Origin of the sequence: Photobacterium ganghwense (assembly GCF_017329545.1) — a bacterium.
Lineage (GTDB): Bacteria > Pseudomonadota > Gammaproteobacteria > Enterobacterales > Vibrionaceae > Photobacterium > Photobacterium ganghwense.
Genome location: NZ_CP071326.1, coordinates 749,730 through 980,415, shown reverse-complemented (window position 1 = coordinate 980,415; position 230,686 = coordinate 749,730). Strand labels below are relative to the sequence as shown.

Annotated in this window: 229 protein-coding genes, 1 tRNA gene, 3 pseudogenes and 1 riboswitch; of the genes and pseudogenes, 75 read left to right on the top strand and 158 right to left on the bottom strand. The window is 47.0% G+C overall.

Annotation, left to right across the window (positions count from 1 at the left end; translation table 11 throughout):
* Positions 1 to 272: 272 nt before the first annotated feature.
* The 4 genes from FH974_RS20470 (at position 273) to FH974_RS20455 (ending at position 2,694) form a co-directional block, all read left to right on the top strand.
* Complete coding sequence (locus FH974_RS20470; RefSeq protein WP_207104181.1) at positions 273 to 755, top strand: hypothetical protein; 483 nt, start codon at positions 273 to 275, stop codon at positions 753 to 755.
* Between the two features lie 7 nt (positions 756 to 762).
* Entirely contained in the window at positions 763 to 1,632 is an 870-nt protein-coding gene (locus FH974_RS20465) for a hypothetical protein (protein ID WP_207104180.1), read from the top strand.
* 72 nt (positions 1,633 to 1,704) lie between these two features.
* A complete protein-coding gene (locus tag FH974_RS20460) occupies positions 1,705 to 2,199 on the top strand; it encodes a hypothetical protein (protein ID WP_207104179.1) in 495 nt (164 codons plus the stop codon).
* Between the two features lie 24 nt (positions 2,200 to 2,223).
* On the top strand, positions 2,224 to 2,694 hold the full coding sequence (locus tag FH974_RS20455; RefSeq protein WP_207104178.1) for a hypothetical protein: 471 nt from the start codon (positions 2,224 to 2,226) through the stop codon (positions 2,692 to 2,694).
* 17 nt (positions 2,695 to 2,711) lie between these two features.
* Here FH974_RS20455 and FH974_RS26245 read toward each other — a convergent pair whose 3' ends face one another.
* A complete protein-coding gene (locus tag FH974_RS26245) occupies positions 2,712 to 2,933 on the bottom strand; it encodes a DUF3653 domain-containing protein (protein ID WP_242551976.1) in 222 nt (73 codons plus the stop codon).
* Between the two features lie 1,560 nt (positions 2,934 to 4,493).
* Positions 4,494 to 4,946, bottom strand: coding sequence for an NUDIX hydrolase (locus FH974_RS20445; RefSeq protein WP_047884248.1), 453 nt, complete (start codon positions 4,944 to 4,946; stop codon positions 4,494 to 4,496).
* A 310-nt stretch (positions 4,947 to 5,256) separates the two neighbouring features.
* On the opposite strand from FH974_RS20445, the gene rpoS reads away from it, so the two are divergent.
* From rpoS to FH974_RS20430, 3 genes are all read left to right on the top strand, one after another.
* Entirely contained in the window at positions 5,257 to 6,132 is an 876-nt protein-coding gene (gene rpoS / locus FH974_RS20440) for an RNA polymerase sigma factor RpoS (RefSeq protein ID WP_053061746.1), read from the top strand.
* A gap of 215 nt (positions 6,133 to 6,347) precedes the next feature.
* Complete coding sequence (locus tag FH974_RS20435) at positions 6,348 to 6,578, top strand: hypothetical protein (protein ID WP_207104176.1); 231 nt, start codon at positions 6,348 to 6,350, stop codon at positions 6,576 to 6,578.
* A gap of 92 nt (positions 6,579 to 6,670) precedes the next feature.
* Positions 6,671 to 7,216 (top strand): YceB family lipoprotein, encoded by a 546-nt coding sequence (locus tag FH974_RS20430; protein WP_242551975.1) that lies wholly within the window; start codon positions 6,671 to 6,673, stop codon positions 7,214 to 7,216.
* Between the two features lie 50 nt (positions 7,217 to 7,266).
* On the opposite strand, the gene FH974_RS20425 is transcribed toward FH974_RS20430, so the two are convergent.
* Complete coding sequence (locus tag FH974_RS20425; RefSeq protein ID WP_047884251.1) at positions 7,267 to 7,566, bottom strand: hypothetical protein; 300 nt, start codon at positions 7,564 to 7,566, stop codon at positions 7,267 to 7,269.
* Between the two features lie 220 nt (positions 7,567 to 7,786).
* The gene (gene chrA, locus FH974_RS20420; RefSeq protein WP_047884252.1) at positions 7,787 to 8,971 is read right to left on the bottom strand and encodes a chromate efflux transporter; all 1,185 of its coding nucleotides are present in this window, start codon (positions 8,969 to 8,971) and stop codon (positions 7,787 to 7,789) included.
* 259 nt (positions 8,972 to 9,230) lie between these two features.
* Between chrA and FH974_RS20415 the strand changes: the two genes are divergently transcribed.
* Together FH974_RS20415 and FH974_RS20410 are read left to right on the top strand one after the other, a co-directional pair.
* Positions 9,231 to 10,166: a LysR family transcriptional regulator gene (locus FH974_RS20415; RefSeq protein ID WP_047884253.1), complete on the top strand. Its 936-nt coding sequence runs from the start codon at positions 9,231 to 9,233 to the stop codon at positions 10,164 to 10,166.
* Between the two features lie 177 nt (positions 10,167 to 10,343).
* On the top strand, positions 10,344 to 10,880 hold the full coding sequence (locus tag FH974_RS20410) for an OmpA family protein (protein ID WP_053061747.1): 537 nt from the start codon (positions 10,344 to 10,346) through the stop codon (positions 10,878 to 10,880).
* A 200-nt stretch (positions 10,881 to 11,080) separates the two neighbouring features.
* On the opposite strand, the gene FH974_RS20405 is transcribed toward FH974_RS20410, so the two are convergent.
* Positions 11,081 to 12,196, bottom strand: a complete 1,116-nt coding sequence (locus FH974_RS20405; protein WP_207104175.1) for a 1-acyl-sn-glycerol-3-phosphate acyltransferase — start codon at positions 12,194 to 12,196, stop codon at positions 11,081 to 11,083.
* A gap of 274 nt (positions 12,197 to 12,470) precedes the next feature.
* Here FH974_RS20405 and FH974_RS20400 point away from each other — a divergent pair, with 274 nt between their 5' ends.
* Positions 12,471 to 13,154, top strand: a complete 684-nt coding sequence (locus FH974_RS20400) for a cupin domain-containing protein (protein ID WP_047884255.1) — start codon at positions 12,471 to 12,473, stop codon at positions 13,152 to 13,154.
* Between the two features lie 125 nt (positions 13,155 to 13,279).
* Here FH974_RS20400 and FH974_RS20395 read toward each other — a convergent pair whose 3' ends face one another.
* Both FH974_RS20395 and FH974_RS20390 read right to left on the bottom strand, forming a co-directional pair.
* Positions 13,280 to 13,834 (bottom strand): hypothetical protein, encoded by a 555-nt coding sequence (locus FH974_RS20395; protein ID WP_207104174.1) that lies wholly within the window; start codon positions 13,832 to 13,834, stop codon positions 13,280 to 13,282.
* Positions 13,835 to 13,872: 38 nt separating this feature from the next.
* On the bottom strand, positions 13,873 to 14,397 hold the full coding sequence (locus FH974_RS20390; protein WP_047884256.1) for a nicotinate-nicotinamide nucleotide adenylyltransferase: 525 nt from the start codon (positions 14,395 to 14,397) through the stop codon (positions 13,873 to 13,875).
* Between the two features lie 183 nt (positions 14,398 to 14,580).
* On the opposite strand from FH974_RS20390, the gene nadE reads away from it, so the two are divergent.
* On the top strand, positions 14,581 to 15,417 hold the full coding sequence (gene nadE / locus FH974_RS20385) for an ammonia-dependent NAD(+) synthetase (protein ID WP_047884257.1): 837 nt from the start codon (positions 14,581 to 14,583) through the stop codon (positions 15,415 to 15,417).
* Between the two features lie 100 nt (positions 15,418 to 15,517).
* Here the strand turns inward: nadE and FH974_RS20380 are convergent, their stop codons facing one another.
* From FH974_RS20380 to FH974_RS20335, 10 genes and pseudogenes are all read right to left on the bottom strand, one after another.
* On the bottom strand, positions 15,518 to 16,036 hold the full coding sequence (locus FH974_RS20380; RefSeq protein ID WP_047884258.1) for an HD domain-containing protein: 519 nt from the start codon (positions 16,034 to 16,036) through the stop codon (positions 15,518 to 15,520).
* Between the two features lie 184 nt (positions 16,037 to 16,220).
* The gene (locus FH974_RS20375; protein ID WP_084712488.1) at positions 16,221 to 16,397 is read right to left on the bottom strand and encodes a YoaH family protein; all 177 of its coding nucleotides are present in this window, start codon (positions 16,395 to 16,397) and stop codon (positions 16,221 to 16,223) included.
* Between the two features lie 67 nt (positions 16,398 to 16,464).
* Positions 16,465 to 17,700 carry an NnrS family protein gene (locus tag FH974_RS20370; RefSeq protein ID WP_242551974.1) on the bottom strand — a complete coding sequence of 412 codons (1,236 nt, stop codon included), beginning with the start codon at positions 17,698 to 17,700 and terminating at the stop codon, positions 16,465 to 16,467.
* Positions 17,701 to 17,840: 140 nt separating this feature from the next.
* Positions 17,841 to 18,706, bottom strand: a pseudogene (locus FH974_RS20365) (DUF2861 family protein).
* A gap of 8 nt (positions 18,707 to 18,714) precedes the next feature.
* The gene (locus FH974_RS20360) at positions 18,715 to 19,377 is read right to left on the bottom strand and encodes a response regulator transcription factor (RefSeq protein WP_047884259.1); all 663 of its coding nucleotides are present in this window, start codon (positions 19,375 to 19,377) and stop codon (positions 18,715 to 18,717) included.
* Positions 19,352 to 20,794, bottom strand: a complete 1,443-nt coding sequence (gene vxrA, locus FH974_RS20355; protein WP_047884260.1) for a sensor histidine kinase VxrA — start codon at positions 20,792 to 20,794, stop codon at positions 19,352 to 19,354. Before vxrA ends, FH974_RS20360 begins: the two co-directional genes overlap by 26 nt.
* A gap of 203 nt (positions 20,795 to 20,997) precedes the next feature.
* On the bottom strand, positions 20,998 to 22,377 hold the full coding sequence (gene pntB, locus FH974_RS20350) for a Re/Si-specific NAD(P)(+) transhydrogenase subunit beta (RefSeq protein ID WP_047884261.1): 1,380 nt from the start codon (positions 22,375 to 22,377) through the stop codon (positions 20,998 to 21,000).
* A 10-nt stretch (positions 22,378 to 22,387) separates the two neighbouring features.
* Entirely contained in the window at positions 22,388 to 23,947 is a 1,560-nt protein-coding gene (locus FH974_RS20345; RefSeq protein WP_047884262.1) for a Re/Si-specific NAD(P)(+) transhydrogenase subunit alpha, read from the bottom strand.
* A gap of 475 nt (positions 23,948 to 24,422) precedes the next feature.
* Positions 24,423 to 24,704, bottom strand: a complete 282-nt coding sequence (locus FH974_RS20340) for an HlyU family transcriptional regulator (RefSeq protein WP_047884263.1) — start codon at positions 24,702 to 24,704, stop codon at positions 24,423 to 24,425.
* A gap of 230 nt (positions 24,705 to 24,934) precedes the next feature.
* Entirely contained in the window at positions 24,935 to 25,126 is a 192-nt protein-coding gene (locus FH974_RS20335) for a hypothetical protein (RefSeq protein ID WP_047884264.1), read from the bottom strand.
* 209 nt (positions 25,127 to 25,335) lie between these two features.
* On the opposite strand from FH974_RS20335, the gene FH974_RS20330 reads away from it, so the two are divergent.
* The gene (locus tag FH974_RS20330) at positions 25,336 to 26,331 is read left to right on the top strand and encodes a hypothetical protein (RefSeq protein ID WP_340643641.1); all 996 of its coding nucleotides are present in this window, start codon (positions 25,336 to 25,338) and stop codon (positions 26,329 to 26,331) included.
* Positions 26,332 to 26,670: 339 nt separating this feature from the next.
* Positions 26,671 to 26,847: riboswitch (FMN riboswitch) on the top strand.
* A gap of 170 nt (positions 26,848 to 27,017) precedes the next feature.
* Entirely contained in the window at positions 27,018 to 27,695 is a 678-nt protein-coding gene (gene ribB / locus FH974_RS20325; RefSeq protein WP_047884795.1) for a 3,4-dihydroxy-2-butanone-4-phosphate synthase, read from the top strand.
* A gap of 446 nt (positions 27,696 to 28,141) precedes the next feature.
* Here ribB and FH974_RS20320 read toward each other — a convergent pair whose 3' ends face one another.
* Complete coding sequence (locus FH974_RS20320; RefSeq protein WP_047884267.1) at positions 28,142 to 29,911, bottom strand: bifunctional metallophosphatase/5'-nucleotidase; 1,770 nt, start codon at positions 29,909 to 29,911, stop codon at positions 28,142 to 28,144.
* 511 nt (positions 29,912 to 30,422) lie between these two features.
* The gene (locus tag FH974_RS20315) at positions 30,423 to 30,815 is read right to left on the bottom strand and encodes a VOC family protein (RefSeq protein ID WP_047884268.1); all 393 of its coding nucleotides are present in this window, start codon (positions 30,813 to 30,815) and stop codon (positions 30,423 to 30,425) included.
* Between the two features lie 263 nt (positions 30,816 to 31,078).
* On the opposite strand from FH974_RS20315, the gene FH974_RS20310 reads away from it, so the two are divergent.
* The 4 genes from FH974_RS20310 (at position 31,079) to FH974_RS20295 (ending at position 34,919) form a co-directional block, all read left to right on the top strand.
* On the top strand, positions 31,079 to 32,764 hold the full coding sequence (locus FH974_RS20310) for a DUF2813 domain-containing protein (RefSeq protein ID WP_047884269.1): 1,686 nt from the start codon (positions 31,079 to 31,081) through the stop codon (positions 32,762 to 32,764).
* A gap of 366 nt (positions 32,765 to 33,130) precedes the next feature.
* Positions 33,131 to 33,712 (top strand): HD domain-containing protein, encoded by a 582-nt coding sequence (locus FH974_RS20305; protein ID WP_047884270.1) that lies wholly within the window; start codon positions 33,131 to 33,133, stop codon positions 33,710 to 33,712.
* 93 nt (positions 33,713 to 33,805) lie between these two features.
* Complete coding sequence (locus tag FH974_RS20300) at positions 33,806 to 34,381, top strand: NADPH-dependent FMN reductase (protein ID WP_207104173.1); 576 nt, start codon at positions 33,806 to 33,808, stop codon at positions 34,379 to 34,381.
* Positions 34,382 to 34,451: 70 nt separating this feature from the next.
* A complete protein-coding gene (locus FH974_RS20295) occupies positions 34,452 to 34,919 on the top strand; it encodes an ASCH domain-containing protein (protein WP_047884271.1) in 468 nt (155 codons plus the stop codon).
* A 175-nt stretch (positions 34,920 to 35,094) separates the two neighbouring features.
* Here the strand turns inward: FH974_RS20295 and FH974_RS20290 are convergent, their stop codons facing one another.
* From FH974_RS20290 to FH974_RS20220, 15 genes are all read right to left on the bottom strand, one after another.
* The gene (locus tag FH974_RS20290) at positions 35,095 to 35,757 is read right to left on the bottom strand and encodes a DUF3833 domain-containing protein (protein WP_084712491.1); all 663 of its coding nucleotides are present in this window, start codon (positions 35,755 to 35,757) and stop codon (positions 35,095 to 35,097) included.
* Between the two features lie 96 nt (positions 35,758 to 35,853).
* The gene (locus FH974_RS20285; protein ID WP_047884272.1) at positions 35,854 to 36,435 is read right to left on the bottom strand and encodes a chalcone isomerase family protein; all 582 of its coding nucleotides are present in this window, start codon (positions 36,433 to 36,435) and stop codon (positions 35,854 to 35,856) included.
* Positions 36,413 to 36,982: a DUF2878 domain-containing protein gene (locus tag FH974_RS20280; protein ID WP_053061749.1), complete on the bottom strand. Its 570-nt coding sequence runs from the start codon at positions 36,980 to 36,982 to the stop codon at positions 36,413 to 36,415. Before FH974_RS20280 ends, FH974_RS20285 begins: the two co-directional genes overlap by 23 nt.
* Before the next feature lie 27 nt (positions 36,983 to 37,009).
* Positions 37,010 to 38,245 carry an SAM-dependent methyltransferase gene (locus FH974_RS20275; RefSeq protein WP_207104172.1) on the bottom strand — a complete coding sequence of 412 codons (1,236 nt, stop codon included), beginning with the start codon at positions 38,243 to 38,245 and terminating at the stop codon, positions 37,010 to 37,012.
* Positions 38,232 to 39,146, bottom strand: a complete 915-nt coding sequence (locus FH974_RS20270) for a DUF1365 domain-containing protein (RefSeq protein WP_084712492.1) — start codon at positions 39,144 to 39,146, stop codon at positions 38,232 to 38,234. Before FH974_RS20270 ends, FH974_RS20275 begins: the two co-directional genes overlap by 14 nt.
* A 7-nt stretch (positions 39,147 to 39,153) precedes the next feature.
* Positions 39,154 to 40,569, bottom strand: coding sequence for an NAD(P)/FAD-dependent oxidoreductase (locus tag FH974_RS20265; protein ID WP_084712493.1), 1,416 nt, complete (start codon positions 40,567 to 40,569; stop codon positions 39,154 to 39,156).
* Entirely contained in the window at positions 40,566 to 41,321 is a 756-nt protein-coding gene (locus FH974_RS20260; RefSeq protein ID WP_047884800.1) for an SDR family NAD(P)-dependent oxidoreductase, read from the bottom strand. Before FH974_RS20260 ends, FH974_RS20265 begins: the two co-directional genes overlap by 4 nt.
* 188 nt (positions 41,322 to 41,509) lie before the next feature.
* On the bottom strand, positions 41,510 to 41,941 hold the full coding sequence (locus FH974_RS20255; RefSeq protein ID WP_047884274.1) for a nuclear transport factor 2 family protein: 432 nt from the start codon (positions 41,939 to 41,941) through the stop codon (positions 41,510 to 41,512).
* Between the two features lie 28 nt (positions 41,942 to 41,969).
* Positions 41,970 to 43,436, bottom strand: a complete 1,467-nt coding sequence (gene phrB, locus FH974_RS20250) for a deoxyribodipyrimidine photo-lyase (protein ID WP_047884275.1) — start codon at positions 43,434 to 43,436, stop codon at positions 41,970 to 41,972.
* Complete coding sequence (locus FH974_RS20245) at positions 43,426 to 44,205, bottom strand: MerR family transcriptional regulator (protein WP_207104171.1); 780 nt, start codon at positions 44,203 to 44,205, stop codon at positions 43,426 to 43,428. Before FH974_RS20245 ends, phrB begins: the two co-directional genes overlap by 11 nt.
* Positions 44,206 to 44,239: 34 nt before the next feature.
* Positions 44,240 to 45,187, bottom strand: a complete 948-nt coding sequence (locus FH974_RS20240; protein ID WP_047884277.1) for a YbgA family protein — start codon at positions 45,185 to 45,187, stop codon at positions 44,240 to 44,242.
* 701 nt (positions 45,188 to 45,888) lie between these two features.
* A complete protein-coding gene (locus tag FH974_RS20235) occupies positions 45,889 to 46,317 on the bottom strand; it encodes a hypothetical protein (protein ID WP_047884278.1) in 429 nt (142 codons plus the stop codon).
* 550 nt (positions 46,318 to 46,867) lie between these two features.
* Entirely contained in the window at positions 46,868 to 47,665 is a 798-nt protein-coding gene (locus FH974_RS20230; RefSeq protein WP_207104170.1) for a hypothetical protein, read from the bottom strand.
* Positions 47,666 to 48,789: 1,124 nt separating this feature from the next.
* Positions 48,790 to 49,119 (bottom strand): divalent-cation tolerance protein CutA, encoded by a 330-nt coding sequence (gene cutA / locus FH974_RS20225; RefSeq protein WP_047884280.1) that lies wholly within the window; start codon positions 49,117 to 49,119, stop codon positions 48,790 to 48,792.
* Between the two features lie 238 nt (positions 49,120 to 49,357).
* Complete coding sequence (locus tag FH974_RS20220; RefSeq protein ID WP_047884802.1) at positions 49,358 to 51,394, bottom strand: alpha-amylase family glycosyl hydrolase; 2,037 nt, start codon at positions 51,392 to 51,394, stop codon at positions 49,358 to 49,360.
* A 643-nt stretch (positions 51,395 to 52,037) separates the two neighbouring features.
* On the opposite strand from FH974_RS20220, the gene FH974_RS20215 reads away from it, so the two are divergent.
* Entirely contained in the window at positions 52,038 to 52,388 is a 351-nt protein-coding gene (locus FH974_RS20215; RefSeq protein WP_047884281.1) for a hypothetical protein, read from the top strand.
* Positions 52,389 to 52,688: 300 nt separating this feature from the next.
* Here the strand turns inward: FH974_RS20215 and FH974_RS20210 are convergent, their stop codons facing one another.
* The gene (locus tag FH974_RS20210; protein ID WP_047884282.1) at positions 52,689 to 53,750 is read right to left on the bottom strand and encodes an alpha/beta hydrolase fold domain-containing protein; all 1,062 of its coding nucleotides are present in this window, start codon (positions 53,748 to 53,750) and stop codon (positions 52,689 to 52,691) included.
* A 396-nt stretch (positions 53,751 to 54,146) separates the two neighbouring features.
* On the opposite strand from FH974_RS20210, the gene FH974_RS20205 reads away from it, so the two are divergent.
* Together FH974_RS20205 and FH974_RS20200 are read left to right on the top strand one after the other, a co-directional pair.
* On the top strand, positions 54,147 to 55,079 hold the full coding sequence (locus FH974_RS20205) for a LysR family transcriptional regulator (RefSeq protein ID WP_047884283.1): 933 nt from the start codon (positions 54,147 to 54,149) through the stop codon (positions 55,077 to 55,079).
* A gap of 124 nt (positions 55,080 to 55,203) precedes the next feature.
* Positions 55,204 to 56,157, top strand: coding sequence for a DUF2860 family protein (locus FH974_RS20200; protein WP_047884284.1), 954 nt, complete (start codon positions 55,204 to 55,206; stop codon positions 56,155 to 56,157).
* Positions 56,158 to 56,324: 167 nt separating this feature from the next.
* On the opposite strand, the gene FH974_RS20195 is transcribed toward FH974_RS20200, so the two are convergent.
* From FH974_RS20195 to FH974_RS20180, 4 genes are all read right to left on the bottom strand, one after another.
* Positions 56,325 to 56,831 (bottom strand): DinB family protein, encoded by a 507-nt coding sequence (locus FH974_RS20195; protein WP_047884285.1) that lies wholly within the window; start codon positions 56,829 to 56,831, stop codon positions 56,325 to 56,327.
* A 275-nt stretch (positions 56,832 to 57,106) separates the two neighbouring features.
* Complete coding sequence (locus tag FH974_RS20190; RefSeq protein WP_242551973.1) at positions 57,107 to 57,646, bottom strand: GNAT family N-acetyltransferase; 540 nt, start codon at positions 57,644 to 57,646, stop codon at positions 57,107 to 57,109.
* A 102-nt stretch (positions 57,647 to 57,748) separates the two neighbouring features.
* Positions 57,749 to 58,312 carry a GNAT family N-acetyltransferase gene (locus tag FH974_RS20185; protein WP_047884286.1) on the bottom strand — a complete coding sequence of 188 codons (564 nt, stop codon included), beginning with the start codon at positions 58,310 to 58,312 and terminating at the stop codon, positions 57,749 to 57,751.
* A gap of 145 nt (positions 58,313 to 58,457) precedes the next feature.
* Positions 58,458 to 59,360, bottom strand: a complete 903-nt coding sequence (locus FH974_RS20180) for an AraC family transcriptional regulator (RefSeq protein ID WP_047884287.1) — start codon at positions 59,358 to 59,360, stop codon at positions 58,458 to 58,460.
* 78 nt (positions 59,361 to 59,438) lie between these two features.
* Between FH974_RS20180 and FH974_RS20175 the strand changes: the two genes are divergently transcribed.
* Positions 59,439 to 60,824 (top strand): MATE family efflux transporter, encoded by a 1,386-nt coding sequence (locus tag FH974_RS20175; RefSeq protein WP_047884288.1) that lies wholly within the window; start codon positions 59,439 to 59,441, stop codon positions 60,822 to 60,824.
* Between the two features lie 314 nt (positions 60,825 to 61,138).
* Here FH974_RS20175 and FH974_RS20170 read toward each other — a convergent pair whose 3' ends face one another.
* Complete coding sequence (locus FH974_RS20170) at positions 61,139 to 61,591, bottom strand: AraC family transcriptional regulator (RefSeq protein WP_047884289.1); 453 nt, start codon at positions 61,589 to 61,591, stop codon at positions 61,139 to 61,141.
* A 79-nt stretch (positions 61,592 to 61,670) separates the two neighbouring features.
* On the opposite strand from FH974_RS20170, the gene FH974_RS20165 reads away from it, so the two are divergent.
* Positions 61,671 to 61,829: a hypothetical protein gene (locus tag FH974_RS20165; RefSeq protein WP_157038308.1), complete on the top strand. Its 159-nt coding sequence runs from the start codon at positions 61,671 to 61,673 to the stop codon at positions 61,827 to 61,829.
* A 207-nt stretch (positions 61,830 to 62,036) separates the two neighbouring features.
* Positions 62,037 to 62,459, top strand: coding sequence for an Hsp20/alpha crystallin family protein (locus FH974_RS20160; protein ID WP_047884290.1), 423 nt, complete (start codon positions 62,037 to 62,039; stop codon positions 62,457 to 62,459).
* 283 nt (positions 62,460 to 62,742) lie between these two features.
* On the opposite strand, the gene FH974_RS20155 is transcribed toward FH974_RS20160, so the two are convergent.
* The gene (locus tag FH974_RS20155) at positions 62,743 to 63,405 is read right to left on the bottom strand and encodes an alpha/beta hydrolase (RefSeq protein WP_047884291.1); all 663 of its coding nucleotides are present in this window, start codon (positions 63,403 to 63,405) and stop codon (positions 62,743 to 62,745) included.
* Between the two features lie 320 nt (positions 63,406 to 63,725).
* Positions 63,726 to 64,190, bottom strand: coding sequence for an outer membrane lipoprotein (locus FH974_RS20150; RefSeq protein WP_107193922.1), 465 nt, complete (start codon positions 64,188 to 64,190; stop codon positions 63,726 to 63,728).
* A 408-nt stretch (positions 64,191 to 64,598) separates the two neighbouring features.
* Here FH974_RS20150 and FH974_RS20145 point away from each other — a divergent pair, with 408 nt between their 5' ends.
* Positions 64,599 to 65,075: a hypothetical protein gene (locus tag FH974_RS20145; RefSeq protein ID WP_207104169.1), complete on the top strand. Its 477-nt coding sequence runs from the start codon at positions 64,599 to 64,601 to the stop codon at positions 65,073 to 65,075.
* An 88-nt stretch (positions 65,076 to 65,163) separates the two neighbouring features.
* Positions 65,164 to 66,249 (top strand): rod shape-determining protein RodA, encoded by a 1,086-nt coding sequence (gene rodA / locus FH974_RS20140; RefSeq protein WP_047884294.1) that lies wholly within the window; start codon positions 65,164 to 65,166, stop codon positions 66,247 to 66,249.
* Positions 66,250 to 66,421: 172 nt separating this feature from the next.
* Here the strand turns inward: rodA and FH974_RS20135 are convergent, their stop codons facing one another.
* Positions 66,422 to 68,044 (bottom strand): peptide ABC transporter substrate-binding protein, encoded by a 1,623-nt coding sequence (locus FH974_RS20135; protein ID WP_047884295.1) that lies wholly within the window; start codon positions 68,042 to 68,044, stop codon positions 66,422 to 66,424.
* Between the two features lie 657 nt (positions 68,045 to 68,701).
* Between FH974_RS20135 and FH974_RS20130 the strand changes: the two genes are divergently transcribed.
* The 4 genes from FH974_RS20130 (at position 68,702) to FH974_RS20115 (ending at position 74,720) form a co-directional block, all read left to right on the top strand.
* Complete coding sequence (locus tag FH974_RS20130; RefSeq protein ID WP_047884296.1) at positions 68,702 to 69,970, top strand: O-acetylhomoserine aminocarboxypropyltransferase/cysteine synthase family protein; 1,269 nt, start codon at positions 68,702 to 68,704, stop codon at positions 69,968 to 69,970.
* Positions 69,971 to 70,200: 230 nt separating this feature from the next.
* A complete protein-coding gene (locus FH974_RS20125) occupies positions 70,201 to 71,373 on the top strand; it encodes an endonuclease/exonuclease/phosphatase family protein (protein ID WP_207104168.1) in 1,173 nt (390 codons plus the stop codon).
* Positions 71,374 to 71,766: 393 nt separating this feature from the next.
* The gene (locus FH974_RS20120; protein ID WP_047884298.1) at positions 71,767 to 73,692 is read left to right on the top strand and encodes a bifunctional metallophosphatase/5'-nucleotidase; all 1,926 of its coding nucleotides are present in this window, start codon (positions 71,767 to 71,769) and stop codon (positions 73,690 to 73,692) included.
* 386 nt (positions 73,693 to 74,078) lie between these two features.
* Entirely contained in the window at positions 74,079 to 74,720 is a 642-nt protein-coding gene (locus FH974_RS20115) for a DJ-1/PfpI family protein (RefSeq protein WP_047884300.1), read from the top strand.
* Between the two features lie 78 nt (positions 74,721 to 74,798).
* On the opposite strand, the gene FH974_RS20110 is transcribed toward FH974_RS20115, so the two are convergent.
* The 4 genes from FH974_RS20110 to FH974_RS20095 form a co-directional block, all read right to left on the bottom strand.
* A complete protein-coding gene (locus tag FH974_RS20110; RefSeq protein WP_047884301.1) occupies positions 74,799 to 75,149 on the bottom strand; it encodes a DUF1840 domain-containing protein in 351 nt (116 codons plus the stop codon).
* Complete coding sequence (locus FH974_RS20105) at positions 75,150 to 75,716, bottom strand: rhomboid family intramembrane serine protease (protein ID WP_047884302.1); 567 nt, start codon at positions 75,714 to 75,716, stop codon at positions 75,150 to 75,152.
* A gap of 71 nt (positions 75,717 to 75,787) precedes the next feature.
* The gene (locus tag FH974_RS20100; protein ID WP_047884303.1) at positions 75,788 to 76,594 is read right to left on the bottom strand and encodes a crotonase/enoyl-CoA hydratase family protein; all 807 of its coding nucleotides are present in this window, start codon (positions 76,592 to 76,594) and stop codon (positions 75,788 to 75,790) included.
* Positions 76,595 to 76,715: 121 nt separating this feature from the next.
* Positions 76,716 to 77,207 carry a hypothetical protein gene (locus FH974_RS20095; RefSeq protein ID WP_047884804.1) on the bottom strand — a complete coding sequence of 164 codons (492 nt, stop codon included), beginning with the start codon at positions 77,205 to 77,207 and terminating at the stop codon, positions 76,716 to 76,718.
* Between the two features lie 559 nt (positions 77,208 to 77,766).
* Here FH974_RS20095 and FH974_RS20090 point away from each other — a divergent pair.
* From FH974_RS20090 to FH974_RS20020, 15 genes are all read left to right on the top strand, one after another.
* The gene (locus FH974_RS20090) at positions 77,767 to 78,297 is read left to right on the top strand and encodes a DUF4136 domain-containing protein (protein WP_047884305.1); all 531 of its coding nucleotides are present in this window, start codon (positions 77,767 to 77,769) and stop codon (positions 78,295 to 78,297) included.
* A gap of 974 nt (positions 78,298 to 79,271) precedes the next feature.
* Positions 79,272 to 79,460: a Flp family type IVb pilin gene (locus FH974_RS20085; protein WP_084712496.1), complete on the top strand. Its 189-nt coding sequence runs from the start codon at positions 79,272 to 79,274 to the stop codon at positions 79,458 to 79,460.
* Positions 79,461 to 79,517: 57 nt separating this feature from the next.
* The gene (locus FH974_RS20080) at positions 79,518 to 80,021 is read left to right on the top strand and encodes an A24 family peptidase (RefSeq protein WP_047884306.1); all 504 of its coding nucleotides are present in this window, start codon (positions 79,518 to 79,520) and stop codon (positions 80,019 to 80,021) included.
* 31 nt (positions 80,022 to 80,052) lie between these two features.
* Positions 80,053 to 81,393: an ATPase AAA gene (locus FH974_RS20075; protein ID WP_047884307.1), complete on the top strand. Its 1,341-nt coding sequence runs from the start codon at positions 80,053 to 80,055 to the stop codon at positions 81,391 to 81,393.
* On the top strand, positions 81,380 to 82,156 hold the full coding sequence (cpaB, locus tag FH974_RS20070) for a Flp pilus assembly protein CpaB (RefSeq protein WP_047884308.1): 777 nt from the start codon (positions 81,380 to 81,382) through the stop codon (positions 82,154 to 82,156). The genes FH974_RS20075 and cpaB overlap by 14 nt, the downstream gene beginning before the upstream one ends.
* A gap of 17 nt (positions 82,157 to 82,173) precedes the next feature.
* Entirely contained in the window at positions 82,174 to 83,682 is a 1,509-nt protein-coding gene (locus FH974_RS20065) for a type II and III secretion system protein family protein (protein ID WP_047884309.1), read from the top strand.
* A 43-nt stretch (positions 83,683 to 83,725) separates the two neighbouring features.
* Positions 83,726 to 83,974, top strand: a complete 249-nt coding sequence (locus FH974_RS20060; protein ID WP_047884310.1) for a hypothetical protein — start codon at positions 83,726 to 83,728, stop codon at positions 83,972 to 83,974.
* A 66-nt stretch (positions 83,975 to 84,040) separates the two neighbouring features.
* Positions 84,041 to 85,351: a pilus assembly protein TadG-related protein gene (locus tag FH974_RS20055; RefSeq protein ID WP_207104167.1), complete on the top strand. Its 1,311-nt coding sequence runs from the start codon at positions 84,041 to 84,043 to the stop codon at positions 85,349 to 85,351.
* Entirely contained in the window at positions 85,351 to 85,956 is a 606-nt protein-coding gene (locus FH974_RS20050; protein ID WP_242551972.1) for a TadE/TadG family type IV pilus assembly protein, read from the top strand. The genes FH974_RS20055 and FH974_RS20050 overlap by 1 nt, the downstream gene beginning before the upstream one ends.
* Positions 85,953 to 86,561, top strand: coding sequence for a TadE/TadG family type IV pilus assembly protein (locus FH974_RS20045; protein ID WP_242551971.1), 609 nt, complete (start codon positions 85,953 to 85,955; stop codon positions 86,559 to 86,561). The genes FH974_RS20050 and FH974_RS20045 overlap by 4 nt, the downstream gene beginning before the upstream one ends.
* An 8-nt stretch (positions 86,562 to 86,569) precedes the next feature.
* Positions 86,570 to 87,808: an AAA family ATPase gene (locus tag FH974_RS20040; RefSeq protein WP_047884312.1), complete on the top strand. Its 1,239-nt coding sequence runs from the start codon at positions 86,570 to 86,572 to the stop codon at positions 87,806 to 87,808.
* A 2-nt stretch (positions 87,809 to 87,810) separates the two neighbouring features.
* The gene (locus tag FH974_RS20035) at positions 87,811 to 89,259 is read left to right on the top strand and encodes a TadA family conjugal transfer-associated ATPase (RefSeq protein WP_047884313.1); all 1,449 of its coding nucleotides are present in this window, start codon (positions 87,811 to 87,813) and stop codon (positions 89,257 to 89,259) included.
* Positions 89,259 to 90,230, top strand: a complete 972-nt coding sequence (locus FH974_RS20030; protein ID WP_047884314.1) for a type II secretion system F family protein — start codon at positions 89,259 to 89,261, stop codon at positions 90,228 to 90,230. The genes FH974_RS20035 and FH974_RS20030 overlap by 1 nt, the downstream gene beginning before the upstream one ends.
* A 13-nt stretch (positions 90,231 to 90,243) precedes the next feature.
* Complete coding sequence (locus FH974_RS20025; protein ID WP_242551970.1) at positions 90,244 to 91,203, top strand: type II secretion system F family protein; 960 nt, start codon at positions 90,244 to 90,246, stop codon at positions 91,201 to 91,203.
* 21 nt (positions 91,204 to 91,224) lie between these two features.
* A complete protein-coding gene (locus tag FH974_RS20020; protein WP_047884316.1) occupies positions 91,225 to 92,313 on the top strand; it encodes a tetratricopeptide repeat protein in 1,089 nt (362 codons plus the stop codon).
* Positions 92,314 to 92,437: 124 nt separating this feature from the next.
* Here the strand turns inward: FH974_RS20020 and aroG are convergent, their stop codons facing one another.
* Positions 92,438 to 93,496 (bottom strand): 3-deoxy-7-phosphoheptulonate synthase AroG, encoded by a 1,059-nt coding sequence (gene aroG / locus FH974_RS20015; protein ID WP_047884317.1) that lies wholly within the window; start codon positions 93,494 to 93,496, stop codon positions 92,438 to 92,440.
* Positions 93,497 to 93,783: 287 nt separating this feature from the next.
* Between aroG and FH974_RS20010 the strand changes: the two genes are divergently transcribed.
* From FH974_RS20010 to acnA, 4 genes and pseudogenes are all read left to right on the top strand, one after another.
* Positions 93,784 to 94,521: an amino acid ABC transporter ATP-binding protein gene (locus tag FH974_RS20010; protein ID WP_047884318.1), complete on the top strand. Its 738-nt coding sequence runs from the start codon at positions 93,784 to 93,786 to the stop codon at positions 94,519 to 94,521.
* A 255-nt stretch (positions 94,522 to 94,776) separates the two neighbouring features.
* Positions 94,777 to 95,541, top strand: coding sequence for an amino acid ABC transporter permease (locus tag FH974_RS20005; RefSeq protein ID WP_207104236.1), 765 nt, complete (start codon positions 94,777 to 94,779; stop codon positions 95,539 to 95,541).
* An 861-nt stretch (positions 95,542 to 96,402) separates the two neighbouring features.
* A pseudogene (locus tag FH974_RS20000) lies at positions 96,403 to 96,573 on the top strand (cold-shock protein).
* A gap of 226 nt (positions 96,574 to 96,799) precedes the next feature.
* On the top strand, positions 96,800 to 99,523 hold the full coding sequence (gene acnA / locus FH974_RS19995; RefSeq protein WP_207104166.1) for an aconitate hydratase AcnA: 2,724 nt from the start codon (positions 96,800 to 96,802) through the stop codon (positions 99,521 to 99,523).
* 512 nt (positions 99,524 to 100,035) lie between these two features.
* Here acnA and FH974_RS19990 read toward each other — a convergent pair.
* A complete protein-coding gene (locus FH974_RS19990) occupies positions 100,036 to 100,977 on the bottom strand; it encodes a universal stress protein (protein ID WP_207104165.1) in 942 nt (313 codons plus the stop codon).
* Positions 100,978 to 101,208: 231 nt separating this feature from the next.
* Here FH974_RS19990 and FH974_RS19985 point away from each other — a divergent pair, with 231 nt between their 5' ends.
* Positions 101,209 to 101,511 carry a hypothetical protein gene (locus FH974_RS19985; RefSeq protein ID WP_207104164.1) on the top strand — a complete coding sequence of 101 codons (303 nt, stop codon included), beginning with the start codon at positions 101,209 to 101,211 and terminating at the stop codon, positions 101,509 to 101,511.
* Between the two features lie 578 nt (positions 101,512 to 102,089).
* On the opposite strand, the gene FH974_RS19980 is transcribed toward FH974_RS19985, so the two are convergent.
* Together FH974_RS19980 and FH974_RS19975 are read right to left on the bottom strand one after the other, a co-directional pair.
* The gene (locus FH974_RS19980) at positions 102,090 to 102,716 is read right to left on the bottom strand and encodes a LysE/ArgO family amino acid transporter (RefSeq protein WP_242551969.1); all 627 of its coding nucleotides are present in this window, start codon (positions 102,714 to 102,716) and stop codon (positions 102,090 to 102,092) included.
* Between the two features lies 1 nt (position 102,717).
* Positions 102,718 to 103,422, bottom strand: coding sequence for a B3/B4 domain-containing protein (locus FH974_RS19975; protein WP_207104162.1), 705 nt, complete (start codon positions 103,420 to 103,422; stop codon positions 102,718 to 102,720).
* 45 nt (positions 103,423 to 103,467) lie between these two features.
* Between FH974_RS19975 and FH974_RS19970 the strand changes: the two genes are divergently transcribed.
* Both FH974_RS19970 and FH974_RS19965 read left to right on the top strand, forming a co-directional pair.
* A complete protein-coding gene (locus FH974_RS19970; protein ID WP_207104161.1) occupies positions 103,468 to 104,070 on the top strand; it encodes a helix-turn-helix domain-containing protein in 603 nt (200 codons plus the stop codon).
* Between the two features lie 314 nt (positions 104,071 to 104,384).
* A complete protein-coding gene (locus tag FH974_RS19965; protein WP_207104160.1) occupies positions 104,385 to 104,834 on the top strand; it encodes a hypothetical protein in 450 nt (149 codons plus the stop codon).
* A gap of 250 nt (positions 104,835 to 105,084) precedes the next feature.
* Here the strand turns inward: FH974_RS19965 and FH974_RS19960 are convergent, their stop codons facing one another.
* The 11 genes from FH974_RS19960 to FH974_RS19910 form a co-directional block, all read right to left on the bottom strand.
* Positions 105,085 to 105,444 carry a VOC family protein gene (locus tag FH974_RS19960; RefSeq protein ID WP_207104159.1) on the bottom strand — a complete coding sequence of 120 codons (360 nt, stop codon included), beginning with the start codon at positions 105,442 to 105,444 and terminating at the stop codon, positions 105,085 to 105,087.
* Between the two features lie 64 nt (positions 105,445 to 105,508).
* A complete protein-coding gene (locus FH974_RS19955; RefSeq protein WP_047884326.1) occupies positions 105,509 to 106,210 on the bottom strand; it encodes a helix-turn-helix transcriptional regulator in 702 nt (233 codons plus the stop codon).
* A 284-nt stretch (positions 106,211 to 106,494) separates the two neighbouring features.
* Positions 106,495 to 106,989, bottom strand: coding sequence for a hypothetical protein (locus tag FH974_RS19950; RefSeq protein WP_053061751.1), 495 nt, complete (start codon positions 106,987 to 106,989; stop codon positions 106,495 to 106,497).
* Entirely contained in the window at positions 106,974 to 107,807 is an 834-nt protein-coding gene (locus FH974_RS19945; protein WP_047884327.1) for a hypothetical protein, read from the bottom strand. The genes FH974_RS19950 and FH974_RS19945 overlap by 16 nt, the downstream gene beginning before the upstream one ends.
* An 86-nt stretch (positions 107,808 to 107,893) precedes the next feature.
* Positions 107,894 to 109,012: a hypothetical protein gene (locus tag FH974_RS19940; protein ID WP_207104158.1), complete on the bottom strand. Its 1,119-nt coding sequence runs from the start codon at positions 109,010 to 109,012 to the stop codon at positions 107,894 to 107,896.
* A gap of 144 nt (positions 109,013 to 109,156) precedes the next feature.
* Entirely contained in the window at positions 109,157 to 110,497 is a 1,341-nt protein-coding gene (locus tag FH974_RS19935) for an ATPase domain-containing protein (protein ID WP_207104157.1), read from the bottom strand.
* A 3-nt stretch (positions 110,498 to 110,500) separates the two neighbouring features.
* Positions 110,501 to 110,806: a hypothetical protein gene (locus FH974_RS19930; protein WP_047884329.1), complete on the bottom strand. Its 306-nt coding sequence runs from the start codon at positions 110,804 to 110,806 to the stop codon at positions 110,501 to 110,503.
* 38 nt (positions 110,807 to 110,844) lie between these two features.
* Positions 110,845 to 111,603, bottom strand: a complete 759-nt coding sequence (locus FH974_RS19925; RefSeq protein WP_207104156.1) for a hypothetical protein — start codon at positions 111,601 to 111,603, stop codon at positions 110,845 to 110,847.
* 451 nt (positions 111,604 to 112,054) lie between these two features.
* Positions 112,055 to 113,125, bottom strand: coding sequence for a sensor domain-containing diguanylate cyclase (locus FH974_RS19920; RefSeq protein ID WP_207104155.1), 1,071 nt, complete (start codon positions 113,123 to 113,125; stop codon positions 112,055 to 112,057).
* Positions 113,126 to 113,342: 217 nt separating this feature from the next.
* Complete coding sequence (locus FH974_RS19915; RefSeq protein WP_207104154.1) at positions 113,343 to 114,311, bottom strand: calcium/sodium antiporter; 969 nt, start codon at positions 114,309 to 114,311, stop codon at positions 113,343 to 113,345.
* A gap of 1,117 nt (positions 114,312 to 115,428) precedes the next feature.
* Complete coding sequence (locus FH974_RS19910) at positions 115,429 to 115,695, bottom strand: hypothetical protein (protein WP_207104153.1); 267 nt, start codon at positions 115,693 to 115,695, stop codon at positions 115,429 to 115,431.
* 426 nt (positions 115,696 to 116,121) lie between these two features.
* Here FH974_RS19910 and FH974_RS19905 point away from each other — a divergent pair, with 426 nt between their 5' ends.
* Positions 116,122 to 116,526, top strand: coding sequence for a DUF1801 domain-containing protein (locus FH974_RS19905; RefSeq protein WP_207104152.1), 405 nt, complete (start codon positions 116,122 to 116,124; stop codon positions 116,524 to 116,526).
* A 341-nt stretch (positions 116,527 to 116,867) separates the two neighbouring features.
* Here FH974_RS19905 and FH974_RS19900 read toward each other — a convergent pair whose 3' ends face one another.
* The 39 genes from FH974_RS19900 to FH974_RS19710 all read right to left on the bottom strand — a co-directional run bounded on the left by FH974_RS19900 (position 116,868) and on the right by FH974_RS19710 (position 152,486).
* Positions 116,868 to 117,215 carry a hypothetical protein gene (locus FH974_RS19900; protein ID WP_207104151.1) on the bottom strand — a complete coding sequence of 116 codons (348 nt, stop codon included), beginning with the start codon at positions 117,213 to 117,215 and terminating at the stop codon, positions 116,868 to 116,870.
* 10 nt (positions 117,216 to 117,225) lie between these two features.
* Entirely contained in the window at positions 117,226 to 117,909 is a 684-nt protein-coding gene (locus FH974_RS19895) for an AAA family ATPase (protein WP_047884335.1), read from the bottom strand.
* 179 nt (positions 117,910 to 118,088) lie between these two features.
* A tRNA-Gly gene (locus tag FH974_RS19890) sits at positions 118,089 to 118,163 on the bottom strand.
* Positions 118,164 to 118,380: 217 nt separating this feature from the next.
* Positions 118,381 to 118,641, bottom strand: coding sequence for a hypothetical protein (locus FH974_RS19885; protein WP_207104150.1), 261 nt, complete (start codon positions 118,639 to 118,641; stop codon positions 118,381 to 118,383).
* Positions 118,642 to 118,827: 186 nt separating this feature from the next.
* Positions 118,828 to 119,436 carry a tail fiber domain-containing protein gene (locus FH974_RS19880; protein WP_207104149.1) on the bottom strand — a complete coding sequence of 203 codons (609 nt, stop codon included), beginning with the start codon at positions 119,434 to 119,436 and terminating at the stop codon, positions 118,828 to 118,830.
* Between the two features lie 8 nt (positions 119,437 to 119,444).
* Positions 119,445 to 119,978 (bottom strand): hypothetical protein, encoded by a 534-nt coding sequence (locus FH974_RS19875; protein WP_207104148.1) that lies wholly within the window; start codon positions 119,976 to 119,978, stop codon positions 119,445 to 119,447.
* A 42-nt stretch (positions 119,979 to 120,020) separates the two neighbouring features.
* The gene (locus tag FH974_RS19870; protein ID WP_207104147.1) at positions 120,021 to 120,254 is read right to left on the bottom strand and encodes a hypothetical protein; all 234 of its coding nucleotides are present in this window, start codon (positions 120,252 to 120,254) and stop codon (positions 120,021 to 120,023) included.
* An 8-nt stretch (positions 120,255 to 120,262) separates the two neighbouring features.
* Positions 120,263 to 121,927 carry a tail fiber domain-containing protein gene (locus tag FH974_RS19865; RefSeq protein WP_207104146.1) on the bottom strand — a complete coding sequence of 555 codons (1,665 nt, stop codon included), beginning with the start codon at positions 121,925 to 121,927 and terminating at the stop codon, positions 120,263 to 120,265.
* A gap of 91 nt (positions 121,928 to 122,018) precedes the next feature.
* A complete protein-coding gene (locus tag FH974_RS19860) occupies positions 122,019 to 126,065 on the bottom strand; it encodes a pyocin knob domain-containing protein (protein ID WP_207104145.1) in 4,047 nt (1,348 codons plus the stop codon).
* Between the two features lie 43 nt (positions 126,066 to 126,108).
* A complete protein-coding gene (locus FH974_RS19855; RefSeq protein WP_207104144.1) occupies positions 126,109 to 127,389 on the bottom strand; it encodes a hypothetical protein in 1,281 nt (426 codons plus the stop codon).
* Positions 127,390 to 127,689: a hypothetical protein gene (locus FH974_RS19850; RefSeq protein ID WP_207104143.1), complete on the bottom strand. Its 300-nt coding sequence runs from the start codon at positions 127,687 to 127,689 to the stop codon at positions 127,390 to 127,392.
* A 4-nt stretch (positions 127,690 to 127,693) separates the two neighbouring features.
* Positions 127,694 to 127,978 carry a hypothetical protein gene (locus FH974_RS19845; RefSeq protein WP_207104142.1) on the bottom strand — a complete coding sequence of 95 codons (285 nt, stop codon included), beginning with the start codon at positions 127,976 to 127,978 and terminating at the stop codon, positions 127,694 to 127,696.
* Between the two features lie 219 nt (positions 127,979 to 128,197).
* Positions 128,198 to 128,674, bottom strand: coding sequence for a CHAP domain-containing protein (locus FH974_RS19840; protein WP_207104141.1), 477 nt, complete (start codon positions 128,672 to 128,674; stop codon positions 128,198 to 128,200).
* Positions 128,638 to 128,967, bottom strand: a complete 330-nt coding sequence (locus FH974_RS19835; protein ID WP_047884345.1) for a hypothetical protein — start codon at positions 128,965 to 128,967, stop codon at positions 128,638 to 128,640. Before FH974_RS19835 ends, FH974_RS19840 begins: the two co-directional genes overlap by 37 nt.
* A gap of 62 nt (positions 128,968 to 129,029) precedes the next feature.
* Complete coding sequence (locus tag FH974_RS19830) at positions 129,030 to 129,665, bottom strand: tail fiber domain-containing protein (RefSeq protein ID WP_207104140.1); 636 nt, start codon at positions 129,663 to 129,665, stop codon at positions 129,030 to 129,032.
* Between the two features lie 25 nt (positions 129,666 to 129,690).
* Positions 129,691 to 134,694: a phage tail protein gene (locus FH974_RS19825; RefSeq protein ID WP_207104139.1), complete on the bottom strand. Its 5,004-nt coding sequence runs from the start codon at positions 134,692 to 134,694 to the stop codon at positions 129,691 to 129,693.
* On the bottom strand, positions 134,679 to 135,131 hold the full coding sequence (locus FH974_RS19820) for an NlpC/P60 family protein (protein ID WP_207104138.1): 453 nt from the start codon (positions 135,129 to 135,131) through the stop codon (positions 134,679 to 134,681). The genes FH974_RS19825 and FH974_RS19820 overlap by 16 nt, the downstream gene beginning before the upstream one ends.
* Before the next feature lie 14 nt (positions 135,132 to 135,145).
* Positions 135,146 to 135,685: a phage minor tail protein L gene (locus FH974_RS19815; protein WP_207104137.1), complete on the bottom strand. Its 540-nt coding sequence runs from the start codon at positions 135,683 to 135,685 to the stop codon at positions 135,146 to 135,148.
* A gap of 69 nt (positions 135,686 to 135,754) precedes the next feature.
* Positions 135,755 to 136,135, bottom strand: coding sequence for a hypothetical protein (locus tag FH974_RS19810; RefSeq protein WP_047884351.1), 381 nt, complete (start codon positions 136,133 to 136,135; stop codon positions 135,755 to 135,757).
* The gene (locus FH974_RS19805; protein ID WP_207104136.1) at positions 136,135 to 139,584 is read right to left on the bottom strand and encodes a tape measure protein; all 3,450 of its coding nucleotides are present in this window, start codon (positions 139,582 to 139,584) and stop codon (positions 136,135 to 136,137) included. Before FH974_RS19805 ends, FH974_RS19810 begins: the two co-directional genes overlap by 1 nt.
* Entirely contained in the window at positions 139,574 to 139,900 is a 327-nt protein-coding gene (locus FH974_RS19800) for a hypothetical protein (protein WP_047884353.1), read from the bottom strand. Before FH974_RS19800 ends, FH974_RS19805 begins: the two co-directional genes overlap by 11 nt.
* A 23-nt stretch (positions 139,901 to 139,923) precedes the next feature.
* Complete coding sequence (locus FH974_RS19795; RefSeq protein ID WP_047884354.1) at positions 139,924 to 140,244, bottom strand: hypothetical protein; 321 nt, start codon at positions 140,242 to 140,244, stop codon at positions 139,924 to 139,926.
* A gap of 52 nt (positions 140,245 to 140,296) precedes the next feature.
* Positions 140,297 to 140,857, bottom strand: coding sequence for a hypothetical protein (locus tag FH974_RS19790; RefSeq protein ID WP_207104135.1), 561 nt, complete (start codon positions 140,855 to 140,857; stop codon positions 140,297 to 140,299).
* Positions 140,842 to 141,222, bottom strand: a complete 381-nt coding sequence (locus FH974_RS19785) for a minor capsid protein (protein ID WP_207104134.1) — start codon at positions 141,220 to 141,222, stop codon at positions 140,842 to 140,844. The genes FH974_RS19790 and FH974_RS19785 overlap by 16 nt, the downstream gene beginning before the upstream one ends.
* Positions 141,219 to 141,596: a hypothetical protein gene (locus tag FH974_RS19780; protein ID WP_207104133.1), complete on the bottom strand. Its 378-nt coding sequence runs from the start codon at positions 141,594 to 141,596 to the stop codon at positions 141,219 to 141,221. Before FH974_RS19780 ends, FH974_RS19785 begins: the two co-directional genes overlap by 4 nt.
* Positions 141,597 to 141,655: 59 nt before the next feature.
* On the bottom strand, positions 141,656 to 141,952 hold the full coding sequence (locus tag FH974_RS19775; protein WP_207104132.1) for a hypothetical protein: 297 nt from the start codon (positions 141,950 to 141,952) through the stop codon (positions 141,656 to 141,658).
* Between the two features lie 44 nt (positions 141,953 to 141,996).
* The gene (locus FH974_RS19770) at positions 141,997 to 142,791 is read right to left on the bottom strand and encodes a hypothetical protein (protein WP_207104131.1); all 795 of its coding nucleotides are present in this window, start codon (positions 142,789 to 142,791) and stop codon (positions 141,997 to 141,999) included.
* A gap of 1 nt (position 142,792) precedes the next feature.
* Entirely contained in the window at positions 142,793 to 143,245 is a 453-nt protein-coding gene (locus FH974_RS19765; protein WP_047884359.1) for a hypothetical protein, read from the bottom strand.
* A gap of 92 nt (positions 143,246 to 143,337) precedes the next feature.
* On the bottom strand, positions 143,338 to 144,228 hold the full coding sequence (locus FH974_RS19760) for a major capsid protein (protein ID WP_207104130.1): 891 nt from the start codon (positions 144,226 to 144,228) through the stop codon (positions 143,338 to 143,340).
* Between the two features lie 47 nt (positions 144,229 to 144,275).
* Positions 144,276 to 145,073, bottom strand: a complete 798-nt coding sequence (locus FH974_RS19755) for a DUF6651 domain-containing protein (protein ID WP_207104129.1) — start codon at positions 145,071 to 145,073, stop codon at positions 144,276 to 144,278.
* 64 nt (positions 145,074 to 145,137) lie between these two features.
* On the bottom strand, positions 145,138 to 146,679 hold the full coding sequence (locus FH974_RS19750) for a phage portal protein (RefSeq protein WP_207104128.1): 1,542 nt from the start codon (positions 146,677 to 146,679) through the stop codon (positions 145,138 to 145,140).
* 30 nt (positions 146,680 to 146,709) lie between these two features.
* Positions 146,710 to 147,963 carry a terminase large subunit domain-containing protein gene (locus FH974_RS19745; RefSeq protein ID WP_047884363.1) on the bottom strand — a complete coding sequence of 418 codons (1,254 nt, stop codon included), beginning with the start codon at positions 147,961 to 147,963 and terminating at the stop codon, positions 146,710 to 146,712.
* On the bottom strand, positions 147,963 to 148,598 hold the full coding sequence (locus FH974_RS19740; RefSeq protein WP_207104127.1) for a hypothetical protein: 636 nt from the start codon (positions 148,596 to 148,598) through the stop codon (positions 147,963 to 147,965). The genes FH974_RS19745 and FH974_RS19740 overlap by 1 nt, the downstream gene beginning before the upstream one ends.
* 286 nt (positions 148,599 to 148,884) lie before the next feature.
* A complete protein-coding gene (locus FH974_RS19735; protein ID WP_047884365.1) occupies positions 148,885 to 149,163 on the bottom strand; it encodes a hypothetical protein in 279 nt (92 codons plus the stop codon).
* Complete coding sequence (locus FH974_RS19730; RefSeq protein WP_207104126.1) at positions 149,160 to 150,071, bottom strand: hypothetical protein; 912 nt, start codon at positions 150,069 to 150,071, stop codon at positions 149,160 to 149,162. Before FH974_RS19730 ends, FH974_RS19735 begins: the two co-directional genes overlap by 4 nt.
* Positions 150,061 to 150,396, bottom strand: coding sequence for a Gp49 family protein (locus FH974_RS19725; protein WP_207104125.1), 336 nt, complete (start codon positions 150,394 to 150,396; stop codon positions 150,061 to 150,063). The genes FH974_RS19730 and FH974_RS19725 overlap by 11 nt, the downstream gene beginning before the upstream one ends.
* A complete protein-coding gene (locus FH974_RS19720) occupies positions 150,389 to 151,039 on the bottom strand; it encodes an ATP-binding cassette domain-containing protein (protein WP_207104124.1) in 651 nt (216 codons plus the stop codon). Before FH974_RS19720 ends, FH974_RS19725 begins: the two co-directional genes overlap by 8 nt.
* 14 nt (positions 151,040 to 151,053) lie before the next feature.
* Entirely contained in the window at positions 151,054 to 151,806 is a 753-nt protein-coding gene (locus tag FH974_RS19715) for a ParB/Srx family N-terminal domain-containing protein (RefSeq protein ID WP_207104123.1), read from the bottom strand.
* Entirely contained in the window at positions 151,806 to 152,486 is a 681-nt protein-coding gene (locus FH974_RS19710) for a ParB/RepB/Spo0J family partition protein (protein ID WP_047884369.1), read from the bottom strand. The genes FH974_RS19715 and FH974_RS19710 overlap by 1 nt, the downstream gene beginning before the upstream one ends.
* A gap of 114 nt (positions 152,487 to 152,600) precedes the next feature.
* On the opposite strand from FH974_RS19710, the gene FH974_RS19705 reads away from it, so the two are divergent.
* Together FH974_RS19705 and FH974_RS19700 are read left to right on the top strand one after the other, a co-directional pair.
* Positions 152,601 to 154,193 carry a DEAD/DEAH box helicase gene (locus tag FH974_RS19705; protein WP_207104122.1) on the top strand — a complete coding sequence of 531 codons (1,593 nt, stop codon included), beginning with the start codon at positions 152,601 to 152,603 and terminating at the stop codon, positions 154,191 to 154,193.
* Positions 154,193 to 154,471, top strand: a complete 279-nt coding sequence (locus tag FH974_RS19700) for a hypothetical protein (RefSeq protein WP_207104121.1) — start codon at positions 154,193 to 154,195, stop codon at positions 154,469 to 154,471. The genes FH974_RS19705 and FH974_RS19700 overlap by 1 nt, the downstream gene beginning before the upstream one ends.
* Positions 154,472 to 154,826: 355 nt before the next feature.
* Here the strand turns inward: FH974_RS19700 and FH974_RS19695 are convergent, their stop codons facing one another.
* The 27 genes from FH974_RS19695 to FH974_RS19565 all read right to left on the bottom strand — a co-directional run bounded on the left by FH974_RS19695 (position 154,827) and on the right by FH974_RS19565 (position 179,285).
* Positions 154,827 to 155,072 (bottom strand): hypothetical protein, encoded by a 246-nt coding sequence (locus tag FH974_RS19695; protein ID WP_207104120.1) that lies wholly within the window; start codon positions 155,070 to 155,072, stop codon positions 154,827 to 154,829.
* On the bottom strand, positions 155,062 to 155,790 hold the full coding sequence (locus FH974_RS19690; RefSeq protein WP_207104119.1) for a hypothetical protein: 729 nt from the start codon (positions 155,788 to 155,790) through the stop codon (positions 155,062 to 155,064). The genes FH974_RS19695 and FH974_RS19690 overlap by 11 nt, the downstream gene beginning before the upstream one ends.
* A gap of 642 nt (positions 155,791 to 156,432) precedes the next feature.
* Positions 156,433 to 156,837 (bottom strand): NUMOD4 domain-containing protein, encoded by a 405-nt coding sequence (locus FH974_RS19685; RefSeq protein WP_047884372.1) that lies wholly within the window; start codon positions 156,835 to 156,837, stop codon positions 156,433 to 156,435.
* A 435-nt stretch (positions 156,838 to 157,272) separates the two neighbouring features.
* A complete protein-coding gene (locus FH974_RS19680; protein ID WP_207104118.1) occupies positions 157,273 to 157,623 on the bottom strand; it encodes a hypothetical protein in 351 nt (116 codons plus the stop codon).
* Between the two features lie 123 nt (positions 157,624 to 157,746).
* Complete coding sequence (locus FH974_RS19675) at positions 157,747 to 157,989, bottom strand: hypothetical protein (protein WP_207104117.1); 243 nt, start codon at positions 157,987 to 157,989, stop codon at positions 157,747 to 157,749.
* A 2,542-nt stretch (positions 157,990 to 160,531) separates the two neighbouring features.
* Positions 160,532 to 160,768, bottom strand: coding sequence for a hypothetical protein (locus tag FH974_RS19670; RefSeq protein WP_047884375.1), 237 nt, complete (start codon positions 160,766 to 160,768; stop codon positions 160,532 to 160,534).
* 130 nt (positions 160,769 to 160,898) lie between these two features.
* Positions 160,899 to 161,168 carry a hypothetical protein gene (locus FH974_RS19665; protein WP_207104116.1) on the bottom strand — a complete coding sequence of 90 codons (270 nt, stop codon included), beginning with the start codon at positions 161,166 to 161,168 and terminating at the stop codon, positions 160,899 to 160,901.
* 113 nt (positions 161,169 to 161,281) lie between these two features.
* On the bottom strand, positions 161,282 to 161,998 hold the full coding sequence (locus FH974_RS19660; RefSeq protein WP_084712500.1) for an RNase H family protein: 717 nt from the start codon (positions 161,996 to 161,998) through the stop codon (positions 161,282 to 161,284).
* Positions 161,999 to 162,501: 503 nt separating this feature from the next.
* Positions 162,502 to 162,933, bottom strand: a complete 432-nt coding sequence (locus FH974_RS19655) for a hypothetical protein (RefSeq protein ID WP_207104115.1) — start codon at positions 162,931 to 162,933, stop codon at positions 162,502 to 162,504.
* Positions 162,934 to 162,945: 12 nt separating this feature from the next.
* The gene (locus FH974_RS19650) at positions 162,946 to 163,290 is read right to left on the bottom strand and encodes a hypothetical protein (protein WP_047884378.1); all 345 of its coding nucleotides are present in this window, start codon (positions 163,288 to 163,290) and stop codon (positions 162,946 to 162,948) included.
* 19 nt (positions 163,291 to 163,309) lie between these two features.
* On the bottom strand, positions 163,310 to 164,017 hold the full coding sequence (locus FH974_RS19645; RefSeq protein ID WP_207104114.1) for an N-6 DNA methylase: 708 nt from the start codon (positions 164,015 to 164,017) through the stop codon (positions 163,310 to 163,312).
* A 63-nt stretch (positions 164,018 to 164,080) separates the two neighbouring features.
* Complete coding sequence (locus FH974_RS19640) at positions 164,081 to 164,878, bottom strand: hypothetical protein (protein ID WP_207104113.1); 798 nt, start codon at positions 164,876 to 164,878, stop codon at positions 164,081 to 164,083.
* A 293-nt stretch (positions 164,879 to 165,171) separates the two neighbouring features.
* Positions 165,172 to 165,756 carry a hypothetical protein gene (locus FH974_RS19635; RefSeq protein WP_207104112.1) on the bottom strand — a complete coding sequence of 195 codons (585 nt, stop codon included), beginning with the start codon at positions 165,754 to 165,756 and terminating at the stop codon, positions 165,172 to 165,174.
* Positions 165,757 to 165,938: 182 nt separating this feature from the next.
* Entirely contained in the window at positions 165,939 to 166,514 is a 576-nt protein-coding gene (locus tag FH974_RS19630) for a 3'-5' exonuclease (RefSeq protein ID WP_047884382.1), read from the bottom strand.
* Entirely contained in the window at positions 166,511 to 166,960 is a 450-nt protein-coding gene (locus FH974_RS19625; protein WP_146149685.1) for a hypothetical protein, read from the bottom strand. Before FH974_RS19625 ends, FH974_RS19630 begins: the two co-directional genes overlap by 4 nt.
* Before the next feature lie 64 nt (positions 166,961 to 167,024).
* A complete protein-coding gene (locus FH974_RS19620; RefSeq protein ID WP_207104111.1) occupies positions 167,025 to 167,663 on the bottom strand; it encodes an AAA family ATPase in 639 nt (212 codons plus the stop codon).
* Entirely contained in the window at positions 167,648 to 168,145 is a 498-nt protein-coding gene (locus FH974_RS19615) for a dihydrofolate reductase (RefSeq protein WP_207104110.1), read from the bottom strand. Before FH974_RS19615 ends, FH974_RS19620 begins: the two co-directional genes overlap by 16 nt.
* Positions 168,138 to 168,578, bottom strand: coding sequence for a phosphatase domain-containing protein (locus FH974_RS19610; RefSeq protein ID WP_207104109.1), 441 nt, complete (start codon positions 168,576 to 168,578; stop codon positions 168,138 to 168,140). The genes FH974_RS19615 and FH974_RS19610 overlap by 8 nt, the downstream gene beginning before the upstream one ends.
* A gap of 13 nt (positions 168,579 to 168,591) precedes the next feature.
* Positions 168,592 to 169,653 (bottom strand): thymidylate synthase, encoded by a 1,062-nt coding sequence (locus tag FH974_RS19605; RefSeq protein ID WP_207104108.1) that lies wholly within the window; start codon positions 169,651 to 169,653, stop codon positions 168,592 to 168,594.
* Between the two features lie 224 nt (positions 169,654 to 169,877).
* A complete protein-coding gene (locus FH974_RS19600) occupies positions 169,878 to 170,606 on the bottom strand; it encodes a nucleoside triphosphate pyrophosphohydrolase family protein (RefSeq protein WP_207104107.1) in 729 nt (242 codons plus the stop codon).
* A gap of 18 nt (positions 170,607 to 170,624) precedes the next feature.
* Positions 170,625 to 171,731: a class Ia ribonucleoside-diphosphate reductase subunit beta gene (gene nrdB, locus FH974_RS19595; protein WP_207104106.1), complete on the bottom strand. Its 1,107-nt coding sequence runs from the start codon at positions 171,729 to 171,731 to the stop codon at positions 170,625 to 170,627.
* A gap of 92 nt (positions 171,732 to 171,823) precedes the next feature.
* Entirely contained in the window at positions 171,824 to 174,085 is a 2,262-nt protein-coding gene (gene nrdA / locus FH974_RS19590; RefSeq protein ID WP_207104105.1) for a class 1a ribonucleoside-diphosphate reductase subunit alpha, read from the bottom strand.
* Positions 174,086 to 174,227: 142 nt separating this feature from the next.
* Positions 174,228 to 174,797: a RuvC family protein gene (locus FH974_RS19585; RefSeq protein ID WP_047884388.1), complete on the bottom strand. Its 570-nt coding sequence runs from the start codon at positions 174,795 to 174,797 to the stop codon at positions 174,228 to 174,230.
* Between the two features lie 4 nt (positions 174,798 to 174,801).
* Positions 174,802 to 175,659 carry a hypothetical protein gene (locus tag FH974_RS19580; protein ID WP_207104104.1) on the bottom strand — a complete coding sequence of 286 codons (858 nt, stop codon included), beginning with the start codon at positions 175,657 to 175,659 and terminating at the stop codon, positions 174,802 to 174,804.
* On the bottom strand, positions 175,659 to 177,578 hold the full coding sequence (locus FH974_RS19575; RefSeq protein WP_207104103.1) for an AAA family ATPase: 1,920 nt from the start codon (positions 177,576 to 177,578) through the stop codon (positions 175,659 to 175,661). The genes FH974_RS19580 and FH974_RS19575 overlap by 1 nt, the downstream gene beginning before the upstream one ends.
* Positions 177,575 to 178,627: a metallophosphoesterase family protein gene (locus tag FH974_RS19570; protein WP_207104102.1), complete on the bottom strand. Its 1,053-nt coding sequence runs from the start codon at positions 178,625 to 178,627 to the stop codon at positions 177,575 to 177,577. Before FH974_RS19570 ends, FH974_RS19575 begins: the two co-directional genes overlap by 4 nt.
* 328 nt (positions 178,628 to 178,955) lie before the next feature.
* A complete protein-coding gene (locus tag FH974_RS19565; RefSeq protein WP_207104101.1) occupies positions 178,956 to 179,285 on the bottom strand; it encodes a hypothetical protein in 330 nt (109 codons plus the stop codon).
* Positions 179,286 to 179,443: 158 nt separating this feature from the next.
* Here FH974_RS19565 and FH974_RS19560 point away from each other — a divergent pair, with 158 nt between their 5' ends.
* The 4 genes from FH974_RS19560 to cspE (FH974_RS19545) all read left to right on the top strand — a co-directional run bounded on the left by FH974_RS19560 (position 179,444) and on the right by cspE (FH974_RS19545) (position 181,777).
* Entirely contained in the window at positions 179,444 to 179,890 is a 447-nt protein-coding gene (locus FH974_RS19560; protein ID WP_207104100.1) for a tellurite resistance TerB family protein, read from the top strand.
* Positions 179,887 to 180,048, top strand: coding sequence for a DUF3927 family protein (locus FH974_RS26470; RefSeq protein ID WP_207104099.1), 162 nt, complete (start codon positions 179,887 to 179,889; stop codon positions 180,046 to 180,048). Before FH974_RS19560 ends, FH974_RS26470 begins: the two co-directional genes overlap by 4 nt.
* 262 nt (positions 180,049 to 180,310) lie before the next feature.
* Positions 180,311 to 180,712 (top strand): H-NS family histone-like protein, encoded by a 402-nt coding sequence (locus tag FH974_RS19550; protein ID WP_207104098.1) that lies wholly within the window; start codon positions 180,311 to 180,313, stop codon positions 180,710 to 180,712.
* Positions 180,713 to 181,567: 855 nt separating this feature from the next.
* Positions 181,568 to 181,777: a transcription antiterminator/RNA stability regulator CspE gene (gene cspE, locus FH974_RS19545; RefSeq protein WP_047884398.1), complete on the top strand. Its 210-nt coding sequence runs from the start codon at positions 181,568 to 181,570 to the stop codon at positions 181,775 to 181,777.
* Positions 181,778 to 181,902: 125 nt separating this feature from the next.
* On the opposite strand, the gene FH974_RS19540 is transcribed toward cspE (FH974_RS19545), so the two are convergent.
* The 15 genes from FH974_RS19540 to FH974_RS19470 form a co-directional block, all read right to left on the bottom strand.
* Positions 181,903 to 182,187 carry a hypothetical protein gene (locus FH974_RS19540; RefSeq protein WP_047884399.1) on the bottom strand — a complete coding sequence of 95 codons (285 nt, stop codon included), beginning with the start codon at positions 182,185 to 182,187 and terminating at the stop codon, positions 181,903 to 181,905.
* Between the two features lie 46 nt (positions 182,188 to 182,233).
* Positions 182,234 to 182,824 carry a hypothetical protein gene (locus FH974_RS19535; protein WP_047884400.1) on the bottom strand — a complete coding sequence of 197 codons (591 nt, stop codon included), beginning with the start codon at positions 182,822 to 182,824 and terminating at the stop codon, positions 182,234 to 182,236.
* A gap of 68 nt (positions 182,825 to 182,892) precedes the next feature.
* Positions 182,893 to 183,201 (bottom strand): hypothetical protein, encoded by a 309-nt coding sequence (locus tag FH974_RS19530; RefSeq protein ID WP_207104097.1) that lies wholly within the window; start codon positions 183,199 to 183,201, stop codon positions 182,893 to 182,895.
* A gap of 96 nt (positions 183,202 to 183,297) precedes the next feature.
* On the bottom strand, positions 183,298 to 183,720 hold the full coding sequence (locus FH974_RS19525) for a hypothetical protein (protein ID WP_207104096.1): 423 nt from the start codon (positions 183,718 to 183,720) through the stop codon (positions 183,298 to 183,300).
* 50 nt (positions 183,721 to 183,770) lie between these two features.
* A complete protein-coding gene (locus FH974_RS19520; protein ID WP_207104095.1) occupies positions 183,771 to 184,805 on the bottom strand; it encodes a recombinase RecA in 1,035 nt (344 codons plus the stop codon).
* Positions 184,806 to 184,807: 2 nt separating this feature from the next.
* Positions 184,808 to 185,029 carry a hypothetical protein gene (locus tag FH974_RS19515; RefSeq protein WP_207104094.1) on the bottom strand — a complete coding sequence of 74 codons (222 nt, stop codon included), beginning with the start codon at positions 185,027 to 185,029 and terminating at the stop codon, positions 184,808 to 184,810.
* On the bottom strand, positions 185,026 to 185,964 hold the full coding sequence (locus FH974_RS19510) for a 5'-3' exonuclease H3TH domain-containing protein (RefSeq protein WP_207104093.1): 939 nt from the start codon (positions 185,962 to 185,964) through the stop codon (positions 185,026 to 185,028). The genes FH974_RS19515 and FH974_RS19510 overlap by 4 nt, the downstream gene beginning before the upstream one ends.
* 70 nt (positions 185,965 to 186,034) lie before the next feature.
* Positions 186,035 to 186,982 carry a hypothetical protein gene (locus FH974_RS19505; RefSeq protein WP_207104092.1) on the bottom strand — a complete coding sequence of 316 codons (948 nt, stop codon included), beginning with the start codon at positions 186,980 to 186,982 and terminating at the stop codon, positions 186,035 to 186,037.
* 127 nt (positions 186,983 to 187,109) lie between these two features.
* Positions 187,110 to 187,550 carry a hypothetical protein gene (locus tag FH974_RS19500; RefSeq protein ID WP_047884406.1) on the bottom strand — a complete coding sequence of 147 codons (441 nt, stop codon included), beginning with the start codon at positions 187,548 to 187,550 and terminating at the stop codon, positions 187,110 to 187,112.
* Between the two features lie 183 nt (positions 187,551 to 187,733).
* Entirely contained in the window at positions 187,734 to 191,090 is a 3,357-nt protein-coding gene (gene dnaE, locus FH974_RS19495; RefSeq protein ID WP_207104091.1) for a DNA polymerase III subunit alpha, read from the bottom strand.
* Positions 191,087 to 191,296: a hypothetical protein gene (locus FH974_RS19490; protein ID WP_207104090.1), complete on the bottom strand. Its 210-nt coding sequence runs from the start codon at positions 191,294 to 191,296 to the stop codon at positions 191,087 to 191,089. The genes dnaE and FH974_RS19490 overlap by 4 nt, the downstream gene beginning before the upstream one ends.
* The gene (locus FH974_RS19485) at positions 191,293 to 191,466 is read right to left on the bottom strand and encodes a hypothetical protein (protein WP_157038309.1); all 174 of its coding nucleotides are present in this window, start codon (positions 191,464 to 191,466) and stop codon (positions 191,293 to 191,295) included. Before FH974_RS19485 ends, FH974_RS19490 begins: the two co-directional genes overlap by 4 nt.
* Before the next feature lie 23 nt (positions 191,467 to 191,489).
* Entirely contained in the window at positions 191,490 to 192,746 is a 1,257-nt protein-coding gene (locus FH974_RS19480; RefSeq protein WP_207104089.1) for an AAA family ATPase, read from the bottom strand.
* 113 nt (positions 192,747 to 192,859) lie between these two features.
* Positions 192,860 to 194,965 (bottom strand): cobaltochelatase CobT-related protein, encoded by a 2,106-nt coding sequence (locus FH974_RS19475; RefSeq protein WP_207104088.1) that lies wholly within the window; start codon positions 194,963 to 194,965, stop codon positions 192,860 to 192,862.
* Positions 194,966 to 195,081: 116 nt separating this feature from the next.
* Positions 195,082 to 195,318: a hypothetical protein gene (locus tag FH974_RS19470; protein ID WP_047884411.1), complete on the bottom strand. Its 237-nt coding sequence runs from the start codon at positions 195,316 to 195,318 to the stop codon at positions 195,082 to 195,084.
* 492 nt (positions 195,319 to 195,810) lie between these two features.
* On the opposite strand from FH974_RS19470, the gene FH974_RS19465 reads away from it, so the two are divergent.
* Positions 195,811 to 196,230, top strand: coding sequence for a helix-turn-helix domain-containing protein (locus FH974_RS19465; protein ID WP_053061760.1), 420 nt, complete (start codon positions 195,811 to 195,813; stop codon positions 196,228 to 196,230).
* 191 nt (positions 196,231 to 196,421) lie between these two features.
* Here FH974_RS19465 and FH974_RS19460 read toward each other — a convergent pair whose 3' ends face one another.
* The gene (locus FH974_RS19460; RefSeq protein WP_207104087.1) at positions 196,422 to 198,083 is read right to left on the bottom strand and encodes a site-specific integrase; all 1,662 of its coding nucleotides are present in this window, start codon (positions 198,081 to 198,083) and stop codon (positions 196,422 to 196,424) included.
* A 296-nt stretch (positions 198,084 to 198,379) separates the two neighbouring features.
* Here FH974_RS19460 and FH974_RS19455 point away from each other — a divergent pair.
* Positions 198,380 to 198,580 (top strand): annotated as a pseudogene (locus tag FH974_RS19455) (amino acid ABC transporter permease); the annotation flags it as partial.
* Between the two features lie 603 nt (positions 198,581 to 199,183).
* Positions 199,184 to 199,393, top strand: coding sequence for a transcription antiterminator/RNA stability regulator CspE (gene cspE, locus FH974_RS19450; RefSeq protein WP_047884413.1), 210 nt, complete (start codon positions 199,184 to 199,186; stop codon positions 199,391 to 199,393).
* 121 nt (positions 199,394 to 199,514) lie between these two features.
* Here cspE (FH974_RS19450) and FH974_RS19445 read toward each other — a convergent pair whose 3' ends face one another.
* Together FH974_RS19445 and FH974_RS19440 are read right to left on the bottom strand one after the other, a co-directional pair.
* On the bottom strand, positions 199,515 to 199,946 hold the full coding sequence (locus FH974_RS19445) for a GNAT family N-acetyltransferase (RefSeq protein WP_047884414.1): 432 nt from the start codon (positions 199,944 to 199,946) through the stop codon (positions 199,515 to 199,517).
* A 198-nt stretch (positions 199,947 to 200,144) separates the two neighbouring features.
* Entirely contained in the window at positions 200,145 to 200,861 is a 717-nt protein-coding gene (locus FH974_RS19440) for a methyltransferase family protein (RefSeq protein ID WP_047884415.1), read from the bottom strand.
* A 735-nt stretch (positions 200,862 to 201,596) separates the two neighbouring features.
* Here FH974_RS19440 and FH974_RS19435 point away from each other — a divergent pair.
* Both FH974_RS19435 and FH974_RS19430 read left to right on the top strand, forming a co-directional pair.
* The gene (locus tag FH974_RS19435; protein WP_047884416.1) at positions 201,597 to 202,418 is read left to right on the top strand and encodes a transporter substrate-binding domain-containing protein; all 822 of its coding nucleotides are present in this window, start codon (positions 201,597 to 201,599) and stop codon (positions 202,416 to 202,418) included.
* Between the two features lie 6 nt (positions 202,419 to 202,424).
* A complete protein-coding gene (locus tag FH974_RS19430) occupies positions 202,425 to 203,387 on the top strand; it encodes an amino acid ABC transporter permease (RefSeq protein WP_047884417.1) in 963 nt (320 codons plus the stop codon).
* A gap of 69 nt (positions 203,388 to 203,456) precedes the next feature.
* On the opposite strand, the gene FH974_RS19425 is transcribed toward FH974_RS19430, so the two are convergent.
* The 4 genes from FH974_RS19425 to cobU all read right to left on the bottom strand — a co-directional run bounded on the left by FH974_RS19425 (position 203,457) and on the right by cobU (position 206,801).
* Positions 203,457 to 203,990 (bottom strand): GNAT family N-acetyltransferase, encoded by a 534-nt coding sequence (locus FH974_RS19425; protein WP_084712502.1) that lies wholly within the window; start codon positions 203,988 to 203,990, stop codon positions 203,457 to 203,459.
* 81 nt (positions 203,991 to 204,071) lie between these two features.
* Positions 204,072 to 205,550, bottom strand: coding sequence for a cobyric acid synthase (locus tag FH974_RS19420; protein WP_047884418.1), 1,479 nt, complete (start codon positions 205,548 to 205,550; stop codon positions 204,072 to 204,074).
* An 11-nt stretch (positions 205,551 to 205,561) separates the two neighbouring features.
* Positions 205,562 to 206,185: a histidine phosphatase family protein gene (locus FH974_RS19415; protein WP_107193840.1), complete on the bottom strand. Its 624-nt coding sequence runs from the start codon at positions 206,183 to 206,185 to the stop codon at positions 205,562 to 205,564.
* A gap of 82 nt (positions 206,186 to 206,267) precedes the next feature.
* Positions 206,268 to 206,801, bottom strand: coding sequence for a bifunctional adenosylcobinamide kinase/adenosylcobinamide-phosphate guanylyltransferase (gene cobU / locus FH974_RS19410; protein WP_047884419.1), 534 nt, complete (start codon positions 206,799 to 206,801; stop codon positions 206,268 to 206,270).
* Positions 206,802 to 207,004: 203 nt separating this feature from the next.
* Here cobU and FH974_RS19405 point away from each other — a divergent pair, with 203 nt between their 5' ends.
* From FH974_RS19405 to FH974_RS19395, 3 genes are all read left to right on the top strand, one after another.
* Positions 207,005 to 207,913: a CPBP family intramembrane glutamic endopeptidase gene (locus tag FH974_RS19405; protein ID WP_207104086.1), complete on the top strand. Its 909-nt coding sequence runs from the start codon at positions 207,005 to 207,007 to the stop codon at positions 207,911 to 207,913.
* 257 nt (positions 207,914 to 208,170) lie between these two features.
* Positions 208,171 to 208,539 carry a YgiW/YdeI family stress tolerance OB fold protein gene (locus tag FH974_RS19400; RefSeq protein WP_047884420.1) on the top strand — a complete coding sequence of 123 codons (369 nt, stop codon included), beginning with the start codon at positions 208,171 to 208,173 and terminating at the stop codon, positions 208,537 to 208,539.
* Between the two features lie 256 nt (positions 208,540 to 208,795).
* Positions 208,796 to 209,593 carry an alpha/beta fold hydrolase gene (locus tag FH974_RS19395; RefSeq protein WP_207104085.1) on the top strand — a complete coding sequence of 266 codons (798 nt, stop codon included), beginning with the start codon at positions 208,796 to 208,798 and terminating at the stop codon, positions 209,591 to 209,593.
* A gap of 128 nt (positions 209,594 to 209,721) precedes the next feature.
* Here FH974_RS19395 and FH974_RS19390 read toward each other — a convergent pair whose 3' ends face one another.
* The 3 genes from FH974_RS19390 to FH974_RS19380 form a co-directional block, all read right to left on the bottom strand.
* The gene (locus FH974_RS19390; protein ID WP_047884422.1) at positions 209,722 to 210,528 is read right to left on the bottom strand and encodes an alpha/beta fold hydrolase; all 807 of its coding nucleotides are present in this window, start codon (positions 210,526 to 210,528) and stop codon (positions 209,722 to 209,724) included.
* A gap of 39 nt (positions 210,529 to 210,567) precedes the next feature.
* Positions 210,568 to 211,920 (bottom strand): MATE family efflux transporter, encoded by a 1,353-nt coding sequence (locus FH974_RS19385; RefSeq protein ID WP_047884423.1) that lies wholly within the window; start codon positions 211,918 to 211,920, stop codon positions 210,568 to 210,570.
* A 176-nt stretch (positions 211,921 to 212,096) separates the two neighbouring features.
* Positions 212,097 to 212,675 (bottom strand): nucleoside triphosphate pyrophosphohydrolase family protein, encoded by a 579-nt coding sequence (locus FH974_RS19380; protein WP_047884424.1) that lies wholly within the window; start codon positions 212,673 to 212,675, stop codon positions 212,097 to 212,099.
* Between the two features lie 387 nt (positions 212,676 to 213,062).
* Between FH974_RS19380 and FH974_RS19375 the strand changes: the two genes are divergently transcribed.
* The 6 genes from FH974_RS19375 (at position 213,063) to FH974_RS19350 (ending at position 219,023) form a co-directional block, all read left to right on the top strand.
* Positions 213,063 to 213,329 (top strand): hypothetical protein, encoded by a 267-nt coding sequence (locus FH974_RS19375; RefSeq protein WP_047884425.1) that lies wholly within the window; start codon positions 213,063 to 213,065, stop codon positions 213,327 to 213,329.
* A gap of 407 nt (positions 213,330 to 213,736) precedes the next feature.
* The gene (locus FH974_RS19370; RefSeq protein ID WP_047884821.1) at positions 213,737 to 214,450 is read left to right on the top strand and encodes a glycerophosphodiester phosphodiesterase family protein; all 714 of its coding nucleotides are present in this window, start codon (positions 213,737 to 213,739) and stop codon (positions 214,448 to 214,450) included.
* 233 nt (positions 214,451 to 214,683) lie between these two features.
* Entirely contained in the window at positions 214,684 to 215,982 is a 1,299-nt protein-coding gene (locus FH974_RS19365) for a DEAD/DEAH box helicase (protein ID WP_047884426.1), read from the top strand.
* Positions 215,983 to 216,292: 310 nt separating this feature from the next.
* Complete coding sequence (gene slyA, locus FH974_RS19360) at positions 216,293 to 216,790, top strand: transcriptional regulator SlyA (RefSeq protein WP_047884427.1); 498 nt, start codon at positions 216,293 to 216,295, stop codon at positions 216,788 to 216,790.
* A 133-nt stretch (positions 216,791 to 216,923) separates the two neighbouring features.
* Positions 216,924 to 217,982 (top strand): HlyD family secretion protein, encoded by a 1,059-nt coding sequence (locus FH974_RS19355; RefSeq protein ID WP_207104084.1) that lies wholly within the window; start codon positions 216,924 to 216,926, stop codon positions 217,980 to 217,982.
* 12 nt (positions 217,983 to 217,994) lie between these two features.
* Positions 217,995 to 219,023: a DUF2955 domain-containing protein gene (locus tag FH974_RS19350; RefSeq protein ID WP_047884429.1), complete on the top strand. Its 1,029-nt coding sequence runs from the start codon at positions 217,995 to 217,997 to the stop codon at positions 219,021 to 219,023.
* A gap of 130 nt (positions 219,024 to 219,153) precedes the next feature.
* Here the strand turns inward: FH974_RS19350 and FH974_RS19345 are convergent, their stop codons facing one another.
* A complete protein-coding gene (locus FH974_RS19345; protein WP_242551967.1) occupies positions 219,154 to 219,981 on the bottom strand; it encodes a PfkB family carbohydrate kinase in 828 nt (275 codons plus the stop codon).
* 137 nt (positions 219,982 to 220,118) lie between these two features.
* Positions 220,119 to 221,966 (bottom strand): beta-ketoacyl synthase, encoded by a 1,848-nt coding sequence (locus FH974_RS19340; protein ID WP_047884431.1) that lies wholly within the window; start codon positions 221,964 to 221,966, stop codon positions 220,119 to 220,121.
* Between the two features lie 122 nt (positions 221,967 to 222,088).
* Between FH974_RS19340 and FH974_RS19335 the strand changes: the two genes are divergently transcribed.
* Positions 222,089 to 223,066 carry a GlxA family transcriptional regulator gene (locus FH974_RS19335; RefSeq protein ID WP_047884432.1) on the top strand — a complete coding sequence of 326 codons (978 nt, stop codon included), beginning with the start codon at positions 222,089 to 222,091 and terminating at the stop codon, positions 223,064 to 223,066.
* A gap of 258 nt (positions 223,067 to 223,324) precedes the next feature.
* Positions 223,325 to 223,834 (top strand): hypothetical protein, encoded by a 510-nt coding sequence (locus FH974_RS19330; RefSeq protein ID WP_047884433.1) that lies wholly within the window; start codon positions 223,325 to 223,327, stop codon positions 223,832 to 223,834.
* A 122-nt stretch (positions 223,835 to 223,956) separates the two neighbouring features.
* Here FH974_RS19330 and FH974_RS19325 read toward each other — a convergent pair whose 3' ends face one another.
* From FH974_RS19325 to FH974_RS19315, 3 genes are all read right to left on the bottom strand, one after another.
* A complete protein-coding gene (locus FH974_RS19325; RefSeq protein WP_047884434.1) occupies positions 223,957 to 224,214 on the bottom strand; it encodes a hypothetical protein in 258 nt (85 codons plus the stop codon).
* Positions 224,215 to 224,422: 208 nt separating this feature from the next.
* Complete coding sequence (gene pulA / locus FH974_RS19320) at positions 224,423 to 227,998, bottom strand: pullulanase-type alpha-1,6-glucosidase (protein WP_207104234.1); 3,576 nt, start codon at positions 227,996 to 227,998, stop codon at positions 224,423 to 224,425.
* 315 nt (positions 227,999 to 228,313) lie between these two features.
* A complete protein-coding gene (locus FH974_RS19315; protein ID WP_084712503.1) occupies positions 228,314 to 229,540 on the bottom strand; it encodes an autotransporter outer membrane beta-barrel domain-containing protein in 1,227 nt (408 codons plus the stop codon).
* Between the two features lie 431 nt (positions 229,541 to 229,971).
* Here FH974_RS19315 and FH974_RS19310 point away from each other — a divergent pair, with 431 nt between their 5' ends.
* Positions 229,972 to 230,373, top strand: coding sequence for a hypothetical protein (locus tag FH974_RS19310; RefSeq protein ID WP_146149683.1), 402 nt, complete (start codon positions 229,972 to 229,974; stop codon positions 230,371 to 230,373).
* Positions 230,374 to 230,686 lie beyond the last annotated feature (313 nt).

Genomic DNA, 230,686 nt, shown 5'->3' with positions numbered 1-230,686 from the left:
TCGTAATGAGTTTGATTCCCTCTGTTCACGCTCTATTTTTGCGTCAGATTTGTAACTAATTTTCACGACTATCATGTACAGATCTCATGGTTTTTATGTGCAATAATGCGCACTGGTGTACGTTATCTAGTCAAGGTCGAGATTTTTGCATGTGAAATCGGCTATTTAACGTAATAGGTGTTTTACGTAGTGTTTTTAAGCACCAAAACGAACCTTCAAACATGTGTAAGTATTTATGTTTATGTTCGCAATTGATATTTGATAGGCTTCTAATGGAAAAACTAACGATTGTAGTTATCACTGCCATATGTACAACATTGGCTACTTTGGTAGGTGTGTTTATTAAATGGATTTTAGACAATGTATCAAAAGAGCAAGAACATATTCATAAAGAACACGTAAGAAATCAAGAAAAATTAGAGGAAAACTATATTTTCGTACTTAAAACATTAGAGTCAACTTTAAGGTCAAAAATTTATGGTAGTGAGTTAGATGGTGAGCTATCTAATTCAAGCGCAATTATAAAACTATGTGCAAATAAGACAGTTCAATCTAAGTTTGACGAATATTCCAATTGTTATCACGAAATATTTGATAAAGCCCTTAAAAGTGAACATAAAATTACTTATATATGGCAAGCTAGTGAATATTTTTCAAATGATTGGAACAAACTAATTAAATCTCGCAATGAGTTGGCAGAATCTATGAAGTCTCATATTGGCGAGTACGACTTTTATAAAGTCACTAAATTTTAGGTGATATATGAAAAACAACAATATTGAAAATGCATATAATGAATTCAGTTCTAGGGTAACCAATATTTTATATTATAAAAACATTGTTCAATCTCATACTACTGAAATTTATAATGACTTATTAAAGCGTAAAGAAAATTTTTCAAAAAGCACTTTACCCACAGAAATTTTATCATCTCATCATAGTATGAGATTTACATCACCGATAGACGGTGAAAGTATAACATTTGGTCGAATGTCAGTTAATATTGATGAGTCTATAAAACATACTTTATATCAGAAGAATAAGCAGTATTTATGGCTGTTAGTTGAAGCATATGAATATTACGAAGATTTCCTTGAAGAATTATATGCATGTGTTGGCTATTCTAATAGTGAGCTATGGCCACTATCCGATTTTGGTAAAATATATCATTCTGATTTAGTTGGTAAAGATTACAGTTTTTATCTGGATAAGGCCAGATCACAAAAAAACACAAAGGAAATATTAAAGTACTTCAGGAGTAAAATTCCTGACCTTAAAAATATTGAAAGAAATAATGAAAATGGCACAAACTTTCTTTATTTAGTGAGCCTTATTTCAAAATTAAGACATATTATCGTTCATAACGGAGGTGTAATTAATGATTTGGGTGTAATCATAGACAGAATCTATTCAGATGCTGAATTACCAAAAAGTGAAAACAGTTATTCTGATGATATAAAGTTTTACTTTTCACCTAAAAATTCTGCGTATCATGTCGAAATTCTAGAATACCGTATTAATAACCATTTCTTACAACCTTATCATGATACCTGTTCAGCTCTAATTGAAGGTCTTGCTGCGCATGCTTATCTAATACATTCTAAGGTTACTGTTTTTCTGAAAGATAAGTGAAGTTTTCAGGTCTTTTCCGTATTCATTACTGGAGGTTTTTTGCATAATTTTACTGAAATTGTGGAAACCTGTGTGCAAAGCACACTTCAAGCTCTTGAGGTTAGAAATTCTAAGATTATTGATGTCTTAGATACTCAATCAGACACTTCCTCAATCAAGGCTATTCAAGTTATCCAAACTCAAAAAGTTATATTAGCTGTTGGAGCTTTTTCCATTTTTGAAGCCTATGTACAGGATATATTCTCCTGTAAAGATGGATTCAAAGTTGCAAATAAAACACTTGTAGACTTAGGTGAATTAGAATTAAAAGAACGATTTGATGACTTTTATCTAGCAATCAATGTACTCAAACATGGCAAAGGACGTAGTTACGAAGCACTTTTAAAGAAGAAGGAACAATTGCCTTTTAGAGTAAAAGAATATGATGAAAGTTTTTTCGATGAAGGAGATGTTTCTGAAATCATGGTATTGATTGATGTAGATGATGATTTTGTTCGGGGCTGTGCTGAAATAATTAATAAGGTTTCTACTGTTATTAATATTGCACATACTGATTTATGTAAGTAATAGATATTATAAAAGGAGCGGTATATGAATTTTATTCAAGGATATCAATGGTATTACGCAGCTATTACTGGATACTGTGCAACTGCTTTACTTGTTATGACAAATGTTCCAGAACAAAACATAACAACTCTTATAACTTTTTCCATAGTGGCATTTTCAATATCTTTTCCAATATTCACTATTAAAACAATGACATTTTGGATATTTTCTAAGTACAAAGTTCCTGAAAAAAACGTGGCTTTATTGATAAATAGCAATAAATACAAACAAATAAATGATATTGGTTTGTATCCTTTGTTATTTGCTACATTATGTTTCATATCTCATTTAAATTTGATTGCCGGATTAGCTGCCGCTGTTACTTTTTTTATTGCCTTGAAGTATCAAGATTTGTGTCTAAGAGCTACTGGGATTGACAATGAATGGTTTGCTGCTGTGCGGAATAATCCAAACAATGCGCCAACGCCACAACCCAAGGATATTGAATCTCTTTAAGCCCCTTTCGGGGCTTTTTATTTATATCTTACCCTTTGAATCATTCTCGCCGCTTTAATTATTGTTGCTTTCGCCTGTCTATCATGTTCCGCATCGATCTCTAGGAGGGCGTTGCCAGCTATTACCCTGTCTGGTGTTAATGTCCAACCATTTGGTGTGATTAACTCGTTTTTCATAATTCGCCAACCACGCCATTCATCATGAAGAGGCTCAAGTTCTCTTCCTGAATAAAGTTTCATGAGCCTCTTACACTCAGGTGGAATTGGTTTCCCCCTATCCCATTCTGTGACAGTCCTCACGGATTTAAAACATAATTCCGCTGTTTCTTCTATGGATAAACCGCATTTGTACATCCGGAAAATCAGATTGTCTGTAATTTTTCTACGTTGATAGGTATGAGTCATGTTTCTTAAAAGAAACATCATATCGCGTTATGAACACTGTTTAACATAAAGGACCATAATGCGCACTTAGCCAGTAAGATTAAGTTAGATGTTCTAGCTTCAAAACACGCTTTCTTTGCTGTATTTGGAGCTCGTCGACTTAATCTGAGTCCACGACAATTTTTTCGGTCGAGTTAGGTTTCTTTAACACGTGGCCAGCCTGGCAGTCATCGTCATGATGAGACGTTAAAATTACAAACTTTGACTTTTATCCACCGGCCCGATTGTCTCAGTAAACTGGTTCTGATTCCCACCATGACTAACTCGAAGGCTAAGATCCTAGTAGTGTATGCTGATGCTGGTTTACATCGGTGATTCCACTGTCCACCAAATGAACGTGCGACCGAATCGACATTCGATTACCGATGGCACACGTGATCACATTGAATAGCATACTTATACATTCACACTTTTTGAGACATTGAGTTGGAGTTTGGTAAAACGATACCCATCCAGCTATTAACAATGTTGTATATAACACTTCTGGAACCTATGCTTATCAAGCAACTTACTTTTGGAGTACACGCTATGCAGTCGAACCCTACATTCGATGCGTCGCCATGTTGTACAACATGCTGTCCTTGTTGTGGCGAGTACTACAGTTTTTTTCTATTCTCTGAAATGACAGTTATGTTCTGTGATGACGTTCAGCAGTCATTACTGGATGAAGTGGCTGATTTACCAGACGAAAGAAAAATTTTTTCGACCATTTTCCTGGATTGTAATGTAAACAAGCTGGTCAATGCTCGAATAGAACGACGTTAAAAATATAAATAGCCTTTTAATGTAATGGTTCCTCAGGGAACCATTACATTATTACCATTTTCATGTCATGAAACCGTCTTTATGTCAGAGATTAGACCTATTTGGAACGCAGTATCGCCTTTCTAAAGTGAATTCATCAGAAGAGCTATGTTCAAGGTTTGGGTGAGCTAAAGATAATGAAAGTCATTACTCTGCTATCGATATGGTGCAGCTTTAAAGATGAAATTTGGTGCGCTTACAACATGCCTGTAAAGTTGTACAAAATGGTTTGTGTAACTATGCTTACATGAGATGCACTGTTTTAGGGCTATCCAATGCGTTCATCCCCTTCTATTTCTGATGCATTATCAAACACATCTACATGTTGTCCTTGTTGTGGAGAGTATTACAACTATTTCTTTCTGCCAAAAATCACTATTGTTTTTTGTGACCGAGCCTCACACTATTTACTTGATGAAATAACTGTGTATTCATCAGTGATTCCAACGATATCAAAAGTTTATATTGATTGTGATATATCAACGTTGTCTGATGCAAAGTTTGAGGGTGAGCACCACCAATAAAAGCATGCATTGAATTTAATAATGTTAATTAACAAACATTTATTTTTAAATGGTCTGGTGGTCTACTTTCAACAAAATTAAGCCAAATGTGATCATATAATTTCTTTTGATTAGGAAATGGTACCAAGGCTTTGGCCTCTTCTAAATCACACCATTTATAATCTGTATGCTCCTCGTTCAGATGAACTATCTGTTCGGGTTCACAATATATAGCAAAACAGGTAATTAGCATGATTTGATTGTGAGATGGATCATAGAACTGTTGCTGATATTCACCGTTATAAAGGTCTTTTGCTTCAATATTTGTCTCTTCTCGGAGCTCTCTGACCATAGCTTCCCAGGCCAATTCTCCATTCTCTATTTTTCCTGCGACATGACACCAGTAACCCTCTCCTGTCCTCTTTAGTAATAACATTCTGTATTTATTACTAAACATTGAGAGAACAACACCAGATACCACTGAGGTATTGATAGGAATCATATTTTTATTCTCATTTAGAAATATGTATCAGTTAGTAACACTATACGCCAAAATCAGTTCAGTACTGTTAATTGACAATATTAGGGATAGATCTGCTTTAAATATGTTAAATGTTAATACAAAAAAATATAAGTTAGACAATGAATCAAATTTTCCTGCCTAGTCAATAATCAGTTTCAGTAGATAGTTGCTTTTATTCAAATTTTAACCATTCCTTCATGGTATAAGAAAAATGAACATGTTAGTGTGAACTTGTTACTACAAAGAGAAAGCAGTAGCAACCTCTCAACTTTTTATTCGGGGGTAAGATATGGATATCAAATCACAAGATATGAATGGCTTTGATGCTGACGTAATCCATCTGTATCTTCAAGAAATTGCGCACAAACCGCTCCTTTCCAAGACCGAAGAAATCCTGTACAGCCGAAAAAGCCTGGTTGGTGATCTGGCGGCCAAAGCAACAATGATTGAAAGTAATTTGCGCCTGGTGGTCAGTATCGCGAAGAAGTACCGTAACAGCGGTATGTTATTGAGTGATCTGATTGATGAAGGAAACATTGGCCTGATCACTGCTGTTGAAAAGTTTGACCCAGAGCGTGGATTCCGCTTTTCTACGTATGCGACTTGGTGGATCAAACAAACTATTGAGCGTGCTATACACAATCAAGCGCGTACTATTCGCCTGCCTGTGCATGTCTCAAAAGAAATCAACACCATTCTTCGTACATACAGACAATTGATGAAGCAGACCAATCAGGAGCCAACCCACGAAGAAGTTGCGGCAAAACTGCAGCGTTCTGTTGACGAAATTTCAAGTGTACTGGCTTACGACGCCCCTGTTGTGTCAATTGACCAACAAATCTCAGAGGACAGTAACTCACAGACTATATCTGCATTCATTGCAGATCATGACGGTGGTAAACCCGACAGCGAGATGGATCAGGATGACATTACACGTTTGGCGACAACCATGTTAGATAGCCTGAATGCTCGTGATCGGGAAATACTGTGCCGCCGGTTTGGTTTACTGGGATACGAAGCTCAAACACTTCAAGAGGTTGCCGATGAAGTCGGATTAACCCGCGAGCGGATTCGTCAGCTTCAGGTAAGTTCATTGAAAAAACTCAAAAATGCACTTTGTCGTGAGAACTATGACCTAGAAGTGTTGTTCGCAGAAACAGCGTAATAAACGTTAGGGTGTGCTAACGAGTCTGATCTGAAGAGAAAGTACCATTCTGGTACTTTCTCTATTTCATTCTATCGTAACCATTTTTCATGAAACGTGCTTAGGCGCGGCGTTCAAAAGCGTTAAATCACTCGAAGCTCTGCTCTCAAACTCTCCCATCAGAGTTTCAGGAAATTATGATGTGCAATATCTCTATTACTTGTCGAGGTATTGCTATGTCTGGTTCAAAACGTTCTCTTGCTATGGCTCTCTGTTGTTTGTGTCTATTGATGTCTGGTAATGCATATGCAGAGAAAAGTAAAAATGAAAAGCAATGTCAGAAAACCCGAGCGTCCATCGAGAAGATTCAGAAAAAGATGCGTGCCGGTTATGATCTGAAAAAGAGCGAGAAGTATCACCGCCAACTCAACGAGTTGTACAAAAAAGAATTCAAGCATTGTATGTAAAACATGCAATCAATACGTCTCGAACATAACATGACATTTGCCTGAAATTATTCTGATACTATGGCGAACCCTTTCAGCTAGAGATTGTTGTTGTGAAGTTTTTATCTTTTATCTTTCCAGTAATGGCGATGGTTTTACTGTCCTCCTGTGCAAGTTACAGTGTCACTGAGCAGGAAGTTCAGCAGTACCTCGATAAAAAAACAGGGTTTGAGCGCTCTGTAGGTGTAAAAGGACTGGCTCACGCTAAAGTAAAATTTGAAGATGTTAAAGTCGGCATCGGCCGGATTTCTGATGACAGAGTGAACTTAGAAGCTAAATCATTTGCCAAAGTTTCTATCTATGGTCAGGCTCCGCAAGAGATCGAACTCAATGTCAATTTCAGCGCTATCCCTTTCTATGACAAAAGCGAAGGTGCGATATTCCTGAAAGATCTTGAGGTCGAAAAATTGGATATTGAGCCTAATACGCTCAACTTGCCCAGCAAGCAACTGTTGTCCCCGATTGTTGAAATCGTTGGCCAATTCTTCTTGTCTCAACCTGTTTACCGCTTAGATGAAAAAGACTTTAAACAGTCTGTTCTCAAAACAGCAAGACCTGAGCTGCTTATCAAGAACCATAGTCTGGTCATCCAAATCTAAAAAAGACCGCGCAATGCGCGGTCTTTTTCTATGTGCAAGTTAGTAAAGGGTTATTTTTGATGTCCCTGGGCTTGATCTAAGAAATTCGTTCCGGCTGCCTCGTCAATGATGTGAACGGCTCTTTCTGCTTCAAAAGCTTTTCGCATCGCTTCTGCGGCATAGTCCCTCACAACACCGCCTTGAATCGTGAAAAAAGCGTAGATAAAGAGGACTATACAAAGCACTCCGGTAAAAATAGCCATTATGGTTTTACGAAAAATACGTCTTTCTGACTCTCGGATTTCATGCTGGACCATTTCAATCACATCGTAGTTGGTCAGGTTTGGTCGAACTTTTCTTTTTATTGTCATGGCGTTGCGCAGAATGATAGATGGGTGACCCTACTGTACGGTTTGGATGCTTAATTTCAGCTTAATCAGGCTATATTCACGTGTTACATAGCTTACTGTTTGTATCAATTGTGGATATATTTTTAGAGACACAATTAAAGTTATAGTGCGCTAGGTGTGTTATTTATAGCCATCCTGATATGACTCAAGATGGCTATAAACGTATCACGGCTTTCACTTCCTACATCAATATGTAATTCATCACCCATTGATAGGCAAAAAGCAGAATAATTAGTCCCCATACAGGTACATGACGCCACTTAAGCAAATAAAGCCCGAAAACAACAGCAAATACATCTAAAACCGTAATCACTGAACTCGAGATAACCGGTGAGATGAATGCACTCGCGAGCAAGCCCACCACAGCCGCGTTAACAAAACTGATAGATTCTTTAAGCTTGGGATGGCTAACAAGTGCATTCCAGGCAGGAAGAAATGCAAACAGCAACAGTGATCCAGGCAGAAAAATAGCGATCGTAGCAATCAAACTTCCAGCTATTGGAGATGTGTCCATGACCGACGCACCCAAATAACTAGCCATTGTAAACATAGGGCCAGGAACGAGCTGGGCTGATGCATACGCGCTAAGAAAAGTGTCTGCTGTCACCATCCCTTGCAGCATTGGTTCAAGTAGCGGCAAAACAACATGTCCGCCACCGAAAACAAAGCTCCCAGCCTGATAAAACACATTGAACAAATTCAGCCAAGCGGAAGACGCTGCCAGTACAGGTAGTAGTAATAAACCTGCCGCAAAAACAGCGGCTATCCCCCAATGAGGACGAATATTCTGTGTGTCAGTGTATATAGATTCAGGAGCATGGCTGAGCGACGTAGATGCCTGCCGTTTTACCGATACGATGTAACCCAAAATGGCCGCTAAAATAATCGGCATCACCTGTCCTAACAATCCTGTTGTCAGCATAACGGCAAAACCTGACAGTATCGCTATCATTCCCGTTAACCGAGTGGTCAGATTCTTTTTTACCATTCCCCACAAAGCATCTGCTACCACTATCACGGCTAAGAGCTTGGCGGCCTGAATAACAGTTTCAACAACAGGTACATTCTGGTAATGCTGATTTCCAATCGCCAGAAATGTCAGTAGTAAGAAGGACGGAGTGGTAAATCCCACAAATGCAGCGATTGCCCCCAGATACCCAGACCGTCGATAGCCAATATACATCCCTAACTGGCTGCTAGCTGGTCCTGGCAGAAACTGACATAAAGCCACAGCTTGAGTGAAATCCTGTTCAGTCAACCATTTTTTATTTTGTACAAATTCACGATGAAAATACCCAATATGTGCAGCAGGACCACCAAAGCTGTAGAGACCTAGCAGAAAGAATTGCCACAAAACGTATACCATAGTTCCTCCTTCATGGAGGCTAAATAATATAGAGCACGTACCCAGCGATAAAATCGTTTGTTTTAATGATACTTATCAATGCCTTTAATACCGTTTCAAATCCCCCCAACCTGTTCAGATCTCACACGAATGGGTTTGGAAATATCACATAACCAAAGCGTGACACCGTCACCCTTTGGCATTATGCATAGGGTTAATCTCTTCCCGCATTATCATTCAGTGGTATAATTCTTTCATTAACATGAAGTTGGTTGAAGCTATGCTTGAAAATCTGCAACAGATGGTGATTCTAGCCACCGTTGGCCATGAACAAAACTTTACCCGTGCCGCAGAGCGACTTGGGATTTCAAAGTCTCAAGTCAGTAAACAAATCCGCTATCTGGAAGAGCGGCTTGGTTGCCAATTAGTTCAGCGGAGCACCAGAACGGTCGCGCTGACAGATATTGGTTTGCAATATTCAGAGTATGGCCAACAACTTCTCGATACAGTCAACGAAGCCGAAGCGATGGTTGCCGGTTACCGGAATGAAATCAAAGGAGTACTTCGTATCGGAATTGCGCAGTCGTTTGGCAATATGCACATCACCTCGCTGCTGGCTGAATTTCAAAAGCTACATGCAGAACTCGAATTGGAAGTCAGCTTGTTTGATCATCGCCCCAACCTGCTTGAAGAAGGTTTTGACTGCTGGGTGGCAATTCATGAGCACCCACCGGAAGGCATGGTTGCCCGACGCCTTGCCGACTGCCATTTCATGGTTGTGGCTTCACCGGCCTATCTCGAAGCACATGGCACGCCCAAAGTACCGGGTGACTTGCGCCAGCACAATTGCATCACTTACCAGAGCCGGGAGCGTAAATACGTCAACTGGGAGTTTACTCGCGATGGCGTGCATCAATCAGTACGAGCGCGCGGAAATTACCGTATTGACAATGCCCCTGCAGTGCTTGATGCGGCCAAATCCGGTTTAGGCATTGCCTACCTGGCCACCTATCTTCTGACGAACGAACTGGAAAACGGGGAACTGATTCATCTTTTGCCAGAGTGGAAAGCCGATCTTGAGCTGCCAATCTATGCTGTTTATCCTCGTCGGAAATATCTTGCACCTAAGGTCAGGGCATTTATTGATTTTATGGCAGACCGTATGTCTACCTCTCCTTACAGAACGCCCAATCCTGTACTGACGGACAACCAATAAGCGACTTCAGGAAAACCAATTTACATGCAATCAATCAGCTGACCTGAAGCCGAGTCAGGCCAGCTGTTCTCAATCCTGCAGTTGTGATCTGTCGCGAATCAACTAAACCTAAATACTAAGATACCGATGTTATGTTTACTGAGCGATGTTTGCTGAATAGCTAAGCGGGATCATCTTATGTATTGTTATTCACGCTTTATTTGGGTGCTGCTGATTGCTGCGAGCAGTCTACTCGGAATTACCTCCTGTGGCACCGATCCTGAAAAAGCGATTGCCCCGCCAAAAGATGCGGCTCCGACCGTGGCTGATGAACGGCCAGTCGTCCCCGATGCACAAGTGTTATTGACTGAACTGCCTGAACTCAGGCAAACCCTGTATTTTGAGCCGCAGGTTTTTGATTTGTCCGTACAACAACAACTTCAAATCGACCCAATTGCTGTTCGCTTACGTCAGCACCCTGACAGTTACGTCATTGTGGTCGGACACGGCAATGAATTCAGCGATGAAGATCAGAACGTTGCCATTTCATATGAACGAGCATTCAGCGTGGCAATCTATATAGCGTCAGTTTTTGGGATTGAGGAAGAAAGAATTCAAGTTGTCGCCGCTGGCAGTACTGAAGCGACGATGGACAGCCGACCTACCAGAGTCGAAATTGTCTCACCAAAATCGATCGTCAGAACCCTGAGCCCAAACACTGAGCCGCAATTTTAAAGCCCGCTTTTTTGCCCCTTTGTATGGCAACTACTTTGTAAATATACGGCATTGTTTAACAAAGCCTTTACTTAGTAGACTCATCAATGAGTCCTTGTAGCCGAGCTAATTAACATAAAAAAACAGCAGCTAAGGCTGCTGTTTTTTACTATCTTCTTAATGAAAAACACGGTATAGGCCAGTAACAGTGATTACGTCGATTACGCCATATGGTGTTTTTTCTTCGCCGGAAGCGCGTACATCTGCTTCAGAATGTCGACGACACCTTCAGGCAAATCTGCAAATTTAGCTTCAAAGCGCGCTTTTTCAGCCTCGGTTGCTGATTTATCTTCAATGCCAGCAGCAATGAAGTTAGCAGGGAACAATCGGTAGTTTGCGGTGATTTGACGGTCAATTTCTTCCGCCAGACTGTCTGGTGTGTCCACGCCACCTTGAATGACGTCACCAAAGCTAACATGAATACGGCGCTTCTCACCCACAATGCCCTGAATAATGCTTTCGATATCCTCGAACTCACCTTTTTCGTAGCTGCCTTCTGTCTGCTTTTGGTACAGCTCTTTCGCTTTAGCGATATCACACGGATCATTCTCATAAGAAATAGCCACCGGCACAATCTTCAGCTGAGACATGAACTCACCAAATTCCATTTTCCGTTTGCGGCCTTCCATGTAGAACATTTTCAGAATCGCTGGATCAGTCTTATCGTTACCGTCTTTGGCTCGCCCTTCTTTTTGCGCAATCCAGATTGAATGACCCGTTTCGAGAGAATGTGATATGTAGCCCGACAACAGTCCCAATGCTTTCATCATTTCACGCGGCGCTTTGGCCGACCGTTTCACAATAAAGCTTTTGTTCAAGCGCATCATTTCCGTTGCACAGGGCTTTTTCAGCAGATTGTCACCGATAGCAATGCGCACGGTGTCAAAACCGTTGTTATACAAACACCAGTTAACCATCGCTGGATCCATCGCAATGTCCCGGTGATTTGAAACAAACAGGTATGACTGATTTGGATCCAGTTTATCCAGCCCTGAATGGCTAACACCATCACAGGAATGATCAATGGTTGCTCTCATGTATTTCGCAACCTGACGCTGAACATCATCGACAGTTTTTACATTCGACCACTTACGGATCAGGAAAAATTTGATTAACGGCGTCAGCAGCCACCCGAATGCGCCGGATAGCTGTGGAAAACGGTAATTCAGGATAGCGGAGATAAATTCTTTATCGTTAACCAGGCGTTTAATCGCCCTGCTCACTTCATCGTCATTGTAAGGACGAATTTCTTTATAAATATCGTTATTGGTCTGCACAATACTGCTTCGTCTATCGAAAAAAACTGCGACATTTTACGCACATTCAGGCGTTTTCCCAATGACATCCCTCCACTCCTTCAATGGTTGGAGGTCTTACCAGATTTTTTCTGTTTTAATTTCAGCCACTTTACTGACTATTGACTAATTTTTCTATCGTATGGCTGGCATTTCTTTGCAAAAAATCGCCATTTAAACGCACATCAGCGCTGTTCGGTTGACGCTGACGCCAAAACAACACAATATGTGCCTGCTTTTTTGCCAGAGAACCACTATGAAACAAGCCATTGATTTTAGCCTTCATCACGACCACTTTCTGACAGTCGGCTCACGCCGCAAAAGCCATCATTCGTTTATGCTGATGGTCACCCAGGGCTGTGCCTTTGTGCGCTTAGGTAAAGAGGAATATGCCGTGAAAGCCGGAGCTGGTTTTTACGTCCCTTTTGACTGTCTGCATGCAATAACAGTTCTACCGGAAACACAATATCGTATGATGGCCTATTCAGCCCGTCTGACGACCCCGTTATGCCGTGAAGCAGGTTATTTTAGGGTTAATGCCTTGATCAAAGCCGTCTGCGATGAACTCACGGTCATAGCGAAATTGGATAAGCCATTAAAACTTGAAGGCGAAAGCGGGAATTTATTGCGGGTGATGGCCGATCAGGCCGCTAAACTGAGCGTTCAGAGCAAGACAACAGCTCCAGGTTTAGATAAGCATTCAACGCTTGCACTGTTACAAATTCTGAATGGGCAAAGTGTAACGGATTTGGCATCAGCCACTTCAATTCAGGAGTTTACTGGTTATTCAGTCAAAGAGATTGAATCATGCATTTTAATGCGTGAAGCATTCAAATTATCGCGTTCAGGCCGGAAGCTGGAACAAATTGCAAAGGCATTAAAACAGCCAGCTGAAATTATCGCTGCAATGGCACAGCCGATTTTGGGTCAGTCACTTTAATAGTGTCTTTTAAGCCAAGGGACACTGTACATAGCCCCCTCGCTCGAATGTCATATTAGCCGCCGGTATTATGCCCAGTTAAGCAACTCAAGCCTGTCTGTCATTACTCTGCTTAACAGGCTTGCTTACTGAAATGGGATTTCAACCTGAAAGTAGACATCATCCCATTTGTTGTCATCGTGCCATCGATAATCAAAGCGAAATCTGGGTGCTGTGCTGTTTTCCCCTCCAACGCCAAAACTCATCTGGACGCCGTGATTCTTCACCCAATCGGCAAAATCTTCCGATTCTTCCTCGTAGATCGCTGGCATCCAAAAACCAAGACCGTAAAAGTTGGTATTTGAACTGGACGATAACACTGGTGAAGCCGTTTCACCTGACCAGTTATCCCAGAAAGTGATATCGCCACTGTCTGCCGTCCACAGTAACGTCTGGTTCGGTCGTCCCGATTCCGGGCGACCACTGGCGCTAGAGGTCAGCGTAGAGGAGCGATTTGCAATCAACACGTCGCAATTAGCAAGGTAAGCTTTTCTTTCATCAGCAGCCAGTTGCTGTAACTGATGATCATCAAGTTCAAAACAGGTTTTAACCTCAACCGGCAAAACCGTAAGCGTAATTCCAGCAATCAGTGACATAGCCAACATAGAAAACAATGACCGTATAACAGAATAATCAGGCACTTTGGCTGATGAGCGTACGGTTTTTGTCACACCATCGACTAACCCGAACGGTACCAGCCTTTATTAACAATCATCTTAGCGACTTTTTCCGTTGTCAGATGTGAGAAATTGCGACTATTGATAAGGTGCTCACGAATTTTAGTGCTGCGTACCGGTACGGTTTCAGGGCAAGCAAGTATCTGCCACCGATGAAGAATTTCATCTGACTTGTAAAACTTACCAAAGTTGAGAAAATTATCAGGCCCAACAACAAAGGTCAGGTTGGCATCGGGATGCAGCAGCTCCAGTGCCTCCAACACCGCAAAGGTTGTAACCGGCGTACTCTCAGAGGCAATCTCTTCCTCTAAGCGAGAGAGCTGCAAATTGGGTAACCCGAGATCCTCGATAAATGCCTCTACCATTTCGCATCGTGCATCATAGTCAAGCATTTGCTTTCCCCAAGCGTGATGATAACTGGGAAGCAACAGCACTTGATCAAAATGAGCCAACCGTTCGAGAACCGATTTATGCCCCAGTGACGGTGGATTGAATGCGCTACCGAAGACGGCAATTGATGCAGTCATGATGAGAGTGCCCCTTTTTTATTCCGTTCGGAGTGTAAATACATTTAATTGATACATGAGGATTGATCCTGACACAGAGTTATCGCATAGTTTTGTCAAAGGTTTAATGCATTTTACCTATATTTGGCATGAACCATCGCTATATGGTTACAAAACGGGCAACGCCCTGAGGATTCAATCACTATGGAACAGCTAATTCGCGACGAAATGCGCGTATTGCCAAGCATTGATGTTGATTTTGAAATTAACCGACGCATCGCGTTTATTCAAAAGAAACTCAAGCAATCAGGATGCAAGTCACTGGTTCTGGGAATCAGTGGCGGCGTCGATTCGACAACCTGTGGGCGCTTGGCTCAGCTAGCCGTTGAAAGACTCAACGCCGAAGAACAAACCGGTGATTATCAGTTTATCGCTGTACGTCTGCCATATGGCGAACAACAGGATGAAGATGAAGCGCAGCTCGCACTTTCATTCATTAAGCCAACTCACTCTGTCAGCGTCAACATTAAAGACGGTGTTGATGGCACCCATGACAGCACTCTGAACGCGCTCGAAGGAACAGGCCTGATTCCAGAATGTCACGGTACGGTTGACTTCGTGAAGGGAAATGTAAAAGCGCGTACCCGTATGATTGCACAATACGAAATTGCCGGCTTGGTACGTGGTCTGGTACTGGGTACCGATCACTCAGCAGAGAATGTTACCGGTTTCTACACCAAATTCGGTGATGGAGCCTGTGACCTTGCCCCGCTCTTTGGCCTCAATAAGCGTCAGGTCCGTCAGCTTGCGGATCACCTCGGTGCACCTGAACTGCTGGTACACAAAGTCCCAACCGCTGACCTTGAAGAACTTGCGCCACAAAAGGCTGACGAGGAAGCACTTCAGCTGACGTATGAAAATATTGATGATTTTCTGGAAGGCAAAACGGTGTCAGAGCAAGTCATCGAGCGTATTGTAGGCATTTACAAAGCGACCCAACATAAGCGCCGACCTATTCCAACCATCTACGATGAAGAATAACTCTGACTGGCTTAAATAAAAAAAAGGGCTCTCTGAGCCCTTTTGTATTTGAACATGAACATTATCGGTTATGCTGATTAACAAAGACGAAACCCGAATTTCAGCCAGACTTTGAAGGTTTATAAAGCAAATTATCCAGTTCCCACCATATCGCTTCGCATAAACCCTCCCGGTAGACCGCTCGTTTAAAATCGGTATGCTCTTGCTGATACTGATGAAAATAATGTTCACGGTTATGGCGACTGGCCCTGACATTAGCAAGCCTGTCACAGGCTTTAACGATCAACGCAATTCTCGCCGACTCTTCCGTTGTGTCTAATGCCTCAAGACGTCGGTGTAATTCCGCTTTGCGCTTTTGCCTGCTGGTTACATCACCGTCAGTAATATAACCTACCGCATCAGCGACAGTGAATCCGAAGTCAGCGGCTAACTCATCTAAGCTGGTTTCAGTGTCTTCAATAACATCATGGAGTTGCGCCACGATCATGGCATCAGTACCGAAAGGACTTGCTAAGCGCGAAACCGCTTCAAGGTGGATATAATAAGGAACGTCACCGTATTTTTGTCCTTCGTGTTTGGCCCTAGCCAGAGTGCGAGCTTTTAGGTAACGATTATTCATCCTTCTCTCTCACAGTTAGAATGAACGAACAGTATCCCCCGGGAATATTAGGGATCTGTAAATTCTATTTCAGACTCTGCCGTTTTACGAAGACCGGATATTCTAAATGAGAGTTGTTGCACGGTTTGAGTAAAAAAACAGGCACCGAAGTGCCTGTCAGATAAAGATGAGTGTCGGTAAGACATCATTCAACGTCTGATTCCGATTGTTCCTGCGCTTTTTTTGCCGCGGCTTCGCGAATTTCGTTGGCAACACGCATGATTGCCTCACCACTGCTGACACCTTGTGCCATTAGTGCATGGATTTTTTCTGCCGCAGCTTGCTGCTCGGCATGAGACAATGTAGGAATGTCGTTAAACATAGAGCATTTACCTTATTAAACCGGACCGCTAGTGTAGGGATTTTATCCCTGCTTGTCATCCGAAGAATTAACCAGGGCGACCATCCACTCTTGGGCTGGTTAGTACAGGGAAATAGACCCAGCAGAAAATACTGAATGCCAGTGCCCAAAGTAACCCTGAAAGCCAGTATGCATTTACAGCCAGTTCAGGCATCAGCAACAGAAAAACAGTTCGAGTCAGCGTTGCTATGACCAGAGTCACAAACGCCACTTTCATCATTGCGCCTATTTTGAGTTCCCGTCCGGTATGCCCCAAGGAAACACGTGCAATCATTGCCAGAATCATGCAGCCAATACCGCCAACCGTCAGGCAGTGCAGCGCAATACTGTAAGCCCCCCAACCTGTCAATTGAACGACCGCAAGGAGAGTTAAACCAAGAATCAAAAAAAGGTAGGCAACGTGCAGTAACCATAACAATGGCACCCTAAGCGTACTTAGCGTTCGCCAGCGTAAAAAACGCAGCAGATGCATTGTGGCAGTCATCAGCAAGAGTAACGGAAAACTGTAGCTTGCAACAGCTTCCGGGATTGGCAGTATACTGTGTAAGACCAATAACCAAGTCGGAATTAAAGCTCCCCGTTCGAGCCAGGTAATACGTGTGATCGGCTCGCTTTGTGTTCCCCGCCAGGTGAAAAACGGTATAACTCGACCTCCGACTACGAGCACAATCAGGCTGATGACCAGTATGGCCACAAATGACACTGAGCGCAGTGGCAGAGCCAGCCAATTCAGACTGATGGCATGGAATGCCGCATTTAACGCTGTCAGCAACAATATCAAAGGAACAAAAAACAGGTTATTCAATTGACGGCGAAGAAGTATGGGAACGGCCAAAAAATAGCCGGCTAAAGGCATCCAGAGCAAGTCTGCTACCATCCAGACCAGATTAGGTGACCCGAACAAAATTCCTACCCTGGCAATTAGCCACAGACCAAAAATCACCGCAAGCTTTCTGCCCCGGATTCCCGGGTTCCCCGTCCAATTCTGAACTGCGGTGAGTAGAAAGCCGATAATGATTGCGCCAGTAAACCCGAATAGCATTTCATGGCTGTGCCACCATATCGGATCATGGTACATCCAGTTTGCGACATTGGAATATCCCGCCCAAAAAGCGGCCCAAAGCAACATTGCAATCACAGAGAACAGGCTGGCACCCAGGAAAAAAGGACGAAAGGCAAGCCTAAAAATTGGCAACATTCTCTGTTCTTTTTCATTATCAAGTATTTGCATCATGATGTGGTTATCCCCACTTAAAACATGCATAAATAATACACCTTTAAAGATGCAATTTAAATGCATCTATTAAAGCAAATGTTATGAATCTAACAGAGGAAAAGACGAGCAAACTAGATGAGCACTAGAAAGAAAAACAGCCAACACGAAGTCGACTGTTTTCGAATAGTCTATATGCCGGGGTAATCGACCGGACGGGTTATTCTCTGAATATCGAGAACGGAGATATCCCCTTGCCAGCGGCTTTCGATGATACCGACGCTTAACCAGTAGCGTCCTTCCGGTAAATCAATTTTCGGCAAGGTGGTTGGGAGTTTTCCATCAACATTTTCGGTCCATAGCGGCGTCCAGGACGTGTCGTTGAGGTCGTACACATTCATCGACAAAATAGGTGCAGGACACACCCTATCAGGTATGCCATTGCGTTCAATACGCCAGGTTTTACTGTTAATCCAACCGATGCGCTGCTTGCTTTGTGGCTGTGTCAGAATGACCCAGGTCTTGAACCCTTCCGGATGCCCTTCCACCTGAATATTCAGCTGATAAAGCCCTCACTGGTCGCATTCTCAAGCCGTTTTGCATCAATCGAAAAGACATTCCCTTCGTCCATTTTGGGTATACCAGCAATGACAGCCTGATCTGGCCAGCGGGTAAATTCGATTTTCGTGACGTTCTTTTTGGCTATGCCGTTGATAGAAAGGCGCGGAAGAACCTGTGTCTGGTTCTGTACCATCTCACGCTGAATTACCAGCTTGGTTATCCACTCTGGCAGGTTTGTTGCGTTCAAACTATGTCCGCAGTCTTCAGTGATCGCGAGCTGGAGTAATTCGTTGAGGTTAGTTTGTTCGTCGCGGTTTGGCGACTGCTGCCAGGCTTGCACCATGGCATCAAAACTTTCCCGAGTATTGCCTTCAAGGAGTTTCTGATGAGCGACAGTATAAATATCTTTGCTCAGAAACCATTTTGCGTAGGCATTCGGCGCCCAGAGCGCCGAATGTAACAAAAGCAGAGAACAGGTAAGAGTGAGTTTGGACATGCCTTAACTTACGCTGATTTCATCCGGTAGCCAACGCCACGCAGAGTTTCAATTTCAATACCCGGCAATTTCTGACGTAACTGCAGAATGTGGGTATCAACGGTACGAGTGGTGGGATAATGGTTGTAGCCCCAAACTTGATCCAACAGCTCGTCACGCGTGAATACACGGCCCGCATGTTTAGCAAGAAAAACCAGCAATTCGAACTCAGTACGGGTCAAAGTGACACTGTCACCACTGTACTGTACATCACGACTATCCAAATCAATGCTGATATCACCTACTTTCACGATGTTGGATGACACCTGTTCAGGTGCACCATCACGCAAATGCAAGCGGATACGCGCCAGTAGTTCTTCTTCCGCAAAGGGTTTCGTCAAATAGTCTTTCGCGCCCGATTCCAGGCCAATCACTTTATCCGATACCGATACCATTGCAGTCAGCAGAATCACAGGTACATGTTTAATTTTCAACCACTTGGACAAATAGTTCAGGGAATCCCCTTCAGGTAGCTGACGGTCAAGAACAACTAAATCGGCATCGGCCCATTTATCGGCAACATTTGATGCGCAATCAGCATACAGGCATTTATAGCCCGCTTCTTTTAAACTTTCGAGTAAACCATCAGCAAGGTTGCGGTCATCTTCAACCAGAAGCAGAGTTTGATTCACACGGTATCTCCAATATAAACGTTGTAGGTGGACCAACGAGTTTCATTCGTCCTCCCATTCTTCGTATCATCGATTCAACAATTGTAAGCCCAAGCCCTAACCCTCTTTCACTGACGAAGGGCTTTCTTAATCGCGCCCAGTCTTTCGAGCCAAGCTGTCCATTGTCTGAAACACTTACAATCAACTTTCCGTTATTGAACGATGACGTTAATGTCACTGGCTTCACACCGTACTTATGGGCATTAGATAATAAATTATCAATACACGTCCCCAACCAGTAGATGTTGACATCAACAGGTCTGTCTTCAGCTAACTCCAATGTCACCTCGTAAGGTTCACTCAAGTATTCAATCCACTCATTAAAGGAGTCAATATGCTGAACGCTGAGTTCCTGTTGATTAGCCTGCAAGTAATCTTTGCTTGCTTCTGCAAGCTGTTTAAGACGTCTGGAGTCTTCGGTCAGACGTCTGAATTCATCATATAAGGTTTCCGGCAACGCATCAAAATGGCGTCGAAAACCCTCTACAGTCATCCCCAGACTGGCAATCGGTGTTCTCAGTTCATGGGTCAGAATCTGCAGTACCAGCATACGCTCCTGCATCGCCCGACGTCGAATTCTCAACCGGTAGGCACCCCAACCGATCAGCAAGCCAACGTTGAGCACCAGCAAACCAACCAACAAGTAGTAAGTCAGGTGCGACTGGTCTTCTTCTTCCCAGCAGATGTTTCCGCTTTTGAGTATGCAAAAGCTACTTTGGTTCAATCTGGTGAAATGAACATCAAACTTGTTCATCGCCACAGACCACGTCGGCTGGTCGTAGATATAATACTCATTGCCATTGCGAATCCAAAGCTCTCCGTTGGAAACAAACGATTCGGCACCGGCAATGTATACCATGATTTCATCATTACTCATCCGCTGCAATCGCCCAAGCGCAGTATTCGTCGGATCCAGATCCCGCTCCTGAATGTGCTGAAACTTGTTAAGTTTCTCTTTCATATCAGGATGAGCCTGCAAATATCGGGCAGCGTAACTGCCCCCGCCCGGATGAATATATCCGGCGCGGGCAAACCAGCCGACCGGAAGAACCGTGTTATTACACAATGCACGCGTAAACACCAGTGGCTGAGTCAGTAACGGCGTCACTGGCCACGGGCCCTTACAGCTTTGTGCACTCTGGTATAGTCGCTGTAACGATTTCAAAGGATAAAGGGAAGACTGGGGTAACAGCGATGATGGCACAAGCAGCTGTGTCGGAAACTGACTTTGCAGTTGCCGAAAATCATAAGTCGCCACCGGTTCACTGGCCAATAGCTCAGATCGAACGGCACTTAAGCGCTCAGGCAAATTTTCTGCCGCGGCCATATTAGGCACGCCGGATATCAGCAGTGAAAGTAGTAGGACATATTTTTTCATGTCGCAGAGTTTATCATTCCATTAACGTACTATGTCAGGAAATTGTCATTCGTCTGACGCGAATATCATCGCATAGTCAAGAAGATACGCACATACGTAAGTTTTGCAATCAGAACTGTCACAATGGTCGTGCACAAAAAAGGGAGCCGATTGGCTCCCTTCTGTTTATCACGCGTTACTAAGCATGAATTTCAGTCTTGGACTTAATCCAGATGCTCAAGAATCTTCAGACAGCTGTCTTTCGCATCGCCAAACAGCATTTGCGAGTTGTCTTTGAAGAACAGCGGGTTTTGAACGCCAGCATAACCTGTGTTCATTGAACGCTTAAATACGATAACGTGTTTTGCATTCCACACTTCCAGAACAGGCATGCCGGCAATTGGACTACTTGGATCTTCAGTTGCAGCCGGGTTGACCGTATCGTTAGCACCGATAACCAGTACAACATCCGTTTCTGGGAAATCTTCGTTGATTTCATCCATTTCAAGCACGATGTCGTAAGGTACTTTCGCTTCAGCCAGCAGCACGTTCATGTGACCCGGCAGACGGCCAGCAACAGGGTGAATACCGAAACGGACTTCCACACCTTGCTTACGCAGTTTGTCAGTAATTTCGTGAACTGGGTACTGCGCCTGTGCGACAGCCATACCGTATCCAGGAGTGATAATCACAGAACGGGCGTCTTTCAGCATTTCAGCCACTTCTTCTGCAGACGCTTCATGGTACTCACCCATTTCTTCTTCTGTAGTAGAAACTGAACCGTCAGTACCAAAGCCACCGGCAATAACACTGATGAAAGAGCGGTTCATTGCTTTACACATAATGTAAGACAGAATAGCACCCGATGAACCTACCAGCGCACCGGTTACGATCAACAGATCGTTCGCCAGCATGAAACCTGCCGCTGCCGCTGCCCAGCCTGAGTATGAGTTAAGCATTGAAACCACAACCGGCATGTCAGCACCACCGATTGAAGCTACCAGGTGGTAACCAAACGCCAACGCGATGATAGTCACCAGAATCAGCGCAAACATTGACCCTTCTGCGTTCACGAAAGAGAACAACAGCAGAACGGAAACCACAACGGCAGCCAGGTTCAGTTTATGACGGTGAGGCAGCATCAGTGGCTTTGACGAAATCAGGCCACGCAGTTTACCGAACGCCACGATTGAACCGGTGAATGTCACTGCACCAATGAACACGCCAAGGAAGATTTCTACCAGGTGAATGTTCAGCATTACACCTGTCAGATCACCATGATCAATGAAGGTGTTGAAACCAACCAGTACCGCTGCCATACCCACGAAGCTGTGAAGAATAGCAACCAATTCTGGCATCTCAGTCATTTCAACTTTCTTGGCAAAGTAGATACCGATTGCACCACCAATGATCATCGCAAGGATAATCCATCCCGTGCCCTGAGAATCCGGGCCCAGAATAGTTGCAATCAGTGCGATAGCCATACCGGCAATGCCGTAATAGTTACCTGCACGGGCCGTTTCTTGCTTGGAAAGCCCTGCCAGAGACATGATAAATAAAATTGCAGCAACAATGTATGCCGCTTGTACGATTCCTGCAGACATTTGTTACTCCTTATCTATCTTTACGGAACATCTCAAGCATGCGCTTGGTCACGGTGAAACCACCGAAAATATTGATACTGGCGATTAAAACCGCAATAAAGGACAGGAAGGTTACAACACCGATTCCTTGGCCTATTTGCAGTAATGCACCAACAATGATGATCCCCGAGATAGCATTGGTTACAGACATCAGTGGTGTATGCAGCGCATGAGTAACGTTCCACACAACGTAGTAACCAACCACACAGGCAAGAACAAAAACAGTAAAGTGAGACAGGAATTCGGCAGGCGCAGAGTTTGCCACCCAGCCAAATAGCACGATACCAGCAGCCATCAGACCGTATTTTTTAGCCGGCGAGGTAGGTTGTTCGACCTTCTCAATTGGCTTTTTAACTTCTGTTGGTTTTTGAGCTGGTGCCGCGGACACTTTGATTGGTGGCGCTGGCCAGGTTACTTCCCCTTCTTTGATCACAGTCAGACCACGAATAACTTCATCATCGAAATCAATATCAATGATGCCGTCTTTTTCTTTGCAAAGAAGTTTCAGCAGGTTAACCAGGTTTGTACCGTATAGCTGAGAAGACTGGTTTGGCAGACGACCAACCATATCGGTATAGCCGATCACTTTTACGCCGTTATCCGTAACGATGACTTTATCCGCTTGGGTATAAGCACAGTTACCGCCGTTGGCCGCAGCCAGGTCAACAATCACACTGCCCGGCTTCATAGAGTCAACCATTTCTTGGGTAATCAGCTTAGGAGCTGGACGCCCAGGAATCAGTGCAGTCGTAATGATGATGTCAACGTCTTTGGCTTGCTCTGCGTACAGACGTTCAGCCGCTTTGTTGAAATCGTCTGACATTTCTTTGGCATAGCCATCACCCGGGCCGTTATCTTCCTGTTTGAAGTCAACTTCCAGGAATTCAGCACCCATACTCTCGACCTGCTCTTTTACTTCAGGACGAACGTCGAATGCGCGAACAATCGCACCCAGGCTACCAGCCGCACCAATTGCAGCCAGACCAGCAACACCCGCACCGGCAACCAGTACTTTGGCAGGTGGTACTTTACCGGCCGCCGTGATCTGGCCGGTGAAGAACCGACCAAACTCGTGCGCAGCTTCAACCACAGCACGGTAACCGGCGATGTTGGCCATTGAGCTCAGCGCGTCAAGCGACTGTGCTCTTGAGATACGTGGCACTGAATCCATCGCCATAACGTTGATTTTTTTGCTCGACAGTTTCTCAAGCAACTCAGGATTTTGCGCTGGCCAGATAAAGCTAACCAGGCTTGCTCCTTCTTTGATCAACGCAATTTCATCGATTTCATTGGCTTCATCAACCAGGGGAGCGTTGACTTTCAGGATCAGATCTGAGTCCCACACCTCATCGGTTGAAACAACAGTCGCGCCTGCTTCTTCAAAGGCCGCATCATCAAAGCTAGCGTGAATACCAGCATCGTGTTCGACCACTACACTGAAACCCAGCTTTAGCAGCTGCTCTACCGTTTTGGGTGTCGCAGCAACTCGCGTTTCTCCCGCGAGCGTTTCTCTTGGCACACCAATTTGCATCATTATTCCCTAAAATTTGGCAAATAAGTAACAATTTTGTATCTAACCACTGATGCAAGATCAAGCATTTTGTAGGAAAAATACAAACAAACATAGCTATGCTTTGTTTTAACAACAAATGTTACCGCCAGAACGAAAGAAAATAACTTCCCCAACGCCTGGACAGAGGTCAAACCACCAATAAAATTAGCTATCTATTCACTAAAACATGAAGAAATAACCACAACCAGCCAAATGACCTTATAAACATCTAAAATAAAATCTCATTTCAGATGGATTCTTGTTTAAAACATCAAAGAAAAAGAATATTGAAACTAAAGAAGGGACAGTTTCATCATTCCTTGATGAATTACGACACAGGCAACAGCTTACCTACGCCTCCAGCCTCTCCGTTCTCAACAAAAGAGAAGGATTAACCGAAACTCAGACCAGTAAGGCAAGGCTACTGCCTTACCAGAGCTCAAACCGAATCAGATCAGCGGAACATACTGTCTCCTGTCTGATCGATAAACATCTTGGCTTTGTTGACCATAAAGGTTTCAGCATCCTGTTTTGAGGCCAGCAAATCGGAGCGAATAAAGGCATGTGTTTTCAACTCATCATCGAATTGTTTGCAGATTCGACCTGCAATCCGGAATTGTCCGCCTTCGGACTTCGGCTCCGGGTAAATGAGATAGCCTTTGTACTCAATTGGCTCAACATCAGCTTTTACAGGCGTTGATTTCTCTAGCCCAAACAATTTTGAGAAGAAGCCCACTAAATTATCTCCCGCGCATATATCGTTACAGTGACATCATGCCATATTCTCATAAAAAAAAGTTAAGCTCTGATTAAATTATTTAAAAACATGATATTACCCTAAGTCATATGCAAGATTTTTGCACTGTTTCTCACTCACTAAATAAAACATCGTTCGGATTAATAAAATCAGGGCATAAAAAAACGCCGGACTAAGCCGACGTTTTTGTGTTCCACGCTATCCTGCGCTTAACGGTACATACCGATATCTTTCTGAAGGTGTACCGGCAGGTCAGAAACTGAGTACTGCTTAGGTGCCTTTTTACCACCAAAAAGAATATCCAATGCGTGTGCAATCAGTCCTTTGACATTTAACGCATAGGCTTTCTTATCCATTGCAGTAGACGTAGCGATGGTGTCGAAATTCATTGCCTGTGCCATGATTGCCTCTCATTGTCATTGTTTTTTAACTGCCAGTATTTTATCCATCCACTCTGACACAAGAAAATGACAATATTTCGCCATAAAGATTAGATTTTCTAATCTGTTAATGAATAGTTTCAGCCAAAACAAAACCAATGAAAAACCATGCAGCCAAAGCGATTAAATCCCTAACCATTCTTATAAAGTATGCAGAACTTTAATTACCCTTGCATCACCGATTACTTTTGTATAACAATAGCGCAACACACAAAAATAAGATGTTCATTATGCTTTCGCTGCTTGCCAAACATTCATCCATCTTTTTAATCATTGCTGCTGTTGCCGGATTTATTTTCCCTCAGGCATCAGCTGCTCTATTTCCCTACCTGCCGTATGTTCTTTTTTGCCTTATGCTCTTTACACTGCTGGGCATGCAGCAAAAAGTACTGGTCGGGCTATTAGCTAAGGCATGGGTATGGGGATATGCTTTTCTGCATGCGGCAGTGTTAACCCTGATCAGCTGTACCATTGCTAGCCTGCTTGATGCCAGCAGCAGTATGCTTCTGGCCATTTCTGCTGTAACAGCAACCGGCTCTCTGTTTGCGACGCCGGCCATTGTTCGCTCAGTTGGGCTGGCTCCGCTAGAGGCGATGGCGATGACGATTGCCACAACGTTGCTTATGCCCGTCGTGCTTTATATTAACCTGATGCTTTTCCAGGAAAATGCCTTCAGCCTGGATCTGGTCAGCTATCTTCAAAGATTGCTTATTTTTATTGTGGGCCCGATGATGTTTTCAGCATTGGTCTACAATCTGGTGCCTCACGATACTCTGCACCGTATTCACAGCAAGCTATCTCAGGTCACCATCATTCTGGTGTTCTCTTTCCCGTTCGGACTCATCGGACCGTTCCGATCCATTTTCGATGACTCCCTCCTGTCCGCCATAAACTATTTTCTGATCGGCATGGCTTTATGCGCACTGTTTTTTGTTGCCGGTTTCCTCGTTTACTGGCGTACAGACAAAAACATGGCTCTGATTGCCGCCATCACTTCAGCTAACCGGAATGTCCTTCTGACCTATACAGTAGCAGGAAGCTATTTGGGGCCGGATTTTCTGATTATTATGGGCGCACTACAGTTGCCGACTTACACCCTGCCCTTATTTGTTCGTTGGTTGAATGGAAAGCTTTGCGAGCCACAAACGGAAGAATCGTCGGCTTAAAATTCAAAGTCTGAGTCTAAGCCTCAATCAAAACTGTCAGCAGGCGAACAATCCAAAGATGTTGCTAACCATACCGCCGACAGCGTTTCCAAAGCCGTTGATGCCCATCAAGGCGGCAGCAATAAAGACAAAGCAGCCTAGCTGCTAGTGACCGAACCTTTAATCCATATCTTAAATGCGCGGGGTGGTACTCACCCTGCAAACGAGTCTGCCCCAACCCACTGTAGAGTCATCCCCGGAAGTTGAGCATTTAAACGTCATATCCGTAGCCACCTCAAACATTTATCAATAAAACTGTTGATTATCTTGCACTGAATATGACATTTCCCTATATTGCTGGGGAATTCTCAGGGCGGGGTGAAATTCCCCACCGGCGGTAGTCCTCAAAAGGGAGAGCCCGCGAGCGCTTGCATAGCACACTTCATCGCCATGCAAGGTCAGCAGATCTGGTGCAGTGTATTGAGACATACATGATTCCAGAGCCGACGGTTAAAGTCCGGATGGAAGAGGATTTCAGCGGAGCATTTAGCTCTGAATAGTTCTAAACTGCACCGTACATGATTTTTGTTATGTCGGTCGATTTGCTATAGCTATACATTCTTGTTGCTAAGCAACGTTGTTTTATGCTGTTCGCTGACTTTCCAAGCCCTGATTCTGGTAATTGTTTATATTTGGAGTTTCTTACCATGAATCAGTCTCTACTTACCCCTTACGGCACCCCTTTTGAGCGCGTTGAAGCCGGCCTGACGGCTATTCGTCAAGGACGAGGTGTGCTGGTTGTTGACGATGAAGATCGTGAAAACGAAGGTGATATCATTTTTGCAGCCGAAACGCTGACTGCAGAACAGATGGCACTGATGATCCGTGAATGTTCGGGTATCGTTTGTCTTTGTCTGACTGAAGAACGTTGCGATCAACTGGCTCTGCCAATGATGGTCGACAACAACACCAGTGCCAACCAAACTGGCTTTACTGTAACGATTGAAGCCGCCAAGGGTGTCACAACCGGTGTATCTGCTGCTGACCGTGTTACCACGATCAAAACCGCTATTGCTGATGGTGCAAAACCTTCTGACTTGAGCCGTCCAGGCCATGTTTTCCCACTGAAAGCAAACTCGGAAGGCGTACTGGCTCGCCGTGGTCACACAGAAGCCACTATCGACCTGATGCGCCTGGCGGGTCTGAAACCTTACGGTGTATTGTGTGAACTGACCAATCCCGACGGCACTATGGCTCGTCTGCCGGAGGTCATTGAGTTTGGTAAAGTGCACAACATGCCGGTTCTGACCATTGAAGATTTGGCAGCCTACCGTTTGGCTAAAGAAGTGGCCAACTCTGAAGAAACTGAAGCACTGACGGCCTGATAAGTCATCTGATTCAGATTCAAAAAAGCCGGGTTGATCCCGGCTTTTTAGTTTCGGACTGCTGATTTACCCAAATAAAGGCGGCAAAAAATATACCAGAGCAATCCACACTGAAGCCCAGATTACTGTTGCTGCCGTCACGGCATCAAACCATCCATTTCTCATCATACATCCCTGAATTTATCTTCACCTTCAACTAGGTCTTAACCCGAACGTCTGCTCAATGGCGTTTGAGCCTGCCAGGTTTTCGATTTGCCCACTTTTCAGCCAGCTTTTTAAACAGACCACACTGTATATTTACCGACAGGTTGGAAGGAAAAATTAAAAAGCCTGTTGTCATTTTTAACAATCGAATGATCGGCATGTAAAATAACGACAGGCTTAAAGAGATGCAGTACGGATGAAAAATGTCAGTAACAGGTATCAACCAGACGTAATAACCAGTATCAGGCAGCGCCTTCAGCTGAATCATCCTGGCATTCACAAGGAATGAACAAGGAGATATCCTCCGGTGGCGCTGTCAGGCTTTGTCTTACACGAGCGTATGCTTCGAAGGCTTCTGCCATCGTGATGTTCAGTGGCTGTGGCTCAGAGGTTTCGTCCACCAGCGCGTTATAGCCTTCTTTACCTGTCGCAGTGTAACCAGACGACACTGATAAGTATCGCTGTTCATCATTAACATCCACCCACTGCCCTTCAAAGTAAACCTGTAGCGCTTCAATACGCTTACCTTTCGGAGCACAGCAACGATACAGATACTTCAAGTGTGAGGTATAAGGGTAACTACCCGAACCTGTACCTTCTACGCCATTATCAATAGCGTTATCAATGGCACCTTCCAACGCCGCCCTCACCTGGGCCCCGGTGACCGGATACACCATCAGTCCAATCGCAAAAGGCAACAGACGGCCTGCAATATCGGCCGAGGTGATCGGGCCTTCATGGAATGAGGTTCTCACGCCACCCGCGTTATGAATTCCAAAGTGAACCTCAAACCCCATCTGACGGGACTGCCAGACAAAGCTGTCAACCACCAGCGGTGCAATCTGGCTGGCACCACGTTGATCCGGGATGCGGGTATGACGAAGCGGCTCGGCAACAACGGCTATCTGCTCTGTCTGAAGTAGTCTAACCGCCGGACGGAACTCTTCATTGAGTAAATTTTCAATCAGCGGATCTTTGGCACAAAAACGAACATTGGGCTGTGCGTACAGATACGCTTTTACCGCTTCGTGAGTTGATTCATCCAGGTGCTGACTACGGCTTGCGTCTAAAGTGAACTGACGCCCGAGCAGCAGCTGGTTTACCCCGCCAGCCTTCGCCACCGTACCATCAGCATTAAAATCAAGTTCCAGTTGCCCCAATGCCATCGCATTACAACCAGCCTGAACAACGCAGGTGCCATTGACCATTCTGGCGTATTCATCAGTGACACCGTAACCAACATTTTGGAAATTGCCTTGCATCGTATGGGTGTGACCACCAATGATCGCCCCGATACCTTCAACCTGAGCAGCCAATTCAAGATCACGTTCATACCCCAGATGACTCAGCAAAATAATTTTGTTGATCCCCTGGCGACGAATCGCTGCAACTGTGTTCTTAGCGACGTCGGTAACATTCAGGAAAAACGTATCGGGATCCGGATTGGCTATCGCGGCCATGTTCTCAATCGACAAGCCAAAAATCGCCACCGGCTCACTATCCACCTCTTTCACCAGAAAGTGGGCGTGTTGATTAAGATGGTCATAAGCCAGAACCTGAGGCTTAGGTGCCAGCGGATTCGGTTTATCCGGATTTTCCTGTGATAGATCCCAGTTTCCTGCCAGCAGCGGAAAATCGACCATATCCATAAAATCCGCCACGATCCCATTGCCCATGTCCAGTTCATGGTTACCTAATGCCATCGCTTCGATACCGATAGCATTCAAAAGGCGAGCGTTAGCCACCCCTTTGTACAAAGAGAAATACAATGTGCCCTGAAAGCAATCTCCGGCATGAACAAACATAAATTCACGCTCATTCAGGTAGGCATGCCGCTTAACATCCTTAACGGCCGAAGAAACCCTGGAAAAACCACCACAGCTCGCAAATACCGACATTTCATTATTCAGTACGTCGTAAGGCAGCTTTAGCGAGATCGACGACGGCTCGAAATGTGAATGCGTGTCGTTGATGTGGGCAATGGTCATTTTCACTGGGCGATGATCTGACATATCCGTAACAAACTCTCCATGAATCTCTACTAAACCATCATCATATAACAGATTACGTTGAATCTCAGGTTTTTGATGATTTTTTCTATTGCAGTTTCACTCCATGAGTGACAATGCTCATACTCTTATTGGCATTATCCGTAATAACATGACGCTGAGATGAATTGCTCAAAGGCACCGAGCTAGCTGGTGACATAACATACGATCATCAGCAATAAATTAGATTGGCTTTACTGGTAACTTGCCGCTCAACACAGCAGCCAGAAACAACAAACCACGCGAAATGCGTGGCTTGAAAATACGACTAATCAGCTTTCACATTTAGCTGAGCTACCACAACCAGATCAGCGAACTCAACGATGGTAACTATCTCAACGTTGAAACCGTTGCTCTAGTGTTCCGCTCCTAGTATTCGGGCGTTCAGCTAATCGTGGTCTTCTGATAACAGGCTTGTGTGTTAGCTAGCGTTTTGAAAATCTGGCGTTTTGAAAAAATTGCCTGATAGCAACAATTACTGGTAGCGGCCATGACGCTGAAGGAATTCAATTTTGTAACCATCAGGATCCAGTACAAAGAAGAATTTCGCCAGAAGTTGTCCATCACGGTGGAATTCTTTAATGTCCGCTGGCGCATAGCCCAGTTCAGTCAACTTCGCATGATCCGCTTCCAGTTCCTCGACAGCCACCGCGATATGACCATAACCTGAACCATGCGTGTACTCTTCCGTCCCTTCATTCCAGGTCAGTTCGATTTCCATGTCGTTTTCATCATTGCGCAGGTAAACCAGGCTGAAGCCCTCAAAGTCAAGACGCTCGGCGATATCCAGGTCCAGTGCTTCTTTATAAAATTTCAGTGATTTATCAAGGTTACCGACACGAACCATTGAGTGAATAATTTTAGCCATCTGACATCTCCACTATGCTTATTCTAACCGGTTTGATTTTCAACCAGTTAGCGGGTGTTTTTATGCAACGGGACTATATCAAGTCCTTCTGACAGCAACAACCTAATATTCCGATACTCTCAGAGCGATTTGTTTTCAATAATGTGACCAACGCACAGCCGCATCTTTTTATAGTCCTGTAGGCTTAAAACTACCAGTAAGTCTTCAAACTTAGCCTTAGTCATTGAAAGGCTTGCGCATTTTGTACTGGTTCAGAGGAATCTATGCAGTTACAACGAATTGAAATTTCAGGCTTCAGAGGTATCAACCGATTATCACTGTCATTTAATGAGCTGACAGTGCTGATTGGTGAAAATGCCTGGGGTAAGTCTTCGTTACTCGATGCGCTGGAAATTGCGCTCGCGCCGGATGCTGAGTTTCACACGTTTCACTTTGATGATTTTCATGTGGATTACAGCGCTGGCCACGCCAAAGCGACGCACCTGAATATTATCCTGCATTGGGGCGAAGATTACCCGGGCGAATACAAATCGCGGCGCTATCGCGGGTTTCATCCTGTCTGGGTTTCTCTGGACAATCAGGAGCGTAAGCACCTGTATTATCAGATCACCAGCAGTATTGACGAAGATAAAGTCACGACTCACCGTCAATTCCTTGATCCAACTGGCGTCCCCATCGCCTGTAAAGAAACTGACCGAATTGCCAAGCAACTAATGGTGCTTCACCCGATTGTCCGAATCCGGGATGCCCGTCGTTTACGGGAGGCTGAACCACTGCATTCCGGTCACCATAACGGTAACGGGCACAAGCCAACCGGCGTTCCTGATAAAAAAGCCATTGAAAATGAACGTATCCAGCGTCGGTTAGACAATACCTGCCGCCGATTGCTCACTCGTCCCGGCCATGTCAGCCCGGCCGAAATCAAAAGCAGCATCAATGCACTTCGGGCCTTGGTTGACCGCTACTTCGCGTTTACGCCGCACAGCCGATCTATGGGCTTTGACCGTTCGCATTTTCCTGAGCGGGCACAGTACGCGGTCAATCCCCTTGAACAGTTAACCGAACCAAATGTCAGCAAGCAGAGTCGATTAGTGCTGATGGGTTTGCTAAACGCGTTTATTCGTGCCCGTGGCCCTGTGGAATTAAAACGGATCAGCCGTCCGATTATGATCCTTGAAGATCCGGAAGGTCGACTGCATCCGACATTTTTGCATCAGGCATGGAGCTTTATCGTTAAGATGCCGATGCAGAAGATCTTAACTACTAACAGCCCGGATCTGTGTTCTGTCGTACCGCTGAGCAGCCTCAATAAGTTGATCCGTAAGCCAAATAAGACTCAAGTTTTCACCATTAACCACCATCGCCTGAGCCGGGATGAAGAACGGCGTGTCACTTTTCACTTACGCGTCCATCGCCCAAGCGCCCTCTTTGCCCGCGCCTGGCTGTTAGTTGAAGGTGAAACCGAGGTATGGCTGTTTAACGAGCTGGCGCGTATCTGTGGCTACAACCTTGCCGCCGAAGGCGTGCAGATTATCGAGTTTGCCCAGAGTGGCTTGCGGCCATTAATAAAAATTGCGCGAAGTCTGGGCATTGAATGGCATGTGATTACCGACGGTGATATGGCGGGGAAAAAATATGCGGATACCGTTCGGGGGATGTTGGGCTCAGACGCAGAGCGCCATCGCCTGACTATGCTGCCCAATCTGGATATTGAACATTTCCTGTTTCATCACGGATTCGAGCCACTCTTTCGTAAATTGGCTCATGCGCCAATCGATTCTCCGCAGACGCCGAAGAAAATTATCCAACGAGCCCTTAAACGTCATGCTAAACCTGATGTGGCACTGGCGATGGTTAATTACATTGATGAAGATAACGTCGACAATATTCCCCTGTTGTTACGCTGGGTGCTTAAACGAATGGTGGCGATGTCTCGCGGGCAAGTCTGACAGACTCCGTAATTGATACTGTATGTTCATAACAACCTCACAGATGGATAAGCGCTTTCATGAAAAAGCGCTTATCCTGCTAAGAATCGCAAGAACTATTCGCTTTCTCACATCGATCACCAATCGCGTTCGCATTTTTCATTTTGAACTTTGCATTCCATAACCACCTTGTTGCACATATAATCGAGCAACTCATTTAGCCATCTAACGTTGCTATGGACAATGTCGTTATGGGTAAAGCTGTTATGAGTTATCGGTAATGGGTAATGGGTTCGACCTACAAGGTTTTGAAAAATGCACATCTATTTAATCAACGTTATCAACCAATAAGTGAATGACAGACAGGCAGGCAGGGAGGCGCAGTCATTGAAGGACATCACTCAGATTTTAGATTTCATGGTCGAAATAGAAAAATTGAAAGGCGTTTTGCGCAAATCGAGACCTGTGGGTTTATCTCGGTATGAAAACGCTGGCGAGCATAGTTGGCATGTTTGCCTGAGTGCTTTACTTCTTCACAACTACGCTGAAAAAGACGTTGATATAAACCGTGTCATCAGAATGCTCCTGAACCACGATTTAGGTGAAATCGACGCTGGCGATAAAATTATTTACACCAGTGAAACCGTAGAACAAAAAGGAAAGGAATGGCATGGCGTCAAACGCATCTTTAATCTGCTTCCTGATAACCTTGGCGCCCAGTATGTAGCGCTGTGGGAAGAGTTTGAAGCCGGTGTCACTGCCGATGCTAAATTCGCCAAAGCGATTGACCGAATTCCCCCTCTGCTGCACAACCTCAATGATGACGGTCATGGTTGGAAAATACACAACATACCTAAAGAAAAAGTACTAGCCCTCAATGGTGAAAGAATCTCTGCGGCAAGTCCTGAGATATGGGCTGCGGTAGAAGCAAAGCTTCAGCAAGGCATCTCCGAAGGAATCTTGAAATAATGCATTTGCCTCTGACTTGTTCCCTGGTTCCCTAATTTCCTGATAAGCCTATTTTTTGTGAATCAGCCTTTTTCTTATTTGTAGGTAATTCTTATGTACATTCTTGTTGTAAGCTCAGGACTTGACCCCAACAGCCGTAGCCGAGAATTAGCCAAGAGCTGTTTAAACGCGTTGCGTGCGTTAGGCTGTGAAACCAAATACGTCGACTTGGCAGAACTGAATGTGCCAAATTTTGACAACGATACCATTTATGGCACGACTCAGTACAAACAACTTCATCAGTTGACTGACGAAGCTTCCGGGCTAGTCTTATGCAGTCCTACCTATAACTGGGGGTGCTGCTCCGAATTGAAAAAATACATAGAATACGTGGGCTCAACGCCACCTGATGGAAGCCTGACGGGAGCACTTTTAGATAAAGTCGTCACATTGGTAAACTCAGCCGGTTTACCTCATAGCTATATGGCGCATTCAGCGCTATCAACGTCCCTATCCCTTGATTTCAAATGTATTATTAATCCCTATAACCTTTATGTGCATAACCGTCATTGGGTTGATGGCAAACTTTCACGAGAACGTATGCCCAGACTGGAAAAATCAATGAAAGTCATGGCAGAGCTTTGTCATTTACTCAGCGCCAGAACCTACAAATCTGGCTGGGAACTTTAGCTGGCCAATTACAACCAATTATCCCCATTTGTCTCCGTCAGACATATTTTGTATTACTTCAAGGAATGAAATGAATATTGAACAGCAGCAGTACCTGGATAACTACCTGAACACATTAACCGCAGAAGAGCGCTCTCAAATTCCTCAAATCACCGCTGAATATTATTGTGCCGATGAATACAATGCCAATGAATGTGCGCGCTTGATAAATGCAGGCATGAAAACAGCTTCATGCAGTTTAAAAGCGGGCTACGACATTGAAAATGAACCCTTTCCAGAGATAGGCCGATTAACCGTCGTTTTAAATTGGGCCGAAGAGCCAGTATGCATCGTAAAGTTGAATCACGTTTCTTTCTGCCCTTTCAATGAAGTGACTGAAGAGTTTGCGAAATCAGAAGGTGAAGGTGATGGTACTTACGAATGGTGGCACGAAGCCCATATCAACTTTTTTACTGAGTATGCCAAAACCATAGGGGCTGAATTCACCGAAACGTCAGAATTAGTACTTGAACGGTTCGATAAAGTCTATCCGCTTTAACATTCCCATACGAGAGTAGGTCGAGCCACACTGGCTGCACGCCGTGTGAATACCTTTTCAAGGGGTGTTCTCTGTACGTTCAGAACGAAGTGGTTCAGCCCGCACAAGTTGGATTAAAATCATGCGGCATTAAAGACATGCGTTAGAGCAATCTCTAACGCATTTTTGTTATGCTTCATTGGACGTTAGCTTTGTCAGAATCCAGCTTTTTAAAAAACAGCGTCACTTGCCCGACTTTCCATCCCCACTTGCTCATTTCTGCCACATTAAACATGTGCTGTTCGTCCTGAAGGTACATCCAGTCGTCAAACTGAATATCGTAGGTGGAATCGCTAACCGGAACACGTAACACATATCGCCAGTTCAGCGCGTTCCCTGCCACCTGCCCTTTAGCGGTCCCAACCACGTCATCGGCAGTCCCCGTATAACTACCATCTTTATGGCGAGTGATTCGCCAAATTCTCTGCTGCTTTTCCCCATCATTAAACACAAAGTTTTCGTTCAGGGTCAGTTGATGACCTTGAACGGTGCCGGTAATCATCACTTCGAACCGACGGATTTGTTTACCACTTCTGTCCTGCACCATTCCCCAAGCCTGCACCTGACCATCAAAATAGCGAAATAAGTCGAAAGTTGGTTTAGTTCCCAGATAGTCACCTACCGACGCAGAACAGCCAGACAACAGCGCACAAAAGCCGATAAGCAACAGCCGAAAGGCAATATGGCCTTGGATGAACCATCCCGGAACACTTTTCCGGGCTGATACCCGGCACCGCCTGAAAGGTTGAAAAAGGGGATAAAAGGGAGATAGACCATAGTGTCTCTGACAACCTTTCATTGTGTACCCTCCGTTGTTATCGTCTGGTATAAGCTAACGACTCACTAAATGAATGAAGATGCCGGAATAGAATGGTGCGTGGGCGTAAACCCAAACTCAGGACTGACCAATTAACTGCCGTCGAATATCAGGATACGCCGTTTGAGGGGATAACCAGATGTTAATAAAAGAACGCGCCATTTCTGGGTCGCTGATAATACCGATTTGTCGGTTATCCTGATAAAAAACACCCTGGCGATCCTGAAGGACAAAGATCAGGCGATCCCCTTGTTTTACATCCGGCCAAATCTGGGCCAGCATCCTCAGCCATTTGGCCCTTTTTCCAGCCTGAATCCCCAGATGCTGCCACTGCTCGTCAGTAGCCGTCAGCAAATCCTCATTTTCAATGTTACGCTGATATTTAATGACCAGTGCTAACTGGCTGTCCTGATGATGATAGCGCCCATTCGGGGTTCGAAGTTCCGAATCATAAATAACCCAAGGCCCCCAGCGTAAAGTGGCATCTCCCACTACTGGCCATCGTTGCCAAGGGAGCGTTGAACGTGTCGGCGAGATTGGCACAGAATTGTTGGGTGAATATAGGGTGGCATTATCAAACGAAGATGCGTTTACCGGCGGAAGTATCGCCGCCGCGACTATCGCCCAAACAGACCATTTAACGGTGAACAGGTTGTTCATAGCTCCTCCTGCAATAAGCAGCAAAAAGATTCAACAGCGCTATAACGATCCCGCTAAAAACCAACCAGCAAATCAGTAATCCCAATAAGGTAGTCGGGATACCAAACGGCCAGTGAACCGCTCCAAGCCGATAACCGGCAAAATAGCTCACCACTCCCCCAACACTGCCGAGCAGAAGCATGAAGGCAACCTGCGATGTCATGATGTACTGCCGACAAACCCACACAAAACAACCAAAAGCGATCCACAAAAGCATCAGCCACGTCGGTAATCCATGCAGAAAGATAGGGTCGTCAAACACCAGGATTCCAGCAAAAGCAAGCGCTGAATCCATCAGAATACCCAATCCCCCCATCAACATTGAAAACCGCCAGGCGCCCAGGTAGTACCACCAGCTAACCGCAAGAAGCAGAATCAGTAACGGCATCCATGGGTATTGGCCGACAACCGCTACCAGCCAGAAGACATTAAATCCGGTGCAAGCAATGAACAGATCTTTTGGGGTCAGTTTGTTTGCCGATTGGTTATTTGGTTTCTGAGTACCCATGATTCCTGCTTACCTTGCTACGATCCGCTAACGCCAGTCTCGTCGAGTCGCAACCAGCTGAATGGTACTGATAGTTCTTTCAAGAAATCCGCCTTCGCAGTAACACAGGTAATAACGCCACATACGAATGAATCGCTCATCAAACCCCTGCTGTTTCAACGTCGTTACCTGTTGATTGAACATGTGATGCCAGTCAGCCAGTGTTTTGGCATAATCAAGACCAATATCCCGGATGTCCCGCACCACAAAATCGGTATGTCTGGTTAATTCATTGGCGACCGCGGTTATCGACGGCAAAAAACCACCCGGGAAAATGTGCTTCTGGATAAAGTCGACCCCCTGACTGTATTTGTCATAGCGTTGATCCGCGATGGTAATTGCCTGAATCGCCATCATGCCGTTCGGTTTCAACAGTGACTGGCATTTTTGCAGGTAGGTGGTCAGATATTCCTGCCCGACGGCTTCAATCATCTCTACCGATACAATCTTGTCGTACTGACCTGTCAGATCCCGGTAATCATCCCGCAATAAAGTGATTCTGTGTTCCAGCCCCTCAGCCTGTATACGCTCTTTTGCCCACTGATATTGAGCCTCTGAAATTGTTGTAGTCGTGACCCGACAACCATATTCTCTGGCTGCATAGATAGCCAAGGCTCCCCAGCCTGTCCCAATCTCTAACAAGTGATCTTGTTGAGTGAGGTGTAATTTACGACACAGCCGATCCATTTTGGCGATCTGTGCCTGAGCCAGAGTAGTATTTTCATCGTCATAAATCGCGGCGGAATACAACATATTGGGGTCAAGAAAGGTACGGTAGAACTCGTTACCGAGATCATAATGCGCGAGGATATTTTCCCGTGCGGCTTGTCTGGAGTTACGACGTTTGCGATGTAACCACAAATCCTTCAGACGAATTATCCATCCGACTTTATCTTCAATACGATCCAGCAGTGCCATATTCCGGGCAAGAGCACGAACAACCTGAGTGATATCCGGTGAATCCCACCAGCCGTCAATATAGGCCTCCCCGGCGGCAATGCTGCCCCCGGACAACAGTCGCCGATACACGGCCGGATGATGAATAATCAACTGAGCCTGACAGTCCGCCGTTTTGTCACCGAACTGGTAGGTCTCGCCGTTACATTCAGAAACAGTCAGTGCCGCATTCTGTAATTGTTCAAATACCTTAAAGACCAACGTTCTGGCGATATTATCTGAACCGGTTATCCTTCGTTCTGTGTTACTGACTTCACTTTTGAACATGGTTAACCCCACAATTTTTTGTTGTTAAGTCCTTTTCATGTGCTGTGACTTTCATCCGTTCCTCATTGCTGTCACTCTGGTTCCATGAAGTTTGATGCTCAGGGACACTGGATGCCTCGTTACTTACCGAAACTGCTGAATCTCCCGATTCCGGATGACCATAAAACGGCACTTTCTTCAGCCACAGCCGCCACGCCTGCCAGTAAATACCGATAACCACTTTTACGGTCTGCACCGGCGTTTTCATCAGCAAGCGCCACAGCACTTTTGAGGTAAATGGCTGTCGCTTGAGGGCCATGGTTGCATCCATGATCTTGTGATTATCAGTACGATCATGAATATCAAGATGGATCATCAGCTGTCGGTCTGGTGCGCTTAACCGCCAGCGATATTGCTGAGACATCGGATTAAACGGCGAAACATGAAATCCCTTCTGATGGCACCATTTCGCATCCTGCCAAGTGTCTGGGGCCGGTACAGCATAGTAATGACGCTCGTTCCAGGGCGTATTGCTGACTTCGGCCAGCACCCATCTCCACACCCCTTGCGTGTCATACAGGTAGTACAGGTTAATCGGGCTAAAGTAGATGCCGGCATATCGCAGCTGACAAAGCATCAGCACACGTCCGTTGACTGTTTCTCCGGTCAGCTCTGCCAGCTTAGTAATAACAGCCTGTTTGAGATCCTGATCGCCCCGATCACGCAGATAATCTCGGCTGCGCCAGCGGGCAAAATGTAGCAGTGCGGTGCCAAACCCCGTCACGGAATTTTCCAGCTGTTCAATCTCATCCAAATCAATCAGCGGCATAAACATTGGGTAGGTAAACGCGTGAGACGTCGGAGTTAAGCGCCGGTGACGAACATGCCCGACGTACAGCCCGCTGTTCAGTGCATCCATCATGATCGCCTCAAGACTCCCGGGAAATGAATGATTGTGGCTGATGCGCCTCACCGATAGCATTACCGACAATATTGTCGTTACTGCTCACTTCAGTAGCGGCTAGTTGAGACTTGATGCCTTGCACCACATCCAGCGCACTTCTCACCCCATCTTCGTGGAAGCCGTTGTACCAATAAGCGCCGCAGAACCAGGTTTCACGGTGCCCGTTTATCTGCGATCTTTGTTTCTGCGCCGCAATGCTCTCGGTCGTAAAAACAGGGTGTGCGTACTCAAACCGCCGAAGCACTAAATCCGGCTTAATCAAATCACTCTGGTTCAACGTCACACAGAATGTTTCCGGTGCCTGTACGCCCTGGAGAATGTTCATGTTGTAAGTCACACTGGCCAACCGTTTATCGCGCTGACCATCTTCGTTTGACGGCAAATGGTAATTCCATGACGCCCAGGCCGCTTTGGCTTTGGGCAGAATAGTGTGGTCGGTATGCAGCACCACATCATTAATCTGATATTCCATCTCTCCCAGAATGTCCTGTTCTTCTGGGGAAGGATCGGCCAGCAAACGCAATGCCTGATCGCTGTGACAAGCGAAGATAACGTGGTCATAAATCTCGGTAATGCCGTGACTGGTGATAGCCACCTTCCGATGAGTTCGCCGTACCTCATCTACTGGGGTGCTGAGACGAATATGATCACGAAACGGTGCGGTCAGTTTTTTTACGTATTCTCGCGAGCCACCGGGAATGACATACCATTGCGGGCGATTGGTTACCTCAAGCAGACCATGATTGCGAAAGAAGCGAATAAAAAATGCCAGCGGAAAGTCACGCATATCGGACAAGCTAGATGACCAGATGGCCGCCCCCATCGGCAGGATATAATTCTCGCAAAAATAATCGCTGAAACCGTGATGCTGTAAAAACGCCCCTAGACTGAAATGCTCCGGAGTTTGAGTATTAGCAGTGAAGGGTTGAGCACTAGTTGCATCGCGGTGTGTACCAGCGTTTATTTCGATATCCGGCAGATTAAGTGCAATCGCCAGACGGTTAAATCGCAATATTTCGTTGATAAACAGATAAAAGCGCGGGTTTACCAAGTTTCGCTTTTGTGCAAACAATGACCAGAGATTATGGCCGTTATATTCCAGTCCGTTTTCAGCATTATGTACGCTGAAACTCATTTCGGTCGGCTGCCCGACAACACCAATGTCTGACATCAACGAAATGAAGTGGGGATACGTACGATCGTTATAGACGATAAAGCCGGTATCAATGGCATAGCGACCGCTGCCTACCTCAACATCCACGGTGGCTGTATGTCCACCGATATAATCATTGGCTTCGTAGATGGTCAGGTCATGATCTTCATGTAAATAGTGCGCGCATGTAAGCCCTGAAATACCTGTACCGATAATCGCTATTTTCATGCTGTTTTCCCCGTCATTCTTTTTATTGCTGCCAACTGTATATTCAGCGGTAACAACGCCAACATTTTCATAAACAAGCTGAATCGCCTCGGAAAATGAATCTCACGTTTTTTCTTCCCGATACCCTGACGAATTTTCTCAGACGCATATTCAGGTGACACCAACAGTGGCATCGCAAAATCATTCTTATCCGTTAGAGGGGTTTTGACGAAACCGGGGCTAATCAGTGACACCGTCACCCCACGATTTGCCAGATCTATCGCCAGCGTGTGAGCAATGTAAGCACATGCCGCTTTTGAGGCACCATAGGCTTCGGCTCTGGGCAATGGCACATAACAAGCGGTTGACCCCATCAGTGCCAGATGGGTGTTCGCCGTAAACCGCGATTGCATCGCTTCAATACAGTTCAGCATACCGAACACATTGATGTCGAAGACCCGCCGAAACAAAGCGGCATCGACCCACCCGTTTTCGATATATTCACAGGTGCCGGCATTGAGAATAATCAGCTCAGGTAACCAGGTGAGTGTGCCCAGCACCGTTTGCACTTCGTCAGCATTCGTGACATCAAAGACCAGGGGCTCGATAAGACCTTGTCGCCTGTCGGTTGTTTCAGCCTCGATGAGTTGGTTGAGTTTTTCTTCATTTTGACCACAGGCGAACACATGCCAGCCTTCTTTGGCATAGTCGATGGCCAGCTGTTTCCCAATGCCAGAGCTTGCCCCGGTAATGAGCACCGACTGTGCATTCACGATGCTGGTAGATGGAATTTCATTAACGTCGCTTTTGTTACTAATGTCGCTTTGTTTATGAATGTCCCTTTTGTTATTAACATCGCTTGTTGTATGCACGTTAGTCTGTACATTGGCTGTGTTGTGATGCGAACTCTTTTGACTGTCGCTAGCAATGCGGTCATGACGGGGATCACTGGTGGTCATACTTATAACCTCGCCTTCAGATGGCTGATCAGCCTGCCGAGAACCGGAATACCTTCGTAAATCATTTCGCCCATGTCGAAGTAATCTCGGTGATACCGGACTTTGCCCTGTTCAAACTGTAGCCGAGAGCAGCCTTTGACGGTGCGCGGCTTTCCGCCAGAGAGTCGAGGATGGCGAAACTGCATCGTCCACTGCACGTATGCAATATCGCCCTGCGCCACCGATTCATGAATCTCAAACCTGCAATCAGGAACAGACGCAAACAATCGCGAAAAATACTCACTCAGCGCTGGCCAGCCTTCCACTCGGTGCGCCGGGTCTTCGAAAATCACGTCCGGGTGATATATCTCCGCCAGAGAAACAACGTTCTGCGTCGTCAGCTTTTCGTAAACCTGTATAAAAGTATCCAGCGAATGTGCCGCATCTTGTGTCATGACAGCTGCTCCTGATTCGTGCTAAGCGTTAATTGTCACCTTTTGCCAATTTAAACCTGTCGATAGCACGCAGGCGGGCTGCTTTGTGATCAACAATCGGCTTCGGGTATTTCAACGTTACGGCACCCGGCCATTTGTGCGGCTCATGGATGTACTTGTCCGGTACGTCTTTTAGCTCATGCACCCACTTACGGATAAACTCCCCTTTTGGATCAAAGCGTTCGCTCTGTGTGGTCGGATTGAATACGCGAAAGTATGGCTGCGCATCCGTTCCTGTCGATGCCGCCCACTGCCACCCACCGTTGTTGGCAGCCAGATCGCCATCAATCAAGTGCGAGAAAAACCATTGTTCTCCGGCTTGCCAGTGAATCAGTAAGTCCTTGGTCAGAAAACTGGCTGTGATCATTCTCAGCCGGTTATGCATCCAGCCCGTGGTTTTCAACTGACGCATTGCGGCATCGACTATCGGAAAACCGGTCAAGCCTTGCTGCCATGCTTTCAGTGCTTTATCTGATTCCTGCCACTGAACATTTCTGGTCCAGGCGATAAAGGGCTGATTACGGCTCAATTGCGGAAATGCAACCATCAGATGGCGGTAGAACTCACGCCAAACCAGCTCGTTCAGCCAGCAGAACGCACCGGATTCAGGCTCATCGAGACAGTTCGGTGCTTCATGAAGTAATACAGCCAGACACTGGCGCGGTGATACCAAACCGAGCGCCAGATAGGGTGACAAGCAACTGGTTCCGTCAAAGGCCGGGAAATCACGATATTTATGATAATCTTCCGCCTTTTCTTCACAGAACGTCAGCAAACGTTGCCGGATGGCTTCTTCATCAACCGGCCAGGCCATGCTGTCTGTCTGGGGGTACGTAAAAGGTTCATCTACTTTGTCAGCAATACCGGACGCCCCAACAGAAGACCCATTTGACAGATTGAGAGCATGTGAAGCTTCCACCGCCGCGGGCACAGGTTGTACCGCTGCCCCCTGCATTCTGAACTGTTTGATCCATTCCCGGCGAAACGGGGTATACACCTTAAACGGATCGCCTTTCTGGGTAAGCACCTCACCGGGTGGAATCACGCAACTGTCATCGAACGCACTGAATTTGATCTGATGCTGACTGAGCAGGTGCCCGGTTTGATGATCCCGTTGCAGTTCATTCCACTCGTACTGCTTGTTACAAAAGACATGGCCGACTTGGTGTTCGTCAACCAGACTAAGCACTGCCGCAGGGACTTCAGAGAAATCGGCAACTTCCATCACCTGAAGGGGGATATTCAACGCACGCAACTGCTCGCGTAATACCTGTAACCGACGGTGGATAAAATCAATCTGGATCGGGGCCACATGGTGTTCATGCCACTGCATCGGCGTTGCCAGATACAAAGCAACCAGCGAGTCGCAGGTTTCCCGGGCGGCCAGCAAAGCCGTGTTGTCTACGGTTCGTAAGTCTGCACGGAACCACACTAACCCGCTCTTGTTATGACTCATGGCACAACTCCGTTAATTCCGGATGGATAGCGCTGATGCTGCCCGCCAGCTTTAACTCACTGTTCGTCTCTGCGACCAGTTGACCTAACTGTTTAGCGACATCACGGTCTAATTTGTACTCCCCAGTGACAACAATCAGCCGTTCTTGCCAGGATTTCAGTAGCGCAGACAGTGCGCTGAGTTTCCCATCAACGGAGGTCAACAAGGTGACGTTGTAACCCTGCTCAGACAGCGCCAGCAATGTCAGCCATACGCCGTATTCCGGCACTGAGTCAAATCCCAGAAGCAGACACGGTTTTCGGTTACGCTTTCGTAAACCAGCCACCAGTGACAGACACCGCTCACGAATGACACTGCGCCACAAAGCGCTCTGCACCCCGGCCAGAGGATTTTCACTGCGATGAATGTTTGCCTGCACCACAGCAGCAATGTGTTCGCTGAAACGATCCAGAGGATACTCTTTCATCAACTGAGAAACCTGCCGATCAAGTGCTTGAGCATCCAGTGCCACCAGCGATTGAAGTAATTGATCCACGGCTGCTTGTGATGACGCATCCGAATCAGGGTTGTCAGCCAGTTCAGTGTTCCCTTCCAGCAATGGGCGTACTTTGCTGATCGCGACACCTTTATCGAGCCAGCCAAGGATCTGGCGGATCGTCTCGATATCGACGTCTGAATAAAGGCGATGACCCTGTTCAGTCCGCTGCGGATTAAGCAAGCCATAACGTCGTTGCCAAGCCCGCAGCGTGACCGAGTTTACTCCTGTCATTTCAGACACTTCTTTAATAGCGTATAGGGCGATTTCAGAGTCCATAACGTAATTTCAATTCCTCTGGGTACGGATCAATAAACATCTGAATTTGCAAATAAGGATCCGGATATTCCCGTAAATAGTGTTTAATCAGCGCAAGTGGAGCCAGCAATGGCTGGTTACCTTCTCGGTAGCTGTGGATCAATGTCGCCAGCTCATGTTTCTGGTCTTTGGTTAAGCTACGTTTGAAATACCCCTGCAAATGCATCAACACATTGGTTTTGTTTTTCCGGCTTGCACGTTCTTTCAGGGCATCCATAAACTGCTGACGGTATTCGAACCAAAAATCGTCAATGTCCCATTCTTTAATATTTGCAACCATCTGCCCCAGGGTTTTATAAGCCGCCGGGCTATGCGCCATCAAAATCAACTTGTAGCGAGAGTGAAACTTTACAAAGGCATTTACCGACAGGTTATTGCGTACGCTCTGATAAAAGTCGTGCAAGGCAAATACCCGAAACACGAAATTTTCCCGTAGAACCGGATCACACAAGCGCCCATCTTCTTCTATCGGCAACCATGGCATTTTTTCCATCAACTCACGGGTGTAGATCCCTGTTGTTCCGCCGGGCACCGTGTTGTTGTTCGGAATATGCAGTTTCACTCGTTCCATACCGCATGTCGGTGATTTGGCACACACGATATATCCGCACATATTGTCTGACTGGCGAATCTGTTTATCTGCGAAGGCTTTCATTTTGTCGGTGTAATCAATGGACTGATTTTTACTTTCCACTAACCGTTCATCCCCTTCAGCTAACTGCAGAAGGCGAATAACCGGACGTGGTACCGTCATCCCGATACCGACTTCCGGACATACTGGTTTGAAGGTGAAATGCTTCGACAGCTCATCCACCACAAAGCGGTTTTGCTTGTGGCCACCATCAAAACGGACACGTTCACCAAACACGCACGCACTGATACCAACCTGAATAGTCATGGTTCATCCCACCTTGTACAAAACATAACTCTTGTACAATCAATGTAGCGCAAGCGATCACCTTGTACAAAGATTTTTTTTGTACAATCAATACTGGCACCGACCACTGCCCTCTGAAAAATGACATAAGCCAATGAAATAAATGAATTTAACCATCCATGACTGATGATGAATTGATGAAGGATTTAAAATGATCAGACTTTACGCCGTGAAATCCCTCCGTAGAGAGAACGCGTAATAAAAGCCAAAAGGAAGAAAGATGGAGAAAAGAAAGGAGCACGAAAAAGAATGTGTAGTAAAAACTCGACTCGTCAGAACTCAACCTGTCCGTATTCAAAAAACGATGTAATCAGATCCTACAGGCTGTTCTAACGCGCTTTTGCCCCATTCCGTGTTTCGACCGAATGAACACACAACTACACCTAAGTATCATTTGACTTACTTTTCATAATGTCAGTATTTTATCTAAATGAACGAAACTAATAAATTGAGGTGGGTATTCAAAACAACGATGTGTCGTGTGAAACAATTGCTCATGAGGAGAGTAAGTCCAAAAGGTTTTAACGCACAAGTCGGCGAAACTTTAGCGATACGCTGAACAATATGATTGAGCTTGATATGCCTAAAACTTGACGTATTGATTGATGCGCACCTAATATAAAACAACTTGGCTTAAAAACTAAATTACGCAACAAAGCATACTATATTTTTAAACAGTAGCTAAGGCTCTGTGAAGATATCCAAAAACTCATAAAGCGAGGGCCAACACTGTGAATTTTTGAGTTATACCCAGTGGTATTATCTGCCTTTTTTCTAAGTACTTTAACATAAGAAGATGCTAGCTCATTGAGTGCTGTAATTTGGATCTCTTGGATTTGGTGATGCACAATATTATCTAGCAATTCCCATTGCCCCTGTACTGTTGTTTTGTATTGCAAAACCTCTCCGTTGGGAACTTTCAATAGTAGTGTGAATATATCACTTTGAAAGGATTCTTGACTATAGGTAGTATTCTCAATAGTAGTTGCAGCTGGTCCGTCGTTGATGCACTTCCAGCTGCCTAAAATGGAGGGATCGTTAGCATAAGAATAACTAGAGATGCCAAGTATTAAAATTAGTAATAATCTCATTGATTCATCCAAGAAGAGTTAATGTGTTTGAGAGTGAACATAGTTTGATCCGAATAAGAAAGACCAAACGTCCTAAGTCTAATAGCATAGGAGATCGCACTGGGGCTTGCTTCACTGTCTAGTTTACACAATTGATAAGCACATCCAATCATCACTTCTAACAAAAGTGATGGTCCAGTTAAAATAAGAGTTACTTCTTCATCAACTCCTTTTTTAATTCCATCATAACGATAGTACTGGAGCCTACGGTAATAATCGTCGTCATTCTCCCTAGTGTCAGATAAAGAAGAGTATCGAGTTTGACTGTCAATCCAAAGTGTCACAGATGAAGTATTTTTTCCAGATATTTAAATAATCTAAGTTATTTAGGTTAAGCTTGCCAAGCCAGATAAAATGGCAATAATTAGGTACCTCATGCATGTCGAAGCTAGAAAGATCTATGGTACTTATGTTTTCTTTGCAGATAGTCTCATTGATTAGATCATAATTCTCTTCATCTATAAATTTATCGAACATGCAGACCGCTCTTTTAAATAAGTCGACCAATTATTTATCCTCGTACTTTCTCTAACAATTTCTGCTTAGCCTGAGTAAAAGCAGCCCATTGCCTGAGCACCTCACTATTGTTTGCTTCGTTTTGCACTCCACATGGCTGACCACCAATACTAATGTCAGGGTTCGAATACAAACCAATCACGAAACCATTTTTAAGGTTCTCGTTCATCACTGTACGATAAGGCCCGCAATGATAGGCATGCGCTTGGGATTGTGCTGCCTGAAACCATTCGAGTCCGCCTCTCTGATGGCCAGCCATTGCAAGGTGCCCTAGTTCATGTTCAAGAACATAAGGGTTGCCATTTAGCGTAATCGCAGCCATTCGAGCAACAACTTCTGGATAAGTATAACCTTTATATTCTGATGGTAGAGTCTTGACAACAACAACTATAAAGTCAGTTAACGACTCTAGATGTTCTTGTTTTTCTTGGTTAGACAAATTGCTTATCAGACGATCGTATAGAAGTGAAAACTCTTTCGCACTGTACGGAGTGAATGCGTTATCAACGAAAGTAACACTAGTTAAGAGACGTTCAATAGATATACATGAACGTTGCAAAACTTGATTGGAGGTCAACACCAATTCGGAAATCCGGCTTACAATATCTTCTTCGCTCTTATCAATTGAGCGATCGACGAAAAACCTTAAAGTGGTGGTTAATGTATCATTTTTACTGCATTTATGTACTACTAACTCGTTATCTCTAGAAGTATTTGCGTTATACAACAATAACAATGACAAGACTAACAATAAAGCAAAAAATCCGAAGAGGAAGAGTGATTTTTTTTTCATATTAAAATTCATTTAAATTTGTCACTTTGACGCAGCTAAATCTCATTAGCTATTCGTTAACTAATAATTAATCCGTATAATCAACAAACTACTCTTTAGTTTCAATACTGATCGATTAAAGAGCAATAAAGCTTAAACCTTCAGAGAATAAGCCTTTAATTTTATAAAATTCTAATAACAGCGTCTATCTAATAAGCCAAACTTGATTTATGTTTTTTAGCGAAACGAAACATATTAACGTAAAGCCCCAAATTCGACTAAAGAATGAACATAAAACAATCTTAGTTGGTCAAAAATATTGAAAGTTATGGTGCTGTTACATTTAAGTCTGGCAGTTAGTGTTTATGTTTCTAGGATGCTTTAGCAGCAAAAACGCGTACTACATTTAGACCAGCGCCGCTACCCGAACTGCTACCTGAACTTCGACCTCTTCCACTAGCTCGGGTATTACAGCCTCCGGTTTGAATTGGAGTGCCTTGATTCATATTGTTACCTTTCTTAATGTCTCCGGCATTCGTACCAGAACCACCATACCGACCACCACCTAATGCGCTACCGAAAATTCGATTTATTTCATTTGTATAGTCATTTTGATTTCTGGGATCAAAGCCACCTACAACTTGATTTAAATCTTATTCACTTAAAGTTTGAACTTTAGAGCAAGTCACTTTCTTCATTATTTATATCCTTATCAACTTAATTTATATTAGCACAACCTTAAACAATCAGTGTCAGGTCACTTGGTCTAGAACTAGTTGCGCAGCTTCTAGTTTAAACTCGGGGCTAAATCTTCTTCTGCTACGTTTTGTCATGTTGTCACCTGTTGGCTTCTGAGGCGATGATATCACCTCTAATCAGGTGGCCAAACTTAGTGTGCCACTACACAATACGTGAAGTTATCCGTACTTTACTAAATTAGCAAATTCACTGACTCACTTTTGTCCAGAAATGAGATACGTGATGTTTAATGCAAATTGTACGATTAAGCCACACTACATAATCAATACTGTCGGGTCAGGTCTTAATTGATATAAGTAAGCACAAAACAGTAACCAATGGCTGGCCTACTGCCAGCCCAAATAACTCATACTACTTTTAAGCTTGTACATACCGTACATATTCAATTAGGCAGAACGGCATTCAGCCTGTATCCATGCCAGATAATCAGCATATCCCGCGGTAATCGGCAGCCTTATTATTTCTGGCGTTTCGTAATCATGATTGGCCAGAATATCCGCTTCCACTTGTGGGTACAGTGCCTCGGTCGTTTTAATCATCACCAGCTTTTCTTTGTCTTTGTTCACTTTCCCCTGCCAGTGATAGTAACTTTCAATCGACTGCACCTGCACACAGGCGGCAAGGCGCTTTTCAATCAACGAGTGAATGATGGACTCACCCACTTCTTCATCAGCAAAGGTCGTCATGACCACACAGTATGGGGAGGAATCACTCATAACAATCTCCATCTAAATTTTGAACAAGAACGAGCAGAAAAGCGCATTAGAGCGTTAGGGATCCGATTGCACTTTTGAGCCCCTTCCAGATAATCACTATTAGCAGTAAAAAAACAAACTGGGGCATGTGTACGCCCACGGCAAACCAATGAACTAAGGAGGACGCCAGGCCCTCCTATTTTATCAATGTGTTAGCTGTGATTTAAATAACGTTTCACTTAATGTCGATCATTTAATGTCACAGGGCATCAGGACATTTCGATACCATGACTGTTTCAGGTTCACCAGTTACCGAAAATTTCAGGCTCCAGACATATTTTCCGCTTTCCGGCAGCGTAACAGCAGTATCTTTACCGTAACCGCCCCGCTTCAGCGTGCCTTCCTCGCCAGCCTTTAATGTCAGTCCATCAGCCGTGAACTGTGGTGTCCAGTCTTTTGCAGCATACTGCATACGATAGGCTCCGGCCTGCTCTTCAATCACTGCCTGATAAACACCGTTACCCTTGTAAGCATACTGGCGATGATCTTTATGCTTCCAGCCAGAATCAGTAAAGTCTCCCACCACATACAAGGTTTCCGACATAGGCCCGGCATCACTGACTGTCGGGTTATCACATTGCGCCATAAATCCTTGCCCGGACAGGGACATTTCAGCCTGCGTTGTCAATTTCACACCAGATGCAGCAGGCTTTTCAATGAGAAGGAAACGCGCTTCAAACCCTTTCAGTGGAATGTGGTAGTAACCCTCTTTGGCCTGAAACTGCTCCCCGCTTATCAGATCTGTCAGTACCCCTTCTGATCCGGAGCCCGCAACCGGCAGATCAACGGTAGAAGCCGCATCCATGGTGCTGACGGCGTACAACACCGCTTCATTTACACCTTTATCATTATCGGCCTGTTTATGGTCGATGTATGCTGTTGCCGTCGCTATCAGGTTTGTGCGTTTACCCTGTGACAACGCCGGATGTTTAGCCCGTACTGACATCAGGGCTGACACATACGCTTTCAAATCCTGCTGGCGTTGTTCCAACGTTACTGTCAGGCCGTCAATCTTCGCGCTGCTGCGCGCGACATGGTCGTCGCACAATCCCTGCACGGCACAGTCCTGATAAACCTTCGCAGCATAGTCGGCCACTTCATCCCCAATCTCCTCACCGTAATACAAGGTGATCGGTCCGGTGTAAGCGGCCAGAAATGACAGCGCCGCTTTGTGGCGGGCCCAGTACTGCTCATCGGCTGGTGTCGCTAGATAGCCTCTTTCCAAAAGATCACCGAACCGGACGAGATCATGGTTGCCCAACATCAGATTCGGCTTGGCATGCTCAGGGTATAAACGGTGCAGCGCCATCCCTTCGTTAAGCCACTCTCCACCTTTCCCGCCATTTCCGTTTTCATTGACGGCAAAAGTCTCGACCAACCGATATCGCACGGGGAAGTCAAACGAAGAACACAGTGCCGGTTGCATATTCGTTCCGTACCCATGTTGAGTAATATAGTTCTCGTTATTCCAGATTTCTGCAACCATATAGCCCAGCGGATGCACTTGCTTACCTTCATGGTTTTGATAGGTCACGGATTGTGAAGCGTCATCGACACTTTTACGAATTTCTCGCCAGGCTTCGGGCGGCACCTGATACGCCTGATCCAGACGCCAGCCATCAATTTTTAATGTTTTGATCCAGTACGTAGCCACTTCCTGATAAAACGGCAGGCTTTCCGGATAGCTTACGGGGTTTGATTCGCCAACCGGCAACTTGCCGGTTGGTGATGGCACTACATTGCCTTTGTGATGACCAAACACGCCATCAAAAAACACATACATTCCTTTGGCATGAGCTTGATCCACTAAGGTTTTCGCTTGCTCCAGCGTTCCAAATCGGGGATCAATCGCGAAATAGTTACTGGCAAAATAACCGGTTGCATCCAGACGATCTGCCCAGTGATCTTGCCCCTCCATTGGGAGGGACTCAAACACGGGCGTCAGCCAGATCGCATTCATTCCTAAAGACTGTATATAGTCCAACGAATTAATAATGCCCTGAAGATCACCATGATGGTGGCTGGTACCGTAACCGGTTCCATGACCAACCGCTTTGTCACCATCAACAAAGCTCTCAACCATGATTTGGTAAATGCGAAGATTATCTGCGCGGGTCATCATGTCCGGCTGACAGGCATAAGCCGACGACACCGTTTGTGTCTGCTGAGCAGATGAATCAGGCAACGATGCCGTTGCAGCCACGCTACAAGTACTCAACGTCGCAGCAATTGTCATTGCGAGCAATGTCGGTGCTTTTGTTCTATTTACAATGTTTTGTTTCACAACCGTGTTCTCCATTATCGCTCATCGCTCAACCGGGTTATCCCTGGCTATCCCTCAGCCACTCTTTAACAAGCGCTCGAATATAAGTGTTGAACAGTTTTTGTTATCTCCTTATTTATTCATACCTTTAGCGTGCTGTGACCCTCCTGACCGCCCAGCCTGAAGCGGTTTCTGGGGCATAGAAAGGGGGCGGAGACAAAGGGCGTAGTGGAAACGACGCTCAGATGTTCGAAAGCAATGTGCTTTTTTGCCTTTTTCTACGGATTAAGCCAAACCGGAAGGGCTACGAAGCGTGACATGACCAGTTTTTTGGCACCCGTTTAGCAAATTCCCTCATCTCATACTGAGAACCTGCGCAAACTGCACCTTCCTCAATTTATCAGTCACTAACATTGTGAAAACACGCACGAATCTGACATTTTTCGTCGTTGGTTGAATCGGTTATCGGCTTCTGGCCAATCTCGGGATCCGTGACTGAGCAAAAATTCGTCAGTTGCAGTGATTACTAGGCCGCTTCTGGAAGAAAATAGCTGTGTCGTCCATCGTCACTGCTACAATAGCGCCATTACCCCTGAGGACGACTGAGGAAAGAAACATGCAACACGATCAATTCGTGACGTTGGTTAAATCGGCTTGTGAAGCAAACACACTGCCTGAAGCCCTGGATATTCTGAAAAACTGTGAGCACGAAGACGTGGCTGAAGCGGCACAATCCCTGACCGGGCAGTTCAAACTGGCTGAAATCGAGGGCGAGCAACGTATTTACCATGTGTCAATGCAGGAAAACGATGAAGGTCTGGAAGAAGAATACGTTGAGTGGATCATGAACGTTGGTGACGACGTGATCAAATTTGTTGCCTGGTTCTTCTTTGACATGTTCGACATGAAGCAGAAAGATGTTTACCAGGCTGCCGGCCGCACTTATCAGCAGCCAAAACGTCAGTAATGTGACTCCGCGAGCCATTCCATTATCCGGAATGGTCGCAGGCTTCCAAAACAAAATCTGATGCTCTGCGGAGCAGGCAGTTGTCTCAATCGAGAAACGCTATGACCGGCGTAAATACATATCAGGCCATAGCGTTTTTTCTGGCGCCTCAGTGTTAATCAAGCACGGAAATGAGGAGTTTCATCTCTATGATTCAATATTCAAGTTGGCTGTCCCGATAGTTATCCCTTATTTACTTATCCCTTATTATTTATCCCCTATTAGCTATCCCCAATTAGGTCTCCCCCATTGCATACTCATCTACTTCACGAGATAGCCGTAAAAAAACTCACTCAGAGCTTGATAATGCTCTTGTGATTCCGGCGTGCCATAAGCGATAGCGTAATCTGCATGTGACTGTCCTTCATACACGTTGAGTTCTGCGACTGAACCGGCCCGTTTAAGCGCTCGATGGAGTCGAACGGTATCGCTCAATAACAAATCCCGAGTACCCGTTATCAGGTAAACAGGCGGGAAATTGTCAAAGCTGCCGTTGATTGGCGACACAACAGGATCGCTATGATGTAACTCACCTACATAGGCATCGACCATCGCCGAAGATAAACCTCGCCAACTTCCCAAAATATGGTCTAGACCTTCATTGATGAATCGGCTATCTCCTGTCATCGTCATATCGACGCCTGGAGTCCCACTATACAATGCCGCGGGTGTTGGAATTTTCTGCTTATTTAATGCCTGAGTCACCACCAGGCTCAATGAACCGCCCGCTGAAGATCCACCCATGACCATGTTTTCAGCTGAGCGCGTTTTCAGCAATTCATTCCACACCTTGATGATATCGTTGCGCGCAGCGGGAGCTGGAAAATCAGGTGCTTTACTATAGTCAATCGCGATTGCTGGGATCTGCATGTGTGTTGCGATCATTGACGCTTCTATTGTTGAAGCCAAGCCACTATTTAGCAAGTAAGCACCGCCCTGAATGGCAACCAGCAGTTTATCTTTTAGCTCTGGGGCAACTGTTTTTGGGGTTACCCAATACACATCCACGCCCGCAATCGAGTCTTTCTCTATTGTGACGCCTAACTGCTGAGCAAGCGTCTCGGCTCTTTTTATGGCTGGTTTATCCCGAGACTCAATGAATGCGCGCCACTCCTCAGAATTAGATGGAATATTCTCCTGCAGTGCTGCTATATCTGGGGCCGGGACACGGCAGGAAAATGCGTAGAACTCATCACTTACCGCCGACGAAAGAGGAACCGGATACGTAGATAGAGACAAATTATTTTTGTCCACCTTTGCCAATGCACCAGTGCTGACAATACTTGCCGTGATAAGAGAAATAACGATGTGACGTGTTTTCATAGCTTCACCTCTACAGTTTGCAGTTAAAGCACTCCTTGCTGGGATAGCCGTAATGTACGCATCACAAATCACCGGGCATATGAATTAGAGAAATTCATATTTGACTGAAGCCAGCGACTTGAAACCGAGAAACCCAGTCACATCGCGGGTTATTTGCTAGGATAAAAAGATGCCACCTATGAGGCTTTATAGATTTAGAACAGTGGCTTACACCCAGTTTTTGTAACTAACGTTTTTTGTAGCTACAGGTTTTTGCAACAAACGTTTTTACACCTAAAGCTATTACGAACGCTGGCTAAAAAGCAGAACATATAAGTTCCCAATATATCAACAACCTCTATTAACGCTCACTTTTTACCCGATCTTATTGCCTCAGAAGGACTCAGAAACAGACTTATGAAAAATACACTCCAAGACCTCGATTTAAACCTGTTGAAACTACTGAAAGCCGTGGTCGACACCCGCAACACTCATGCGGCAGCAAATCAGTTAGGCATATCTCAAACCAGCGTGAGTCGCGGCCTGGCAAAATTGAAGGATGTTTTCGGCGAACAACTTTTCATTCGCAAGGCTCACGGAGTTGAACCGTCAGAACTTGCTGTAAAATTAGCGGAAGCAAGCGAGCAGATGTTAAACCCTCTGATTAAAGTCATTGAGTCTTACCAGAATTTTGAACCGGCTCAATTTAGTGGTGAGATAAAAATCGCGATGAATATTTTCTTTCTGGAAGTCTATGGTGATGGCATTTTTAACGTGCTACGTCGCGAATTTCCCAATGCCAATTTTAAGCTGGTCTATTGGCAAGAACGATCATTAGCAGAAGTCCTCAATGGTGATATCGACTACCTGATTCATTTTGAAGGCTACCCGCTTCCTCAGGAGATCTATTGTCATACATTGGAAGATGTTGAACTTTGCCTTATTGCAAGAAAGAACCACCCCATTCTCAGCCAGACTTCGGCGTGGGACGCCATCCACCAGCTACCATTAACCCGAGTATTTATCGATGGGATAAACTCTAAGCGCTCACCCGTTGAGGAAGTGTTTTTAGCAAAAGGGTATCAGCCGCGGGTGACGTTGGCCACACACAGTATTCGCGTGCTAATAAATAAACTCTGCCAATCCGATGCGATTATGTTTGGTAGTCGCTTTGTGAGTTCAATGGATTCACGCCTTTCTAGCTATCCATTACCCGAGCTACCAAAACAGATGAGACATATACGAATCTGCGGCGGCTATCTGCAGACTAAACGGGGCTATCCACTCAACCAGAAGCTCCATCAAATTATCCAGTCTTACTTTGATCGTGTCACGCAGCCCAAGGGTTAACTCAGATATAGCAATAATGCATTTCTCTAATTCATCGTTGAGGCACCTCATCCACGATAAACTTCTCAGCAACTTAAAGATCCGGCGCTTTATAATTGCTATAACCTATTGATGAGAAAAACTGATGAACCAGAATCTGACTTGCCTATTTACCCTTCTCTCTCTTTCTACGGCAACAGCACAAGCCGTCGACTTATCGCGCTTTAGAGGTGAGGTTTCTCTCCATACCGGTTATACAAGCACTAATTCCAACCTCGATACAAATGGCCCTAACACACTATCTCGCTTGGATAAAGGCTCGCAAACAAACGATACCTTTATTGCGCCTTTAGGCACCCTCTACTACGCACTGAATGAACAAAACAACCAGCGCGTCTATTTAGGTACATCTCGTGATGACTTGGCAGTGGGTACACTCGCCTTTGAAATCGGCTATCAGTATGATTTCAGCAATGGGACAAAATTGGATATTGGCTATTTGCCGACCGTATTATCCGATGAAGTTTGGTCAAACCCTTACCTGATCGGCGAACAGCGTGAGACAACAGATCGTAGTGGGAATGTCTACCGACTAAAATTATCCAACCTAGCGAACAGCGGTATCTCATTTGATATGGCGTATGCAACCTCAGAAATTGATAATGAGATGATTTCAGATTCTTCGCTGCTACGTAAGAGTGATACCTATTACCTCAAAGGCCAGTACCGCTCAATGCTAACGCCTAACTCAGGTTACATCTCAGCGATAAGCCATACAGATCACAATGCTGAAGGAAAAGCGGCCTCATTTAACGAGTATAAAGCTGACCTCAGTTACTTTTATTTGGCTCAAAATTACTCCTTGTCATTAACGGGCAGTTACGGTCTGCGTGATTATAATGCAATAAACCCCATTTTTTCTAAACGACGAAGTGATGATATATACCGGGTATTTCTTGCATATGAATATAAAAACCTTCCTAGATGGGATAACTGGAGCGTAACTTCTTTCGCTGGAAGTACTATCACCTCATCCAATATTGATTTTTATAGCAGCGATAGTTACATCGTAACACTTGGTATGAACTACAAATTCTGAGTTTGGTAACGCAAGCTATTACCGATGATGAGTCAAATAGATTGTTAAGCGGTAACAGAAAACAGAAAAATGAAACGCTGAAAACAACGCGTGCTCTCCCCAAAAAGCATCGTTATTCGTTAATAAGACTGGCAACATCATATGTGCCAGTCTATTGAATAAAACGCTTATTGTTCGTTGATCAATTGTCGTCTAGTGGGTTCAGATTGGTGTAGGTAACGAGTGAAAGTGTCTCCCGGGCGTTCAAGGTCGTTTTCAGCGAGTACTCGTGATGCCATCCCACGGTGGTTACTCCCGTGCGTCAACAAATGTAATAAGATTTCTTCTACGGTCAGTTGACCAAAACCACCGTCAATAAAGCGAAACGTAATCAGACGGTTTAACTCTTCCTGCGTTACTGACTCCGTAAACTGAACCAGCCAAGCGTCGTTTTCTTCGATAACCTGGCGCAATTCAGCCAGCGTCGGTGTTTCCACGGTATTATCCGATTGATACTTTTCAGGCTCACCTGAAATACGGCTAATGAATAAACTATCGACAACAGTGGTATGATTCAAAATTCGAAGAAAGAAAGTGGCATCCTTTTCAGGTAACTGGGAAAACTGACGCTCACCAAACATTAATAACTCATCATTGGCCCATTTTTTATATTGGAACGCTTTCGAAAATTGCACCTTTACTTCTCCATTTTTATTATTTCAAGACGATGTGTGAAATAAACACCAGATAATCCTCTATCTCATCGTCCCTAGTGGTAAATCTTCATTTTACAGACTCATTTTATAGATACTTATCGGATACTGACGAGCCTGAATGCCAGCACACGACAATCAATCACAAGGCAACTACGGATAAGCAGATACCCAGCAAAAAACAAAGTAACGCATGAATCATTTCCACTCATCAGAAATGGCAACATCATACGCTGACAGTCCTCATGGGCCGTTTGCTATACCAGAATTTCTCGTTGCATCAAACGGGCATCAGAACCATAGCTTTCGCAGACACTAATATCGACAGGTGTAAAGCCATGCTTCTGCCAAAATAAGCGAGAGTTCTGAACCGCAACTAACCGTATTTTTTTATAGCCTGAAAGCGCTGAGACTTTGACCAAATGGTTTATTAGTTTAGAGCCAATACCTTTTCCAAGTGCAGCATCAGCAACAGCCAAGTCATGAAGAAACATAATATTGCCGTTCGTTGCCTCGGGCAGTTTCTGAAATAATTTAGGTGGCCGATCCTTATTCCAGGCATGCGCTAACAAGTACCCCATTAATTGCTCACCATCTCGATAAATAAAACAGCTTGACGGGGACCTTAACCATTTATCTCTCAGCACATCCAGGCTTTCAGGTTCAACAAGGAGATACGCTTTTTCTTGCAGGCTTAGAATTTCTAGCCATGTTGTTTCCACTATGGGTTGTATTGGCATGATCATGTACTCATAGTCTGCATTGAACCAAATAGGAATATCACCTTTAATCAACATTTGCCGAGCCACTCAGTATGCATCACACTGATCCTACTGCTAAATTGCCTTTAACAACCCATTCCCTCTAACTTCCATCTGATGTGATGACGTTCAAGAACATTAGGTAACAGCTTGGCTCTTATGTATTTGATGTATTGGCTTTGCCATCATGGTTTCTGAGATCGACTCGCCGTCAATTCGGTACTGATCGGTCACCTCACCGATAACGACAAATCCATTTTTAAGATACAAATTCAGGGCAGGAAGATTGTCTGACAATACGCAGAGGTCAATCCAGTCAATCGTCTGGCTTGTAGTGCAAAATTGGCTGACGACTTCAATCAGCTTTGACCCGACGCCCTGCTTACGACAGCTGTGGTGAACGCCCATCCCCAGCAGAACCCGATGCAAACAGCTATCGTCTCCATGCCGACGTAAATCGATATGGCCTTTAATGCGCCCGCTCTCATCTTTTGCCAGCCAGAGTTTGCGCCATGCGGCATCACTCTGATCAACTTCATTGCCCTGTAGGAATCGCAGCTTTAATTCCTGAGATACATCACACTGTCCCTTTGGGAGCGGCTGGAACAGTGGTACATCACCGGCACCATTTTCTGATAGTTGATCTTTCAGATAACTGAAAAACAGTTCAAAATCAGTATGCTGAGCTTCAACAATTTCCATATTTTCTTTCCTTGTAGACTCTGATTTTTGTTTCGATGTTTTCTTTATCTTTGTCTTCGTGATTCACAGTACTTGTTGCTGTTTGTGTCTCAATAACCTATTGCGATTTAAGAGTCGAAGCAGGTCAACCCCGTTGGCGATGGTATTACGGCTGGAAAATACGTTTTCGATATTCTCGCGGCGAGCATCCGTGATACTGCCGAAAGCGGTGTGTGAAATTAAACGGGTCCTGATAGCCAAGACGCTGAGAAATCACACCAATCGGCCACTCTTTATAACGCAGTAAAGCTAACGCTTTTTCCATCCTCAGGGCGATAAGGCGCTGTTGAGTTGAGCAGCCGTATAGCTGTTTGGTGACGCGGTTCAATTGTTCGGTACTGAGGTAACAACGCTCCGCAATCCCTTTCACCGTCCAGTTCAGATGAAGCTGAGACTCAATCTCATTGAAAACACTTTGCACCCTTAGCACAGTACTGGTCGGGGCAAGCGTAGCCGTCCCCAATAACAAGCGTGACAATTCACTGGCGTATAGTGTTCGGTAGCCAGCCCGTCCGCCAATTTCGCTATGAAGCAATTGCATCAGCGACCAAATCTGTTCGCACCGTCCGCTCTGCTCCACTCGCTGGCCATGAGCGGTTAACGGTAACCATTTATCCTTGATGTCGAGCAGAATCCACGCCATTTTCCAGTGGTTGACCTGCTCATCGAGCTCAAACCGAAATGGCAATCCAGCCGGTAAAATGGTGACAGTATGCGGCCCCAGCACGTACTCAAAATCAGTCGTGGTGAGTTTTCCTTTCCCTTCCAGTGTACATAACAACGTATGGCAGGTTTTGACCGATCGTTCGACATGATAGCCCTCTGCCAGTTCCGCCAGCCCGGCCATGAAAAAGCCATTAATGCCCAGTTCAGGTATTTCTGCCTGCGTCAGAAAACGCTCTTTACAGGCTTCTGCAAGAAAGACATCTTCCACCCATTCATGTTTTGGTTGTACCAGACGTTTTCCCTGCGTGACAGATTCACACAGCTTTTCAGGCATTTCTAACATGTCGCTTATACCCCTGATTCGCTATAGTTGCCTCCACTTACAGCCGTAATGTTCCTGCTGTTTGACCGGAGAAAAACAATGACAACAACAGACTCAAAACAGTCCGCACTGCCGCCGGGTTTGTTTGGCAAAATCACCAGGCTGGCTTTCCCTGTCGCTATTCAAAGTGCCCTTGTTGCTATTCTGGCACTGGCCGACGTCCTGATGGTGAGTGATTTAGGCCAATCCGCTACTGCGGCGGTCGGCATCGCCTCGAAATGGCATTTTGTGGCCATAATGATCATGGCTGGGCTCGCCGGCGCGAACGGCGTACTGGTTTCCCAGTACTGGGGCCAGAATGACAAAGTGCATGCGAAAACAGTGACCTTGCAGGCCATGAAATTTGGCTGCGCGATCATGGTACCGGTTACGATCATCATTACCGTGTTCGCGCTTCAGATCATGCAGCTTCAAACCAATGATTCTGATGTCATTTTTCAAGGTGCGCAATACCTTTGGTACAGCTTTCCAGTATTAATTCTGACGCATATCATTATTACGGCTGAATCGAGTATGCGTGCCAGTGGTGATGCCTTTATGCCACTGCTACTGGCTACGGTGACGATTGCTCTGAATATTGGCCTGAACTTTCTGTTTATTAAGGGTGGCTGGGGAATCCCTGCCATGGGCGTTGCCGGTGCTGCATTAGCAACTACCATTTCAAGATTTGCACAGGTTTTGATGATTTGGGGAGTTTTGGCCTACCGCCGTCACTGGCTATTGGTCAGCCGGGCGATTCCTCGCCATCAGACCCTCTGGTACACCTACCGCAAACTGGCAATTCCTCAGGCACTGGGCAGCCTGTTATGGGCTGTGGGAACCCTGACGTATCAGATCGTTTTTGGTCATATGGGTACCACAGAATTGGCGGTATTCAGCATGCTGGGGCCATTTGAAGGACTGTTGTTCTCCATCTTCATGGGAATATCCGTCGCCTGCTCCGTATTGATCGGGCACTCCCTTGGCCGCAATGAATTTGATCAGGCACAGGCGATGACAATATTCTTTATCAAGTTCGTATTAATCCTCGGTATAGGTATCGGTTTTTGCCTGTTTATCAACCGGGAATTTGTGCTTCACTGGCTTAACCTGGACAACAACGAACTGCTTGCCTATTCGTCCCCGGCGATGATTGTGATTAGTCTTGGTATCAGCCTCAAAATGATGAACATGGTCATTATCAACGCCATTTTGCGTGCTGGTGGTGAAAATATGTTTTGTCTGCGGATGGATTTTATCGCCATGTGGATGGTCGGTATTCCGGTGACCACCTACGGCGCGTTTATCGGGCAATGGGACTTTGGCTGGGTGTATTTGGCTATGCTGTCCGAAGAAGTCGTTAAACTCTGGCTCTGTTTTAACCGTTATCTGAAAAAGCGCTGGATGAACAACCTGACAGTTCAGCCTCAGCCCGCGTCGGTGTAACGAGGAAAAACCTGACTACTGAGCCCGACATGTGCCTGAAGCTCTGTCTTGCAATGCCTCAGGCGGTTTTACAACAAAACAAACGGGCCGATACTTCGCTCTGCCCAGGTTCTCTTCCTGGTCATCATTGTGGTTATCGTTGCGGTTATGTTATCTGCAACCGTGACCACAACGAACATAGAGCGCCAGTCGAAAGCGGGGTCAGAATATCGCATAATGTCGGATTCTGGCTCGCTTTACTGCGTTTGCTCTCCGTTTGTCTCTCATCCGTCTTTGCAGCGTAACAACGGCTATCATGGCAGAATGTCAGATCTTCATCGATCTTTTACCGGCCAGTAAAAACCGACATCTGCGACCTGCGTTTCCAGATCATAACTGTGGTAAAGCTCGAAGCATGGCCTGTCATCAGAAAGAAAGCCGGCCTCTTTTACCTGTTTACCCAGTCGGTGCCACTCTATCGGGTATTCGTCTTTGTGCTTGATGATTTTTCTGACCAGGCAATAACGCCCTTCCGGCAGAGTTTGGATACCAATTTCAGCGGTTCCTTCCGTCCCCGCTGGGACTGTCAGGCACAAATCGGTCCGACACTCAGCGGCAGGGATCTTGTCCGGATCGTCGTGATACAAAAACAGACACTGTCCATTTTGCAAGCCATGCTCGCCTGCCCACTGAAAAAGCTGATCCAGTGGTTGATCATAATTTTCGCCGTAAGGGCCTGTTACCCTTATAAAGGCCAGCGTTTTCCGGGATATCGTTTCCGTTTTCATCTCACCACCTGTCAATCGTTCAACTACACTCATCAAGTAATGTCATTGATTACTGTGGCCCTGCCACTAAGGTTAGCCCATGTTTGATTGGCTAAAGAACCTCATCCATCCAAAACCTTCCGATTCAGATACTCTTCGCGACGAACAGTCAGACACACCTGATGAGCTTCGTGAACGTGGAGAGAAGTATGCGAAAGGCAGTCCTGCCGATGCAGATTCCGACGGCGGGGATGAATAGTCCCTCTTGTGAATCGTTTTTAAGCCCCTTAAAGACAGTGTTGGCGCTGAGTAGCAAAAGGCTGATGATGCAGAAGTTGATTTACATCAATCGACCCTGAGTTTTAAAGTCACAGCCTTCATTCAGGCTCTACACTTTTATTGGCCGACCTTAGTGGTCATTCAACAAGTAAATACCGCGTCATGGTTCAAACAGAGGGAGGCGTCTATGAGCTTAGTCCCACGTGATTCTTGGTTCGACTTTTCTCAAATGTTTGATCATGCCTTTCCGACTCTGAGGCATAGGTTTGACAATGATGTCTGCTCACCAAGAATCAATCTCATTGAAAAAGAGGATGGATTCGAGATTACGGCGGATCTGCCCGGCGTGAAAAAAGACGATATTAATGTTCAGCTCGCGAATGGTTCATTAATGATTGAGGCCACCAGCAAGCGAAACGAAGAACAAGAAAAAAATGGCAAAGTGATCCGCCAGGAAAGATACGAAGGGAAATTCATGCGGAGTTTCTATCTGGGGCAGAACGTTAAGGAAGATGATGTTCACGCCAGCTTTACGGATGGCGTATTGACCATTCAGGTACCCAAAGTGGAAGCTTCACTGCCTGATTCAAAGCGGATAGACATTAAATAGTCGTCAAACAGTTAGTGTCGAATTGAGAGGGAAAAATCTGACACGGAATGTTTTAGCGAGAAAATCAGATAGCCAGGCGTCATTAGAGCCAGATTATCTGTTTTGTTCAGCTGCTACTCTTTCTGTCAGTCGTCGCGAGAATAACTGCGACACACAGCCTGCCATCATCAGCAGGCTGTTTTTCTGTCCGTAACCAAATTCAGGCACCAAGATCTTGGTGTTAATGTCTCAGTGAAAAGATCCTTGCGCCAATATCATTCCGAAACACGGTGAATTTGTTCGTTTACAAATCCAATATTTTACGCAGCCAGGCGGCAATGTCCTTTATCTGTTCATAACAAACCTGATGTTCCATTGGATAGACTCGCCATTCTGGACTTAAGCCGAGTTTTTTCAATGCTTTGACTGCATCGTATCCCATCATAGGATAAACCACAGGGTCAAATTCCCCGTGCATCACTTCTACTGGCAAAGCCTGATTTGCCGGGTTAAGAGCAATGTCATCGGCGGTCGGGAAATAGGTGGATAACGTCAGTAACCCACCCAACGTTTTAGGATAAGTCAACGCTGTATGGTACGCCACTGCCCCGCCCTGAGAGAAGCCGGCTAAGATGATCCGCTCACTGGCAATACCACACGCAATTTCATGATCAACCATACGAGCGATATCCTGAGCAGAACGAACCAACTGCTCGCGATTCAGCTTTCTGCCTGCTCCCATTTCCAGGATGTCGTACCACGCAGGCATCACCATTCCGGCATTGATAGTCACCGGAATCGACGGCGAATGCGGGAAAATAAATCGAACGGGGGCTGATTCCGGTAAACCCAACTCTGGCAACAGCGCTTCAAAGTCATGTCCGTTAGAGCCAAGTCCGTGTAACCAAATCACAGAAGCGGTTGCAGCCACTTTGGGCTCAACGACCACAGAGGATAATCGCGTCATAAGTCCTTCTTTCTTAGTACCTTTGGCTAAAACATAACGAATTAAAAAGGCCGTTACCATCAGTAACGGCCAAATTTCTGATTTAAATCTGTCAAATTGCAGAGCCTGTGATTCGCACTCAATGATACGGCCGGGCTAAAACATCCCTGCTCAGCATGGACGAATGCCACTTGTTACTGGCGGCCAGAAATTCAACAAAGTTGTCAAAAGAAAGAAATCCAAGCCCGTTAATCTGAGCAAAGTAACTCAAAGCAAAGTTGCCTAAAACAAAGTAGCCCAAGCAAATACTACATGTACAAAGACTCAGGCATGGGCAGGCATCACATAGGCACGACCCGCGCATTCCGGCCATCGATGTTCACACGCACTTTTTGACCAACCCGAAACATCATGTTCGGGTTTGCTTCCTGAACGATAGCAATGGTCTCACCGTTGTCGTCCATTTTAATGGTCAGGTTAACACCGTTACGACGACTGACCCCTTCAGCGGCTTTAGAGCCGGCATAACCACCCAGTACACCCCCACCAATGGCCGCGATATCAGAGCCAGAGCCCCCACCTATCTTGGACCCCAGAATACCACCCACTGCTGCACCTGCCAGGGCACCGACCAGTTGGCCTTCACCTTCGATCGAAACCGGTTCTGTCTTCACAATTGTGCCATATCGTACCTGCTGAATGGTACGGGTATCTGCCACGCCGTATGAGTCCCCGTAAGGGTTACTTGAACAACCGATCACCCCCACTAAGGCTATACAAATGCAAAGCAAAATGTGTCGCATCATAGTGCCTCTCATATCATTAACTTTTGTGATGGTTTAATTATAGGTGCAGAAATCAGGTAGACGGCGCAACGCAGGTAAAGCTGAGTCAACTTATGCAAAACCAGGTAAAGCGGAGGTGATACTGCCTTCTTCGCATCCAGCATGAGGTTCCTACATAAGAATCCAGCATGGAACCCTAATGTACACACTGGCAAGTTTCAGCTCATGTCCGAAACCTTCCAGACTTCTACTCATTAGTATTGGTCAGTCTGTGACCAGTTCTTTCAGAAAAGTGTGATTTTGTCGGTTTTATGATTGCAATTTTATGTTGAGTCGTTACTTTACGTCGTCGATATCATCAAGCTGAACGCAGGTTCAGTTTCAACAATAACACTTTCATCAGCCGGAACAGGGATCTGACCGCAAACCATGAACAGACTATTTTCAAAACAACAATGGCTTTCAATGCTGTTTTGTCTGTCACTGGTTTCTCTGTCAGCCTATATCAGTCACCTTGCACTGCCCGGTTATGATTTTGTCGGCCATCACCCGGCCATTGATTCAGAGCTGACTGAACTTCGCCGACAGGAAGAGTCACGCCGTCAACAAGATACTTCTGCGCTTTCTGAACAGCACGCAGACTTTGGCTGGCTTTCTCAGCCAATTACTCCACCGTCTCAGCCTGTCTTCAGTGATTTTCGTGCCCCCTCTTTCTCTGATTCGGAAAGCGCACCACTGCTGGAGTGTCGACGCACTCGTACGATGCAATGGCGCCTGGCGGCAAGCAAAGTGGTCCTGATCCCTGAAATCCTGCATCCGCATTTGATAGATAACCATCACCTGGGCGGCTGGAAGAGCTCTAACCTCCAGTTCCGACACCGGGACTGGCGTTTCACCACAACATAACGATTCATTTTTCTCAACCAATACGGTTAACACTGCGCTGACTTCATTGACAGAGCAGCACTATTTCTCTTTTTTATTGAAAATCATTATGTTGCGATATAAACCAAGAATTGACTATCCGCTTTTTTTTGCTGTTTCACTGGTGATGCTGCTCGGCAGCCTGACGGTCTGGAGTGCCAGCGGCTTCAGTGAACCCATGATGGAGCGTCATTTAATGCGCGCCCTCACCGCTATCATTTGCATGGTCGTGATGTCATCAATCCCACCACGTAAATACCAGCATGCGGCACCCTATCTGTATGGCGTTGCCGTTGTACTCTTGCTGGGGGTTATTGTCATGGGTGACAGTACTAACGGCTCGCAACGCTGGCTGGCTCTAGGCCCTATCCGGTTTCAGCCCTCCGAGTTAGTGAAAGTTGCAATCCCGATGATGGTTGCCTGGATGCTGGTGGTCGATGCCGGTCGCCCGGACAGCCGTAAAATCCTCACTTGCCTGCTCATTGCGGGTATTCCAGCCGGGCTGATTTTCATTCAGCCGGATCTGGACGGGGCTATTTTCACCATGATTTACGCCCTGTTTGTCCTCTATTTCGCGGGCATGAGCTGGAAAATCATCGGTGGTTTTTTGGGGGCTATCGCCACGACTGTCCCGCTGCTGTGGTTTTTTGTTATGGAAGCCTACCAGAAAAAACGGGTCACCCAGTTTCTGGACCCGGAATCTGACCCACTCGGTGCCGGTTACCAGATTATCCAGTCCCTGATAGCGATTGGCTCTGGCGGTGTTCGCGGTAAAGGGTGGACACATGCCACACAAGGCCACCTTGGTTTTATTCCGGAGAGCCATACCGACTTTATCTTCTCAACATACGCAGAAGAATGGGGATTCTTCGGGAGCGTATTGCTGTTAGGTCTGTATCTGTTTATCACGGGGCGGGTCATCTGGCTGGCGAGTCAGTGTGAGTTTCCGTTCAATCGCCTGGTAAGTGGTGCACTGGCGCTAAGCTTTTTCCTGTATGCCTTTATCAACATGGGCATGGTCAGCGGCGTATTACCTGTCATGGGGAGCCCACTGCCATTTTTCAGTTATGGGGGCACCGCGATGATCACTCAGGGGGTCTGTTTCGGTATCGTCATGTCACTGTGCCTGTATCGTCCTTACAAGGAACAAAAATAAGACGGATTCATTGGGCTCCAGATTCCTCCAGTTATAGGAATAACAGATACAGGATCCATCAATACTGCAGTCCTAAAAAAAGCGCGGCAATGAAGCCGCGCTTTTTGTTACCCAAGAAGCTTTTTGTTACCCAAGAAATTGCAACGTTTTTGCATTCCGTAGAGACAGCCTGTTAAGGCTGGACAAAAAACATATCCTTCGCGTAGATGTTGCCTTTCGGGTTATTGACAGGAAAGCCTTTCAGGTTCGCTTTTACCAAGCGCGTATGGTTGTAGTGATACAGCGGAATAATCGGAGCATCTTCGCCCAGCAATGCTTCTGCCTGATGGTAAAGCTGATAACGTTCAGCCTGATCACCGGCTTTGGCTGCCTTAGCCAGTAGATCATCAAACTTCTGGTTACAATAACCGGTTTCATTACTGACATGGCCACAGGTGAAACTGCTGAGTACCGCAGAAGGTTCGGCAAAATCACCAAACGCAAACGAGCGCGCTACGGTAAAGTCACCGGCACTTTTCGCCGCCAGATACGCGTTCCATTCCATGTTATTCAACTCAACCTTCACTCCCAGTTGTTTCCACATCGAGGCAATGGCTAAAGCAATTTTCTTGTGATTTTCACTGGTGTTGTAAGTCAGCGTTAGGGTCAATGGCTTGTCTTTACCAAAACCTGCCTTTGCCAGCAAAGCTTTCGCCTGTGTCAGCCGCTCTTTTCTGTCCAATTCAGTGAAAGATGGCAACGCGGCGGCATAGCCGGCAATGATGTCTGGCACAACAGAATAAGCGGCAGGTTCACCCTGACCGGTCACTTTATCCACCAGCAGATCACGGTCAATTACCATGCTCAGTGCACGCCGGACATCGGCGTTATCGAATGGTACCGTGCGCGTGTTAAACGCATAAACGTAGGAACCCAACAAACGCAGTGCCTGAATCTGCTCCGGGCTTTCCTTGATCAGCTTTTGATAGTATTCAAGCTGCACACGGTTAGTCATGTGAATTTCGCCCGCCTGATAACGGGTCAGTTCAGCGTTTTGTGATGACAGCGCCAGGTAGGTCACACCATCAATGACCGTTTTATCATTGTCGCGATAGTGACGGTTACGTTCAACTTCCACTTTCTCATTCGGCACCCACTGCTTGAGTACATAGGCGCCGTTCGAGACAAAATGCGCTGCCCGCGTCCAGCTGTCACCATATTTTTCAACAGTGGTACGTGGCACCGGGAAGAACGTTTTGATGCTCATCATGCTGATGAAATAAGGGGTCGGCTGTGACAGTGTCACGATGAGCGTGCGATCATCTGGCGCCTGAATACCCAGCGTATCTGGTGCTTTTTCACCGGCAAGGATAGCGTCAGCGTTCAGCACGTTGGCCGTTTTAATGTTGATGCCGGTGGCATTACCGGTTTTATTGTCGACAGCACGTTGCCAGGCATAAACAAAATCGTGCGCTGTCAGTGGTGTGCCGTCAGACCAGAGCAGATTGTCACGAAGGGTAAATGAAACGGTTTTTCCATCATCCGAGATATGCCAGGACTCCGCCTGTCCCGGAATGGTTTCGCCCTGCAAATTTTCGATTACCAGACCTTCAAACAGATCATTGACGATCACATCCCCTGGCCCGCCTGATTCCACAAAACCGGGATCAACCGTTTTAGGTTCAGCACCGTTTGCACGGACCAGATGTTGTGATTTAGCGAGTACAGTGCCTGATGGCACTTCTGCGGCGGTAACTGTTGTGGCGGGAAGAGTAACGGCAAGCGCTATCGCCGTCGAAAGCAGCAATTTTTTCACAGCAAATTCCTTTTCGTCACGTCACCACTTACCTACACGAACGTGTAGCAAAGTGAATCTATGAACTTCTGCTTTATTTTGAAAGTACCCGAGTTCATCGAATGAAAATGAAGCTTCAGGCACCGATTTTTATTGTGTGCGGAGATCAGAAACGTTTTATCAAACCGCCATACCATCGTATGTCATGCACTTAGACTTGTTCAACCGGTAATACAGATGAAAATCTCTCAAAATGTGACAGAAAGGTGTGCAACATGTTACGTATACAAGGTGCCAGCGAACTAATCCCTGTTTGTCCCTGCATTTTGAATCCTGATACTCGGACGGGTGTACATACTGTCGTCTACCAGACACTTTTTTATACCCCACAGAAATACTGAATCAACTTATTCGTTAATCAATGTGTGCTTGTTTTCTCTCTTTCTGTACGTATTTACCCAGTGTTTTCTGTCGTAATTTCAAATTAACCCAACGGTTTCAGAAGAAAAGAATGATTTTCAAAACCCGTTTATAGGTGCCTGCATTCATAGTACTCTGTGGTAACTGTCTGGGTAAGTATTGACACTTCAACGGCTTCTTCTGGATCGATTACCGGAAAGCCTGTCCCGCTACTTATCCAGGCAAACTTGATTTCATGGAAGACCCAAGGACAAGACAATGAAAGACGAAACCCTATCGATTCACTTTGGTTATGAAACTGACCCAACCACAAAAGCGGTTGCGACACCTATCTACCAAACCGTCGCTTACGAGTTCGACAATGCCCAGCACGGTGCTGATCTGTTCAATTTGGAAGTCCCGGGAAATATCTATACCCGAATCATGAACCCAACCAATGATGTGCTGGAAAAGCGCATGGCGGCCCTGGAGAGTGGCATCGCCGCGCTGGCAGTCAGTGCCGGTAGCGCAGCCATCAATTATGCGATTCTGACTCTGGCTGAAGCAGGCGATAATATCGTTTCCACGCCACAGCTGTACGGTGGCACCTATACCCTGTTTGCGCACATGCTGCCGAAGCAAGGTATTGAAGTTCGCTTTGCTAAAGATGACAAACCAGAAAGTCTGGCGGAATTGATTGATGACAAAACCAAGGCCGTTTACTGCGAAAGTATCGGAAACCCGGCAGGGAACATTGTCGATATTGCCCGCATTGCAGAACTGGCCCACCAGCAAGGTGTACCGGTAATTGTCGATAATACCGTGGCTACCCCGGCACTTTGTAAACCTATTCAGTTCGGTGCGGACATTGTGGTCCATTCACTGACTAAGTATGTTGGCGGTCATGGGACGTCCTTAGGCGGCATTATTGTCGATGGCGGTACTTTCCCTTGGCAGAAATACAAAGACCGCTTCCCGGTAATGAACCAGCCTGAGCCGTCATATCACGGGGTGGTTTACACCGAAGCATTTGGTGATGCCGCTTTTATTGGTCGTGCTCGTACCGTTCCGCTACGCAACACCGGGTCAGCATTGTCTCCGATGAACGCCTTTATGCTGCTGCAGGGGCTGGAAACGCTGCCGTTAAGAATGGAACGCCACACCGAAAACGCCCTCAAGGTGGCGGAGTACCTGAAATCACACAATAAAGTCAGTTGGGTGAGTTATGCTGGCTTGCCGGACTCTCCATATTACCCTCTGGCTGAAAAATACATGGCAGGTAAGCCGTCAGCCATTTTATCGTTTGGGCTAAAAGACGGCTACGAAGCCGGTGTCCGATTCTATGACGCACTGAAAATTTTTAAACGTCTGGTAAATATTGGCGATGCTAAATCACTTGCCTGCCACCCTGCCTCAACGACACACCGTCAGCTGAGTGAAACAGAGCAACGTCAAGCCGGAGTCAGCCCGGAAATGATCCGCCTGTCTGTGGGGATTGAGCATATTGATGACATTATTGCTGATCTGGAACAAGCGTTGAACGCCTGAGTATCACTCAGCGCTGAACTGTTGTCAGTTAGCAGTTAGCAGTTAGCAGTTAGCAGTTCAATCTACTGTGCGCTTATGACAGTTTATGACAGCCTCTTACAGGATCTTCTGTGTAAGAGGCTGTATTCTTTCAGATGACCCACGTTTCAGATTGCTAACTACCCATCGTAACGACAGCAATAATTACGGCACCAAAACCAGGAAAAGCGAACCCAAACAAAAACGTTGTTATGTCTAGAGAAACCGAAAATATACCCACCACATTCAAGATCACCACGTTTAATCTGTGCAATTTTGTGGCACCGCCTAATGCCTGTTACCAATTCGACAACATTTACACCGAAGAACAATGGCAGAAGAAGCAACGCTGGATTCGTAACTATTTACACACTCATCAGCCAGATGTCATTGGGTTTCAGGAAGTATTCACACCGGACGCACTGGCCACATTAACCCGTGAATTGGGTTATAGCTATTTTTGTACCGTGGAGGCACCCAGCTGCACTGAGGGATATATTTATGACAAGCCAGTGGTCGCTTTAGCCTCCCGATATCCCATTATTGAATGGTCTGCGGTGCCAACAAACTCACAAACGTCACTGCATCTTGGCCTCAAGCGTGATTTTGCCTTCAGCCGTCTTCCGTTGAGAGCCACAGTCGTTCATCCCATACTGGGTGCCTGTGATATGTATGTCGTTCACCTCAAATCCAAACGCCCTACCATTTTTTCAGGTCTGGAAAATGAACCGGAAATAGAAGACGAATCGATGCTTTTCCAGACAAGTGATGTACTGCCAGAATGGCAACAACAACTTACCGGACAATGGGCCTCATCTCTTCAACGCACAGCAGAAGCTGCACAACTGCAGCAGGCCGTATTAGCAAGGAAAAAAGAGACGGGCAATCCTGCCGTGATTATGGGTGATTTCAACGATACCCTTACCGACAGTGCCCTTGGGCAACTGGTGAGTAACGAAGTAAGATTGCCAGCGACGCCTCAACTCAGACAAAAGCAACTCAAAGAAAAACCAGCCAGAGAAAAACTGGCACCTTATTTCTTTTACAATAGCTGGTCATTATTTCAGGCATCACGAGAGGTATCCGAACAGTTAGCGGCAACAGAGCAAAGAGTAGCCCCTGAACCGATGGGAACGTCCAAACAAAAAGGCTCAGATGAGGTAGCCAATTCGCGTCAGCCATTTACTTTCTATTACGGTCTGAAAGGCATGGTGCTCGACTACATTTTGTGCTCCGCCAAATTTAACCCGAGCTACACAGAGAGTCTGGCTGAAGTAACCCATTTTCAGGTTTTTGATCGGCACCTGCTCAACCCTTCGTTTGACACCGACGGGCACAGCACTGACCATGCCGTTGTCATGATCACCATACAGATTCGCGAGTAACATTTCTGGTTAAGTGTTTTCAAGCCTTTGCTAGTTCGCCCTTAGCACGAGATGGGCTTGTTCTTCGCTCCGCTTGAGAATGCTTACGTCGACCGCAATCACTTGATCCTAGCCAGTTTGTATTCTTATCCTTGTGGCCTCATCAACTTTGTAACCTTTATATCTTTGTAACCTCAATATCCTTGTAGCCTAAATATCCTTGTAACTTTAATTTGCCTGCGCCATTGCCCCGTCGTTATCCCATCACGGCGCGATGACTTACCAATGGTGAATTAAATCCCACAAAGATAAGAATGAAAGCTATTTATTACATATAACAGTGACACACATCTCGAAAATTTTTTACCGGGAAGCGTACTATGCGCACACCCTTTCTATGCAAAACCATGAACAATGAAAAAATCACTTTTAGCCTCCACCATCCTCTTTGCGCTCTGCCAGCCTGCTCTTGCCGCCGACGGTGATCGTGTTGATGTCACCATACTGGGCACCTCTGATATTCACGGTCATTTTATGCCTTGGGATTACGCCTCGGATAAGCTGAACATGCGCGGCAGCCTGAGCCAGATCGCCACCAAGGTAAAATCAATCAGAAATGAACAAGGTAACGTCATTCTGGTTGATGCCGGCGATACCATTCAGGGTAACTTTGTGGAAACCTTCAAAGACGAGAAGGTTGATCCTATGATGCTCGGCTTCAATGAAATGAATTACGATGTCTGGGTGCTGGGAAACCACGAGTTTGATTTTGGTCTGCCGGTACTCAACCGTGCCCTGACCCAGTTTGAAGGCCAATCACTGGCGGGTAATATCAAGCGCCCTGACGGCAACCCTTTCCTTCCTGCTTACACCATCATCGAGAAACAAGGGGTGAAAATAGGCGTAATTGGTATGGATACACCTATGACGCAGGTCTTTGCAGAGGGTACCAACCGTTTGGAAGGCGTAACCTTCACGAACCCTTCTCTGGAAGTGCAGAAAGTTATCAAGAAAATTGATGATAAAGTCGATGCCATTGTTCTGGTTGCACACATGGGGCTGGATAACGAAAACAACCTGGCCGATACCGGCGTAACAGACATTGCTAAGCTCAATCCGGAGCTGGATGCGATTGTGGCCGGTCATATGCACACCCGAGTCGACAAAGCGGTAGTGAATGGCGTAATTGTCACCGAGCCAGACAAATATGGTCGAGCGCTGTCACGGATTGATCTTCAGTTTGAAGAGAAAAACGGCAAATTTAGCCTGGTCAACAAAGACAGTTTTACCTATCAAATCGATGGCGTGCATTCAGATGAAAAAATGGAATCGCTGTATGCACCTTATCACAAGCGCCTGCGTGAAAATGCCAATCGGGTTATTGCCAACCTGACCGGAACGGATCTGGTACCTGAAAATGCGATCCGCGGGATCCCGCAGGTACACATTCAGGATACGGGTATCAGTGCATTGTTCCAGGAAGCCAGCATGTACTACGCGCCAAAAGCGAACGTCATTGCTCTGCAGATTGATAACGATCAGGCTGAACTGGATGTTGGTCAGATCAAGGCAAAAGATATCGCTTACAACTACCAGTATGCAGGTGGTGAAATCACGGTTTATCAAATGACGGGCAAAGAACTGAAAACCTACATGGAATGGTCTGCCGGTTATTTCAACAGTGTAAAAGCGGGGGATGTCACGTACAGCTTTAACCCTGAGCGCCGCGCGTCCAAATACTCCACCAATGATTTCTTTGCCGGCGTCACATATACCATTGATTTGACCGAACCAGCAGGAAAACGCATCAAAAACCTGCAGTTTGCAGACGGAACCGTGATTACTGAAAACACCCCTGTGCGCATTGGTATGAACAGCTACCGTATGGGACACCTGACCAAAGCCGGTGGTGTACTTGAAGGCCGACAATTCCCGGTTCTGTTTGATACAGAGGCTGAATATGGTGAAGAAGACGGCACGATTCGTAACCTGACCATCCGATATCTGACCGAGGTGAAAAAAGGCCAGTATGAAGGCAAGCCAATGCATCGCTGGACACTGAGCGGCCTGCAGGGCTATGACAATGAATGTAAAATTGTTGCACAGCTCATCAATGAAGGGAAAATTGATGTGCCAGCCAGTACGGATGGTCGTTACTCCAATATCGCGTCTATCAATGTTAAAGCGCTGAAATTTGAATCCCCGCAGCAAGCGCAGGCTTATGTCAAAGCACAACAAGCTGAACTGCAACAGGCTGAGCAGGCGAAAGTTCGGGATGAACAAAAGGTGCAGACCATTAAACGCAATATCATCATTGCTGAGGCCATTAATCAGGCCTGAACTAACACCTGATAAATGAGTACGCAGTCCGCGGCTGCCCTGTTCCCTTTCATTTGTTAGCTTCCCTGTAAAAAGGGACCACAAAAAGCCCGCCTGTTGTCTGGCGGGCTTTTTCTTTGCTGGCCAGTAACCGGGACATTGAAGTAGCAGCGCTGATTTGACTCGTATTCCGAAAATTCAACACTCGTATCCCATTTACTTTGACGAATCTACTGTGGCGAATCTACTGTGGCGAAACGGCTGTGGCCAATCAGCTGTGACAGCGTCACCCAACTGCCATTCAACCTGGTTTCTCATTCCTAAACCGCTTTGTCTGACTGGGTATGACAAGCCGCTTCTATCAGGTCTATGCTTATTTTTAAACCCGTATAAGGAGTTAGCGTTTCATGTCAGAGACCCATCAGCAAGACAGGCCACCAAGGTTTACCCTTGCTATCTTGCTGTACAACCAGTTTGATTTGTTACAGGTTTCATCCGTATTGAGCGTGTTCTCTCTCTATCCGGACAACTTCACTATTCAATTGATCTCTGAACATGGTCAGGCTGTGACCAGCCAGCAAGGCTATACCCTGAGCGTAGATCAAAGTTGCTATACGCTGTCAGAATTGTCTGTTCTGTACATTCCGGGCGGAAATGGTGTAGAGCAGCAAGCCATGAACCCACGCCTTTGCGAATGGATAGAAAAGCAACACCAACCAGAGCATTATCTGTGCGCATCCTGCACGGGCACGGCCTTACTGGCGAATGCGGGGGTACTGACGAGTAAATCGGCCACCACCAACAAGCGGCTTTACCGTTGGGTGACCGGTTTCGGAGATGAAGTAGACTGGTTTCCTGTTGCCCGCTGGGTGCAGGACGGCAATATATTCACCGCCTCCGGGGGAATCGCCTGCCTGGATATGTCCCTCGCTTTGCTAGCAGAACTGCTTAACGAAGAAACCGCACGGAAAACGGCGATCAGGCTGGAACACATTTGGCTCAGTGATCCCAGCGATGATCCGTTCGCACCGTTACATATCGTTCAGTAGCCGTTCTTCGTTAAGTCGCTGTTATTCATTAAGTCAAAGCTATTTAGAGAATAACGGTTATTCACAAAGAGCCGATATTCAGCCTTCCTGCCACATAACATAACAATTTTCGCGCGCGGCAATCTCAAGCATTTCAATCAACGGGGTCGCCCGTGTATGCAAGCTGACCACAGGTTCGTAGTCCAGTGATCCTACATCATCCACTTCCGTCTCAGGTTGTTGGTTGTCTCCCTGATTTTTCATCGCTTGTTCATCTTGATGAATTTTCTGTGCCGCCGCTTTCAAATTGGCCAGCGCATCCGGTACTTCTTCCGCTTCAAGCGCTCCGGGAATGTTTTCACAGTGTCCCATCATACTCAGCATCTGCCTGGCGACATCGCCAAACATCAGTACATTGCCACAGGCTTTACATTTAAAGGTTACCAGCATTTATCGCTCCTTAAATCGTTTATCACGTTTGGCATACCAGAGACCTGCCAATGCACCGGAAAGCCCGCCAAACAAATGGCTTTCATAGCTTATCCATTCATGCACCGGCACAAATCCCCAAATCATCGAGCCATACAGGAAGATAACAACCACAGCGATCAACAATGCTTTAACGCTGCGATACATAACAGCATAAACCAACAAGTAAGCCCACAGACCATAAATGATCCCACTCAGCCCAATGTGATAATGCATTCGCCCGAAAATCCAGACGCCTAATCCACTCCCCGCCCAGCTGATCATAAAAACGCTGATCAGCCTGGCCAGACCAAACCGTGAAACCAGTAAAGCCAGTACCGAGAAGGAAAGCATATTACTGAGCAGGTGTTGCCAGGATCCATGCAGGAAGGGATACGCCGCCATACCTGTAAAATGGGTATAGTGACGTGGTAACAAACCGAAGCCAGACAGATAGCCGCCCGTCATGACATTTACAATGTGTGCCACGACACAAATGACGACTATCAACGCAATGAATTTGAACGCGTCCTTATCTTTCTGCTGCATGCAGGCCTCCGGTATCATCCTGAATCATTTCTGTTTTCAGCATACACCGAAACGTCCCTGCCTGATATCACTTACCAGAATGACTGACGTTTTTGATACTCCAGTTCGGGCTGACTGCGCTGCCGTTTCCCAGCGATAGAGAAATTGCGCCCCAGCAACAACCTAAGCTGGCTGAAGGTTTCATGTGCCAGCAAAAAGCGCTCAGAACGGCTCCAGCAGCGATTGGTGGTCATTTTGATGGCAGCCAGTGCATCCGGAGACTGGGCCTGTAGTGTCTGACACAACAATTGTGCCGCAAGATATGGGTCGTCACTGACTTCTGTAACCAGATTCAGTGATCTTGCTGTCTGGCCATCAATGATTTCGCCCGTCATTGTCAGTTTCAACGCCACATCCTTGGCGACAACCTCACGTAGCGACATTAACCCGGCCATGTCAGGCACCAGCCCCCAACGTACTTCCATGATTGAAAGTTCACTGTCTGGCGTCGCGAATCGAAAATCCGCACCCAGTACAATTTGCATACCGCCACCAAAACACTTGCCTTCAATAACGGCAATAACCGGAAACGGTAACTGCCGCCAGTTTCGAGACACTCGCTGCGCCAGATTGGCATTGCCGGGCAGCCATTTTGTCAGCAATGACAGGGCTTTCTTTTTTGAGGTTGCGACACTTTTAATGTCCAGCCCGCTGCTGAAATTACCGTCTGCGCCTTGCAGAATCACAGCCCTGACATCACTGCGTTTCTTTAATTGTCGGCTGACTGTATCCAGCTCCTGAAACATCTCCATATCTAGTGCGTTCAGTTTATCCGGGCGATTCAGCGTAACGGTGACAATGCCCTGTGATTCTTCAACCCTTAACCGTGTCCATGCCATCGGGAAAATCCTTTTTATTTCGTATCCGTTGAGGTTGCATCTGTAAAAGACCATCTGGTCTGTCCAGCACCCTTATAACATTAACACAACATATAACGGTTACCGCAGGGAAAAGACTGATTTAAGACGGTTTCTTGAACCCCATCATCTCGGCAAACAACCGCCATTCAAAAGCAGAGGGAGAAGATATCGGCTCAAGAGTATGTATAACAGCTGCAGGGTCACCGCCGGTACATTGAGCGCCACTGTATTCCATCGTTGCACTAAACAATGGCAACCCGCTTCTGACACCGACACACCACTCACCCTGCATTGCACCGCTGCGAAGTTCACAGACTTTCTCAATTAAGGACAAATAATCGTCAACAGAACCCACTGATTTATCGAGGCACCACAATCGCTCATAATCGATATAGCCATCTTTGGGGTGAATGACCTTAGACGGAATCACCGCTGTAAAGTCCCACATCCCCGCCCGCGTGGCTTTGACGTATTGTTCTGACAGTGTGGCGACATCCTCACTGGTACTCGGTGTGGGTTTGGAATAGAGATTCCCCATACAGGCTGCAGACAGACTGACTGCCAGCAAAATTATCCAACGTGAAATCTTCATGGGCCACCATTCGAGACGCTGAACAACACCTGTGGCAACGAAATCAGGCTCAATGAGAAAAATTTCATTACGATTCAAGCTCGTTGCCAGAGACATGCATTCATTTCGTTATTCTTTTCATCATAGCGGGGGAATAACAAGAGGGGAAATGACAGGTGAGGAAATGGCTAATGAGTGGTGACACGTACTCATTGTGCGTCTTAATCAGGCCAGCAAATGACTCAGCAATGTCTCTCAGACTTGCAACCCAATAAACTGAAGATCAGCTACGCTTTTATTGATGAACTCAATAGTTGTAAGAGCAGGTTATGTATTTAGATACACATAGTCGATTGCTGATTGCCGATACGGCAGAGATTCTACAGGCGTTTATTGAGAACGGACTCCACCATGAGTACCAGATCTATTGCCAGTTTCCCCACTGTATCCAAATGGATGTAATAATAGGCAGACACCTCCCACTATCGATTGAGTTCAATGACGGAACCGTTATCTCAGAACCTTCGAAATAGCGGACAGTCTGGGATAATGATGCTCAATTGACTCACAGGTAATTCTTATGCGTATTACCCTGACCGTATTAGCGCTTTCATCATTGCTTGCCGCCTGTAGCGCCGATGTTTCAAGAGACTACAATACTGCCGCCAATTACAGTCGATACCAGACTTATACCTTTTCTAAAGAGCCGCAGAACGATGCCATTTCTCTTGATGCAGCACGAGTACAAGATGCGATCTCTACCCAGTTATACAGCAAAGGGATGAAGCAAGTGGACAGCAACGCTGATTTAACTGTCCGACATGCGATTGTCGAGCAAACTGACTACCGCTCTTACGGTACCAGCCTCGGTTTCGGGTATGGGTACGGTTTAAGCCACAGCCATTTAGGTGTAGCCTACACTACCCCCACACAGATTCGTGAATATCGGTATGGCAAGCTGGTGGTTGAGCTGATTGACAATAAGAGCAATCAGGTTGTGTGGCGCGCGACTTCACAACGAAAACTGACCGAAACCATGACACCGAGTTCTCGGCGCAGCTTCATCGATGGCCAGATTAATGAGATGTTCAAAGGCTACCCGCCCAATTAACATTGAAAATGTCGTTAAGTTAAAGAGATAGTTTAAAGCCGTGAAAGTCACGGTTTGAATAATGCCTAGGTTTTAAGCTGAGTTTCCAGTCTGAGCAAAAAAAAACTGAGTTCAGTGGATCGGGTTAAAGGAGTTCGCTGTAATAGATCGTATTTAAAACATTGACGTATTCATCAATCACGCATCGCCCTCCTTTGCCTTTCAGTGACACCTGGTGCTCACTTCTTCTATTGCTACTGCTACTGCTACTGCTACTGCTACTGCTACTGCTACTGCTACTGCTACTGCTACACAAGCATTGCGCATACAGACACTCAGAACAACGATTCTGATCATACCTACACCAAGCCCACTACATTGACAAAGAATGCTAGGCAAAGCATGGGCAAAGCCCTGACATCTAACACTGGGTTATTGATGCCGAATGGAGAGAGAACAACGCACGATGTTATCGCCAGAAGCTAACGTTTGTGGCTAACGTCAGAAGCGAGCATTCGACACTGTCACTTTATAGCTGTCATTCGAAGCTGTTATCAACAAGACCTCGCCAGCAAAATCGCTTTCTAAAGACCACACCGCAATGCCTTTTATTTAAGGCATGCATGTACAACAAAACAACCAACCTATTAAAACATCATTAATATTATATTTATCACCAATGTTAATAATAACAATTCTCAAATGTTAAATTTAAAAACCGCCCTGCCGTAGGCACAAAACATCCGTATTAATTTGTCAAGAATCAGCCATGAGGATATCCATAAAGTCTCAACATCGGACACTTTTTCAAAAAATTTTTCAACCATAAAAGTCATGTTTATTCATAATGTTATCACTAAAGAGAAAGTGTCTGACTTTAAAAACATTCTGAATTGACATTTTTCGGCTTGAGGTTTTATGACATCTGTCTAAATTTATATTGTCTTTTGACACAAATGCTTTACACAAAATACTTTCATTCGAGGAGTGGTCTAATGAAATCGGTTAAAGAACTTTTTATCGAATTTTGTCGTGATGAAGAAGGATTAACCACGGTAGAATATGCAGTAGCGGGTTCACTTGTAGCTGCTGGAGTTGTTACAGCATTTTCAGAATTAGGTACAACTGTAAAAACAACAATTAATACACTTATTACAAGTCTTGGCGGTAAACCTACAACTTAAAATATAAAAATAAAAAATAAAAAATATAATATTATTAAATGGAGTAGTGGATAAATTATGAACCTCTTTATCATTGGTCTTGTCACCTATGCTGCGTTTTTTGATTTGATGTATTTTAAAATACCAAACAAATCAATAATTGCTATCCTCATCCTTGGGTTAACACAAGCCACACTGAATATAACAGAGACTCATAACCTTATTCCGGTGCCACTCTTTCAAACCCTGCTCGGTTTTGCTGTTGGTTTGTTTATCTGCATACCGTTTTACGCGTTAGGTATGTTTGGTGCCGGGGATGCTAAACTTTTAGCATCTCTCGGTATCATCATCGGTTATCCGAACATTATTCATTTAATCGCAATCACTCTGGTTTTCTCTGGCATCATTTGTGTGCTTCGTCTCGCCTGCTCTGGTGAATTATTATCCTTTATCAAACGCTGGATTCAATCATTCTGGTATGGTGTGTATATTCGGCCTAGTCAGCTATCAGTAGCAGCCAGTGGTATGCCTATGGGTGGTGCAATATTATTAGCAACAACCTATTACTATCTTTATATATAACGCTTTCATTTAATATACAGGGGTACGTATTATGGACACGTTTGCGTCCTGTCTCTCTGAAAATAAAGCATCAGATAATCAGGCAAAACTCACCAACAAACCTATTTCAATTAAAGAAAGTGGCATACCCAGTAAAGTAATTGAAAGCTTGTTGCTTAAGCATCTCATGCAATCAACGGATGAAGATACCATTACACTTTCACATAAATTAGGTTTAACCGGTAATATTGTTGATCCTGTTTTACAAAAACTGAAATCAGAAGCATTAATAGAAATATTCTCTGACGGAAAATATAGCCGTTCTTTGCGCTATAGCCTGACAGTACGTGGGCGACAAATTGCACAGCACGAATTACAACGGGATGGATATATTGGCCCTGCCCCGATATCATTAACACACTACCAGTCCCTGGTATTGAATCAATCTTCCAGCAAGGAACGCGTAACACCTGAATTACTCCGTTCAGGGTTAAATCAACTTGTTCTTCCTGAAAATATTATTTTTAAAGTCGGGCCTGCGCTAAACTCGGGCAGAGCCATATTTATATATGGCCTGCCCGGCACCGGGAAAACTTACGTTTCAAGACGGCTGGTGTCTTTATTCAACAACGACATTTTTATTCCTTACTCCGTTTGCGTCGGAAATCAAATCATTCAGGTATATGACCCGATTTTGCACAAGGCGGTTCATACATCAACCGCGGCTACAATGCGCCTTGATGAAGGCCATGATGAACGTTTGATCCGGTGCAAACGGCCTGAGGTCGTTGTAGGCGGTGAACTCACGGCTGAAATGCTGGAAATTACGTTTGATGCCACCCACCGTATAAACCGTGCACCGTTACAAATGAAAGCTAACAACGGTATTTTGCTGATTGACGACTTAGGACGCCAGAAAGTAGCAGTAGATGCCATTCTTAACCGTTGGATCATTCCACTGGAAGAGCGGATTGATTATCTGGCAACAGCATCCGGGGAACATTTTGATATTCCGTTTGAACAGATACTTGTCTTTTCATCCAATATTCATCCTGCCAAATTGGCTGACGATGCCTTTTTACGCCGTATCGGTTACAAAATCGAATTTGGCCCCATCAGCCGGGAAGATTATTGCCAACTCTGGCAGCAACACTGTCAGCAATTCGGCTTATCGACCAGCACTGAAACGCTGAACTTCGTGATTAATACGTTACATCAGCGTCAACATATCCCTTTGTTGCCCTGCTATCCACGGGATTTGGTGTCAATGTGCCATAACCAAATTCAATTTACTGAACAATCGCCCGTTATTGACCAGTCGCTGATCGAGCTGGTCTGGCATTGTTATTTTGTCGACGATCAGTCAACCGGAGTTAACCATGACGAAAGGTAAAATCCTCATCATGCTTGTAATCTCCCTTTCCATGGGGGTTGGTGCACTGATTATGGCCAACAAATGGATCAGGCAACAGCAAGCCACGTTACCCGCGCAAACCAGTCAGCCCACGGTGCAGGTTGAAGTGATTAAGCCCGAACCTAAAGTCTCCAGGGTCGTCGCCCAGCAAGATATTCCACTGGGGACGCAACTGGAAGCAAAGCACCTGAAATTGGCCTATTACCCAGAAGAACTGGTTCAAGGTACCGGATTTGAAACCACGGAACAGGTTATCGGACTGATTGCCCGCAATGAAATTTTTGCCGGTGACATCCTGCGCCAGGAACGCATTGTGACTCCCGGTGAAGGCACCACCCTGGCTGCCCTGATTTCACCCAATATGCGGGCTGTGACAATCCGGGTCAACGACGTTATCGGTGTCGCAGGCTTCCTGCTGCCGGGTGACTTTGTTGATGTCATTTACGCCCAAGAAAAAATCGGGCAGGCACGCACTGTACTGAAGAAAATCAAGATTCTGGCCGTTGACCAGACGGCAAGAACCGATGACTCCAAACCTATCATCGTACGCGCGGTCACACTGGAGCTTACCCCGAAACAAGCGGAATCGCTGATCACAGCGAAATCCAAAGGTGAGCTGCAATTGTCACTGCGAAATCCGAATGATCCGATGGAAAAACCGTCCCGCATCTACCCGCGCACCAACCAGAGTGTCACTGTCATTAAAGGGACAGACACCAGCCGGGTTAATGTCCGCATATAGCAAAAGGAGCTGATGGTATGAAAACGCCCATTGCTAGTTTATCCCTTTCCATCGTCAGCTGTGTCGTGCTGCTGTTTGGAATCTGTTTCAGTACACAGACGTTTGCCACGCGCACTCAGTCAATTACTGTGCCACAGAATAAGTCACGTCTGGTGACCATTCCCGGCAGCGCACGGCGAATTTCGGTGGGTAATCCTGACGTCGCCGATATTCTCATCATGCGATCGAACAGCATTTACGTACTGGGTAAACAGAAAGGCACAACCAATGTCATCATCTGGGACAACCAGGGCAAGCTGATCACGGTATTGGATGTGGAAGTCACCCACGATTTAAACGCCCTGAAAGCCAAACTCTACGAGTTTCTGCCTGAAGAGCGCATTTCGGTGTACACCAGTCAGGACAGACTGGTGCTCAGCGGAGATGTATCCAGCGCAGAACGCATCGCGATGGCTGAGGAAATTGCCAGCACCTATACCGGCAAAAACGCAGGCGTTATCAATATGATGAAAGTCGGCGGATCACACCAGATCATGCTGGAAGTAACGGTTGCAGAAGTACAGCGCTCGCTGGTCAGAGAGTTTGATTCGAAATTCATCTTTGCCCGGAACGGCAGTAACTGGACCTGGGGTGGCGTTAACGGCGGCGCCAGTTTCCCGGACGCCATTTCCGACAGCGGCACGCGCTTTCCGGTTTTTGATAGCAGTAACGGAGGCGTCATTGGCCCGGTCATTGATGAAATTGCGCCAAATCCGTTGAATATTGATGACAACGGTCTGTTTGCCAGCTTTATGAGTGGTAATACCCTCTTTACGGCGGCCTTCAATATTGCCAAAACAAACGGTCTGGCCAAGGTACTGGCAGAGCCTACCCTGACAGCTCTGAGCGGTGAAAAAGCAGAGTTCCTTTCCGGTGGCGAATTTCCAGTACCTGTACCTAACAATGAAAATGTGACCATTGAATTCAAGGAATTCGGGGTAGGTCTGCAGTTCATCCCTACCGTTTCTTCGGCAGACAACATTAACCTGGCTCTGAATATCGAGGTCAGTGAAATTGCCAATCAAAATGCCGTTACCGTCACTCCATCAGGTTCCGGCACCCAGTTTTTTGTCCCTTCTCTGACGAAACGCAGCGCCAAAACCACCGTTTCTCTGGGCAATGGTCAAACAATCGGCATTGCAGGCCTGCTGAATGAAAGTGTTACCGATGTGGTCGACCGCTTACCCGGACTCGGGGACATCCCTATCATCGGCCAGCTTTTCCGCAGCCAGGCGTTTCGCAAGGGCGAAACCGAGCTCGTCATTCTGGTGACCCCTCGCCTTGCTAAACCCGTACGCCGTCAGGATGTCTCCCTGCCCACTGATAACTTTGTTGAACCGAACGACTGGGAATACTACCTGCTGGGGCGTATGAGTGAACTCAAAGCCAAAGCACCAAACAGCTATAGTACCTACTCGACTCAGGCATCGGCACCGATTCCTTCTGTCGTTGCCGGTACCGAAGGCAAATTTGGCCACAGCCTCTGATAACCCATGTTTGTAATGGCCGAAAAATGTAATGGGAGGAAACATGAAGTATGTGATTATCACCGCCCTGACGGTAGGTATGACCGGCACGGTACTGGCAGAAGATATCCCGCTGGGCCAGAGTCGAAATCGCCTGATACAGCTACAAACCATCGATCCAGCAGCAGAAAACCGTATTCCACTGAGTTCGCCCGGTTTTAGCGGCAAAAAAGCCGTCAAATCAATGAAATCTGAAGAAAGCGGTAAACAGCAGGAAAGCGTTAAGCGGCAAGATTTAATTGCCAAAAACTAAACGCTGCCTGGCTCTTGTTGTTGATTCTGATAGCTGGCTCTGATGGCCGGCACTGAGAGGTTCAGGATGAAAGCGCTTCATACTCAACCCGTTTTTCCCGGACGGCAAAGAGGTATCGTCGCGATATTTGCAACCATTGCGATGGCCGTGCTTATCGGGGCCGGCGCGCTGGCACTGGATGTCGGCAATATGCTGTTATCCAAAGGTAAACTGCAAAATCTGGCTGATTCTGCGGCACTCAGTGCCGCAAAAACACTGGATCTCGGCGGCACACAGGCAGAAGCCATTGCCGCTGGCACTCAGGCGATTACCGATAATCTGGCCAGTGATAACTACCGGTCAGTTTCTATCGAAGATACCGACATCATCTTTGAATTCTCAGAACAACTGCCTTTTGACCCAACAACCACCTCTGAAGATGCCACTTATGTCAGAGTGCGCATTGAAGGGGTGGATATCCCCGACTTTTTAGTCACCATTTTCAACATCGATATGATCGCCAGAGCCTCAGCGGTTGCCGGTCCGAGCACAACCCTGTCCCGAACCTGCAATATTGTACCCCTGAGTATCTGCGAGGGCGATTCTGATCCCAGCACCATCTCCGGCTACAGTCAGCATTCGCTGCATGTCCTGAAAGCCTCCACCAGCAGCAATAGCGAAGTAGGTTCAGGCAATTTTATGGCAATTACCCTGACAGATGCCGATGGCAACTCACAAACAGGGGCTAATGCCTACCGGGATGCGCTGGCGGGTAAATACGACAGCTGCCTCAACGCCACTGAAGGCGAAATGATCACCACCGAAACCGGTAACATGGTTGGCCCGACGCTCGCCGTTGATACCCGCTTCGGCATCTATTCCGGGGGACTCCGCGCTTCTGAGTATGTCAGTGACATCAACCCCTATTATGACAGCAACTATGCGGCTGTTGAGGAAACCACGGTTGCTGGCGCTGACGGCCAGACCAGTACCCACTACTCCACCAACAAAACCTACGACCAGATATACAACTACGACAAATACATGGCGTCGTATGAAAACGGCGATTACGAAAGCTGCATGAATTCTTCCACCTGTCAGAGCGGCGGCTTTTTCCGCCGAATTGTCACCGTGCCAATTCTCGACTGCGACAAAGCCACCAAAACCGGTGGACGCATGGATATTCCCCTCAAAGGTCTGGGGTGCTTCTATCTGGTACAACCCGTCAGCGTTACCACAACCGTCGATGACAAATCCGGAAGCGGCCAGGGTTCCTGGATTATTGGTGAATTCATTTCTCAATGTCGCAATGACAGCGGCAACGCGAGTAACCAGCCGGGTGAAAATGGTCCATACAAAATCGTGTTGTTTGACGATCCTGACAGCGAGGATTCATGATGACGCCTTCTGACCTGACACCTCATCCAACAGCGGAATGTGCCCGTACCGGGCTTCATCATTGCGGGCACATCCCGTCGGAACTTATCCATTGTGAAGATAATCGGGTAAAACCTGGCATCTCCTCGTTCAGCGGGCATGCAGAACGTCGCTCATTATTTGTCATGCGGCAACGGCAGCAGGGTATTGCCATCGTGGAATTCACCATTGTTTTGCCGTTTCTGCTGTTCCTGTTTCTCTCACTGTGCGAAATCGGGCGGGCTATTTATACCTACACCGAAATCGAAAAAGTCAGCCGCGATAGTGCTCGTTACCTGTCTGGTGAGATCATTAAAGGCACCAGCGGGAATTATGCCCTGACAACCGAGAACATTGTCTATGCCAAAAACCTGGCGGTATACGGGTCAATCAATGGTGGCAGCAACCCGGTAATTGACAACCTGCAAGCCAGCCATGTGAATATTTCCCTGGTGGATAACTACATCAAAGTTGAGATCGCCTACCCCTACCAGCCCGTTATTGGCGACATCCCCGCACTGGTAGGTGGCGATGCCATTAACATGCACTTCAAGCTGGTCTCCAGCTATTCGATGAGGGTGTTATGATGATTAAATCCCATTGCCATCACCGCTCCCCTTATGCAGGGCAATCCACTCAACGTGCTTTAAAAATAAGTTCTTTAAAAACAGGCGCGTTAAACATTGGTGCCTTAAATAAAAGCCGCATAAAAAAATCCGGCCCGCAAACACAAGCTGGCAACACCCTGGTTGAATTTACGATCATCAGCGCGCTGTTTTTTATTCTGCTGTTCGGCATCATCGAATTCGGGCGTCTGCTGTTTACCTGGCACCTGCTCAACGAAACCAGTCGCCGAGCGGCTCGCATTGCGGTGGTTTGCCAAGTTTCAACCACCGAACAGCAGGATGCCAAAATTGCCAGCCTGATCGGTTCTGTGCCTTTACCCAATTTCTCTGTCGACAATCTCGATGTGCGCTATCTGGATAAAACCGGCACGCCGATTACTGCAGATCTCATGGCCAGCGCCACATTTAACCAAATCGAATTCATTGAAGCCCGGATCATCAACTACCAGCTCCAACTCATGATCCCGCTATCCCCACTCGGCCTCACTTTTACGGCTCCCGCATTCTCAACGCTTATGCCACGAGAAAGCCTCGGGGTCACCCGAACCGGATTTACTGATTGTTAAGGTGCGTTATGACTATCAATACATATTGCCAGTCAGATCAGGTGGATGCGTCTACACAGAAGAAGCCCCCCTTATTGACCACAGTAGACGGCTGGATTGTCAGTAATCAAAGCGACTTCATCCAGCCGCTCAGCGACTATCTAGCGCTCTGGCCAAATACCTCTTTTCACCCAATGGGCGAATTTGAGTTACGTTCCGGGTTAAACAACCTGAAGCAGACAGGCCAGCCGGATGTCATTTTCATTGACGGGGAATGCGACTGGAACGTCGCGATGACATTGATTCAGGACGCCATGAAGCCGCTCTGCCCGATCATTCTGGTTACAGGAAACTCTGACACCAACCTGCTGCGTCAGGCACTGCGAAAAGGGGTGAAAGATGTACTGACCATCCCATTTGACGAGCAAGAACTTGATCAGATCCTGTTTGAATGTGCTGAGTCCAAAAAAGCGAATCAAAAACAAGGACAAGTCAGCATTTTCATGAACGCCAAAGGCGGTATGGGATCATCCGTTTTGTCGACCACTGTGGCACACCTGCTCACACTGGAAAAATATTCGACAGTGCTGATTGATACCGATGCTCAATTTGGTTGTGTCTCCGGGCTGCTCTCTACCCCGCCGAAATTCCTGCTGAACGATGCGCTGAAGCAGGTGAAAACCATGGATGAATATGCACTCAATGGTGTTCTGACAAAACACTCTTCCGGGCTCCGTTTTATCACCAGCCGGTCGGACGCTTTGTTTAACAGTGTGCCGGAATTCAGTGCCAATGCTTTTCACCACTTTCTGGAGCAATCCAGAAGCACTCACAGCCACATTATCATCGATATGTCCCGAGGGCTGGAAAACTGGAGTTCCCCAGCGCTGACCATGGCTGACCATGTCTTCATTGTCGTCCAGCAAAGTATCCCGGCCATTCGGGAAGCCGCTGTTTTAATCAAACAGCTCAGACACTTATTCGGCTACCAGCATCAGCAGATCAAAGTGATCGTCAACCGGTACTCCAAAAGCATCAACATCAAACCTGAGGAAATTAAGGCCACCCTGCATACTGACCAGCTGCTTCTGGTACCCAATGATTATACGACCGTCAGTGCATCCAGTAATTTAGGGGAACTCTTAGCGACCCATTTTGAAAAAACGCAACTGGTGAAAGCACTGAGAGATGTCACTCATATCATTGCCGGTCAAAGCGTGGAGGAATCCAAAGGCCTGCGCCGCTTCTTTACGTTTCTGAGGAGCTGAATATGTTTCTGAAAAAACGCACTCAACAGCCCGATTCGCAGCGTCATCTCAACGAGCCCCCTATTGCTGAGCAAGATCAGACGGTATTGTCAGACATTGATATGCCAGATGCGATGCAGTCTGCTCAGCAATTTTCACCACCGGATGACGGCCATTCCAGCTCTTATAGCGCGCCGAATCCTCAGGAGCAGGCCATCAAAAATGATCTGCTGGACGCTATGTTTACCACGCTGGATCTGGCAGTACTGGAAAGTATGCCGGCAGATCAAGCCCGGTCACAAATTGCTGACATGGCCGCCATGTTGCTGCTGGATAAAGAAGTTCCCCTGAATGCGGAAAGTCGCCAACGGGTGATTGAAGAAGTTGGTGATGAAATTCTGGGGCTCGGCCCACTGGAGCCTTTGCTAAAAGACAAAACAATTTCTGACATTCTGGTGAACTCAAGCAGCCAGATCTATGTCGAGCGCAAAGGCAAACTGGAACCTACCTACGCGACATTTCGTGATGATCGCCATCTGTTGAATGTGATTGACCGCATTGTGTCGCAGGTTGGTCGGCGAATTGATGAAAGCTCACCGATGGTTGATGCCCGCCTCAAAGACGGGTCACGGATCAATGCCGTGATCCCGCCCCTCGCCATTGATGGCCCTTCGTTATCCATTCGTCGTTTTGCCGTTGAAAAGCTGGATATCGAGCAGCTGCTCAAATATGACACCCTCAACCAGAATATGGCACATTTCCTGCATGCAATTGTGCGCGGGCGCTTGAATATCCTGATTTCAGGAGGAACAGGTTCAGGGAAGACCACGACGTTGAATATCTGCTCCTGTTTCATTCCGGCCAACGAGCGAATCATTACGATTGAGGACTCCGCGGAGCTGCAACTGCAGCAACCTCACGTCGTGCGACTGGAAACCCGTCCGCCCAACATCGAAGGCCGGGGCGCAATTACCCAGCGTGAACTGGTGATTAACTCACTCCGGATGCGGCCTGACCGTATTGTCGTAGGGGAAGTTCGTGGCGCTGAAGCGGTTGATATGCTGGCTGCTATGAATACCGGCCATGATGGTTCAATGACCACCATCCATGCTAACAACCCACGCGATGCTCTGGGTCGAATCGAGAATATGTTTGCAATGGCAGGCTGGAATATGCCGATTAAAAATGTGAGATCGCAAATTGCTTCTGCCCTGAATGTTATCGTCCAGCTCAGACGTATGGAAGACGGTAAACGGCGAATTACCAGTATTGTCGAAGTCAATACCATGGAGGGGGACGTCATTACCCTGACCGAGCTGTTTTGCTTTAAACGCGCTGGCATTGATGAAAACGGGAATGTACTGGGCGCCTATCAGGCAACAGGAAATGTGCCTTCGTTCATCGATACGTTCAAACATATGGGTATTGATTTACCGTACTCCTATTTTTCCAATCAGCATGAGGGGGCGTAATGGATCAGAATCTGCAACTCTATCTGCTCATCCTGTTTGTGGCAGTCGTGGTGATCTCTCAAACCCTGCTGATATCCGTTACAGGGACCCGGGCAAGCCGCTCCCGATTGTTGAAAAAGCAACTGGACGCGATTGCGGAAACCGGCAAAAACAATCAACAGTCGTTACTACGAAAAAATTATCTGGATCAGCTTTCCCCCACCGAACGTTGGCTTGAAAACAATGCCTTTGGTGAAGTTCTGGGGGAGCGGCTGTCACTGGCCGGGCTCAACTGGAAAGCCTACCAAGTTGCACTCTGGTTTTTCGCAGGCACCGTTTTTGCCATGACCGGGGTCTACCTGCTCACCCTCAGCCCGAAAATCATGCTGGCCGTTCCTTTCGTGTTATTACTGGCTATGGTCATGTATTTACGGCTGAAAATGGAAAAACGCCTCCAGTTGTTTGAAGAGCAATTTGTCGAAGCGCTGGATGTCATGAAACGTGCCCTGTTGGTTGGCTATCCGTTCACCGACGTGATGAAAACCGTCAGTGAAGAAATGCCCCAGCCCATTGCCGGAGAATTTGGCAAGGTGTTTATAGAGCTGAACTTCGGGGTCGACCTGAAAGTCGCTCTGGCTAATCTTGCCCATCGTAACCCGTCGATCAGCGTACTGGCCTTTAACAGTGCCGTTATTATTCAAAAAGAAACCGGCGGCAACCTGGCCGAAACCCTAGAGAAACTGTCTGACGTGATTCGCGGACGCTTCCGCTTAATGCGCAAAGTCCGCACTTTGTCCGCCGAAGGCCGAATGTCAGCCTGGGTGCTGATGATGGTGCCCTTTGTCCTGTTTTTATTGTTGTATCTCAGCAATCCGGGCTACATCAACCCACTGCTTGAGTCTGAGCGTGGCCATTCGGTTCTGACCGGAACCGGGGTCGCCATGTTCCTGGGCTTACTGTGGATCCGTAAAATCCTGCGCATCGAGGTGTGAAATGGATTATCTGATGACACTGTTTAATTCCGTTGTAGACAATGAGCAGCATGCCTACTGGCTGTTTCTGGGGTTTGCTTTTATCAGCACTGTGGCATTGACCGTCAGTGTCTGGATTCTGGTTGTCAACGCCCGTAATCCCCTGAAAAAGCAGTTAGAGTTTATTTCTCATCAAACACATGGCGGCAGCCATGGCATGCCGCATTCTCACCGGCAGCTCAACAAGACCTTGGAATCGCTGGAAAAGTATGTCACCCCAAAATCCAAAACGGAGCAATTTAACGTTAAGCAAATGTTGATGCACGCCGGGTTTGAAAACCATAAAGCAGTAGCTTCTTTTTACGCTATTAAAATCATTCTTGCGCTGCTGCTGGCATTGGGCACTCTGGTAGTAACCCGATTTTTACCCGAAGTGACAACACAACAGACGCTGATTTACACCCTGATGTCGATTGCCATTGCCACGTTCCTCCCCAATTTCGTTCTCAAACGAATGGCCAACCGCCGGATCAAAGCCTTGCGTAACGCATTTCCTGATGCCCTTGATCTGCTGGTTGTTGCCTCTGAAGCCGGGCTAGGTTTTCAGGCCGCACTCAACCGGGTAGCGACTGAAATCGGCGCGTCGTCACCGGCGCTCAGCCATGAATTACAGCTGGTTTGTCAGAAAATCCGGGTCGGCGCCTCTATTCCGATGGCGCTGAATCAGTTTGTTGCCCGATCCGGCCTGAAAGAGCTACAGGGACTGATCAGTATCATTAATCAGTCCATCAAATTAGGCGCCAGTATGGGAGATACCTTGCGGGAGTATGCTGAAGAGTTTCGCGACAGACGTCAGCAGAAAGCGGAAGAAGAAGCCGCCAAAATCGGCACTAAAATGATCTTCCCACTCGTTACCTGTATCTGGCCCGGATTTTTCGCGGTGGCAGTCGGCCCGGCTGTCGTCAAGGTACTGGACATGTTCGCGGGCAGATAAACGACAAGAAGGAATTTATATATGTCACATTCATACTCGCTCTATGTAATGGCCGCAATGGCCTGCACGATGGCATTCATGACAATGGGTTGCAGTAACTCAGAAGATGTTGCCAACAAAAAAGGCGTTTCATTTGAACACGAGTTATATGACGGCAAACCCACATTGGGCTTATCCAATGATTTTCCACCGGAATCACCGGAAGAAGCCATTCAACGCGGTGACAAAGCTTATCTGGCCCACGAACCGGATCTCGCTCTGTTTGAATACATTCGCGCCCTGAGTTTCCCATCCCAAAAGCATGCTGACCAGGCGTACTACAAAATTGGCTACATCCATCAACAACGACGTAATCACGATTTGGCCAAACTGGCCTATTCTCGAGCTTCGCTAATCGAACCGGAGAATATTCAATATGCTGCATCACTCGGTATAATCGAGCTTAAAATGGGTGAATCGGATACCGCCAGAAAACACCTGATCCACACTGTACAAATGGATCAAAAGCGTCAGGGAAATACCAGTTGGGAACCGCAACATGATCTGTTCGCCAGCTCATTAAAACTGGACACCTCTTCCCCGTTAAATGCTTATGTCGGACTGGGCATACTGGCGGATTTAGATGCCCGCCATAACGAAGCGCAGCGGATTTATCGTTCAGTGCTTCAGGTTGATAACCGCTCGCACAAAGCCATGACCAATTTGGGCTACTCCTACTATCTTGCCGGCAACCTGAATGAGGCAGAAGCGGTTAACCGCCGTGCAGCTACACTGTATCCAAACGACAAGCGTGCATGGTCTAATCTGGGGCTGACTTACATTAAATCTCGTCGGTACGAGGATGCGCTCGACTCCCTGTCACGGGCCATGCCTCGTCAGGAAGCGCTCAATGACATCGGGTATTTTTCTATGCTGGAAGGTGACTACGAAGCTGCCGTCGATTATCTGGAACGTGCCGTCAATGAAAGCCCGATGTTTTACGCAAAAGCCCAGGAAAACCTGAAACGGGCAAGAAAACTGCAGATTCAGGCACCGCCAGTAAAACTGTCCGGCAACTACCCCTATAAATCGCAGGCAACGGTTTACAATATTGCCGATACCAGTCATTAACAGATGAGGAGTCAGTTTGATTCTGATGCTGGCTGAATTCACCATTTGCCGCTGACCTATTCAGGGACGAAGGCAACAAAAAGCCTGGCGATTGCCAGGCTTTCATCTTCAGAAAAAAGCTGTTTTAATCGCGAGCCTGACGACGTTGCTTCACGCTAGCGGCCAGCTGACGCAGCACAGTCTCGGTATCAGCCCAACCGATACATGCATCAGTGATGCTTTGACCGTAAGTTGGCTCCTGACCATCAACGATATCCTGACGGCCTTCGACCAAATGGCTCTCAATCATTACACCAAAAATTGCACTGTTACCATTCGCAATTTGCTGCCCAACATCTTCTGATACCAGCAACTGACGTTTGAACTGCTTCAGGCTGTTTGCATGGCTGAAATCGATCATCACTTTCTGGCGCAGACCCGCTGAGTCCAGTTTGGACGTAATGTCGTTAACCTGCTCTGCACTGTAATTCGGTTCTTTACCGCCACGCAGAATAATGTGGCAGTCTTCATTTCCGGCTGTTGAAACAATGGCCGAGTGACCGTATTTGGTCACAGACAGGAAATGGTGCGGTGCGCTGGCAGACCCAATGGCATCCGTCGCGATCTTGATATTGCCGTCGGTACCATTTTTAAAACCAACCGGACAAGACAGGCCCGAAGCCAGCTCACGGTGTACTTGTGATTCTGTTGTACGGGCACCAATCGCACCCCAACTGATCAGATCCCCCATGTACTGCGGCGTAATCATATCCAAAAACTCACCGGCAGTCGGTACACCCATGTCGGTCAGGTCAAGCAATAACTTACGCCCCAGACGCAGGCCATCATTCAGCTGGAAACTGTTATCCATGTACGGGTCATTAATCAGCCCTTTCCAGCCCACAGTGGTGCGCGGTTTTTCAAAATAAACACGCATCACCACTTCCAGATCGTCTTTGAGTTCTTCACGCAAAGCTTTTAAGCGCTGGCCATACTCCAGCGCAGCATTCGTATCGTGGATTGAGCATGGACCTACGATAACCAGCAGTCGATCATCTTCATCATTCAGGATGTTGTGAATGGCCTGACGAGCCTGGTAAACCGTTTCGGACGCCTGCTCAGTTGCCGGGAAACGCTCCAGTACGGCAACAGGTGGGAGAAGTTCTTTAATTTCGCGAATTCGGACATCATCGGTTTTATGCATTGCTACTTCCTGAGGTTACCCCGCCAACCGCAACGAAAAGTTTACAGATTTGGTTGACAGTATTTTTCACTTCTATTTGACTTTAACTTATCCTTCTTTATCTGGTAGTGCAAACGCTATTTACGATCAAATACGATTTTTTTTCTGCCGTTTAATAATTATCCGCCAAACGTTTGGCGTGCAGTGAAAGACATCACAATGATGATATTTTGAACAAGGCTTTGAATTCTGACTACGCAACGAATAACATAACTTCAATCACTTATCGAATGAACAAGGTCGTTGCGATGACGCAGGATGCGGTTATTACCTTCCGTGAACTCGAAAAATGGTATGGTGACTTCCATGCCCTGAAGCACATAAATCTGACCATTTCCCGCGGCGAGCGAGTAGTGATTTGCGGCCCGTCAGGTTCAGGAAAATCAACCCTGATCCGCTGCATCAACGGGTTGGAGTCATTTGACCAAGGTCAGCTTGAAGTTTCAGGGCATCCTTTAAACCGTCGCCATTTAAAAGCAATTCGCGGCAAAGTCGGTATGGTTTTTCAGCATTTCAATTTATTCCCTCACCTTACAGTACTGGACAATTTAACGCTGGCCCCCCGCCGGACGCTGAATATGTCCCGCCCCGATGCGGAAGTCTTAGCCATGAGCCTGTTGGAACGGGTGCATATTGCCCATCAGGCAAACAAATATCCCGGACAGCTTTCCGGTGGACAACAACAACGGGTGGCGATTGCCCGCTCACTCTGCATGAAGCCGGATATCATGCTGTTTGATGAGCCGACCTCCGCGTTGGATCCTGAAATGATCCGTGAGGTACTGGATGTTATGAAAGAACTGGCTGAAGGCGGAATGACCATGGTTTGTGTCACACACGAAATGGGCTTTGCTCGCCAGGTTGCCGATCGGGTGGTGTTTATGGATGAAGGGGAAATTGTTGAGGTCGCTGAACCCGCCACATTGTTTGACAGGCCGCAACACCCTCGTACCCGACAGTTTCTCGACCAGATATTAAGTTACTGATATTAAAACTACCCTGCAAAGAATGCAGGTTGGCAGTATCGGATAGCTGCACCTAATCAATAGATACACAGATCAATAGATACACAGACTCGGCGTCAATCAACTCATTCGCGATAAAAAAGTAGCCAGACAAAAACAGTGAAAATTTTCCGTACAGCACGAACAGCACGAACAGCAAATACTAACCCGTTGTTACCACAGGCAGGATGGCGGTCAACCACCGGCAAGGTAATCAGCCCTGTACTCAGCGGACTGATGCAGATTGCTCTGGTCAGTGTATTTCTGCTCTGGTTGCTTGAGCAAGGTGCCGAATCTATGAACTATCGGTGGCAATGGTACCGCATTCCGCAATACCTCTGGTTTACGGAAGATGGGGAATGGTATGCCGCAGAGTTACTGCAAGGACTGAAAGTTACACTGGAGATTTCGGCGGTCAGCCTGCTGTGTACCCTGGTTATCGGGCTGGTTACTGCCCTGCTCCGCCGCTCAGATTCAGTGGTGGGCCGTGGCATCGCTCGTGCTTACATCGAACTCATTCGCAACACGCCATTACTGGTACAAATTTACCTACTCTATTTTGTGTTTGGTCCGGTATTGGGCCTGGAGCGATTTACCACTGCTGTATTAGCCCTGTCACTGTTTCAGGGCGCTTACACCGCAGAGATTTTACGTGCCGGATTGCTGAGTATTGATAAAGGCCAATTTGAAGCAGCCGACAGTCTTGGTTTGAACCAAACCGACAGTTACAGGTTTATCATTCTGCCGCAAGTGATTCGCCGCATCTTGCCCCCTTTGACCAATGAAGCTGTGTCGCTGGTAAAAAATTCGTCGATTGTCAGTGTAATGGCCATTTTTGACCTGACCACCGAAGGACGCAATATTGTGGCTGATACCGCCATGCCGTTTGAGATCTGGTTTACCGTCGCGGCCATCTATTTGTGCGTGACACTTTTACTTTCAACACTGGCTGCATGGTTAGAACATAGGCTTAAAGCAGGCCAAAATGGTAGCAGTCACTAACAGCCATTGGTAATGCAATTTTTTTTGTTTAGACCAATTTCCAGATGATAACTATTCTCAAACCGACGGATTTCATTTTTTCCTATTCTCAAACCGACGAGCAGACCAATCTCGTCGGTTTTTGGCTCTTCGTCGGTTCAAACCGACGAAATTTCCCGATTTCGTCGGTTTACAATAAAGTCCCGTCGGTTTGGACAAATCAAGGAAGAAAACTTACTTTTTTGAGCCTTTCGTAGCACCAATAAAATGTTTTTTGAGGGGGCTAAACCGACGAGAGAAATTCGTCGGTTTGTGAAACAGATCACTTTAAGTGACCGCGTAACACATAAATCAGCTAAGGAAAATGGAGGCGTAGTGGTAAATCGTAACTGGAAGGAAGCGAGTTACAGCACTTGCTAAATTAGTAAATTTTGAAATACTGTTAGTATGACAAATCCCAGCTCACCGCAACTTAGACTGCTTGTCCACAAAATGGGCATCAAGTCAGTGTCTACCTAAGAGCTACGATGTATGAAGCTATCACAATTAACCAAAACGTTAAAACCTGCTGATATTTGTTCATAAAATCATAAACTTATAAATAAAATAATATATGACCTAGGGATAAAGTAACTATTTTGAAATTAAGACTTATACTTAAAGTAGATCCGTCAATTTAAGTTTTATTTTCATTATAAAACAAGTTTTCTGCACAATAATTCTCGAATTTTTTTCGTTTAACTTCTTCGACAGCCCTCTTGAGTGAATATAATATAGTTATATATATCATAGCCTTACGCTGTAATATTAGTCGAGGTATATATGTCCGACAGAGTAACTGGAACAGTAAAATGGGTTAACTAAAATAAAGTCTTTGGTTTTATCGCCAAAGATATTTATAACAAGGACATTTTGTCTATTTCCGTTCGATTTCATCTGATGGGTTTAACGTCCTTGGAAGGGCAAAAAATCAGTTTTGAAGTTGAGCCTGGTGAGAAAGTTCGGCAAGCAACAAATGTAGTTCTCATCGAGATATGGTTGAAGGCACAGTAATTACAAGCTTTGCCAACATTTTTTTGAGTCTAGTTATTGTTTGTTGGCAAAAGTCCATTTCAACTTATTCCTTCTTTTAGAACTTCAACTCTGATCCTTTCAGATTCTAGGTTTTCAGCTGATTAAAGCTATTTGGATATGGGAGATATAAAAATGCCCAAAAAACATCTATATGACATGGAGGTTCATTTTACAAAGGTCAACCACTATTGAAAGGAAACAAATCATGATACCTACCAGCGAAAAATCATGGTGCCAAACATATCAAAGGTCACTGGATGTAAACGGCACTGAATATAGATACTGGTCATTAAAAAAACTTGCACAAGATTATCAAGTAAGCCTGTGCAAAATTCCCTTCACTAAACGCCTGCTTATTGAAAATGTAATCCGACAAACCTCTGATTTAAAAGAGTCATCTCGGATCATTGATGCATTGTTCTGTAAAAAGACGACGTTCGATTCCGAAAGCAACAGTAACTCATCAGAATTTAGTTTCTATCCTAGCAGAGTGCTGATGCAGGACTATACCGGAATACCTGCTTTGGTCGATCTAGCCGCTATAAGAGACGCTGTAGCCCAAGGGGGCGGAGACCCAAGCCATGTCACCCCTAAGTGCCCGGTAGACCTTGTCATAGACCACTCGTTAATTGTTGATCAGTCAGGTTCAGAATCCTCGATAGATACGAATCGTAAACATGAAATGGCACGAAATAGAGAGCGCTACACATTTCTAAAATGGGCACAAAAAAATTTCCATAACTTGACCGTGATACCGCCCGGTAAGGGTATATGCCATCAAGTAAATCTAGAGTATCTATCGCAAGTTGTTCGTGAAGACGAAAATGGAGTGTTAACACCAGATACTGTTATAGGAACCGACAGCCACACGACTATGGTAAACGGATTAGGTGTGTTGGGTTGGGGCGTGGGCGGCATAGAAGCCGAATCAGCAATGCTAGGTCAGCCGCTCAATATCGCTGTCCCACGTGTTGTCGGTGTGCGACTTGACGGACAATTACGTCCCGGTGTTACAGCGACTGATCTGGTTTTGACGATTACTGAAAGGTTAAGGTCGCACGGAGTGGTCGGTAAATTTGTTGAGTATTATGGTTGTGGCTTAGCGCAATTATCTGTGGCCGACCGTGCTACAATTGCCAATATGGCCCCAGAGTATGGCGCCACATGTGGTTTTTTCCCGATTGACGAAAATACTATTGCCTATTTAACGCTTACAAACCGACCATCTTCACTAGTTGAAAGAGTTCGTGCTTATGCTCAAGAGCAAGAACTATGGTGGGATTCAAACAGCCCTTCACCTGAGTATGATGAAACTGTTGTGGTGGATTTATCTGATATTGTCACTTCAATAGCAGGCCCAAAACGACCGCAAGATAGACTTAACATCAGTGCAATCAAGCAAGCAACTTTTGATCAATGTTCTATTGTAGGTGCCTCAAACTCAGACCGCTCAGACTCACATAAGCACTTAAACCATGGTGATGTCGTTATTGCAGCCATCACCTCATGCACTAACACGTCGAACCCTGCCGTTATGCTGACTGCGGGTTTGGTTGCTATGGCAGCAGTAAAAAAAGGGTTGACCGTTCCTAGCTACGTCAAAACGTCTCTCGCACCCGGGTCATTAGCTGTCGCTCGATATCTCAATGATACTGGTTTGCAACACTACCTCGATCTATTGGGATTTCATCGAGTTGGATACGGTTGCACAACATGCATTGGTAACTCTGGCCCATTGAAAAATAATCTTGAAACAGAGATCTTGGAGAACAGCCTGAACGTATCGGCAGTATTATCAGGTAATCGGAACTTTGAAGGTAGAATACACCCATCTGTTAGCCTAAACTGGCTTGCCTCACCACCATTAGTCGTCGCGTTTGCATTAGCAGGGACGACCTGTATTGACTTAGATAGCGACCCAATTGGTATCAATAGTAACAATGAGCCTGTATATCTAAGAGATCTGTGGCCAAGCCAAACCATGCTGAATGAAATGCTGAATCAAGTAAATGAGAGCCACTTTAGATTGAGCTACAAAGACATTAGCGAAGGTGATGAAGAGTGGGAGCAATTGTCGATGAAAGACAGTCCCTGCTACCCGTGGGACGAAGACTCTACTTATATACAACGCCCTCCATTTTTGGAAATACCACCACCGACTTTTCCTATTGAATCGGCGCGTGTATTAGCAATTTTGGGGGATTCGATTACAACCGACCATATTTCGCCAGCAGGTCTCATTTCAGAAAATAGTCCGGCGGGTCAATATTTGCTTTCAAAAAACATCGCCCCAGAAGAGTTCAACAGCTATGGATCACGCCGAGGGAATCATCACGTCATGGTTCGTGGGACTTTTTCAAATGTACGTTTGGAAAACAAAATAGCCTCCCCGACTATAGGCGGTGTCACTCGATGTTACGGCGATACCAAACTGGATGACTGTAACATGTCGACTAATGAGAAAGCGCCTCCAGTCATTCCTATTTTCGACGCGAGCAGGACGTCAATCAAACTTCAAGTTCCTTTGGTAATATTTGCTGGCAAAGACTATGGTTCAGGTTCTAGTCGTGATTGGGCGGCAAAAGGATGTTTGTTATTGAATGTAAAAGCAGTAATCGCGGAATCGTTTGAACGGATTCATCGTAGTAATTTAGTTGGTATGGGCGTATTGCCTCTTCAACTGATGCGACCAGATGAATTAAATTCACTAACTCTAGAAGGTAATGAGACTGTGTTTATCGCTCCAAATGAACCTCTTAAGCCCTTACTAGAGCTCAACATTATCGTCGTAACCGCTGAAGGTTCGGAGCATACCGTTCCCGTTATTGCACGTATCGACAACCCGAAGGAGCTCGAGTATTTTAACTCGGGAGGTATTCTTCAGTATGTTCTTAAGCAACTGAAAGCAAATATTCCTAAAATGCCATAGTGAGATATCACCTCTTAGGTGACGGGGTAGCAGCTTCTGCGGTAGTTTATCACCGCAGGCTGCCGACCTATACATTTCATTTGTTGCTCAGCTTTTCTCTCACAGAGAAAAACCGTAATCGCTCACCTGCCCACTAATGACGCCACTAATGACGCCACTAAAGTGTGAACGACGACACTGGATCCACTACCTCTACGCCCCAAAAAGGCTATAGACAAACAACGGATTCACGTTGCCAAATTCACCTCACCATACTCGCAGTTATGACGATTGATCATTTAAAGAGCAAGATTCTATGAATTAGGAAAATTTGGTCACAGACTAGGTAACATGGGAAGTTTGTTGATGATAATTTGGACTTAGTAAGGCGGCGTGCAACTCACGAACGCTACCCATTATGAAGGCTGAAAATGAATGAAAGTGCGGCGTAGTGCCACAGGAGAGCGCATAGACAAGGCGGATGATGTAATCAATCCGCCACCTCTAACACATCTCTCTAATATGCCAACATATTATTTCTTGCCTAAGACTGGAGAATGAAACGCATCGGGTTTGAGCGTGAGCACTGAACAAGTAAGCTTATCGAGCATGGATTCTGCGGTATTTCCCATCAAAAAACCGGCAATTCCAGTCCGAGACAGTGAGCCCATGATCATCATATCGATCTCTTGTTCCATTACAAAGCGAGGAATAACCACTTTGGCTTCTCCTTCCAATATTTTGATTTGCTGTGTCACTGATGAGTCTTTATACGGTGCCAGCAACGATTTCATGCGTTTGACACGATCTGATCGCATTTCTTTCGCAATTAAGTCGATATCAAGGTCACGGTAACTCCCCCATTTACGAAAAAACCCCTCAAGATCTAAACGCCAGGCATGCAGTAGTATCATCTCAGCTCTGGTGGATACGCAGACTTCTAATGCTAGCGACAGGATTTTTTCATTAAAGGTGGAATGCTCCGAAGAAGAGACATCAACAGCCACGCCTATCCGGCGGATCGGTGTATGGTGAATGGCACAGGACCAGATAGGGATTGCCGACTTACGCATTAAATGGCGAATGGTGCTCCCCCGCTGACAAGCTTGCGTTTTATTCTGGCAGCGGGTATCAATCACAATCAAATCGGCCTTAAACTCATTGGCTACTTTGATGATTTCAACAAAAGGTATCCCCAGCCGGACGATGACGGAGAACTTTATACTTGGGTATTTGACTTTTAAACAATGGACATGCCTTTCCAAGGCTTGATGAGATACTTTTGTTACTTTATCAAAAAGGCTCAGAGCCGTGCAGGAATAGTGCGAAATTTCTTTTAATTCATCAATATTTTCAATAACCGTGACCAAAGTAACCTTGGCCGACTTAGTATCGGCAATTTGCAGCGCTTCATGATAAGCATCCCCCAGCGTTTGCTCAGGGGAAACAGGAAGCAGAAGATGTTGAAAACTCATGGCTCCTCCTAGGATGTAACATCAACTGGACAATTTGCCGCTAAAAATCAGCGAAGCTGAAGACAAAAATGGTTGCTTCAAAGCATAGATTAGTATCGATGATAGGGGATAATCAGGAATTTGATTTACTTTGTAGTTCCAGCAATCTCCTATGCTTTTTTCTGGCAGCGATGTTGCCTAGCTCTATAATTTGAATGTTTATTTACAAGCTCGCAGCACGAGAGAGGTAACATGTTCGCTAAACATTGCGCTTATGTTCTAGCCAAAAAGAAACGTCCAAAGGCTCAGGTTACAATCAATCCAACGGGGAATATTCACATTGATGTTAAAGATGAGAAGAAGGCACTGGATGGCGATTTTGAAGATTTATCCTTTCAAAAGAATGGTAAAGTCACCATTCTTGTTTGTCAGAAACACAGCAAACAAAAACAGCATTGCTGGCGCATAGAGTTATCGGATGAGGATGCGAAAGAGCTCACCCGGCTGATAAATGAAGCCGAGGATGAATTTGAGATCTTAATGCGCGATCTTTAGATAAAAATAGCAACTGAATATGAAACATATCTTGTAATGGCGGGCGAGCTCAGTTGTAAGCTCTTACAAAATTGCAGATAGATCAAGAAGTAACTCATATTATCACTTTAAATCGCACTCAGGCTGAAGCACCGATTTGTCAACATATACGCCTAGCGTCTCATTCCGCCACTAAACAAGGAATTAAAAAAATCTGCATTTGTTAGAGTTTTCGTTGTAGTGGTCGATGATGAAAGGCAGCCTTCTGAGTGCCAACAATTAAAAACTTCTTAGATTCAATTAGCTACCATGCTTAGATGGCGAATAATCATCGAGCCTCACATAGTGCGAGGCTTTTTTTAGATATAGTTATCCGCTTCGGCTGCTGATGAAAAATAATTTCGGAGCAAAGCGCTTCAGGTGTAGTAGCTCATACTCGATCTTACACATCCGCTGGTATCGTAACTCACAATTGGACAGAAATGGTTAAGAGTATTTACTTAAATTAGCAAAGCACGAATAACTTCTGGTATGGAAACTCAGTGTCCAATCTAACAGGAGCAATTTAGTTAATAGAAATGCAGCTTCATCGCGACGCTCTATATGTATTGGCTTAACAAAGGTGCTGCCAGCTTCAATGCAATACCACACATGATGCATGAAATCGCAGAATCTAAAATTTGCCATGTTCTTGGCTTACTAAAAAGTGGGATCAACTTGTTAGCCAAATACACTAATCCATAAAACCAGCCCCCTGATGCGATCAGTGCCCCTATAACAAACAATAGTTTTTCATCAGGTTCCATTTGAGCAGTCACGCCCCCGAGTATCACCACCGTATCCAGATATACATGTGGATTTAAAAAAGTGATAGCCATCGCCATTAAAACGACTTTTAACCAACTCTGGGCAATGTCCGAATTTTCCAACTCTAGGTGACTTGAACCTTTCCAAGCTGATTTTGCAGATTGGTAGGCATACCAGAAAAGAAATACTACGCCGCCAAGAGTCAAAAGGTCTTTCCATAATGGTGCTTTATAGAGCAGTGTCCCTATACCCAGTACACCAGTACTTATCAGTAGAATGTCACCAAGAAAGCAAATAGTAGCAACGGACAGTGCGTATTGCTTTTTTAATCCGCACTTTAATAGAAACGCATTTTGGCTACCGATTGCGACAATCAAACTTCCTGAAACAACGGCACCAGTTAACAAAGTATTTATCACATCAAACCTCAATCGATTTTGAAGCAAATACTAACGATTGTTCTATCACTGAATCAGGCATGATCACTTGCAAGTGCTTAATCATTTCTTGCCCCGCCTCCTGCAAGTGTTCTAGTGGCATTTCTGGCAAGCTTTCGAGAATAAACCACATGTTACGTGTGTCAGATTCAATTCGGGTTCTGACACCCTGCCTCCAGTTCCAACGACGACAAGTAACGCCTACTTCATCGCGCCAAATTACTTCCCCAACATCAGGGTTTTCAATTGAAACCTCACCATTTTTCATGGTGTCAAAGGATTCAGAGCCATCTGCGATAGTGAGTGTTGGCGTTCCTTGATAACTGTCCATATCTTCACCACCAACGGGTATGGCGTATCGAATACTGATGGCATTATAAATATCGACAATAGGGTCAATGCTCTGCATTCCTCCATCTTTCAGTACTCGTTTTCGCAGTGCCGCAGCGGAGCAAGGAGTTCTATTTGGTTTAGCGCCAAATTGACGAAAAACATCGCCCCACGCATTGATGTGTGATTCTGCCCATGAATGGTCATTCTCAATGACGGAAGTACACGCTTCTTGCAGAACCTGTTTTGCGTACTCTGGCTTTTGAACTTCCGTTCCTTTAACGGATATGCTCAATGCTTTGAACTCTGGTGCAATATGGGAAATGCGAGCATCGATTGACGGCACTATAACAACCATTAGATAATTCCTTCAGTGATTCATTTTTGTGCAAGATACATTACAATGACCAAAAAAGTCAATATATCGACCGATAGTGGTGCTGATGCTGATTTCATAAATCAGGCTGTAGCAGCAAGGATCAAGGAACATAGAAAACATCTCAAACTGTCACTGGATACCTTGTCAAAAAGAGCAGGCATCAGTAAAGGTATGTTAGTCGAAGTAGAGAAAGGTGCGGCTAACCCTAGCATTTCGACGTTGTGTAAACTGTCTGCTGCCCTTGGGATATCGGTTGCCGATATTGTGAATGTTGCGAGTAATCCAACCGTCAACGTCATTGATAAAGAGGACATTCCAACGCTATGGACTGGCGAGTACGGTGGTAGCGCAAAGCTTCTGGCAGGAACTAGCGGTCCCGATATGATTGAACTATGGCGCTGGGATATGAAGTCATCAGAAATTTTTGAATCATCAGGTCATCCACAAGGTACGTTTGAACTTTTTCATGTTGAGTCTGGAATACTTACTTTGAATATTGATGGGCAAACCATAGAGCTGCTTGAAGGTCAGTCCGCTATAGCTAAAACGGATGTCCCTCACAGCTACTCAAACCAAGCTGATTCGGATTTAGTTTTCACGATGAGTGTTGTAGAGTTACATCGATAAGCTCACTCATTTGGCGGCGAGTTCAAATAAGATTTATTAAGGCAAAGCCATACTGACAATAGTTGGATTAGTACTAGCCCCAAGTAACAATGGGGCAGAAGTGAGTTAGTTCTAGCAGCTAGCTCGAAGCTGAACATAAGCGAGTAAGTTCCTTAGCTAGAATATGGTTCCAATAATCAGCTGTCGCCAGTAGAGTATGAAATGCAATATGAGATTAAGTTAATTCGTGTCTACTGATTGTTGGCTATTCAGATTTCAGAACGGCAATAGGGCGAAACAGCATCACAACGTATTAAATGGCACAGAGGAAGGCTATGAAAAAACTAATATACGTTACCTTGTTGTTGGTATCTACGTTCATGGTAAGAGCCCATGAAGTAGTGAATATTACGGTTTCCGATGAACCAGAATATCAAGCAATGTTAGAAGTGATAAGGGTGAGCAGCGGAGAGGGGCAGAAATTTACATACACTATTGATATGGATGAATCTGCAACTTTCACATTGAGCCCTGCTGATGTAGAACAAAGTTCATTATCAATTGCAGCACCTTCGGATATACCTGATACAGATATACTCGTTATGTTAGATGCTTCTGTCATGTTCAAGACTAACGCTGAATTTGGCTTACGATCATCAAAGCTAAAAATATCGTCTGGGCGACTACCACTTACTTATGGTGAACGTATTATGGTTGGAGGAAACCGGACGAACGACACTTCAACAGAAATATGGCTTACGATTCAAAGACTGAAGAATAATTAATATGGCGTAATTGGGGGGTGTGTAGTAGCTAGCCCCTCCGAACACAACCGGCGGATTAGTCACAAAATCAACTCAGCAACCTCTCCTCGTTTATTTGGACAACAAAAATTCGCCAGACATTTTGAATTGATTCTGTTTGTAATGTAAGGCAAACCAGATGAAAAACTATGAATGAATATTTACTCTAAGTAGGAAAGGGGCAAAAATAAGCCAACATGTCACGTTGGCTTGTAAGTAAAAGAAAGTAACGTTAAGCAAACACGCGCAAGCGATGACCATCAAGGTCTAATGCAACGAAGTTGATACCATATACAGACTCTTCACGCTCTTGAGCAAAGGTCACACCTTGCTGTTTCCACTTTTCAAATAGGTTATCTAGCTCGACGCTATTAGTTGCAGGAATAGAAAGCTCTGCACCTCCACCTCGAATGGGGCTACTTGGTGTTAGCGCGTCAGCTTGTTTTAGGGTGATTTTTACGTTTTCAGCAAACTCGACCACCGCGAAAGTTGGCGATAAAAGCTTTGGCTCACACTCAAATACTTCCGCATAAAAAGCCATGCTGAGTTGAACGTTTTCTACATAAAAAACAATGGAATCAATGGTTAACATAGTTTTAAATCTTCACTTTTTGAATTGGTGAAAAAAGTGTAACCGAAGGCACTGACAGTTTTTGTCAGTAGTGAAAACACTTGTGATCAATTCCTTCCAGAGTTTCCCACTCACAAAGTAAAGCATGACGAGAACGCTCATATTTAGATTCAAGCGGTAAGAAAAACTGAATTCTATCAAGACGGAAGTTACGGTACTCATTTCGTTTTTCGCACCATGCAACTAAAATATTGTGTTGCTCAAACATACCTATGAGTATTGGCCACACAACCCTTTTGCTTATAGCTCCTTTTGCATCTTCGTAAAGTATTTCTGCTTTATGCCCTTTCTGTATCGTTATTTTCAGCTCAGCTAGCTTAACTATCAGTTCTGGTGCTTTGAAGGCTGAAGCAACTCTAATGACACTCTCAGTATGCTTAGCTTCATGCTCAGAAGGCAAAACTGCTGAAATCTTAGCAAGCGCATTAATAGCAGCCTCACTAAACTCTCCGTTTGCTTGCTTTACCACCCATTCAGCTCCTAATCTAAGGGCTTCAAGCTCTTCTACGTTAAACATCATAGGAGGTAAATCAAAGCTCGGTTTTAAAACATACCCAAGCCCAGCTTCTCCTTCGACATCTGCCCCTTGTGCTTGCAAAGTTGCAATATCTCGATAGATAGTTCTCACACTAACATTAAGCCTACTAGCTAGTTCCTCAGCTGAGACTGGATATCTATACCGTCGAAGTAGTTGGAGTAAATCTAGTAGGCGTTGACTTCGGGACATAACAAAATCCATAAAATAATGAGTACATATAATGCACTAAAAATGAATCAGCCGTTCTGTTCAAGAATAATTTGTGTAAGCGACCCAATAATTGCATTGAGTTGAGTTATTCACTTACTTGAATCTCGAAACCCAGAATGGGAAGAACCGATTTAAGGCAACCTGTAAGTTCTAGTCACATTGGGAAAACGAAACTGACAGATTGCACTCAGACTAATTCACTCAGGTAAATCAATCTCCATTCAGCTACAAATAATACAGGGGCTTTCGCCCCCTTCGAATCTTTAATCTGTTGCCGAAACCATATCGGCAAACATATTGGAGGCGTCGATATTTGGCTTATCGTCCTTATGTAAGGTATTGGGCTTACTGGCCTTGTTGGTGTTATTTGCCTTGTTGACCTTGTTGGCACTCGACACCTTGTTGGTTTGACGGCCGATGCTTCGCCAGCTCTTGCTAACGACAACCGGCTGAACATCCACTTCTACGGTCTTCGGCACGTATTCTTCGTAGAAAAGCGCTCGACCTGCCTTTCTCTCCGCAATCATCATTCGAACAGCCAGGCACTTGCTTGAACCAATGCAGCCCTGACAATCAACAAATGAATTAGCGCCTAAGCGTTTATCTTTGAATGCCAAAACCGTGTGCTGGCAAACGACATAGTTGGCGATGCGACCGGTGCTTTCGCAGGAAAAACTGTGCATGTTGCACCCTGAGCGGCTTTTTGAAAGTGGAATAACCTTCTCTTTTGCCTCTTTTGAAATTACCAACTGCCCCATGACTCACCTACCTCTGCTTTTACTTGATAATCGTCGATTACTTTTTTCATTAACTCGGTTGCGTTAGCCACCAATGCTTCGCAACGCTGTGCAAATGTGCTGATGTATTTCTCTGCCGTTCCTGAGTGGCAGTAGAGAATGTTTCCCGAACGCATTGAGAAAACGTCGATTAGCGAGCCATATGTTTCCTCAAGGCGAGTGAAAAACGCATCTGTCTGAGCGCGAATACTGACAATGGCATCACTGCTCATCAGGTCACTCAGTGCGAAACTAAGGAACTGGAATCCCTCATTGTCGATAACCGCTTCCGAATAAGCCTTTTTGAATTGCTCATCCGTTAAGTCCTCTTCGCCGTTGAAGTCGTCCAGAACTCCAAATAAGCCTTCAACCACGTTTTTGTAGAACTCAGCCGGTAGACACTTGGATTTTGATAGATGCTGTGGGGAGTCGATACCAAGCCCCGCAACATACTTATCCGTTTCAGCGTCAATCAGCCCGTAGAAGCGTCCCCAAACACCGCCGGATACTGTATCTCCGGTAATATCTGCATAAGGTCTGTTTGCTTCCACGATGTAAAACGGGCGATCAACCAAATTTATCTTTTTGACGGTCACTTGCAGCACTGAAATTTCTTGTTCGAAAATGAACTCGTTTTTGGCTACAAATGGCATGTCAGCCGCTACTTCCGAAACGCTGTCTTTAAGCGTCTCGATAACACCAGCTTTTATGTCTGCAATCTCGGATTCGCCAAGGTTTTTATAGCCCTTGTGCTTTTTCAGATTGCTCATGACACTGGCAACTAGAGGCTCAAGTTTCACTGCTTTTGCTCCTTACTTGTCGCTGTATGACTGCCATAATAAGCAAGTGATTACGGCAGTTAAGTAATTGGTGACTGATTGATAGGTTAGTTTCTGATTGCACTCCAGCCTTTCAGCTTGAGCATCATGGCTAACCGGTTATCGAATTTTTTGGCACGGTAGTAAGCCGCGATGATTTTCTCTGGCGGTGCTTCGCCGGGATCTTCGTCCTCGCCCAATGCAGCAATTCGGACGTTAAAGCCGCAACCAATGAGCTTCTTGGCCGACGAAATCACAACGGGAATGGTTTTCTGCTCCGTATCCCACATCAGGACAATGTTCTTGAGTCCTTTGGCCTTGAGCTTTAAGAACGCCCCTATCTGGTCTTGGGCTGATTCTTCCAGTCCTCCGGACAAGTGCATACCAAACGTCCCGATTGGCTCTACAAACGGGAACAACGTTGGCTCGCTGAGTAGCGCTCGCTTAACTCCGATAACGTCAAACGCACCCTCGCCAACGATTACCGTCTCTTTGCCAACGGCATTGTGTCCGTTGTATAGGTATCGACCGGAAGCAGGGAGTGTTTGTGGGAAGAGATACTTTCTTCGAGCCTCACCTGTCACGTCACGACCTTGGAACGTGGCAAGTTTGCCTTCAAGATCGTAAACAGGAATCATGACTCGCTTGGAAAAGTCTTGAGTTTTGCCTTCTTGCGCTTCGGAGTCCCAAAAGACATGAACGCCGGATTCAGACCAGCGTAAATCGAAATACTCACACAATGTCTTACTCAGTCCTCGGTTGAGCAAATATTCGGGCAGCGTCTCCATTTCCCTTGAGATATGAAGCGATGCTGGCAGGCGAATTTCTTGCAAAAGGTTAACGTCGGATTTGATTTCCGTTTTCACCTTTGGCATATAGCCCAGCTCTAAGCTAACTTGCTCGATATAATCAGAAAGTTCTCTCCCTCGCTTGTCTGTAAACGCCTGTAGAAAGCGGAATACGTTGTATTGCTTGTCCTGCGGGTGTGAACCGTGAAAGCATACTCCCTGTCCTCGCATCGGATTGAAATACACTTTCCAAGAGTCTCCTCCGCACATCGGACAATGGCGGATATTCAGCTCTCGACCTGATTTGCCAGTAGTCACGCGATAATCAACGCCCTCCAAATCAAGCCAAGCCTCAAAATCAAGGCCATCAAGCATTTCTCTGATATCTTCAAATGCCACACTATTTACCTCTTACTTGCTCTGCGATTACCGCCAGAAGTTGCTCGTCACTTGCTTGCTGTAATGGCAGCGAATGCAGTAATGATGGCCGCATTCGCTGTGGTTTTAGGCAAATACATAAGTCACCGCTTACCTAAACTATAGTTAGAAAACATCCAGAACCTTATCGACAAACTTCATCTTATCGAGGTCTTGTTTAACGCGAACGGTAATATCGCCACGTTGGTTACGAGAAGCAGCAAGGAATAGTCGCGCCTCTCCCTTCGCTTTCTCTTCATCCGTTTTGTTGATTGAGATTGTTAAGTCGGCAATACGGATTTTTTCGATGTTATCCGCAACGTGCGTAATACCCGCTGTCTCCGAACCCATACCATCACGGTTAGTCTGTGTTGCGGTAAGCAGCGCGAAGTCTTCTTTGTCCGCCAGACCACGGAAGTCGGTATACATGTCCTTTTCGTCTGCGCGGCGATCGTTGGTCACACGGTTTGAGCGAGCTAGGTCAAGGTAGTCCAACGCCACCATGTCAAACTTCACGCCTTTGGCTCGGAAGTCATGAATCAAGCGATTAAGCTCGTTCGGAGTGAAAGTGCCTGCCGGACGCTCAACGATGATCAGCTTCCCAACCCCGCCTGAGCGCTTAGCCAGAATAGCGGAGCGAACCGCCTCACGCGCTTTCACCAAGTCATCCATTGAGGTGTCCGAAACACGCGCATCCGCACGGTCCGAAATGATTCGCGCATGAACCTCAAGCGTGACATACAGAACGTTGTAGCCGGCATCGGAGGCAGCAATGGAGAAGTCACCCAAAGCAGTAGACTTACCCGCCTTTGCACCACCCATAATCAGCGTCATTTCGCGACGACCCCAGCCTTTGTGGTAAAGGATCGCATCCAGTGCGCGAATACCCGTGGTAATACCTGTCGGAACATCCTCGCCTTTCTCCAGAGCATCACGACATTCAGTTCGAGTATCTACCTCTTCGTAGTAGTCGTAATAGTTGTTCGAGTCAGAAGCCCCTACCAGCATCGCTTTTTGAACGACCGCTACCGCACCCTCAAAGTCGCCCTTTTCTTTCAACTCAACGGCTTTCATTAGGGCTTCGTCCAGCGCGTTATTACGGGCGAACGTGCTTACTTGGTCGAGCATGTATTTGCTGTCTGTCAAAGGTTCAGACAGAATTTCTTTGAGTGATACCAGCACATCCGGCTTCATTTCCTCACGGATGCGCTTTGACTCAATGGCCTTTTTCACCAGATCAACAAGCACCTTCTTACCTGGTGCCTGCGAGTAAAGGCGAAAATGCTTGTTTACGATCATCACGAGGCTGGCAACGGCTTTGTTCTCGAATTGCTCCGGAGAGACTAAGTCGTTTGTCATCGTCAGGAAGTTCGTATCACGGCAGTAATAGGCTGCCAAACGTAGCTGAAAACCTGAGTCAAACTTCTCTGAAAGCGGAACAGAAGTTACCTCAAACTCAGTTGTCATGAATTACCCCTCAATTACGTATGGCTGTTTTCTGCCGCTGCTTGGGGCAAGAAATTCCAAACCACGCATGGCGACCGTAACCAAGTCACTTGGGCTGATAGTGCCGGTTGGCTGAAGCACGATTGCCGTTTCATCAAAAGACACTACTCGACCAAAGAAACTCGCACCGGATACCGTCGCGATCTCACACTCCACCTCATTGGTTTTTAGAAAGCCCAATCGACGCTCAATGTGTGAAGATGAACGGGTGGTCACAGCCATTGCAGGCTTGACGTTGCGGCGATTGCGAGTAGTTAACTCAGTATTCATGATTTGATTTCCTTGTTGCTAATTCATGTGCATTGCGTTTACAGATTCCATGATAATTGGAGCTTGTCGGCTGCCAATACTGTTGCCTCGGGGAAGTGCTTCATCGCTAGGTGACGAGGAATGGCCTCGTGTGTGTAGATGGCACTCCGCAGGGACAAGTCTTGGTTTGCCTCTCCGCGCATCTTGATCTGTGCAATGACGAATTTTTGATATTCCTCTTGAACCGGACACTGGCAAAAGTTGGAAACCTTGAAGTAAGGCTCTTCTGATACCATTAGGCCAGTTCTCAGCTTACTCGCCAGTGCTTGCTTGAAGTTGTCAATCAGCTCGGCTTGGTATAGCTGTGCCGGAGTAGCCAGGTGCAATCGTCCTCGCCCTTCCGTATCCATGATGATTGAGAAACAAAACAGATCGTAGGGTGCGCGTAGTTTGTCGGCCATCTGTCTTGCCTTCCACAGCGAGGTCACTGTCCGGCTAGACTGTTCCCAAATGGCTTTGCGCTTAATGCCTGTTCTGAATGGTGCGGATTTGTAATCCTCACGACCGCGCATCAACATCACTTGCGAGTAAGCCTTCATGTAGCACTCTGCAAAATACGCTGTAGCGTCGAGGGGATGTAGAAAGCGATAGTCATACCACTTACGAAAGAAAAGCTCACCATCGTCCTTACAGCGCGAAATCCCGACGATTTTTGAAGTGATCTCGTCCTTGTCTCTCGCTGTTGTGTCGATGAGTGGTAAAAGTCGCTCGTTTTCCTCAAAAACGGCTTTTAATTTTTTCACCTGATGCGGAAACATAACCTAACTAAGCACTGACTTATCAATCACAAGTAAGATACATGAATCAGAGACTAAGAAAAAGTGAAATCATGGGTAGTATGCGGCGGGTGGTTTACAATATAGGCACAATTTCAAGAACAGTTAGTTAATACCACTTTTGTAGCCTCTTATGCCCAGGCTAATACCATAATCGACAGCAGAACAATGGAGAAAGGATTGAAGAATCAGGAATTTATTACAAAAAAATGTCAGCCTTAATTGAGACCAAAGTAAATTTGTGATTCAAGAAACGAACAGATGAATAGTTTCTTACTAATGTTTGGCACAGATAAGTTTCCCTTATTCTTATGACCTTGTGCCAGAAACTACGTTCATCATGTCTAGAATTATGACATTATTCAACGAATTACCTTTCGAAGAGCACTCTAGTGTGCTTGTTGTATAACGATGCTATTTCAATAATTTATCACTATCCGCTGTTTAATGATTTAACATTATCAACTGGTTCTCCATCCAACATCACTACTAGATTCCTGCCTCGGGATTTTGCCTCATAAAGGGCTTCGTCAGCTCTTTTTAGCAACTGCTCTTCACTGAAATCACCTGATTGAAGAAAAGTAACCCCAATGCATAGAGTCGAAGAGATTTCCAATGAGTCAAAATGTATTTCTTGTTTTTCAACAGCTTTTCTTATTGATTCAAAAAAGCAAAGCGCGGCGTCAACATCTTTTGCTTTCAACAGAATACCAAACTCTTCACCACCAAGCCGATAAATATGCCCATTCTCCCCTAAAAGCTCTTTGATCATAGATACAGTTTGTCTAAGAAACTTGTCACCGACCACATGTCCATACTTATCATTTACATCTTTGAAATGATCAAAGTCCGCAAACCCCAAAAAGCAAGCCTCGTTACGAAGATGAAAATCACTAATTGTCATGTTTACATCTTTCATAAAACGACGACGATTCAAAGCTTTCGTTAAAGGATCTACCGACGCTTGATAATTCAGCTTCTCGATCTGCAAGTGAAGGTTAACATTCGATGCTATCCAATTAGAAATGCATTGAAGTTCAACAGCTTGCTGAGATGTATAATAAAATGGATGTTTATGAGCAACATTCAGTGTGCCTAAACATTGACCTGAACTCAATAACGGTGCATCCATACAAGTATTTAGACCAGCTTCTTTAAGTATTTCGCAATCAAGTTCAGCGGATGACGACAAATCATCACAGATCATCAGCTGTCGGTTCATAAACACGCGGCCAACAAATGTATCTCGAATCGGCAGGCTGAGACCACGAGGGATGGCGCCATCGCCACTCATTGCATAAACTTTTAAATGCTCATCATCTTCCAGCAATGTCACGCTGGCTCTTTCAGCATCAAAAATTTCATGTAACCATCTAGCGACAGTATCCAAAACTTCCTGAACTGATGTAGAAGAAGCTAGTTCCTGTATGAAATTAACAGGCAAGCTAACCTTATGTTTAACATCGCTATCAAAGTATTCCCAAATGTTGGGGTTTCTTTCCATGAGCGCATCCCTATCTGTATTGCAGTATAACTCAATCTTATAGGGTGAATAGCCATCCACCAATACACATCACGCAGCATAACAAGAAGTTGGGTATGTTGCATCGTGGTTTTATAATTGGAGGATTGGAGCACTAACTGCTCCAATTTGACATACTCAATAGGCCCAGGAAAGACTACGCCCCCAGAAAAGTTAACAATTGGAGTTTTACTATATTTTATATTGCCCCATATACTAGATAGCCGTTATAACCTAGGTAACATAACAAAAGCAGAGCGCCTTCACTTCGATTGATAGTTTGTGTTTTCCCGAAGCGCACTGCGGTCAACATCAAGAGTGCTGTAACAAAGAGCATTGATGTCCAGTCTCGCCAAAATACCTCTGCGCCAATATTAGAAATTGGCTCAATAGTGCCAGCAATACCAATAACCGCTAAAGAGTTAAACATGTTCGAACCAACGACGTTCCCCACTGCAATATCATGTTCACCTTTCCGTGCTGCAACAATCGATGCGGCCAACTCTGGAAGAGAGGTTCCTAAAGCGACGATTGTTAACCCTATTAGCAAATCACTTACTCCAAGCTGCTGTGCAATCTCAACGGCTCCCCATACAAGAATCCTAGAGCTAACAATAAGTAACAGCAGCCCTGTAACAAGCCAAAAGATGGAAGATTTAAGGGTCATTGACTGACTAGATAGCTCCTCGTCCATTTCTAATGCTAAAGGATCGCCTTTTGAACGAATGGCACTCCAGATTGACCAACCAACCAGTAGTAAGAATCCTCCAATTAAAGCCCAAGCTTCCAGCATACTAATACGGTGATTCCACAACATTGCGCCAATCACTAAAGTGACAGCTAAAAGAATCGGTAATTCTTTACGAACAATACTCGAATGAACTGCAATTGGAGCTATGATCGCCGTTATTCCTAGTATCAATGCGATATTGACAATGTTTGAGCCCAGCGCATTACCCAGAGCAAGAGCTGGATTTCCATCCATTGCGGCCATTGCAGAAACCACCATCTCTGGAGCAGATGTCCCGAATCCAACGACGAGCATACCAATCAGTAAAGGTGGCATTCCTGCGTAATTAGCACTAGCGGCAGCGCCCTCTACAAACTTATCTGCGCTCCAAACGAGCAATGCAAAACCAGCAATGATGGCAAGTGTCGCTAAAAGCATATATTCACCCAAAAATAAATGACGTTAAGGTATAGAATGGCTCCCATATTAATAGGTATATTACATTGGGAACCATTCAACAGTAGTTAAGAAAATCTGAATATCATAAGGTTTTTACTACTGTGGTAGCACAATGATTTGTGAGTAAGAACGAATGACGTTATACCGATTTATCATTTAATCAGAGCATTAATCATACCGTAATTGTCACGTCAGAAAGCAAAGTTCCAATTGTTGTTCAAAGATTTTAATACATCCAGCAATCTAAACAGCCTTAAGGAAATAGTTGATACAAAATCACCCTAACAGCACGCCGCGGAAGGAAGTAGTTTGCCTCAAGTTTCATCCGAGTTATTCCACATAAAATCGCTCAAGAGAGGCTATTATGTCAACAGGTATACAAATTGACGATGAGAGAATGCCTTCAACTCTTAGGATGTAAGATATATGGTCAAACATAAATAAGAGTGGTGAGTCAGCTAGCGCACAGCGTGCTCAGCGCGGAATCGAAGAGTAGAAAGCATCCTTAATACTCGATATTTCGCAATTAATGTATATACAAGTAAATGGTTGGGCAGATTTGCTCAAGACAGGGACAGAATCTAACAAAGCTTGCATAGCATGACGACAAAAGAAGAGAGTAAACCCATTGTAATAGAAAGAGTTATAATATTCATTGCAACAAGGACAACGCAACGAAGCATTTGGCGATGAAGTATCGTCGTAGTTAAAACTCATCGCTATTTCTCCAATTAACTACCTAGTTAATAATAGCTGACACTCTATAAACCTTATCGTTAGTTTGTTCTTGCCCTAATAACATTGCTGTTTTCCTCTCCCGACAGGCTCTAGCACTAAAACACAATCACACCGGTAAGCACACAGCCTTACTCATCCACACTCATATCCCTTAATCTCAGCTAATTGTTAATACCCCCCTCAAAAGTAAGTGGTTCAACTTTTAGGCAACGAAAAAAACCCGCTAAACGCATTGGCTTGCGGGCTGTTGACTATGTGCAACTAATCACTAATAGTAGGAACATTGAATGAACAAAGGATACCTAAAAGACATTATATAGTTTAGTCTGCGACCTACTCTTTAGGGGTAAATTTATAGCTAGTTCAAGATTTGATAAAACTTTCTTAAAATAAACCGCTTTAGTTCATCTTCGCGTCCACTAGACACGGACAAGAGCCACTGGAATTGCTCTCTCATGGTCATCCTTAAGTAATCGCAGTAATCAATACGTTCGTTATCGGCTATGGTGAGATAAGCCCTGTCCAAAGAAGCGCTCAAGGCGGCGATGATAAAAAGGTTTGTGGAATCCAGAAATTCTTCGAGTTTAGAAAAATTCTCCAAAGGCAAACCAAGCTTCTTGCTCATATGTCGAAATGCAACTGTTATTATTCATTTGGTGCAACATTATATGCGATTTATTGACAATAACAACAATAGCAATAATAGCTAACTTACTAGTTACAAAGTGTTTCCATAAAAAAATCCCGCGATTCTAAAAGTTTCGCGGGTGGAAAAATAAGACAGTATTACGGAATCATTAGAGACATCAATTTCTGATAGACGCCAATTTAACTATAGCAGACATTTGCTCCTATGCCCCATTATGAAGCAGGACAATCACAATTTGGCTATTGGGTTCGTCTGGACTCAACCGGTCAGGATTCAATCCACAACCCTTACTTTTCATTAACCTATTGAGTATCCGTTGATGCGCTATGAAAAACGCTGCATCATAGAAGGATGAAAACGGCTAAAGTCGAATAGAAAGGGTTATGTGAATAGGAGAGAGCAATGGACAAGGTAGTCAAAGATCGCTTCGATGAATATCCAGATAATGCTCGTATTCGACTAAAAGAACTACGATGTTTAGTCCTCCAAATCGCTGCTGAATTGGATTTGGGTGAAGTCGAAGAGTCTCTCAAATGGGGAGAGCCAAGCTACAGCGTTAAAACAGGTAGTCCACTAAGAATGGACTGGAAACTAAAGTCTCCCAATAATTATTATCTGTTCTTTAATTGCCAGACTAAGTTAGTCGACACCTTTCGAGAATTGTATAGTGAAGTGCTAGAGTTTCAGGGAAATAGAGCAATTGTGTTGTCCCTATCGGAACCGTTGCCAAAAACAACTATCAAGCACTGTTTAGAGTTGGCACTAACCTATCAGCAGCGTAAGAACTTACCTCTTCTGGGGGCATGAAAGCATCGATATAACAAGTATTTAAGGTTTCAAGATGATTTTTTCGTTCAAGTAGAAACAATAGCTTGGAGCTATACGACAAAGTCGTTGTTGTCCATGAAGCGAGTTATATGCAGATTGTAATATTAGTCACACTGCATAATCAATACTGTCAAGCCGTGTGCAAGTTAGCACATTTACGTTTTTCCGTAGTATTTATTCAATTCAGGGATGAAAGACCAGAATTAGCTTAACAGTGCTCTTTACCATACCTTACTGGGCAGCTTCTTTCCAAACCTCAGCTGCAAAAAAGCCCCAAATATCGGGGCTTTCTAAATCGCATTTTAAGCGTGTTGGCGTGCTTACTTGTCTGTTGGTATAGCTTTGAATCGTTCATCGCTTCTGACAGCGTTTAAGGGGCTTTGCGTGACTTCTTTCAGTAGCACTTCTATCTGCTCGTCGGACATTCTCGACAAAGCCAATACTCCGGCTCTGAAAACATCACTTCTTGCAGCATTGAAGCGCCTTGGAACTAAGGCAAGCTCATCAACCAGGCTGTGATAATCCGCCTCCATGCTGACCATTCTGCCTTTGATCGGCTCGGCCTTTGTCTCTGCCTGAGCTTGCCCTGCCTGCTGAACTGACTCCTGAACCGAAGCCTCTTGGGTAAACCGGCGTCGGTCGCTCTTCACCAAACCTCCTAATCCCATAGCCTATACCTCAAGCGACCTTGCCCTTGTCCGATGGCCTGATGCCAAAAATCAGCTCATCAACAAGGTCGTTCACTTCTGCCTCTGCCTTGAGATCACGGCAGTCGTCCGGCATTTCCAGCACTCCGCGCCCGTTTTCTTCTGAATCATCAAAAACGTTACGGTGCATTACCACGGTTTGAAGTGGGCTAAAGTCATATGACTCGCAAACATACTTAGCATCCAAAATCCGCTTAACCTGCGTTGGCAGCGGGTTGCACTGGTTAATCAGCGTATTGATTTTAAGGTCAGGGTTATACTGCATACCGCGACCAAGCACTTCGTCAATCATCGGCAAGGCTTTCAAATCACGACGCTTAGGGCGCAAAACCAAAAGAAAACGGTCGGCATTGATAATGGCCTCGCGCTGATAAGCGCCATCATAACCACCGGCATCACAAATGATGAAGTCGTAAAGAGGTCGGATAGACTTGATTAAGTCCTCTGCCGAACCGGTTGGGATGTAGCCGCTGATTTTCACCAGGTTAAGATGAGCGCGGCGTTCAACAAACCACTCTTCGGTTGTCTTTTGTGGGTCTAAATCGACAAGAGCAACATTGTGCCCTCTCATTGCAAGGCACACAGCCATGTTCTGAGCAGTGCAAGACTTGCCCGTTCCACCTTTTACAGAGCCTACAACGATCACTTCTGACATTTTGGAATCCTTTGTTTTTATTTTGGGTATGCTTTACGCGAACGGTTGTAACCCAGCGGATACCGTAAAGTAAGGTGTTGAGGCTAAATACGTTATTGGTGGTGTAGCGATTATGTGAGGTAGATAAGGTGTTGGGCTTATACAAGACAAGCCCTAACCAAGATGCTGCAAGGAGTTTATGGAGCAGGCAGCGGGACTCGAACCCGCGTCCTCAGCTTGGAAGGCTGAGATATTGGCCACTATACGATGCCTGCATCGAGGGGCTAATTTGTAATAGTCGGTTAGCCAAAATCCGACTCTATCCCACTAGCAAGTCGGGTCGTGCCGTGTGGTCTAGCCGCAGATAGCCATTTCCGATTAAAGCCATCCGTTCGATGAGTTGGGCGTCGTTGGTTATCCCGTCAACGAAACCCGAAAATCGTGAAAGAAATGGCGGCCAAGAAAGCCGCCACCCTTCCAACATGCCAGCAATCAGCCGTTGGCTTTTACCGTCTGCTGCCCTTCCTTGCTCGGATGCAGTTCGGTAATTTGTCGCATCCTTGCGACCAGTCGATCATCCCTTTTCGACTGTGTTCTTTCTGCCAATTCTTCAAGAAGTGTCAGAAAAGCCTCAAGCGCAAAGTCCTTGTTGATTAGGCGCTCGGCAATGCCAATAAACAAAACCTTAAAAAAGCGCTTAATCAAAAGGACTAGGACATTGCTCTTGAGAAATCCTAGTAGCGCACCGATCATGCAGCCTCCTTTCCGATGAGTTGGTGGGTAAGCGTTACCCACCGTGACGGACTCAGATTTTGCAATAACCAAACAGGTTTTATCGTTCCCATTGGTCGGGTAACGCTCGCAATGATATTGCCCTTACCCGAAACAAAAATCAATAAGCGCTTACTTATTTTTGGGCTAAAAATGTTCAACTGATCATTATTTGTTCTCAAGCGCCACTAAGCGCAAATCAAGCTCTTTGATTGCCTCCAGCAGCACCGGAATGATGCCGTGATAACGGACGCCCAGCATGTCACTGTCACCCTCTCGCTTCACGATTTCAGGCATGACTTTCTGAATCTCCTGAGCAATCACCCCATACTCACGGACACCATCCGTCAGATCTTTGCGCAGGTAGGTGTAGCCACGCATTTTGCGCACCATTTCGGTTGCATTGAAGATAGGTCGAATGTCCGTTTTCAGGCGGATATCAGAGTATGCCGTAACGTTCTGCCCCGCCCAAACACCGCCAGCGGTCTTAATTGACTCATTGCCTGCGTTGGCAACATACAGGCTTTTGTTCCCGCCAATCCGCACCCACGTAATGTCCTGCATGTAGATGGAGCCGCCGTAGGTCGGAAATGTAAGCGGTGTCGTGCTCTTTAACGCCAACTCGGACGTTAACGTAAAACCAGCATTCTCTGACCACATCACGACAACAGCAGGTTTGTCGGACACAGCCGCCCATGTAGGGTTGTTGTTTGGCGAGTAAACTCGCTGGCCTTGGTCGAAGACCTGACCGTTCTGCATTGTTTTGTAGTTTGTCATACCGATCCTTAGCTAAAAATGGTTAAGTCGAACCAAGATGAGTTAACCACCGCTTCAACGATTTTTTCGACCGTTGAGCCAGCGCCGCCCTTGGTTAGATAAGCGCCCGATGCATACGACAGCGGGAAGTCTTGCTGATACCCCTTGTCTGTCCTGATCCGACAGCTAATCGTCGTTCCTGAGAACTGCGCAATGAACAGCCGGAAGGCGTGTTCCTGCCTCTGCATGAATGTAGCGGCGGTAATTTCCGAGATTGCATGACCATGAATGCTTGTCGGGTTTACCGAGCCCGCGCCATTTGACTTACGATAGCCGGTATAAATGACCAAGTTCGTAATACCGCCTTCTTGCCATCTTTTCGGTGTTACGCGAACAACCACGGCTCTTTGCTTACCTCTCAAATCACTAAGTGAAATAGGGTTTGGAGAGGCAATTTTGGCAAGGTTACGAACGTCAGCATCACCAAGCGCAACGGTATTTGAGCGACCAAGCTCCCTTCGCACCATATCAAGCGAAATTTCACCCGAGGTAGGTAGTGCCATTAGTATTTCCCCTAAGTGGGCGCTCATCAGCGCCCAATGCTGTTATCGTGCCGAAACAATCTCTTTGAAATTTACTTCCATCTGTTGAAGATGAGCCTCTGCTTTCTCCAACTGCTCTTTTGCCGCAACCATATCGGTTTCTCGCTCAGCAACATTGATTTCCGCCTCATGCAAATCAAACATTGCCTCTCGTTCCGCCCGTTGCTGGTCATTCAACGAAGAACAGCCGGTAAGCGCCATTGCTCCCATAAGTGCGAATAGATAAGCTACTTTCATCATCCCTCCTAAGCAGCACATTGTTGTTTAAGATCTTCAACTTGAGCACTTAGCTCTTTCACCGCCTCAATCAGCAACGCCACCATGTTCCCGTAGGCCACGGTCTTTAGATCGCTGATTTCTTCGGTAGATGCGGTCTGAATGACCTCTGGCAATACCTTCTCAACTTCCTGAGCAATCACACCCGCCTGACGGCAGCCATTCTCGGAATCCTTACGAGTGAAGGTGACGCCTCGAATTGCCTTGACCTTTTCAAGCGCATTGTCGATGACCTGGATATCATCTTTAATGCGAATATCAGAGTAAGCCGTTACGTTCCCTTGGGCGTAAACGTCGCCGTTTGTCGTAAGCATGATCATCTTATTGCTCTTGCCAACCCAAATCCGTGTTTCACCGGTCTGGTCGAGAACGTCAATAGCAAAAACCCGAGCGTTTGAGGCGTCCGTGTAGCGGAGCATGTAAGTGGCAGAAGAGCCAGTTGTCGGTGCGCCTCCCACATCAATAGCCGCGTCTCGGTCAACACCCCAAGCACCGTTCGCAGGTTTTTTAATTCGAACAGATTTCACAGCTTTGGAGTATTCACCAACGGTCATGTAACCATCGGTTCGAAGCACCGAACTGTAGCAATAAATGCCACTCTCGAACTGGTTGTGTGGGTTAAGTCGCAGCCAGCTATCATTCGTGCCGCCAACCGCCGTTTTGCCGTAGTATTGCAGCCCTTGGCTCGCCTCTATGCCGCGAGCATCTACACCAGTTACAGCAGTGATTTTGCTCGAAGAAGTGAAGTTTGCCGCTTCTACGGTAATGTCACTGCCAGCAATGCTAAAGCGAACGTCATAATCCTTGGTTGAGTCAGTGTCGTGAAAGTCAATATACTTGCCGATCTCCATGACGCCATCGCCGCGAATCTTCGGAATCTTGTTGATTACTGATGAGCCGGTAGCAACGTCACTAATGGGAACTGCGCCAATATCAGCAGGCGTAGGCTTGTAAGAAGACGTATAGATTCGCTCCCATGACTTTTCGAACCCAAGACTATCTCGAGCAGATTTATACCAGAGGCCACCATTGGCATAGCCAACCCTAAATTGTGCCGCAGGGCACGAGCCTGAGCCTTTGAAGTGAATGACCATATTCGAAGCGCCGGACATAGACCCCTGATAAACCCCTGACCGGTTCCCCCACGGAATTTCATCGACAGCCACCGTTCCGGACGATCCCGCACCATAAAAATAACGGCTATTGGACTCTGACTCCGTATAGTATCTGTCGTCATGGTTATGGGAGGCAGGCGCGAACGTTGTCGGCTTACCGTCAATTTCAGCCCATGTCGGCTTATGAGCAGGGCTAAAGTAATCACTTCGACCATTCAGCAGCGCCGCATCCGCAGCTTTTGCTGTTTTGCCAAGGTAATAGCCGTCACCCTGCGCTTTGGTCATTGCGCCAACATCGGCTGCGGTGGGCTTAAACCCTTGGTGATATACCTGATTGCCGCTAACCATAAGATCTCTGTTGAAATAGAACTTAGGTCTATCGGTATAAATGTGAGCGTAGCTAGTGTTCTTCGGTCCGAACTCAATATAACCGCCGTTCGTCGTCATTTTCATGCCGACCCCACCGCTATCTTGAAGAACAGAGCCATTCCCCAGCTTTAATTCATCAACACGTAGCATTCTACATCCCTTAGAATGAATACTGTAAGTAAGCGCTTAATTATCACAATAAGCCGACCACTTCACAAGATTTGGTCGGCTTTATCGTTGGTTAAATTAGGCGTCTGAATTTGAAGGTATATGCCGACGCCGTCAGCGCGTGTGTCGAGCGGATTTGCAGTGACAGACCATCGCTACTCGCCGCACGCTGATCACGGGCAGTTCGCAAGAACAGCGTCCTTCCGTTGGAGGCGTGACCCGCTTTGTGAAGCAGAATCTCATCGACATCGAGGCTGTTAGTTTCCTCCGAGAACCATGACATTACACCGGTGAAAATCTCTCCGTAGAGCGACGTAGCGGATGACGCCATGCCGGAAATCTGCACCATGTAAGAGCCGGATGGCAAATCGGCCAAGTTGATTCCGGTATCAAGCCACTCTGTCCCAACTGTCAAATTTGTCTCGATGGTGTAAAGCGGCAGCCCCAAATCATCCAACGTTGGCTTGTTGTTCGGTGAGTAGAACTTACTACCCAATTCGTCGCGCAACGTCGAGGTGCTAAAAGCAGTCAGCGAGTCATTCACTTCGGCATTCAGGATGGTTTTCACGCCGTCCTTGTCTTCGCGATAAGGAATGACCTTGAACTGGTCTGCCTTGTTGTAGCCAGTCACGGTTCCAACAAATGCTCTGCCGATAAACTCAACATGGGCGTTTTGAACGTTAGACGCGCCATTCGCGTTAGTCGCATTGGCAAGAGCCAGCCACTTCACCCCGCCATGAAGCACGGACACAATCCGCCAGTTCCAGTCAATGCCCTGTCTGGACAGACTTGCCGAGTTACCCTTGTAGCCAGTCTTCACCTCAAGAGACAGGCACTCATTGCGACTTGTTCCGTCATCCCGAGTGAAGCTCATTTCGCCCGAAACATAGCTATGTGCAATGGAATCGCCACTTGTGTAGCAAGGCACAAGCAGAATAACTACAGAGCAATAGTGATGCGAGAATGAGAACTTAATCTTCTTCGCAAACCGGCCATCCGACTCTGACTTGCTGTATACACCAATCTCAGAAGGCGTTGGCTTATGACCCTCAGAATAGACTCGCTTACCGTCCAGCTCGTAAATCTCACCCTGAACATCCAGCTTAGCTCCAAGTCCTTGAATATTGTCCCCAGCTCGCTGCAGCCGCAGGGAGTAACCGGAACCACCTGGCACTTCTGCATCGTGCTCTTTGTGGATAAGCTCAACACCCTGAGTATTGGCCGTGGAGAACTTGATATGCGGTCCCGTTCCTACAGTAGTGTCAGTGTCATACAGCCACAGGTAAGGGTTCACTCGCTGCACTTTAAGGTTGCCGGTCAGAGTGCCACCCGCGACAGGCAGCGCACCGATGTCGGCAGGCTTCGGCTTGTTGTTTGGCGAATATACCCGCGCCCCACGCTCTTTCAGATCGCCCAGCTTCAAGTCCATACCGCCAGCGGCATTAATCTCAAGGATATCTGCCTTCCCAACACCCTCAGCACGAGTTCGGAACAGCCAGCCTAACTTAGTATCCTCCTTGTCAGTGGAGGCGTAGAACGTCATGCGGTTTTGATGGTTTGAGCCAACGAAAGCCCCCGTTCCAAGCTGAAAAGCAAATGGGTTAGCCGTTGCAATCGAGCATGTTCCGGTTACTCGCAGATCTCCAGCCACTTCCCCGCCCTTGTTCGACAGCGCACCAACGTCTTGAGCGGTTGGCTTGTTGTTCGGCGAGTAGACTCGCTGACCGGCTTCTTTAAGCTGGCCTGTCACCACATTCAAGCCACTTTTGGAAATTGTGACGACATGCGCCCCGTTTGCGCTATCAGGCGCGTGGTAGAATGACAGGCCATTCGCCGCATCAAACCGGTAAACACTAAGCCCGCTGGAGTTAACCTTCTCAAAAATATGCGCAGGCTTCTGACCGCTAATTTGAACGGCAAGGTGGCCGCCGATGGTGTCACCCGACTTGGAAACCGCACCTACATCTTGAGCCGTTGGTTTAAACTCCGTTGAGTAGACATACGCCCAGTTTCGCCATGCACCGCTGTAGCGTGTCCGATATGCCAGACGGCCAGTAGCCGCAGATGTGCCATACGGGATCGCAATCTGAGTGACGTTGCTTGTCGTGCCGTAAACATACTGCTGAATGTAGTGGTAACCGGTTTTACACTGAGCGCTACCGTTACTGCCCGACTCCTGAATCAACTTGTGATAAACACCGCCGTTCGCTGGCAATGCGTCAATGTCTGCCGTCGTTGAGCCACCATCGGTTTTACCCGTCGCCTTAAAGCCGCCGCCAGAAACCAGACCCACTTGATCGAATGTCGGCACTTGGCTCTTTGTGTAATAGCGACCGTCATGCGTATGGCTGTCATTTGCCACTGTAGTCGCGATTGACACGTCCCCGCTACCATCCAACTGCACTGAGCCAGAAACGTCACCTGTCAGCGATACAGTGCGTTTTGCAGCCCATTTTGATGCAGTGGCAGCGTTACCCGAGATTGCGATGGCGTAAGTGCCAGACAGACGAGCAGCCGGAACGGTCCCTGACAAAAGGTTCGTTGCGTTGGTAAAATACTCAGGCGCTTTAGAGCCAAGCATTTCCGCATTTTTGGCCGAGTTAACGGAAATACCGTAATGGCCGGACAGGCGAGCGGCATTAACAACACCCGCATTCAGGTTCGAAGCGTTTTGGTAGAAGCTACCTTGCTGCCCATCCAGAAGATCAGCGTCCAAGCCTGAACCAGCACCGTCGTTGTTGGCGTGCCAAATCGTTGCGCCCTTCCACTTGAACTCACCGTTTCGGATTCGAAGCAATTCAACTCGAACATCATCTGTAGGCGTGTAAGACTCAAACAGAATACCGCCATCTACATTGCCGCCCGTGCCGTTCGTATCAATCATCCGGAATACGCGAGCATCGTTGTGTTGACCGAAATAGGTGTCATCGGACAGAAGCTCTAAGCCCTCACCAATTGCGAACTTCGCTTTACCGGCTACGCTGATTCCTGCTTGGAAGGTCATTGCGCCGATAAACGTATCACCAGCCTTGTTTGCCTTTGTCGCCAGTTGAGCGTTAATTGCGGCAATAGCCTCGCCTTTGTCAGTCAGCGCATCAGCCAGCTCTTTAAAGCTGTTCAGCTCTTCGCTTGCCCCGTTCAAGATCGCATCAAACTTCGCATCAACCTGTGACTTCAGGTAGTAGCGCGTGTCGTGGTTGTGCTCGGAAGGTGGCAGCGTGCTTGGGATGCCGGTGATGTCACTCCAAGACGGCTTGTTATGCTTGGAAAAGACGTGCTCACCATTCTCGAAAATCGCCCCTGTCGAGTGGAAGCCCGTTGTTAGGTCGAGGTCAACGGACACCTCAACGTCAAACTCAGTGTGCTCGGCTGGAACTTCGACGGCACTCTTGATGTTCCAAGAGTTGTGCGGGGAATATTCGCTATCCATGTAATAGCTAACTTCCGCATCCGCATCAATGAAGACCTCAATAGCTACGGGGCCGTAAGTCTTATCAGCCTTATTTGTCACAAGACGGATGAAGCGAATTGTCCCGTTACCATTGTTGTAGCCATTTGAGGCAAGGATATTGATGTAAGGGCTTTTCCCGTAAGCCACACCAGCCTCAAAGCGAACATACCCATGCTGGCTACTCTGCCCCTCGCAAATGGTGAAACGACCATTGCATCGCGAAGCACCCTCGTAAAGACGATACCATTTTCCGCCTACACACTGATGCTTGGAACTCAGCAAACCAACATAGCGACCATCATGGCTATGGCCTGACAAAGAAAATGCACTTGCGCGCTTACCCTCAAGCGTAAAAGCATCTGGGTTATCAAGGTTAAACAGAATCTCTTTGGAGTTTTGGTTTGCAATTACGCGAACCCCCTTGCCGCCCTTCATAGCAACAGAGGTATTTTCACCAGGGATGTTTAATGTTCCCTCGTTCGCAGCAATGCTGGCGATGGACTTGATAGCCTGAGTTCGAGAGCCAAAAACGAAAACTTCACCCGAGTCGTCCTTTGAAAACACGACACCATCACGGGCGTTAATGGCTAGTTCGCCCACTTCCAGATCTGTTGGAAGAGGAACCTTACCCGCCTCAAACGTTTTCTTTAGTATAATTTTGTTGCTCATAATACTTTCCAAAAACGGGGGCTAAGTAGCCCCCAAAAACGTCTCAGAACGTGCCGCCATCAATGGTGAAGCCATCAATAGCAGAGGTTGAAGCGCCCGCCCCCGTCAGGTTTGCACCCAGCGTTACGTTACCTCGTAACGTAGCCAGTTTGTTCACTGTCAGGTTCGAACCAATCAATGCGCTCGCGGTCAGCGACAGATCTTTCACGATTGTTACCGTGTTTTCAAAAGTCGCTGCGCCAGCAACTCGCAGAGCGTTAGCTACAGTGATCAGGTCGTTGGTGATTGTCAGACGCTTTGCGGTTGCGCTGTCGGTAATACCGCGAGAGTTAAACGCACCAGTCGCAGTCAGCGCCGTAAAGCGACCGGTAGATGCGGTTCCTGCACCGATGGTTGTGCCATTGATAGCACCGCCTGCCACGGTAACGTGCGGGATTGTCACTGTGGTTGCGCCAGTTCCATCAGCGCGCAGAGTCCCGCCTTCAATAACCAGCGCGCCAAGGTTAGAAATGCCCTTCACTGTCAGCGAGTTTTCAAATGTCGCCGCAGATTTAAAGGTTGCCGCCTCATTCACCGTCGCACTGCCAAGAACTTGCAGGTCGTTACCAACCTGAGTTCGAGCATTGTCGATATCCAATTGACGAGTGGTTGCGATATCACGGAAGCCGCGAGTAGTGAAAGTGCCGCCTGCTACAGTGACGTTGCCTGTAATTGACGCGCCAGCCTTCACAATAAGGTTTTTGTTGGCAGTGAGTGTATTGCCGACAGTAACCGTGCCTACGATGTTGGCAGAGCCGCCGACCGCCAGAGCACCACCGATATCAGCGCGTTCATCAATAGCCAGGTCATAGCCTGAGAATGAGCCGCGAATATGCACATCTTGTAGGTCGCGGAAGCTGGCCGCCGATTTGTTCTCGCCCGTGCCAACGTGAGCCGTGAAGTAGTCACCGGCTTCGTCCCACACAAAAAACGCTGACAGTGCCGAACCACGCTTAACTTCGAAGCCTGCGTTTTCGGTTGGCGCAACGTCAGTGGCAATATCCGAGTTCAACTGAATAATCGCGTCACCAATGTTGACCTCGTTTGAGTTAACAGAAGTTGTTGTGCCCTTTACGGTCAAGTTACCGTCGATAACTAGATCGCCTTTCAGCACGTCACCATCTTTTCGGATAAACGCACCGGCACCACCAATCTCTTTAACCTCACCTGAGCCACCGATAAACAGGATTTCGCTCAGATTCGAGAACGCCAATTCACCATCGGCCAGCGTTGCAGGCGTGTTGGTGGTATTCGAGCGTTTGATCTTGATAATGTTCGTAGACATTTAAAATGCTCCGCAATTGATAACTAGGCCACGCACTTCCACGGTGGCCTCATACTTCCCTGTTTCTGCGTTAAATTGCAGAAGTGAGCAGTCTTGGCGATTGGTTTCATCAATATCGTTCGCACCCGAAATGAGATGAGGGCCGGGAATCCCCTGAAAGCCCTGCGAAATAACCCGAACATGGTCTTTTGTCACAACCACATTCATCGCGTCTTGATTCACAATCACCTTGGAGCCAACTTCCTTACTTGGCTGCTCCGTATCTCCACCGCTCAAATTTCGAATGACTAAACGAGTCATCTAATCATTCCTCCGGTAACGTCGTTGGCACATCCGGCAGCTCTGGCTCCGGCTCTGGCTCCGGCAGCTCAACTGGATCTCTCGGAACCTCTGCAATCATTCCCTTGACGCTGAACCGGCCAGTAAGCAGAGGCACAACCGTCTTCTCACTGCCAATATTTCCCTCTGAGCCACCCATTTCGATAGCCTTTGGCGTTGGCGCATAGAGAATGAGATCGTAGTGCCAGTCACCCTCTAGCAAGTCCTCTGTTTCCCGAGGATTAATGCCAATTCGCAGCTCCCCTTTCATTGGCTCTGGAATCTGGATTCGCCCATTATCGGTAGAGAACTCAAGAACGAGTCTTGAGTCTCTTGTAGGCTGTCGTCTTACTTGCAGAAGTGCCTTGTAGCCAACGATATTTACTGGCTCACCGTCCTCCTGACAGTAAGTAACAGCGAATCCGAACGAGCGACCTTTTGTTAGCCTAAGATTCTGATATCCCGCTTCCATCAGTCACCGCTTATTTATTCAGATAAAACGCAAAAAGCCCTTCATGGTGCTTACATGACGTTTGCGACGGCAAACCTCATAGCCCTCGCGTGAGCCTTCGTCGTTCGTATTCCCTTCAATGGTGTAGACATACTCACCTTCGACATACTCAACGATCCCAGCATGACCGTTGCCGGACTGGAAAATCTGAATGAACACATCACCAGGTTGAGCGTTGTTCACACAGCAAACACGCTTCTCTTTGGCCTTGTTCCACATCGTCCCGCAATGAGCAGTCCGAGGAATGCCCGTAACACCAACTTGTTGAAGACACCAATAAACAAATGCCATACACCAAGGGGCTGGGACATTGATGCCTGCGGAGGTTAGATACTCACGAACTCGCTTACCGTCATTAGAGCCGCGAGGAACTTCTTCAACGCCAACCTCGCCGTTCGCAACGGCAAGTAGCTTTTGAATCAGTTCTTGTTTGACTTGATAATTTTGATTATCCATAACACTGTTCTCCATCCACCGATGCCACCCAAAGCGCCAAAGAAAATGATTTGATGAGTGCTCATTTCCCTCATTAGCCCGAGTGAATACATCGCAACGCCAGCAATACCAGACAAGATCATTTCCCCGAATAAAACGCGCAGGTTCAGCTTCGGCTCATCAGAAAGAAGTTGTTTGGCAATAGATCCAAGAACAAACAGCCCTACTATCGAAACAAGCAGGGACGGAGCTTCGATAGCAGGGTCGGATGAGGTCTTAGTCGCAACCTCGACGAGAAGATCTGACTTATCCATGTCTAGGCTCCTTAAAAGCCCGAATATAATAAGTCATCACTTACTTATTATCTAGCCAAAAATCAATGACCTTTTTCCAGTTTTTCAACCTTTTGGGCTAGTTCATTAACAGCTTCAATCAGGACTGCCACCAAGCCGTTGTAATTCACGGCCAGCTTGTCCTCCTCCTTGAATACAAGACGCTTATCAACCGCCTCTACATCCTGAGCCAAGACACCTACAGAGGCTTGTCCGGACGCCTTTAACTTGTAGGTGTAACCGCCCAACTGTTTCACCTTGCCAAGCGCACCGGTGATTTTCCGAATGTCTGTTTTGGCCTTCATGTCGGAGGTGTTGTAGATGATCCCGCCCACAGTCAGGTTTGTTGTGATTGTTACTGACTTAGCGAACGTCTCATCCACCGCTTTACGCGCATAAGCAGAATCATGGTTGTGGGACTTCGCCGCATATTTGGCATCCGCATCCTGCACTGAAAGCGGTGTTTTGGCGAAGTCGATAATCATCTTCCAACCGCCGTCCGCATACATGTAGAGCTTTTTCTGGTCACTGCGGTAACAGGTTCGACCGTCGCTAGGTGGTGGCGTTGTCGGCCAAGCAATACCCGATGAGTTTGAAAGAGCTGTTTTGTCGTTATTCAAGATCTGCGGCAATGACGCACGAAGGTTGGTGTTTTCAGTAATCTCGGTATAGTTTTGCATGTTTCATCCCTAAAAACTGGCTACCTTAGTAGCCAGAAGCATTCCAGTTAACTCGTCCCGTTGTCAGGCTGCCCATAGAGTCATAGATAGACACATAGAAGCCATCAGTCGTGATGTTTGAGGCGTAGACCGTTGCCCCAACCACCACATCCGCTCCTGTAGAGCCGGTGAACTGCGGAACCACACGCGGTGGGACAGTGAATTTCCGATTGAACTTCACCTGCATGTTGTCAGGCTCAGTCACCTCCACATAACCACGGTCGATTACATCCGGCACGTCCACAATCAGAACTGATGAGGAAATGCCAGGTAACATTGAGGTTGAGTCCGTCCAGACCCGATAGACAATGTCCACCTCATCCGAATCGTAGAATCCCGCAGTAAACTTCTCGTAGCGCGTCCACCCACACAAACGAGGCGTTTTAGCGTGGAAGGCGGCAAGCTGCTCCCTTCCGCTAATCTCAATGGCCTTCTCCAAACGCAGGCTTCTCAGGCACAAAGCCGGAGTCGTTCCTGACTCGGAAATAGCCTCGGTGATCTTCAAGTGCTGGATTGCACCCAAGTTTCGAATGATGGCGGTTGTCTCTGCGTATTTACCACCATGAACGGACGCGCTAACCACCACCTCTTCCGAGCGCTGGCGAACCATCAGGTTAATCACTCGGTTAACTACGTTGCTTGAGTCCAAAGGCTTAGCAAGAATCAGCGTAGAGCCGCCCTGCACCCCGATATGGAACTCTCGGCCAATATCCTCAATGTTAATCAACAAGCTACCCGCAGAACCCTCAACCAAGAACTTGCCGATCAGTCCACTGCGAACCGCACCAATCGAGAAAACCAGTTGAGACTCCATACCTGCCATGCCTTTTAACGGGAATCTCGCGTAGCCAGCACTTGTCATATACATACCCACCGCCTGCATTGCGCCGCGAACGATGGTTCCGGCTGTCAGAGTCGTTTCGCTCAATGTAGGCACGGACTCGTTATAGCCCTTCTTGACTGACGTTACAGTGTGACAATCATAACCCTCGAACAGACTTGCATCTCGTCCACGCATCTTGGTCGAGATATACCGCTCGAATCGGTGGCTATCATCCACACCAGATGGAATCCAGAACATTGTCTCTGCCTCAGCCCATGAAATTTCACCAAGGCTCGCCCAGTTCCGGTCGTCATCCTCTGCTACGGAGAATGGGAAGTCTCGAACGATCAATCGGGAAGCTCGGGCTGAGTGTGTCTGCTCAGTTTCGCGGTATTCAAGATAGCTCTGGCCGGAAACACCAACGAGTGAGTTGGCCTTATCAACCAGCATGTTTACCTTAACGCCATCCCAGCCTGCCGCCCCGAAGTTAACGGTATGGATAACGTTGTAATCCTCCAGGTCATTCCGAGCCACAGCGGCAAATGAAGCCGATGCCGATGGAATGCCGAACCGGTCAATCGCTTTTACCCAAAAGTAGTCTTCTGCCTCAATGGAGTCAGAGTCGATTGAGTATGAGTTACCCGATACATCCGCCAAGTGCTCTGACATAGCCCAGCTCTGACCACGGCGAATGGTGTAGCTCGTTACATCAGGGCTTGGATGCTTGTCCCAGCGCAGGATAACCACTCGGTCGTTCTGGATAGCAGTTAGACCGGTTACGGGATCTGGACCCTTAATCTCAATGCGTGTCGAAGCCGCCGACTCAGACATGTTGCCCTCAACGTCAATCGCCTTTATCAAGAAGGTAAAGCTACCCGCCTCCTTGGTGTCGATAACCGTTGAAGTGGTATCCAGACGTTCAACGACAATTGTTGATGATCCCCAAGTGCTTCCCTGTCGAATCTGATAACCAACAACATCCGCCTCTCTGTTGGAAGCCCAAGACAAGGTAATACCTGCAAATGAGCGTCCAGCTTTGAAGCCCTCTACAGCTTTTGGCGCTACTGATGTGCCAAGAACCGTATGCGTCACCACCTCTGAGATCGGGCAAACCTGTCCGGTCATATCCAAAGTGTTCGCCGTTACCGTCAGTGAGTCGCCGTTTTGAAGGTTTTCGACAACATAGCTCATCGTGCCGGTTGGAATGCGAATGACCTCCGTGCTCTGACCGTTAAGCGAAATGCCAAGACGGACGGACGCATAGCTGCCGGTCAATGGACGCTCCCACGAAATATAAGCCCGAGTCATCACAGTCATGCCCGACTTGTAAATCTCCTCAACGATACCGAGGTTTCGCACTGGTGCAGGTGGCTCATTCGGATTCATCGGAGGCACATATTCATACTCACCGCTCAGGTTGAAGATAGACTCGTTATATTCAACGCAAGACAGAGTTCGCTTGAAATCGCCATCGCCGGAAATAGCCGTAACCACGAAAGGCTTAGCCACTCGCGACGACTTGCCGATGTGAATCATGCTCTGAGGCAAAATATCAGCAGGCAATTCCGTATAGAGGTGCAGCAACCCCTTTTCAGGCTCGGTTTTCATGATGTTCGAGGTAAACAGATGATCGAACTTAATCAAATCAACGGCACTACCTACCGCCAAACCAGCCGGAATCCGGTCGAGATACACCGCCTTGCCGTCACTGCCAATCAGACGCTCATTCAGAGAACCAAAGCCGATAGCCGCAACATCACGACTAACAGCAGCATCCAGAGTAACTTTCTTATTAGCCGCATCAATTGCCGCAACTTTTGCTGTCCCCAGCTTGAACGTTGGGTAGTGAACCATGACCTGAGAGCCAAACTCTGCAATGTCAGCCTCGGACAAATCCACCTGAACCACACCGCTCTTCGCCTGTCCGGTCAACGTCCGGCATGAGCGCCCCCAATCAATATGGTCGCTCTGAACCAACACCACATCGCCAAGGGAACATGCAATGGCATCAAGGTAAGCGTCGAACGTGCAACTCACACTGATGTATTTGTTATTGGCTCTGAATACGCCAAGAATTTTCTCCGCCTGCTCTTTGTTGGTCACACCAGGCAATGAAACCTTGTTCTCGCGAATTGGCGCACCCTTGGCAATTTCGTCATGCTCGACGATCTTCACGAAGGAAGCCGCGTTCTTGTTCTCAATGTCGTAGTATTCAGCCTCAAACACGTTTGCACGGTCTTTGCTGCTTGACCATGACACCGACAACGTATCCGCAAGCATGTTTGACGAGCCAAACACCATCACCGGATTGCGAGGCTCGTAGATGATCAGACTTAGCTGGGAACCCACAGGGCTAATCTTCGCCAAACCGCAGCGTGTCACGATCTGTAGCGCATCCCATACACTCGTCATGGAGTCGAATACGCCGTTGAATTTTAGCTTGTTGGAGTTGCAATACGCCGCCCAATCAACGAACCGGTCAAAGTCGATATGTCGCTTAGGAACGGAGCCGATCTCAATGGCAATGTCCAATGAAATCCAAGCAGGGTTGTCACTCCAGATGTAGCCAGTCTGATTGCCTCGGCGGTCATAGGTATTCACCTTGCGACCACGAACAAGGCTGACAACATCCGGTGTCCCGTTTAGCTGGTCTGTTGCCTTGATGGTGGCTCGAAGAACGGCTGTCCCTCGGTGAGCAACCGTCGAATACTGCACTGCCTCAACGGCATTCAGCCAGCACTCATCCATAATGTAGTCTGACTCCGATTCCGCCGTAATACGGAAGAAGCCGAGTTCATAGACGGTATCATGAGCCTGCGAGTTAAGGTTCATCTTGACGATGACCCGCTTAGGGTTTGAGGTGCAGTCTTTAATGATGTTCGACTGCGATAGTGCCTGCATCGCCTTTGCCGACTTGACCGTGACGCCTTTCCCTTCAATCCGGTAGCGGTAGTAGTAACGGGCATTAGTCGATTCATGCTGCTCAAGCTCAACCGAAAGCTCTCTTACCCCCGTTACAATGCCTGTAAGGGGATTTGAAATAACCCTGACCCAATCACTTTCGCTCGACTTCTTGCGCTCAATGATAAGCGTTGCGTTGTAACTATCGGTCGCCGACAGCTTGAACGAGAACTTCACAAGGTGGTTTTTCGTATCAGTGAGGTCAGTGTTAAAAGCCAGCTCCTTACCGGAATCACCTGCATATGTCCAAGTGCCGCCCTTAATTCTGTATGCCGTGCGGATTTCAACCTCTCGGTCCCACTTCTTGTTTGAGTCGTCGTCTCGGTGAATCAAGCCGTATGGGAAAGAGATTTGAAGCTCGGCTGCGTTAGTGCCTGCCGGAAGCTCAACAACCCCCATTTCCTGATTAAATGCTCGACCAACCTCAATGTGGCGACGAATAGACCCAGCATACTCGGAGGAAACTGGCTCATTCAGCGCCCCGCGCTTGTAAGACCAGCTTGTAGACTGATAGCTCTCAATTGGCTGATCGTTTACCAGCACCTCTTTGACTTCGCTGATTTCACCCTCTGATAGCGCGACCAGCATAGTCAGAACTTCGTCCTCGTCATTGTCGGACAGTCCCTTATCCATGCCGATTAGCAAACCGCCCGTCCAATGTTCGCCATACAGGACAGGAATCGGAGAGCCTTCTCGCGTATTCATTGACGGCGCGCCCAAACTGTAAGTTGAGCTTTGCTCTTCGGAGGCGGATGCCCGCGTTGGCATTGGGATAAGCGCGTTGATCAGCAGTGCGCCAGCGGTATTGATGGCGGCTGCAGCCAAGCCTTTCATGAACGTGCTACTAATGCCGCCAGTAGCCCACGCCGAAAAGGCGGCAACAGCAATCAGGGCAACTGAACGTAAAATGCCCTTGTTATCGCCGCCACCACCAAACACATTCTGAATAAGGACGATGTGTTCGCCTTTGCCTGGAATAACCTCATCCCAGACGCTCTCTGCCATTTCCTGACCGCCAAGGAAGACAGCGAATGCGTCATCCCGAGGCAGACCCTCTAGATAATGAGACAGAGCAGCCCCCTCTTGGTAAACGAGGTTCGCGTAATCTCTCTTGCTGAGATCGAACGGCGAGTAGAGGATCTGCAAATGCAAATCGTCACTGCAACTCGCGCTCAAATCCACACTAGGGATTATGTTGTGCTGCATGGTTGATAAACTCCAACAACCTTGTTTCTCCAAACAGGACTCAGCAGACGGTCTACAACAACCATCCCCGAGCCTTGCCACGTGTGAATGAATTGCATCTTTGGCAGCAACATGGCGGTATGGCAGTTCTCACCCGCCACCCTCAGCAGCAATGTGCTGTAAGGAACGAGCGCGTAGGTATTGCTGTCTGTCGGATCGCAGCTTTTGATGGTCGGGTATCCGGCTTTACTCAGCACCGGTTCCCAGCTCTGTTTCCAAACGGCGGCAGAACTTGCCATTTGCCGTGGCGTTTCGGGCGTTTTGTAATTGGGAGCCTCAACCCCCATTCGTCGATAAAGCTCCATCAGCAGCCCGTAACAGTCGTAATAACCGTTTTCGCCTCTCGCACCTCTCAGATAGGGCTTTGTTAGCAAATCGCCAAAATACAACTCAGTCACCGCTTACTAATCCTTTAGCTCAAAATAGACGGAAAACCGCCAAAATTCGCCGAGTTACCCTTGGCTATACAGCCATTTCGGCCATTCAGGCTGTAGTCACAAGTCTGCGCTGAGCCTTTATAGCCGCAGCGTTCATCTTTGAAAAACCAAGAGCAGTATTCTCGGTAGGCAATGCGTCTTGGATACCGAACTCGCAGGTAATCAGGCATTTCCAACTTAAAGGAAATGTCTCCGCCCTTAACGCTCGTATCTGAAATGGATAGAACTTCCGTAAACTCCGGCTCTCTATCGAGTGTCATTGTATTCACAATGTCGATCTGAACCTCAGAGCCAGCCGCCCCTCTTGATGACTCGATAAGGCGCTGGATTTGTCCCGTAGAGTCATGCCCGGTGATGGAGGCAGTTGTCATTTCTCCCTCTGACTGCTGAAACTCAAAGTCGAAGTTCGCGGCCAAGTAGGTATTGCCCTTATATTCAATATCCTCAATCCATCGAGCAATGTAGATTGAGGTCAGCTCTCCGTTAACATCCATCCGAACAGTAAAAAGAGGCACGAATGCCTCTTTTGATGCAAGTTTGGATTTGTCGATAACGGATGCAACATTTAGGTGTCGCATCTATTTCTAAACCTCAGTCAGTTTAATCAGGACATCCCAAAGGTGAACGCCACCAATGCCCTTGTAACTGAACAGTAATTTATCAGCAAAGCGAACCAAATGTAAGTCACCGCTTACTGGGTTCTTGTAGAAAAATGGCTCTACGCCGCCCATGCGAGCCTCATAGAACTTAACCAGCTCTTTCCTGTTTGTCTCAGATAAGTCGGTAAAGCCGGTCTCAAATGACTTACGTGCCTTTCGTGTATGACGGGGGCGCGTGAAGACATACCCATTGTCCGAATCTACCCGAATGGCTTGGTCTTCAAGCTCAACCTTATGCTTGCTTGAATCCTCCCCCGTAGACGTTGAAATTCGCCCGAAATTAGGCATTAACGCATAGCTTCTCATTAGCTAAGTGCTCCCTTCATACCGTCCCTGAATGAACCAGGCTTATTCGCGGCTTCCAACACAACATCAAGAATCATCTTCTTGCCATCAAAACGGCGGCCGGTTTCACGGGCGCTCATCTGCTCTCCTGACTGGTTAATCAGGTTGAACTCTACGGCTCCACCCATTGAGGCGGTTGCTGGCGCTGAGCGCGTCATAGCGGCTTGCTTAGGCATTACCGTAACCATCTGAGGCGCAATACTGCGGCCAGCCATTGCCAAGTTACCCCCGACTGAAGCAATCGCACCGCCGGCCAATGAGCCAACAGATGAAGCCGCCACACCCGAAGCCGCTTGCACACCCGCCGTAGCCCCGCCGCCTTGCAGCGATGTGAACCAGTTGCTAATCCCGTCTGTCAGCGGTGAAATCACCGTTTTCATCAGGGCAATGCGCAGGATTTGCTGAATAACCTTTTCCGCAAAGTTGCGCCACTGATCTTCGCCGGTCATCATGAAGGAGGTTGTTGCATCTACAATTCCTTCAAGAGCACCTGCCATGACGTTTTCAAGCTGCTCGCCAAAGTCCTGATACTGAACCGCCCGCTTCGCAAAAGCCCCTTCGGTTAGCTTTTGGCGCTCATGAGAGGCTGCCGCAGCAATCCGAGTTTTCTCGCCCTGATAAGCCTCCCAACTCAATTTGTCATCGAGATAGAGCTTGTCTAGCGCTTGGTTCTCGGCAACAACGATTTCGTCAAAGGCAGCCAGACGAGCGCTACGGGATGCCTCGTTCTTATAGTCGCCACGCTTTTTCAGGCGATTGTCGATGTTATTCAGGAAAGGCGTGATATTGTCAGAAAGAACAATCTGGTCTTGAATGGCCTGCTTGTTCGCTTCCATGTATTGAAGCATTGTCTTGGCATTATCAACCTGCTCTTTCGGAATCAAGCCGCCATCCGGACTATTCGCCAAGGCCAGAATCTCTTCATACTTCTGTTTGGTAAGGTCAAACTGAGTATTGAACTCGTCCAGCTTTGTCGGTCCCTGCACGTCCATGTCTGAACGCATCCAAGAATCGGCAGATTTCGACAGCTTTCCAGCTTTCTCCGCAGTGGCCTGTCGTCTCTCAAGGTTATCCATCGCACGGGCTACGCCTCGGATATCTTGAGCTAGCTTCTCAAATGCCGGTTCCTTGGCAATCTCGCCAAGCTCTTCCCTAAACTGCTGGATTCGTTCCAATGCCGCACCCAAGAAAGCACCGCTACCGGTTTCGCGTCCGTCCATTCGGGCAAACTGCACCTGTAGGGTTTTCAGGTAGGTCGTCATCTTACCGGTCGTCTTATCAAGCGCTGCACGTCCAGAGTCAGACAAGATCTTGCCAACTTCACCGGAGTAACGCTTATCCACATCGGCCAGTGACTTCATCAGCCCCTCATACTGAGACTGATATTGGTTCATCTGCTCAATGCGCTTCTCGATCTCCGCCCTTTCCTTGGCTGTAACGTCAGGGTTTGACAGATAACTCAGTCGTTCTGAGCTGGCGTCGATTTCCCTTTGCAGCAGTGCCATTTCTTTCTGCACTACACCACGAGCTAGACTGCGCTGTTCAGCTCGGTTTTTGGCAAGCGCCGCCTCTTTCTCAGACACAAGCATTTTCGAGTTAATGATTTCCTCGTAGGCTTTCGCCAGCTTGTCTGATTCTTGGTTGTAGGTAGTTCGAACGGCCTCCATTTCCTCGGCAATTTTGGCTCGCTCCTGCGCCAGCTCTTTTGAAATGGAAGACTCGTAAACGTAAGATGCAGACTTATCCAGCGCCTCTTGAAGCTCTTTCTGAGCCAGCTTAATGCGCTCAAGCTCTTCATCGGTGGCTTCCTTAGATAGCGCACCCAGCCTCTCAAGACGTGCCTCTACGTCCTTGATGGTAGATTCGTTGGCCTGCTTCGGATCGGCTTTCAACTCCGCCGCCCACTCAATCGAGCGATCAGCCAATGTAGACTTATCCCAAATGCCGTAAAGCGCAGACAATGCCTCATAGGCCATCCAAGCTGCGGAAGCCAACGCAGCAAAATGAGGTTGAACAGCCGCAATGCCCGTTCTCAGGGTTGTAAACAGAGCACGAACACCAACCATACCCTTGCGGAAATTACCGAATACCGCAGTCACACGCTTGCCGACAGAACTCAGCTTCTCCATCACCTTCGTCAAAGCGCCACCATCGGCGGATACCTTGTTGAAGTTTTTGAATTTGTCTGCAAACGACTCTACGCCCTTGCCTGCCTTCGACAGCACACTCAGTAGCTTCACAAATGGCGCAACAAGCAGTTTGCCGATACCAAAAATCAGCTTACCGCCAATCAAATAGCCGATTGCCGTCGCGACAGCCGAGATTGCGTCACGGTTCTCATACATGACCTTCATCAGCTCGGTCATCTTCACGACCATCTGAGCAAGCCAAGTGCCGAACTCCTGCGCCCACTCCCTGAATGCTTTTGTTTCCAGTGCGGCATTAAGCTCTAAAACGGAATGCGTTACGGCGTCATAGTAGGAAGGTAGGTTGCCTTCTTTGTCTCCGGAGCCTTCACCAATCTCACGCCCCAACAGCTTCAAGTTTGCGGCCAGCTTCGACATTTGACCTGAATAGGTCTTCATCATCTTCTCAGCCGAACCACCAAAGGCCAGTTCAAACTCAGCAAGAAGACCTTTAATCGCAGGCAATGCCGCAACGGTGCCGGTTTCGATTTGCTTAACCAACTGACCGACTGACACACCCATTGAGCGAGCCATCAGCTTCATTGCCGCCGGAACCGATTCACCCAATTGCTGACGCAGCTCTTCCATCGAGATTACGCCTTTACCCGCCATTTGCTGGATAGCTACGGCTGCACGTTCAAGCTCCAGGTCAGAACCACCAAACGCCGCAACACCGTCAACAAGCGCTTTAAGAGAGCCGTTTGTTGGGTCGATTCCGCCGGATTTGAACTTAACGAATGAGTTTCGAAGGGCATCAATTTTGAATGGCGCTGATTTTGTCATTTCGAGAACGTAATTAACGTCCCGAACCGACTCTTTGACAACATCACCAGTGGTAGCCAGACCGCGCATTGTCAGTGTCAGACGTTCAATATCATCGGTTGCCCGTAAGATCGCGTCCTGCCACGTCCAAAATACATGCTGCAAAGAGGACATTGCCCCTTCAAGCATTCCCAGAACCATCACGCCTTCAAATGCACTTCGACCGACGCCATTGAAGCGACGTTCTAATTTGGCTAAGGCAGATGAGGTTCGGTTGACCGGTGCTTCCACCTTGACCATAGCATCAACTAGCTGCTGCATCTTAACGTCGATGCCGGACAAGGTGTGGTTAGTCTTTTTTGCGGTAGCGTCTAGCTTTTTAAGACGGTCTTTCAGATTTTTGAAAGCCTGTTGAGCACCGCGATCACTCGCGGTGAACTCGAAGTGTAGATTATCGCTCACTTATCGCATTCCCTAGCAGTGATTTCAGCCTATCAATGGCATCTGCATCAGGCTCGGCATCCTCTAATGAGCGTTTAATCTCAATTGGACTGGATAACTGCTCGGTAAGAGATTCCGCGAAGTCCTTGAGGTGTTCTTCACTGGTTTGCGAAGCCCGCAGAAGCCTTAGTTGGCTGATGTCCATTTCCGCTCTGTGGCGGTCTACGTTCCGGCTCATCATCCAAAAGGTTCGAATGGGAAGAGCCAGCACTTCGCTATAGGAAAGGTTGTAGTGATGAATCAGGCGGGAAAAGTAGAAACCCAAGTCAATCGCCACAACCTCACCGCTCTCATTCCGAGTTATTCCTTTCCCTCGGATTGAGATTCGGCACCCTCTTGATTTTCAGCTTCCGCATCCTCGGAAACGAAATTCACTAGGGCAATGATCTGTTCGAAAGTCATGCTTTCCAGTTTTTCGCGGGTGATTGTCGGCACCACTGACAAGACAACTTGAATGTAGGTATCAAGCTGTTCTTGCATCGTTGCATTCTTCTTCTGCATCAGCTTTTGCATCGCCACGAATGCACCGAATGAAAGGGGGTTTACTTTATGCTTCACGCCGCCCAGCAGGACTTCTTTTGTTGCAGGGGCGATTTCGTCTAGATTCAACAGCTTTGTCATTCTCTCGTCTCCAAAAATAGGGGCATTCAGCCCCTAGTAAGTCATAGATGACTTATTTAGCAGTTTTAGCAGTAGACTGTTTGACTAGCGTCCCTGCGGCAGTGCCGCCAACAGTCATTAGATGGCCTGTTGAGTCTGGGTAGGCAGTAAACTCAAGCTCGAATACACGCTCTTCGTTGTGCTTGTAGGCAAAGCTCATAGAGCCAGCCGTAGCAGCGCGAGGAATCGTTACCGAGTAGTCGTCTTTGTTGCGCGGAGTCAGCACAAGCGCCTGCGCCAGCTTCACTAGGTCAATACCCTCGCCAACCTTAACGATCAGTGCCTTCTGACCCGCATCAATCGTTGAGCCAGGCATTACCGCAGTGATCTTCGCAATGTCCGTTTCCACCATCGGCACTTTGACCTTGATGTTACGACCCATGATGCGCTCGGAAACGGTAGTCTCACCGAACTGGTCAACCTTCACTTCGTGAGTGTCAGTTGTAACCTCAACCTCTACACCACCTTTGGTTAGACCAAGTGAAACATCACCGAATGTCACATCACATGCGCCCAATTTGATGTTTTCAACACCTGATGACATAGCAATTCCCTTTGTTAGAGTTTCACGCATGAAAATTCCATTACCATCACGAACTCATACCGCCCTGTTTCGTCCTGACGGTGAGGTTCAGGATAGGTAATGGGTCTGACGTAGTTAAAATGCACATTCCCCGAGGTGACGTTCTCCGCACCTGCATACTCGAAAATCTGATCGACTAAGCTCACGCCGTCAGCTATCGAGTCGGAATGCACCACAAGCCTCAGAACATCCTTGTAATAGCCTTTTAGCTCATGGTCGATTTTGAAGCCGCCGTATGGTGCTGCGAGCAAAATGCCTGACACCACATCGGACGGCATTTCATAGGCAAAAAGTGTTTCTCCAATTACACCTACGCCAATGTAATCGAGGTAATGCGCATAGCTTTCCAAAATCATCGCCAGCGTCCCTTCAACCCTGCTTTGCTCAGGTCATTTCGTAGCTTGTCCATCCAGTGACGGCGTAACCACTCCCGAGAACGACCTATATAGCCAGAGCCAATTTTGAACTGAGAGGCTGACTGCTTTTCGATAGAGCGAATGCCAAGTTTGTATCCGCTCTTGTTCATCGCCGGTGCGTATTTATCGACAGATCGCTGAGTTTTGCTGTTAACAGCTCCCTCTCTGACCCCAATTCGCATGATCAGACCGTCCTTAGTCTTCTCAACCGCCCCTTCAATGGACTCTTCCAATGAACCTGTGTCCCTTGGAACCATCGCAGCCATCACTCGTGCGCCATCTTCGGCAACCTTTCTCGCCGTCTGTAACGTCACTCGCTTAAAACCGTTCTCAGCGTTGGTAAGCCTCTGCCGCGCTTTGCTGGCGGAAAATGTCAAACCCAAGGCTCTAGCTCCGCAGCAATGTGCCCCGCTCTCCCTCGCAAACCCAGCATGATTTCCAGTGAAACAATCCGGAGTCTACGGCCCCGAAAGTCCACACGATCGTCTAGCTCAATTTCCGTATCTTCGGGGAACAGAAGTCGAACATCGTATTTTTGCTGTAACCCTCTTCCGTAGGACGTTTCCGTGAGCGTTCCCTTGGTTGAGGAAGTCGAGCGAATGTCACGAATGACCAGCACTTCACAGTCAAAGGCAGGTTCATGGTTTTGCTCGCCATAAAGCCCACGCATCCGGACTTCCGTTTTTTTAAAAACAGTGACCGTGGCCTTCATCGTTAACCTCGCCCAATTCGATATGAGCGAGTTGTGTATTTGCCCAGCACTCGGAAGGCTCTTGCACCCACGATTTCCTGAGCAGGTCGCCCTTGCTGATAAGTCAGCGAGGTTTCCCCTACACGCTCTGAAACAAGACCGCTGCGCCTCGCCAAGTCAATGGGATCACCACCAAGCACATCGTCAGCCTCATAAATCACTGCAACGGCAATGTCTTCAAGGAAACGGGCTGGCAGATCCATGTATTCACCTGCGCTTAACCTGGTTAGGTCAATGCCTTTATCGAACGATGGAAAGTCAGCAAAACTACTTGAGCGCTCATACACAACCGCTGGATTAAATCGCATGGCGGAAATCCGGCGTGACGCCTCAATGATGGCTTTGCGCTTCTCACCTTGGCTTGCGCCAAGAAACTTGTTCACGTTCGGCACATCCAGCAGGTGAAGTTCTGCTTCGGCTACCGTAATCAGTGCCTCTTGAGGGACAAAAAGATCTGCACTGGCAATAATTGCATACCGGCGTTCCTGCTGAGCAACATCGCCATCATCGTTCTCCATCATTAGGTGAATGATGCGCAGCGCCTTACGCTGAAAGCCGTCAAGCCTATTTAGTTCGTCATCAATGACGATTTCCACAAACTCATCGTCGCTGTAGACATCAATCGGCAGTTCGTCGGTCAACAACATGCCGTGATGATCCTGAACGCGGTATGACGCAGTGATTTTCCCGTCAAGGTTTGGAGCATCAAACCGAATCGTTACACTGCTGCCTGCGATATGAGTTGCCAGTTCAGACATTTCATGCCTCCTGAGCGGCAAGAATTTCCTCGATCAGCTCTTCGATAGAGCGAGCTTTGATACCGAAGGTCTCTCCAACCTTGCGAAGCCCTGCAATACCAGACTTGTCCGCAATTGCCTCTAGCTCATCGCGTGTAAACGTTGGTAGTGCCTGTTTAGGCTGCTCAACCTTGGCTTTCTTGCCAATGCGCTTCTCAACCGGTTCGGCTGACTGAATTACCTTCTTCGCCTGATCGGCGTCAGTGGTGTTGTATCCACGCCACATCGTCTCGGCAGGATTCGGGTTTTGCCCCTCGTCAGTCTCAACTTCCATGATTGCGCCGAGGGTTTGAGCGTCACGATAAGGGATCGGCTCAACAGTCTTGCCGTTCTCAAAATAGGCACCAACCATAACGCCGGTGAAGTTTGAGAATGTCTCTGACTTGATGATCACATGCACTTTCTTGTTTTGCATATCTACCCTCTTTGTAAATACGGGCGGCTCTTTCGAACCGCCCTGACAACTTCAAACCAACAAAGATAAGTCACTAGTGACTTATCTAGCAATTAAAATTTTACGTTGTCGATACGAGCGATAGCGTAGTCGTGCTTGTTAGCCAGACCGCAATACCACTTAACGCGGGTGCGAACCGCATCTTTGTTTTGAACTGTGCCGATAGACTCAACAACGATACCAGCGTTGTCCCCGCCATACAGGCCAGTTACACCGTTTTCTTCGCTCAGGTGAAGAGCGTAGATTGGTGCTTTCTTAGTGCCCTCGCCGTCAGTAACAGGCAGGAAGTCGTTCACGATGATTGGCACACCGTTGTGGGTCAGCATAACTTTGCCGAACTGTGGCAGCATCACTTCTGATGGTTGCAGACCGCCTACTGTGCGCAGCAGTTGCAGGTAAGCGCGTTTGTGCTCAGAACGCATCATGATTGCGTCACAGCCCAGCGCGTTAACCGCATCAACCACCTCATCCAGCATTGACCAGTTCATTGCAGCGCCAGCCGCGTCGATGATCTGCTCGCTTGCAGTCAGACGACCAAGGCCATCGAAAGACTTGCTGTTAGAGGTTTCGTCGCCCAGAACCAGAGCGCGCTTGAACGAACGAGCCAGACCTTTAACTTTCAGGCGAACTTGAGTCGCAAGCTGATCGCTAGTGTCAGACATAGTAGTTTGAATGAACTTGTCTACATCCACGTCACCCGCGATGATGCGTAGCTTCGCAACATGCTCGGAGAACTTAGCCGCGCCTTCTGGAACAGCGTCGTTTGGATCTAAGAAAGATGCTTCGCTTAGCTCTTTTTCGCGGTTGTAAAGGTAGGCTTTAGAGTTCACTTTCATGAACGGCAGAACAGCGAACAGCTCTTCACGATCAATGATCGTTTCAATGATTCCCTGCTCAAGTTCGTTGTTCGATAGTTTTTTAGCTTCGTCGATTAATAGAGGCATTATCTATTCCTTTAGACAATCAAGGGGAGGCTCCTTGCCTCACCCAACTACTTCATCAATTTGGCTAGACCCGAAGAGAGCTTTTGCTCAATGGTTTTTGCCTGCGATTCCTGACCAGGCTTAATACCGAAATCAGTCATCGAATTTGCCCCTGCCTTTTGGCTAGAGCGAAGAATATGATCGGCGTCAGTATCGGCTGCGATGATTCGGCTAATTGCATCCTCGAAGCCAACAGGTTCGCCCTGTGCATCAACAAGAGGTGCGCGATCTGCGCAACCGGCTGGCTTGTTGTAGCCAATTACCTGCCCCTGCTCGTTAACTTCGAAATGACTGCCGTAAAGCACTCGTGCCTTCGTCGCTGGAAGAACGGTTTTCTCGCGCAGGAATGAAGAATTGCTAAACGACTGACCGACTGTTAGCTCGATGATTTGCTTCTGTAGCGCTGCCTTTTCGTTATTGACCTGCTTTACTTGGCTGCGAAGCCCTTGTAGTTCGGTTTCATGCTGCTCAACCATTTGCGATTTCAGAGCATCCCACTGGCCTTTCTCTTCAAGGCGGCGAGTCTCTTCTTCTTGCTCACGGGCTAAGCGCTCTTGTTCAGCCGCAAGAAGTTGTTGTACTTTCTCAGGCGTTACGTCACCGAATGCTTTCAACTTCTCTTTCTTCTTCATTGCATCTTTCAACAGGGAAGCGTTGTCTTGTTCCAGTGTTGCTAGACGCGCTTTCATAGAATCAACATCTTCAACATCTTGCTGACCTTGTTGGTCTTGTTGACTCTGCTCTTCATGGCCTTTGTCGGCTACACCAGCACCACCAGCTTCCTCGCCGTTGGTTGCTTCACTCATGTAACCGCCTTGCGCCATCAGCTTTCGTAGATAAAACGGCATATCAAAAATCCCTTTTTCGTGATTACTCGGTCTCTTGAGCATCAGTAGGTTCAGTCTCTCGAACCATTCGCGCCCGAGTATAAGTAAGCGCTGACTTATTATCAATATCCATTTTAGAATTTTTAGGCGGAAAATCAGCTAATTCGGCAAAAATTTCAGCCTCTTTGTCCTTCGGCAGACGAGGGAATACTTTTTTCAGCACCATTGCCATTTGCTCACGACGAGCAGCATCAGGCGCTTCAAGGTTTTTCATCTGCTCTGCAACGGCAAATTCATCGGCTAGGCCACGAATATCAAAGCTCTCCGGATAGCTCACATAGTCCACCATTTGAGAGTCACCTGACTTCCCGTGCCAGCGCTCAACGATAGCCGCCAGACGATGCTCTGCCTGCTCCAATGTGCTTGCCTTGTTTACCAGCAGGGAGTTGACGCGCTGGAAATCAAAGGCTTTCGCTACGCCGGATGAGTTATCAATACCAACGGCGTTATCTTGCTTGGTTCGTTCTCCGGCCACACCGATAGAGTGATAGATCTCGTTAATGATCTTCGAGATAGTGTCGATAATGATTTGTGCCTGCTTAGGATCTGGTGACATGAAGAACGGCTTCGCCCCACCCTCACCGTTGAACGTGAATACCCGCTTGGTTCCCATATCCAAAACCTTTTGCAGATCATCATCACCTGGCAATAGCCCTTGGACCGGAATCGCAAGTTGCGAATAGGTTTGGTCTTGGATAATCGCGTCCAAGTTGGACAGGTAATTCGCAACCGAGCGATCAAGATAAGCCACGTCATCAATCAGCCCCGTCGCTGCATACTTGTTTTCCGATGAGTGGAAGCAATCGACTGGAAACACTGGAACAACGTTTAAATCGTGCGTCCCTGCACTCTCCAAGCCCACTTTGACTTTCGCCCCTTTGTGCTTTTGTGGAAACTCGCGGAACAGATACCAGCTCTGCTTTGTCCACAGACGATAACGTAGGAACGTTTTGCCGGTTGATTCGAATGGATCGGCATCATCACGACCAGTTTCTGCAATCAGACACCATGACAGATCGCCATTCTCGTCGTAGGCAAAATCAAGCATCTGCATTGGCGTAACGATATAGGCGTAAACGCGGCTATCTGAGTTCTTCTCATCTGCCAGCGTTACAATGTCACTTGACTTAGTCGAGTCCACTACGACCCAAATACGACCGAATACAGACGATGAGATATCAACGGTTCGCATAAAGTCGTCAATATCCAGCTTGTCTCGGGTCGCACACTCCCAAAAGCGCTTAACCTCTTCGCTGGCGTCCTCGGCACGAGTAACCGTTTCCTTGAAGATATACTTATGAACAAGGTTCACGACCTCTCGGGTGTGGTTGAACCGGTAGGCACGATCAATACGTTCCTTGTATTCCGCGTCGCCCTCTTTGTAGTAGCGGAAAATATTCTTCTTGAACCACTCACGACCGCCTTTGTAGGTGGACTCCAAAAACTGCCAGTGCTCAAGCATCGCCTCATAAAGTGGATGGCGACGACTAACCAGCTCCATGATTTTCTTGTCTGAAATTTCCATTTTTCTTACCCATACTAAGTCATAGGTGACTTATCTTGAAACGCCAATAATAGAGTGTTTCTTCACAGGGAAACGACGGTGAATTGGATAGCCCAAAGCATCCGTGATGTGCTCTACCCCTGCCGCCTTGTCGATATCGCGAGTGCCAGGCTTATAAAGCACTTGCTCAAACGACTCGATGGTTGTCCGGCAGCTCGGGTCAACATACAGTCGAACCGCGCCGTTTGCTGCGCGAAGCAGTCGGTTGACGGCATTCACACGGTCTGCAATCGCGGGGTGCTTTTTGGGATGGTCAATTCGCACGAACCCCTTTTCCCTGAAAATATCCAAGTCCGACTCACCGCGAGCATGTTGTCGGTGTGCGCCTGCAGGGTCGGGATAAACCGTAATCTGCTGCTTCCAGCGCCAAAACTTACGCTCCAATTCGTCACAAGCCTCTTCGGTGTTGGACGAATGCAGAACGATTTCATCAACAACCCAAATTTCCCCATTTGGCTGAGGCTGTAAGACCACTGCACTCATCGGGTCGATGTTGAAGTCCTGTCCCACCCAGATTGGTAATTTAGGATTGAACGGGCATGGTTTAACGTGGGTTTCACGCTCAAACGGGTAATAAACCCGACCGGACATCGTCGTGAACGACGCCTCGTATTCCTGCATGAATGACTTCGGATCTAGGTCAGCTCTCGCCGCCTCGATTTCGTCCTCTGGAACGAATGGGGACATTGCCGTTGTGTATTGCCAGCTTTCCCATTGGCCGCGACGAACCATTTCCGGATCTTGACCCATTTTCCAAAGGTCATAGAACGCTGAGAAACCTTTAGGTGTCCCGATGATCAATGCACCACCGCGTGTGGACGATAGCGTTGGGCGAATTACCTTAGTCCACGTCTCAGGCTTCATATCCTGAAACTCATCAAGAACGACAAAGTGCAAGGCCACACCACGGAGCGTATCGGGCTTATCCGCCCCCTTTAACGCAATCTCTGATCCGTTCTTTAGGATCATGGTCATGGTTGTGTCGTTGGTCTTTAGCACATACCGGTCATTGATGGTCTGCTTTAGCTCATCCCACAGGATTTGCCTTGCCATCTGATAGGTCGGTGCGATATACCAAACCCGCTGTCTCCGCGCCTTCATCGCATACTTGGTGATCAGCGAGATGGACAGCATCGACTTGCCCCAACGACGACCGGCGCAAACCACCTTGAAACGGGCGCGAGATTTGAAGACCTTCATCTGCCCCGCATGAAGCTGAATGATATTGCCGACTGAAATACCCATTAGGTAACAGCCTCCGACTCAGCCTCCTCTCGCTCAAGCTCTTCCCGCTCTGACGCAATTTCCTCAGCAAGTTCTGCTTCCAGCTCATCCAGGTCAACAATGTCTTCGGCATCACCGGTTTGGGCCTTGCGAAGCTCAAGCACCTGTTCTTGAGTCAGCTCGGCGAACATCAGCTCAGGCAATTCGTCGTCGCGAACGTCTCTGTCATCCATGCGAAGTGCCTTGTGGGAAACCTCATAGCACTTGGCTAAGGCAGCCGACGCTCGTTGCAGTGCCTTAATTGATTCTTCGGCTGAACCTATGCCTCCGTGCGATCTTGCACCTTCGGCAACTTCCTTCATCACAAGCGCGCCAAGGTTGTAAGCCCACTTGTCGTATGACTCCTGACGAGAGGCGATCAAGTTTGCCCGTTCCACGGACTTGTCGATCATTTTCTCTTTCACAGCCTCTCTGACAGCATCCGCAGTGGCAGCGCTACCCTTCTCTACCCCACGAGCCTTAAATCGTCTTGAAAGCGTTTCTGGACGCATCCCCGACTTCTCTGACAGCGCCGCAAGCGTGTATTCGCCCGAAGCCCACATAACCTCAAGCTCAATCCATTCCGACGGCGTTAAAATCCTTTTCTTTTCCGGCATAAGTAACCCATTACTTACTACACGAGGCGATATTATCAGCAAGGCGCGGTATTGTTAAGATTATGAGTAAGCCGCAGCTTATTATTTTTAAAAATATAAATATTATGGAAGCGCGGTTTTTGAAGAGATTTATGTGAAAGATAAGGCTCTAACGAACCTTACTTTCACGAAGAGTTTTCAATTCCGCAGGTAGTTTGAAGAGAAGTCGCGGAGTCTTAACCTTGATTGGAAGCTGGGTTCGCAAGAACCTTGCTTCCAATATATATAATATATTTTCTTAATATTATTAGGACATGCCTACTCGTGCGATCTGCTTGGCGAAAGCCCGCCCCAAAGTTGTCAGCAGCAGCGTCCGACGGTTCTGACCTCCCTCTGAGCGCTTGCGGAGTTCGCCTTTGGTCAGCAGCCGTTTCTCGATCAATGCTCGCAGGCTAAACTGAAAACTTTCTTTTGACGTTTTGTAAGGTAGCGACTCAAGAACCGAATCCAGATCTGCAATGCCTCGCACCTCTTCGACAATGAGGATTGTATGGATAATCTGTTTTTGTTTCTTGGTGAGAATCATGCGGACTTAACCTTCTTCCACTCCCTGAATTTCTCCATGTTCAAAGGTTCGTTCATCCCCTGCCAGTAGAATGCCTCGATAGGCAGTTCCTTTGGCATTGACGCATTGCCGTAGTCAGGATTTTTGTAAGCACCGTAGATGGCCGTTGAAAAACATAGGTCTTGAAGCCCGGCAACAACCTCTTCGATGGTCATTGTCACGTAGAAGTCCTGAACCCGTTTTTTGTTGTTCTTGCCAGCCTTATCTCGACTTGAATGCTTAAAATAAACATCAATCAGAGCTTTTCGCGTCCGCTCACGCAGGGATGGGCTGAAATTCGCAATCTCCGCCATCACAGCGTCCACATCTGTCGGATCTGACTCGACGTATAAGCTAAACGCTTTAAGCGCGTCTCGACGCTTCTGTGGCGCAGGTGGCTTAACGAATTTGAAGCCAGCTTTCATGGCGAACGGATTGTATTTGGACATGGCCGACTTAATCTCAATGACTTCCCTATCGTGCATACGGCACGCAAGGTTGATCATCTGATAGCTAATGCCACAGCCGCGATACATGGTATCCAGCACACACCGAGAAATTGTGCCGAACCAGCGCTTCGTTACCATCTTGCCTCGATAGGTATTGGTCAGCTTGGTTTCGGTGCCAGGTGCCATCTTGGGGAACATCAGGTGACGTTCGGCCAGAAGTAACTGCGGATACACGATAACAACAACACCAATCAGGTTGCCGTCCAGCTCACAGCGATAATACTCAGCAGCGCCAAAGCTATTGCCAGCCTTGTAATGCAGTGATTTGAGGGCGTGCCAGTCCTCGACACTGCCCTTCTTCACTACAATGCGATCCATGAACGGCAGGCGGCTTGGAAAGTCCGAAGCCTTGTGGCGCTCAATAATCACATCATGCTGCATGAGGAACCTCAGCTAACTTTTCACAAAGCAGATAGCCTTCCAGTTGCCAGATTTCACGATAGGCATTGTCAAAGGCTACCTTCTTGCCAATTTCCTCATCGTCGTTTTCCGGTGAGCAGCAGGAACTTGGTTTGCCGGTTACAGAGAAGCCGTTCACCATGTTAATCACACACCAGCGAAGAATACCGCCGGTTGGCAGTGTGTGCTTGACGTATTCGACCGAATGGATGCGCTCAGCGATGCTTTCAACCGTTACGCGAGGGGCTGTAAGTCCCTTCTTCTCCATCATGTCCTGAATTTCGTTACGGCGGGCCAGTTCATTCATTTTCGCTCTCTCCATGAACTTCTACGGCTACACGCTCCTTGTATAGCTTCGTAATGGTGATATCCGGCTTAATGCTTGAATGCAGGTCGCTATGCGTTGTTGCGACAAGTAATGTCGCCCCCGCGTTCCGAGCAGCACGTTGCAGGGAGTTGGAAATACACATAGCGGTTGTTCGGTCCAATACCGCACCAAACTCATCGGCAACCCAAACTTGGGCGCCTGACTCGACTAATTTAGCAATGCGCAGTCGGTAACGCTGGCCATCAGACAACTCACTCGGCTTACGGATGAAGAGATAGGCGTCATTCAGCCCTGCCACATTCATCAGCCCAAGCCCTTCGGTTGTCGTTTTGCCAATCTGGTCAATGAGGGTTTTGTCGTGGTCTAAAACCACATCATCAATCGTTTTGACCGACAGGTGCTTTGCCATTTGTGCCGCCAGCTCTCTTAGAATGACGGACTTGCCAGAACCACTTTGACCGGTGATGTAAACGACATCGCCTTGATTGATTTCCAATTTCAAGTTGTCGTAAATCGTCCATGCCTCGTCCTCAATGCCTAAGCCAAATGACTCCGCCACTTCCATGACTCGCGGTGTTCGCTCCACCTTCGAGTTGAATGACTTGTTGATCACGTATTCCATTGCCAGACACCTCGTTAAGAAATCAGCATTGATTCCAGCTCTTCGAGGTCGCTGGATACGTGCGGGTCTGGCGTTTCGCTGAAATCCATCACCTCTTCGGCTTTAGCCAGGTCGCGTTTGGCGTATTCGACAAGAGCGGCAGCTCCCGATCGTCCGGTCAGCTCTTCCATCATGGCAACCCAACGAATGATTGTGCGCCCGTCCTTCATCGGCACTTCGCGGAAGCCAAAGGCATCGGAAATTTTCAGTTTGGACTCGGCAATTTCCTCACCGATTTCTTCGTTCTCTTCTGCAATGCGGCTTGCCTCCATCGAAACGTCCGAAATCAGCATTTCCTCGCCCAAATCACTGGAAAGCAGGTCTTCGGTCATCATTTGCAGCTCTTTGTCGTCAAACCCAAATAGGTTTTCAGAGCGATCCGCCGACAGAATCTCGTTGATCTCTTCTTCCAGCAGCTCCATATCATAATCGGTAGAGGCCAGCCGGTTATCTTCAAGACGTTTGGCGGCAACTTCTGTATCGGTCAGATCACTACGGATAATTACCGGAATTTCACTCAGTCCTGCGAAAATTGCAGCTTCGGTTCGCCCGTGGCCGGTAATAATGACCATGTCTTTATCGACCGTAACCGGCTGGTCGAATCCACGCTTAACAATTGCGGCAGACAACGCTTCAATCTGTTTTTTGTTATGGATTTTGGCGTTTTTTTCGTAAGGAATGAGTGTTTTGGGGTCTAGATAGACAACCTCAAGCTGTAAATCCTTCATCAGCTCGCTCTCCATTGCTCAATGATGTATGCAAGTGCTTCCCCTGCATCTTCCATGTCATTGCCCGTCTTGATGCCTTGCGATTTCACCACAGCACTGATGGCATCACGCACTGCACCTGCATATTCGTTTGGCACTTTAAAGCGCATCATCTGTCCCGAAGCGACCGATTCCTGATCTAGCTTCTCCATTGTGCGTTCAATCTCTTCTTCCCGCTCTGAATCGTCATCCAGACCATCAAAGATCGAGTCATCCAATGCTGCCGAACTGATTGCGATATCCAAATCTGAGCTGATTAGTGCGATTTCCGACATAGAAACATCAAATACCGCGTCAATTTCTTCAATCAGGCGAGCCAGTGCCAGCTCATCGTCTTCGCCATAACGCTCGTTGTCCAAAACCCCGATTCGTTTGGCTTCGGCTTCGGAGATTTCGCCCAAATCAGCAATGTCGATCTCATCCCAGCCAAGAACCATCGCAGCTTTCCAGCGATGTTCTCCGCCGATAATCTCGAACTCGTCTCCAAGTCGTCGAACTACTACGGGCTTGAAGGAACCGACTTCCTCAATCGAGCGCACCAGCTTGTCGAAATCTGGCGGCGACATTGAGTTAGTGTTCCAAGTGTTTGGCCTAAGACTGTTCACACTTACACGCCGGAAGGTGATGGTGTTTTTTGCCATTTTTCTCAGTTTTCTAACTTTTTTTACTTATAAATTTTTGCTTAAAATAAGTCACTAATTACTTATCAATCGTGGATTATGTGCCTTTCGTAGTTTTCAGGCAAGGAGTAAGATTTGAAAACTGTCGCTATCATCCGCAACGCTGTTACTGCGCAGCTCGTCAATGCTGACCGAGACGCAAAACAGATCGTTCAAAAAGCCCTTAGCTACGTAGTTGAGGGGGCAAAATATTCCTCTACTGGCTGGGATGGAACGTCTACGTTCTTTGATTGGGGAACGTGCAAATTCCCTGCTGGCTTCACCAATGCCATCGCAACCCGTCTAAAGAAGAACGGCTACAAGGTCATCACCAAGCGCAAAGAAATGGTTAAGCCGCTTGGAAAGCCAAATCCGGTGGTTAACGCATTCCCACCTAACCCGTTCTACGCATATCAAGATCTGACCGTTGAGCGTTTGGTTGAAATGGGCGGTATGGTGGCTCAAGTGGCAACCGGTGGTGGTAAGTCGGTTATTGCCTGCAAAGCACTGGCGCGTATCAACCGACAGACACTCTTCATCACGACTCGCGGTGTGCTGATGCACCAGATGGCCGGCAACTTCGAAAAATCTCTTGAATACCGCAAGTCCATTGGTGAGTTACCTGCGGGTGCTTTCGTCGGCATCTTGGGTGATGGTGAATTTACCATGTCCAAGTATGTGAACGTGGCTACCGTCCAGACACTAGCCAAGGCACTTGAAGATCCAAAGGCGGATTGGGATTCGGCGAAGAAGAAAAAGCACCTGGCTAAACGTAAGGTCGTGCTCGATATGCTTGAGCGCACCTCTCTGCTGATCCTCGAAGAAGCCCATGAATCATCCGGCGGCCAATTCTATGCCATCGCAAATGCCTGTAAGAACGCAGATTACCGGCTTGCCCTGACTGCTACGCCATTCATGAAAGACAGCGCAGAGGCAAACATGCGCTTAATGGCCGTGTCCGGAAGTATCGGCATCAAGGTAACAGAAGAGTTCCTGATTAATGCCGGTATTCTGGCTCGCCCTTACTTCAAATACATTGAATGCACTCATCTACACGACAGAGAGCGCTTTGATGCGAAGCCCGAACTTGCCAAGAAATACCCTAACACCAACTTGTCTTGGGGCGCTCCATATCAGAGAGCATACACACTTGGCGTTACCTACAACTTCCAGCGCAACCGACTGATCGTAGCGCAAGCCAAAGAGTTCAAGGACTACGGGCTAAGCACGATGCTGCTGGTTAAGCACAAAGACCACGGGCGTATCTTGTCTGAAATGATGAGCGCACTTGGCATCAAGGTTGAGTTCATCTTCGGCGACTCGAACCAAAGTAAGCGTGAAGCGGCACTGAAGAAGCTGGCAACTCGCAAAATTGACGTGCTTATCGGCTCGACCATCTTGGACGTAGGCGTTGACGTTCCGGCTGTAGGCGCAGTTATTCTTGCCGGTTCGGGTAAGGCAGAAGTAGAGCTTCGCCAGCGTATCGGTCGAGGTTTACGCGCCAAGAAAGATGCCGCGAACATCTGTTTTGTCGTGGACTTCATCGACAAGTGCAACAAGCACCTCTACAAACACTCGGAAGAGCGCCGTGCCATTGTCCACTCCACTAAGGGCTTCGCAGAGGGCATTCTTCCGCAAGGGACCAACTTCGACTACAGCCTGCTAAAACAGAGCCATAAGGTTGCGTGATGAGCGAAAAGAGTTTTGTGAATATCAACGTGAAGGTAAGCAACCAGGCTGTAACGAACCTACGAAGCGCCATGAAGCAGTCAAAGACCAAGCATGGTGTGAAGCTGGACAGAGGGGCTGTGGTGTCTGCTGCGCTTGAGAGTTTTACGCAAGACCAGTGGGAGAAAGTTTTACAGCCATTGGTCGAGCAAGCTCTAAGGTTTCGAGAGCTTGAGAGCCTGATAAAACAAGGCAAGCACGTATCACCAGAAGATATTCAGAGCCTTTTCATGGGCTGAGACAAGGGGCGGAAGCCCCTTTTCTTTTGCCCGTTTCATGGCTCAGGGCTATAAGGCTGCCCCACTTTTCAAATCGGTAATATTTTGGTGTCCACTTTTAGGGACGGCGAGCTATAAGGTCAGTGGAATTTCAGGGGGTCGGCTGGTGTCAGTTGGCCACTTTGGGTCAATTGGGTCAGGCTGGGTCTATAGGGTAAACAAGATACAGAGGCTCTACTGTCTCTACATGTTATTGGGTCTATACAAGGGCTATAAGGTTAGTGGGCAAAAACAGGGATTTCTGCCGAGGCAATGCTTTCCAACCAACTCGATTGTTTCTAAGACTTCCGTTCTTTCAGTCAAAAATAAATCACGCTCAAATCGCGCCAGAATCGCAGCCAGAAAGCGACAAAGGATTAAAGCCATGCGCTCGCACCACTAACAAGGAAAAGCGCTGAGAATGGCATACAGAAAGGATTTTAAAGAGGATGAAAAACGCGCAAAAAAATCCGCCACTCGGGCGGATCTTGTGTTTTTGAGACTGGTAATTTTTCTTGTTGTGGTAGTGGCGAATTTTCGCCACCACACTTAATAAGTCATCGGTGACTAATTTACTGAGCATTAACAAAAACACTTAGTGACTCAAATTTGCTGCTAAGCAGTTGAAGTAATTTTGAATTTTCAGCTAGTTGCACTGTTCCGCTATCATTTGAAAGTTTCGCCTTGCTAGTCACTTCGAAAGCGCCCAATTTAACAAGCATTGACAGAATCATTTGAGACTGGCGATTAGTCTTTTCGCGTTTAGCATTCAATTCCACTTCGCACAATTCCGGATTCGCTTTGCGCCATGCTTCAACCTTAACGTCGCTGTAAAATTCGCGGAATTGTTTCACTGTAAAGCTATATGTTCCCATTTCTTCAATCAGTTTAAACGGAATGATTACATTAGTTTCAGTTGAGCGCGCTACTGTATATTCGAAATTCTTTTGTCCGAAGATAAACGCCAGTTTTTCTAGTGAATACATATCACCGCAAATATCCGCTAGATTCAGTTGGTTTTCTTTTTGCATTTGATAGTTTGCGCTTGCTGCTTTCTGATCGTTTTCTACCATTGCAAGGAATTGAGAAACATATCGGGCGCGTTTCTTTTCCGTGCGGATAGTTGCTGTTAGATCTTTTTCACGCTGTTTGTCGTTTGTTTCCGCTAGTGCTTTTTCCAGCTCTTCAACTTTGCTATCAATGACAGCTTGAATGTTTTTCACGTTTTGGACAGCATCAGCTTTAGATTTTACGTTTACAGTTTCAGCGTTAGCGATGTAAGATACAGTTGATTTAGCCATGATAGTTATTCCTTAATTACTGGTTACTTGATACTTGGTTAACTCATCGAAACTTTGGATTGGCGTCTCTCGTTTCGATGTGGTCATTATGGAACTTTCGAGCAAAACCAGCAAGTGTTTTTTTCGAAATTTTTCGGCTTTAATGCTTTTTGTGACCTACTGCGTAATTTATTAATTAAGTAGGCTTGATTGGCTAAATCATATCCAAACCTACAATTCTGGTTATTGATTTTCCTTTATTTCTTGGTTATTCGCGTCACGCGTTCTATATACCAGCGGAAAAAGTCGGCTTTATTGCTCAAGCCTGCCGGACGGTGTCAACCTTCCCTGAAATAAAACCTTCTGAAAACTCCGGTAAGCCTTCCCTTATATTTTTTTACCCCCTAATTTGTCTGCGAATACAAATTTCCCTAACTCTGCACTATTCGCCCTGCCCCCTTTCCCTAATTTTTGCGGCTGGACACCGGAAATTGAAATACCTGAGTTTACGTCCCGCGAGGTGTTTGGAGCCGGAGTTGCTGTTTTGAGGCTGGAAGTGCCGCGAGGTGGTCTGATTGGTTATTTAGACGAGAGTTAGCCAGGTTAAATGTGTTGCCCTTGGAATATGGCCTTGCGGTATGTTGCGGGCAAAAGAAAGGGAGCTTACTGCTCCCCGAATACTTCTCTTAGGATTTTGGCAACGGTTCTCTTGGTGCCTTTGATGTTCACGACATATGGCTTCCCGTCCTTCATGGACGCCTTCTTTGGTCGGATGGTGACGCAGTCGCCTTTATTGCTTAGGAAATATTTGCCGTTGAACTCCGGAACCTCTTTCCAGACAACTTTGCCATCGGCTTGCTCTTGAGTCGTAAACAACTCATCGACAAAGGTATTGGACTGTCGCTTCCACTTGCTGCCGTCTTCTCTGATAAGCGTGAAGTGGTAGTAATCACCGTTGCTGGCTCTGGTCTTCTTTAGCGACCGCAGCTCTCTGATTTCTCCGTCCTCGTTAATCTGATATCCCTCGAACTCCGGAATATCACGCCATTCTTGATAATCGCCTTTCATACGTCAGTATCTTTATTTTTTGGTTAGCGTGGCAGAATTGTATGTCTGAGAGCTTATCGAAGCAATGCCAGCACCTTCGCCTAATTTGTCTGTTGCCTGAAGGAAAAGGCAGAAAAGACAGTGCTAAATCAGTCAGGTCAAATAGACAAAAGGATCGGCGAAGAAGTTTTATCTCCTTGCCGATCCCCTGTCATGGCAGTGGCAGCATTACAATAGAGAAACGGGTGGCTTCCCTTTCGGTAAGAGAAGCAATGAAAAAGTGCTTACCTTGCACTCCACCGAGGAAGGAACTTAGCGAAGCTAACCGGAGAAACGCAACATCAAGCAAGGTAAGCAATATGGGCGGCAGTCCGGCTCGGTGAGAGGACAAGTAACACCACCGAACTGCCTAATTCTATATATGGGAATAATTCCCGTAGTCCTCTTTACTGGCTGTCAGCCTTCAACGGTTTCCATTTCATCTAGCGCCGCAGTAAGCGTCGTAGGTGTCATGGCAAAGGTCGCTTTATCCATCCAGTAGTAACGGCCATCAGAGCCGCGCATAAGCTGTTTGTGCTGGAAGAACTGTAGCGGATGAGCTGAGTAAGTCACCGCATCAGCTTTCTCCGTCGCTTTGCGCTTGCGTCGCAGTTGCTTACTGCGCTGCTTACGTTCACGCTCTAATGTCTTCGCCAGCAGCTTGTCAATGCGCTGCTCAGTGCGGATCTGCTCACGATCCGAATCAGTCATGTAAGCTAACTTATACTCAGAACGCTTACGTGCCTGTTCTTGTGTATATGTAAACATATTTTTGTCCTCTCGCTTGCTGGCTAAGGGGGCAATGACCAAACCCCCCTGATAAGCCAGCGCTTACTATTCTGCATACTGAAAAAGTAAATGCAACACCAAAACTAACTAAGCGCTTACCTATTAAGCAGCATTTAAAAATTGGGATAGTTTCTCAGGTTGAATCCCCAAGGTGCGAACACAGGCTCTTTCGATAGCCGCAAGACTCGCTGTAGACAGATAAGCACCGCTCTTTGCCTTTTTGGACATAACTACCAGGTCAAAACGCTGAATGCCGTTTTCTGTGTTGTAGGTGGTCAGGCGTGCTTCAACGTTTCCGTCTTTGCAGAGCTCGATAACTTGAATTGTGTCTTTTGCGATTTGCATTGTATTCGCTCCGTGGTTCCGTTGATGTGCTCATTTTCGCGGACTTGGAGAGGCAAGGAAGTGGATTGCTGAGGGCTGTCTGATTTCGCTCGGCTGAGCTTTTCTTCTGTCTGTTTTGAGAGGTTTTGCTTTTACCTTGGCTGTTTCTCTTTGCTTGTTCTTCTGTTTGCTCTGTTTGCTCTGTTTTGGCTTTTTTCAGGTAAAAGTGGTCTTTTGAGCGATATGTGATACCAGCAAGAAATCACAAAATCTACCCAAGACCAAAGCCAACCCTGAATTAGAGGTTTCTGGAGAAAAATTGCGAGCGAGCGCTTAATTTTTAACCAACACTCTTTCCGGTTATCCGGCACACAAGTTTTTGTCTTCTTGAAAAGCTGACTTATCGCGGCATCGTTCTGCGCAGTGCCCTGTCCTATTCAAACAGGAAGCCGAACCAAGTGGCTGCGGCTTACTTATTAGGCGCACATTGCATGGTGTGTCAAACCCCGTGACTAAGCGGATACCAACCCGCGCTTTATGGTCGATTTCTACAGTTTCTTTTGGCTACTTAGTGCCTATAGTGGCATCACATTAACCCGCGTTTCACTGGCAGTGGTCGTTCTTCGCCAGAACCCCGCTCGAAGGGCTTCGCTTTTCAAGAGTAGTGCAATTATGTTTCTGACTGGTTGTGTTATCGGGGAGCCGTCACTAAGCTCAACGCCCAAAGGAACAAAGACTAGCTGCGGCACGTTCCAATGAGTTGCACTACATCACTAACCGCTTACTTATTTTACATCCACCATATAGCGCAAAACAATCATTTAGTAGCCAATGCCTAAGCAACTGCTTATTTTTTATCTAGTAAAGTAAAACGCTGTAGAACGCGCTCAGAGACGATTTCAGAAAAAGTGGAGCCATCGTATTCCCCACACTCAAAAACACGCAGGGAGACGATTCTGGGAAGTTTCTCGGGGGTTTCTTGCGGAAGTTTTTAAACACCCCGCCAATTTGCCCATTCAGTCATTTCCCGAAAGGTAAATTAGCAGTTCATTCCCTACTAACAGGCCAAGCACCCTGCGGGAAGCTCAGCCCCTTGCGAGAGCATCTATTTCACCGGAGCAGATATGGGAAAATAACGTATCCAGAACAGACTACGGGAGGAAATTTATCGCCTATCGAAAGTTGGCTTTTGCCTAACGAAATTCATTGATTGCCGTGAAAGCTGCATGAGACGATCTGTATGTGCTCGGGAACGGACACTTGCGGGAACCACATTGCGGTATAGAAATCCGCGGCCATTCACAATCCCTAATACCAGTTCGGGGAACTGTCCCTAATCGTGGCTCCCTCATCAATGAGAGCAGCAAGCCGTAACCGGCCATATACGACCTCAGCCTTTCCCTAATTTTTCCGGCTGGAAACCCCGATTCGAAATACCTGGCTAATTTCCGAAAACCAACGGCAATTCTCCCTGACAAAAACTCACCTAATGAGAGCTTCCCTTTCGGTCCATATCCGGAACGTCACCTTTCTCAAAATTTTCAGTCCAGACTTCCCGATTCCAAACACCTGACGGCGGAGAACTTGATTAGGTCATTGAAAGGGAATTTGTGCGGCGCAGCTTCCGAAACCCACTCTCCCCCTCCCCCTTACACCAGCTTCTCCCTATATCGCTTCCTCTCTCTTCTCCTTGTCTCTTAATTGTTGCTCCTCTCTAATGGAATGACTGCTTTCTTCACTCCTTATCATGGAAGGTGAATATCTCTTCTCTACTGGTCTTTCATCACTCCTGCTTATCTACGGACTATTGCTCTCTAATGGGATTTGGTATCCGCGATTCTCTTCTCTACTGCTTTCCCTTTATAGAGCGTTGAGAGTGATGTTCTATGGCTGAGTCCTTGTGTTTACTGGCGGGAGAAGCGATTAGAGCTTTCTTACTTGAAGCTGTATAGCGTGTTGGGCTTATGTGGTTTGTTTAGCTTATTAGTCTTGGTGATGTTGTTTAATGGGTGGGTATTTGGGGATGGCTTCCCGCTGGTAAGATCTTGCGGTTTTCCGAATCGTTTAATGGATTACGTGTTTAGGGGTTGAGTTGTTTTTTTTGTTTTATTCGGTTCTGTTTGGGTGGTTTTGGGCGATATAAGAATTGGGGTCAGGGGTTAATCAAAAAGTAAGTATTTTTTCTTATTTTTTATTGATAACTCTTTGAGTAGGTTTGATTCTGACTCTCTTTGGTAAAAAAAAAGATAAGAAATTGATATTAAAGGCTTTTTGTGTTTATGAGATAGTTTTGCTACATACTTATATCTTTGACTGGTGTGGGTATAGGTTTTTGACCGTAAATTGCAAACATTTGACCGGTTTTAATTACCTTCCACTTGGCTCACTCCAAAAGGCTTGGCATTTGGTGCTGAACGATAGTTATTTGATTGGCTGTCCGGTAAGTAAAGCAAAGCCTCGCTGTGTGCGAGGCTAAAATGTTTATGTTGCTCGCTCTGCAACAAGACTTCGGGGCTGCTCTACACCGGTCCCGAAGCCTCCACCTGGCTATACTCCGCAACCTTTACTGAGCGTCACGATTGGCAATTCGCTGGTATAGCTCTTTGTTCTGGCTGCGCAGTCGGAACACCTCGTTAATCAGGTGGCCGATGCACTCACTTGTCATCTGCTCACTCTTGATGCCCTTCTGGATCATCCAGTTGTAGAAGTTGTATGCCCCGTCTCTAGTTTCTAAGTTCGAGTCGATCCGGCTCAAAAAGTCAGTATCAATCAGGGCAATTACGTTGGTAGGTTTTGCCATTGCTCGTTTCCTTTGCAGTTGCTCGTTTCAATACGCAGATATTAAATAAACGCCATAGGCACGCCAGATAGGAAAAAGGGCTACCAAATGGCAGCCCAATTCCGTTTCAGAGTAAGACCATCGAACGCAATTATTCGGTTACTTCTTCAATCTCAACAGCTTGCTCGGATTCAGTTTCAGTAGGAGTTTCCGGCTGCTCCTGAACCAGCACGCCAAGGTCATGAAGCAGGCCAAGATCAACTTGGTTCTCAACGCCATTCGAGCTACGAACCAAGAACTTGTCTGCGCCTTTTTGGCCGGCAACATTGGCTGCAATCAAAGCCGCCTGAACAGGGTTCTCAGCCTGAACTCGAATAGGTGACAACTGCACCTCAAAAACAGGCAGTGTTTTATCAGTCATTACAGGGCTATCCATGTCGTTTGCTCTCATACCGTTCGGGAAGATAGCGGCTTTTTAAAAAGTAAGTCAACACTTATTTTAAGTAAGCAATGACTTACCTTTTGAATGCAAAACTACTTGGAGTTGTCTTCAGCCAACTCCTTAGCAATCCGCAGGTAGCCAAGTGTATCCGCGCAGGTTGGCTCGCTCACTTCGTGATAACGGAAGCAGTGTAATGTCGCGTAGGCATTCTTCCATAAGGCTTGGAACTTAACTTCATCCCCTGCTTTGGTCTTCCAGCCATTGCGTTTCCAGTTAGGCACCCAATGTCTAAAACCATTTTGCATGGCCGTTGATGAGGTGAAGATCATCGCCTGCTCCAGCTCACACTCGTTGAAAATCTTCATCGCGGCAATAATCGCGTATAGACCAGCCTGAATCTCGCCAGAAAAGGTGCCAGGCATTTTGAACTTGTAGTAAAGCTCTGCGCCGTTGTAGATGCAAAATGCCGTTGTCGTATTACCAACTGACGGCGTTACCACTTCCAAGGCTGCACAGACTGTCGATTTGTCGAACTCCGCAAGTCCTTTCACATGCTCAATCATCTTGTTCATGTCTGTGAACAGAGGGTGCTCGCTGTATCCGCTTCTGAGCGCTTTTGGTGGTAACTTGGTGCTGTGGTGGCTCTCTATGGCTTTAATCACTTCTAAATCGCGCAGGGAAGCGAATTTCGCCACGTCCGATATTAACTTTCCCCAATCCTCGCTGACTGGGTGGGTGGACGGAAAGGATTTCCGGATCAGATCGTCAATTCGCTTTACATAATCAGGCATTCCGGACTTATTCATCATAACCCTCACTTGTTGCTAGTGCTTAGTTAGATTTTGACTCCGCAGACAAGGCATCCAAGCAAATTGTCGATCACCCCTTTTATATAAATTAAAAGGAATAAATATATTATTTATGGAAACGCGGTTTTTATTCAGTGTTAGGTAGTTCCGGATATTGAAATCTATCTCGGAAAATAGGCTCTTGCAGAGCCTAGTTTCCTGAGATAACTCCGTAACTCCTTCACGATTACCTTCGGACAAAAAACCTAGCTTCCAATATATAAATATTCTTTTAATTATTTATATAGGGAAGAACCTTGCGGATTACCCTGCCGCTCCCTCCAAATAGTAACCTAGCGCTTACTTAATTCAATAGGAAATAGTTCCGGACTTGCCTCTTCTCCAAAACGCTCTCAGACGATTCGGGACACTGTAGCTGTGGGTTGGCTTGGGTAAATACGAAAAAAGCGCCCCTGAGTGATTCTGGGCGCTTTTCTGGGGGGGTGTAGTCTGTTTTTGTGCTCTTACGCTGCTTGCTTGAGAACGTCGTTTACAGAGGCCACGAGTAACTTGAACCCTTCGCGGTTATGGGCGAATTTTGCAATCTCACGGCGATGCTCAAGGTTGAGAGGTGTGTCCTTTTCGCCGTAGAACGGAAGGCCGTTTTCAAGCTCATAGGCAAAGAGCTTTCTCAAATACCCAAGCACACTGTAGGTAATGTGGCCTCGGTTCTTGGCACTTGTGCCGTTAAACACAAAGTTGATTAATTCGCCATCTTCCCAATGAACCTCTACGTCATGCTTGTCGTAGCCTACTTTCGGCAAGGTTGGTGCTTGTCGCAGCATCCAGTTCGTCGAATCGAGAATGGCGGATGGCTTGTCAAAAATTTCAGGCTTGTTGCACAGTTTGAACTCGCCCTCCAAGCGAGTAATGATGATTTTGGTTACAGCAATCACTTAAGTCACCGATTACTTATACACACAGAAAAAAATATATTCGCTATGCCCCTTGGTATCAGCCACCGCTTTTACACCCAAAGGTAATTCCCACTCATACCGAAAGCCGCGTATGTCCTCTTCTCGACGTTCATTGAGAACTCGGTTGATCGTGCTGATCGCCAACGAAAGATCCTGTCCCCAAATAAGGCGCTGAATCAACTTGCCCTCTTCCGATTCCGTATTGCCATACAGTCCGGCGCGATGCTGGGAAAACTCAACATTATATTTGCCATCGGTAAAAACGATATTCATGCGAGCGCCAAACCACGCTTTGCTTCTTTCCGGCGCAACTATTCCCCATTGAATACAACTCATACCACGAACTTCCTTAATATTAAGCACAAGCAAATGATGGCATTTCTACAAAGGCATTCAATTCCTCTGTAGTAGACCGAATCGGCACTGCAGTAATGTGATACAAAAGCTCATGTTCGACTGTCAGCGCATTCCCGCAGTAGACGATGATCTCGCGTAATGATTTGGTCGGAGACAACACTTCAACGGTTTTCAATAGCTGGATGGTTGCACAGTAAACCGCGCATCTGTCGATATCGTTAATAGTGAGTCGCAGTTTATCCAGCCCAGCCTGTCCATATTTCTCAAATAGCGTTTCCACGACAGCAAGTGCCATAGAACCAGCCCCTACGCACGGCTCAAGAACAGAGAATCCGTCCGGATAGTTGTCCAATTTGAGATCATGAAACTGCATTTGCGCTATTGCCTTGCTGACAGAGTAAGGCGTGTAGAACGCACCAAGGTTTTTGCTATGGCCTGCCAAGTTCAGCTCACACATAACCCGCCCCAGCAAATCAATACCTGGATAACTTTCAACGAACCCGAAAAACAGCTTTTCTGCCTCAACTGCCTTTGTCGCTTCGTGATCTCCCCAACTCAAGTGGTCACGGCAATTGTCACCCCCGATGAAACCGTTGAGCATGGCCTTTACCCAATCCTCAAAAGCATTGGACTGTGACAGCCGGATATCAAACATCAAACGTGAAATCTTTTCCGCTACTGACTGAGCCTGAATAACCGAATACATATTTTCTCCCCCAAACCAACACACTATTTCCGGAGCGCCACCAAGGGCGCTCGCTAACTCCTATCAACCAATGAATTTTGCCGACAGTGGGTTTTCTCGATTTAGAGTGATGGATTTGCCGTCCTTGGTTGCCATTCCAATAGCAGGCAGTAGCGCCATCATCTGTCCAGCCTGAGAGCCAGCAGTTCCCACCGTGTATGGCTTCTCTGGATTGCTCATTAGGTAAGTCCGTAAGTCACCCGAAGTTGCGCTACCGTTTTTCACCAGGTATTCCAAGCAAAGACGGGTGTAGATGGAAAGCTCAGCCTCATCATTCGCCCAAGCCAGAATGTTCTTCGCCTTGTCCTTCACTTTTTTCGGCAGTGCATTGAGCATCAGAGCAAATTCTTCTTTGGCGATACCCACAGCCTCAAAGGCAGCGTCAGATTTGTCGGCAACGTATTCCTCAGCCGTCTTACCGCCAGTCGCTACACGCTTGCGCTTTGGCTTTGGCTTTGGCTTTGGCTTTGCTTCACCTTCTACAAACTCATCATCTTGTTTAGACGCAACAGCCTCTACATCTTGTTGATGTTGAGCCTCTTTAGCTAATTGGGCTGCCAACTCACCGTCAGATAGCTTGCCGATATCCTTAGAACTTTCATTCAGCTCATCCAGCATTTTATCAAGGTATGAAAGCGAGTCATCTTCATTGTCTGCAGCCGCAACGGGCTCTTCGATCTTTTGCTCTTCGACCTCCGGCATATCCAATTCGCCAAGTAGCATGTCGAGATCATCAATGTCGCAGGCATTCTTGTCGGCAGATGTCTTTTCAAGCGCGTCTAGATCATCAGCGGAAATGCTCAGGTTGTTGAGATCTGCCATTAGCGCGTCCAGTTCGTCTAAGTCAGAAATTGGGTTGCTTGTTACTTGTGTCATTTGCTTATTCCTTTTTCCGAGTTCGATAAATCGTCTATCTTTTCGATGGAATTATTTTCGCATTTGCGAATAGGTATAAAAGGATTTGGCAAGGTATTAGATTGTCGGATATATGAATAACAACAATTGCCTAACAAAAAGAAAAGGATAAATTAAAAAAATATTGCACACAAATGGAGGAAAAAGGTGAGAAGTTAATGACAATTATCATAGAATACATACTATGAGTGCGATTTTAATTAATTTAACAAGACTAAAACCAATAAAATCACAATTAATAAAAGTGACCATAATGGATGTGTGGACACATACTGCCATACTCTTTTTTTGCGCGTTAATTTATATCTAAGAGGCTTAAATTTATCCAAAGAATATTTTTTGAACTCAAATTTTAGTGCTTCGATTTCTTTTCTGTCTGCATACGTGCTTTCCGTATACTTTAATTTTGAGTAAACAGCATGTAATTGTCGTCGCAAGAGTTCTAATCTGCAATCAGCTATAACCAAGTCATTAGATTTCAGTTCACCTTCTCCAATAAAATCATAGCCTTGAACGGTATTATAAGTTCCATCCCCAACCTTAACGCTCTCATCCGTAGCTATGCCGTCACAAGTTACTAACTCATCAATTAATATGTTCTTTTCAAGACAGTTCACTCGTGAGATTAGCTTGTCATCAACTAATTCTTGTCTAAGTGCGCGATCAAAAGGACGAATTACTCCGCTATTACTCCCTTTGGAAACACGGAAAAATTCACCTTCCATTGTTCGGCCTTTCCATGAGAATGTCACATAAGCATCAGGTTTGATTTTAAAATTATCCATATGCACATTTAAATAGCTGACCATCAGAATTTTGATTAGAAGCAATTCCTATCGAAGTCAAATTGAACGACTTATGTCTGTGTAAATTATAGCTTTATGAGAACTAGTGCGTAGGAGGATGCAAAAGCCACCCTCCACAAATCAATTGAATACGTAATAGCAGGACATTCCTAGTCCTCACCTCACACTACTTTATTGGACTCTACTATCAAATCAGGTATCTGAAACAGATTGTATTTTTCTCTAGCGTAGAAGAAGCAATCTATCATCAGCTCGGTATCATATAGAGCGCTATGAGCCTTCTCTGTATCATAGTCAAAGCCACAAGCATAGGCCAGTTCGCCCAGACGAGGAATTTTGCCGTCCTCACAAGCCCAACGCCCTTCTTGCATTGTATCGAACTGATAAACCTCCGGCAGTTTCAGACCGGCACGCTTAAACTCCGCATCCAAGAACGGGAAGTCAAACTCAATACCGTTGTGACCAACAAGAACCGAGCACTTAGACAGGATTCGATGAATGCGATCAGCCTGGTCTTCCCACAACGGACAGCCATGTAAGTCGGCCAGCGAAATGCCATGAACAGCCTGCGCCTTAGCATCAATGGAACGACGCGGATTGAACCGCTGCTCAAAACCACCAAGACGCTCCCCCGTCATTAAGTCACGAATGCTTACGGCAATTTCAATTACACGGTGATCGCTCTTATCCAGACCTGTAGTTTCAATATCCAGACCACCGACCAAAATACGACTCATACCTCTTTACTCCACCCACTTTTCAGCAACTTGCTCAGTGTCTCGGCTGTAGCTCTGAAAGCATCCGTTTCTGCATCAAAGAAACTGCTCTTGTCAGTAAAACTGCCACCAACGACACCTTTCAACACCAAGCGCTTAGGGTTGCACTCGTCAATGTCCAGCGAAAGCATATTGCTGTCTTTTCTTAGCAGAACGGGGAACAAGCGACGTGCGCCATTCTCTTGCTGAGTGCCAGCTTCTCGCAGAGCAGCCTCAATCAGTTTTGATAAGTCATCGTTTACTAAACCCATAGCCACATCATGAACGACCGCAATACGCTCTCTGGCCTGAGCGGGTGAAATTCTTTTGCCGTCACGCTTTGTCAGGATGTCGATTAGCGTGTCGTTTACTTTGCGGTTCAGCTCTTCTTCTACAGACAAATACTCGTCACACATAATAATACTCACATCAATTGCCTCTGCTTGGTGCTGTTTACATTCATTCTGCACCAAGCAGTTAGGCAGAAAAGACTCAGTGAAGGGTTTTAGACTCGGCGCTCGCGTAGCAGGCTTTGTGCGTCACGCCGGTTGTAAACTTATCCAGAACTCGAAGGCGATCTTCAAGCTCTGTCAGGAACAGAGGAATAACGCCGCAGCGCACAGACTTGCCCTCTTTCGACACCCCTACTTTGGAAAGCAGGTAGTAGCTGGATGAGGTAATGCGCTCCTGAGCAACGAAGTTAATCAAGCCTCGGTCGGTTCGCCTGATATCTTCTTCGGTCAGCTCAATACCTGGTTGTATCAAAACAAGGCTGTCGAACAGTTGCTCTGCTGCCTCCAAGCACTCGAAAACATGCTGCTCCAATCGCTCACATTGCTCCGGCGTTGCATCGTAAGGCGCAATCGCAATTGAGTAAGCGGCAATATCAATCGGTGTCCGGTCAGCAATCATTTCAGGGTTGTTTTCCAACTGCTCAACCAAGTAGTCAAGCATATCGCGCTGGATATCAAGGCGCGTATCAAAGTCCATTTCAGAACGAACCTCTAAGCCACGAACCTTAAACAAGTTACTTAGAGAGGTTTCAACGAAAGGCGTTTTCCATCGGGCAGAAAATGCTTTTGCCAGTGTTGTTTTTCCAGTGCCTTGAGCACCAATTAAACCGATTCGCATTGGTCTTCCTTTGAATACTTGCGGATAGCAAAGCCAAACTGATTACGCTCATTTGCCTCATGCTCTTCAAGCGTCTCAACCCTGCATAGAGACTTGTCAAAGCAAGGGAAAAACGTATCGCAATCAAGCTCCGCATCCACCTCTGTCAGATATATTTGCGAAGCATAAGGCAGGAATTGAGCGTAAATCTCGCTTCCGCCAATTACCCACACATCAAATTCATTCGACAGGTCAATAACCGGCTGGATTTCACCCGTCGCCCACACGTCAGGTTTATGCCAGTTGCCATCACGAGTCAGGACGATATTGGTTCGATTAGGGAGTGGACGGCCAATTGAGTCAAAGGTCTTCCGCCCCATGACAACAATTGAGCCGGAGGTCATTCGCTTAAAGAAAGCCATGTCGTCGGAAAGTTTAAAGGGAAGCGCATTCTGCTTCCCAATTCCATAGGCACGATCGGCTGCAGCAATCAGTTTAAGCATTGAGTTCACCAATAATCAGGACGGTAGGCTTATGGGGATGTGACAGCCAAGCTCGGGCGGTCTTCTGGAAAGGCTCTATGACAAATTCCAGCGTTGCTCCGGTGCTTTTCAGAAAGGCGTTAATCAAGTCCATTTTGAATTTGTCATTGGGCTTGCGGTTGTCAGCAGCTCTTAGCAGCAAGTGGTGGTAGGAAACGCCATTTTCCATCAGCCACTCAACAGTCTCGTCTCTAACCGCATTAGAGCGACCAGATAACAAAACAACGACGTAACCTTGCAATGCCAGTCCATTCAGAACCGCGATTAGAGAGCGAACAGGCGCGTCATCACGACACGCCTTGTTGTAACGTTCCCAATCTTTCTTGTGCAACAGATAATCGCGGTGTTTTGTGTTGGCGATACCACCATCTAAATCACAAACTACAACTTTCATCTGCCCCTCTCTATCAGACCGCTACAGGGAACTTGATAAACGGGTGATGCTTGTAGCCTTCAATCACAACCTCTTCGAAAGCGAAATCGTCAATTTCCCAATAGTGCTCAGGGAATAGGACGACAGGATCATTGTCGCCAATCGGCTCACGCGCCATTTGTGTTTCATAACCCTCGAAGTGATCGCTGTAGATATGAACATCACCGCCAAAGTGCGTGAATTCCACAGCCATGTGATCAGTAATTTGGGCGATAAAGTGAGTCAGAATCGCGTATCCCGAGATATTGAATGGCATTCCGACCATCACATCAACTGAGCGCTGATACAAGCCAGAGAACAAGCCACGACGCGGGATCTTGAATTCATCCATCGCTTCATGGGTTGCAAACTCATAGCGCCCCTGCAAGTGGGAATTTACATACTCAACGAACTCGGCGTAGTTCGACTCATAGCCATACTTCAAGTGGGTCAGACCAATGTTGTAGCCGTGGATTGAACGGTCTTCCTCCGGCAACACCTTGCTACAAACTTGGAAGGTCATATGGCATGGTGGCAGCTTCATGTCTCGCAGTTTACCGACGTTCCAGGCTGTCAAAATGATTCGACGGGCATCCGGCGTATTGCGAAGCGTATTAACCATATCCTGTAGCTGATCGACAAAGCGCTGCACCACTACCCGCTCATCGCCGAGAACGCCCACAACCTGATAGCCAATTTTCTCCAGCTCCGGAACCTCTTCGGCAGCAACAACGCGGGTGTCTTCCCACTTACGCCACTGACAACCATAAACGGGTCCCAGTTCGAGATTTTCGTCAGCCCAAGCATCCCAAATGTGAACGCCGTTATCCTGCAAGAATTTAATATTGCTTTCGCCGCGCAGATACCACTCCAGCTCTACACGCACCGCACGTTCATTGACTTTTTTCATGGACAGTAGCGGCACACGTAGACCACTCAGGTCATACTTGGACATTTGGAACGGCAGAGACACAGTTCCGGTATTTGTGCGGTCATCTGATTTGAAACCACAGTTAAAGGTGGCTTTTGCTATCTCGTTATAGGCGTAATCTGCCATGTAATTATCCTATTAAAAAAAATGCCAGCCTAAGAAAGTCGGCTGGCACTTACTGTTACGAAACATAAAGCAATTGATTCCAAGGCAATTATAAGTCACAGCTTACTTACCTTTCAACGCCTTTTTACAGTGCTGAGAGACCTGCGGCCATCACTGCGTAAGGAATTGATAGAATGACAAATGCAGTTAACTTCCACGTCATAACGCTACTTCCCTTTCACAGTTTACGCGCTTAGCGCCTCTCTCAATACACCAGAGACGTAACCGCCAAGTTTCACTTCGTTATACGTCGGACACTTGAGGATTTTATTATCCGAAAGACGGTATCCAACATACTCGTCGCGATTCAAACAAGGGCGGAATGCAATGTCTCCATAACGCTCAGTGTCACTACCAGCCAACTCAAGGCGCATTTCGGCATCTGCCGGCCATAGCTTTGACATATTAGAGGCGTGGATATCCTCCATCACGCTCTTGTGGTCGATCTTCCCCCATGTCATCACGGCTTCAATGACTTTAATCAGCACTCCACAGCCAATCAGGAAACGGTCTGCCAAGGTCTGAACGTCGCAAGTAAGTTTGACGCCCTTCGATAGCACTTCGCAGTTTGATAAAGCGACAACTACCACCATATCAAGATCGGCACGAAGTGTATTCCGGATAGCCTTCGTGAGGATATAACTTGTATTTGCACCAACGTGACTTTCTAGGCTCAGCCAGCTCGACTTCATCGCTGTGATTGATCCTGCTGCCACATAAACTAAGTCTCCTAGCGCGTCGATCACGCCCTCTTCGTCGCCCGACTCGATGGCTTCCTTTAGCTCTTTTGCCTCCTCCAGAACAAGATTGTGTCGAGTATGCAAAAGCCCAAGTGTCGGCGCTGCCGCAATTGGGTCGCCAAATACATCATGAAATTCGTGCGTAATCTCTAATGCCTGCTCGTATAAAGACATTTTCATTCCCTTGTGTAATTAAAGTTCCATTTCAGCTAGTGCGCCGACATCAATAGACGCATCAATCTGACCAACAAGGTAGCTGGACATTTCAACCTCTTGTGGAGCAACCTGCACATTAGAAGACAACAGCCAGTTATCCATCCAAGGCAGAGGATCGCTTGTCACTTCCGGATACAGCGGCTTTGACACACCCAAGCGAACCATAGAGACGTTTGTTCGGTATTTAACATATGCCTTTAGGATTTCAGCGTTCAGACCAATCATAGTGCCATTACGGAAAAGGTGTTCCGCCCACTCCATTTCCTGTCCAGAAACCTCTCGCATCGTATCCCATAGGAATTGCTCTTGGGATGCCGCAATAGCTTGCCAATCCGCACCTTCACGACCAATACGCATGAATCGAATCATTTCCTGAGTGCCGTGGCAATGCAGAGCCTCATCACGGGCAATCAGACGCATGATCTTCGTATTTGACTCAAGCAGACCATTACGCTCACCAAAAGCAAATGTGCAGGCAAAGCTCACGTAGAAGCGGATAGCTTCAAGCGCATTCAGCACAATCAGCGCGCGATAAATCTGAGTAGCCAGTTCGTTCTTAGGCACATCACCGTTAGCCTGGTGGCGACAAACCAAGTCATACAGCTTGTCGTATTCCCGTGTAATCGACTCAGCACGTTTGATAATCGCCTCATCAATGATGATCTTATCGAACACTTCTTGAGGCTGACTAAACAGACCTCGAACAATATGAGTATAGCTACGGCTATGGATAGTCTCACTAAACGCCCATGTCTCAACCCATGTCTCAAGCTCAGGCAGACTTACAATAGGCAGCAGAGTGATATTCACGCCACGAGCCTGAACGCTATCAAGCAGAGTTTGATATTTTAGGTTCGAAATGAAGATCTCGCGCTCATGCTCCGGCAAAGCCCAGAACTGAGCGTAGTCCTTATCCATCGCCACCTCTTCAGGACGCCAGAAAAATGATAGCTGTCGCTCAATCAGGCGCTCGAATAGCGTGTATTTCTGCTCATCGTAACGAGCGATATTCACTGGCTCACCCAAAAACATTGGCTCAAGTTTTGCGTCGAACTGTTTGCGGTTAAACGTTGTATAAGTCACTGTTTGTTTCTCTTGTTACTTGTTGTTTCGATAGCGCCATTTTGACGCAGTGAAATAGGAAAAATATGGGAATTGCTCCCCACCCTAATCAATTAAATTTTGCAGCCGCCATCGCAATCACTGTCTTCACTGCCATCAGAGTCCACTTCACCAGCACCATCACGGGTGTTGTGGTAGTAAAGCGTCTTGATGCCAAGACGGTATGCAGTTAGCAGGTCGCGTAGAAGTTGTTGCATCGGGACAGCACCACCAAATGCACGAGGGTCATAGTTGGTGTTAGCCGAGATAGCCTGATCCACGAACTTCTGAATAACGGCAACAATTTCCAGATAGCCTTTGTTGCTTGGCATTTCCCACAGCAGCTCGTATTGCCAAGATAGGCTCGCAACATCCGGAACTACCTGCTTAATCATGCCGTCCTTGCTTGATTTCACAGACACAAGGCCACGAGGCGGCTCGATACCGTTTGTCGCATTCGAAATCTGGGAAGACGTTTCAGATGGCATCAGAGCCGTCAGCGCTGAGTTGCGCAGACCATGTGCTTTGATTTCACCGCGCAGCCATTCCCAATCAAGTTTCAGCTCATGGCTACAAATTGAATCAACCGCTTTGGCATAGTGGTCAATCGGCAGTAAGCCTTTCGCATACTTGGTTTCTTCAAACCACTCACACTTGCCTTTCGTCTTAGCAAGCTCGTTTGATGCTTTCAGCAAATAGAACTGAATTGCCTCAAAGGTTTCATGAACCAGTGGCAGGCCAGAGCCGTCAGAGTAGCGACGACCGTTCTTAGCCAAGTAGTAAGCCAAGTTAACGACACCAACACCTAGCGAACGACGCGCCTTCGTGCCAATCTCTGCGGCTTTAACCGGATAGTTCTGGTAGTCGAACAGGTTATCCAGAGCAGCAACTAGCAGGTATGACAGACGCTCAAGACGCTTCAGGTCACTTAGCGCACCAAGGTTGAATGCCGCCAGTGTGCAAAGCGCAATTTCGCCTTCCTCATCGAAAATATGATTCAGAGGCTTAGTTGGCAGCGTAATCTCTTGGCATAGGTTGGACTGCTTAACAGGCGCAACAGCAGGGTCAAATGAACTGTGTGTGTTGCAGTGGTCGATGTTGAAGATATACAGACGACCGGTTCCCGCACGCTCTTGCATGATCAGAGAGAACAGGTTGGTTGCGGAGATAGTCTTCTTACGGATAGACGGGTCTTGCTCGTATTTCTCGTATAGCTCCACAAATTTCGCTTGGTCGCGGCTGAACGCATCCAGCAGGTCAGGCACATCACCTGGGCTAAACAGAGTAATGTCTGCACCTTTAATCAGACGCTCGTAGAACAGGCGAGAGATAGCCACTGAGTAGTCAACGTGACGAACACGGTTGTCCTCAGTGCCTCGGTTGTTTTTCAGAACAACCAGATCTTCGATCTCAAGATGCCAAATTGGATAGGTGATAGTCGCAGCACCGCCACGCACCCCACCCTGAGAGCATGACTTCACCGCAGCTTGGAACATTTTATAGAACGGGATGCAGCCAGTATGGAACGCTTCACCATTGCGGATTTTCGAGCCAAGCGCACGTATGTTGCTTGCGCCAATGCCAATCCCTGCACGCTGAGAAACGTATTTAACAATCGCTGATGTTGTGGCGTTAATAGAGTCCAGACTGTCCCCTGACTCAATAACAACGCATGAGCTGTATTGGCGAGTCGGCGTGCGAACACCCGCCATAATTGGAGTTGGCAGTGAGATCTCAAAGGTAGAAACCGCATCGTAGAACTCTTTCACTATACCCATGCGGTCATATTTCCAGTCTTGGAACAGACACATTGAGATAAGCATGTAAGCCTGCTGCGGAGCCTCGTAAAGCTCTTTTGTTACACGGTTTTGAATCAGATATTTACTTTCAAGCTGGCTTACCGCCGCATACTGAAACAGATCATCACGCTCAGGCTTGATGTAAGCGCCAAGTTCAGCAATTTCTTCCGCCGTCCACTTCTGCTGGATTTCGGCGTCATAGATACCTTTCGCAGATAGATTGCGAACATGGGCGGAAAAATCAGGGTAATCATACTGACCAAACGCCAGCTTGCGGATGAGATAAAGAGCCAGCTTAGCCGCCACAATCGCATACTCAGGGTTTAGCTGGTTGATTTTATCAGCCGCAGCTTTAATCAGAGCTTTGTGGATGTCGTCAGTCTTCATTCCATCGCTCAGACTGATTTTCGCCGCCATAGCAATCGCCGATACCGAGACTTTGCTCTCGTATCCTTGGCAGGCGAACTTGATTACTGCATTGATTTTTTCAGAGTCGAACGGCTGCTTAGAGCCATCGCGTTTTGTAACTGTAAGCATGTTGTCTGTTATCCCTTATAACTCCGAACGGGATAATAAGTCATAGCTTACTTATCGTAAATAACCAAACCACCATATTTTGCCTTTCAGGTGACTTGGTTTACAAGATGTGCTTCTTTTGAGGGGGTTGATAAGCTACAGCTTATGCAACTTTGATGAAGTTTTTGAGGCTATCAACTAACTGTCTGAACTGGTCTTCTTGCAGACCGACATAAATCGCGGCAATGGCATCAGCCAAATGCTCATTCTTTCCAAGCACAATGGTTTCGCCTTTACGCTTCTGAGTTAACCAAGGGGCTTCCGGATGCCTTTCCATAGCCCACTCGATAACCTCTTGTTTGGACGTTGTCAGTTTACCACCAACCAATTTCTTAATCTGGTTAGGCGTAATCTGGATAAGAGGCTTGTCGATAGAGGCCAAAATCCCAAGGCATACACCGTAGTTGGTTTGTCCACGGCTGGATTGACTGCCAACCGGCAACTCTGCAAATACCACCGATGCCTGCTGAATATGGTGCTTGGAAGCGCGAACAATCTCGGTAGCACGGCGGAGATCATCGGAGTTTTGACGAACCTGCTTATTCGATCCTTTCTTTGTCTCAGTCAAGATCATATCTCGGATCTCAACCTTGCCCGTTTCAATGTCATAAACACCCTTAACCAAGCCAAAATTGCTCATCGAAGGGTCAAGTCCAATAATATCTAACTTCATAGCATCACCATGAGCCGAAAAGCTCGTTATCCTCGTATCCAGTAGTTATATTTTTGCTTGGTTCATCCGGCACACAATCGTCAATCGCAATGGATGAAACCGTATATCCGGAGATTTCGTCCCTTGCCAGCGTCTTTCTCTTGGCTCCAATCGCAGCCATGTAGCTAACGAGATCGGCAACAAGCCCACTCTCTTCCCCTGATATTGACGCCACCACGATTTCCGAGCCACTTTGCAGCTCACAGTATCCAAAGGCACATTTGCTCTTCTCGTCGTCCACATTGGAAAGGACAATGGTCTTGCGGGACTGAGCAATATTCATGGCAAATTCATCGAGATCTTGATAGCCAACCGAAAAGTCATCCGCCAGTTCATCAGCGATATCGGTAATCAGCCGGTTGCGTCTCATCAGAGCTTCCAACGAAACGGCTGTTAAAGTCGATGACGCGAACGTTAGGTGCTTCCCAACTTCGTCAGATATCGAGTAGAAGATCTTTTCGCTGGAGGCCACCACGGGCATCAGGTATCGCCAGCGCTCAACATCGGCACCGTTCTGAACGTTAATGTCTAAGTCGCCAATGCCTTCGAGGCCAATGGCCGCATCACAAGGCCCCTTTTCTCCGCCACCGGTAACACGGCCAATTTGGCTTTTGAAGTTAACCTGGAGTGTGTCAAACATCTTCAAGCCGACTTCCATCAACATTTCTTCATAGCCTCGCGGAACGCCTCTCTCCGCAATAACGCTATCAACAATCGTCCCCTCTTTGTCGCCAGAAACGATACCGAGTGTAATGGCATCAGCCATCACACCCGCGAACCACTGACCAAGCGCACGAACAGAAGGAGTGATAAAGGCAGTCATCACGCTTCCTCCATTCGGGATTGGCCGTCTTTCTTCACAACCGTTATGGTCTGGCGAATCCAAGATTTAAGGTCGTTGTGGCTGATCACCATTACCGTTCCTCGCTCAATGGCCTTCTCTTCCAGAATCCCCATCAAGCGCTCCAAGCCGGACTCATCAAGCGCATCGTCAATTTCATCGCCGACAAACAACTCAATATTCTTGGTCGCCCGGCTCGCTACCAGATCTTGAAGTGCCAATGTCGTCGCGATACGAACCTTGCGCTTCTCACCGCCAGATAGTCCGGCAAAGGAATCAGCGCCATACACGTTGTTAACCGAAATGCCGAACTTATCCTTTGATTCGCCTTTCTTCGTTAGCTCAACCGTCTGCCACACTGCGGAGATCGCCCCGTCTGAAAGAGCATTCAGGTAATGCGCTGTCCTCTCATTCAGGAATGGCGTTACCGCTTCAAGGATATGGTTGCGAACCCCTTTCGGAGAAAACACCTCACGCGCGGCCGCCAGCTCTTTGATATTCCGTCGTCCAACTTCAACATTGGCTTTCAGCTCACCAAGGCTTGAACGTAGCTCTTTGGCTCTTTCTTGTTTCGTGCTGATCATGCTCAGATATGGGTTTGTCTCACGGGCAATGCTGTCCGCTTGCGCACGGGCATCCTTGGCACGGTCTTTTGCTACTTTTACGGAGGCTTCGATACGTGAAACCGACAACAGCTCGTTATTCAGCTTTGAAATCTGCTCAGTGGCAGCGGTTGTATCCGGACGGGCAGCAATCACCTTTTCGAGATTAGCCTTGGCATTCTCAATGGCCTTGTCAGCAGCTTCAATCTGAGGCTTTAGCTCATTGGCCTTGGCAACGAAATCCCCTGCACGCTTCTTGTGGTTCGAGCAAACCGCATCTAAATCACCCGCCCCATATGGCTTACCACACTCTCCGCATGGCTTGCCAACCTGATCGGCAACGCCCCTTGCATCCAATGCAGCCTTTTTCGCAGCTTCTACAAAGCTGGAATATTCACGACTGAGACGGTCTTTATTGCTCTCGGCAGACACTACAGCGCCTCGCGCATCAAACTCAAGGTCACGATGTTTGTCAGCACCGGCAATGGTTGCTTTTACTCGCTCAATCTCGGCTCGGATATCCTCGCTGGATCTATCCGTATCCAAAGACAACTCGTATTCAGCAGCCTCAGCACCCAGTCGCCCCGCTTCCTTGAGCGCATTGGCCTTTCGCTCTTCTCGCTGTGCATCCCACTCAGTCACTTTGTCCTTTAATAGCTTGATTTCGCCAACCAGAGAGCGCAGTTGGTCGGCAGTGGATTCCAACTTAGTTTCCTCCGATGCAAGACGAGTCGCTGCGGTATTGTGACGATCACGGGCAATGTCGTAAGCACGGGTCAGACGATCAATGCCAGCGGCTTCCTCAACGATGGCTTTCAGGTTCTTATCAGTCATACCAGGCAAGTCAGCCATGCCTTCCTGACTCGCATAAATCGAGGCAAGAAACACGTCTTTTGAACAGCCAAACAACCGGACAATCATTTCCTGAGTGAGCTTATCTGTGCCTTTAGTGATTTCACCGTCTTCACTAAACACTTGAACATGGTTCTTGCCGGTTGGATGCTTGCGGTGACGGACAATCGAATAGCGCTTTCCATCATCCTCGACTGTCGCGCAGACCCGAGTGCCCTTTCCTGACTTGCGGTTTACGACTTGGTCGGCTTTCAGGCCATGAGCGGTTTCACCATAAAGCACCCAGCACAACGCATTAAGCAGTGTGGACTTGCCTGCGCCATTGGACTCGGCGGAACTGTCATCTTCGTTTCGACCTTGAATCAAAACCAATCCGCGATCACTTAGCGAAACCTTGGCTTCGCCAATCGTCATGAACTTTTCAATATCTAAAGAAAGCAGCTTCACGCCAAACCCTCCGCCTCTGTCAAAATGTCTTCACAAACGCCAAATAAGCGCTTTTCATCAACGCCCCCTGTCACTGCATAACTTTTGCAGTAAGCGCCCACAGAATCGCGCAGGGAGTCGATTTTGGACGTTTCCGAACTGGACTTAACGACAGTGGTAGATTTCACAAAAGAGCAGACAATTCCTTTTGCGCCTAACGCCTCAAGTGATTTGCGTCTTAGTAGCGCCTCTTCGTCAGACTCTACAGTTCCCTTGGCTCGGACGTAGTTGCCCGCGATCTCTCTTTCATCGCAATCGGCCAAATCAAGGAACTTAGGCGCTGAGGTTTCGAAATGAGTTATCCCGGTCCCGCCCACAATCACGCATCCGGCCAGCGAACCAATATCGCCCCAATTGTGGTGAGTCAGAGCACCTACGGATATCACCGTGTCATTCATCCGTTTGTGGTTGTGGTAATGGCCTGAAAACACTTTTCCAAAGCCAATTTCCGCCAACTCTCCGGCATCAATGCCGACATCCGGCAGTCCCATGATCACGCCATTGACCGGCGCATGAATGATTGCGTTCCAATTACAGGCATCCTCGTCCAGCTCACTTTTGGCCTTTTTGAGTTTGCTAAGCAGCTCGGCGCTATTGTCATGCCATGACAGCATCATCACCTTGTCGTCATGGAAGAATTTAGGCGTGGAGCCACATACAATTTCCGCCCCAATGGATTGCAGAGCTGATGATGTGCTCGCGTAGAAAACCGACTCTTTAGTTTCAAGGTCGTGGTTGCCAGCCAGAATCCGAACTTCCAAGCCGACTTCGTTGATAATCTTGGAGTAACACTCGATAACGCGGTTTAGAACCAGCGGAGAAACATTGCCCCTTACATGGAACATATCTCCGGCATGATAAAGACGGTCACAGCCAGCCTTTTTCATCAGCTTAGCCGCCTCAATGGTCGCGCTCAGTTGCTCAGCAAGGCGAGAGTTTTCGCCTGCCGCTGATGTTTTGGCGAACTGAGTAAACGCATGGTAATGAGTGTCTGAAATGATACCGAACATGATACCTCTCTACTGCATGTTACGATTACAAAGCTGGCAAGCCATAAGTCACCGCTTACCAACTTAACGACTAAATTTAATCCCCAATTTTAGAGCGAAGGATGTATGCAAGGTATAACGCCAGAGCGATGAACGCATAGCAGATTACAGCTTCTATCATTTTGTTTGTCCTCTTGTTGGTCATCTAAGCTATTGGCTGCAATCTTCTCATAGCCACATAGGGATTCAACGGAGGACAAAGGCCAGTCAATTTGAACTAAAGACATCGCGGGAATCTCATCACAGTGGCAGTCTCCGCCGCAAAATTCACAGAAAGGAACCGTCGCCATCACGCCCTCTTCATCAATGCTTCACCAACCCAACCTTTCTTGTGAACTGTCGCTATTCCTTGAACTTCCGGCAAAATCTCGGTGCTGTCCGCATGTGGTGTTTCGTTGAAAATCCAGTAGTAATACTGGTCTAAGATATACGCCGCACGATCCGGATGCTGACACATTTTTTGCGCTATTACGAACGACCACTTATCACAACGGCTGATTGATTTCGCCGCATACCAGTAGCAAGCAGTGTCCCTATCCACCCCATCAAACTTCACCTTAAATGCTGCGTAAAGAGCACAGTTAAGAGTGAAATCAACTCGGTCTAATACTTTTTGCATTGGTGTAACTCTACTTGTTTCAAGTGGTGGCGAGTCTACTTCCTGATGATAAGGCGATCAATAAAAATAAATAAGCGTTGACTTACTTTTGTAACCTGTCATATAAATCCGGCAGACAGCAAGACATAACAATTCTTTTTATTTGATAGGTATCAGCAATGCTCGGACGTTTTTTCAGTAAAAAAGCAAAAGCAGCAGGTGTAGAGCTTAAACGCATTGAGAACCGCGACCTAATGGAAGCAATCGTGGGCGGCTGCCTACTGGTTGCGGCTGCAAATGATAAGAACGGTAAGGTTGACGAGTCTGAAATGACACGTATCCACAATCTGATCCGCACCAATAAGAACCTGGAGCACTTCGGCGCTGAAATCCAAGAGATTATCACCCGAACCAAGGCTCGTCTTGAGGCTTCGTTTATCGCAGCCCGTCTTGAGATCATGCGTGAGATTGAAGATATTGCGGATGATACTGAGCAGGCACAGGATGTAATGGCTAACGTCATTACCGTTGCGCTGGCAGATGGTGATGTTGACGAGGCGGAGTATGCCGTTCTTGAGCAAATCGCTATGACACTAGGCTTGCATATTGACGATTGGACTCAATGAACGATAACCTAAGATTTTCACTGGTTTTGCTACTGATGTTTGCGGTGATCACCGTAGACTTTGCCAGCAAATTCCTTTCGATTGTGGTTGATGGAGCCTTAGTTACAGCAGCTTTGTGCATTCTCTTTCCGCTATATCGAAAAGACCGTATTCAATAGAAACGACGACAGACCGTTAGCCACCAGTTGGTGCGTTGACCTTAGCCATTTCGTCTATACTCCGTAAGTCAAAGCCCACCGAAGTGGGCTTTTTTTGTTAGATAATATAGTGAATCGTATCTTTTAAAGATCACAACTATTCACTTTAACTCAGTAACAACCTAGAAACAAATTCTTAAAAAAACGACCACTAAAAATATAGATTAGATAAAAAGGTATTAGTTCTGTAATATAAAGATTCATGCTACCGAAAAAATAAATTATGAGAAACATTATTAAGTTATTAACAAACATCCGTAGTTTACGTGCCTTTGCTCGTGAATATATGACTCTGGAACAGCTTAAAGATGCGCTGGAAAAACTGACTCAGGTTGTCAAAGAACGCGAAGCCGAAGAAGAACAACTTAAAGCGGAAAATAAAGAACGAGCCGAAAAGTTGGAAGTGTATCGCCAAATGCTTCTAGATGATGGTATTAAACCAGAAGAGCTTTTGTCTAAATCAATCCCTTCTACAAAGAAAAAAACTCGACAAGAAAACCAAGAAAAATATAGATTCACTAATGAAAAAGGTGAGGTAAAAACGTGGACTGGTTTTGGACGAATGCCGAATGCTTTAAGAAAAGCTCTAGATGAAGGCGCGAAGTTACGCGATTATCGAATTTAAGATATACAAAAATCAGCTCAAAGCCGCGAAATCCATCGTGGCTTTTCATTGCAAAATATAACCCGCCATTCCGATTTAATTCATCACCTTTATTTCACATTTAATATATATTTTATGTTTATTAACAAAAAATTATCACTCTATAAAATAGGGCAACACTTCAATTTTATAGAGTGAATTTTATAGATAAAAATTAAATTTTAGGTCATTATGATTTATAATTTTTTCTCAATTAAACATTTAACATAAATACTTACTGAACATAACGAGGCATCGTCGTTTTTGGTATCACATCAGAGGAAGAAAGATTGCCATTAATTATGGCTGTGAGAAAAAAGAAGATAATTAATTAGTAGGAAAAATTAGAATGAAAATTTTTAAATTTCACTTATAACTATTCCATATGAGAAAACATGTCTTCATCATGAAATGTATCACTTTTCGACCAAACCCAACTCTGGTTTTAGTTTTACCTATCATCTACACGCAATACACGCAATACACGCAATACACGCAATACACGCAATACACGCAATACACGCAATACACGCAATACACGCAATACACGCAATACACGCAATACACGCAATACACGCAGAAAGCTGCCACGCCCTATTGTAAAGTTATTATTAAAAATCGAAAAAAACTTTACATCCATTTTCAATCAGGTATGATCTCAACCTGCTCTGATGTTCAGATTTATTAATGAAACTCCAAGTAAAAGTAAACCCTAAGAATTTCTTCGTTAATGTTGTTATCCTCTGTGTTTCCCTTAGCTTCATCGTCACATTCAATAATTCAATCTTCAGAGAATCGAAGTAACATTATTAATTTTTAATATATAAGGGACACTACATGTCTAAAGCAACTGGTATCGTAAAGTGGTTTAACGAAGAGAAAGGTTTTGGTTTCATTACTCAAGACAATGGCGGTGCTGACGTATTCGTTCATTTCCGCGCAATTGCTTCAGAAGGTTTCAAAACTCTTTCTGAAGGCCAAAAAGTATCTTTCGATGTAGAGCAAGGTCAAAAAGGCCCTCAAGCAGCTAACGTTGTAGCTCTATAATTGAAATTTTGGCGTAAGTGGATAACCCACTTACGCCAACTAAGAATCAGCAACGCTGCACTGAGAAAGTCAAAACGTAATACCTTACTCCAAGACTACACTCTTCAAAAATTTGTTCTCCACGTCTAAAGCGCTTTCTTCTTGAAGTATTTCAGCGGCAAATACCGCTGCAGGGCACCGCCTTGAGACTCGTAGTTCATGACTAATGCCCTATCCATGAATCTATCAACTGTTGTTACATAAAGCTCTTGGCTTTCCTTTACCAAAACGCCCACATGTTTTACCCCTCGCGCATCAATCTCGCGGATCGTCTCAACGTCCAGAGCCCAGCAAGCACATCCCTGTCGAATTGCCGCAAGTAAACTGGATTCACCGTTGCGGAATATCTCTTTGCGTGAGCGATAAGCCACATAAAGCCTCCTGCCTGATTTAAGCGTCCAAAATGCCCCGTATAGCTTACGCTTCTTCCTTAGATGCTCTACCTCTAAGCACTTTTTCTCGTATTTGATCATCATCGGCTACTGGCTCTAAGTAAATAGCGGTCAACTTCGACTGCTCATTTAAGAAATGCCCGTAAGACTTCCGCAGTATTTCACCGACCTTATCAACCGGTTTTCCGCCCATAGCCAGGTGATTAAACATCGAATGCTTGGCAACCATTGCGTCAAAATCGCCACTATACAGCTTCCGAACCTTCATGAACCGGATAATCTCTCCATCATCCGCCCCTACCAGTGCAACTGTCTTGCCGATCTCCAGCCTATCCATCCAAGTTGTTCCGGCCCTCATGGTATTGAAGGAGGATTGATTTAAGCCGATGAACGGCTTGCGGAAGGATAAGATCGGCACATAGCGCTGGCATGTTCTGATATGAACGTCAGCATGAGGTTCGGCTTTCTCGACAACTTTGTAAATTGGACAGCCGGTCTTGATGCCGCAGGAGTTACAAATAAGTCCAGTTCTTGCCAGAACGGACTGCGGCTCAATGGTGTAAACACCATCTTCAGTCTTACGAACCCAACGGGCTTTCTTAACATCAAGGCTCATGGTCGGAATCACTCTACTCTATGTTTTTCGAGGATATTCCAACCGATGAGCCAAGTAAGTCAAGGTTATTAAGCGACAGCTTTCGCCCTAATGTCCTTGATTGAAATAGGAATTAAGCGTTCGCTTAGTCCGAACGTATGTTCTGAGCCAGCCGGATAGAATGCCAGCTCGGTGTCAAAGACTACTTCCCCATCGTCCATCGCAAACGCATAGGTTGTTTCATTCGCATCGCGACGCATACGAGTGACCATGCCAGCGGCTTCTGAGTGCGGCACTTGTTCACCAATGAAAGTGCCAAAACCGATTGTTTCCCAGTGTCTTACACCTTCTTTCTTCACTGGTCTGTAAAGTCCAATAACACGCGAACCGATTTCCATTTTTACCTCTCTTGTTGCTCTTATTGCGCTTGTTGCTTGTGTTTATCTTATTGCGGATATACAAGGTAAATAAGCTCTACACCTTGTATTAGTAAGTCATTGGTGACTGATTTTATCTTTAATGGCTAAGATCGAACGATAACGTTGATAGGTTGACTCGCTAATCCGCTTGCCCGTGATGTTCTCAATCACTTTAATAGACTGCTCCACAGTCAAATCTTTACTCTGAACCTGACTCACCACTTCAATGATTTCAGCCTTGCTGTCGTAGCCTAGATACGCTCTCTCAAGCCGTGACTTCAAATCATCCCGCACTCGCTGACGAGTATCAGCTTCCAAATCTGACTTGTGATAGCGGTAAAGAAAGGCACGGCTCATTAGTGTGGCCAGCTCACGGTCGCCAAACAAAGAAAACGCTTCTTCCTCTACCAGTTTGCGCGGCACGGTGCTTTCCATATCCGCACGTCCAAGCGGATCACGTCTGCCTTGGCTATTCAGCAATTGTGTAATCCAGTTCATAATGAAACTCCCAAAAAGGGGGCTTACGCCCCCAACTCTCAATTAGCGGCTTATTCTTCCTCTGATGCTTCCACCAAAGCCGTCTTCTTCTCAGCTTTGTCGAATAGTGGCAGCATTGCCTCTACCCCACGCTCTTCGAAGAAAGAAACCAGCTCTTTCCGGCGATATTTCTTCTCGCCATACTTGATGTATCCAGAAGACTTCTCAAGAATGCCAACTTCGCATAGGTGGTCAATTGAGCTACCGATAACATCGAATCCTCGGTCTGTATCGAAGTAGTAATCCCATGTTGCGCGCTGGAACGGCTCTGACACTTTGTTCTTGATACACTCGGCGCCAATGGACTGCCCTGTTTTCTCCGAACCCTCTTTGATTTGAGAGCGACCTAGCTTGATTCGAACAGAGGCATAGAACTCCGGAGCATTACCGCCTGGGCTTGTAGTAGGATCACCAAACATCACCCCGATTTTCGTGCGAATCTGGTTTAGGAATAACATGCAGCAATTGTATTTACGCGCCCAAGCCGCCAGTGTTGGGAAGTTTGCGGCAGTAGCACGCGCCAGCGCCGTATTGTCATTCATACCCAAATCATCACCGGCTTCCATCTTGGCGAATTTAGATCTCGGAACCATTGAGGCCAGTGAGTCATAGACGATGATGATCGGCGCTTCATCCGGAATCAGCTTATTCTCACGAACTGTTTTAAGCAGCTTGCCAGTTAGCTCTACCGAGTCCTCAAACGTATCAGGCTGCTTGTAAACCCATTGACCATCATCCTCGTCAATGTTTAAGCCATACTTGGCGGCCAGCTCACTGACGAATGAGTTTTCATGGTCAAGGAACACCGCAATCCCACCCATGCGCTGAGCAGAAATCATTGCCTGAGTAGCAAGCAGGGTTTTACCTGCTGAAGATGGGCCGAACATTTCGATAATGCGACCACTAGGGAAACCGCCACGGTAAGAACCAGAGATAGCCTTATTTAGCGGAGGGAAGCCAGTCGAAAGCCAAACTTTAACGCCTTGGATAGTGTCGTTTCCGCCAACTGCCTTTTTCAATGCCGCTGCTAGAGGTGATACTGCCATTATTACTTCTCTCCGATTTTCAGGTATTTCTTTACACGTTCACTGATTTTTTCGTATTGCTCGCTAACCTTTGATAGCTCACTATTGGTTAGCGTTTTGCCCGTTCTTGCTTGGTAAAGCATTGGGATACTTGCCATTACACCAACGCCATACAGGTAAACAATCTCTTTGGCTAAACCCGCTGGCGTAGCAATGGCGTCTTTTTCAAGAATGCTTTTAATCACAAGCAGAACCTCTTGAATGGAGTCACGAACACCTCAATTTCATCCACGATGGACTGAAAGCTCAGATCAAGGCATTTGTTCTCAAACTCAGCCTCGTCATAGCGAGGAGGGATTGTTTCGATGTTCTCCGGCATCATTTCCAGATCGGCCAAGTTCATCAGCTTCACATTGCGCCGGAAGATATCGAGCATCCCCATTTCCACCTTCTTGTTAAATTCATTGTTGGCTAAGGCGAAATACTTCCTACGGCCACGCCCTTTGAAGTCATCAACGGTAATTTCTCCGCTTCTGGCCTTTTTAACGAACTCAATAACAGAGCCGCACTCATTCAATAGCTCCAGCGCACCAGACTCACCAATACCACCTACACCATCAATTTCATCCGACTTATCGCCGACCAGAGCTTTAAACTCCAAATACTGACGTGGTGTTTGAAGCCCCGTTTTCTCGCCTAGGTAAGACAGCCTGGTAATTTCGTCTTTCCGAACATTCAGCAGGCTTACGTTCTCATCTAGCAAAGTCAGCCAGTCGTTATCGCCCGTGTATAAGTAGATGTGCTCTACGTGGCTTTTGAATCTCCGGCAAAGCATACCCGCCAGATCATCAGCTTCTCCGTCATGCGCTACCAACTGACGGACACCAAGCAAGGACAGCATCAGCTTGATATCGTCCCTTTGCTGTCTGAATTGGATTCGCATTTCTTTCAGCTTCGGATTGTCGCTGCGCTTACCCTTGTATTCCGGATACAAAGCGGTTCGTTTGATTGGTTCGCCGTCCCATAGAACATAAGGTCGAGCATTCAGCTCACGGCAGTATTTGCGGATATTACGAAGCATCCCGAAAATCGCTTGGACTTGTCTTCCACCCGCTGTCAGTGTCGCTCCTTGCTGGCAGAAGTAGCCAAGCGAATGTGCGTCAACAAGCAATAGGTTCATACCCATCACCTCACTAAATTAAATTGGGAATTAGGAAGGAATGGGTGAGGTTTCCCCCACCCACTTGCGATTAAAGGTCAGCTAGTAGAGCGTCAAGATCGTCTAGGTCGCTTGAAGAGTCTGCCTCAGCAGTGGTAGCATCCTCGATCTCAACATCAGAGGTTGGTGTCGGTTCTGGCTTGAACTCCGTTTCCATAGCGGCTTTCAATTCTTCATCTAGTAGTGAATCCAGATCTTCGTCAACAGCAGTTGAGGTGGTGCTCACGGATGTTGTTGCAGCAACGCCGTGAGTGCCAGTCCCCGCACTTGATGCAGAAGATACGTAGCCGATAGCCGGAACACTTGAAACCAGTGGCAAACCGATAACAGCATTTGCCTTGTTTAGTGTGGTTAGCAGACGTGCCTCATCAACACGCTCAGTCAGCAGCTCAATATTGATTAGCTTGTCCATAGTGTCGGCAGCCAGTGCTTTCTTACGCTTAGGAGAAGCAGAAACAGTGTATTTGGTGTCTGTGCCTGTTCCGGTGCGAGTAATCACGAACGGATAGCCTTCTTCCAGTGATAGCGGATCACCAAAGCCTTCATCCATGTGCTCAATCAGACGGTCTTGAATCTGATCGAAACATGTAGACGCAAGTTCGATTAGCTGAACACCCTTGTCTTCTTGGCCTTCAACAATACCATTCCACAGGTAACGCTTGGCAGAGCGCATTTTGTTGATTGTGTTTTCCATAGCTTTGTCGCCTTTGTAGCGAGCCAAGCCTTCGTAAACCGCTTCACAAATCGGGCACTGCTCATCGTGGGTCTGTTTGGTGCATAGGTATACAGACATTTTCTCGCCATCTTTCTTAACGAAATGCTGTCCGTATGTTTTAAACGGAAGACCGCCATCTTTTGAACCCAGAAGACGAATGACGTTCTCGCCGTCTTTCAGCTTATAAGTGTCGATGCGGGATGATGCGCGTTTTTCCTCTTCGCGTTTTTTGTTGGCCTTTAGTAGTTCTAGGATGTTTGACATTTTTGATTTCCTTGATTTTTTCAGTTCTCTACGGTATCTCCAAGAGCTGTGCGTCTTGCGCGAGTGCTCTCTTTGACTTCGCGCCAATAATAAGTCAGCGCTTAATTAGTTTTCAAGATTTTTTTGATCACTCTTGCGGGTGCTTTTTGAGAGCAGTAAAAGTCGATGAACCGGTCTTCTCCAACTCCAAAAATTCACGTTTAGAAGCCTGCACAATCATGTCTCGGCGATGACGGAAAGCCTCAAGTGCATACTTCGCCTTCTCACAATCAGACTTGGCCGCATCATATGCTTCGCGTGCTGCTCTCATCTTCTCGTGATTCTTCATTTTCGATTCAATTAACGACTCAGTCGGACGGATGCCAGATAGGCTCAAGTCAGCTCGGATAGTGTTGTATAGCCTTGCCTCCACTTCTTCCATCACTTGCTTGGCCTTCGCCACTCGTCGCTCAGATTGAGTAAGTTTGTCGGCGTATTGGAAGAATAAGATCGCCTGATTACTCCATACTTCATCGAGATTTGAACGGTCGAATGCTAAATCTGACAGCGTTTGTTCTACGTTAAACATCTTGCACACCCTCAATAAGATGTTGGGCTTGTTGTCCTTGTTGGGACACATCAAACTATACAGAAACGAGAAAGGGGTAAAAGCCCCAACCTCAAAAAAGTAAGTCACCGATGACTATAAATTGAAAATTAAAAGTAGAATCTTGTGCAAAGCAAAATCAGACCTATCTTTCTATTGATTGATTTAGCCGTTGACTATCTCATAGGCTTTTTTGCAGATATCTTCCAGCTCGGTTTTCTTCTCAGGTTTGAAGTGCAACATACCTGGATTAAAGCCGAATATGATGTTGCAATCCCTTGCAGAATCATACTCGTTGCGACCGGACAGCTCACTTGGCTTGAGCTTGGAGGTATTGAAATACCCAGCCGCCAGCGAACCCATTGCGATCACCACCGTAGGCTTGGTGTATTCCAATTCATGCGCAAAGTAGTCCTTAAACAGGTTGATTTGCTCGGAGGTGAATTGCTCATCCTTACCCTTCACAATCTTCATCAAACTGGTGGCGTAAATATCCCCCATTTTGAACCCTGCATTAGTAAGCGCTGTCTTAAAGTCATCGTGACCTTCTGACATGATATAGCCGGATTTCTCATCCCATCCATTAGGGGCGTCAAGCACGATCATCACTTTGGGCTTTCTGCCAATAGTCGGACGCACAATGGCTTCCCCTAGCTCAGTCTCCTTCTCAATGCGACTATGCAAAGCATTCACTTGGGCGCAAACCTTGGCGTCACAGATAAAGTCACGCTCAACACCGACAGCATCAATCATGATATCGCCCATTAAAGCCGCTTGATCTTTGCGTCTGTCAGGGTGTCGAGCGTCCAGTTCCTTTGGGTCAATGTCAGCAAATGCCCCTACTTTCCTAAGTGCCTCACGAACGCGAGCATTACAGGCTCGCTTTAAAACCACCTCTTCGAACTGCTCCACAGTAGAGAAACGACCACCGCATTTGGCACGAGCCTCAATAATGGCTTTCGCACCCGCAGCACTACAGCCTTTAACAGCGGAGAATGGCGCATACAGCACCGTTTGCTCTCGCTTGCTGTCATAGCCAATTTCTAGGCGATCTGAGCTATGGTTGATACAAGGCGGAACAACTTCGATACCGTGCTCACGCGCATCACGAACAATGGCCGGATGTTTGTCACTGCCCAAGATAGTAAGTGCTGCGGCAAAGAACTCAGCAGGATAGTATGTCTTGAGGTATGCAGAGCAGAATGACAGTAGCGAGTAAGCCACCGAGTGAGATTTGTTGAAGCCATAGCCTGCAAACTTCTCGATCTTGTCCCATACATCACCGGCGACAGCTTCCGGAATACCATTGACCTTCTCGCAGCCTTCAACGAACAGACTCTTCATCGAGGCCATCTTCTCGGCGTTCTTTTTACCCATAGCAGAGCGAACGGCATCCGCCTCAGCCATAGAGAACCCCGCCATGATCTGACAGGCTTTCATGGTTTGCTCCTGATAAACCATTACGCCGTTGGTTTCGCTAAGCAGTTCATCAAGCAGCGGATGAATCGCCTCTGCGCGCTCATAGCCTTTGGCAACGGCCACGAAAGTATCAAGTGCGCCTGACTGCATTGGACCCGGTCGGAACAGTGCTGTTGTCGCTGTTACCGTTTCAAACGTGAATGGCTCAATACCATTCCCAAGGTCACGAAGTGTTTTCTTCATGCCCGAAGATTCAAGCTGAAACACGGCTGTTGTTCTGCCTTCCGATAGCGTTTTCAGCGTCTTCTCGTCATCAAGCGGGACTGAGTAAATATCAATGTCCTTCCCGTGACGCTCTTTTACGTAGTCACAGGCCAGTTGGAGCAAATCGAGTGTCGCCAAGCCTAGAACGTCGAGCTTAACCAGCCCCATGTCCTCACAGTGCCGTTTGTCCCAATTGATAGTGCGCTCGCCGCCACGTCGCTCAACGACAGAACGGTTGGTAAGTTTGTCACCGGCAACAATCACACCCGCCGCATGTCGCCCATAGCCTCGCATCGTGTTTTGTAACTTACAGGCCAAATCAAACACGGCAGGATACTTGGCTGCAAACTTACCGATGCCACCCAGCTCTTCTTTCGCATCTTCCAAAGGCAAATTGTCACCGTCACCGGTAATTTCCTTGGTAACGGCCAGTTCAGTCTGGTCAATACCATAGATACGTCCGGCATCACGCAACGCAGAAGCGGAGCCTAAATACATGTAGTTTGGAATGCCGGCCACATACTCTTCACCGTATTTGCTCTCAAGATACTCAAGCACTTCATGACGGCGGGATTGTGAAAAGTCCAAGTCAGCATCGGGCAAGTCCAAACGCTCAGGGTTAATGAAGCGTTCAAACAGAAGACCATGCCGGATAGGGTCAGTTTCAGTAATGCCTAACGACCAGGCAACGACAGAACCCCCTACGGAACCACGACCGCAGCCCAATGGAATTTTGCGCGTTTTTGAAGCCTGAATCAGATCGTTTACCAGCAGAAAGTAAGGTGCAAAGCCAAGCTTTTTCAGAATGCCAAGCTCATACTTTAGCGCCTCGATGTATTTGGGACGCTCTGACTCAGGCGGAACATAGCCAAAACAAGGTTCGACAAAACGATCCTTCAAGCCTTTCACCGCCAACTCTGCCAGTGTCTTGTCTTCATCATCTGCCATTTTCGGCAATGACACGTCCAGCTTATGCCAGCGCCAGTTGCATTGCTCGATGATCAGGTCTTGGTTTGCCGATACGTAGTCCGGCGATACCCGAACACCCATGCGAACGGCGAACTCTTTCAGTGATTTCAGCAGGCGTGAGCGCTCTTGGATGCAGGACTCACGGTTGTATGGAACAAGAGCGCGATATGGCTGGTCAGCCTTAACGTTGTTGATAACCAGATACGCAAAGTCCTTGATATCGGCATCTTCAATGGTTTCGTAGTAGGCAGGATAGAACGCGGCTACAACCAGCTCTTTTTGATTGGCGTATTCAAGCGCTTTCTTGTTGATTTGGTCATACAGTGGCGTTTCGATCGGGTATAGCGCCATAACGCAGTCAGACGCATTCCCTGCGTCAATCATTTTATCTAATAGCTCCGCATGGGTTGGCAGCTTAAACACGCTCCCTTTGTCGCTGGAAAGCATCAGAACGTTGCCCTTTGCGAAACACTCCGCCACTTGCTCCGGACTTACGCGAGGTTTGAAATAGAACTGCTCTTCGCGGTTGCTAAGTGTCAGCAGCTCGCAAACGTCCACAAAGCCCTGATCGTTCTTGATTAGCAGGGTCATTGAGAACTCATCTTGTCTGATGCCTTTGGCGCTTTCCCCCGCTTCCTTGGTGCGGTATTCCAGTTGCGGATCTGGAACAATCGTCAGTCGGACACCGCAGATTACTTTTACATCAGTGTCAGTTGAGCCAAGCTGTGCCGGAATGATCGAGCTGATTGACATGGTATCGGCAACAACAATGGCCTCATATCCCATTTCAGCGGCTTTCGGAGCCAGCTTATCAGCCTTTAAAACAGATTCACCCAACGAAAACTCGGTGCGACACAGTAACGCTTTCATTTTTCTTTATCCTTTGGCGCTTTTTCTGGAACATAAAAACAAGTTGAGAAGCCCACCCGCTTTTCAAACTCTGCTTTGCTAATTAACTCTTGATAGAATGAGTAGCTGAAGTTGACGCGATCCCAGCCATCGGGATCTAAAATCACCAATCCGCTCTCTTCCATAGCCTCTTCCAGCCACTCAAGGCTTGTTCTTACCTCGCTCATTTCTTTTTACCTTTGCTGATTCCGTCCATTGGCAGGGTCGCGGTATCTTCACCAAAAATGTCTTTTACGCGACGCATCGCCTCTTCCTGACACTCTGGGAAGTGAGAGCAAGCCTCACATGGCTTGCCCTTTTTTCTTGCTGTTAGAATCGAACCAAAACAACCCAACACTTAAATCACCGCTTACTAATCAATCACCCAAAAATGCGCTGTAATGTTTCTTTAGCAGCCGTGATGCTGTCGGCAGGCAGCTTGTTAACCCATGCCTTTTCAAGACCAGCAGCTAAGTTACCTCGTAACATTCCCACTTTGGCGGCGTTGATTAGCTCACGAGGGCCGATAGTCATTGGCAGGTCTTGGCGCTCATATGCCTCTCGAACTCGCTTGGCAAAGTCGCACATCTTCAAGGCATCCTCTTCGCGTAGTGGAACATGCGCACGGATAAGTGCCGCCTCTGACTTGCGATCCATGTATTCAACTTTCTCAACAATCGCAAAGCGTGAGTAGTTAGCCGCGTTCTGGATATTAGTGCCCTGATACAAACCAGTTTCATCGCCAGAACCATTGGTGTTACCAGTGCCAATAAAGGCAAAGTGCTTGTGTGGGTTTACCTTGCGCCACTCAGGAGTAGCATTCTTGATGACCAGCGCTTCACCCTCCAGAACCGCCTGATAAGCCGATAGCACTTGAGCAAAGGCAAAATCGTATTCATCCGCGACGTAAACAAAGCCGTGACGCATTGCCATTGCCAATAAGCCAGGTTCGAAATAAGTGCCCTCTTGGCTCGCCAAGATTTGGCCGACGATCTCGGACTCTTCTGTAGAACCGGTATGCTGGGCGCGAATTAAAGGACGGTTCAGCGCAGCGCAAATTTGAGTAGATAGTGAGGTTTTGCCAGTTCCGGCATGTCCCCAAAAGTAAGCAGGCATACCAAGCTCGATAGCCATAGCCGCGTCCTTGGTCACTTCTGGCTGGAACACATAGCCAGAGGTGCGCTTAGGAATAAACTCAGGAAAAGGCGAGTTCAGGAATGCGGTCATCATAATTGGCTTGCCGGTTGAAGACTGTAGCGCTTTCAACGGCAGGCCAAGTGCCTCATGAAGAGCAACTTTCTCTGTGCGATACTCGGTTTCACCAATATGGCCGTGGATAGGAACAACCTTTTCCTCAGTGGCAGCGGAGGTAGTAGCCATTTCGCTTTTCTTGGTTTCAGACTTCCTCTCAGGGTCTTGGGTAGCGGCTCCACGCAGCGCCTCTTTCTGGCGGATCATGTGTAGCGCATATTCAGACAGGGTTGGGGCCTCTGGAAATTCAGCTTTGTATTTTTCGATATCGCCCCACCCTTCATGCTCTCTCTCAAGGTGTGGTTTGATCGCATGGGTAAGTTCACCGCAAAGGCGGCATGAAATTTTAGACTCTGCCAATGATGCTTTATCTGCTAATGCTGACATGTTGTTACCTCACGTAAACTTGTTTCTTTGTAAATTGGACACTGCGAATATTAAATAATAAGTAAGCGGTGATCTAACTATTTGTCAAATATTCGCAGGTCACTAAAGAATGGCTAGGCTACAAGCTCTCTGATTTTGCCGCAGACAACGGCTGGTAGCTCTGACAGGTCATTTACCACGGCATGTTTGGAGTAGAAGCGCTTAACCGAGTCTGTCTGAATGCCGATGCCAAGTAGCTTGATATCGGTTTTCTGCTCAATAAACCGAGTGACAGCTCTCAAGTGCTCGGCCATTCCTCTACCCCTTGCGCATGGCTCGCCGTCCGACAGAACAACCATCATCTTCAATGATTCAGGTCGGCTCATCAGGCTTGGGATAAACCGCAGGATGCACTCCCCGTCAGCGTTGTTTGCCAAAGGGAAATTACCGGCCAGAGCGCCAAACCGTTTCTTCACAAGTTTGGTATTGGCCTTGTCGTCCCAATCCTTCAAGATCGGCAGCAGCAATGGCTCAAGGCGCGAGAAAGACAAAGTTCCGGGCTTTATTTTCTTGGACATTAGATAGCGCTCGAAGCCGCGGACATCCAAATCAAACAGTGAAGTAAAACCGACAACGCGACATGCGATGCCACATCGGCCAAGAGCCTCAGCCATGACATAAGCCGACCTAAGAGAAGTCCCTATTCTGTCTCCACTGTGCATTGAGCCGGAGAAGTCCACCACAATCTGAACAGCAGCTTCTCGGCTACGGTGCTCTTCTTTGGTGCGGAATACACGAACATCACCGGTTTTGAGCTTAAATAGGCTCGCCCCATGAATACGACCTTTCTTTTGGCCGCCAAGCCACTGAGACTTGTTTTGGCTGCGAACAACCCTTTCAAGCTGTTTTGCCATGTTCTTTGAGGTATCGCCAAGATGAGTCTCAATGCGACGATTAAAGGCTCGCTCGCCGTTCACAAACAGATCGTCGAAGTATTTGCGGTAACGCTCAGCACCCTCTTTATTTTCGCCGAAATACTCATGGATCTGGACTTGTGCCGCCTGTTTCCCAATGTTCTCAACAACATCATAAATATCGAACTGGTCGGTCAATGGGCGGTAGCTACTCATGCTGTCATCAATCGCATCAGAAAGTGCCTCTTCAAGCGCATCTTCGATAGACAGAGGTTCAACTTTGTCGTCGATTCCCTCTAGCTCATCAAGATCTTTAAGGTCGAAGTCAAAGCCCATATCGGTATCGGTAGCTGTTGAGTCAGACTTACTTCTGCCCTGATCTTCTTCGTCACTCTCTTCGCTCTTTCCGTCTGATGAGCCGGAAACCTCAATTTCATCATTCTCTTCGTCTTTGCCGCCGTCGTCTTCACCTTCTTCGTCCGCGCTACCGGCATCCACTTCAATCTCAATGGATTCCTCCGGCTTTTCGTCGTCCTTGGCCTCCGATGGTTGGTCGTCGCCGGATTCATCCTCGCCCTCATCCTTGCTCTGTGTCTTAGGCAAGTCAGGAGACTTCACTTTGCCCTCTGACTCTTCCGGCTTATCCTCTTCTTCGCGCTCTTGCTCCTTTTGGGTTTCGTCGATGATCAGCGACAAAAGGACACGCGCAACCTCAATGCAGTCAGAGGTGCTTTCCGTAAGCGTCAGCTTTTTAGGGATTCGAGCGTCTTCGATGCGGGTCTTCAAGATATCAATGCGATCCCACTTGTCCCCCATCCAATCGGCAAACTCTGTCTGCCCTGCCATCGCACGTAATGCAGGAACGGCAAGGATTCGGTTGAACAGCTCGACGCCCTTCATGCCAGAGTCCACGGCTTTCTTGTAGGCGTTGTCAAAGACTGTCTCAAGTAGGTGGTGACGAACTTTGCTCAGGTTTGATCGAGAACCGGTGAATACCTGGCTCATCTTCCGCTCGATAAAGATATCCTCCACCGAGTTCCACATTGGCTCCAACGCTGTTGGAATTGAGCATCGCGTTTTGAAGTCAGTAAATAGGATGTGCGCGACCTCGTGATCGACGAAGCCTCGGACTGCCATAATGGCTAAATCACTAGCGTCGTCAGGCAGAGCAGGAATATTCACGCGAACTGGTTTGCCCTCCATATCGTTCTCGACATAAGCGCGAGTTCCGGACATAGAGACTTTTACAGAGGTTCGTGACAGCAGCGAAACAATCTTCGCTACTGATTCACGCATTTGGATAATTTCTTTTCTTACGATTGCCATAGCCAAATACTTTTAACGAGTGTTTATTTATGGAAATGATAAAAAAATGGTGCAGGCAAGGAATACTTGCGCCGCACCAGTCAAAGGTTACATGAGGTCAACTAGCTGCTTTTGGTTTAGTGCAACATGGATACTCGGTCAGCTATAAGCTCTAACGATTCCTCTCGGTCGGCCAGTCGCATATACGGGCTGCCATCTTCTGAGGTAACAATTTCCAATACAGTATCATCAAGATCTTCGGAAACAGGGGTCACCGCGCCAGATAGAACAAGCATCAGCTTTCCTCCCTTCTCCATCAACTCAACCGATACTCCACCTAAATCAAAGTAGCTTGATTTGTTGTTTTCGTTCATCGCTGATGTTGCCTTTGTCTGAAACAAGGATACTAACTAACTAATTACTTAGACACATCATGATATATGCCTAGCAATAATTGAGTCAACAGGAAAAAATCATGAGCAAGGAACATATATTTTGCATTTTTTTTCAAAGCAGTACCTTGCTTTAAAGTTGCAAAAAATATGGAGATTATTAAATTAAATACATATTTTTCATACACTTAAAAATAAAACCTCTCACATGACGAGATCACAAACCCATGAATACTGAGCTACAGAACAAACACTGTATATCCATACAGAATTGACCATGTGGTATTATAAGAAACATAATGATAAATAAGCGATGAGTTAGAACTGCACTAACACTACGCTGAAAGAATTAATTAATAAAATTAGTAAAATGCAGATTATGGAAGTTGGTGAGTTGCGGCGGATGCGTATTGACGCGCTTTATGAAGCGACTCCACCGAACATAATGAACTAACTAAAGAACGAGATAACGTTATGATTCCAACAGACAAGCAAAATCCGAATGCGATCGTCGCTCAATTCCTTACTAAAGCGATTGAGGAATGCGGTAAGAGCCAGATCACCATTGCTAAAGAGGCTGGTTATGCTAACGCAAACAACATCACAATGCTGAAAAGTGGTAGATCTAAGCTGAACAAAGCTCGTGTCCCTGCTCTTGCTAGAAGTCTGGAGGTTGATGAAACCGATTTAATGATGCTTGTTCTGGAGCAAGATGAGCCTCATCTTGCTGACTGGATTAAAAGAAAAACAAACGTTAACTCTATCGGCAGACATGCCGCTAATGCTTTTGAAAACTCACTGATTAGAGCTGGCAAAGTGGATGTCGAACTTACTCAGGAGAAGTTGAAGGAAATGCAAGATTTCTTTGATGAGTTCGTTAAAGGGCTGGATTAATTTTCCCGAATAGTTTCACTTTGTTATCAGTTAACGATCGACAACTAATTAGAGCTTCATCAACTCTCTACCTCTACAAGCCCTTCCATACAAGAAAGCACCGTTTAAACGGTGCTTTTTAGTATCTAGCGCTGCAAAACTAGGTCTTTGCCCCTACTAGCCAATCATACATTTCGGTAATTTTGGTGCCTTCATCTTACGTGCCGATACTCTTTCCAATCCTGTAGCAAATTGTCCCTGAATCTCTCCCAATTAAGAAATGACACATCGACCGGAGACTCATATAAGTTGACGACCTTTTGCAGCTCCGCAACGCTCAGCGCCCTGTGACCATACTTGGTCGTTGTCAGAGCTACCTCGCCGCTGGTTCTCCCATCATGGCCGACTATCTGTGCTATTTTCCATTCAGGTATGTTCTTCGACCGAATAACATCAATAAACAAGTGCCGGAATGAATGGCAGGTGTATTGTCTCCCGTAAGGTATGTCTGCCTCTTTTCTAATGGCTCTGGACACATCCAGGTTCTTTCCTGCATTCGAGAAGATGAACTTATCAATCACAGGAGTCATCAGCAGAGGGTCGTAAATCTCCGGCACCCCCTTCAGATTCTTCCGCCACTCTACATAATCCAGCAAACCCAATTCGAGCAACATATTATGCACGGGAATAATCCTGCGCCCATTTACGGACTTCACGCGCTGGTAGAACTTGGCATCGTTAACCACTAAGCACCAGATGCTCCCGACACACACCACGTCATCTATTGATAGCTGGGCGACTTCGCGACTGCGCATACCGGTGAACTGGCAAATCGGATAAAGCCAAAAGTGCAACGGGTAATAGCCGTAACGAGCAATATGCCCTCTTCGTCTTTTGCTACGGAAAAAGTGAGTCCGATAAATGGCGTCCAACATTTCCGAATCAAACGGCTTTACCTTCTTGCTTTGAGACAAGAACGTTGAGGCGGTGTCGATCTCGCTTTCGGGTATAGTAAAAGCGCCCTTGCTTTTATGAACCCCGTTCCTTGATTTGCTTTTCTCCGAACAGGCTTTTCGCAAATCAACCGACATATGACCTTCATCATATCCCCAGCCGAGTGCTCTCCGGAGGAAACTCAAGACATAGCTGTAGGTTGTTTCGTTAATGGCGGTATACCGGCCAGCCTCGGTGGCAACAATTATCTCGAATGGAATATCCCCGTGATACGCTTCTTTTCTCGCTGGATAGACTTTCAGCTTCCCCATAATGGTTCGGATAGTCTTTTTGCAAAGGTGCTCTAAGGGCGTGTTCTCATCGAGGACATCCAGTAATTTATTCACGTGTCCGTAATTCTGCTTTACTGTTACGTGAGCAATTTCTCCCGAGTCCCTTTCACTGGCAAAGTAACCTCTTATCAAATCACCAAAAGTGCTGATTGCGGTCTTTACCTCTATATCTCGAATGCTAACGACCTCTTCGGCCTCTTCGGATATCGCTTGTTTAAGAGCGGTAACGGCTTTTTGCTTAAAGACAGCTCTGAACTCTGAGTCTTTAAGCTCTTCAAGATCGTGAATGCCGGTTTTGCAGTAGACAACGGCAAAGTCAAAGATAGAAGTGAAGCTCTCTGAGTCGGCATCCAGACTACTCAACTTTTCGGTTACTTCACGAACCCGTCTAAAGATTCGGGTGGCCTCGATTGCGATAGCGGTAGCCTTCTCGCTTGTTCCGGCCAAGGTGAAAGATACTTCCTTTTTCTTGGATTCACCTATCCGGCCGCATACCTCATCTCCAAGAAGACGGTAGTAACTAGAGCGAATTGTAAACCTGCCATTTCCTCTAGGGGTGATGCTGAATAACAGCTCTTTGTTTTTCATTTCAGTAGTCCTCCGAGGCTATCAATACCGCAACCCAATAGCGTAAAACAACTGACTGGAAGGCTGTAATCCGGAGGACTTTAACTAACAAAATGAAGGTTATAGGAACAAAATTGACTGGAAAGGCCAAAAGAAGGAGAAATAGGGTATTGGAAGAAAGTCAAACCGACGGGAATTGTGATTAAAATCACAAAAAACACCGTTCACAAACCGACAAACCGACGGGTTTCGTCGGTTTAGCAATATCAAAAAAACATTAACACATTGATTTAATTCAGATTAATGAGGTTGAAAACAAAAACCCTTCCATTAGTCATTATATGGCCATTTTTGACCTGACCACCGAAGGACGCAATATTGTGGCTGATACCGCCATGCCGTTTGAGATCTGGTTTACCGTCGCGGCCATCTATTTGTGCGCGACACTTTTACTTTCAGCACTGGCTGCATGGTTAGAACATAGGCTTAAAGCAGGCCAGAATGGTGGCAGTCACTAACAGTCATTGGTAATCTCACTTTTTGCTATTCATTTATTCCAATGATTTTATAGATGAGAACAATTCGTAAAACGACGCACTCCTCTCGTCGATTTGCGAGACAAGCCACCACAAGTTACCCTGTAACATATCATTAAACTCAGGCAAACAGGAGGCGTAGTAACTCAAAACTGGACAGAAGCGAGTTAGTTTCTTAGTAGAATATGGTCCCAATAATCAGCGGCTGCCAGAAGAGTATGAAAAGCGATATGAGATTAAGTTAAATCGTATCTACTGATTGGTGGCTATTCGCAACACATGTCTGATCGACTCGTTTCAGCTAGAGAAGTGAATGCTATAAGAATCCTACTGTTTAGCATGTCTGAATCAGATTTTTAAAGACCAGTTAAAATATACCTTTACTTTACTATGTAATGGGGTATTATCTTACCTGCTCTGATGTTCAGACTTATTAATGAAACTCCAAGTAAAAGTAAACCCTAAGAATTTCTTCGTTAATGTTGTTATCCTCTGTGTTTCCCTTAGCTTTATCGTCACATTAAATAATTCAATCTTCAGAGAATCGAAGTAACATTATTAATTTCAAAATAAAAGGGACACTATATGTCTAAGTCAACTGGTATCGTAAAGTGGTTTAACGAAGAGAAAGGTTTTGGTTTCATTACTCAAGACAACGGCGGTGCTGACGTATTCGTTCACTTCCGTTCAATTGCTTCAGAAGGTTTCAAAACTCTTTCTGAAGGCCAAAAAGTATCTTTCGATGTAGAGCAAGGTCAAAAAGGCCCTCAAGCAGCTAACGTTGTTGCTCTATAATTGAGATTTTGGCGTAAGTGGATAACCCACTTACGCCAACTAACAATCAGCAACGCTGCACTGAGAAAGTTATTAGCCTTAAGAGTTGCTTCTAGCAAGTTTGTTTACGACAAACCTAGCCTTACAATGCCATGCGCAGAATTGGAAACGCTTTACCCACATCATCAACTGGTGAACGGGAAGTTACTTTAAAACCCATCTGTTCGTAAAAGCCCACAGCCAATAAATTTTTTTCATTCACGTCAACTTTGGTCGCTCCTAGCTGATCAATAGCATATCTCAGCAACACCTTCCCAACGCCTTTACCTCTGGCTTCGTTTAAGATGAAAAGCATTTCAACCTTTGAATCATAGGTACCTATAAAGCCTAAAATTGAACCACTTTCACTCTTTACGCATTTCAATATGACAGTAGGAAAAGCCTGTTCGATGATTATCGGCTTAAAAAACTCAATATCTTCTTCTGATATGAAGTGATGAGTTGCTCGGACTGAGTCTTCCCAAACATCAAGCATTTCTGCGTAATACTCAGGAAGCACATTTTCTACAGTCATAATATTTTCTCTAGAGTTGGCTGAAATTCATGTACAGCCGCGAGTGGACATATTATTGCCAAACCATTACGCAGTTTAATCTTATGTGGTAGGCTCTGACTCACTTTGGGGCCGAAAAAATTCAGCTTAGTAAGGCAGCGCGTAACTCTTTCTGTTGGATCTCAATCTCTGCTCTGGAAGATCACTACTCAATCTATTTCAGTATACCCCTGGAATCAACCGATAGCGCACGCGTCGGGCGTAGCTTCGATAACCCGGCAACTCTTCCTGTAAAGTCTGGTCTTCGAGTAAAGTTCTAATCACCGTGATGATTGATGCAACCGCCGCAGGAATCAGTGTCCATACCGAGTTCAAAGCAAGAACAATGCCGAACGATGCACAGATAACTCCGGCATAACCCGGATGCCGAACAAACCGATATGGGCCACTGTCACACACCACATGGCCTCGATCCGTCTGAATGCGCACAACACTTGAGAAAAAGCGGTTCTCAGCCAATGCCCATGAAGCGAAAGCGTATCCGAGCAAGATCAAAATAAAGCCAATTACGATGAGCCATTGAGCAAATTCGGGGGACCAGTTATAGCGGTGGTCCAGCCCCGCCACGATGACCATAGGAAACCCGGCACTCACCGCCATCATTGGAGCAAGCACTCGGTCCCAGGCTTTTGCGTTTTTGATATTTTCAATATTATGTCTTTCAGCTGTTAATCCAGGATGTCGTTGTTCCGCCCACATGAGTCCACCGATACCGGCGGCCAAGATCAGAATAGAAAATAGCCACGCCTGCCACCAGCCAAGGTCCCCACCGCATATCAGTAAAATTAGAGGGATTAAGAGATATACCACAACTAATCCGAACCAATGACGGGGGGATACTGTTTGAGCTGCTTCTTCATTAGCCTTTGCTGACATATCATCCCCAAAATGAAGTGGATTTATGTGTGCCTCTAAAGCTCCGTTCAGGTGCCACACGTCACAACGAGGTTAACCTGCACCCAATTTTCTAACCCACCGATGGGTTAGAGCTTTAACCAACTAAATACATACAGAATCATTAGATAATTTAGGCCAATTAACAGACAAGTCCATTGTAGGTATCGATTATTCTTAATTGATTGGGGCAAAACAAATCAGGTAACTAATTTCTCCCCTCTTCAAACTGATTCGCATATAAGAAAGAAAATTTCGCCCCTTCGTTTTAAGCTGTCGCCGCAACCATGTTGAAAAACATATCTAAGGCGTAGATCATCGGCTTAACATCCTTAAGAAATGATTTGCTTATCTTGTTGGTGTTATTTACCTTGTTGGTTATATTGGTCTTGTCGGCGCTCAATACCTTGTTAGTTGGGCAACTGGCGCTACGTCAGCTCTTACTTATGACACCCATTCTCCAGCAACGCCATGATTTTAAATGAATTTACCTTACCTAACCCTAGAATTCGTCTACTGTTTATGTAATGGCCATTTTGACCTAACCACTGTAAGACACTGCGCAGTTAGGCGCTGCACAGTTAGGCGCAGTACTGTTACCTAAACCACGATGCCGTTTGAAGTCTTATATAGCGCCAAGCCAAACACAACAAAACAAACAACAAACAACAAAGCCATAATTCGACCAACGAAAAGGATACTGAGGAAAAAGGAAGCATGAAAAAATTTCTGTTAATGATGGTGGCCATAACCTCACTGCTTGCCCCCACTTTGGCTTCGGCCGCAAACTCTCCCTCTGAAAAGAGCACGCTGACCGAAATAAAAGAACGCGGTACATTACGGGTCGGTTTATCGACTTTTGTTCCCTGGGCTATGCGAGACAAACAGGGAGAATTGATTGGATTTGAAGTCGATGTTGCACGACGCCTTGCCAAAGATGCCGGGCTGAAAGTGGAATTCATCCCAACGGCCTGGGATGGAATTATTCCGGCCTTACTGGCGGGCAAATTTGACGTGATCATTGGTGGTATGTCAATTACCCCTGAGCGAAATATGAGCGTACTCTTCACCACACCCTATGCGCACTCCGGGGTACAATTGGCCGCCAACCGGGATATAGCCGGAGGTAAAACCACATTAGATGACTTCAACAAACGCAGTGTAACATTGGCGGTACGACGTGGAGCTTTTACCGTTCAGACTGCTAAGAAGTACTTCCCAAAAGCACAATTACGTCAGTTTGATGATGATGCACAAGCCTTTCAGGAAGTGCTAAACGGAAATGCGCAGGCCGTACTCGCCTCTTCACCGAAACCTGAACAGATGACAATTCAGTACGGCAATAAATTATACCTGCCTTTCACTGAGCGCCTGAGCCGTGGTTCAGAAGCGTTTGCTATTCGCCATGGTGAATTTGACCTGCTCAATTTCTTCAATAACTGGATTCTGCTGCGCAATGAAGATGGTTGGCTCAAAGAACGCCATGACTTCTGGTTCACAACGCTGGATTGGCAGGATCAAGTTGCCGAAGGGCAATAACTCGCCATGCCAGTGAATCACAAAAAGATTTCTCCTGGCCAACAGTCAGTCGTCCATCAGACTTCCCAGGGCTCAGAGGAAAAGAGCCGAAGACGTTCACGGCGGATTCCTCTGAACCGTCTGGATTGGTTGCTGCTGGCGTTTCTGGCGGCTATCTTGGGTTGGCTTTGGTATCGTTCGGCCATTGGTATCCATTACCACTGGCAATGGGACAAAGCCTTTAACCTGATTCTCACTAACGGGAAAAATGGTGAACTGCCCTACTTTTTTCAGGGGTTAATCGCCACTCTGCGTTTAAGTTTATGGGGAATGCTGCTTGCTGCCTCATTAGGCTTGCTGCTGGGACTGGCGAGACGCTCTTCGTTCTGGCTGTTTCGCTTGCCAGCACAAGCTTATATCCAACTGGTGCGAAACATTCCGCCGTTGGTGTTTGTCTTTATCTTCTATTTTTTCATTTCCAGCCAATTGGTTCCGCTATTGGGACTTGAGTCGATACTCAGACAGTCTCCTTCATCCGTTAACCTTGTACAGAACGGGTTGTTTGGCCCGCCCGCTCTGTGGGAAAACCTTTTTTCCGGCGTGTTATGTGTCGGCCTGATTTCTGCGGCCTATATTGCAGAAATTGTCCGGGCGGGAATAGACGCTATTGATAAAGGACAATGGGAAGCGGCAAACTCTCTGGGGCTGTCACGCTGGTCACAGTTCAGAGATGTCATTTTCCCTCAGGCATTAAGCGGGATCGTACCACCTCTGGCAGGCCAATTTATCTCGCTGGTTAAGGATTCGTCGATCATCTCGTTGATATCCATTCAGGAACTGACGTTTGTTGGTAGTGAAATCGCGAACTCGTCCGGGCTAATTTTCGAAATATGGCTGCTGGTTGGCGCGGGCTATTTTCTGTTGTGTTTCAGTCTTTCATTGTTATTCAGCAAGTTAGAGCATCATAGCCGACGCCATTTACTACAATGACGCTAAAGCGTTAAGCTGACGGTGAAGCGTTAACATGCGAAAAAACACAAGCTAAACAAAAAGGGAGTCCTACGACTCCCGCTGTATTTGAAAAACGCACAGTTTCCGGTTGTTGTGCTCCTGATCGCCGATATGCACCATGCCGATCTTTTTCATCACCTGCCGCGCAGACATATTCCGGCTGGTCGTAAAGCCCACAATTCGTTTGAATCCACCCTCACGGAAAGCGTATTCCAGAATCGCCCGGCCAATTTCAGTTGCATATCCCTGGTGCCAGTGTTCCTCACTGATTGTCCACTCAATTTGAGCAACCTGCTCACTTTCGTCGTAAGGATTCAGCCCGACTTTACCAATCAGGGTATCGCAGTCCACCAATACAAGGGGGCAGTTAAAATAGCCGCCTTTCCATTTCCAGCCCATTTTATTTGCCTGATACCATTCAAGCTCAGTGCGCGCTTTCTCTTCTGTCCAGGGGGCATCCCCCGTATAAGTGTGAACAGACTGGTTTGACATTATCCTGTGAAGGCTAGGTAAATCACCCTCGTGCCAAGGCCGAACATACAATCGTGGTGTTCTGATACTCGGTGATATATCTAGAATCATACTCGTCCCTCTCTGTCTGAGCTGGCTAGCCTTCCCTGGACATGTTAGCCCGGTGTCACATTTCTTTGTATTTACGCGCCCTTAACGTTGAAATCTGTCTGCCCATTGTGGCCACAACCTGGCAAGATCCATATGTGCTTCCAACATGTCCGCAACACGATCAATGCCCTGTTCCCGAAGCTGGTCAAAGTCCGGGGTTTGCGTCGCGGTTAATCCGGCCCAGTTCAAAATGGCATCACAGGCTGACTGTTGCTCAAAAATACCATGCAGATAAGTACCAAACACCTGACCATCAAGCCCAAACTGACCATCCGGCCCATCAGCCAAACGAACTGGCGCGTCTTCCTTCACACCCTCCGTTACTCCGGCATGAATTTCATAACCGCGCACGGCCACCGGCTGTTGTCCGGGCATGGTCAGCGTACCGCTTACCTGTTTTAGTTGTTTTTCTGGTGCTAACACGGTGGAAGTTTGAAGATAGCCTAATCCGGCACTGATGCCTGACTCACCTTCGATACCGTTCGGGTCTGAGATGGATTCTCCGAGCATCTGATAGCCGCCACAAATGCCCATAACTTTTCCTCCCAAGCGAAGGTGGCGGGCAATTTGCGTGTCCCATCCCTGAGATTTCAAAAACGCAAGATCACTGCGAACACTTTTAGTCCCTGGAATAATGATAAGATCAGATGGCGGAATTTGCTGCCCTTTGCCTACAAATCGTAGATTTACCTGAGGGTGCATGCGTAAAGGATCAAAATCAGTATGATTGCTAACCCGGGTCAAAACAGGGACAGCAACCTGCAATTGATGTTCAGCTGGTGCTGATTGCTGCACATCAATGGCATCTTCAGCTTCCAGCATCAAACCGTGCAGATAAGGCAATACACCCAGCACAGGTTTACCGGTTTTCTGCTCCAGCCAATCGAGCCCGGACTCCAGCAGTTTTATATCCCCGCGGAAACGGTTGATAACAAAACCAATAACCCGATCCTGCTCGCTTTGCGAGAGCAGCGCCAGCGTGCCATACAGATGTGCAAACACACCGCCGCGGTCGATATCTGCGACAATAATGACCGGCACATCGGCATTCTCTGCAAAACCCATATTGGCAACATCGTTTTCGCGCAGGTTAATTTCTGCAGGGCTACCAGCGCCTTCAATGATGACCGTTTCAAACTCTTGTTGCAGCAGACCAAATGACTCCATGATGGGTCCCATCACGACCTTCTTATAGCCGTGATACCCTACCGCGTCCATGTCGGCCAGTGCTTTGCCCTGCACGATAACCTGAGCACCAATATCGGTATTGGGTTTGAGCAGTACCGGATTCATATGCACGGTTGGCTCAATGCCACATGCCTGTGCCTGTACTGCCTGTGCCCGGCCGATTTCACCGCCATCACGGGTCACCGCACTATTCAGCGCCATATTTTGCGACTTGAAAGGCGCGACATGAATACCCTTTCGGGCAAGTACACGGCAAAGCCCGGCGGCCAGTACACTTTTTCCGGCGTCAGACGTGGTTCCCTGCACCATGAGGGCTCGAGTAGTCGGTTGCATCTGTTTCTCACTCAAAATTGTTGTTCTTTGGGCCATTGAAGTTGTGGCCACTCCTGCCCGTTGGCATCCGTAAAGTTTGTGACGCGGTAACGAGCCGCATACGGTAATTCAATCCGCTGCAGATAACCGGCGTTTTCTGGCATCTCCAGCAAAATGCGCATTAACTGTTTCATCACTCCGGCATGGGTCACCAGTAAAATCCGCTTTCCGGCATGATCAGCCAATAGCTGCTTCCAGGCGTCCGCGATCCGGCCGTCAAATTCACGCAGTGATTCACCACCATGCGGTGTAGACTGCCACGGGTTCTCCCAATAATCTGTCAGGTGTTGTCCGTGAGACTGCCAGAGTGTGTCATGGGGTTGGCCGTCCCAGTTTCCGAAATTCATTTCCATCCATAATTCGCTTTCCTGACACGGCAGCGTAAAACGGCGAGCGTAAGTTTGTGCAAAATGGCTGCAGCGTTGCAGCGGTGAGCAGACAACCTGCTCAATATCTTCCAGCCCTGCGACGGCCAGAGTCATTTGCTCAAGCCCGGTGGCGGTGATCGCAAAATCCGTATGTCCCCGGAGACAACGATGCCCTTCCGGCAACCCGTGGCGCAAAATATCGACCCGCGTTGTAATGCCTTTATCCATACCAGATCCAGTCTTTGTAACTATTTTTCACAGCCGGCCCAAAATAGAGGTATGCCATGCAGTTCCATGCGATGCCATACGGCTATGCCTCGCCTTTCAATATTTGAGGGATACCTGCTGTCACAAATGTCACTCTGTCCACCTGTCGGGCTATAGTCTGGTGCAGCCAGCCACTTTCATCAACGAATCGACGCGACATCGCCCCCATAGGCACAATTCCCTGTCCGACTTCATTACTCACCAGAATCACTCTTCCCTGCGCCTCAGCCAGCGCAGCAAGCAACGCCGCTTTCTGGCCCGGCCAATCGAGTGCTAACTCATCGTTAAACAGACAATTCGTCAACCACAGCGTCAGGCAATCAATCAGCAGGCAATTATCCGGCAAACTGTGCCGCCTTATCGCTCCCGCCAGATCGACCGCCTCTTCCACCAACGCCCAATGGTTGGGTCTTGTTTGTTGATGATGAGCGATACGGGCAGCCATTTCCTCATCGCCCGCGGTAGCCGTCGCAATGTAAATGACATCGAGGCCGGAAGTCTGCGCCAGATATTCAGCATGACTGCTTTTCCCGCTCCGGGCTCCGCCCAGCACTAACTCAGTGTTTACTCTAAACAAAACTGTTGTCTTTCCCGCTTGCAGAATAACTAAGACGAATGTTAAGGAGTTTACCTTACAGCTTCATTTTTTCATCAAAATCCTGCCATGATTGTTGAGTCTTAAATGATTAACTGATGTATATTCCTGCAGCCTGAACAAAACAGCGCAATATAACAAAAACAAACCTTTAAATAAGCTCGCGTATCGGAACACGTCTATTTATGTTTTATGCTCACGAACTATGGCCATATGGCCTGATCTGGCTCTTCCTGGCCACTGCCATCATGTCGGCTTTTATCCAGCCTCAACCCACCGAATTACAGCCCAAGACCAGCAAGATACTACTCGCGCTGAGCTGGCCTTTTCTGCTCACTGTAACAGGCATACTTGCAGTGGTATTAGGCAAGATCTCATTGTCTGCGCTGCTGTTCAGTCTCACCGGAATCGGACTGGCTGCGTGTAGCCACCAAGTGTTCAGACGACCTGTTCCGGCAGGCATCCGTATTGCCATTCATATTGCTGTGATTCTCTGGGGACTGTCGCTGGCCTTGCATCTGGTTCCCGGCTTCATGAACCTGAGAGTCGTGGAAAAAGCGATAACGGGGCCAGCCAGCGTTCCGTTCAACATGCACCTGAATCTGGATAAGCCGCTATTATTTTTTGCGCTTCTATTACTGGTGCCGGGAATGCTTGGACAACGTATCGTGCCATCAACGTCTCAGCGCTGGATACTTGTCTGCCTGTTTGCCGCATTGCCTGCACTGGCGTGGGGACTAGGACTGGTTGCCCCCGAGTTTTCATTACCTGAATGGCTGTGGCTGTTTGTTCTGAACAATCTCTTTCTGACCTGTGTCGCAGAAGAAGCCCTGTTCAGGGGGTATATCCAGCGCCTGTTAATTCAACGTTTCAGCGCCCCTGTCGGTATTGTGGTCGCCAGCCTGTTGTTTGGGTTCGCCCATTTTTCCGGCGGTCCACTGTTTATCCTGCTGGCTACACTGGCTGGGGTGTTATACGGCCTCTGTTATTACTGGAGCGGTCGGTTGCACTGGGCCGTACTTATTCATTTTGCCTTTAATCTGGTTCATCTGGTGTTTTTTACCTATCCACTGGCAATAAAAAACGTTGCTTAGGCACGCTCTCACAACCGTACTGTCTAACGGTGCTATCAAAAAAGATGCTGTCATAACTACACAGTAGAAACCACATGCAACAGAAGCGACTTTATTACATGTCGCCTCTGTGGCGTTTTTCACGTTCAATGACTCACTATGAATAACGATGTTGATGATAACTCATGGAAAAATGAACGGAAGCTGAACAACCGGATCATCATGGATTCAGCCCGCATGGTGTGTAATACAGTCATACACCAAACGGAGAACTAACAATGAAAAAAACAGTATTGATGATGACAACTGCCGCCCTGCTTTCTTCTGCCGCTGTATGGGCGGACAACAACGCTCACAACACGCAGGTACAGTACACCGGCCCGATAGAAAAAGTGACTGTCGCGTCTTTGCTGGAATCATCCAATATGTTTACGGAACACAATGCAGTGGTCGAAGGCCATCTCATTAAGCAGATTAGCGCAGAGAAGTTCCTTTTCAGCGACGGGACTCAACAGATTCAGGTTGATCTGGACGACGACATCCATCTGCCACAGAAAATCGATGCGAACACCAAAGTCCGATTGTTTGGTGAATATGAAGGTGGTAAAACGCCGGAAATTGAAGTCGATAAAATCGAAATTTTGTAAGCGACAAGCAAGCCCGGTGCACCACACCGGGCTTGCTTGTTTCTTGTTTCCCGTTTCTTGCAACAACAGACATACGTTCGCGCTACAGATGCTGCTTATTTTCGCCCCAGCACGCTAACAAACCCAAGTTATTCTTGATGTCCCCTCACATTTTGACAGAAGCAAAAAACGACCTGACACCAGCAAACCAGAAAGCGTGATAGACTCCCTCTGCCTGTTGTATGCAGTTCGACAACAGACTTATTGAAGGAAAATGATGTCAAGTACCCTACTGTTTCACAAAACTTACCGTCATCCAACCAGCCAGGAGTGGGTGGTTTTTGTTCATGGTGCCGGAGGCAGCTCGGCTATTTGGTTTAAGCAGCTCAAAGCCTACCGCCAGCATTTCAATCTGTTGCTTCTCGATTTGCGCGGTCACGGTCGTTCTAACAATCTCTTCCAGGACGTTGTCAGAAATCCCTATACCTTCAAAACGGTCACGACAGACATTGTGCATGTCCTCAACCACCTGAAAATTCAGTCGGCCCATTTCGTCGGGATATCACTTGGCACCATCATCATCCGTAAGTTAGCCAAATTGTCACCAGACCGAGTGAAAACCATGGTCTTAGGTGGCGCTGTCACCCGGCTGGATATTCGATCACAGTGTTTAGTGAAGGCGGGGAATCTTTGCAAACACATCATTCCGTATATGTGGCTCTACCGCTTGTTCGCGTACATTGTGATGCCACAGAAAGCGCAGAAAGAATCACGGCATCTGTTTATTAACGAAGCCAGAAAGCTGTGCCAAAAAGAATTTAAGCGCTGGTTTAAACTGGCAACGGATGTGAATCCGTTGATGAAGTATTTTCGTGAGCGGGCAATCCCGATTCCGACTCTGTATCTGATGGGTAGTCACGACTATATGTTTATTAAACCGGTCAAAGAGTTAGTCAAAACACATGAGCAGTGCTATTTGACTGAGCTGAAAGATTGCGGACACGTCTGTAATGTTGAACGTCCGGACGAATTTAACCAGCACTCGATTGACTTTATTCTTCGACATCAGTCTTGACCTGCGTCGCTTAAGGCTCCAGAACATAAAACACGTTTCCCAGTACCACATCTGGAAATAAAAAAGCAGCCAAATAGCTGCTTTTTTCATTGTCCATATAACTTATTGCCTCTCGGGCTGACAAGCACTCAGCGCGCGTGACGGGCGAAGAAGTCCGACAGTTTTTCGGTAACTAACTCTGGCTGCTCAAGGTTACTGATATGACCAGCGTTTGGAATCAGAAAAAATTCACTGCCTGTGATGCCGTCATGCATCAGCTGAGATTCGAGAACCGGGCGTACCTTGTCTTGCGCACCAACCATAATCAGAGATGGAATAGCGAACATCTCTGCGTCTTCAAACATATCACGGCGTCCAAAAATCATTCTCCCCGCATGGGCCAGTGCCGCAGCTTGCTCTTCAGAAGCACCTGCCAACGCCTGACGGAAGCTATCTTTGAGTGATTCTGACGGAGAATTACCAAACTGAATCGCAGTGAAATAGTCTATCACAGCATCTGGGAACCCTTTGGCTTCATCAACCTGGCTCAGCAAATCAAAATAACGCATATTCGCGACTTCAGGCTCCAAACCGACAAAAGTATCCATCAATACCAGAGAGGTCACTCTGGCCGGCGCCTCAATCACGACTTCAGTTGCCCACATTGCGCCAGACGACAAGCCAACCAATGAAAATTCGTCAATGCCGAGTGTATCAAGCAGCGCCAGCACGTCTTTAGCGTAACCTTTGAGGCTTCGGGTTGCGGCTGGCGCAGGGGATGACTGCCCATGTCCCCAAAACTCCGGAACTATGCATCGGTAAGACTGACTCAAAACATCAACCTGAGGCGCCCACATGCTGCTGTCCCACAGGTAACTGTGACCAAAAACCAGCACCGGACCCTGGCCGACATCCAGGTAATGCATTGTTTGCGTATCGACATTAAACGTGTTCATTCACTCAGGTTCCTTTTTAAAACGTACTCACTGTGAGCATTACGATGCTGATGCATATTTCAGCTCAATGGTTTTGATACCGCGTTGATAGAAAAGCCATGCCATGAGACCAGCAAGGATGTTCCCTGCCGTTGCTCCGATGAACAGTCCGGGAATACCCCCCAATTGCGAACCCAGCCACAAAACCGGCAGAAAACAGACAAACAGACGCAATGCTGAAATCCACAGCGCACGCATCGGCATCGCCAGTGCATTACAGACTGACACCATCAACATGCAAATACCCAACGGCCCCAGGCTGATAGGTACCCAGGCAAGATGAATCAACAGAACGCCCTGAACTGAAGCCTCACTCGCCAGTAATGTAGACAGCACAGGCGCAGTAACGAACAAAATAACAGCAACAGCCAGCTGCCATCCCAGTACAAACTTCACAGCCAGACGAATCAGCTGCTTAATTTTATCGGTATCCCCACTGCCGAGCATTTTTCCCACCATCGGTGGCATCGACATCGTCAGAGCCAGCACAATGACGATTGAAAAAAACTCCAAACGTGATCCGAGCGCCCATGCCCCCACAGTCGCCGCACCAAATCCGGCCACCAGCTTGGTTGCCAGCATCGACGACAACGGCGGTAACAGCTGACTCATCATGGCTGGTGCCATGATGTGAACCAGTTCTTTGATGGATGCAGAAATATCCAGACCTTCCCAATTGAAGCTCATCCAATGACGTTGTAACACTTTAGGGAACACCACCAGCATACCAATCGTAAAGGAAATGACCGTGGCCCACGCAGCACCAACCAATCCCATATCCAGGGTAAAGATAAACAGTGGGTCAAGCACAATATTCAGCAGACTGGTGATCACCATCATGATCCCCGGCAACATGGTATTACCATTCGCCCGGCACAGGCTGTAGGCAAAATAAACCATTGCACCGGTCCAGGCACTCAATAGCCAAACCGGCCAATACTGATCAACCACAGGATAAACATCATCAGGTGCGCTTAGCAGAGACAATATGGCGCCGCGACTGACCCAGATCAGCAGGCACACGCCCAGTACACTGATAGCGCCGGTAATGACCACCAGCCCGCCCAACTGTTTAGCGCGTTGTTCATCGCCTTGCCCGAGAATCCGGGAAATAAGTGATGTCGTGGCGATACCCAGCCCGACCTGAAGACCGATAATCACCATTTGCATAGGGAGCGTAAATCCCTGAGCAGCAAGAGGTAAAACGCCAAGCTGACCGATAAACGCACTATCAACCAACTGAAAACTCATCAGAGATAAGACGCCGAACAACATGGGCCAGGTCATTTGATAAAGCTGACGGCCAAGTCCGGGATGTGACTGCCTCGTACGGCAGGATGTTTGAGAGACCATAACTGACTTTTGCTACCGTTTAGAATTCTTTTAATGGGTGCATAGTCTACGGACTTTTCTCTCGGAGCTAAAGTAACAAGAAAATAACTTTCAGACTTGAAATGAGACTTTGGTGGGATATTGCCCGAGGTGGTTAATCCTCGGGCACATTCAATGCGCTTCGGCAGTGAATGGTATTACTGGGTCACTAGCTGAACCAGATTGGCTGGACGATAGTAGATAGATTTCAATACTTTACCTTGGCGGATCAGTTTTCCATCCAGATCAACGTCTTTTGCACATTTAGCGATAATGTACTCGCCTTTCTGACTACCAACAATCTCAACACCCTGTGCAGCATAGTGGGCTTTCGTCTCTTCAAACTCTTGCTCGGTGCGACACACTTTGCTCATGTTGCTTGAGTGAACTTCATCCCAGCATGACACGAAATCAAAGCCCAGGCGCTGAGCAATTTGCAGAAGCAGATCAATCAGATAGCTGATACCGATATTGGCTTCAACCTTGTTATCACCCAGGTGTACCAGGCGCCCCATCAGGACATAAACAGAATCCACAATTGCATCGGCTTGCTCAACCAGTGAATCAGCTTCCGCCAGTTCAGTCATCTCTTCCACAGCCAAGGACGTATGCAGCGCATCTGCCTGCTCATTCAAGGTCGAAGCCGACTCAATGTCTAAATCAAAAGTGCTGCGAAATTCGCGGATATCACGGTACAGGTGGTCAAACAACGCTTGATCTAATACAGACAGCTTCATGAAGGTTTCCTTTTATAGAGACTGACCTTCCGGAGACCATACAACACAAGACTGACAGACCGTATAACAAACCTTTTGGCTCAACCATACGACAGCAACAACCGTTAGTATCCGGAAAGCATGACGAAATCACGCAGTATACCGTATTGCTTCACTTGATGGGATCAAGAAATCCATCTTCAATCACCAAAGCCATTTTGTTACCAGCAGTTCACATTTTTGCAAGCAAGTAAATTTGTCTAGCGTACATCATATTTATGCCATTGAATTGCAATTGTTCGCATACTAAAGTGTATTAGATCACAGGCATTGTTGATTACGTAGCACTGCCTGTATCAACAATCCGAATATTTAAGCCGTAATGAATGCCGCAACAAGGAGGTCAGCATGTGTAAATATTGCGGAGTGAAAAGTCACGATATACGAATAAAACGCCAGTTCTGGGAGAAATCCATCTCTCATCGTAACCAGCAAAAGTTTCGCTGCACTCACTGTCAGCGTACGTACTTTGTGCCAATCGGCGGCCACACCGACGATGACATGACAGATGTTCAGGACACCCCTAGGGCTCAAGAAACTTCGAATATCCAAAAAACAACAAATATTCAAGAAACAAAGAATATCAAGGAAACGGAACAGGCATCGGTTGACTAACAGTTGAAGACGGACAAGATTCAGTCGCGTCCTCCCCTACATACCGGGACGCTATTCTGATTCGATAAAGGGACAAGAGCTGCCAGCAATGTACTGTGCGCCATCCCCCTTTCTGTTCCTGATTTAACTGCTGCTTCCGACCCGACTAATACACCTACTTGACCGCTTGCCAGTTCTGCACTGGCATGCCTCCTTGTCTGGCAACCCCATCACGCTTTTACCTTCTTACCAATATATAATTCGCTTCAGCAGGCAGAATGTCATATTTCCTTTATGTGACTGGACGTATAATACTTATCATATCCAACCGATATGTATGATATATGAAGACTTTGGGGTTCCCCCTGCTTGGCATATCGGCACGGCGCTTATCCGTACTTATTCAAAGGCAGTTGTAAAATACTATGATGATTTCAGGTCACCGCGGCGCGGCAGCGCTTGCTCCCGAAAATACCCTCGCCAGTGTCAGAAAAGCCGCTGAATCCGGCGTTTCCTGGATTGAAGTGGACACTCAGTTAAGCCTTGATGGTGTTCCTATTGTCTTCCACGATGAAACACTGAACCGTTGTAGTAACGGCAAAGGAAAAGTAGCTGACCACACAATGGCACAACTGAAGACGCTGGATGCCGGACAATGGTTCAGCCCGGCATTTAAGGGCGAGACTATCCCGACTCTGGAAGAGTTGCTAGATACTTGCCTGGCACTGGACCTGAGTCTGAATCTTGAACTGAAAATCCACCATCGCCATCAAATTGAACCCTTGGTGAAAGCGGTAGTTACACTTATTCAGCAAAAAGCTTTTCCTGTCGACAAACTAATTTTTTCAAGTTTTGAGAAAGAAGCGCTTGAGCACTGTCAGGCATTATGGCCTGAAGTTCGCCGAGGCTTTATTTGTGAAGTGTGGAACGGCTACAGCCTCGATTCATTAAAATCGCTGGACCTGTACAGTATTCACATCGACCATCACATACTGACTCCTACCATTGCCGACAGCATCAAAGCCGCCGGACTGGTCCTAAAAATCTGGACATTAAACACCCCATCGAAAGCCGACCGCTTTTTCAAAATGGGGGTCGACAATATCATTACGGACAAGCCGGATCAGTTTCAGGTTTGCTAATCCGTTTTAACGGCCGCTTGAGAGGTTTATCCCAGAGAACAAGAGATTGTTCATCGTGGTCAGGCTGACTTGGGTACTGCCTAGCGCTTTAGCCAGCACAAATTATGGGGACATAAGCGATAAACGGACACTTTTTAGCTGTTTATCTGAAAATAGTCCCCACACTCTCCTATTATTCCTCTATAATCACCGACCGAATTTTTGTCAGGCTACGTCTGCTTTAGGAAATAAGAATGTCATTTGCATCACAAAACTTTTCTCAGGAAATTGTGCGCGCACTTACCGAATGCGGCTACGAGAAATTAACCCCAATCCAAAAACAAGCGATTCCACACGCTCGTCGCGGAAACGATATTCTTGCCAATGCGCAAACCGGTACCGGTAAAACGGCTGCGTTTTCTCTGCCGATCATTCAGCAGATCCTGGACAATTCAAAGCAACGTAGCCGCTTTAATGTACGCGCGCTGATTCTGGCTCCGACTCGTGAGCTGGTTGCGCAAATTGCGAAGAACATCGAAGACTACACCAAGTACACAGACATCAGCGTTGAAGCCATTTACGGCGGTACTAAAATGTCTTCTCAAGAGAAAAAACTGGAGAAAGGCGTCGATATTCTGGTCGCTACCCCAGGCCGTCTTATTGAGCACATGGAACTGAAAAACGTTTCTCTCGCTAATCTGGAATTTCTGGTCTTTGACGAAGCTGACCGTATGCTTGACATGGGCTTTATCGGTGATATTCGCGTGATCATGGGTGATATTCGCACCAAACCGCAAACCATGTTGTTCTCTGCAACGTTCTCCAGCCAGATGAACAAACTGGCCGGTGACATCCTGCAAAAACCAAAACGCATTTCGGTCAGCCCGGAAAATGCTACCGCAGAAACCGTTGCCCACGTTGTATACCCTGTTGATCAGGAACGTAAACGTGAGCTGCTGTCAGAATTGATCGGCAAGAAAAACTGGCAACAAGTGCTGGTTTTTGTGAACTACAAAGAAACCGCAAATGAACTGGTCAAAGAGCTGAAACTGGATGGCATCAAAGCAGTGCTTTGCCACGGTGATAAAGCGCAAAGTGCACGCCGCCGTGCGCTGGACGAATTCAAAGAAGGTAAAGCACGTGTAATGGTTGCAACCGAAGTTGCCGCTCGTGGTCTGGATATTAAAGGACTACCACACGTTGTTAACTTCGATATGCCATTCCTGGCCGAAGACTACGTGCACCGCATCGGACGTACTGGCCGTGCCGGTGAACAAGGACATGCCGTGTCGTTTGTCAGCCGCGAAGAAGAGCTGACGCTGGTTCAGGTTGAAAACCTGATCAAGCAACGTATTCGCCGTATTCAGCTGGTTGGTTACGAGCCGAAAAACCGTGACGCCCTGCTGGAAAAAATGCACAGCAAACCCGCTTACCGTGACCGTCGCGGCCGTACAAACAACCCGAGCGATCAGTCTGATGCAGAGCGTCGTGCACGCCTGCGTCGCGCTGTCCTTAACAAAAGCCGTGCTGGCGTCAGCCAACTGAAAAAATAATCACGCTGCTGCTTATTACTCTGAAATCCAAAGAGTTTACAGCACACGTTCAAAAAAGCCGCTGCCAGTCAGCGGCTTTTTCTTTTCAGTTTCCAAATCCGTTTCTTAAGTGTTTTCCTTCCTACTGTTCAGTCGTCTTTTCCCGCCTGTGTGCACTTGACTCTGAGTGCGCCTGACTCTGCATTCTGAAATCATAATGGTAATAAAAATACGTGATATTTATCACAAACCATTTACTTAGCCTGCTAACTAAATTATATTACTTAGCAGGCTAAGTAATTACCGCATCACACTCATTTCAGGCATTACCATGGTTAACAATCTCAAAATTCTTCAGGATTTATCACTGGCAGAGCAGCTGGCACGCGTGTCACGTCTCTGGCGTATGGTCGCCGATCGTGAATTGGCCCCTCTGGGCCTGACGCACCCTCGCTGGACAGCGTTATGGAAGCTGCAACGCCTTGGTGACAACATCAGCCAGAAAACTCTGGCCGAAGCGCTGGAAATCGAGTTGGCCTCACTGATGCGGACATTGAAACAGCTAGAAGAGCAAGGGCTGATCGTCCGCCACTGTTGTGACCATGACAAACGCGCCCGGATTGTCAGCCTGACAGAGGAAGGGCGCACGCTCATCGCTCAGATGGAAACCCGGATTCTGCAGGTTCGCCGTAACCTGCTCACGGATATTTCCGAGCAAGAACTGATGCGGCTTAGCGAGGTGCTGGAAACTATCGCTAACAATGCGCTTACCACCATGAATGAACCGATTCCAGCAGACACTTTGCTTCCCCCCATCCTCAAACAGTGAGTAACGGGAAAGAGTAATGCGAGTGAAAGCAGGCAGACAAAAAAATCACCGGCAATCCCCTGACCGGCCATTCTGCACACCGCACCAATCACACATGTACCACGATAAAAAATAGAAGAGAAGAAACAGCCTTATGACTCCCGATCAAAAATTTGCACGTTGGGTTAAACACGCCATTGTCGTGTTTGTCCTCGTTTTTGCCTATTTTCTGGTTGCTGATCTGACCATCCCGCTTACGCCTCAGGCGATGGCGACTCGGACAGTAACTAAAGTCGCCCCACGCATCAGCGGGCAAATCACCGCAATTTATGTCCGCAATAACCAGCTGGTGAGAAAAGGCGACGTACTGTTTGAAATCGATCCACGCCCTTTTCAACTGGCCGTTGAGCAAGCTCGTCTGAATCTGGCACAAGCCACAAAAAATAATGCCCAACTGGATGCCTCAATTGCTGCTGCTCAGGCTCGTGTAGCGGCTTCACAGATTATTGCTGAGCAGAAAACCCGTGAAGCGAACCGGTTCAATACGCTGTTTAAGAAAAATGGTGTATCCGGTCAACAGCGTGATGACGCAACCAGCGATGCCACTGCGGCAAGAGCCAACCTGGCAGCAGCCAAAGCCAGTTTACAGGAGCTGAGAGTCAATCGCGGCGCGACAGACGATTCAAACCTGGCCGTTCAGATCGCCAAAAATCAGCTGGAACAAGCGTTACTGAACCTTTCTTATACCCAGGTAACGGCTGAACATGACGGGGCAATTACCAACCTTCAGCTTGAATCCGGAACATATGCTGCCGCCGGAATGCCACTGGTTGCTCTGGTCGACACGGAAGTGGATATTATTGCCGATTTCAGAGAGAAGAGTCTGCGCCGCATCGATGATCACAGTTACGCGCTGATCGCCTTCGATAGCCAACCAGGCAAAGTGTACCGTGCTGAAATCAGCAGCCTGGATGCCGGTGTCAGCAGTGGTCAGTTTAATGCTGACGGCAGCCTCGCTACACCCACAGTGTCGAATCGATGGGTTCGGGACGCACAGCGTATGCGTCTTCATTTGACCGTCGCAGGCAATCTGCCGAACCCACTCCCGGCAGGTGCACGCGCAACTGTCCAGTTAGTACCGGATGGCCACCTGATGGGCTGGCTTGCCCGCCTGCAAATTAAACTGCTGAGTACCCTGCATTACATTTATTAATCCGGAGGCATGATGAGACTTTGGGATCACCCCATGACAGACAATGACTTACGACAATGTCTGCGTATCGCCACCGGGGCAACGCTGGGTTTTACAATCAGTAAAGTCTTTGGCTGGAACTACGGTGTCTTTTTCACCGTCTTCCCGATGCTGTTGCTGGGTATGGTACCGGTTATGAATGCCCATGCCGCACGCCAACTGCTTGCGTCTGGCGTTATCTGCGGCCTGGAGGTGGGGATTCTTGGCGGGTTGTTCGGCGGTCATCCCGCTATCATGACTTTGCTGGCCTTTGGTCTGTTTCTTTACAAGTTTGCCTGTATGTCGAAAGGCAGCCTCTTTTTATTCGGTGCCAACAGTGTCCTTAGCCTCAGTATCATGCTGCATTTTGCCAGTTACCCGACGGTCGATCTGAATGAACTGATTTTTGGGAATCTGCTCGCCAGCGTATTATCAATCGTCATCGCCTATCTGGTCACGTTCTTAATGCCTGATGTCTCGTCAAGGCAACCGGCTCCGGCTTCGCCCAAAGGGTCGCACAGGATGCGCCATGAGGCGTTATTGGGCGCGTCGTTAGCCACCCTGTCGTTTGTCGTGTTCCAGATACTGGATTTGAACGATTCCATGTCTGCCCAAGCGACCACCATTCTGCTGCTGTTCCCGATGAACTGGAACGGGGCGCTGGGTTATGCGCGAAAACGGGCCATGGGCACAATTTTGGGTGTCGCATTTGGTATTCTGGGACAACTGGTGTTGTACGACTGGTCAGATTTATTGCTGTTTGTTATTCCGCTGTTATGGATTGGAACCATGCTGTTCAGCTATGTGCATGTGAAAGAATCCAGCGGTTCCGGTGTCGGGTTTGGCGCGTTAACAACGCTGGGGATTTTGTTCGGGCAGTACCTGACCCCGACAAATGACCTGATCTACAGTGCGATGTACCGGGTCGGCTGCATCGTCTTTGCGATTGTCGCCACGTTATTGATGACCTATCTGGTACACCGGCTGCTGAACAGCTTTGAAAGCACTCACTACGGGTACTAGCGTTTTCACACGCAACATCGCAGGTTCTGTATCAGAATAAAAAATCCGGCACCTCAGATGCCGGATTTTTATGCCCAGAATCGGGTAACATGCAACAGACCCAAAACGATACAACGCTTAGCGGCATGGTTTAGGCGTGCAGGTATGCCTTTAAGGCTTCACCAGGAATTGAGCTTTGTGTACTGACGGCAAATGATGCCCATTTCGCACCTTCACGCATCGCTTCCACAATGGATTGCCCGCTGACCAAAGCATGAATCAGACCTGAAGCAAACGCATCACCGGCACCAGTGGTATCCACCACTTCCGCCGCGACAGCAGGAACCGAAACCACATCTTCCGCAGTAAAGACCGTGGCACCACGCGGGCCATCAGTGACGACCATGTAACGCAGTGAACGACCGGCGATCGACAACCCGTATTCCCAAGGGGTCAACGCTGTTCGGCCCTGCCAGTCAGAACGTGACGTAATCAGCACATGGCAAGGTCTGCTGCGATCATCTTTTGCCAGCTGTGCTATCACCAGTGTATGAGGCAACGCAGCCTGTGCCCAGCGTTCACAGCCCTGTGCCGATGAATTAATGTACAGCGCATCCCAAGAGGAAAAGTCAGGCGGCGAATCCAGAGTAAACGGTGGTCGTTGCGGGCGCACGATCGTTCGCTCGCCATCGGGTGTCATCATCAATAACAGCTCCGGGGTTGGTACGTCATTGCGGTGCAACAAACTGCAGTTAAGCCCCAACAAGCTGGCTTCAGCCAACAGCCAATCCGCCGTCTCATCTTTTCCTACCTGGCTGACTAATGCCACCTGATGACCCGCCCAGATCAGCCCCAGCCCGGTATTTGCGCCACCGCCCCCCAGCCGACGTCCTTTATCCTGATAGTGATGGCGTCCACCGGTTACCAGCGGTTCTTCCAATTGCAACACCCGATCGCAATTCAGGTTTGCGATCAACATGATCTTCGCCAACTGCTTCTCTCCGTTAGAATTATTATTCCCAGTTATTCAATCTGAGTGTGACAGAAAATAATGACAAAAAAGCCGTACGCGATCACGTACGGCTTGTTAAATTCAGACCTCTGTCTTTTTACCGCTTAGCTGTAGTCAGCGTAAGGGTTTGACTGAATTAATGGAATCGCTTTAGCAAACGCAGAAAGCTTCACTTCATCCTGACACAGGGTCACCGAATTTTCGTCCATTACCGCTTCACCGAAATGATAACGGATGGTCTCCTGTCCGATGCATGCCGCTTGGTCATTTTCGGTCGCTGCCTGACGAACCGTATCGTTTTTGTCAGCATAACGTGCCATTGCCTGCGTACCGTACTTTTTGCCCAGCATTGTCATGGTCTGTTGCGGCGATAAAACCAGCCCTGAAGCATTGTTACCGCCAAAACCTTTTGCGTTGATAATCACCGCTTTATAGTCTTCCCCTTTTTCACCGGCAAACTTATGATCGGTGAGAATATTCAGGTTCGAATGGTGAACATCATCGGCGATTTTTTCGATGGTTTTGATACCGGGAATCCAGCCGTATTGCCACACGCCCAGTGAAGCCACCAGCTGATCAGCCGGAGCCGTACCCATGGAATGACCGACATACGATTTGATTGCCGCTACAGGCCAGGCATCAATCTCAAATGTCTTGGCGACTTCGTTCAGAATATGACTTTCAGTCACGCGGTTTTGCGGTGTGCCGGTACCATGAGCCTGAACAAACGTCTGCTTCACGCCGTCTTTACCCAGAATGGCCTGAGCCAGTGCCGCAGCTTTAGCGACTGTCACGTAGTTACCCACACCCGGCGCTGAAATCGATTTTTTATTGGCATCTGCATGTACGAACACATCCGCTACAGCCCCGTGAATCGTAGCCCCAAGCTCCAGTGCCAGCTCATCATCCATCAGAACCACAAACTGTCCGGACTCAGCCATGGTAAAACCGGCATTATCCGAAAACGGACGGCAGGCACGACGGTTGTCAACTTCATCGCTGTTATCCAGCGCTTTTAGCTGAGCATCTTCCGCCAGTGCGCCCATTACTCGGAAGCCTTCCATCACTTCAGCAACGACCGGCGCTTCTGCATTGCCGACGATCGCGACACGTGCAGTGCCCTGCTGAATATCCTGCATGCCCTGGCGCAGGTTATACAGGAAAGAAGCACATGCGCCCATATTGGTTCCGGTCGCGCCAACGCTGTTAATGACGTAGCCGTTAATGAAGTCTGCCGGCATTTCGGCAAAGGATAACGCCATCATTTTGGAACTGACACGACCGCCGGTCAGTGGTGCAGCCAACATACCCGCCAGGGAATGATCATCAATCTGAGACAAGGCGCTGCCGGCATATACCGACACCTGATCCGGCTCAATATGGCCAAGGACAGTTTCCCAGTCCATACCCAGCGAGTTGAGGGCATCTGACGCACCGTAGACAGTCAGCTGCAAACCACGGGGATGGAAACGCGAGTTATAAAGCTTGCCCGGCTCAAAACCCGACGGAATATTGCCACCGCTGGTCACCGGAAAACTAACACGGTCTTCAAGCAGCGCATTCAGTTCACCGGTAACAGTAATGTTGACCTTGCTGCCCTGCTCTTCCACCTGCCAGTTAGCCGGAATATCGGCAGGCAGTTTGGATTTACGCATGCTAAAACGGATCGCTTCACTGCTGTTCAGCGTGGTTTTGTATTGGTACAGAAGGTTATCAGGGTCAAAAGATTCGATTCGGCGCACCAGAGTACCAGCTTTGATGGCCTCAATGATTTCAGCATCAGGTTCAGTGCCATCAGACAGCCCCATGCGGTGTGCCAGATCCTGCCAGGTTGACTGCATATCAGCATCGGATAAGACATCCGCGACCATGCGCTTGTAGCTGTGAAAGCCAGAGCTACGACCTGCAGCGTTGATTCCGCCGAATCCGACAATTACGGGTAATTTTGACATCCTAAACCTACTTGTTCATGTGGAGTGGCACTAGATTATCACTTTACACTGTTCATTCACCTAACATCTATGCCATTATCACTGAAATTTGCGCCAATATTGGCCGTGTGATTGGAGTCAGCATGAACGTTGGTTTTTTACTTTTTCCTCAGGCGCTCATTACAGGAGTATCACTGGCCGCAGAAATGCTCAGCAGTGCTGCCAGCCTTCGCGCCCGAAATGAACAACGTCGTTCCCCCTTTTCAATCCGGTTGATTGCGCCAACCCTGGCACCCACAGAAGCCACGGCCGGATTACGGTTGCAGCCGGATATCACCTATCAGGATGAAGCGACGTTTGACATTTTGATTGTGCCACCCATGTGGGGAAACCCCCTGCGCTCCCTTCACCATAACCCGGAAATTGTGCCCTGGCTGCGCACCCACTACCGAAAAGGAGCCAAATTGATGGCCACGGGGACCGGTGTCACCTGGCTGGCTGAAACAGGTCTGCTCGACGGACAAGTTGCTACCACACACTGGTATTATTATGACAAGTTCGCGGCACGTTACCCGAAAATCACGTTACACCGAAAAGCCTCAATTACCGCAGCCAATGGCATTTACTGCACCACCAGTATTAACTCCCAAACCGAAATGGTGCTGTATCTGATTGCGGAAAAGTACGGCCAGAAAATCGCCAAAACTATTGAAACCCATTATGGGCATGAAATTTCAAAGTCGACTCAGCAGCCTTTCTACCAAATCGGTGGCCAATTACAGTTTGATGAGTCAATTGCGCTGGCGCAGGATTGGATGAAACGAAATCTCGATAAACCCATTACAGCCCAGAGTGTCGCCGATCATTGTCAGTTACCGCTGAGAAGTTTTAACCGGAAGTTCAAGGATCAGGTCGGCGAAACGCCGCACCAGTACCTGCAGCGTATCCGTATGGAAACCGCCCAACAGTTATTACGCGATGTCGGAATGTCAGTACAGGATGTTGCCGAGCAAGTGGGATATAAAGATGCCTATCATTTTTCAACCCGCTTCCATCAGCAGTTTTTACTGACGCCAAGCCAGTATCGTCGAATGGTAAAAGCCAAAACATACAACCCGTGAGTCATTTCTCATAACTGGTAACTGGTAACTGGTAACTGGTAACTGGTAACAATCTTCCAGTAGTAAACGGTACCAAATCAACATGATGGCACGATCAAGGCCAAACGGACCAGAAACGTTAAACTCTCCGCTAGGATGTTTCGCCATTGATACACATGCACTTTGTCGAATATCACTATGCTAGGTAAGAGTGCAGACAAGCGGGATGCTCTTCACCTGTTTGGTGGCTCGCATAGGTTACACGGCAGAGGTTGATGTATGTGTCGTTTTTTTCTGGTACTGGTGTGGGGGCTGAGCTTTTGCTTTTTCCAGGTTCAGGCAGAGGTTTTACCGACCAGTACAACACAGCTTTCTGAAAATCAGTGCAGACTTGATTTATATCATCTGGAAAAAAACCGGCAAAAACAATTTGTCAGTACCTTTCAGGTGGCACTGATCACCGATAATCAGTTTCGTCAGCGTTTTGTGGCGTTGAAAGCCGGCATTGACCATCCTGCCGGTTTTGAAAATATCCGCTATTTCCGTACCGGTTCACCGGTCGAGGTCTTTACGGCGAACTGGCGAAAAAACGGTAATCTTCACACTGTTGCAAGGCTGGTGTTGTTGGGAGGAACCAGTGATAAGCAGGGATTTGACGTACTGACCAAACTGATTGTCGAAGATAAAGGGCATTTTGAACTACTCAGTGATGCCGATTCCTACCGCTTTAACATTCAGCCCAACGACCTGAAAGCGTTTCTGACTTGCGTCAATACTTACTATCACTAGTCAATCATGAGCTTTCGCCCGAACCACTGTCCTGCATGGCAGTATTGCGCGATGGCTGTACGTGCGCCCCATAATAAAAACGCCAGCAATTGGCTGGCGTTGAGAAATTCATTTCGAATGGCTTATTGGGCAGAAGCCGGTTTGTGAGTAATATCTTCAAACTCACCATCAATCGTTTTGCCATCAGTGTAAACGCGGGTAAACCCTTGAAACGTTGCCTGCTGTTGAACCGCGTCTTCGTAAGCGGCTTGCATTTTACGTTTTAAAAACGGTTTGGCAATTAAGGCTGCCACACCGATAAACAGCCCCATTACCGCTGCAAACATCAGGGTAAAGAAACCTATCACCAGGGCAAAAACACTTGCAATCGCATTTTTCATAGCTCAAACCTTCTATCATTTGTGTACAGCAAGCAGTCTATCGCAACTAAAATGAACCAATCATGAACAGACGTGATTCTTTTCCCTGCCAATCCCGTCTTGATAGACCTGAATCAACAGTTTTCATGAAACACACTGCTGATCGAAAAAGCCCTCGAATGAGGGCTTTGTGTTTTATTTAACAGTCTATCAACCAAAAATTGGACTGTTATTTGGCAGCGACCGGTATACCGAGACCACGTACGTCATTGACACGGGGAATCTCAAATACCGCCGGAGTCCAGGCTGGCACCGACAATTGCCCGTCCGCAAATGCGGCAGCACTCGCCAACGCTGAAGTGTGAAGCGGACTCAGAGTGAGATCCGTTGACCAGTCCAGAATTTGTGTGTCACCGGTTGCATTAATGACAATCACCAGACCATCTACACTCGTGTCCAGATCTGCACCGCTTGAAGTGCCGTTATCAATCGACATCACAATCAAACCGGCCTGCTGTTCTTTACCTGTGTTATGAAAATCCACCCGTTTCACAACTTCTGCGCCGGTACCCAGTGTAATCAACGGATAATGTTTACGCAGACTGGCCAGCTCTTTATAAAAAGTGACCATTTGCGTCATATCGGCACTGTCAGGCTGAGTATTGGTGCCAGCGGTGGTCAGCACTTTGTTAATGAGCGCATAGTTATCACCGTCCTTATCCTGACGCGGCAGCCCCTTATTCCAGTTGTTATCTTCCAGCGTAAAGTCAACGCGGTTGAACCAGTCACCGGAGTCGTAAGAGTCACGCTGCATGGATTTCGAGCGCAGCAGTTCAACCCCCATATGGGTAAACGGCACACCCTGCCCCAACATGGCTGTAGCCAGCGATACGGCCTGCATTCTTACACGGGTTTGCGTATCTACATCAAAGCCGATTTTGTACTGGTGGTTATCCCACAATGTCTGGTTATCGTGCTTGGAAACATAGTTCTGGATCTCGGTCGGATCAACAGCATAACCGGCCGGAGCACCGTTGTAATCCAGCTCTTCACCGAAAATAATCTTCCCGGTCGCGTCCTGGAATCGGAACTGTTTCAGGTTGCCGGCCATACCCAAGCGAGTCAGATCTGACAGGTGCAGGGCGGTATCACGAGACACCGTATTGTACTCATTGGGTAAAACCGCTGCGCCGTTACCAAAGCCCTGGTTCTGGCGTATTCCTTCACCACCGTCAAACGGACCACCGCCACGAACGGCATCACGAAGACGATCTGAGAAACTGCCGATTCCTGTGCCACCCAGATGAGGCTGCGTAGCCTGAATAAACTGAGCGTCGTTGGCCACTTCACCGAAGTTCCAGCCTTCGCCATAGAAGTATGTATTCGGATCAACTGCCTGTACCGCTTTCAGCGAACGCTGCATCTGCGCCAGCGGGTGGTGCCCCATCAGGTCAAATCGGAATGAATCAATTTTGTAATCCCGTGCCCAGACAACCAAAGAGTCGGTAATCAATTTTTCAAACATCGCCCGCTCAGGTGCCGTATTCGAGCAACACGTTGAGTTCTCAACACCGCCCGTTACCGGATTCAGGCGCTGATAATACCAAGGCACAATTTTATCCAATACGGAAGTCTTGGATTCCGGACCCGCAGCATTGGTGTGGTTATACACCACATCCATCACTACATTCATACCGATTTGCGATTTAATGGCGTGAATGGCCTGACGCAGCTCAAGAATACGCGCCGTACCCTCGGCATTGGTGGCGTAAGAACCTTCCGGCACTGTGTAGTGGTAAGGATCATAGCCCCAGTTGAACCCGTCAGTTTCAGAGATAAAACGGTTCAGTTGCTGCACAACCGGATTATCAGGCGTGTCTTCCTGCCGAAGATCGCTCAGCACCTCTGAAATCAGCTTTCCACTGGTACAGTAGCTGCCAAATGACGACGATGTCACCGCAGGATTGACCGTACACAGCTTACTGAATGGCGCATCGATGTTCGCCGTTGCCGCCGGGTCTTCATTTATCGTCGCGATATCAAAGATTGGCAGCAAGTGGAGATGTGTGGTTCCGCTTTCACTCAACGACTTCAGGTGTTTAACCGGAACGGACTCAGATTCCGTAAACGCCAGGAACTTCCCTTTGTGGGTCGTGGATGCATCCAGTGCAGAAAAATCACGTACTTGAGATTCATAGATCACAAAGCGGCTTGGATTGGTCTGCGCAACCGGGCGTTTCAACTCATCCCAACCGTCTGGTTTTAACGCCGGATCATTCAGATCCACGACCTGACTGAATTCGGAGTTGAGAGACAGGCTTAACGAGTATGGATCCGTCACTTCGTATTCCATGATCCCTTTGCTGACCGGGTGATACACTTTCACTTTATAGCGATAAAAATCGCCTGCGGCAAAGTCCCCGGATGTCAGCTCCCATGCACCGCTTTCCCGATTAAAGATCATCGGATAACTGGCCTGAGCGGTTTTATCCTGCCCATATTTCACCAAAGAAACTGACTGAGCTGTTGGGGCCCATAGCGCAAACTGGACGTCGCCACTGTTAATCACGGCACCGAAAGTGTGTTTCGCTGCGGTTGAGGCATACAAAGCATCCAGCGCTCCGGCAGGCTGAACCTGCGTAATGACCAGAGGTTTATCCTGACTGTCATAAGCTACCGCAATCAACTGTCCTTTCAGCAGATCTTTAGCTGACAATCCCACGTCCGTAAAATCGAGCTGCCAGCTTTCCAGCTCACTGAGGTGAGGAAACTCCGTTGCCCAGCTGTTGCTCCCTGCTCTATGCGCAGAAATCACACGGTCGACCTGATTGAATGTCTGGCGGTTCGCATCATAGGCGATTCCAGCGTTTTCAGCATAGAGCAGCTCGACACGGCTGGCTCCCGCTTCCATTGCCAGTATGTCGCCTGTTAACCAGTGAGCGGATGCACCGGAAAGCTCGGCAGCGGGCAAGGTTGCCATCGGACGATAGTACACAGTGGCGTTTCCGTTGAAGGTAAATGCAACATACCCAATTTTGGCAGCCGCTTCGAGATCCAAGCGGGAATCACTAACCAATGGCTTTTCATCGCCACGGTGCGGTATCACGTTCACACATTGCTGGCTGCCCGCTTTAAGTGGAATATCCCAGTAGCCGCCATATGTCTTACTGGAGCCAGTCAGCGGTAAACCGCTGTCCCAAGCCGTATCGTCGCCGCCAAAGCTGTCGCAGTTTGCATCATTCCAGGCATGGAGTGTCATACCGCCAATGTCTTCCTCTCCCATATTGAGGTACAGACGAAGCGTATTGGCCGGAAGTGGCGGGATATACTCAGGGAACACCGCCGCAATACCAGACTTGGTAAACACGTAGTTACCGTCGGCATGCACCTGCGAAAGCGCCAGTTTGGCATTGAAATCACCCAATGGCTTATCGTTGTTGGCGTCACGCGGGATAAAATTCACACACTGTGAAGCATTATCGTTGATATCAATAATCCAGTAAGCTCCCAGCTCTTCATCAACACCACTGACTGGTAGTCCTTTCTCCCAGCTGGTTGCTGTACCTGCGTAATTGCTGCAACTTTCATCATTCCACACATATAGGGTATATCCGCTGTAATCCTGCGTAACGGATGACTTGGCGATGTCATTATTCTTAAAGTAAATCGCTGCCTGATTCTCGCCGATAGCGACTAATTTACCGGATTCAACACTCCCCGGATTATTTTCTGATGATGAGTTATTGCAGCCAGCCAGCAAAAAAACAGAGCACAGCGGCATGATGGCTTTCGCCACAGCAGACATTTTAAAATTCACGTAAATTCCTTGGTCGTCATTACCTAATTGGGGGGAAGTAATGCTGATTGGATTGTTATTATGGCGGGAACCATACTCAAAAGCGTGATATGCAAACCGTGATCAACAGCAACCAAATATAGTTTAATAACAACAAGTTAAAATGTTTTGGCTCTAAATCACTGTTTGTGCGGACGAGAGGTTTTTTGCTTTGTTGCACAGATGTTTATAACAGTCACAAAAATGCCGGTATCTGATCAGGATACCGGCATCAAAGAGGTATTCAGCATCGTCTGAATAAATTCGTGCTCATGACAAACATGGCTAATCCAGTCCAATACTTACCCCTACCGAAAAAGTGTATGCAGATAAATCATCATGCCAGAGTAAGCTGCTGGCTTCAGCATACCCATACCAATCGCGGTTAAACGCCCCTGATAACCCAAGATGCATCCGGCCATAAACCTTGTCATTACTGTCGACGACGATAGGTAGAATCGTGCCCGAATAATTGGATTTTAGTTGCGAGATCACCCGCTGATTACCACTGGCCATATCATAGTGAAGATAACCTTTGGCATAGGGTTGAAATACGCCAAACGGTGTCCGAAAAGGATGCGATACACTCAACCCGGAAATCAGCATGGTCGATTCAAGCGCATCAACGTTTTCAACTTTCGTGATCAAATAATTAGAACTGGTTGTTGAGACCCTCTCAGAATAACGATCCGTATCCGATAAGGTGTATTGCAAACTGCTTTCCAGCGCGATATTCAGGTAGTTATAGCTAAACAGGTATCCGCTGCCCAGTGAAAAAACCCAGATATCCGAATCCGCTTCGTTGGCGTTGTTAACCACCGTATCGGTATACATGGTGACCTGGCGTTCAATGTCGGTATCCATCACGGCATAGCTGGCGGTAAAATCCAGATACCAGTTATCCCGAAAGTAACTGAAATAACCAGATGCAATCAATCCATCGATTTCCGTATCCTTCATTTCGTTACCTGACTGATAAAACGGCAGCCCAAGGGTCAACCCGAACAGATAGTTTTCCCGAAATAGGTAATCGCCTCCCAATGTCAGCGAATAGCCGCTGTGTTCCTGCTCTTTGGACGTATTCAGGCCACGGGGTTTACCCATTGACTTGTTATCTACTCGCACATAGCCGCCGATGGCTGACGACGAGTCTCCGTCCAATGCCGTATCGTTATAGACGGCTAGTTCAGAATTGACCGGCAAAGAATACAAAGAAAACGGGTCATAACGTAATGTCGCACGATTTGACGACGCACGGTCAGACAGGCCATTAAAACGAATACCCGAAGACGATGCAGAATCCAACTGCGATCGTACTTTCTTATCAACCTTGTCTACCCTGACATTGCTCGCCATTACCATCAGATCTGATACGGCACCGGACATTTCTGCAGAGATCCGACTACTCAGTGATGCTTCGGCATCCTGCTCTTGCGCCAGTCCCCACATTGGTGCACACATCAGGCATGAGGCTGAGGTAAAGCAAATCCATCCCCTCAACGACATCTTCATAGCGTCCCCCAATGACAGTCACGACTCCATTTTTGGTTTTATCGCACCACCCTGACTGGCTGTATTCGAGAAACTGTCGTGTTCATAGCGCGACTCGTAAGCTGTCTGTGGTTTACCGGAGCGTGATTTACTTCACATTGAACGAACTGAGTATAGAAAACAGCCATGAAGTTTTTGTCGCAAAAAAAATACAACCTTTGCGCCACTTTGCCAGCACAATATTGCACACAGCAATGAATACCATTACATATCAGGGAGATAGGGAAAATTCTAATGGGTGAGTATTGAAACAGACTTATGCGGATACAAAAGAAAAATAGTGAATATTCTTATACTTAATTTTCTATAGACAGATTTATACCAGTCCGTAAATACTTATGACATTTTACTCTATAAGAGAAAAAATTTGCCTTGTGTGACGCTACTGCCAGATGTATCAACAGCTGAATGACTATACTTATGAAAATCCCAGATTGCGGCTGATTATGAACCCATCTACAGCATTTGTTTCCTGCTCATTACTTGTCGCTAGTACCGTCTCTTTCGCCGAAGAACCACACATCATCGCCAAGGATATTTGTGAATGTCTTAGAGCGCCGTATCAACAAGCTGAAAGCGTCATGAGCATGTTGTCAGATGCTGAGCAAAGTGGAGATTTAACCCGAGTTGTCCAGTCTCAGGATGAGATGATGGCTATTATCAACACCGCAAAATTTTGCATGGAAAATGTTAAACACAATTACCCTGCACTGGAGCATGATGATGAATTACAAAAAGCCGTTTTGCAGGAAACAGAATTGCTCTGCCCCAGCCCGATTATTCAGCGTAAATAGCCGATTCTTGATGCCCCCGCTCTATCTTTTCAACCAGTGACCTTCAGGCTTACATCTATGACAAAATAGAGGCATGAGTAGGCTACACAGTGGATAAAACAGTACTGACTGGGCCTCATAATACAAAATAGCTATTGTTATCACCTTGTTTTGAGAGACTTTACTATCTGGTCTGCTGGTTCTTATAGCCACCAGAACCCTGGACTTGCTCATCGTAATCCACTGTTTTGCTATTATTCATGGGTTTGCCTTCATCCGTACTCAGGTTTTCAGCAGACATAAAAAAACCAGCGCCTAAGCACTGGTTGAGAGT

What these genes read in the sequence shown, in the direction of transcription:
- chrA (WP_047884252.1), bottom strand. Translation starts at nt 8,971, where the DNA reads ATGGTATACGTTTTGTGGCAATTCTTTCTGCTAGGTCTCTACAGCTTT.
- FH974_RS20295 (WP_047884271.1), top strand. Translation starts at nt 34,452, where the DNA reads ATGAATATTGAACAGCAGCAGTACCTGGATAACTACCTGAACACATTA.
- FH974_RS19315 (WP_084712503.1), bottom strand. Translation starts at nt 229,540, where the DNA reads ATGAAGATGTCGTTGAGGGGATGGATTTGCTTTACCTCAGCCTCATGC.
- FH974_RS20125 (WP_207104168.1), top strand. Translation starts at nt 70,201, where the DNA reads ATGTCTAGAGAAACCGAAAATATACCCACCACATTCAAGATCACCACG.
- FH974_RS19640 (WP_207104113.1), bottom strand. Translation starts at nt 164,878, where the DNA reads ATGGCAGATCTCAACAACCTGAGCATTTCCGCTGATGATCTAGACGCG.
- FH974_RS19835 (WP_047884345.1), bottom strand. Translation starts at nt 128,967, where the DNA reads ATGGATAAGTCAGATCTTCTCGTCGAGGTTGCGACTAAGACCTCATCC.
- ribB (WP_047884795.1), top strand. Translation starts at nt 27,018, where the DNA reads ATGAATCAGTCTCTACTTACCCCTTACGGCACCCCTTTTGAGCGCGTT.
- FH974_RS20005 (WP_207104236.1), top strand. Translation starts at nt 94,777, where the DNA reads ATGCAGATTGCTCTGGTCAGTGTATTTCTGCTCTGGTTGCTTGAGCAA.
- FH974_RS20065 (WP_047884309.1), top strand. Translation starts at nt 82,174, where the DNA reads ATGAAAACGCCCATTGCTAGTTTATCCCTTTCCATCGTCAGCTGTGTC.
- FH974_RS20455 (WP_207104178.1), top strand. Translation starts at nt 2,224, where the DNA reads ATGAATTTTATTCAAGGATATCAATGGTATTACGCAGCTATTACTGGA.
- FH974_RS19935 (WP_207104157.1), bottom strand. Translation starts at nt 110,497, where the DNA reads ATGACAACTGAGTTTGAGGTAACTTCTGTTCCGCTTTCAGAGAAGTTT.
- FH974_RS20410 (WP_053061747.1), top strand. Translation starts at nt 10,344, where the DNA reads ATGTATTGTTATTCACGCTTTATTTGGGTGCTGCTGATTGCTGCGAGC.
- FH974_RS20245 (WP_207104171.1), bottom strand. Translation starts at nt 44,205, where the DNA reads ATGACAGGAGTAAACTCGGTCACGCTGCGGGCTTGGCAACGACGTTAT.
- FH974_RS19505 (WP_207104092.1), bottom strand. Translation starts at nt 186,982, where the DNA reads ATGTCAAACATCCTAGAACTACTAAAGGCCAACAAAAAACGCGAAGAG.
- FH974_RS19355 (WP_207104084.1), top strand. Translation starts at nt 216,924, where the DNA reads ATGACTCCCGATCAAAAATTTGCACGTTGGGTTAAACACGCCATTGTC.
- FH974_RS19865 (WP_207104146.1), bottom strand. Translation starts at nt 121,927, where the DNA reads ATGCTACGTGTTGATGAATTAAAGCTGGGGAATGGCTCTGTTCTTCAA.
- FH974_RS20280 (WP_053061749.1), bottom strand. Translation starts at nt 36,982, where the DNA reads ATGGGTACTCAGAAACCAAATAACCAATCGGCAAACAAACTGACCCCA.
- FH974_RS20345 (WP_047884262.1), bottom strand. Translation starts at nt 23,947, where the DNA reads ATGCAAATTGGTGTGCCAAGAGAAACGCTCGCGGGAGAAACGCGAGTT.
- FH974_RS20465 (WP_207104180.1), top strand. Translation starts at nt 763, where the DNA reads ATGAAAAACAACAATATTGAAAATGCATATAATGAATTCAGTTCTAGG.
- FH974_RS19740 (WP_207104127.1), bottom strand. Translation starts at nt 148,598, where the DNA reads ATGCCGGAAAAGAAAAGGATTTTAACGCCGTCGGAATGGATTGAGCTT.
- FH974_RS19535 (WP_047884400.1), bottom strand. Translation starts at nt 182,824, where the DNA reads ATGAGCCTTGATGTTAAGAAAGCCCGTTGGGTTCGTAAGACTGAAGAT.
- FH974_RS19330 (WP_047884433.1), top strand. Translation starts at nt 223,325, where the DNA reads ATGTGTCGTTTTTTTCTGGTACTGGTGTGGGGGCTGAGCTTTTGCTTT.
- FH974_RS19845 (WP_207104142.1), bottom strand. Translation starts at nt 127,978, where the DNA reads ATGAAAGGGGAGCTGCGAATTGGCATTAATCCTCGGGAAACAGAGGAC.
- FH974_RS20220 (WP_047884802.1), bottom strand. Translation starts at nt 51,394, where the DNA reads ATGACAATTGCTGCGACGTTGAGTACTTGTAGCGTGGCTGCAACGGCA.
- FH974_RS20060 (WP_047884310.1), top strand. Translation starts at nt 83,726, where the DNA reads ATGAAGTATGTGATTATCACCGCCCTGACGGTAGGTATGACCGGCACG.
- FH974_RS20235 (WP_047884278.1), bottom strand. Translation starts at nt 46,317, where the DNA reads ATGAGATTATTACTAATTTTAATACTTGGCATCTCTAGTTATTCTTAT.
- FH974_RS20150 (WP_107193922.1), bottom strand. Translation starts at nt 64,190, where the DNA reads ATGATGCGACACATTTTGCTTTGCATTTGTATAGCCTTAGTGGGGGTG.
- cspE (WP_047884413.1), top strand. Translation starts at nt 199,184, where the DNA reads ATGTCTAAGTCAACTGGTATCGTAAAGTGGTTTAACGAAGAGAAAGGT.
- FH974_RS20470 (WP_207104181.1), top strand. Translation starts at nt 273, where the DNA reads ATGGAAAAACTAACGATTGTAGTTATCACTGCCATATGTACAACATTG.
- FH974_RS19480 (WP_207104089.1), bottom strand. Translation starts at nt 192,746, where the DNA reads ATGTCAGCATTAGCAGATAAAGCATCATTGGCAGAGTCTAAAATTTCA.
- FH974_RS20215 (WP_047884281.1), top strand. Translation starts at nt 52,038, where the DNA reads ATGCAACACGATCAATTCGTGACGTTGGTTAAATCGGCTTGTGAAGCA.
- FH974_RS19965 (WP_207104160.1), top strand. Translation starts at nt 104,385, where the DNA reads ATGAAAAAACTAATATACGTTACCTTGTTGTTGGTATCTACGTTCATG.
- FH974_RS19560 (WP_207104100.1), top strand. Translation starts at nt 179,444, where the DNA reads ATGCTCGGACGTTTTTTCAGTAAAAAAGCAAAAGCAGCAGGTGTAGAG.
- FH974_RS19860 (WP_207104145.1), bottom strand. Translation starts at nt 126,065, where the DNA reads ATGAGCAACAAAATTATACTAAAGAAAACGTTTGAGGCGGGTAAGGTT.
- FH974_RS19975 (WP_207104162.1), bottom strand. Translation starts at nt 103,422, where the DNA reads ATGGTTGTTATAGTGCCGTCAATCGATGCTCGCATTTCCCATATTGCA.
- FH974_RS19690 (WP_207104119.1), bottom strand. Translation starts at nt 155,790, where the DNA reads ATGGCTAAATCAACTGTATCTTACATCGCTAACGCTGAAACTGTAAAC.
- FH974_RS19675 (WP_207104117.1), bottom strand. Translation starts at nt 157,989, where the DNA reads ATGCAAATCGCAAAAGACACAATTCAAGTTATCGAGCTCTGCAAAGAC.
- FH974_RS19990 (WP_207104165.1), bottom strand. Translation starts at nt 100,977, where the DNA reads ATGAGTTTTCAACATCTTCTGCTTCCTGTTTCCCCTGAGCAAACGCTG.
- FH974_RS19530 (WP_207104097.1), bottom strand. Translation starts at nt 183,201, where the DNA reads ATGGAAATCGGTTCGCGTGTTATTGGACTTTACAGACCAGTGAAGAAA.
- cutA (WP_047884280.1), bottom strand. Translation starts at nt 49,119, where the DNA reads ATGAGTGATTCCTCCCCATACTGTGTGGTCATGACGACCTTTGCTGAT.
- FH974_RS19500 (WP_047884406.1), bottom strand. Translation starts at nt 187,550, where the DNA reads ATGTTTAACGTAGAACAAACGCTGTCAGATTTAGCATTCGACCGTTCA.
- FH974_RS19870 (WP_207104147.1), bottom strand. Translation starts at nt 120,254, where the DNA reads ATGAAAGTAGCTTATCTATTCGCACTTATGGGAGCAATGGCGCTTACC.
- FH974_RS20240 (WP_047884277.1), bottom strand. Translation starts at nt 45,187, where the DNA reads ATGACTATTCAGGTTGGTATCAGTGCGTGCGTGTTTGGTGAACGTGTC.
- FH974_RS19475 (WP_207104088.1), bottom strand. Translation starts at nt 194,965, where the DNA reads ATGGCAATCGTAAGAAAAGAAATTATCCAAATGCGTGAATCAGTAGCG.
- FH974_RS19685 (WP_047884372.1), bottom strand. Translation starts at nt 156,837, where the DNA reads ATGAAAGGCGATTATCAAGAATGGCGTGATATTCCGGAGTTCGAGGGA.
- phrB (WP_047884275.1), bottom strand. Translation starts at nt 43,436, where the DNA reads ATGAGTCATAACAAGAGCGGGTTAGTGTGGTTCCGTGCAGACTTACGA.
- FH974_RS20290 (WP_084712491.1), bottom strand. Translation starts at nt 35,757, where the DNA reads ATGAAAGGTTGTCAGAGACACTATGGTCTATCTCCCTTTTATCCCCTT.
- FH974_RS26470 (WP_207104099.1), top strand. Translation starts at nt 179,887, where the DNA reads ATGAACGATAACCTAAGATTTTCACTGGTTTTGCTACTGATGTTTGCG.
- FH974_RS20050 (WP_242551972.1), top strand. Translation starts at nt 85,351, where the DNA reads ATGACGCCTTCTGACCTGACACCTCATCCAACAGCGGAATGTGCCCGT.
- FH974_RS19725 (WP_207104125.1), bottom strand. Translation starts at nt 150,396, where the DNA reads ATGAATGAACTGGCCCGCCGTAACGAAATTCAGGACATGATGGAGAAG.
- FH974_RS19350 (WP_047884429.1), top strand. Translation starts at nt 217,995, where the DNA reads ATGAGACTTTGGGATCACCCCATGACAGACAATGACTTACGACAATGT.
- FH974_RS19420 (WP_047884418.1), bottom strand. Translation starts at nt 205,550, where the DNA reads ATGCAACCGACTACTCGAGCCCTCATGGTGCAGGGAACCACGTCTGAC.
- FH974_RS20205 (WP_047884283.1), top strand. Translation starts at nt 54,147, where the DNA reads ATGAAAAATACACTCCAAGACCTCGATTTAAACCTGTTGAAACTACTG.
- FH974_RS19875 (WP_207104148.1), bottom strand. Translation starts at nt 119,978, where the DNA reads ATGGCACTACCTACCTCGGGTGAAATTTCGCTTGATATGGTGCGAAGG.
- FH974_RS19720 (WP_207104124.1), bottom strand. Translation starts at nt 151,039, where the DNA reads ATGGAATACGTGATCAACAAGTCATTCAACTCGAAGGTGGAGCGAACA.
- FH974_RS20415 (WP_047884253.1), top strand. Translation starts at nt 9,231, where the DNA reads ATGCTTGAAAATCTGCAACAGATGGTGATTCTAGCCACCGTTGGCCAT.
- FH974_RS20075 (WP_047884307.1), top strand. Translation starts at nt 80,053, where the DNA reads ATGGACACGTTTGCGTCCTGTCTCTCTGAAAATAAAGCATCAGATAAT.
- FH974_RS19600 (WP_207104107.1), bottom strand. Translation starts at nt 170,606, where the DNA reads ATGTCTTTATACGAGCAGGCATTAGAGATTACGCACGAATTTCATGAT.
- FH974_RS19365 (WP_047884426.1), top strand. Translation starts at nt 214,684, where the DNA reads ATGTCATTTGCATCACAAAACTTTTCTCAGGAAATTGTGCGCGCACTT.
- FH974_RS19735 (WP_047884365.1), bottom strand. Translation starts at nt 149,163, where the DNA reads ATGATTCTCACCAAGAAACAAAAACAGATTATCCATACAATCCTCATT.
- FH974_RS20210 (WP_047884282.1), bottom strand. Translation starts at nt 53,750, where the DNA reads ATGAAAACACGTCACATCGTTATTTCTCTTATCACGGCAAGTATTGTC.
- FH974_RS19925 (WP_207104156.1), bottom strand. Translation starts at nt 111,603, where the DNA reads ATGTTTCCGCATCAGGTGAAAAAATTAAAAGCCGTTTTTGAGGAAAAC.
- FH974_RS19785 (WP_207104134.1), bottom strand. Translation starts at nt 141,222, where the DNA reads ATGATTTTGGAAAGCTATGCGCATTACCTCGATTACATTGGCGTAGGT.
- FH974_RS20110 (WP_047884301.1), bottom strand. Translation starts at nt 75,149, where the DNA reads ATGCTGGTAACCTTTAAATGTAAAGCCTGTGGCAATGTACTGATGTTT.
- FH974_RS19895 (WP_047884335.1), bottom strand. Translation starts at nt 117,909, where the DNA reads ATGTCAGAAGTGATCGTTGTAGGCTCTGTAAAAGGTGGAACGGGCAAG.
- FH974_RS20020 (WP_047884316.1), top strand. Translation starts at nt 91,225, where the DNA reads ATGTCACATTCATACTCGCTCTATGTAATGGCCGCAATGGCCTGCACG.
- FH974_RS20025 (WP_242551970.1), top strand. Translation starts at nt 90,244, where the DNA reads ATGACACTGTTTAATTCCGTTGTAGACAATGAGCAGCATGCCTACTGG.
- pulA (WP_207104234.1), bottom strand. Translation starts at nt 227,998, where the DNA reads ATGTCTGCTGTGGCGAAAGCCATCATGCCGCTGTGCTCTGTTTTTTTG.
- FH974_RS20180 (WP_047884287.1), bottom strand. Translation starts at nt 59,360, where the DNA reads ATGTTAGAAATGCCTGAAAAGCTGTGTGAATCTGTCACGCAGGGAAAA.
- FH974_RS19395 (WP_207104085.1), top strand. Translation starts at nt 208,796, where the DNA reads ATGTCAAGTACCCTACTGTTTCACAAAACTTACCGTCATCCAACCAGC.
- FH974_RS19345 (WP_242551967.1), bottom strand. Translation starts at nt 219,981, where the DNA reads ATGTTGATCGCAAACCTGAATTGCGATCGGGTGTTGCAATTGGAAGAA.
- FH974_RS20095 (WP_047884804.1), bottom strand. Translation starts at nt 77,207, where the DNA reads ATGAAGATTTCACGTTGGATAATTTTGCTGGCAGTCAGTCTGTCTGCA.
- FH974_RS19325 (WP_047884434.1), bottom strand. Translation starts at nt 224,214, where the DNA reads ATGAAAAATGCGATTGCAAGTGTTTTTGCCCTGGTGATAGGTTTCTTT.
- FH974_RS20400 (WP_047884255.1), top strand. Translation starts at nt 12,471, where the DNA reads ATGAAACAAGCCATTGATTTTAGCCTTCATCACGACCACTTTCTGACA.
- FH974_RS19840 (WP_207104141.1), bottom strand. Translation starts at nt 128,674, where the DNA reads ATGGATAATCAAAATTATCAAGTCAAACAAGAACTGATTCAAAAGCTA.
- FH974_RS19650 (WP_047884378.1), bottom strand. Translation starts at nt 163,290, where the DNA reads ATGAGTTGTATTCAATGGGGAATAGTTGCGCCGGAAAGAAGCAAAGCG.
- FH974_RS20380 (WP_047884258.1), bottom strand. Translation starts at nt 16,036, where the DNA reads ATGAATAATCGTTACCTAAAAGCTCGCACTCTGGCTAGGGCCAAACAC.
- FH974_RS20445 (WP_047884248.1), bottom strand. Translation starts at nt 4,946, where the DNA reads ATGATTCCTATCAATACCTCAGTGGTATCTGGTGTTGTTCTCTCAATG.
- FH974_RS20375 (WP_084712488.1), bottom strand. Translation starts at nt 16,397, where the DNA reads ATGTTTAACGACATTCCTACATTGTCTCATGCCGAGCAGCAAGCTGCG.
- FH974_RS19920 (WP_207104155.1), bottom strand. Translation starts at nt 113,125, where the DNA reads ATGGAAAGAAACCCCAACATTTGGGAATACTTTGATAGCGATGTTAAA.
- FH974_RS19755 (WP_207104129.1), bottom strand. Translation starts at nt 145,073, where the DNA reads ATGAGTGAAGCAACCAACGGCGAGGAAGCTGGTGGTGCTGGTGTAGCC.
- FH974_RS19795 (WP_047884354.1), bottom strand. Translation starts at nt 140,244, where the DNA reads ATGACAAAGCTGTTGAATCTAGACGAAATCGCCCCTGCAACAAAAGAA.
- FH974_RS20085 (WP_084712496.1), top strand. Translation starts at nt 79,272, where the DNA reads ATGAAATCGGTTAAAGAACTTTTTATCGAATTTTGTCGTGATGAAGAA.
- FH974_RS19790 (WP_207104135.1), bottom strand. Translation starts at nt 140,857, where the DNA reads ATGCGTGAAACTCTAACAAAGGGAATTGCTATGTCATCAGGTGTTGAA.
- FH974_RS19465 (WP_053061760.1), top strand. Translation starts at nt 195,811, where the DNA reads ATGATTCCAACAGACAAGCAAAATCCGAATGCGATCGTCGCTCAATTC.
- FH974_RS19335 (WP_047884432.1), top strand. Translation starts at nt 222,089, where the DNA reads ATGAACGTTGGTTTTTTACTTTTTCCTCAGGCGCTCATTACAGGAGTA.
- FH974_RS19470 (WP_047884411.1), bottom strand. Translation starts at nt 195,318, where the DNA reads ATGAACGAAAACAACAAATCAAGCTACTTTGATTTAGGTGGAGTATCG.
- FH974_RS19580 (WP_207104104.1), bottom strand. Translation starts at nt 175,659, where the DNA reads ATGACTGCCTTTATCACTCCTTCTGTTCGTGCGCTTGGTCAGTGGTTC.
- FH974_RS20010 (WP_047884318.1), top strand. Translation starts at nt 93,784, where the DNA reads ATGACGCAGGATGCGGTTATTACCTTCCGTGAACTCGAAAAATGGTAT.
- nadE (WP_047884257.1), top strand. Translation starts at nt 14,581, where the DNA reads ATGGAACAGCTAATTCGCGACGAAATGCGCGTATTGCCAAGCATTGAT.
- FH974_RS19885 (WP_207104150.1), bottom strand. Translation starts at nt 118,641, where the DNA reads ATGATCGGTGCGCTACTAGGATTTCTCAAGAGCAATGTCCTAGTCCTT.
- FH974_RS19760 (WP_207104130.1), bottom strand. Translation starts at nt 144,228, where the DNA reads ATGCCTCTATTAATCGACGAAGCTAAAAAACTATCGAACAACGAACTT.
- FH974_RS20230 (WP_207104170.1), bottom strand. Translation starts at nt 47,665, where the DNA reads ATGAAAAAAAAATCACTCTTCCTCTTCGGATTTTTTGCTTTATTGTTA.
- FH974_RS19910 (WP_207104153.1), bottom strand. Translation starts at nt 115,695, where the DNA reads ATGAGCAAGAAGCTTGGTTTGCCTTTGGAGAATTTTTCTAAACTCGAA.
- vxrA (WP_047884260.1), bottom strand. Translation starts at nt 20,794, where the DNA reads ATGAAAAAATATGTCCTACTACTTTCACTGCTGATATCCGGCGTGCCT.
- nrdA (WP_207104105.1), bottom strand. Translation starts at nt 174,085, where the DNA reads ATGCTTACAGTTACAAAACGCGATGGCTCTAAGCAGCCGTTCGACTCT.
- FH974_RS19700 (WP_207104121.1), top strand. Translation starts at nt 154,193, where the DNA reads ATGAGCGAAAAGAGTTTTGTGAATATCAACGTGAAGGTAAGCAACCAG.
- FH974_RS19900 (WP_207104151.1), bottom strand. Translation starts at nt 117,215, where the DNA reads ATGGGATTAGGAGGTTTGGTGAAGAGCGACCGACGCCGGTTTACCCAA.
- FH974_RS19930 (WP_047884329.1), bottom strand. Translation starts at nt 110,806, where the DNA reads ATGAATACTGAGTTAACTACTCGCAATCGCCGCAACGTCAAGCCTGCA.
- FH974_RS20155 (WP_047884291.1), bottom strand. Translation starts at nt 63,405, where the DNA reads ATGACGCGATTATCCTCTGTGGTCGTTGAGCCCAAAGTGGCTGCAACC.
- FH974_RS19770 (WP_207104131.1), bottom strand. Translation starts at nt 142,791, where the DNA reads ATGTCTGAACTGGCAACTCATATCGCAGGCAGCAGTGTAACGATTCGG.
- FH974_RS20300 (WP_207104173.1), top strand. Translation starts at nt 33,806, where the DNA reads ATGTACATTCTTGTTGTAAGCTCAGGACTTGACCCCAACAGCCGTAGC.
- FH974_RS20145 (WP_207104169.1), top strand. Translation starts at nt 64,599, where the DNA reads ATGAACAGACTATTTTCAAAACAACAATGGCTTTCAATGCTGTTTTGT.
- FH974_RS20185 (WP_047884286.1), bottom strand. Translation starts at nt 58,312, where the DNA reads ATGGAAATTGTTGAAGCTCAGCATACTGATTTTGAACTGTTTTTCAGT.
- FH974_RS19715 (WP_207104123.1), bottom strand. Translation starts at nt 151,806, where the DNA reads ATGAAGGATTTACAGCTTGAGGTTGTCTATCTAGACCCCAAAACACTC.
- FH974_RS19730 (WP_207104126.1), bottom strand. Translation starts at nt 150,071, where the DNA reads ATGCAGCATGATGTGATTATTGAGCGCCACAAGGCTTCGGACTTTCCA.
- FH974_RS20275 (WP_207104172.1), bottom strand. Translation starts at nt 38,245, where the DNA reads ATGTTCAAAAGTGAAGTCAGTAACACAGAACGAAGGATAACCGGTTCA.
- FH974_RS19670 (WP_047884375.1), bottom strand. Translation starts at nt 160,768, where the DNA reads ATGGCAAAACCTACCAACGTAATTGCCCTGATTGATACTGACTTTTTG.
- FH974_RS19615 (WP_207104110.1), bottom strand. Translation starts at nt 168,145, where the DNA reads ATGCTTAAACTGATTGCTGCAGCCGATCGTGCCTATGGAATTGGGAAG.
- cspE (WP_047884398.1), top strand. Translation starts at nt 181,568, where the DNA reads ATGTCTAAAGCAACTGGTATCGTAAAGTGGTTTAACGAAGAGAAAGGT.
- FH974_RS19585 (WP_047884388.1), bottom strand. Translation starts at nt 174,797, where the DNA reads ATGAAGTTAGATATTATTGGACTTGACCCTTCGATGAGCAATTTTGGC.
- FH974_RS19620 (WP_207104111.1), bottom strand. Translation starts at nt 167,663, where the DNA reads ATGCGAATCGGTTTAATTGGTGCTCAAGGCACTGGAAAAACAACACTG.
- FH974_RS19460 (WP_207104087.1), bottom strand. Translation starts at nt 198,083, where the DNA reads ATGAAAAACAAAGAGCTGTTATTCAGCATCACCCCTAGAGGAAATGGC.
- FH974_RS19380 (WP_047884424.1), bottom strand. Translation starts at nt 212,675, where the DNA reads ATGAAGCTGTCTGTATTAGATCAAGCGTTGTTTGACCACCTGTACCGT.
- FH974_RS19745 (WP_047884363.1), bottom strand. Translation starts at nt 147,963, where the DNA reads ATGGGTATTTCAGTCGGCAATATCATTCAGCTTCATGCGGGGCAGATG.
- FH974_RS20310 (WP_047884269.1), top strand. Translation starts at nt 31,079, where the DNA reads ATGCAGTTACAACGAATTGAAATTTCAGGCTTCAGAGGTATCAACCGA.
- FH974_RS20080 (WP_047884306.1), top strand. Translation starts at nt 79,518, where the DNA reads ATGAACCTCTTTATCATTGGTCTTGTCACCTATGCTGCGTTTTTTGAT.
- FH974_RS19825 (WP_207104139.1), bottom strand. Translation starts at nt 134,694, where the DNA reads ATGCAGCACAACATAATCCCTAGTGTGGATTTGAGCGCGAGTTGCAGT.
- FH974_RS19750 (WP_207104128.1), bottom strand. Translation starts at nt 146,679, where the DNA reads ATGGAAATTTCAGACAAGAAAATCATGGAGCTGGTTAGTCGTCGCCAT.
- FH974_RS20285 (WP_047884272.1), bottom strand. Translation starts at nt 36,435, where the DNA reads ATGAACAACCTGTTCACCGTTAAATGGTCTGTTTGGGCGATAGTCGCG.
- FH974_RS20165 (WP_157038308.1), top strand. Translation starts at nt 61,671, where the DNA reads ATGTTTGATTGGCTAAAGAACCTCATCCATCCAAAACCTTCCGATTCA.
- FH974_RS20055 (WP_207104167.1), top strand. Translation starts at nt 84,041, where the DNA reads ATGAAAGCGCTTCATACTCAACCCGTTTTTCCCGGACGGCAAAGAGGT.
- FH974_RS20190 (WP_242551973.1), bottom strand. Translation starts at nt 57,646, where the DNA reads ATGTTGATTAAAGGTGATATTCCTATTTGGTTCAATGCAGACTATGAG.
- FH974_RS19445 (WP_047884414.1), bottom strand. Translation starts at nt 199,946, where the DNA reads ATGACTGTAGAAAATGTGCTTCCTGAGTATTACGCAGAAATGCTTGAT.
- FH974_RS19525 (WP_207104096.1), bottom strand. Translation starts at nt 183,720, where the DNA reads ATGAACTGGATTACACAATTGCTGAATAGCCAAGGCAGACGTGATCCG.
- FH974_RS19310 (WP_146149683.1), top strand. Translation starts at nt 229,972, where the DNA reads ATGTATCAACAGCTGAATGACTATACTTATGAAAATCCCAGATTGCGG.
- FH974_RS19385 (WP_047884423.1), bottom strand. Translation starts at nt 211,920, where the DNA reads ATGGTCTCTCAAACATCCTGCCGTACGAGGCAGTCACATCCCGGACTT.
- aroG (WP_047884317.1), bottom strand. Translation starts at nt 93,496, where the DNA reads ATGCATAAAACCGATGATGTCCGAATTCGCGAAATTAAAGAACTTCTC.
- FH974_RS19960 (WP_207104159.1), bottom strand. Translation starts at nt 105,444, where the DNA reads ATGTTAACCATTGATTCCATTGTTTTTTATGTAGAAAACGTTCAACTC.
- FH974_RS20370 (WP_242551974.1), bottom strand. Translation starts at nt 17,700, where the DNA reads ATGCATGTTTTAAGTGGGGATAACCACATCATGATGCAAATACTTGAT.
- FH974_RS19905 (WP_207104152.1), top strand. Translation starts at nt 116,122, where the DNA reads ATGGACAAGGTAGTCAAAGATCGCTTCGATGAATATCCAGATAATGCT.
- FH974_RS20255 (WP_047884274.1), bottom strand. Translation starts at nt 41,941, where the DNA reads ATGACACAAGATGCGGCACATTCGCTGGATACTTTTATACAGGTTTAC.
- FH974_RS19915 (WP_207104154.1), bottom strand. Translation starts at nt 114,311, where the DNA reads ATGCTTTTAGCGACACTTGCCATCATTGCTGGTTTTGCATTGCTCGTT.
- FH974_RS19695 (WP_207104120.1), bottom strand. Translation starts at nt 155,072, where the DNA reads ATGCTCAGTAAATTAGTCACCGATGACTTATTAAGTGTGGTGGCGAAA.
- rpoS (WP_053061746.1), top strand. Translation starts at nt 5,257, where the DNA reads ATGGATATCAAATCACAAGATATGAATGGCTTTGATGCTGACGTAATC.
- FH974_RS19985 (WP_207104164.1), top strand. Translation starts at nt 101,209, where the DNA reads ATGTTCGCTAAACATTGCGCTTATGTTCTAGCCAAAAAGAAACGTCCA.
- FH974_RS19660 (WP_084712500.1), bottom strand. Translation starts at nt 161,998, where the DNA reads ATGATGAATAAGTCCGGAATGCCTGATTATGTAAAGCGAATTGACGAT.
- FH974_RS20320 (WP_047884267.1), bottom strand. Translation starts at nt 29,911, where the DNA reads ATGTCAGATCATCGCCCAGTGAAAATGACCATTGCCCACATCAACGAC.
- FH974_RS20315 (WP_047884268.1), bottom strand. Translation starts at nt 30,815, where the DNA reads ATGGCTAAAATTATTCACTCAATGGTTCGTGTCGGTAACCTTGATAAA.
- FH974_RS19810 (WP_047884351.1), bottom strand. Translation starts at nt 136,135, where the DNA reads ATGAGAAGCTATGCGTTAATGCCTAATTTCGGGCGAATTTCAACGTCT.
- FH974_RS19630 (WP_047884382.1), bottom strand. Translation starts at nt 166,514, where the DNA reads ATGAGTCGTATTTTGGTCGGTGGTCTGGATATTGAAACTACAGGTCTG.
- acnA (WP_207104166.1), top strand. Translation starts at nt 96,800, where the DNA reads ATGATACCTACCAGCGAAAAATCATGGTGCCAAACATATCAAAGGTCA.
- FH974_RS19665 (WP_207104116.1), bottom strand. Translation starts at nt 161,168, where the DNA reads ATGACTGATAAAACACTGCCTGTTTTTGAGGTGCAGTTGTCACCTATT.
- FH974_RS19635 (WP_207104112.1), bottom strand. Translation starts at nt 165,756, where the DNA reads ATGGATAATTTTAAAATCAAACCTGATGCTTATGTGACATTCTCATGG.
- FH974_RS20130 (WP_047884296.1), top strand. Translation starts at nt 68,702, where the DNA reads ATGAAAGACGAAACCCTATCGATTCACTTTGGTTATGAAACTGACCCA.
- FH974_RS20045 (WP_242551971.1), top strand. Translation starts at nt 85,953, where the DNA reads ATGATGATTAAATCCCATTGCCATCACCGCTCCCCTTATGCAGGGCAA.
- FH974_RS19680 (WP_207104118.1), bottom strand. Translation starts at nt 157,623, where the DNA reads ATGTTTACATATACACAAGAACAGGCACGTAAGCGTTCTGAGTATAAG.
- FH974_RS19520 (WP_207104095.1), bottom strand. Translation starts at nt 184,805, where the DNA reads ATGGCAGTATCACCTCTAGCAGCGGCATTGAAAAAGGCAGTTGGCGGA.
- FH974_RS19710 (WP_047884369.1), bottom strand. Translation starts at nt 152,486, where the DNA reads ATGGCAAAAAACACCATCACCTTCCGGCGTGTAAGTGTGAACAGTCTT.
- FH974_RS19425 (WP_084712502.1), bottom strand. Translation starts at nt 203,990, where the DNA reads ATGATTCTAGATATATCACCGAGTATCAGAACACCACGATTGTATGTT.
- FH974_RS19950 (WP_053061751.1), bottom strand. Translation starts at nt 106,989, where the DNA reads ATGGGGCAGTTGGTAATTTCAAAAGAGGCAAAAGAGAAGGTTATTCCA.
- FH974_RS20030 (WP_047884314.1), top strand. Translation starts at nt 89,259, where the DNA reads ATGGATCAGAATCTGCAACTCTATCTGCTCATCCTGTTTGTGGCAGTC.
- slyA (WP_047884427.1), top strand. Translation starts at nt 216,293, where the DNA reads ATGGTTAACAATCTCAAAATTCTTCAGGATTTATCACTGGCAGAGCAG.
- FH974_RS19880 (WP_207104149.1), bottom strand. Translation starts at nt 119,436, where the DNA reads ATGACAAACTACAAAACAATGCAGAACGGTCAGGTCTTCGACCAAGGC.
- FH974_RS20390 (WP_047884256.1), bottom strand. Translation starts at nt 14,397, where the DNA reads ATGACTGCATCAATTGCCGTCTTCGGTAGCGCATTCAATCCACCGTCA.
- FH974_RS20160 (WP_047884290.1), top strand. Translation starts at nt 62,037, where the DNA reads ATGAGCTTAGTCCCACGTGATTCTTGGTTCGACTTTTCTCAAATGTTT.
- FH974_RS19830 (WP_207104140.1), bottom strand. Translation starts at nt 129,665, where the DNA reads ATGCAAAACTATACCGAGATTACTGAAAACACCAACCTTCGTGCGTCA.
- FH974_RS19435 (WP_047884416.1), top strand. Translation starts at nt 201,597, where the DNA reads ATGAAAAAATTTCTGTTAATGATGGTGGCCATAACCTCACTGCTTGCC.
- FH974_RS20090 (WP_047884305.1), top strand. Translation starts at nt 77,767, where the DNA reads ATGCGTATTACCCTGACCGTATTAGCGCTTTCATCATTGCTTGCCGCC.
- FH974_RS19400 (WP_047884420.1), top strand. Translation starts at nt 208,171, where the DNA reads ATGAAAAAAACAGTATTGATGATGACAACTGCCGCCCTGCTTTCTTCT.
- FH974_RS19550 (WP_207104098.1), top strand. Translation starts at nt 180,311, where the DNA reads ATGAGAAACATTATTAAGTTATTAACAAACATCCGTAGTTTACGTGCC.
- FH974_RS19415 (WP_107193840.1), bottom strand. Translation starts at nt 206,185, where the DNA reads ATGGATAAAGGCATTACAACGCGGGTCGATATTTTGCGCCACGGGTTG.
- pntB (WP_047884261.1), bottom strand. Translation starts at nt 22,377, where the DNA reads ATGTCTGCAGGAATCGTACAAGCGGCATACATTGTTGCTGCAATTTTA.
- FH974_RS20120 (WP_047884298.1), top strand. Translation starts at nt 71,767, where the DNA reads ATGAAAAAATCACTTTTAGCCTCCACCATCCTCTTTGCGCTCTGCCAG.
- FH974_RS26245 (WP_242551976.1), bottom strand. Translation starts at nt 2,933, where the DNA reads ATGAAACTTTATTCAGGAAGAGAACTTGAGCCTCTTCATGATGAATGG.
- FH974_RS19610 (WP_207104109.1), bottom strand. Translation starts at nt 168,578, where the DNA reads ATGAAAGTTGTAGTTTGTGATTTAGATGGTGGTATCGCCAACACAAAA.
- FH974_RS20100 (WP_047884303.1), bottom strand. Translation starts at nt 76,594, where the DNA reads ATGGCATGGACACGGTTAAGGGTTGAAGAATCACAGGGCATTGTCACC.
- FH974_RS20435 (WP_207104176.1), top strand. Translation starts at nt 6,348, where the DNA reads ATGTCTGGTTCAAAACGTTCTCTTGCTATGGCTCTCTGTTGTTTGTGT.
- FH974_RS19970 (WP_207104161.1), top strand. Translation starts at nt 103,468, where the DNA reads ATGACCAAAAAAGTCAATATATCGACCGATAGTGGTGCTGATGCTGAT.
- FH974_RS20425 (WP_047884251.1), bottom strand. Translation starts at nt 7,566, where the DNA reads ATGACAATAAAAAGAAAAGTTCGACCAAACCTGACCAACTACGATGTG.
- FH974_RS19850 (WP_207104143.1), bottom strand. Translation starts at nt 127,689, where the DNA reads ATGACTCGTTTAGTCATTCGAAATTTGAGCGGTGGAGATACGGAGCAG.
- FH974_RS19765 (WP_047884359.1), bottom strand. Translation starts at nt 143,245, where the DNA reads ATGCAAAACAAGAAAGTGCATGTGATCATCAAGTCAGAGACATTCTCA.
- FH974_RS20175 (WP_047884288.1), top strand. Translation starts at nt 59,439, where the DNA reads ATGACAACAACAGACTCAAAACAGTCCGCACTGCCGCCGGGTTTGTTT.
- FH974_RS19775 (WP_207104132.1), bottom strand. Translation starts at nt 141,952, where the DNA reads ATGCGTGGGCTTTATGGCGAGCAAAACCATGAACCTGCCTTTGACTGT.
- FH974_RS19375 (WP_047884425.1), top strand. Translation starts at nt 213,063, where the DNA reads ATGTGTAAATATTGCGGAGTGAAAAGTCACGATATACGAATAAAACGC.
- FH974_RS20335 (WP_047884264.1), bottom strand. Translation starts at nt 25,126, where the DNA reads ATGGCACAGGCAATGAATTTCGACACCATCGCTACGTCTACTGCAATG.
- FH974_RS20265 (WP_084712493.1), bottom strand. Translation starts at nt 40,569, where the DNA reads ATGAAAATAGCGATTATCGGTACAGGTATTTCAGGGCTTACATGCGCG.
- FH974_RS19855 (WP_207104144.1), bottom strand. Translation starts at nt 127,389, where the DNA reads ATGTCTACGAACATTATCAAGATCAAACGCTCGAATACCACCAACACG.
- FH974_RS19605 (WP_207104108.1), bottom strand. Translation starts at nt 169,653, where the DNA reads ATGGCAGATTACGCCTATAACGAGATAGCAAAAGCCACCTTTAACTGT.
- FH974_RS19405 (WP_207104086.1), top strand. Translation starts at nt 207,005, where the DNA reads ATGTTTTATGCTCACGAACTATGGCCATATGGCCTGATCTGGCTCTTC.
- FH974_RS19340 (WP_047884431.1), bottom strand. Translation starts at nt 221,966, where the DNA reads ATGTCAAAATTACCCGTAATTGTCGGATTCGGCGGAATCAACGCTGCA.
- dnaE (WP_207104091.1), bottom strand. Translation starts at nt 191,090, where the DNA reads ATGAAAGCGTTACTGTGTCGCACCGAGTTTTCGTTGGGTGAATCTGTT.
- cpaB (WP_047884308.1), top strand. Translation starts at nt 81,380, where the DNA reads ATGACGAAAGGTAAAATCCTCATCATGCTTGTAATCTCCCTTTCCATG.
- FH974_RS19565 (WP_207104101.1), bottom strand. Translation starts at nt 179,285, where the DNA reads ATGCAAAAAGTATTAGACCGAGTTGATTTCACTCTTAACTGTGCTCTT.
- FH974_RS19645 (WP_207104114.1), bottom strand. Translation starts at nt 164,017, where the DNA reads ATGTATTCGGTTATTCAGGCTCAGTCAGTAGCGGAAAAGATTTCACGT.
- rodA (WP_047884294.1), top strand. Translation starts at nt 65,164, where the DNA reads ATGTTGCGATATAAACCAAGAATTGACTATCCGCTTTTTTTTGCTGTT.
- FH974_RS19440 (WP_047884415.1), bottom strand. Translation starts at nt 200,861, where the DNA reads ATGTCAGCAAAGGCTAATGAAGAAGCAGCTCAAACAGTATCCCCCCGT.
- FH974_RS20115 (WP_047884300.1), top strand. Translation starts at nt 74,079, where the DNA reads ATGTCAGAGACCCATCAGCAAGACAGGCCACCAAGGTTTACCCTTGCT.
- FH974_RS19370 (WP_047884821.1), top strand. Translation starts at nt 213,737, where the DNA reads ATGATTTCAGGTCACCGCGGCGCGGCAGCGCTTGCTCCCGAAAATACC.
- FH974_RS19490 (WP_207104090.1), bottom strand. Translation starts at nt 191,296, where the DNA reads ATGAGCGAGGTAAGAACAAGCCTTGAGTGGCTGGAAGAGGCTATGGAA.
- FH974_RS20035 (WP_047884313.1), top strand. Translation starts at nt 87,811, where the DNA reads ATGTTTCTGAAAAAACGCACTCAACAGCCCGATTCGCAGCGTCATCTC.
- FH974_RS19955 (WP_047884326.1), bottom strand. Translation starts at nt 106,210, where the DNA reads ATGTCCCGAAGTCAACGCCTACTAGATTTACTCCAACTACTTCGACGG.
- FH974_RS19430 (WP_047884417.1), top strand. Translation starts at nt 202,425, where the DNA reads ATGCCAGTGAATCACAAAAAGATTTCTCCTGGCCAACAGTCAGTCGTC.
- FH974_RS19570 (WP_207104102.1), bottom strand. Translation starts at nt 178,627, where the DNA reads ATGTTCGGTATCATTTCAGACACTCATTACCATGCGTTTACTCAGTTC.
- FH974_RS20105 (WP_047884302.1), bottom strand. Translation starts at nt 75,716, where the DNA reads ATGCAGCAGAAAGATAAGGACGCGTTCAAATTCATTGCGTTGATAGTC.
- FH974_RS19510 (WP_207104093.1), bottom strand. Translation starts at nt 185,964, where the DNA reads ATGAACCTATTGCTTGTTGACGCACATTCGCTTGGCTACTTCTGCCAG.
- FH974_RS19390 (WP_047884422.1), bottom strand. Translation starts at nt 210,528, where the DNA reads ATGAACACGTTTAATGTCGATACGCAAACAATGCATTACCTGGATGTC.
- FH974_RS20170 (WP_047884289.1), bottom strand. Translation starts at nt 61,591, where the DNA reads ATGAAAACGGAAACGATATCCCGGAAAACGCTGGCCTTTATAAGGGTA.
- FH974_RS20040 (WP_047884312.1), top strand. Translation starts at nt 86,570, where the DNA reads ATGACTATCAATACATATTGCCAGTCAGATCAGGTGGATGCGTCTACA.
- FH974_RS20200 (WP_047884284.1), top strand. Translation starts at nt 55,204, where the DNA reads ATGAACCAGAATCTGACTTGCCTATTTACCCTTCTCTCTCTTTCTACG.
- FH974_RS20270 (WP_084712492.1), bottom strand. Translation starts at nt 39,146, where the DNA reads ATGATGGATGCACTGAACAGCGGGCTGTACGTCGGGCATGTTCGTCAC.